General features: G+C 59.8%; 204 protein-coding genes, 1 other RNA gene and 1 pseudogene (1 of these 206 cut by a window edge). 122 read left to right on the forward strand and 84 right to left on the reverse strand.

Going from position 1 to position 230,686, the window contains the following annotated elements:
- Window positions 1-527: 527 nt before the first annotated feature.
- The 5 genes from CAL20_RS07945 to CAL20_RS07965 form a co-directional block, all read right to left on the reverse strand.
- A complete protein-coding gene (locus CAL20_RS07945; RefSeq protein WP_094837583.1) occupies window positions 528-1,040 on the reverse strand; it encodes an RDD family protein in 513 nt (170 codons plus the stop codon).
- Between the two features lie 344 nt (window positions 1,041-1,384).
- Window positions 1,385-1,576 (reverse strand): hypothetical protein, encoded by a 192-nt coding sequence (locus CAL20_RS07950; protein ID WP_254923989.1) that lies wholly within the window; start codon window positions 1,574-1,576, stop codon window positions 1,385-1,387.
- A gap of 247 nt (window positions 1,577-1,823) precedes the next feature.
- The gene (locus CAL20_RS07955; protein WP_094837584.1) at window positions 1,824-3,386 is read right to left on the reverse strand and encodes a THUMP domain-containing class I SAM-dependent RNA methyltransferase; all 1,563 of its coding nucleotides are present in this window, start codon (window positions 3,384-3,386) and stop codon (window positions 1,824-1,826) included.
- Between the two features lie 31 nt (window positions 3,387-3,417).
- Window positions 3,418-3,846, reverse strand: a complete 429-nt coding sequence (locus CAL20_RS07960; RefSeq protein ID WP_094820294.1) for a CopD family protein — start codon at window positions 3,844-3,846, stop codon at window positions 3,418-3,420.
- 399 nt (window positions 3,847-4,245) lie between these two features.
- Complete coding sequence (locus tag CAL20_RS07965) at window positions 4,246-5,697, reverse strand: bifunctional 2-methylcitrate dehydratase/aconitate hydratase (RefSeq protein WP_094837585.1); 1,452 nt, start codon at window positions 5,695-5,697, stop codon at window positions 4,246-4,248.
- A 179-nt stretch (window positions 5,698-5,876) separates the two neighbouring features.
- Here CAL20_RS07965 and CAL20_RS07970 point away from each other — a divergent pair, with 179 nt between their 5' ends.
- The 6 genes from CAL20_RS07970 to CAL20_RS07995 all read left to right on the forward strand — a co-directional run bounded on the left by CAL20_RS07970 (window position 5,877) and on the right by CAL20_RS07995 (window position 14,787).
- On the forward strand, window positions 5,877-6,593 hold the full coding sequence (locus CAL20_RS07970) for a GntR family transcriptional regulator (protein WP_094837794.1): 717 nt from the start codon (window positions 5,877-5,879) through the stop codon (window positions 6,591-6,593).
- Window positions 6,590-9,205, forward strand: a complete 2,616-nt coding sequence (acnD, locus tag CAL20_RS07975; RefSeq protein WP_094837586.1) for a Fe/S-dependent 2-methylisocitrate dehydratase AcnD — start codon at window positions 6,590-6,592, stop codon at window positions 9,203-9,205. The genes CAL20_RS07970 and acnD overlap by 4 nt, the downstream gene beginning before the upstream one ends.
- 125 nt (window positions 9,206-9,330) lie before the next feature.
- On the forward strand, window positions 9,331-10,524 hold the full coding sequence (prpF, locus tag CAL20_RS07980; RefSeq protein ID WP_094820730.1) for a 2-methylaconitate cis-trans isomerase PrpF: 1,194 nt from the start codon (window positions 9,331-9,333) through the stop codon (window positions 10,522-10,524).
- A gap of 188 nt (window positions 10,525-10,712) precedes the next feature.
- Window positions 10,713-11,258: a sigma-70 family RNA polymerase sigma factor gene (locus CAL20_RS07985; RefSeq protein WP_094820298.1), complete on the forward strand. Its 546-nt coding sequence runs from the start codon at window positions 10,713-10,715 to the stop codon at window positions 11,256-11,258.
- A complete protein-coding gene (locus CAL20_RS07990) occupies window positions 11,255-12,229 on the forward strand; it encodes a FecR domain-containing protein (RefSeq protein WP_254923939.1) in 975 nt (324 codons plus the stop codon). The genes CAL20_RS07985 and CAL20_RS07990 overlap by 4 nt, the downstream gene beginning before the upstream one ends.
- Before the next feature lie 122 nt (window positions 12,230-12,351).
- Window positions 12,352-14,787 (forward strand): TonB-dependent receptor, encoded by a 2,436-nt coding sequence (locus CAL20_RS07995; RefSeq protein ID WP_094820299.1) that lies wholly within the window; start codon window positions 12,352-12,354, stop codon window positions 14,785-14,787.
- 16 nt (window positions 14,788-14,803) lie between these two features.
- On the opposite strand, the gene CAL20_RS08000 is transcribed toward CAL20_RS07995, so the two are convergent.
- Window positions 14,804-15,661: a LysR family transcriptional regulator gene (locus CAL20_RS08000; RefSeq protein ID WP_094837587.1), complete on the reverse strand. Its 858-nt coding sequence runs from the start codon at window positions 15,659-15,661 to the stop codon at window positions 14,804-14,806.
- 82 nt (window positions 15,662-15,743) lie between these two features.
- Between CAL20_RS08000 and CAL20_RS08005 the strand changes: the two genes are divergently transcribed.
- Window positions 15,744-16,136: a tautomerase family protein gene (locus CAL20_RS08005; RefSeq protein WP_094820732.1), complete on the forward strand. Its 393-nt coding sequence runs from the start codon at window positions 15,744-15,746 to the stop codon at window positions 16,134-16,136.
- Window positions 16,137-16,415: 279 nt separating this feature from the next.
- Here CAL20_RS08005 and prpC read toward each other — a convergent pair whose 3' ends face one another.
- The 3 genes from prpC to CAL20_RS08020 all read right to left on the reverse strand — a co-directional run bounded on the left by prpC (window position 16,416) and on the right by CAL20_RS08020 (window position 19,960).
- The gene (gene prpC / locus CAL20_RS08010; protein ID WP_094820301.1) at window positions 16,416-17,621 is read right to left on the reverse strand and encodes a bifunctional 2-methylcitrate synthase/citrate synthase; all 1,206 of its coding nucleotides are present in this window, start codon (window positions 17,619-17,621) and stop codon (window positions 16,416-16,418) included.
- 94 nt (window positions 17,622-17,715) lie between these two features.
- Window positions 17,716-18,609 carry a methylisocitrate lyase gene (prpB, locus tag CAL20_RS08015; RefSeq protein WP_094820302.1) on the reverse strand — a complete coding sequence of 298 codons (894 nt, stop codon included), beginning with the start codon at window positions 18,607-18,609 and terminating at the stop codon, window positions 17,716-17,718.
- 361 nt (window positions 18,610-18,970) lie between these two features.
- Window positions 18,971-19,960 carry a malate dehydrogenase gene (locus CAL20_RS08020; RefSeq protein WP_094837588.1) on the reverse strand — a complete coding sequence of 330 codons (990 nt, stop codon included), beginning with the start codon at window positions 19,958-19,960 and terminating at the stop codon, window positions 18,971-18,973.
- Window positions 19,961-20,228: 268 nt separating this feature from the next.
- Here CAL20_RS08020 and CAL20_RS08025 point away from each other — a divergent pair, with 268 nt between their 5' ends.
- The 7 genes from CAL20_RS08025 to CAL20_RS08055 all read left to right on the forward strand — a co-directional run bounded on the left by CAL20_RS08025 (window position 20,229) and on the right by CAL20_RS08055 (window position 26,053).
- On the forward strand, window positions 20,229-21,008 hold the full coding sequence (locus CAL20_RS08025; RefSeq protein ID WP_094820304.1) for a GntR family transcriptional regulator: 780 nt from the start codon (window positions 20,229-20,231) through the stop codon (window positions 21,006-21,008).
- A gap of 121 nt (window positions 21,009-21,129) precedes the next feature.
- Entirely contained in the window at window positions 21,130-21,543 is a 414-nt protein-coding gene (sdhC, locus tag CAL20_RS08030) for a succinate dehydrogenase, cytochrome b556 subunit (RefSeq protein ID WP_094820305.1), read from the forward strand.
- A complete protein-coding gene (gene sdhD / locus CAL20_RS08035; protein WP_094820306.1) occupies window positions 21,543-21,926 on the forward strand; it encodes a succinate dehydrogenase, hydrophobic membrane anchor protein in 384 nt (127 codons plus the stop codon). Before sdhC ends, sdhD begins: the two co-directional genes overlap by 1 nt.
- A gap of 3 nt (window positions 21,927-21,929) precedes the next feature.
- On the forward strand, window positions 21,930-23,708 hold the full coding sequence (gene sdhA, locus CAL20_RS08040; protein WP_094820307.1) for a succinate dehydrogenase flavoprotein subunit: 1,779 nt from the start codon (window positions 21,930-21,932) through the stop codon (window positions 23,706-23,708).
- Window positions 23,709-23,721: 13 nt separating this feature from the next.
- On the forward strand, window positions 23,722-24,438 hold the full coding sequence (locus CAL20_RS08045) for a succinate dehydrogenase iron-sulfur subunit (protein ID WP_094820308.1): 717 nt from the start codon (window positions 23,722-23,724) through the stop codon (window positions 24,436-24,438).
- Window positions 24,439-24,460: 22 nt separating this feature from the next.
- Window positions 24,461-24,721, forward strand: coding sequence for a succinate dehydrogenase assembly factor 2 (locus tag CAL20_RS08050; protein WP_094820309.1), 261 nt, complete (start codon window positions 24,461-24,463; stop codon window positions 24,719-24,721).
- Between the two features lie 21 nt (window positions 24,722-24,742).
- A complete protein-coding gene (locus CAL20_RS08055; protein ID WP_094820310.1) occupies window positions 24,743-26,053 on the forward strand; it encodes a citrate synthase in 1,311 nt (436 codons plus the stop codon).
- Window positions 26,054-26,154: 101 nt separating this feature from the next.
- Here the strand turns inward: CAL20_RS08055 and CAL20_RS08060 are convergent, their stop codons facing one another.
- The 8 genes from CAL20_RS08060 to mdeB all read right to left on the reverse strand — a co-directional run bounded on the left by CAL20_RS08060 (window position 26,155) and on the right by mdeB (window position 40,099).
- Window positions 26,155-26,880: a response regulator gene (locus CAL20_RS08060; protein ID WP_094837589.1), complete on the reverse strand. Its 726-nt coding sequence runs from the start codon at window positions 26,878-26,880 to the stop codon at window positions 26,155-26,157.
- Window positions 26,864-29,608, reverse strand: a complete 2,745-nt coding sequence (locus CAL20_RS08065; RefSeq protein ID WP_094837590.1) for a sensor histidine kinase — start codon at window positions 29,606-29,608, stop codon at window positions 26,864-26,866. Before CAL20_RS08065 ends, CAL20_RS08060 begins: the two co-directional genes overlap by 17 nt.
- A 121-nt stretch (window positions 29,609-29,729) precedes the next feature.
- Window positions 29,730-30,359 carry a potassium-transporting ATPase subunit KdpC gene (kdpC, locus tag CAL20_RS08070; protein WP_094837591.1) on the reverse strand — a complete coding sequence of 210 codons (630 nt, stop codon included), beginning with the start codon at window positions 30,357-30,359 and terminating at the stop codon, window positions 29,730-29,732.
- A gap of 10 nt (window positions 30,360-30,369) precedes the next feature.
- Complete coding sequence (gene kdpB / locus CAL20_RS08075; RefSeq protein ID WP_094837795.1) at window positions 30,370-32,403, reverse strand: potassium-transporting ATPase subunit KdpB; 2,034 nt, start codon at window positions 32,401-32,403, stop codon at window positions 30,370-30,372.
- Between the two features lie 20 nt (window positions 32,404-32,423).
- On the reverse strand, window positions 32,424-34,148 hold the full coding sequence (kdpA, locus tag CAL20_RS08080) for a potassium-transporting ATPase subunit KdpA (RefSeq protein ID WP_094837592.1): 1,725 nt from the start codon (window positions 34,146-34,148) through the stop codon (window positions 32,424-32,426).
- Between the two features lie 150 nt (window positions 34,149-34,298).
- Entirely contained in the window at window positions 34,299-34,751 is a 453-nt protein-coding gene (locus CAL20_RS08085; protein WP_094837593.1) for a DUF2214 family protein, read from the reverse strand.
- Window positions 34,752-34,874: 123 nt separating this feature from the next.
- The gene (locus CAL20_RS08090; RefSeq protein WP_094837594.1) at window positions 34,875-37,166 is read right to left on the reverse strand and encodes an NADP-dependent malic enzyme; all 2,292 of its coding nucleotides are present in this window, start codon (window positions 37,164-37,166) and stop codon (window positions 34,875-34,877) included.
- A 161-nt stretch (window positions 37,167-37,327) separates the two neighbouring features.
- Window positions 37,328-40,099 (reverse strand): alpha-ketoglutarate dehydrogenase, encoded by a 2,772-nt coding sequence (gene mdeB / locus CAL20_RS08095; RefSeq protein WP_094837595.1) that lies wholly within the window; start codon window positions 40,097-40,099, stop codon window positions 37,328-37,330.
- A gap of 126 nt (window positions 40,100-40,225) precedes the next feature.
- Here mdeB and CAL20_RS08100 point away from each other — a divergent pair, with 126 nt between their 5' ends.
- The 12 genes from CAL20_RS08100 (at window position 40,226) to CAL20_RS08155 (ending at window position 57,391) form a co-directional block, all read left to right on the forward strand.
- Entirely contained in the window at window positions 40,226-40,696 is a 471-nt protein-coding gene (locus CAL20_RS08100) for an Lrp/AsnC family transcriptional regulator (protein WP_094820319.1), read from the forward strand.
- A 77-nt stretch (window positions 40,697-40,773) separates the two neighbouring features.
- Window positions 40,774-42,921: an OPT family oligopeptide transporter gene (locus tag CAL20_RS08105; protein WP_094837596.1), complete on the forward strand. Its 2,148-nt coding sequence runs from the start codon at window positions 40,774-40,776 to the stop codon at window positions 42,919-42,921.
- A gap of 390 nt (window positions 42,922-43,311) precedes the next feature.
- Window positions 43,312-46,185 carry a 2-oxoglutarate dehydrogenase E1 component gene (locus CAL20_RS08110; RefSeq protein ID WP_094820321.1) on the forward strand — a complete coding sequence of 958 codons (2,874 nt, stop codon included), beginning with the start codon at window positions 43,312-43,314 and terminating at the stop codon, window positions 46,183-46,185.
- A 46-nt stretch (window positions 46,186-46,231) separates the two neighbouring features.
- On the forward strand, window positions 46,232-47,455 hold the full coding sequence (odhB, locus tag CAL20_RS08115; protein ID WP_094837597.1) for a 2-oxoglutarate dehydrogenase complex dihydrolipoyllysine-residue succinyltransferase: 1,224 nt from the start codon (window positions 46,232-46,234) through the stop codon (window positions 47,453-47,455).
- Between the two features lie 403 nt (window positions 47,456-47,858).
- The gene (gene lpdA, locus CAL20_RS08120; RefSeq protein WP_094837598.1) at window positions 47,859-49,286 is read left to right on the forward strand and encodes a dihydrolipoyl dehydrogenase; all 1,428 of its coding nucleotides are present in this window, start codon (window positions 47,859-47,861) and stop codon (window positions 49,284-49,286) included.
- Window positions 49,287-49,431: 145 nt separating this feature from the next.
- Window positions 49,432-50,523 (forward strand): cell division protein ZapE, encoded by a 1,092-nt coding sequence (gene zapE / locus CAL20_RS08125; protein WP_094820324.1) that lies wholly within the window; start codon window positions 49,432-49,434, stop codon window positions 50,521-50,523.
- Between the two features lie 156 nt (window positions 50,524-50,679).
- Window positions 50,680-51,204, forward strand: a complete 525-nt coding sequence (locus tag CAL20_RS08130) for a sigma-70 family RNA polymerase sigma factor (RefSeq protein ID WP_094820325.1) — start codon at window positions 50,680-50,682, stop codon at window positions 51,202-51,204.
- Window positions 51,185-52,192, forward strand: coding sequence for a FecR family protein (locus CAL20_RS08135; RefSeq protein ID WP_094820326.1), 1,008 nt, complete (start codon window positions 51,185-51,187; stop codon window positions 52,190-52,192). Before CAL20_RS08130 ends, CAL20_RS08135 begins: the two co-directional genes overlap by 20 nt.
- A gap of 166 nt (window positions 52,193-52,358) precedes the next feature.
- Window positions 52,359-54,857 carry a TonB-dependent siderophore receptor gene (locus CAL20_RS08140; protein ID WP_094837599.1) on the forward strand — a complete coding sequence of 833 codons (2,499 nt, stop codon included), beginning with the start codon at window positions 52,359-52,361 and terminating at the stop codon, window positions 54,855-54,857.
- 109 nt (window positions 54,858-54,966) lie between these two features.
- Complete coding sequence (locus CAL20_RS08145) at window positions 54,967-55,272, forward strand: DUF3649 domain-containing protein (RefSeq protein WP_373558284.1); 306 nt, start codon at window positions 54,967-54,969, stop codon at window positions 55,270-55,272.
- 92 nt (window positions 55,273-55,364) lie between these two features.
- Window positions 55,365-57,068, forward strand: a complete 1,704-nt coding sequence (locus CAL20_RS08150) for a PepSY-associated TM helix domain-containing protein (protein WP_094837600.1) — start codon at window positions 55,365-55,367, stop codon at window positions 57,066-57,068.
- A complete protein-coding gene (locus tag CAL20_RS08155; protein ID WP_176456460.1) occupies window positions 57,065-57,391 on the forward strand; it encodes a DUF3325 domain-containing protein in 327 nt (108 codons plus the stop codon). The genes CAL20_RS08150 and CAL20_RS08155 overlap by 4 nt, the downstream gene beginning before the upstream one ends.
- 3 nt (window positions 57,392-57,394) lie before the next feature.
- Here CAL20_RS08155 and CAL20_RS08160 read toward each other — a convergent pair whose 3' ends face one another.
- The 6 genes from CAL20_RS08160 to CAL20_RS08185 form a co-directional block, all read right to left on the reverse strand.
- Window positions 57,395-58,894, reverse strand: a complete 1,500-nt coding sequence (locus CAL20_RS08160; protein ID WP_094820329.1) for a tripartite tricarboxylate transporter permease — start codon at window positions 58,892-58,894, stop codon at window positions 57,395-57,397.
- Window positions 58,895-58,922: 28 nt separating this feature from the next.
- Complete coding sequence (locus CAL20_RS08165; RefSeq protein ID WP_094837601.1) at window positions 58,923-59,390, reverse strand: tripartite tricarboxylate transporter TctB family protein; 468 nt, start codon at window positions 59,388-59,390, stop codon at window positions 58,923-58,925.
- A gap of 17 nt (window positions 59,391-59,407) precedes the next feature.
- Window positions 59,408-60,367, reverse strand: a complete 960-nt coding sequence (locus tag CAL20_RS08170; RefSeq protein ID WP_094837602.1) for a tripartite tricarboxylate transporter substrate binding protein — start codon at window positions 60,365-60,367, stop codon at window positions 59,408-59,410.
- A gap of 141 nt (window positions 60,368-60,508) precedes the next feature.
- Window positions 60,509-61,675: a mandelate racemase/muconate lactonizing enzyme family protein gene (locus CAL20_RS08175; protein ID WP_094820332.1), complete on the reverse strand. Its 1,167-nt coding sequence runs from the start codon at window positions 61,673-61,675 to the stop codon at window positions 60,509-60,511.
- A gap of 44 nt (window positions 61,676-61,719) precedes the next feature.
- On the reverse strand, window positions 61,720-62,502 hold the full coding sequence (locus tag CAL20_RS08180; RefSeq protein WP_094820333.1) for an enoyl-CoA hydratase: 783 nt from the start codon (window positions 62,500-62,502) through the stop codon (window positions 61,720-61,722).
- The gene (locus CAL20_RS08185; RefSeq protein WP_094820334.1) at window positions 62,492-63,685 is read right to left on the reverse strand and encodes a CaiB/BaiF CoA transferase family protein; all 1,194 of its coding nucleotides are present in this window, start codon (window positions 63,683-63,685) and stop codon (window positions 62,492-62,494) included. Before CAL20_RS08185 ends, CAL20_RS08180 begins: the two co-directional genes overlap by 11 nt.
- A gap of 274 nt (window positions 63,686-63,959) precedes the next feature.
- On the opposite strand from CAL20_RS08185, the gene CAL20_RS08190 reads away from it, so the two are divergent.
- Together CAL20_RS08190 and CAL20_RS08195 are read left to right on the forward strand one after the other, a co-directional pair.
- The gene (locus CAL20_RS08190; RefSeq protein WP_094837603.1) at window positions 63,960-64,619 is read left to right on the forward strand and encodes a GntR family transcriptional regulator; all 660 of its coding nucleotides are present in this window, start codon (window positions 63,960-63,962) and stop codon (window positions 64,617-64,619) included.
- A 39-nt stretch (window positions 64,620-64,658) separates the two neighbouring features.
- Window positions 64,659-65,381, forward strand: a complete 723-nt coding sequence (locus CAL20_RS08195; protein ID WP_094820336.1) for a ribonuclease activity regulator RraA — start codon at window positions 64,659-64,661, stop codon at window positions 65,379-65,381.
- A 102-nt stretch (window positions 65,382-65,483) separates the two neighbouring features.
- Here CAL20_RS08195 and CAL20_RS08200 read toward each other — a convergent pair whose 3' ends face one another.
- The gene (locus CAL20_RS08200) at window positions 65,484-65,834 is read right to left on the reverse strand and encodes a hypothetical protein (RefSeq protein WP_143277052.1); all 351 of its coding nucleotides are present in this window, start codon (window positions 65,832-65,834) and stop codon (window positions 65,484-65,486) included.
- Between the two features lie 230 nt (window positions 65,835-66,064).
- Here CAL20_RS08200 and CAL20_RS08205 point away from each other — a divergent pair, with 230 nt between their 5' ends.
- From CAL20_RS08205 to CAL20_RS08225, 5 genes are all read left to right on the forward strand, one after another.
- Window positions 66,065-66,697, forward strand: coding sequence for a GntR family transcriptional regulator (locus tag CAL20_RS08205; RefSeq protein WP_094837796.1), 633 nt, complete (start codon window positions 66,065-66,067; stop codon window positions 66,695-66,697).
- Window positions 66,698-66,800: 103 nt separating this feature from the next.
- A complete protein-coding gene (locus CAL20_RS08210; RefSeq protein ID WP_094837605.1) occupies window positions 66,801-67,775 on the forward strand; it encodes a tripartite tricarboxylate transporter substrate binding protein in 975 nt (324 codons plus the stop codon).
- A gap of 23 nt (window positions 67,776-67,798) precedes the next feature.
- Complete coding sequence (locus CAL20_RS08215) at window positions 67,799-68,815, forward strand: Bug family tripartite tricarboxylate transporter substrate binding protein (protein WP_094837606.1); 1,017 nt, start codon at window positions 67,799-67,801, stop codon at window positions 68,813-68,815.
- A gap of 25 nt (window positions 68,816-68,840) precedes the next feature.
- On the forward strand, window positions 68,841-69,902 hold the full coding sequence (locus CAL20_RS08220) for an isocitrate/isopropylmalate dehydrogenase family protein (RefSeq protein WP_094837607.1): 1,062 nt from the start codon (window positions 68,841-68,843) through the stop codon (window positions 69,900-69,902).
- Window positions 69,899-70,768 (forward strand): amidohydrolase family protein, encoded by an 870-nt coding sequence (locus CAL20_RS08225; RefSeq protein WP_256981386.1) that lies wholly within the window; start codon window positions 69,899-69,901, stop codon window positions 70,766-70,768. Before CAL20_RS08220 ends, CAL20_RS08225 begins: the two co-directional genes overlap by 4 nt.
- Before the next feature lie 101 nt (window positions 70,769-70,869).
- On the opposite strand, the gene CAL20_RS08230 is transcribed toward CAL20_RS08225, so the two are convergent.
- Together CAL20_RS08230 and tex are read right to left on the reverse strand one after the other, a co-directional pair.
- Window positions 70,870-72,216, reverse strand: coding sequence for a tryptophan--tRNA ligase (locus CAL20_RS08230; RefSeq protein ID WP_094837608.1), 1,347 nt, complete (start codon window positions 72,214-72,216; stop codon window positions 70,870-70,872).
- A gap of 186 nt (window positions 72,217-72,402) precedes the next feature.
- Window positions 72,403-74,790 (reverse strand): RNA-binding transcriptional accessory protein Tex, encoded by a 2,388-nt coding sequence (gene tex / locus CAL20_RS08235; RefSeq protein ID WP_094837609.1) that lies wholly within the window; start codon window positions 74,788-74,790, stop codon window positions 72,403-72,405.
- A gap of 139 nt (window positions 74,791-74,929) precedes the next feature.
- Here tex and CAL20_RS08240 point away from each other — a divergent pair, with 139 nt between their 5' ends.
- The gene (locus tag CAL20_RS08240) at window positions 74,930-77,140 is read left to right on the forward strand and encodes an ATP-dependent DNA helicase (RefSeq protein ID WP_094837798.1); all 2,211 of its coding nucleotides are present in this window, start codon (window positions 74,930-74,932) and stop codon (window positions 77,138-77,140) included.
- Window positions 77,141-77,256: 116 nt separating this feature from the next.
- On the opposite strand, the gene CAL20_RS08245 is transcribed toward CAL20_RS08240, so the two are convergent.
- Window positions 77,257-78,051 (reverse strand): outer membrane protein assembly factor BamD, encoded by a 795-nt coding sequence (locus tag CAL20_RS08245; RefSeq protein ID WP_254923979.1) that lies wholly within the window; start codon window positions 78,049-78,051, stop codon window positions 77,257-77,259.
- A gap of 109 nt (window positions 78,052-78,160) precedes the next feature.
- On the opposite strand from CAL20_RS08245, the gene CAL20_RS08250 reads away from it, so the two are divergent.
- The 5 genes from CAL20_RS08250 to phaR all read left to right on the forward strand — a co-directional run bounded on the left by CAL20_RS08250 (window position 78,161) and on the right by phaR (window position 83,211).
- The gene (locus tag CAL20_RS08250; RefSeq protein WP_094820344.1) at window positions 78,161-79,135 is read left to right on the forward strand and encodes an RluA family pseudouridine synthase; all 975 of its coding nucleotides are present in this window, start codon (window positions 78,161-78,163) and stop codon (window positions 79,133-79,135) included.
- Window positions 79,123-79,911 carry a peptidoglycan editing factor PgeF gene (gene pgeF, locus CAL20_RS08255; RefSeq protein WP_094837610.1) on the forward strand — a complete coding sequence of 263 codons (789 nt, stop codon included), beginning with the start codon at window positions 79,123-79,125 and terminating at the stop codon, window positions 79,909-79,911. Before CAL20_RS08250 ends, pgeF begins: the two co-directional genes overlap by 13 nt.
- Before the next feature lie 135 nt (window positions 79,912-80,046).
- Window positions 80,047-81,669 carry a class I poly(R)-hydroxyalkanoic acid synthase gene (gene phaC / locus CAL20_RS08260; protein WP_094837611.1) on the forward strand — a complete coding sequence of 541 codons (1,623 nt, stop codon included), beginning with the start codon at window positions 80,047-80,049 and terminating at the stop codon, window positions 81,667-81,669.
- 149 nt (window positions 81,670-81,818) lie between these two features.
- The gene (gene phbB / locus CAL20_RS08265; RefSeq protein WP_094820347.1) at window positions 81,819-82,556 is read left to right on the forward strand and encodes an acetoacetyl-CoA reductase; all 738 of its coding nucleotides are present in this window, start codon (window positions 81,819-81,821) and stop codon (window positions 82,554-82,556) included.
- 91 nt (window positions 82,557-82,647) lie between these two features.
- A complete protein-coding gene (gene phaR, locus CAL20_RS08270) occupies window positions 82,648-83,211 on the forward strand; it encodes a polyhydroxyalkanoate synthesis repressor PhaR (RefSeq protein ID WP_094820348.1) in 564 nt (187 codons plus the stop codon).
- A gap of 59 nt (window positions 83,212-83,270) precedes the next feature.
- Here phaR and CAL20_RS08275 read toward each other — a convergent pair whose 3' ends face one another.
- The 5 genes from CAL20_RS08275 to cphA (CAL20_RS08295) form a co-directional block, all read right to left on the reverse strand.
- The gene (locus CAL20_RS08275; protein ID WP_094837612.1) at window positions 83,271-83,621 is read right to left on the reverse strand and encodes a BON domain-containing protein; all 351 of its coding nucleotides are present in this window, start codon (window positions 83,619-83,621) and stop codon (window positions 83,271-83,273) included.
- 71 nt (window positions 83,622-83,692) lie between these two features.
- Window positions 83,693-83,857 carry a DUF1328 domain-containing protein gene (locus CAL20_RS08280; protein ID WP_094820350.1) on the reverse strand — a complete coding sequence of 55 codons (165 nt, stop codon included), beginning with the start codon at window positions 83,855-83,857 and terminating at the stop codon, window positions 83,693-83,695.
- 31 nt (window positions 83,858-83,888) lie between these two features.
- A complete protein-coding gene (locus CAL20_RS08285; RefSeq protein ID WP_094820351.1) occupies window positions 83,889-84,089 on the reverse strand; it encodes a CsbD family protein in 201 nt (66 codons plus the stop codon).
- A gap of 158 nt (window positions 84,090-84,247) precedes the next feature.
- The gene (gene cphA / locus CAL20_RS08290) at window positions 84,248-86,839 is read right to left on the reverse strand and encodes a cyanophycin synthetase (RefSeq protein ID WP_094837613.1); all 2,592 of its coding nucleotides are present in this window, start codon (window positions 86,837-86,839) and stop codon (window positions 84,248-84,250) included.
- A gap of 30 nt (window positions 86,840-86,869) precedes the next feature.
- Window positions 86,870-89,494 (reverse strand): cyanophycin synthetase, encoded by a 2,625-nt coding sequence (cphA, locus tag CAL20_RS08295; RefSeq protein WP_094837614.1) that lies wholly within the window; start codon window positions 89,492-89,494, stop codon window positions 86,870-86,872.
- Between the two features lie 217 nt (window positions 89,495-89,711).
- Here cphA (CAL20_RS08295) and CAL20_RS08300 point away from each other — a divergent pair, with 217 nt between their 5' ends.
- Both CAL20_RS08300 and CAL20_RS08305 read left to right on the forward strand, forming a co-directional pair.
- Window positions 89,712-91,970 (forward strand): cyanophycin metabolism-associated ABC transporter, encoded by a 2,259-nt coding sequence (locus CAL20_RS08300; protein WP_094837615.1) that lies wholly within the window; start codon window positions 89,712-89,714, stop codon window positions 91,968-91,970.
- Window positions 91,957-92,433, forward strand: a complete 477-nt coding sequence (locus CAL20_RS08305; RefSeq protein ID WP_094837616.1) for a cyanophycin metabolism-associated DUF1854 family protein — start codon at window positions 91,957-91,959, stop codon at window positions 92,431-92,433. Before CAL20_RS08300 ends, CAL20_RS08305 begins: the two co-directional genes overlap by 14 nt.
- On the opposite strand, the gene CAL20_RS08310 is transcribed toward CAL20_RS08305, so the two are convergent.
- The gene (locus CAL20_RS08310; protein WP_094837617.1) at window positions 92,434-93,567 is read right to left on the reverse strand and encodes a GNAT family N-acetyltransferase; all 1,134 of its coding nucleotides are present in this window, start codon (window positions 93,565-93,567) and stop codon (window positions 92,434-92,436) included.
- Window positions 93,568-93,673: 106 nt separating this feature from the next.
- Between CAL20_RS08310 and CAL20_RS08315 the strand changes: the two genes are divergently transcribed.
- Window positions 93,674-94,492 carry a ferritin-like domain-containing protein gene (locus CAL20_RS08315; protein ID WP_094837618.1) on the forward strand — a complete coding sequence of 273 codons (819 nt, stop codon included), beginning with the start codon at window positions 93,674-93,676 and terminating at the stop codon, window positions 94,490-94,492.
- On the opposite strand, the gene CAL20_RS08320 is transcribed toward CAL20_RS08315, so the two are convergent.
- Complete coding sequence (locus CAL20_RS08320) at window positions 94,489-95,433, reverse strand: LysR family transcriptional regulator (protein ID WP_094837619.1); 945 nt, start codon at window positions 95,431-95,433, stop codon at window positions 94,489-94,491. The genes CAL20_RS08315 and CAL20_RS08320 overlap by 4 nt on opposite strands.
- A gap of 168 nt (window positions 95,434-95,601) precedes the next feature.
- Between CAL20_RS08320 and CAL20_RS08325 the strand changes: the two genes are divergently transcribed.
- The 3 genes from CAL20_RS08325 (at window position 95,602) to CAL20_RS08335 (ending at window position 99,295) form a co-directional block, all read left to right on the forward strand.
- Window positions 95,602-96,804 carry a pyridoxal phosphate-dependent aminotransferase gene (locus tag CAL20_RS08325; protein ID WP_094837620.1) on the forward strand — a complete coding sequence of 401 codons (1,203 nt, stop codon included), beginning with the start codon at window positions 95,602-95,604 and terminating at the stop codon, window positions 96,802-96,804.
- A gap of 50 nt (window positions 96,805-96,854) precedes the next feature.
- Complete coding sequence (locus CAL20_RS08330) at window positions 96,855-97,835, forward strand: Bug family tripartite tricarboxylate transporter substrate binding protein (RefSeq protein ID WP_094837621.1); 981 nt, start codon at window positions 96,855-96,857, stop codon at window positions 97,833-97,835.
- Between the two features lie 197 nt (window positions 97,836-98,032).
- The gene (locus tag CAL20_RS08335; RefSeq protein ID WP_256981387.1) at window positions 98,033-99,295 is read left to right on the forward strand and encodes a lytic murein transglycosylase; all 1,263 of its coding nucleotides are present in this window, start codon (window positions 98,033-98,035) and stop codon (window positions 99,293-99,295) included.
- A 135-nt stretch (window positions 99,296-99,430) separates the two neighbouring features.
- On the opposite strand, the gene CAL20_RS08340 is transcribed toward CAL20_RS08335, so the two are convergent.
- Complete coding sequence (locus tag CAL20_RS08340) at window positions 99,431-100,219, reverse strand: DODA-type extradiol aromatic ring-opening family dioxygenase (RefSeq protein WP_094837623.1); 789 nt, start codon at window positions 100,217-100,219, stop codon at window positions 99,431-99,433.
- A 137-nt stretch (window positions 100,220-100,356) separates the two neighbouring features.
- Window positions 100,357-101,262, reverse strand: coding sequence for a D-hexose-6-phosphate mutarotase (locus tag CAL20_RS08345; protein ID WP_094837624.1), 906 nt, complete (start codon window positions 101,260-101,262; stop codon window positions 100,357-100,359).
- Window positions 101,263-101,398: 136 nt separating this feature from the next.
- On the opposite strand from CAL20_RS08345, the gene CAL20_RS08350 reads away from it, so the two are divergent.
- Window positions 101,399-101,677 (forward strand): hypothetical protein, encoded by a 279-nt coding sequence (locus CAL20_RS08350; protein WP_094820364.1) that lies wholly within the window; start codon window positions 101,399-101,401, stop codon window positions 101,675-101,677.
- 30 nt (window positions 101,678-101,707) lie between these two features.
- Window positions 101,708-102,601 carry a YihY/virulence factor BrkB family protein gene (locus CAL20_RS08355; RefSeq protein ID WP_094837625.1) on the forward strand — a complete coding sequence of 298 codons (894 nt, stop codon included), beginning with the start codon at window positions 101,708-101,710 and terminating at the stop codon, window positions 102,599-102,601.
- On the opposite strand, the gene CAL20_RS08360 is transcribed toward CAL20_RS08355, so the two are convergent.
- The 3 genes from CAL20_RS08360 to CAL20_RS08370 all read right to left on the reverse strand — a co-directional run bounded on the left by CAL20_RS08360 (window position 102,584) and on the right by CAL20_RS08370 (window position 105,970).
- Window positions 102,584-103,081 carry a GAF domain-containing protein gene (locus tag CAL20_RS08360; RefSeq protein WP_094820366.1) on the reverse strand — a complete coding sequence of 166 codons (498 nt, stop codon included), beginning with the start codon at window positions 103,079-103,081 and terminating at the stop codon, window positions 102,584-102,586. The two genes, CAL20_RS08355 and CAL20_RS08360, sit on opposite strands and share 18 nt — an antisense overlap.
- Window positions 103,078-104,049 carry a Bug family tripartite tricarboxylate transporter substrate binding protein gene (locus CAL20_RS08365; protein WP_094837626.1) on the reverse strand — a complete coding sequence of 324 codons (972 nt, stop codon included), beginning with the start codon at window positions 104,047-104,049 and terminating at the stop codon, window positions 103,078-103,080. The genes CAL20_RS08360 and CAL20_RS08365 overlap by 4 nt, the downstream gene beginning before the upstream one ends.
- Window positions 104,050-104,131: 82 nt before the next feature.
- A complete protein-coding gene (locus CAL20_RS08370) occupies window positions 104,132-105,970 on the reverse strand; it encodes a gamma-glutamyltransferase family protein (RefSeq protein WP_094837627.1) in 1,839 nt (612 codons plus the stop codon).
- Window positions 105,971-106,181: 211 nt separating this feature from the next.
- Between CAL20_RS08370 and CAL20_RS08375 the strand changes: the two genes are divergently transcribed.
- The gene (locus tag CAL20_RS08375; protein ID WP_094837799.1) at window positions 106,182-107,156 is read left to right on the forward strand and encodes a LysR substrate-binding domain-containing protein; all 975 of its coding nucleotides are present in this window, start codon (window positions 106,182-106,184) and stop codon (window positions 107,154-107,156) included.
- Window positions 107,157-107,314: 158 nt separating this feature from the next.
- Window positions 107,315-107,701, forward strand: a transfer-messenger RNA (tmRNA) gene (gene ssrA, locus CAL20_RS08380).
- 98 nt (window positions 107,702-107,799) lie between these two features.
- Here the strand turns inward: ssrA and CAL20_RS08385 are convergent.
- Window positions 107,800-109,005, reverse strand: a complete 1,206-nt coding sequence (locus CAL20_RS08385) for an ISL3 family transposase (protein WP_218830700.1) — start codon at window positions 109,003-109,005, stop codon at window positions 107,800-107,802.
- A 273-nt stretch (window positions 109,006-109,278) separates the two neighbouring features.
- Between CAL20_RS08385 and CAL20_RS25845 the strand changes: the two genes are divergently transcribed.
- Window positions 109,279-109,461 carry a PmbA/TldA family metallopeptidase gene (locus CAL20_RS25845; RefSeq protein WP_373558285.1) on the forward strand — a complete coding sequence of 61 codons (183 nt, stop codon included), beginning with the start codon at window positions 109,279-109,281 and terminating at the stop codon, window positions 109,459-109,461.
- Here the strand turns inward: CAL20_RS25845 and CAL20_RS25455 are convergent.
- Window positions 109,453-109,731 (reverse strand): hypothetical protein, encoded by a 279-nt coding sequence (locus tag CAL20_RS25455; protein ID WP_143277053.1) that lies wholly within the window; start codon window positions 109,729-109,731, stop codon window positions 109,453-109,455. The two genes, CAL20_RS25845 and CAL20_RS25455, sit on opposite strands and share 9 nt — an antisense overlap.
- A 272-nt stretch (window positions 109,732-110,003) precedes the next feature.
- On the reverse strand, window positions 110,004-110,165 hold the full coding sequence (locus CAL20_RS25555) for a hypothetical protein (protein WP_179266633.1): 162 nt from the start codon (window positions 110,163-110,165) through the stop codon (window positions 110,004-110,006).
- A gap of 137 nt (window positions 110,166-110,302) precedes the next feature.
- Here CAL20_RS25555 and CAL20_RS08390 point away from each other — a divergent pair, with 137 nt between their 5' ends.
- The 5 genes from CAL20_RS08390 (at window position 110,303) to dksA (ending at window position 113,096) form a co-directional block, all read left to right on the forward strand.
- Window positions 110,303-110,566: a hypothetical protein gene (locus CAL20_RS08390; protein ID WP_094837629.1), complete on the forward strand. Its 264-nt coding sequence runs from the start codon at window positions 110,303-110,305 to the stop codon at window positions 110,564-110,566.
- 425 nt (window positions 110,567-110,991) lie between these two features.
- On the forward strand, window positions 110,992-111,450 hold the full coding sequence (gene fabZ, locus CAL20_RS08395) for a 3-hydroxyacyl-ACP dehydratase FabZ (RefSeq protein WP_094837630.1): 459 nt from the start codon (window positions 110,992-110,994) through the stop codon (window positions 111,448-111,450).
- Between the two features lie 124 nt (window positions 111,451-111,574).
- Window positions 111,575-111,823, forward strand: a complete 249-nt coding sequence (locus CAL20_RS08400) for a hypothetical protein (protein WP_094837631.1) — start codon at window positions 111,575-111,577, stop codon at window positions 111,821-111,823.
- A 13-nt stretch (window positions 111,824-111,836) separates the two neighbouring features.
- Window positions 111,837-112,580, forward strand: coding sequence for a hypothetical protein (locus CAL20_RS08405; protein ID WP_094837632.1), 744 nt, complete (start codon window positions 111,837-111,839; stop codon window positions 112,578-112,580).
- 54 nt (window positions 112,581-112,634) lie between these two features.
- Window positions 112,635-113,096, forward strand: a complete 462-nt coding sequence (gene dksA, locus CAL20_RS08410) for an RNA polymerase-binding protein DksA (protein ID WP_179266634.1) — start codon at window positions 112,635-112,637, stop codon at window positions 113,094-113,096.
- A 44-nt stretch (window positions 113,097-113,140) separates the two neighbouring features.
- Here dksA and CAL20_RS08415 read toward each other — a convergent pair.
- Window positions 113,141-113,404, reverse strand: a pseudogene (locus CAL20_RS08415) (IS66 family transposase); the annotation flags it as partial.
- Between the two features lie 395 nt (window positions 113,405-113,799).
- Here CAL20_RS08415 and CAL20_RS08420 point away from each other — a divergent pair.
- Window positions 113,800-114,348, forward strand: a complete 549-nt coding sequence (locus CAL20_RS08420) for a lipocalin family protein (protein ID WP_094837633.1) — start codon at window positions 113,800-113,802, stop codon at window positions 114,346-114,348.
- Window positions 114,349-114,904: 556 nt separating this feature from the next.
- Here CAL20_RS08420 and CAL20_RS08425 read toward each other — a convergent pair.
- The 5 genes from CAL20_RS08425 to CAL20_RS08445 all read right to left on the reverse strand — a co-directional run bounded on the left by CAL20_RS08425 (window position 114,905) and on the right by CAL20_RS08445 (window position 121,122).
- Window positions 114,905-116,113, reverse strand: a complete 1,209-nt coding sequence (locus tag CAL20_RS08425; protein WP_256981388.1) for a PepSY-associated TM helix domain-containing protein — start codon at window positions 116,111-116,113, stop codon at window positions 114,905-114,907.
- The gene (locus CAL20_RS08430; RefSeq protein ID WP_094837634.1) at window positions 116,113-118,641 is read right to left on the reverse strand and encodes a TonB-dependent siderophore receptor; all 2,529 of its coding nucleotides are present in this window, start codon (window positions 118,639-118,641) and stop codon (window positions 116,113-116,115) included. The genes CAL20_RS08425 and CAL20_RS08430 overlap by 1 nt, the downstream gene beginning before the upstream one ends.
- A gap of 104 nt (window positions 118,642-118,745) precedes the next feature.
- Window positions 118,746-119,759, reverse strand: coding sequence for a FecR domain-containing protein (locus CAL20_RS08435; protein ID WP_094837635.1), 1,014 nt, complete (start codon window positions 119,757-119,759; stop codon window positions 118,746-118,748).
- A 4-nt stretch (window positions 119,760-119,763) separates the two neighbouring features.
- Window positions 119,764-120,276 carry a sigma-70 family RNA polymerase sigma factor gene (locus tag CAL20_RS08440; protein WP_179266635.1) on the reverse strand — a complete coding sequence of 171 codons (513 nt, stop codon included), beginning with the start codon at window positions 120,274-120,276 and terminating at the stop codon, window positions 119,764-119,766.
- Window positions 120,277-120,411: 135 nt separating this feature from the next.
- A complete protein-coding gene (locus CAL20_RS08445) occupies window positions 120,412-121,122 on the reverse strand; it encodes a class I SAM-dependent methyltransferase (protein WP_254923981.1) in 711 nt (236 codons plus the stop codon).
- Between the two features lie 344 nt (window positions 121,123-121,466).
- On the opposite strand from CAL20_RS08445, the gene CAL20_RS08450 reads away from it, so the two are divergent.
- Both CAL20_RS08450 and CAL20_RS08455 read left to right on the forward strand, forming a co-directional pair.
- Window positions 121,467-122,987: a DASS family sodium-coupled anion symporter gene (locus tag CAL20_RS08450; RefSeq protein ID WP_094820373.1), complete on the forward strand. Its 1,521-nt coding sequence runs from the start codon at window positions 121,467-121,469 to the stop codon at window positions 122,985-122,987.
- 10 nt (window positions 122,988-122,997) lie between these two features.
- On the forward strand, window positions 122,998-124,053 hold the full coding sequence (locus CAL20_RS08455) for an Ldh family oxidoreductase (RefSeq protein WP_094820374.1): 1,056 nt from the start codon (window positions 122,998-123,000) through the stop codon (window positions 124,051-124,053).
- A gap of 115 nt (window positions 124,054-124,168) precedes the next feature.
- Here CAL20_RS08455 and CAL20_RS08460 read toward each other — a convergent pair whose 3' ends face one another.
- From CAL20_RS08460 to CAL20_RS08490, 7 genes are all read right to left on the reverse strand, one after another.
- Window positions 124,169-125,284 (reverse strand): CaiB/BaiF CoA transferase family protein, encoded by a 1,116-nt coding sequence (locus CAL20_RS08460; RefSeq protein WP_094820375.1) that lies wholly within the window; start codon window positions 125,282-125,284, stop codon window positions 124,169-124,171.
- 6 nt (window positions 125,285-125,290) lie between these two features.
- Window positions 125,291-125,866, reverse strand: coding sequence for a nuclear transport factor 2 family protein (locus CAL20_RS08465; protein ID WP_094837636.1), 576 nt, complete (start codon window positions 125,864-125,866; stop codon window positions 125,291-125,293).
- Window positions 125,867-125,922: 56 nt separating this feature from the next.
- The gene (locus CAL20_RS08470; RefSeq protein WP_254923944.1) at window positions 125,923-126,897 is read right to left on the reverse strand and encodes a Bug family tripartite tricarboxylate transporter substrate binding protein; all 975 of its coding nucleotides are present in this window, start codon (window positions 126,895-126,897) and stop codon (window positions 125,923-125,925) included.
- Between the two features lie 61 nt (window positions 126,898-126,958).
- Entirely contained in the window at window positions 126,959-127,837 is an 879-nt protein-coding gene (locus CAL20_RS08475) for a patatin-like phospholipase family protein (protein WP_094820377.1), read from the reverse strand.
- A complete protein-coding gene (locus CAL20_RS08480; RefSeq protein ID WP_094820378.1) occupies window positions 127,837-129,057 on the reverse strand; it encodes a CaiB/BaiF CoA transferase family protein in 1,221 nt (406 codons plus the stop codon). Before CAL20_RS08480 ends, CAL20_RS08475 begins: the two co-directional genes overlap by 1 nt.
- A gap of 3 nt (window positions 129,058-129,060) precedes the next feature.
- Complete coding sequence (locus tag CAL20_RS08485) at window positions 129,061-131,034, reverse strand: flavin-containing monooxygenase (RefSeq protein WP_094837637.1); 1,974 nt, start codon at window positions 131,032-131,034, stop codon at window positions 129,061-129,063.
- Between the two features lie 108 nt (window positions 131,035-131,142).
- Window positions 131,143-132,102: a Bug family tripartite tricarboxylate transporter substrate binding protein gene (locus CAL20_RS08490; RefSeq protein ID WP_094820380.1), complete on the reverse strand. Its 960-nt coding sequence runs from the start codon at window positions 132,100-132,102 to the stop codon at window positions 131,143-131,145.
- A 187-nt stretch (window positions 132,103-132,289) separates the two neighbouring features.
- Between CAL20_RS08490 and CAL20_RS08495 the strand changes: the two genes are divergently transcribed.
- The gene (locus tag CAL20_RS08495) at window positions 132,290-133,063 is read left to right on the forward strand and encodes an IclR family transcriptional regulator (RefSeq protein ID WP_094820381.1); all 774 of its coding nucleotides are present in this window, start codon (window positions 132,290-132,292) and stop codon (window positions 133,061-133,063) included.
- A 110-nt stretch (window positions 133,064-133,173) separates the two neighbouring features.
- The gene (locus CAL20_RS08500) at window positions 133,174-133,638 is read left to right on the forward strand and encodes a hypothetical protein (protein WP_094820382.1); all 465 of its coding nucleotides are present in this window, start codon (window positions 133,174-133,176) and stop codon (window positions 133,636-133,638) included.
- Between the two features lie 42 nt (window positions 133,639-133,680).
- Here the strand turns inward: CAL20_RS08500 and CAL20_RS25765 are convergent, their stop codons facing one another.
- Window positions 133,681-134,058, reverse strand: coding sequence for a hypothetical protein (locus CAL20_RS25765; protein ID WP_254923945.1), 378 nt, complete (start codon window positions 134,056-134,058; stop codon window positions 133,681-133,683).
- A 341-nt stretch (window positions 134,059-134,399) separates the two neighbouring features.
- Between CAL20_RS25765 and CAL20_RS08510 the strand changes: the two genes are divergently transcribed.
- A complete protein-coding gene (locus CAL20_RS08510) occupies window positions 134,400-136,853 on the forward strand; it encodes a penicillin acylase family protein (protein ID WP_094820383.1) in 2,454 nt (817 codons plus the stop codon).
- Between the two features lie 85 nt (window positions 136,854-136,938).
- Here the strand turns inward: CAL20_RS08510 and CAL20_RS08515 are convergent, their stop codons facing one another.
- The 5 genes from CAL20_RS08515 to CAL20_RS08535 form a co-directional block, all read right to left on the reverse strand.
- Window positions 136,939-137,160 carry a DUF2945 domain-containing protein gene (locus CAL20_RS08515; protein ID WP_094820384.1) on the reverse strand — a complete coding sequence of 74 codons (222 nt, stop codon included), beginning with the start codon at window positions 137,158-137,160 and terminating at the stop codon, window positions 136,939-136,941.
- 66 nt (window positions 137,161-137,226) lie between these two features.
- Window positions 137,227-138,159 carry an ornithine cyclodeaminase family protein gene (locus tag CAL20_RS08520; protein WP_094820385.1) on the reverse strand — a complete coding sequence of 311 codons (933 nt, stop codon included), beginning with the start codon at window positions 138,157-138,159 and terminating at the stop codon, window positions 137,227-137,229.
- A gap of 25 nt (window positions 138,160-138,184) precedes the next feature.
- Complete coding sequence (locus CAL20_RS08525) at window positions 138,185-139,453, reverse strand: TIGR03862 family flavoprotein (protein WP_094820386.1); 1,269 nt, start codon at window positions 139,451-139,453, stop codon at window positions 138,185-138,187.
- Between the two features lie 114 nt (window positions 139,454-139,567).
- Entirely contained in the window at window positions 139,568-140,407 is an 840-nt protein-coding gene (locus CAL20_RS08530) for a tripartite tricarboxylate transporter substrate binding protein (protein ID WP_256981389.1), read from the reverse strand.
- 246 nt (window positions 140,408-140,653) lie between these two features.
- Window positions 140,654-141,823 carry a M20 family metallopeptidase gene (locus tag CAL20_RS08535; RefSeq protein ID WP_094837638.1) on the reverse strand — a complete coding sequence of 390 codons (1,170 nt, stop codon included), beginning with the start codon at window positions 141,821-141,823 and terminating at the stop codon, window positions 140,654-140,656.
- A gap of 133 nt (window positions 141,824-141,956) precedes the next feature.
- On the opposite strand from CAL20_RS08535, the gene CAL20_RS08540 reads away from it, so the two are divergent.
- Window positions 141,957-142,727: an IclR family transcriptional regulator gene (locus CAL20_RS08540; protein WP_094820388.1), complete on the forward strand. Its 771-nt coding sequence runs from the start codon at window positions 141,957-141,959 to the stop codon at window positions 142,725-142,727.
- A gap of 29 nt (window positions 142,728-142,756) precedes the next feature.
- On the opposite strand, the gene CAL20_RS08545 is transcribed toward CAL20_RS08540, so the two are convergent.
- The 7 genes from CAL20_RS08545 to ompA all read right to left on the reverse strand — a co-directional run bounded on the left by CAL20_RS08545 (window position 142,757) and on the right by ompA (window position 149,912).
- Entirely contained in the window at window positions 142,757-143,227 is a 471-nt protein-coding gene (locus CAL20_RS08545) for a YaiI/YqxD family protein (RefSeq protein WP_094820389.1), read from the reverse strand.
- A gap of 7 nt (window positions 143,228-143,234) precedes the next feature.
- The gene (locus tag CAL20_RS08550; RefSeq protein ID WP_094820390.1) at window positions 143,235-143,498 is read right to left on the reverse strand and encodes a hypothetical protein; all 264 of its coding nucleotides are present in this window, start codon (window positions 143,496-143,498) and stop codon (window positions 143,235-143,237) included.
- Between the two features lie 33 nt (window positions 143,499-143,531).
- Window positions 143,532-146,159 carry a hypothetical protein gene (locus tag CAL20_RS08555; protein ID WP_094837639.1) on the reverse strand — a complete coding sequence of 876 codons (2,628 nt, stop codon included), beginning with the start codon at window positions 146,157-146,159 and terminating at the stop codon, window positions 143,532-143,534.
- 146 nt (window positions 146,160-146,305) lie between these two features.
- Window positions 146,306-147,487: an MFS transporter gene (locus CAL20_RS08560; protein WP_094820392.1), complete on the reverse strand. Its 1,182-nt coding sequence runs from the start codon at window positions 147,485-147,487 to the stop codon at window positions 146,306-146,308.
- 352 nt (window positions 147,488-147,839) lie between these two features.
- Window positions 147,840-148,514 carry an HAD-IA family hydrolase gene (locus CAL20_RS08565; protein WP_094820393.1) on the reverse strand — a complete coding sequence of 225 codons (675 nt, stop codon included), beginning with the start codon at window positions 148,512-148,514 and terminating at the stop codon, window positions 147,840-147,842.
- On the reverse strand, window positions 148,511-149,236 hold the full coding sequence (gene ubiG / locus CAL20_RS08570; protein WP_094820394.1) for a bifunctional 2-polyprenyl-6-hydroxyphenol methylase/3-demethylubiquinol 3-O-methyltransferase UbiG: 726 nt from the start codon (window positions 149,234-149,236) through the stop codon (window positions 148,511-148,513). The genes CAL20_RS08565 and ubiG overlap by 4 nt, the downstream gene beginning before the upstream one ends.
- Before the next feature lie 91 nt (window positions 149,237-149,327).
- Entirely contained in the window at window positions 149,328-149,912 is a 585-nt protein-coding gene (gene ompA / locus CAL20_RS08575; protein ID WP_094820395.1) for an outer membrane protein OmpA, read from the reverse strand.
- A 379-nt stretch (window positions 149,913-150,291) separates the two neighbouring features.
- On the opposite strand from ompA, the gene gyrA reads away from it, so the two are divergent.
- The 15 genes from gyrA (at window position 150,292) to cysM (ending at window position 166,921) form a co-directional block, all read left to right on the forward strand.
- On the forward strand, window positions 150,292-152,949 hold the full coding sequence (gene gyrA, locus CAL20_RS08580; RefSeq protein WP_094820396.1) for a DNA gyrase subunit A: 2,658 nt from the start codon (window positions 150,292-150,294) through the stop codon (window positions 152,947-152,949).
- Window positions 152,946-154,079, forward strand: coding sequence for a 3-phosphoserine/phosphohydroxythreonine transaminase (gene serC / locus CAL20_RS08585; RefSeq protein ID WP_094820397.1), 1,134 nt, complete (start codon window positions 152,946-152,948; stop codon window positions 154,077-154,079). The genes gyrA and serC overlap by 4 nt, the downstream gene beginning before the upstream one ends.
- A complete protein-coding gene (pheA, locus tag CAL20_RS08590) occupies window positions 154,072-155,157 on the forward strand; it encodes a prephenate dehydratase (protein WP_094820398.1) in 1,086 nt (361 codons plus the stop codon). The genes serC and pheA overlap by 8 nt, the downstream gene beginning before the upstream one ends.
- 118 nt (window positions 155,158-155,275) lie before the next feature.
- Window positions 155,276-156,397: a histidinol-phosphate transaminase gene (gene hisC / locus CAL20_RS08595; protein WP_094820399.1), complete on the forward strand. Its 1,122-nt coding sequence runs from the start codon at window positions 155,276-155,278 to the stop codon at window positions 156,395-156,397.
- Window positions 156,394-157,299: a prephenate dehydrogenase gene (locus tag CAL20_RS08600; protein WP_094837640.1), complete on the forward strand. Its 906-nt coding sequence runs from the start codon at window positions 156,394-156,396 to the stop codon at window positions 157,297-157,299. The genes hisC and CAL20_RS08600 overlap by 4 nt, the downstream gene beginning before the upstream one ends.
- Before the next feature lie 3 nt (window positions 157,300-157,302).
- A complete protein-coding gene (aroA, locus tag CAL20_RS08605) occupies window positions 157,303-158,637 on the forward strand; it encodes a 3-phosphoshikimate 1-carboxyvinyltransferase (RefSeq protein ID WP_094837641.1) in 1,335 nt (444 codons plus the stop codon).
- 1 nt (window position 158,638) lies between these two features.
- A complete protein-coding gene (gene cmk, locus CAL20_RS08610) occupies window positions 158,639-159,331 on the forward strand; it encodes a (d)CMP kinase (protein ID WP_094837642.1) in 693 nt (230 codons plus the stop codon).
- A 154-nt stretch (window positions 159,332-159,485) separates the two neighbouring features.
- Window positions 159,486-161,195 (forward strand): 30S ribosomal protein S1, encoded by a 1,710-nt coding sequence (gene rpsA, locus CAL20_RS08615; protein WP_176456462.1) that lies wholly within the window; start codon window positions 159,486-159,488, stop codon window positions 161,193-161,195.
- A 2-nt stretch (window positions 161,196-161,197) separates the two neighbouring features.
- Window positions 161,198-161,557, forward strand: coding sequence for an integration host factor subunit beta (locus CAL20_RS08620; RefSeq protein WP_094820404.1), 360 nt, complete (start codon window positions 161,198-161,200; stop codon window positions 161,555-161,557).
- 253 nt (window positions 161,558-161,810) lie between these two features.
- Window positions 161,811-162,125 (forward strand): LapA family protein, encoded by a 315-nt coding sequence (locus tag CAL20_RS08625; RefSeq protein ID WP_094820405.1) that lies wholly within the window; start codon window positions 161,811-161,813, stop codon window positions 162,123-162,125.
- Window positions 162,126-162,164: 39 nt separating this feature from the next.
- A complete protein-coding gene (gene lapB, locus CAL20_RS08630; protein ID WP_094820406.1) occupies window positions 162,165-163,394 on the forward strand; it encodes a lipopolysaccharide assembly protein LapB in 1,230 nt (409 codons plus the stop codon).
- The gene (gene rfaE1 / locus CAL20_RS08635; RefSeq protein WP_094837643.1) at window positions 163,391-164,332 is read left to right on the forward strand and encodes a D-glycero-beta-D-manno-heptose-7-phosphate kinase; all 942 of its coding nucleotides are present in this window, start codon (window positions 163,391-163,393) and stop codon (window positions 164,330-164,332) included. Before lapB ends, rfaE1 begins: the two co-directional genes overlap by 4 nt.
- Complete coding sequence (gene rfaD, locus CAL20_RS08640) at window positions 164,329-165,321, forward strand: ADP-glyceromanno-heptose 6-epimerase (protein ID WP_094820408.1); 993 nt, start codon at window positions 164,329-164,331, stop codon at window positions 165,319-165,321. Before rfaE1 ends, rfaD begins: the two co-directional genes overlap by 4 nt.
- 126 nt (window positions 165,322-165,447) lie before the next feature.
- Window positions 165,448-165,933, forward strand: a complete 486-nt coding sequence (locus tag CAL20_RS08645; protein ID WP_256981392.1) for a ComEA family DNA-binding protein — start codon at window positions 165,448-165,450, stop codon at window positions 165,931-165,933.
- Between the two features lie 64 nt (window positions 165,934-165,997).
- Window positions 165,998-166,921, forward strand: coding sequence for a cysteine synthase CysM (cysM, locus tag CAL20_RS08650; RefSeq protein ID WP_094820743.1), 924 nt, complete (start codon window positions 165,998-166,000; stop codon window positions 166,919-166,921).
- A 135-nt stretch (window positions 166,922-167,056) separates the two neighbouring features.
- On the opposite strand, the gene mltB is transcribed toward cysM, so the two are convergent.
- On the reverse strand, window positions 167,057-168,193 hold the full coding sequence (gene mltB / locus CAL20_RS08655) for a lytic murein transglycosylase B (RefSeq protein ID WP_094820409.1): 1,137 nt from the start codon (window positions 168,191-168,193) through the stop codon (window positions 167,057-167,059).
- Between the two features lie 10 nt (window positions 168,194-168,203).
- On the opposite strand from mltB, the gene CAL20_RS08660 reads away from it, so the two are divergent.
- The 3 genes from CAL20_RS08660 to CAL20_RS08670 all read left to right on the forward strand — a co-directional run bounded on the left by CAL20_RS08660 (window position 168,204) and on the right by CAL20_RS08670 (window position 170,878).
- On the forward strand, window positions 168,204-169,127 hold the full coding sequence (locus tag CAL20_RS08660; RefSeq protein WP_094837644.1) for a histone deacetylase family protein: 924 nt from the start codon (window positions 168,204-168,206) through the stop codon (window positions 169,125-169,127).
- 70 nt (window positions 169,128-169,197) lie between these two features.
- Window positions 169,198-169,947: an electron transfer flavoprotein subunit beta/FixA family protein gene (locus CAL20_RS08665; protein WP_094820410.1), complete on the forward strand. Its 750-nt coding sequence runs from the start codon at window positions 169,198-169,200 to the stop codon at window positions 169,945-169,947.
- 1 nt (window position 169,948) lies between these two features.
- Complete coding sequence (locus CAL20_RS08670) at window positions 169,949-170,878, forward strand: electron transfer flavoprotein subunit alpha/FixB family protein (protein WP_094837645.1); 930 nt, start codon at window positions 169,949-169,951, stop codon at window positions 170,876-170,878.
- Between the two features lie 94 nt (window positions 170,879-170,972).
- Here CAL20_RS08670 and CAL20_RS08675 read toward each other — a convergent pair whose 3' ends face one another.
- Window positions 170,973-171,896 (reverse strand): LysR substrate-binding domain-containing protein, encoded by a 924-nt coding sequence (locus CAL20_RS08675; protein WP_094837646.1) that lies wholly within the window; start codon window positions 171,894-171,896, stop codon window positions 170,973-170,975.
- 96 nt (window positions 171,897-171,992) lie between these two features.
- Between CAL20_RS08675 and CAL20_RS08680 the strand changes: the two genes are divergently transcribed.
- The 14 genes from CAL20_RS08680 to CAL20_RS08745 all read left to right on the forward strand — a co-directional run bounded on the left by CAL20_RS08680 (window position 171,993) and on the right by CAL20_RS08745 (window position 186,824).
- A complete protein-coding gene (locus tag CAL20_RS08680) occupies window positions 171,993-173,213 on the forward strand; it encodes a CaiB/BaiF CoA transferase family protein (protein WP_094820413.1) in 1,221 nt (406 codons plus the stop codon).
- Window positions 173,210-173,977, forward strand: a complete 768-nt coding sequence (locus tag CAL20_RS08685; protein WP_094820414.1) for an enoyl-CoA hydratase/isomerase family protein — start codon at window positions 173,210-173,212, stop codon at window positions 173,975-173,977. Before CAL20_RS08680 ends, CAL20_RS08685 begins: the two co-directional genes overlap by 4 nt.
- A 60-nt stretch (window positions 173,978-174,037) precedes the next feature.
- Window positions 174,038-175,015 carry a Bug family tripartite tricarboxylate transporter substrate binding protein gene (locus tag CAL20_RS08690; protein ID WP_094837647.1) on the forward strand — a complete coding sequence of 326 codons (978 nt, stop codon included), beginning with the start codon at window positions 174,038-174,040 and terminating at the stop codon, window positions 175,013-175,015.
- Between the two features lie 13 nt (window positions 175,016-175,028).
- Entirely contained in the window at window positions 175,029-176,855 is a 1,827-nt protein-coding gene (locus tag CAL20_RS08695) for an acyl-CoA dehydrogenase (RefSeq protein ID WP_094820416.1), read from the forward strand.
- 125 nt (window positions 176,856-176,980) lie between these two features.
- Window positions 176,981-177,622, forward strand: a complete 642-nt coding sequence (locus CAL20_RS08700; RefSeq protein WP_094820417.1) for a peroxiredoxin — start codon at window positions 176,981-176,983, stop codon at window positions 177,620-177,622.
- Between the two features lie 219 nt (window positions 177,623-177,841).
- Window positions 177,842-178,867 (forward strand): sulfate ABC transporter substrate-binding protein, encoded by a 1,026-nt coding sequence (locus CAL20_RS08705; RefSeq protein WP_094820418.1) that lies wholly within the window; start codon window positions 177,842-177,844, stop codon window positions 178,865-178,867.
- A 21-nt stretch (window positions 178,868-178,888) separates the two neighbouring features.
- Entirely contained in the window at window positions 178,889-179,773 is an 885-nt protein-coding gene (cysT, locus tag CAL20_RS08710; protein WP_094820419.1) for a sulfate ABC transporter permease subunit CysT, read from the forward strand.
- Window positions 179,770-180,678: a sulfate ABC transporter permease subunit CysW gene (cysW, locus tag CAL20_RS08715; protein ID WP_094820420.1), complete on the forward strand. Its 909-nt coding sequence runs from the start codon at window positions 179,770-179,772 to the stop codon at window positions 180,676-180,678. Before cysT ends, cysW begins: the two co-directional genes overlap by 4 nt.
- A gap of 13 nt (window positions 180,679-180,691) precedes the next feature.
- On the forward strand, window positions 180,692-181,753 hold the full coding sequence (locus CAL20_RS08720; protein ID WP_094837648.1) for a sulfate/molybdate ABC transporter ATP-binding protein: 1,062 nt from the start codon (window positions 180,692-180,694) through the stop codon (window positions 181,751-181,753).
- A 2-nt stretch (window positions 181,754-181,755) separates the two neighbouring features.
- Complete coding sequence (locus CAL20_RS08725; RefSeq protein WP_094837649.1) at window positions 181,756-182,508, forward strand: phosphoadenylyl-sulfate reductase; 753 nt, start codon at window positions 181,756-181,758, stop codon at window positions 182,506-182,508.
- Window positions 182,509-182,518: 10 nt separating this feature from the next.
- Entirely contained in the window at window positions 182,519-183,427 is a 909-nt protein-coding gene (cysD, locus tag CAL20_RS08730) for a sulfate adenylyltransferase subunit CysD (protein WP_094837650.1), read from the forward strand.
- A gap of 20 nt (window positions 183,428-183,447) precedes the next feature.
- Window positions 183,448-184,749 (forward strand): sulfate adenylyltransferase subunit 1, encoded by a 1,302-nt coding sequence (locus CAL20_RS08735; protein WP_094837651.1) that lies wholly within the window; start codon window positions 183,448-183,450, stop codon window positions 184,747-184,749.
- A 314-nt stretch (window positions 184,750-185,063) separates the two neighbouring features.
- Complete coding sequence (locus tag CAL20_RS08740; protein ID WP_094837652.1) at window positions 185,064-186,323, forward strand: PA0069 family radical SAM protein; 1,260 nt, start codon at window positions 185,064-185,066, stop codon at window positions 186,321-186,323.
- Between the two features lie 12 nt (window positions 186,324-186,335).
- Window positions 186,336-186,824: a hypothetical protein gene (locus CAL20_RS08745; protein ID WP_094837653.1), complete on the forward strand. Its 489-nt coding sequence runs from the start codon at window positions 186,336-186,338 to the stop codon at window positions 186,822-186,824.
- A gap of 100 nt (window positions 186,825-186,924) precedes the next feature.
- Here CAL20_RS08745 and CAL20_RS08750 read toward each other — a convergent pair whose 3' ends face one another.
- Entirely contained in the window at window positions 186,925-187,797 is an 873-nt protein-coding gene (locus CAL20_RS08750) for a DMT family transporter (RefSeq protein WP_094820427.1), read from the reverse strand.
- A 263-nt stretch (window positions 187,798-188,060) separates the two neighbouring features.
- Between CAL20_RS08750 and rplS the strand changes: the two genes are divergently transcribed.
- Together rplS and CAL20_RS08760 are read left to right on the forward strand one after the other, a co-directional pair.
- Window positions 188,061-188,441, forward strand: coding sequence for a 50S ribosomal protein L19 (gene rplS / locus CAL20_RS08755; RefSeq protein WP_094820428.1), 381 nt, complete (start codon window positions 188,061-188,063; stop codon window positions 188,439-188,441).
- Window positions 188,442-188,547: 106 nt separating this feature from the next.
- Window positions 188,548-189,297, forward strand: coding sequence for a CoA pyrophosphatase (locus CAL20_RS08760; RefSeq protein WP_094837804.1), 750 nt, complete (start codon window positions 188,548-188,550; stop codon window positions 189,295-189,297).
- A gap of 26 nt (window positions 189,298-189,323) precedes the next feature.
- Here CAL20_RS08760 and rsgA read toward each other — a convergent pair whose 3' ends face one another.
- Both rsgA and CAL20_RS08770 read right to left on the reverse strand, forming a co-directional pair.
- Window positions 189,324-190,235: a ribosome small subunit-dependent GTPase A gene (gene rsgA, locus CAL20_RS08765; protein WP_094837654.1), complete on the reverse strand. Its 912-nt coding sequence runs from the start codon at window positions 190,233-190,235 to the stop codon at window positions 189,324-189,326.
- A complete protein-coding gene (locus CAL20_RS08770) occupies window positions 190,232-191,491 on the reverse strand; it encodes a M48 family metallopeptidase (RefSeq protein WP_094820430.1) in 1,260 nt (419 codons plus the stop codon). Before CAL20_RS08770 ends, rsgA begins: the two co-directional genes overlap by 4 nt.
- Window positions 191,492-191,540: 49 nt before the next feature.
- On the opposite strand from CAL20_RS08770, the gene orn reads away from it, so the two are divergent.
- Window positions 191,541-192,086: an oligoribonuclease gene (orn, locus tag CAL20_RS08775; RefSeq protein ID WP_094820431.1), complete on the forward strand. Its 546-nt coding sequence runs from the start codon at window positions 191,541-191,543 to the stop codon at window positions 192,084-192,086.
- Between the two features lie 587 nt (window positions 192,087-192,673).
- On the opposite strand, the gene paaX is transcribed toward orn, so the two are convergent.
- On the reverse strand, window positions 192,674-193,606 hold the full coding sequence (gene paaX / locus CAL20_RS08780) for a phenylacetic acid degradation operon negative regulatory protein PaaX (protein ID WP_094820432.1): 933 nt from the start codon (window positions 193,604-193,606) through the stop codon (window positions 192,674-192,676).
- Window positions 193,607-193,775: 169 nt separating this feature from the next.
- Here paaX and paaA point away from each other — a divergent pair, with 169 nt between their 5' ends.
- The 9 genes from paaA (at window position 193,776) to paaK (ending at window position 201,995) form a co-directional block, all read left to right on the forward strand.
- Complete coding sequence (gene paaA, locus CAL20_RS08785) at window positions 193,776-194,765, forward strand: 1,2-phenylacetyl-CoA epoxidase subunit PaaA (RefSeq protein WP_094837655.1); 990 nt, start codon at window positions 193,776-193,778, stop codon at window positions 194,763-194,765.
- A gap of 100 nt (window positions 194,766-194,865) precedes the next feature.
- Window positions 194,866-195,150 (forward strand): 1,2-phenylacetyl-CoA epoxidase subunit PaaB, encoded by a 285-nt coding sequence (paaB, locus tag CAL20_RS08790; protein ID WP_094820434.1) that lies wholly within the window; start codon window positions 194,866-194,868, stop codon window positions 195,148-195,150.
- A gap of 11 nt (window positions 195,151-195,161) precedes the next feature.
- Window positions 195,162-195,926 carry a 1,2-phenylacetyl-CoA epoxidase subunit PaaC gene (paaC, locus tag CAL20_RS08795; RefSeq protein WP_094820435.1) on the forward strand — a complete coding sequence of 255 codons (765 nt, stop codon included), beginning with the start codon at window positions 195,162-195,164 and terminating at the stop codon, window positions 195,924-195,926.
- Between the two features lie 32 nt (window positions 195,927-195,958).
- The gene (gene paaD, locus CAL20_RS08800) at window positions 195,959-196,429 is read left to right on the forward strand and encodes a 1,2-phenylacetyl-CoA epoxidase subunit PaaD (RefSeq protein ID WP_094820746.1); all 471 of its coding nucleotides are present in this window, start codon (window positions 195,959-195,961) and stop codon (window positions 196,427-196,429) included.
- A gap of 18 nt (window positions 196,430-196,447) precedes the next feature.
- Window positions 196,448-197,536, forward strand: a complete 1,089-nt coding sequence (gene paaE / locus CAL20_RS08805) for a 1,2-phenylacetyl-CoA epoxidase subunit PaaE (protein ID WP_094837656.1) — start codon at window positions 196,448-196,450, stop codon at window positions 197,534-197,536.
- Window positions 197,537-197,562: 26 nt separating this feature from the next.
- Window positions 197,563-199,227 carry a phenylacetic acid degradation protein PaaN gene (gene paaN / locus CAL20_RS08810; RefSeq protein ID WP_094837657.1) on the forward strand — a complete coding sequence of 555 codons (1,665 nt, stop codon included), beginning with the start codon at window positions 197,563-197,565 and terminating at the stop codon, window positions 199,225-199,227.
- A gap of 14 nt (window positions 199,228-199,241) precedes the next feature.
- Window positions 199,242-200,030: a 2-(1,2-epoxy-1,2-dihydrophenyl)acetyl-CoA isomerase PaaG gene (gene paaG, locus CAL20_RS08815; RefSeq protein ID WP_094837658.1), complete on the forward strand. Its 789-nt coding sequence runs from the start codon at window positions 199,242-199,244 to the stop codon at window positions 200,028-200,030.
- A 64-nt stretch (window positions 200,031-200,094) separates the two neighbouring features.
- Window positions 200,095-200,586, forward strand: a complete 492-nt coding sequence (gene paaI, locus CAL20_RS08820) for a hydroxyphenylacetyl-CoA thioesterase PaaI (RefSeq protein WP_094820439.1) — start codon at window positions 200,095-200,097, stop codon at window positions 200,584-200,586.
- A gap of 95 nt (window positions 200,587-200,681) precedes the next feature.
- Complete coding sequence (gene paaK / locus CAL20_RS08825; RefSeq protein ID WP_094820440.1) at window positions 200,682-201,995, forward strand: phenylacetate--CoA ligase PaaK; 1,314 nt, start codon at window positions 200,682-200,684, stop codon at window positions 201,993-201,995.
- 364 nt (window positions 201,996-202,359) lie between these two features.
- On the opposite strand, the gene CAL20_RS08830 is transcribed toward paaK, so the two are convergent.
- From CAL20_RS08830 to CAL20_RS08845, 4 genes are read right to left on the reverse strand one after another with little or no spacing between them, the layout of a single operon-like run.
- The gene (locus CAL20_RS08830) at window positions 202,360-203,109 is read right to left on the reverse strand and encodes a GntR family transcriptional regulator (RefSeq protein ID WP_094837659.1); all 750 of its coding nucleotides are present in this window, start codon (window positions 203,107-203,109) and stop codon (window positions 202,360-202,362) included.
- The gene (locus CAL20_RS08835) at window positions 203,102-204,334 is read right to left on the reverse strand and encodes an amidase (protein WP_094837660.1); all 1,233 of its coding nucleotides are present in this window, start codon (window positions 204,332-204,334) and stop codon (window positions 203,102-203,104) included. Before CAL20_RS08835 ends, CAL20_RS08830 begins: the two co-directional genes overlap by 8 nt.
- Window positions 204,331-205,284: a polysaccharide deacetylase family protein gene (locus CAL20_RS08840; protein ID WP_094837661.1), complete on the reverse strand. Its 954-nt coding sequence runs from the start codon at window positions 205,282-205,284 to the stop codon at window positions 204,331-204,333. Before CAL20_RS08840 ends, CAL20_RS08835 begins: the two co-directional genes overlap by 4 nt.
- A gap of 18 nt (window positions 205,285-205,302) precedes the next feature.
- Complete coding sequence (locus CAL20_RS08845) at window positions 205,303-205,737, reverse strand: nuclear transport factor 2 family protein (RefSeq protein WP_094820444.1); 435 nt, start codon at window positions 205,735-205,737, stop codon at window positions 205,303-205,305.
- 278 nt (window positions 205,738-206,015) lie between these two features.
- On the opposite strand from CAL20_RS08845, the gene CAL20_RS08850 reads away from it, so the two are divergent.
- The 7 genes from CAL20_RS08850 (at window position 206,016) to CAL20_RS08880 (ending at window position 214,943) form a co-directional block, all read left to right on the forward strand.
- Window positions 206,016-207,200: an ABC transporter substrate-binding protein gene (locus CAL20_RS08850; RefSeq protein WP_094820747.1), complete on the forward strand. Its 1,185-nt coding sequence runs from the start codon at window positions 206,016-206,018 to the stop codon at window positions 207,198-207,200.
- A gap of 21 nt (window positions 207,201-207,221) precedes the next feature.
- A complete protein-coding gene (locus tag CAL20_RS08855) occupies window positions 207,222-208,100 on the forward strand; it encodes a branched-chain amino acid ABC transporter permease (protein WP_094820445.1) in 879 nt (292 codons plus the stop codon).
- Window positions 208,097-210,613, forward strand: a complete 2,517-nt coding sequence (locus CAL20_RS08860; RefSeq protein WP_094820446.1) for a branched-chain amino acid ABC transporter ATP-binding protein/permease — start codon at window positions 208,097-208,099, stop codon at window positions 210,611-210,613. The genes CAL20_RS08855 and CAL20_RS08860 overlap by 4 nt, the downstream gene beginning before the upstream one ends.
- Window positions 210,614-210,866: 253 nt before the next feature.
- Window positions 210,867-212,045: a CaiB/BaiF CoA transferase family protein gene (locus CAL20_RS08865; RefSeq protein WP_094820447.1), complete on the forward strand. Its 1,179-nt coding sequence runs from the start codon at window positions 210,867-210,869 to the stop codon at window positions 212,043-212,045.
- Between the two features lie 69 nt (window positions 212,046-212,114).
- Window positions 212,115-212,858, forward strand: a complete 744-nt coding sequence (locus CAL20_RS08870) for a FadR/GntR family transcriptional regulator (protein ID WP_254923951.1) — start codon at window positions 212,115-212,117, stop codon at window positions 212,856-212,858.
- A gap of 82 nt (window positions 212,859-212,940) precedes the next feature.
- Window positions 212,941-213,756 carry an enoyl-CoA hydratase gene (locus CAL20_RS08875; RefSeq protein WP_094820449.1) on the forward strand — a complete coding sequence of 272 codons (816 nt, stop codon included), beginning with the start codon at window positions 212,941-212,943 and terminating at the stop codon, window positions 213,754-213,756.
- A 197-nt stretch (window positions 213,757-213,953) separates the two neighbouring features.
- Entirely contained in the window at window positions 213,954-214,943 is a 990-nt protein-coding gene (locus tag CAL20_RS08880) for a Bug family tripartite tricarboxylate transporter substrate binding protein (RefSeq protein ID WP_094820450.1), read from the forward strand.
- 22 nt (window positions 214,944-214,965) lie between these two features.
- On the opposite strand, the gene CAL20_RS08885 is transcribed toward CAL20_RS08880, so the two are convergent.
- Window positions 214,966-216,396, reverse strand: coding sequence for a spinster family MFS transporter (locus tag CAL20_RS08885; protein ID WP_094820451.1), 1,431 nt, complete (start codon window positions 216,394-216,396; stop codon window positions 214,966-214,968).
- A gap of 133 nt (window positions 216,397-216,529) precedes the next feature.
- Between CAL20_RS08885 and CAL20_RS08890 the strand changes: the two genes are divergently transcribed.
- The 3 genes from CAL20_RS08890 to CAL20_RS08900 all read left to right on the forward strand — a co-directional run bounded on the left by CAL20_RS08890 (window position 216,530) and on the right by CAL20_RS08900 (window position 219,721).
- A complete protein-coding gene (locus tag CAL20_RS08890) occupies window positions 216,530-217,513 on the forward strand; it encodes a helix-turn-helix domain-containing protein (protein WP_094837662.1) in 984 nt (327 codons plus the stop codon).
- Window positions 217,514-217,625: 112 nt separating this feature from the next.
- The gene (locus CAL20_RS08895; RefSeq protein WP_094820453.1) at window positions 217,626-218,729 is read left to right on the forward strand and encodes an NAD/NADP-dependent octopine/nopaline dehydrogenase family protein; all 1,104 of its coding nucleotides are present in this window, start codon (window positions 217,626-217,628) and stop codon (window positions 218,727-218,729) included.
- Window positions 218,726-219,721: a 3-hydroxybutyryl-CoA dehydrogenase gene (locus CAL20_RS08900; protein ID WP_094820454.1), complete on the forward strand. Its 996-nt coding sequence runs from the start codon at window positions 218,726-218,728 to the stop codon at window positions 219,719-219,721. The genes CAL20_RS08895 and CAL20_RS08900 overlap by 4 nt, the downstream gene beginning before the upstream one ends.
- Before the next feature lie 14 nt (window positions 219,722-219,735).
- On the opposite strand, the gene CAL20_RS08905 is transcribed toward CAL20_RS08900, so the two are convergent.
- The 5 genes from CAL20_RS08905 to CAL20_RS08925 form a co-directional block, all read right to left on the reverse strand.
- Window positions 219,736-220,176, reverse strand: a complete 441-nt coding sequence (locus tag CAL20_RS08905) for a phosphatase PAP2 family protein (RefSeq protein WP_141217662.1) — start codon at window positions 220,174-220,176, stop codon at window positions 219,736-219,738.
- Window positions 220,177-220,391: 215 nt separating this feature from the next.
- Complete coding sequence (locus CAL20_RS08910) at window positions 220,392-220,793, reverse strand: hypothetical protein (RefSeq protein ID WP_094820456.1); 402 nt, start codon at window positions 220,791-220,793, stop codon at window positions 220,392-220,394.
- A 22-nt stretch (window positions 220,794-220,815) separates the two neighbouring features.
- Window positions 220,816-222,093: a TRAP transporter large permease gene (locus CAL20_RS08915; RefSeq protein WP_094820457.1), complete on the reverse strand. Its 1,278-nt coding sequence runs from the start codon at window positions 222,091-222,093 to the stop codon at window positions 220,816-220,818.
- A 41-nt stretch (window positions 222,094-222,134) separates the two neighbouring features.
- Window positions 222,135-222,635 (reverse strand): TRAP transporter small permease, encoded by a 501-nt coding sequence (locus CAL20_RS08920; RefSeq protein WP_094820458.1) that lies wholly within the window; start codon window positions 222,633-222,635, stop codon window positions 222,135-222,137.
- A 93-nt stretch (window positions 222,636-222,728) separates the two neighbouring features.
- Window positions 222,729-223,706 carry a TRAP transporter substrate-binding protein gene (locus CAL20_RS08925; RefSeq protein ID WP_094820459.1) on the reverse strand — a complete coding sequence of 326 codons (978 nt, stop codon included), beginning with the start codon at window positions 223,704-223,706 and terminating at the stop codon, window positions 222,729-222,731.
- Window positions 223,707-224,012: 306 nt separating this feature from the next.
- Here CAL20_RS08925 and CAL20_RS08930 point away from each other — a divergent pair, with 306 nt between their 5' ends.
- The 6 genes from CAL20_RS08930 to CAL20_RS08955 all read left to right on the forward strand — a co-directional run.
- Window positions 224,013-226,472, forward strand: coding sequence for an ABC transporter permease (locus CAL20_RS08930; protein ID WP_094820748.1), 2,460 nt, complete (start codon window positions 224,013-224,015; stop codon window positions 226,470-226,472).
- Between the two features lie 24 nt (window positions 226,473-226,496).
- The gene (locus CAL20_RS08935) at window positions 226,497-226,922 is read left to right on the forward strand and encodes a group II truncated hemoglobin (protein WP_094820460.1); all 426 of its coding nucleotides are present in this window, start codon (window positions 226,497-226,499) and stop codon (window positions 226,920-226,922) included.
- A 61-nt stretch (window positions 226,923-226,983) separates the two neighbouring features.
- Window positions 226,984-227,646 carry a 3-deoxy-D-manno-octulosonic acid kinase gene (locus CAL20_RS08940; protein WP_094837805.1) on the forward strand — a complete coding sequence of 221 codons (663 nt, stop codon included), beginning with the start codon at window positions 226,984-226,986 and terminating at the stop codon, window positions 227,644-227,646.
- Between the two features lie 613 nt (window positions 227,647-228,259).
- Entirely contained in the window at window positions 228,260-229,363 is a 1,104-nt protein-coding gene (locus tag CAL20_RS08945; protein ID WP_094820750.1) for a polyamine ABC transporter substrate-binding protein, read from the forward strand.
- A 5-nt stretch (window positions 229,364-229,368) separates the two neighbouring features.
- Window positions 229,369-230,496: an ABC transporter ATP-binding protein gene (locus CAL20_RS08950; RefSeq protein WP_094820461.1), complete on the forward strand. Its 1,128-nt coding sequence runs from the start codon at window positions 229,369-229,371 to the stop codon at window positions 230,494-230,496.
- Window positions 230,493-230,686, forward strand: the start of a protein-coding gene (locus CAL20_RS08955) for an ABC transporter permease subunit (RefSeq protein WP_094820751.1). 727 nt of this gene lie beyond the right edge of the window; 194 of the gene's 921 nt are visible here — the first part of the coding sequence; its start codon is at window positions 230,493-230,495; its stop codon lies off the right edge, out of view. Before CAL20_RS08950 ends, CAL20_RS08955 begins: the two co-directional genes overlap by 4 nt.

The following is a 230,686-nucleotide window of genomic DNA, read 5'->3' on the forward strand; positions in this document are numbered from 1 at the left end:
TAGTGCGGAGTTCTTTTGGCGCAGGAGGTCGGCGTGTAAAAGCCCCGCCGGGCCTATCGCCGCGACTCGGCCCAAGACCAGGGGCCTCGGCCCGCTTCGCGGGCTAAATCGCGGCTCAACGGCCCGGCGGGGCTTTTACACGCCGACCTCCTGCTCGCAATGTCTTCCGGTGACGGATGTCATGCGCTTTGCTGCATCAACGCTGTTGAGTTGCGTTTACGATGGCCGAATGGCGCTAGCTCAACCCATCGCATTGCCAAAGTCGGTTTCGAAAAACGAGGATGGCAATCAGCCGTCGTTGCATTCCCTCATCGTGAGTCCCTGTCGCGTGCCTGGGCGTGGCGCCGGGCCGTTGAGCACGGATTTAGTCCGCGTAGCGGACCGAGGCCCCTGGTCATGGGCCGAGTCCGTGCGATAGGCCCGGCGCCACGCCCAGGCACGCGACAGGGACGCCTTCATAGAGACAATCAAGAGCAGCAAATACCCGGCAGCAACAGCCAAGAAAAGCCCAGTCTGGGGGCTTTTTTCTATCGCCGCTTGTTCCGCGGCGGCGCATTGCGCAAGCGCGTTCCCAGCAGCCGATCGTGCAGGAACTGCCCATCCGGGTCGAACCACGACCAGATGAAAATCGCGAATGGCGCTACGACGATGAACATGTCCACCGATTTCCAACCCGTAGCTGACGAGGCAACAGCCACCAGGCCCGCAGCGGCCAATACGAGCGGCCAGACAAGGATATAGCGCAAGATCAGCCTGGGGACCGAGGGCGGCAGGCCATCGCGATCCACCAGCCGGATATTCCAGGTCTTCATCGGCAGCGTTTGCCCATTGCGGCGCCAGCACAACACAAAATAAATGCCGATGACGACAAATAGCCACGCCTGACGTGCATGCCTGAGCATCAACGCATGTTTACTCTGCGTCAGTGTGTCAAACAAATAGCCCGCCAGAAATACGACGCCGAACAAGAGGACGGCTTCATACATCATGCAGGCAAACCGGCGTAGCCGGCTGGGCGTCAGCGAGAGCGCATCGGTCATCAGAGCTCCGGAAACCTACGGGTACGCAACGCCATAGGCTGCACAAAGAGGGAAGCCACTTACTTCGGAATGTGGCATGGCCAAGGGGCGCTATTATCCCGGGCATCCGGGTCCTTGGCTATAGAAATGTCCCCCAATTCGGATTCAAGCCGAACCGCCAACATGGCGTCTTTGATGCCGATGACGAGCCGCCCGGTCAGAAACAGCAGATTCTTCGGCCACATTGATGGCGGTACCGCCTGGCCTGCAATCAGGCAAAAAAAAACCCACCGGGTTAACGGTGGGTCTTAAAAGGGGCTGTAGCAGCCCCCAAGGGGAAAATCGTTACTTGCCTGTTGTTGACTTCAGGCGGCCGAGTGAGCGGTCTTCGTCTCAGCTTGGCGGGTAATCAGTGTCTTGACGCCTTTGCCCAATTTGCCCAGGCCACGGGCCAGAGCGCGAAACGGACGGGGGCGGAACTGCTCTTCAATCGCTTGCAACATCAGCTGGCGTTCGAGTTCGTCGGTCAGCCGGATATGGGGGTTAATGTGAGGCACGATAAATCCAGAACTTGCGTGTATTCGTATGCAGTCATGCATCCCGGCTACCCGGTGTCAGCATCACGGTGAGGTGAGTGTCTACCTAGCAACCTGGGGATAACCCCTATTTTAGGGTTAACCCTGAATTTACGCAAGCGTCTAGTGCATCATGCGTGCTCCTGGTGCTGATGATGCGCCAGTTTTGGGCCTTGTGATCCTATTGCCACAATAATGGCGCATTGTTGCGGTGTTTTTACAACAATTATCACTTGGGGTTCCGATACCCCGCTGCTACCAGTTCGAACCCGAACAGGCGGCAATCCAGCGAGCCGTTGTGCAAAGGAATCCGGCGCAGAGGTTTGAGCCGCATACGTTGAGGCAGCTCGAGGTCGCTAGAGATCACATGCAACTGCCAGCCCGAATAGGCGCGTTTCAGGTTTGCCGACCAGGCTCGCCAGAGTTCGCTATCGTCCATCGGCAGGCGTTCACCGTAGGGAGGGTTCGTGACAATCCAACCCTGTTCGGCGGGAGGGGGCACCTCGCGGGCATCACCCACCTCGAATCGAATCGTGTCGGCCGTCAGCCAGGCGCGTTCCGCGTTGTTGCGGGCATATTCCACCACCTGGGGATCCAGGTCGTAGCCGACTAGAGGCGCATCCAGCTTGGGCAAAATCCGGGCGCGCGCGTCGTCTTTCAGATCGCGCCAGCGTCGCGGATCGTGTCCGCGCATGCGTTCAAATCCCAGCGGCCGCGAAATACCTGCGGGCACGCCCAGCGCAATCCAGGCTGCCTCGATCAAAATCGTGCCGCTCCCGCAGAACGGATCCAGCAGTGGTGCGGCAGGGTCCCAGCCAGCCAGGGCCAACATCCCGGCAGCGAGGTTTTCGCGCAGCGGCGCATCCCCTTTATCCAGACGCCAACCTCGCTTGAACAGCGATTCGCCGGAGGTGTCCAGATACAGCGTCGCGGTATGTCCTGTCAGGAACAAATGTACGCGAGCGTCCGGCCGCACTGTGTCGATGCTGGGACGCGCGCCTTCGCGATCGCGCAGGCGGTCACAGATGCCGTCCTTTGCACGCAGATTGCAGTATTGCAGGCTTTGTACCGGGCTTTTGATCGCCGAGGTGTCTACGCGCAACGTATGCTCCGCGCCAAACCAGCGTTCCCAGGGCACGCTGTAGGCCAGATCGAGGATATCGTCCTCGTGCGAGATTTCCTCGTGTGCCACCTGCACCAGGATGCGCGTGGCCAGACGGGAATACAAATTGGCGCGCTGTATGCCCGGCCAATCGGCGCTGAAATGGCAGCCGGCACGTCCCACACGAGCGTCTTCGAAGCCCAGCGCCTGCATTTCTGCGGTCAGGGCTTCTTCCAGTCCTTGGGGGCAAGGCGCAAAAATCTCGAACGTCTCTGCGTCGCGCAGTGCACGCGGTGCGTAGTGACGCACTTCGGGTTCTGCCGCCCATTCGATATCCGAGGGAAAGGCATCATGATCGCCAGCTGCAGCCGGCGTTGAATCGGTCCAATTATCCTCATCGCGAGCGCGTGGCGTCCTCGGCCGCCGTGGTGCGTCGAATTCGCCAGACGCACGTGAGCGTGACACCGGTTTGCCGCGCTCGGCCGACACGTTGCCTCGTGGCGCGGCGGGCGTGTCTTCGGTGTTTCGCCGTAGGCGTTGTGCTTGATCTTTCGATCGTTCAATCAGGGCAGCTGTGCGTGCACGCGCGCCGCTGCGCTTGCGTTTGGTATCGCCAGCGGCGGCATGCGCGTCACGCGCCGTTTTTTTGACCGTCAGTGTTTTACGGCGGTCTTGATCATCAGAAGACATTCGAATCCTGGCCTAAGGCCGGGCAGTGTGGTCAGAAGGGTTTGAGCACCACCAGCAGTACCACCGCCACGAGCAGTAAGACGGGAACTTCGTTGAACCAGCGGTAGAACTTGTGCGAGCGGGTGTTGCGGCCTTGTTCGAACTTGCGCAACATGACGCTACAGGCGTGATGGTAGCCGATGATGAGCAGGACAAAGAACAATTTGGCGTGCATCCAGCCGTTGCCGGGGCCCATGCCGACACCAAATCCGATGTACAGCCATAGGCCTAGTGCGATGGCGATGATGGCCAGGATGGTGGTGAATCTGAATAGTCGGCGCGCCATGCCGAGCAGACAGGCTTGTACCGAGGGGTCGGAGGTCTGGGCCAGATTCACGTAGATCCTGGGCAGGTAAAAGAGACCTGCAAACCAGGAGGCGATGAATACGATGTGGAAGGCTTTGACCCAGAGGTACAGCATGGTGGGGCTTTGGGGGAATGTGGGTGGATATGGGGATTGTAGTCGGCCTGTCGTTTGAACGGGAGAGTTGCGCTTTTTTGGCGGTATGGTGGGTTTTGTCGTTTTGGCTGTTCTCTTGGTATTGTTTCGGCTGTCTCTCGTGAGGCGTCCCGGGCGGGTGTCGCGCCGTGTTGCGCCGGCCCTGTCGGCTGGCCTGGACGCCTGCGCGCCCAGACTTCCCTTCACCAGGAGTGTCAGGCGGGGCGGCTGGGCAAACTCGCTCCGCTACGCTGCGCTCAAACATGCCCAGCCGAAATCCCCCCGCCTGACACTCCTGGCTCGGCAGCCTCAACGGGCCAGCGCAACACGGCGCGACACCCGCCCGGGACTCACAGTGGTGGCATGCGATGAGGGGAATCCCTAAATTACGTATAAATCCATGTATTCATGCACGGGCATTTCCTCCAACGTCTGCTGATCTAACGAGACCTCCAGAATTCGCGTCTGCTGTTTGGCAGGGAAGATCCGCGCCAGATTCGTCCTGAATTTGGCTTCGAGCAACGGAATTCCATCGCTGCGACGCCGTTTGTGCCCGATCGGGTATTCGCAGACCACCTCGTCCAGTTGCGTACCGTCGTTGAAAATCACCGTCAATGCGTTGGCGATCGATCGTTTGTCTGGGTCGTGATAGTCGCGGGTATAGGCCGGGTCCTCCACGCAGATGATCTTGTCGCGCAGGAGGTCGATGCGCGGATCGTGCGCGATGTCGTCCTCGTAGTCCGCGGCGGTGAGGCGGCCGAACAGGATGGGGATGGCCACCATGTATTGGATGCAGTGGTCGCGGTCGGCCGGGTTATTGAGCGGGCCTTTCTTGTCGATGATGCGAATGCATGCTTCGTGGGTGCGGATGATGATCTGCTTGATGTCGCCCACTGATCTGCCGGCAGCTACGAGCTGATCATGAATCGTCATGGCGCATTCCACTGCGGTTTGCGCATGAAACTCGGCCGGAAACGAGATTTTGAACAGCACGTTTTCCATGACATAGCTGCCATACGGGCGCTGAAACTTGAAGGGCTGGCCTTTGAAGAGGACGTCGTAGAACCCCCAGGTTTTTGCGCTCAGCACCGAGGGGTAGCCCATTTCGCCTGTTTTTGCGATCAACGCCAGGCGCACCGCGCGGCTGGTGGCGTCGCCCGCGGCCCAGCTTTTGCGGCTGCCCGTGTTCGGCGCATGACGATAGGTGCGCAGGCTCTGGCCGTCGACCCAGGCCAGCGAAACCGCGTTGATGGTTTCCTCGCGGCTCAGGCCCAGCATTTGCGCGACGACGGCGGTGGAGGCGACTTTGACGAGGACGACATGATCGAGGCCGACTTTGTTGAATGAGTTCTCCAGGGCGATGCACCCCTGGATTTCATGCGCCTTGATCATGGCTGTCAGCACATCGCGCATGGTGAGTGGGGCTTTACCCAATGCAACGGCATTGCGCGACAGCCAGTCTGCGGTGGCCAGGATGCCGCCCAGATTGTCCGAAGGATGCCCCCATTCGGCCGCGAGCCAGGTGTCGTTGAAGTCCAGCCAGCGGATCATGGCGCCGATGTTGAAGGCGGCCTGGACGGGGTCGAGCTGGAATTGGGTGCCCGGGACCTTGGCTCCGTGAGGGACGATCGTGCCCGGCACGATCGGGCCGAGCAGCTTGCGGCACGCCGGGTATTCCAGTGCCTCCAGGCCGCAGCCTAGCGTGTCGATCAGACAATTGCGCGCCGTTTCATAAGCCAGGCTGCTCTGGATTTGATAGTCGAGAACGTAATCGACAATGTCTATGAGGACCTGATCGGGCTCGGGGCGGACATTGGAGATATGAGCGGACATGCGGGCTCCTTCTGTGCAATCCGCGCCTATGTGCGCGGGTGGGGCAAGGGCGTACGCCAAAGCCCCGTTATCGGGGACAGGAGACGATGGGTCGAATCAAGGGCATGATTGTTGACAATCTAGCCAATAAATCGCCTCATGGCTATAATTTAATCCGAAATAATCTACGAATTGTCGACATGGTGGAAAAAGTCCTCACGCTGCCTGTACCGGCCGCGAGCGAATCGGAGACGCTCTCCGAGCACGTGTTCCGCAAGATTCAGTCCGCCATCGTCAAAGGCGACATCTCGCCCGGGAGCAAGATTTCCGAGCCGGAATTGGCGCGCACCTATGGCATCAGCCGCGGGCCGCTGCGCGAGGCCATCCACCGTCTCGAGGGACAGCGCCTGCTGGTGCGCGTGCCGCATGTGGGCGCTCGCGTCGTGTCGCTGAGCCAGCAAGAGCTCTGCGAGCTCTACCAGATTCGAGAATCGCTTGAGGGCATGGCCTGTCGCCTGGCCGCAGAACGGATGACGCCGGCAGCCGCAGATGAGCTGCGTCGCGTGCTCGAGGCCCACGAGCGCGATGAGGCATTCCAGGCGGGACGTGGTTACTATCAGCAGGAAGGCGATTACGATTTTCACTACCGTATCGTTCAGGCCAGCGGCAACCAGATGCTGATTCGCATGCTGTGCGACGAGCTCTATCAACTGGCCCGTATGTATCGCATTCAATATTCGACGACGCCCAATCGGCCTCGTCAGGCGTTTACCGAGCATCACCGCATTCTCGACGCTATCGCCGACGGCGATGGCGAGTTGGCTGAACTGCTGATGCGCAGACACATACGCGCATCCCGTCTCAATATCGAACATCAGATCGCGCAGAGCAACTTGCCGCAAACGGAGGCATCTTGAACACTCAATTCCGCAAGCCCTTGCCGGGCACTAATCTCGACTATTTCGACGTGCGCGCTGCGGTCGAGGCTATCGCACCGGGCGCCTATGACCAATTGCCGTATACCTCGCGTGTGCTCGGCGAAAACCTGGTGCGGCGTTGTGATCCCGCTCTGTTGAACGATGCCTTGCGCCAATTGATCGAGCGCCGCCGGGATCTGGATTTCCCGTGGTTTCCGGCTCGTGTGGTCTGTCACGACATTCTGGGGCAGACCGCGTTGGTCGATCTGGCAGGCCTGCGTGACGCGATCGCCGATATGGGCGGCGACCCCGCCAATGTCAATCCCGTGGTGCCGGTGCAGTTGATCGTGGATCACTCGTTGGCGGTCGAACACGGTGGTTTCGAACCCGATGCGTTTGCAAAGAATCGCGCTGTCGAAGACCGCCGCAACGAAGACCGTTTCCATTTCATCGACTGGACGCGCGAGGCCTTTCACAACGTAGACGTAGTGCCGCCGGGCAACGGGATCATGCATCAGATCAATCTGGAACGCATGTCGCCGGTGATTCATGCCCAGGATGGCGTTGCGTATCCGGATACTCTGGTGGGCACGGATAGTCATACGCCGCATGTGGATGCCTTGGGCGTGATCGCGGTCGGCGTCGGCGGCCTGGAGGCCGAGAACGTCATGCTGGGACGCGCGTCCTGGATGCGTCTGCCTGATATCGTCGGGGTCGAGTTGACGGGACGCCGTCAGCCTGGCATTACGGCTACCGACATCGTGCTGACCTTGACCGAATTCCTGCGCAAAGAAAAAGTCGTGGGCGCGTACCTGGAGTTCTATGGCGAGGGCGCTGCGAGCCTGACCCTGGGCGACCGCGCGACGATTTCCAATATGGCGCCGGAATACGGTGCGACGGCGGCCATGTTCGCTATTGATCAGCAGACGATCGACTATCTGAAACTCACGGGCCGAGAAGACGCGCAGGTACGCTTGGTCGAAACGTACGCCAAGGTAGCAGGCCTGTGGTCAGACAGCTTGAAACAGGTTCAATACGAGCGTGTGCTGAGCTTCGATCTGTCCAGTGTGGTGCGCACTTTGGCGGGGCCTTCGAATCCGCATCGCCGCCTGCCCGTATCCGATCTGGCCGAACGCGGTATCGCCGGTGTTGTGGAAAACGAGCCCGGCCTGATGCCAGATGGCGCAGTCATTATTGCGGCTATCACCAGCTGTACCAACACCAGTAATCCGCGCAACGTCATAGCGGCAGGTTTGCTGGCGCGCAACGCCAACCGTGCCGGCCTGACGCGCAAGCCCTGGGTCAAAACCTCGCTGGCTCCCGGATCGAAGGCGGTCGAGTTGTATTTGGACGAAGCCGGCTTGACGCCTGAATTGGAAAAACTGGGTTTTGGTGTTGTCGCTTTTGCCTGTACCACGTGCAATGGTATGTCGGGCGCATTGGACCCCAAGATTCAGCAAGAGATCATCGACCGCGATCTATACGCCACCGCCGTGCTGTCGGGCAATCGCAATTTTGACGGGCGTATCCATCCCTATGCCAAGCAGGCGTTCCTGGCCTCGCCGCCGTTGGTCGTCGCCTATGCCATCGCGGGGACCATCCGCTTTGATATCGAACAAGACGTGTTGGGTCAGGATGCCAATGGAAAAGACATTCGCTTGAAGGACCTCTGGCCCACCGATGAGGAGATCGACGCGGTGGTCCAGGCGGCAGTCAAACCCGAGCAGTTCCGCAAGGTCTATGCGCCGATGTTCGGCATTCGCGATCAGCGCCGCGAGGCCGTGAGCCCGCTGTACGCGTGGCGTCCGCAGAGCACCTACATCCGCCGTCCGCCGTACTGGGAGGGCGCACTGGCCGGCGAGCGCACCTTGCGCGGTATGCGCCCGTTGGCCGTGCTGGGCGACAACATCACGACGGATCACCTATCGCCCTCGAATGCTATTTTGCCCGACAGTGCAGCGGGCGAGTATCTGGCGAAAATGGGATTGCCCGAAGAGGATTTCAATTCCTATGCGACTCACCGTGGCGATCACCTGACGGCGCAACGCGCGACGTTTGCCAATCCCAAGTTGTTCAACGAGATGGTGCGCAACGAGGATGGCAGCGTAAAACAAGGCTCCTTGGCGCGTGTTGAGCCCGAAGGCCAGACGATGCGCATGTGGGAGGCCATCGAAACCTATATGCAGCGCAAACAGCCGCTCATCATTGTTGCGGGTGCTGACTATGGCCAAGGTTCGTCGCGCGATTGGGCCGCGAAAGGCGTGCGTCTGGCGGGCGTGGAGGCTATCGTGGCCGAGGGCTTTGAGCGTATCCACCGTACGAACCTGATCGGCATGGGCGTGTTGCCGCTGGAGTTCAAGCCGGGCACGGATCGCAAGACACTCGCCTTGGATGGCACGGAAACCTATGACGTCGTGGGCGAACGCAAGCCGCGCGCTGATTTGACCTTGATCGTGCATCGTCGCGATGGCGAGACCATTGAGGTTCCAGTGACGTGCCGGCTGGATACGGCAGAGGAAGTCTCGATTTACGAGGCAGGGGGCGTGCTGCAGCGTTTTGCACAAGATTTTCTTGAGGCATCGTCTACGGACGCTGCCAGCAAGGCGGGTTAACGTGCCTGCCGCAGGTATCGAGCAGAGCATTTGAGACACAACACCGGCTTGGTTTGCCCATTCATGTGGCGGCCAAGCCTGAATCCTATTGCGCAGATGGCGCTATCTATTTTCAGGACTGGTCGATGACTCACGCACCACAAATCAAGATACCCGCGACATACATGCGCGGCGGCACCAGCAAAGGCGTGTTTTTCAAACTGACGGATTTGCCCGAGGCGGCTCAGGTTCCCGGGCCCGACCGTGACGCACTGTTGTTGCGCGTGATCGGCAGCCCCGATCCGTATGGCAAGCAGATCGACGGCATGGGGGGAGCGACCTCCAGCACGAGCAAGGCCGTCATCTTGTCCAAGAGCAGCAGGCCGGATCACGATGTGGATTACCTGTTCGGCCAAGTTTCCATTGACCAGCCTTTCGTGGATTGGAGCGGCAATTGCGGCAATCTGTCTGCCGCGGTCGGCCCCTTCGCCATTGCCAACGGCTTGGTGGACGCACAGCGTGTGCCCGAGAACGGCGTGGTAGTGGTGCGGATCTGGCAAGCCAATATCGGAAAGACCATCGTCGCCCATGTGCCGATCGCGCACGGCCAGGTGCAGGAAGTTGGCGACTTCGAACTGGATGGCGTCACGTTCCCTGCAGCTGAAGTCCGAATCGAGTTTCTGGATCCTGCCGACGAAGGCGAGGGTGATGGCGGCTCGATGTTTCCGACGGGTAACGTGGTCGACGAGCTGGATGTGCCGGGCGTAGGAACGTTTCAAGCGACGTTCATCAATTCCGGTATCCCTACGATCTTTCTGAATGCGGATGCGCTGGGCTATACCGGCACCGAATTACAGGACGACATCAATAGCGACCCTGCGGCTTTGGCGCGTTTTGAAGCGATCCGTGCGCATGGCGCAGTACGCATGGGCCTGATCGACTCGCCGGATCAGGCTGCAGGCCGTCAGCACACGCCTAAAGTGGCGTTTGTGGCCCCGCCGAAGGCCTATACCGCATCGAGCGGTAAAGCCATCGCCGCGGAGGATATCGATGTGCTGGTACGCGCCTTGTCGATGGGTAAATTGCACCATGCCATGATGGGAACGGCATCGGTGGCTATCGCCACGGCGGCAGCCGTGCCTGGCACGTTGGTCAACTTGGCGGCAGGCGGCGGCGAACGCGATGGTGTACGTTTCGGACATCCCTCTGGCACGTTGCGAGTCGGGGCCGAGGCTCGCCTGGTCAATGACGAATGGACGGTCACCAAAGCCATCATGTCGCGTAGCGCACGCGTGTTGATGGAAGGCTGGGTGCGTGTGCCTTGGGCTCCGGGAGTGTGATCAGCATAAGCCGGTTGGCACGCTGTACGCCAACCGGATGCACGTAATTGGGGCTATATCCCTGCTTGTTGCCAAATCGGTGTACTTCGCTTCATAATTTGCGGCTTATTTGTTATTAATAAGCATTTTCATTTGTGTTCCTCTGGTTTACCGGCACGTGAGTGCCTGGTACTACGCTGGGCTGCATCATGATTGTCTCGAATCCCGCAAATTGTGTCGCCCGGCTGTATGGGGATCATCACGGCTGGCTGGTCGGCTGGTTGCGTCGGCGCCTGGGTAACACCGCCGACGCCGCAGAATTGGCGCACGACGTCTTCGTGCGCCTGCTGGTCAAACCTCGCCAATTCGACGGTGCCCCTCAGGCGCGCGGGTATTTGCGCGCAATGGCCGACGGCATGTGCGTGGACTTGTGGCGCCGGCGCAGCCTCGAGCAGGCGTGGCTGGAAGTCTTGGCCCAGGAGCCTGAGCCAACGGCACCGTCGGCTGAACGCCAGGCCATCGTGCTCGAGGCCCTGCAGGAGATCGATGCCATGCTGCAAGATCTGTCTCCCAAGGCGGCGAATGCCTTTGTCATGGCCATGGCTTGCGGGATGACCGATCGGGAAATTGCCACTGCGCTCGGGGTTTCGTCCCGCATGGTTCGCAAGTACGTCGCCAAGGCCATGCTGAATTGCATGCTTTTGGAGGCCCGCGACGTCGCGGTCGATAGCCCCGCGCCTGCCTCGCAATCGTGAGTTCTCACGTCGCTACCCCCTCTCATGCGGTCCTGGAGCAGGCAGCCCAATGGTACGCATTGCTGCGCTCTGGAGAAGCCTCGTCGATAGACCGCTTGAGCTGGCAACGATGGCTGGACGCGGCCGCTGAGCACCGCCAGGCGTGGGCAGTCGTCGAGAGAGTGGGGCAGCGTTTCGAACCTCTCCAAGCCCGTCAGGACCGGCATATTGCCGCAGCCACCTTTCGGCGCGCACGCGGCGCCAGGCCTCGCCGCCGGCAGGTACTGCTGGCGCTGGTCGGGGTCGCCGGCGCGGGATGGTTGGGATGGCGCCATGGGTCCTGGCTCCATCCCGTCATGGCGTGGACGGCCGACCAGCGGGCCGATACGGGTGAAATTCGCCATCTTGCGCTGGATGATGGCAGTGAAGTCTGGCTGAATGCAGAAAGCGCGTTTAACGTAATGTATAGCCAGCAGGCGCGGCGTTTGCACTTGCTCTACGGGGAAATGCTGGTGCAAACGGGGAAGGACGCGCGTCCTTTCTTTGTCGATACTGAACAAGGCAGTCTGCGTGCCCTTGGTACGCGTTTCACCGTGCGGCAGGAAACGGGTGACACGCTGGTCGCGGTGTACGACGGCGCTGTCGAGGTGGCCCTCGCGCGCAATAGGCTGACCAGCATCGTCGCGGCCGGAGCGCAACTGCGTTTCACGGGCGAGGAGCTTGGCTTGCCTGTCGCGGCGGATCCGGCCAGGGCCGCGTGGATCCGCGGGCTTATTGTTGCTGATGGCATGCGTTTGGCTGACGTGGTCGCGGAACTGCGTCGCCATCAACATGGCTATATCAACCTGGCCGATGAGGTGGCGGACTTGCGAGTGTTCGGCAGCTATCCCGCTGATGATCCGGTCCGCGCGTTGACGATGTTGGCATCTGTCATGCCCATCCAGGTGCATCGAACCCTGCCGTGGTGGATTCGGATCGACGCACGCTCGTAAATTTTCCGCGGGCGGTTCCGCTTTTTGCTGGCTTATTCGATTAGGTATATCGAGAGCCCGATGCCCGGTCATCGGATTTGTGCTCCTTTTTCGATAATTTCGCCAGGAAAGCCGCCATCGCCATGACGCATTGTTCCCCGGATAGTCTATTGCCCGCTCGCAGCATGGGTGTACGTTCGAGTTTGCTTGCACGCCGGTTCGCATTTGCACTGGCCGTCGCCGGTCTCGCGGGATGGGTGTCGCCAGCCTATGCTCAGACACTACCTGTCACTACGGCGGCGCGCAGTTACGATATTCCGGCGGGACCTCTGAACCAAGTGCTGGCGCGCCTGACGGCCGAGTCAGGCCTATTGCTCGCCGCCACGCCGCAACTCGTTGCCGGCCGTCACAGCCCGGGCGTGAAAGGCAGCTATGGTGATGATGAAGCGCTGAATCGGGCATTGGCGGGCACGGGGCTCGTAGCGTTGCGTGAGGCGCCGCGTCAATTCCGATTGGCACCTGTTTCTGAGGCAGACACCGCCGTGCTCGAGCCTGTGACAGTCACTGCCGGGGCCGGAGGCGGTACTCTGCCTGAACCCTACGCAGGAGGGCAGGTCGCGCGAGGCGCACGGCTTGGTCTGCTGGGCAGTGTCGACATGATGAGTGCACCATTCAATGTCACAGCCTATACGGCTGAGCTCATGCGTGACCAGCAAATGCGCAGTCTTTCCGATGTGATGGCCAACGACCCTTCGGTGGAAGCGGGCGGCCCCTGGTATTTCGACAACTTTTATATCCGCGGCCTCAGTGTGAATCGCGCCGAGATCGGCTTTGACGGCATGTATGGTATTGCCAGCTCGGAAGGGGTGCAGTTAGAGGGGATCGAGCGCGTCGAAGTGCTCAAGGGACCGAGCACACTCATCAATGGAACCTCGCCACGGGGTACGGCTGGCGGGGCCATTAATCTCGTACCCAAGCGTGCCGCCGACGAGCCATTGACCCGATTCGAGGCCTTGTACTTGAGCGACAGCAACGTGGGTGCCAATGTCGATATTGGGCGCCGCTTTGGCGAGAGCAATGCCTTTGGGGTGAGGTTGAACGCGGCTTATCGCGATGGGGATGCCTCGGTAGATCACGAGCAGCAGCGTGCGTCAAATGTCACTGTGGGCCTGGATTATCAGGGCGAACGTTTGCGCGCCAGCGCCGACATGGGCGTAAGCAGCCAAAAGATCACTGGCGCCAAGAGCAATTTCTACGTATCCGCCTCCGAACTGCCTGAAGCGCCGAGAGGTGACACGAATGTGTGGCCATCTTGGTCGTACCAGGACAAGGAATATGTCTTCGGCATGGCTCGTATCGAATATGACGTGACGGATTTCATGAGCGTTGGCGGGGCGTATGGTGCCTCTGACACTCGCCGAAAAATGAATACCCCTTTTGGGGTGCTGACCAACACCGAAGGCGACATTGACTTTTTCCCCAGTGCGTTGGAGGAAAAGAATAAGGCGCACAGCGGGGAACTCAATACGCGGCTGCGCTTTGACACGGGGCCGGTACGTCACGAAGCGGTCTTGGCGATGACGGATTATCGTTCCAAGGTTTCCAACTACCAGCCCCAATCGACGTATAGCGCGGCCAGCAACCTCTACGATCCAGTCGATATTCCGGAGCCGTCAGGGTTGGACTTCGATCGCTCGTTGACACCACTGTCTTCGACTCGGTTGCGCAGCTATGCGATCACAGACACGCTCTCCATGTTGGATGACAGGGTACTTTTGATTCTCGGGCTACGGCATCAGAAAATCGATGTGAACGCCTATAACTGGCAGACAGGCGCCTTCGAGTCCAATTACAAGCAGAGTGCCAATACGCCCGCCACGGGGCTGGTAGTCAAGCCATGGCAAGATGTCTCGTTGTACGCCAACTATGTAGAAGCGCTGTCTCAGGGGGATACCGCCCCGTCGACGGCGGTCAATGCCAACGAAGTCTTTGAGCCCTTTGTTTCAAGACAGATGGAGATTGGCGCGAAGGTCGACTGGGGAAGTTTCAGCACCACACTGAGTGCGTTCCAGATCAAGCGGCCTAGCGGCATTCTGGGCTCGGACAATGTCTACCGTATCGCGGGAAAACAGCGAAACCGCGGCATAGAACTGCAGGTGTTGGGAGAGCCCGTGCGAGGCTTTCGTCTGCTGGGAGGCCTCGCTTGGACGCGTGCCATCCTGACGGAAACTCCGGACGGAGCCTTCGATGGCAACAAGGCCGCGGGTATTCCCACCTGGTCCGTAAAGCTGGGATCCGAGCTCGATATTCCTCAGATACCGGGACTGACTGCCACGGCGCGCCTGATCTACTCGTCATCGATTCCCTTCAACGCCGATAATACGGAGACCATTCCTGCCTGGACACGGGTTGATGTGGGCGCGCGTTATGCGACGCGTATCGTGGATAGAAATGTCGTGTTTCGGGCGACCGTGGAAAACGTATTCAATCGCCGCTATTGGGATACTTCGCCAGCGTATCAGACCGTGACGTATGCAGCACCGCGTACGTATATGCTATCGGCGAGCATCGAGTTTTGATGCTCGCATGAGCAGCCTATCCCCGCGCGGCGGCCTTGAATGCTGCGGACAGCGCAATCAGCGTATCAGTCGCGCGCTGCGATTTGACTCGGGTATGCAACACGATCGGCAGGCTCGGCAGTGCAGGCAGGCCCAGCTTCGAACCTATGTCAACGGCGCCAAAAGGCAACATCCGCGGGGCCAATGCCGCCACGCCCAACCCTGCCATGACCGCTGCGGCGACGGCTGCCACGCCACCGCCAACAAAGACTTCGGTCCATGGCACAGCGGCCTCATCCAGCAGCTTGCCGGCTAGCGCTCTCACTCCACATGGCTCGGCGAGGGTGGCTAGCGGCAATGGCTCATTGGCTCGCGGCTGCCAACTCGGTGCCGCGAACCAGCCTAGCGTTTCTTCAGCAAGTATCTGCCCGTCGGTGCCTCCCAGATGCTGCCGGACGATCACGGTATCGAACTCTCTCCGTTCATACCGCTGAATCAAATCACCGGATGAGCCGATACGGATTTCGATCACCAGATCGGGATCTTGCGCATTCATGCGCGAGATCAAGGCAGGCAGCTCCGGCCCGGCGACATGGTCACTGATGCCGATAGTCAGACGTTGCCGGGTTCCGGAAAAAACCGATAGTGCGCGATCGTGGGCGTCCAGCAATGCGCGTGCATGCTCCAGGAACGCATTGCCTTGCGCAGAGAGCTCCACATACCGGGGCGTGCGCTCGACCAGCCGGAATCCCACTCTGTCCTCGAGCCGCTTGAGTTTCAGACTGACTGCCGCCTGCGTCATCTGCAGCGCTTCGGCGGCACGCGTGAAACTGCCCAGTTCGACGATCTGCACGAACGCCCGTACCGCATCCAGGTCCAGAGAGGTCGCTATCATTTCAAATTTTTATTAATGAAATAAGTATAAATAGCTTATCAGAATAGATACGATGAGTGCGTCCATCACCGGGAGCATTGCTATGCCATTTGTTCATGTTTCACTGCGCGCGGGAACGCCGGAAGCCTATCGGCAGGCGATTTTCGACAATGTGTACCGTGCATTACGAGAGACGTTCAACGTCCCTGAAGACGATCAATTCATGATCTTGACCGAGCACGAGGCGGCGAACTTTCGCTACAGTCCTTCGTATATGAATGTCGCCCGCAGCGACGACCTGGTCTACATCCAGATGACTGTCAGCAATACACGAGACCTGGACCAGAAAAAAGCGCTGTTCAAGCGGCTCGTGCAATTACTCGGCGAGGACCCTGGCATCCGTCCCGAGGACGTATTCATCAACCTGGTCGAAGTCGTCAAAGAAAACTGGTCCTTCGGCCACGGCCAAGCGCAGTACGCCTCAAGCCAAAATTAACGCGCATCGCTCTCATCAATAAGAGCAACTGTAAGCCGAAAGCGTTGCGCAACAGCCCTCGTCAATCAGTGCAATCGCAAGCCGGGGGCAGTCGCCTATAAGCCCCACCGGCCCGTTGAACCGCGGGCAGTCCCCGAAGGGGACCTCGGCCCCTGCTAATGGGCCGAGCCGCGGTGATAGGGCCGGTGGGGCTTATAGGCGACTGCCCCCGGCGTCTAAAGAACTCATCGATCCGCGAGCAACTACTACCCCAACGCTCGCATGATCAACACCTACCCGTTATTTACGCTTTTCCAAGGGCACATACTTCAGATCATCCGGCCCGATATAGTTAGCCGTAGGACGAATAATCTTGTTATCGACCCGCTGTTCAATGATGTGAGCCGACCATCCCGCCGTACGTGCAATCACGAACAACGGCGTGAACATAGCCGTAGGCACACCCATCATGTGATAGCTGACAGCCGAGAACCAATCCAGGTTCGGGAACATCTTCTTGACTTCCCACATCACCGTTTCCAGACGCTCGGCGATGTCGAACATCTTGGTGCTGCCGGCCTTCTTCGAAAGCTTGTGCGCGACTTCCTTGATGACCTTGTTGCGCGGATCCGAAACCGTGTAGACGGGGTGACCAAAACCGATGACGACTTCCTTGGCTTCGACGCGGCGGCGGATATCGGCCTCGGCTTCGTCCGGGGTGTCATAGCGTTTCTGGATTTCGAAAGCCACTTCGTTGGCGCCGCCGTGTTTCGGGCCGCGCAGCGCGCCGATCCCGCCGGTGATCGCCGAATAAATGTCCGAGCCCGTGCCGGCAATGACGCGGCTGGTGAACGTCGAGGCATTGAACTCATGCTCGGCGTACAAAATCAGCGACGTATGCATGGCGCGAACCCATTCGTCGGACGGTTTCTTGCCATGCAGCAGATGCAGGAAATGGCCGCCGATGCTGTCATCATCCGTTTGCACATCGATGACGCGGCCGTTGTGGCTGTAGTGATACCAGTACAGCAACGAGGAACCCAGGTTGGCCATCAAACGATCGGCGATGTCGCGCGCATCGGGGATGTTGTGATCGTCCTTTTCGGGCAACACGCAGCCCAGCACCGATACGGCCGTACGCATCACGTCCATGGGGTGGCTGGCGGCGGGCAGGCTTTCCAGCACGTTTTGCAGTTGCACCGGCAGACCACGCAGCGCGCGGAGTTTTTCCTTGTAGGCTTTCAGCTCAGCCTTGTTCGGCAGCTTGCCATGCACCAGCAAATGCGCGATTTCTTCGAATTCGGCCTCGCCGGCAAAATCCAGGATGTCGTAACCACGATAGTGCAAATCGTTGCCCGTGCGGCCGACGGTACACAGCGCCGTGTTACCGGCCACGACGCCCGACAATGCGACGGATTTTTTAGGTTTGAAGCCCGCTTTTTCTTCTGTCGGGGCAGCCGTTTTGGTGGCCTCGGCCGTAGCGGCTTGTTTCTTCGAAGTGCTCATGTCTCTGACTCCTTTCCTTTGTTGGCGTCAAATGGGGCGAAAGTAGGACTTGCAGCACTGGCCGGTGGAAAATCCAGGCCGGCCAGCACGGGGATTACTTGTTCTTGCCTTGCTGGAACAGCGCGTCCAGTTGCGATTCGAATGCGTGGTAGCCGATGCGATCGTACAGCTCGTCGCGCGTCTGCATCGTATCCAGCACGTTCTTCTGGTGACCGTCACGGCGAATGGCCTGGTACACGTTTTCAGCGGCCTTGTTCATGGCGCGGAAGGCGGACAAGGGATACAGCACCATGGCCACATTGACACTGGCGAGCTCCTCGACGGTGAACAACGGCGTCTTGCCGAATTCGGTGATGTTGGCCAACACCGGTACGTTGACGGCTTTGACGAATCGGTCATACGTCGGTAGATCGTAGGCGGCTTCGGCAAAGATGGCGTCAGCGCCTGCTTCGACACATGCCAATGCACGTTCGATCGCCGCGTCTACGCCGTGCGAGGCAATCGCATCGGTGCGAGCAATCAGATAAAAATCCGAATCCGTGCGAGCGTCGGCCGCGGCCTTGACGCGATCAGCCATTTCTTCAGTGCTGACGATTTCCTTGCCGGGACGATGGCCGCAGCGTTTGGCGCCGACCTGATCTTCGATGTGGCAGGCCGCGGCGCCGAATTTGATCAGGCTCTTGACGGTACGGGCAATGTTGAATGCGGACGGACCGAAACCTGTGTCGATGTCGACCAGCAATGGCACGTCACACACATCGGTGATACGTCGTACGTCCGTCAGCACGTCATCCAGCGTGTTGATGCCCAGGTCGGGCAGGCCGAGCGACCCTGCTGCGACGCCGCCGCCGGACAGATAAATGGCGCGGTATCCGGCACGCTTGGCCAGTAATGCATGATTGGCGTTGATGGCGCCGATGATTTGCAGCGGATTTTCTTCTGCCAGTGCCTGGCGAAAGAGGGCGCCAGGAGAGGTAGGACGGGTCATGAGCGAGTCTCCGTGAATGGCTGGGCGCTCAGTCTGGCGCCAAGGCCTGATTGATGGTGCAGAAACGCCGTCCGTGGTCTGATGCCCATGACAGGCCGGCGGCGCGTACCGCGTACGGATGAAATGAGCAGCAAGGGGCTGCGCAATAAATCTGTTTCCTCATGACGACGGCCGCATTGCGGCGCGGCTCGGCGTCGTGGCAGGTCTGTTTGTCCGGCAGCCAGGATGTCTTCCGATAAAGGCAGGCGCTTTTTTCGGACGAGTGACCACTGCGTGGACGGCGAAGCAACAGATTTATTACGGCGCGGCAGTGTCGCCGCCGCGCCGCCCGCCAGGCCTGAGGCCTGGCAGCTTGCGGGAATTACTTCAGCAAGTCTTTCACGCCGTCGCGCTCTTCGAGCAGCTCTTTCAGCGTGAAGTCCATGCGTTCGCGCGAGAAGGCGTCGATTTCCAGGCCTTCGACACGCTTGTATTCGCCGTTTTCGGTCGTGACCGGCACGCCGTAGATGATGCCTTCGGGGATGCCGTAGGAACCATCGGACGGAACGCCCATGGTGACCCATTTACCGTTGCTGCCCAGCACCCAGTCACGCACGTGATCGATGGCGGCGTTGGCAGCCGATGCTGCCGACGACAGGCCGCGAGCATCGATGATGGCAGCGCCGCGCTTGCCCACGGTGGGGATGAAGGTGTCACGGTTCCAAGCGTCGTCGTTGATCAGCTTGGCCAGGCTCTCGCCGCCGACGGTGGCAAAGCGGTAGTCCGGGTACATGGTGGGCGAGTGGTTGCCCCACACGACCAGTTTTTCGATGTCGGCGACGGCTTTGCCCGACTTGGCGGCCAGTTGCGACAGGGCGCGGTTGTGGTCCAGGCGCAGCATGGCGGTGAAGTTCTTTGCGGGCAGGTCCGGCGCGGACTTCATGGCGATGTAGGCGTTGGTGTTGGCCGGGTTGCCCACGACCAGGACCTTGACGTTGCGGCTGGCGACGTCGTTCAGGGCCTTGCCCTGAGCCGTGAAGATCTGCGCGTTGACGCTCAGCAGGTCTTTGCGCTCCATGCCGGGGCCGCGGGGGCGGGCGCCGACCAGCAGGGCCACATCGGCGTCTTTGAACGCGGTGCGGGGATCGCTGTGAGCGGTGACTTCCTGCAGCAACGGGAAGGCGCAGTCATCCAATTCCATGATGACGCCCTTCAGGGCCTTTTGCGCTTTTTCGTCAGGGATTTCCAGCAGTTGCAGAATGACCGGTTGGTCTTTTCCCAGCATTTCGCCCGAGGCGATGCGAAATAGCAGGGCGTAGCCGATTTGGCCGGCGGCGCCGGTAACGGCGACACGCAAGGCGGGCTTGGACATGAACGTTCTCCGTGATGAGTTCGACGAGAAAAAATCTCGCAATCAGTGTAATCGCTGGGCGCCGCGGCGTGCGTCGCCATCTATGTCTCAGGTAACTGCAAATCCTAGATCGAATTTACGTTTGCGTCAATTGCTCTTATATCTTATATAAGACATAAGACGTTGGACAGTGCTGCGCCTGTTATGCCACAATACTGCGTTTGCCCGGCACGTTGATTCTGCCTTTGCAGAGGTCAGCAGACCGTCAAACAAAGCTGATAACACCACTATGGCAGACCCTAGGCCCGAACCTCCGCTACGACATCGCACCGCTCGTCCGGCGAGCGAGGGGGCCGCTTTCAGTCCGCTATACCGCCAGATCAAAGAACTATTGGTGCAGAGCCTCGAGCGCGGCGAATGGAAGCCCGGCGAGTTGATCCCCAGCGAAATCGATCTGGCTTCGCGCTTTCAGGTCAGTCAGGGCACGGTACGCAAGGCCGTTGACGAACTGGCGGCCGAACATCTCCTATTACGTCGCCAAGGCAAAGGCACCTTTGTCGCGACCCATCACGAGGCGCGCGTGCGCTATCGCTTCCTGCGGCTCGCTGCCGACGAGGAGGGCGAGGGCGGCCGCGCCGAGAGCTGTATCCTCGAATGCCGCCGCCTGCGCGCGCCTGCTGAGGTTGCCCGCGCGCTCGAGTTGCGCGCTGGCGAGACCGTCGTGATGATTCGCCGCCAATTGTCCATGAACCACCGCCCGACTGTCATCGACGACATCTGGCTGCCAGGCTCGGTATTCCGCGGCCTGACACTGGAATTGCTGACGGCAAACAAGGCACCGCTATACGGTCTGTTTGAAACCGAGTTCGGCGTCAGCATGGTGCGTGCGGACGAAAAAATTCGCGCCGTTGCTGCGCCTGCCGAAATTGCAGGCTTGCTGGACGTTGAACCCGGCACGCCGTTGTTACAAGTCGACCGCCTGTCATATACCTACGGAGACCGGCCGGTGGAAATCCGCCGCGGTCTTTACCTGACTGATCACTACCATTACCGCAATAGTTTGAATTGATGAGCTTTTTTCCCACCATTTGATACCAACCGTTCTCTAGGCGAAAATAGAGTGTTTGCCCGCAAGGGCAACTCCAAATTTCGTTGTCACGAATCCCTAGCACCGTAACACCGAGGCCGTCATGTCCGACACCGCTGCCAAGCCACGTCCGCAGTTTCGCAATATTGGCATTGCACAAATCGCCAAATACCGCCTGCCCCTGGCAGGAAAACTGTCCATCTTGCACCGCGTCAGCGGCGCGCTGCTGTTTGTCTGTCTTCCCTTGGTCATTCTGCCGCTGTTCGCGGCCAGCGTGGCCTCGCCTGAAAGCTACGCTCAGATCGCCGAATACGCGGGTAATCCGCTGGTGAAACTGGTGTTCCTGGTGTTGGTGTGGGGCTATCTGCACCATTTCTGTGCCGGTATCCGCTACCTGATCCTGGACTTGCACATCGGTCTGGATAAAGTGTCGGCCCAGAAAAGCGCTGGTGTCGTTTTTGGTGTCAGCCTGGCGCTGACGCTGGTCTTCGCCCTCAAATTGTTCGGAGTTCTGTAATGGCTGATACCAAAAACTATGGCCCCAAGCGCCTGGTTGTGGGGGCCCACTACGGCGTCATCGATTTCATCGCGCAACGCATCACGGCCGTCATCATGGCCGTGTATACCCTGGTATTGATCGTCGGCTTCCTGGTGATGCCGTCGTTCTCCTACGAAAACTGGAAGGCCCTGTTTACCTTCCACGCAGGCCCGATTCCCGCTGGCCAGATGCTGGCCAGCTTGTTTTTCTTTGCGTTGGCCTGGCACGCCTGGATCGGCGTGCGCGACATCTGGATGGACTACGTCAAGCCCACGGGCGTGCGCCTGTTGCTGCAAGTGCTGACGATCCTCTGGCTGGTTGCCTCGGTCGTCTATTTCGCGAAAATCCTCTGGAGTATCTAAGCCGTGGTCTCTGTCATGAATTCCCTGCCACGCCGCCAATTTGATGTGGTGGTCGTCGGCGCCGGCGGAGCCGGCATGCGTTGTTCGCTGCAACTGGCCCAGGCCGGCCTGTCCGTAGCCGTTCTGTCCAAAGTATTCCCGACCCGTTCGCACACCGTGGCGGCCCAAGGCGGCGTGAGCGCGTCGCTGGGCAACATGAGCGAAGACAACTGGTACTGGCACATGTACGACACCGTCAAGGGTTCGGACTGGCTGGGCGACCAGGACGCCATCGAATTCATGTGCCGCGAAGCCCCCAATGCGGTCTACGAACTCGAGCATTTCGGCATGCCGTTTGACCGTAATGCCGATGGCACGATCTACCAACGTCCATTCGGTGGACACACCGCGAATTTTGGTGAAAAACCTGTGCAGCGCGCCTGTGCCGCTGCCGACCGTACCGGCCACGCCCTGTTGCACACGCTGTACCAGCGCAACGTGGCGGCCCGCACGCAGTTCTTCGTCGAATGGATGGCGCTGGACCTGCTGCGTAACGAGGCGGGTGATGTGGTCGGCGTGACCGCGCTCGAAATGGAAACGGGTGACGTCTACATCCTCGAAGCCAAGACCACCGTGCTGGCCACCGGCGGTGCAGGCCGTATCTGGGCGGCTTCCACCAACGCCTTCATCAACACCGGCGACGGCCTGGGCATGGCGGCGCGTGCCGGCATCCCGCTGCAGGACATGGAATTCTGGCAATTCCACCCGACCGGCGTCGCTGGCGCAGGCGTGCTGATTACCGAAGGCGTGCGCGGCGAAGGCGGCATCCTGTTGAACAAGGATGGCGAGCGCTTCATGGAACGCTACGCGCCCACGCTGAAAGACTTGGCTCCGCGTGACTTCGTGTCGCGTTCGATGGACCAGGAAATCAAAGAAGGCCGTGGTTGCGGTCCCGATGGCAGCTACGTGGTGCTCAAGCTCGATCACCTCGGTGCTGACGTCATCAACAAGCGCTTGCCCTCGATCCGCGAGATCGCGATCAAATTCGGCAACGTCGATCCCATCAAAGAACCGATCCCCGTCGTGCCGACCATCCACTATCAGATGGGCGGTATTCCGGCGAACTACCACGGCCAGGTGCTGACCCGCGTCAATGGCGAAAACAAGATCGTCAACGGCCTGTACGCCATCGGCGAATGCGCTGCCGTATCGGTGCACGGCGCCAACCGCCTGGGTACGAACTCGCTGCTCGACCTGATCGTGTTCGGCCGCGCCACGGGTAATCACATCGTGAATTCGCACCCCGAGCGCCAGCATGCGCACCAGCCGGTGCCCAAGGAAGCCGTCGATTTCTCGATGGACCGCCTGGCCAAGCTCGAGGCCCGTACGTCCGGCGAAAAAACGCAAGACGTCGCCAACGCCATCCGTATGTCGATGCAGCGTCACTGCGGCGTGTTCCGTACGCTGGAATTGCTCAACGAAGGCGTGGGTCAGATCGAAGACCTGGCCAAGCAAGCCGAGCACATCTACTACAAGGACAAGTCCAAGGTCTTCAACATGGCTCGCGTCGAGGCACTCGAAGTCGCCAACATGACCGAAGTGGCACGCGCCACCATCAAGTCGGCTGCCAACCGTACCGAGAGCCGTGGCGCTCATGCGCTGGACGACCACCCGAACCGCGACGACGAAAACTGGCTGAAGCACACCCTTTGGTATTCCGAAGGCAGCCGTCTGGAATACAAACCCGTCCAGATGAAGCCCATGACCGTCGAGTCCTTCCCGCCCAAAGCGCGTACTTTCTAAGCAGGATGCTGTGATGAGCACCAAGAGAATCGTCAAATTCGAGATTTACCGCTACGATCCGGACAAGGACGAGCGCCCGTACATGCAAAAGCTGGAAGTCGAACTCCAGCCCACCGACAAGATGCTGCTCGACGCGCTCGTGCGCATCAAGAACGACGTGGACGACAGCCTGTCGCTGCGCCGCTCGTGCCGCGAAGGCGTGTGCGGTTCCGACGCCATGAACATCAATGGCAAGAACGGCCTGTCCTGCACGACCAACCTGCGCGAGCTCAAGGAACCCATCGTTCTGAAGCCGCTGCCAGGCCTGCCCGTGATCCGCGATCTGATCGTGGACATGACGCACTTCTTCAATCAGTACCACTCGGTGCGTCCGTATCTGATCAACGATACGCCGCCGCCCGAGCGCGAGCGCCTGCAGTCGCCCGAGGCGCGCGAAGAGCTCGACGGCCTGTACGAGTGCATTCTGTGCGCCTGCTGCTCGACGTCCTGCCCGTCGTTCTGGTGGAACCCCGACAAGTTCGTCGGTCCCGCCGGCCTGCTGCAAGCCTACCGCTTCATCGCCGATAGCCGCGACGAAGCCACGGGTTCCCGTCTGGACAACCTCGAGGACCCGTACCGCCTGTTCCGTTGCCACACCATCATGAACTGTGTCGATGTCTGTCCCAAGGGTCTGAACCCGACCAAGGCGATCGGCAAGATCAAGGAACTGATGGTTCGCCGCACGGTCTAGTTAACACGGTATAGAGATCAATATGAGCACCCTGACTGAACTTGAACGGGCACGCCTGCGGTGGCGGGCACGCCGTGGGCTGCTCGAAAATGACTTGATCATTACCCGTTATCTGGATGCGTACGAAACGCAGCTTACGGACGAGGACGTCGGTGCGTTGACGCAGCTGTTCGAGATGGGAGACAACGACCTGCTCGATCTGCTGCTGGCACGCAAAGAGCTCGAAGGAGCCCTGGACACGCCTAGATTACGCACCATCGTCGCAAAGATGCGTGAGCTTTGATTAATTGTGAGGAAATTAGCGATGAATCTGTCTGACAAAAAAGCCACTCTATCGTTCTCGGACGGCGCCGCGCCGATCGAGTTCCCTGTCTACAAGGGCACGGTTGGCCCGGACGTCATCGACATCCGCAAGCTGTACGGCCAAACGGGCATGTTCACGTTCGACCCCGGCTTTATGTCGACGGCGGCGTGCGAGTCCGGTATCACCTACATCGACGGTGACAAGGGCGAATTGCTGTATCGCGGCTATCCCATCGAACAGTTGGCGGTGAATTGCGATTTCCTCGACATCTGCTATCTGATCCTGAACGGCGAGCTGCCCAACAAAGATCAAAAAACCGACTTCGATTCGCAGGTCACGAACCACACCCTGGTAAACGAACAGCTGCATTTCTTCCTGCGCGGCTTCCGTCGCGATGCTCACCCGATGGCTGTGTTGACCGGCCTGGTGGGCGCGCTGTCGGCGTTCTACCATGACTCGACCGACATCACGAATCCTCAGCACCGTCACATCTCGGCCATCCGTTTGATCGCCAAGATGCCGACGCTGGTCGCGATGGCGTACAAATACTCGGTCGGCCAACCGTTCATCTACCCGCAGAACAATCTGTCGTACACCGGCAATTTCCTGCGCATGATGTTTGCCACGCCGTGCGAAGAGTACAAGGTCAACGAAGTCGTCGAACGCGCTCTGGATCGTATCTTTATCCTGCACGCTGACCACGAACAGAACGCATCGACCTCGACCGTGCGTCTGTGCGGTTCGTCGGGCACCAACCCGTTCGCTGCGATCTCCGCTGGCGTAGCTTGCTTGTGGGGCCCGGCTCACGGCGGCGCCAACGAAGCTTGCCTGCAAATGCTCGAGGAACTGCAAGCCAACGGCGGCGTGGCCAAGGTCGGCGAGTTCATGGAAAAGGTCAAGGACAAGAACTCGGGCGTGCGCCTGATGGGCTTTGGCCACCGTGTCTACAAGAACTACGATCCGCGCGCCAAGCTGATGCAAGAAACTTGCAAAGAGGTGCTGCAATCGCTGGGTCTGGAAAACGATCCGCTGTTCAAGCTGGCCATGGAACTCGAGCGTATCGCTCTGGAAGACGACTACTTCGTGCAGCGCAAGCTCTACCCGAACGTGGACTTCTACTCGGGTATCGTGCAACGCGCCATTGGCATCCCGACCTCGCTGTTCACGGCCATCTTCGCATTGGCTCGTACGGTGGGCTGGATCGCTCAGTGGAACGAAATGTTGTCGGATCCCGATTACAAGATCGGCCGTCCGCGTCAGCTGTTCACCGGTTCGGTCACGCGCGACGTGCCGTCGATGGACAAGCGTTAATTCGTCATATGGCGCCGCCTCTTTGCGGGGCGGTTTGCTGGTGATGAGAGAAAGCCACGTGTCTTTGGATGCGTGGCTTTTTTGTTATGCGGCTTTGGCCGCTATGATTTTTGCTGATCGATGAATCTCAGGCCTACGCCCGGCTCGGTGACGATGTAGCGCGGAGCCAGGGCGTTGTCGCCGAGTTTGTGCCGGAGTTTGCCGACGAGGATGCGCAGGTAGTGGGTGTCTTCGGTGTGCGTCGGGCCCCATATTTCCCGCAGGATTTGCGTCTGGGTGATCAGCCGGCCGGGCTGCCGGGCGAGCATGGTCAGGAGTGCAAATTCCTTGCGCGTGAGGGTGATGTTCTGCTCGTCGAGACGGACTTCGCGTCGAACCCAATCGATGCGCAGATGGCCATCGTCGTATGCTGTGCTGTCATCCGTGTTTGCTCCCGCCATGCGCAGAAAAGCGCGGATGCGGGCCATCAGTTCTTCGATGCCAAAGGGTTTGGTGACGTAGTCGTTGGCGCCTGCGTCCAGCAGGGATACTTTCTGGTCCTCGCTGGATCGCACTGTCAGCACGATGACCGGGACGTTGGACCACTGCCGCAGTTCTCTGAGTACCTCGCTGCCGTCCATATCGGGCAGGCCCAGGTCTAGAACAATGAGGTCTGCGCCTTTGCTGGCCAGTAATGTCAATCCTTCATGGCCGGCCTCTGCCAATAATGTCTGGTAACCCTGCGCCCGCAGGCTGATATCGACAAACTTGCGAATCTGCGGCTCATCGTCGATGACGAGAATGCGGGCGGGTGATGTTCCTGCGTTCTCTTCATGAGGTTGTTTCATCTTCTTTGGCTTCCTGGCCCGGGGACTCGCCCCAAGGCAAGATCAATCGGATCGTTGTGCCGCGATGTTGCGGGCCTGGCAGAGCCTGAACGCTGCCCATGTGAGCGCCTACGATACCCTGAACGATCGTCAATCCCAAGCCCGTGCCCTGTTTGCCTCGATCACCGCGTTCGACGCTATAAAACATATCGAAAATGGATTTTCGCTCTGTTTCCGGAATGCCAGGACCTCGATCGGAGATGTCGATCTGCGCGTGATCCGTATCCAGGCGTTGGACTTGAATTCGTATAGGTTCGCCGGGAGGGGAAAATTTGGCCGCGTTCTCCATGACATTGAACAGGGCTTGCTCAATGAGTGCCGGGTGTACGTGGATAGGTGGCAAATCGGACGGGATGTCGTGGTCGATGCGTACCGTAGGGCTATATCGTTGTAACCGCTGACAGGCCGAGCCGACCAGTTCGTCAATACCGATCCAGTCCCTTTTCAGGCTCAGGCCCTGATGTCCCAACCGGGTCATATCGAGCAGGTTCTGGATATAGCGATCCAGGCGTTCGCCTTCCACCTGTATGGTTTCGAGCAAGGCCTTTTGATCGTCCTGATCCATATTGCTGCCATAGCGCATCAGGCTGTCCGCGGCGCCTATCATGGATGACAAGGGTGATCTCAGATCGTGTGACACCGACGATAACAGAGCTGATCGCAACCGTTCGGTTTCTCCCGTAACGCGTGCCGATTCCAGTGCGGATACCAGATTCGTACGCAGCGCTGCCTGGCCGATGTCTTCCACCATGCTTTCGGCCAGTCGCCTTTGCTCGAAAGAAAGGCGTTTTTCATTCGAGGGAAATTTCAGGCCCACAACGCCGAAAGTTTCCTGGTCGGAGCGTATCGGCAGGAACCACCATGGGCAGTGGCTCAGCGTATCGGTATAGCGGCCGCTAGGCTGGCCGTGCTCCCGTGTCCAATCGGCGGCGGTCATGTCCTTTTCCGTCAGTTGACCGGCAGGGGACACTGGACCCGTTTCCCCGTTGATTTGCATCCATGTCTCGGCTCGTAATGTCGATTGCAGCGCCGTCGTGCCTGCGGTGATCACTTCTCCAAGATCGGCTGCTTTGGTGAGCCGGCGTCCCAGCATTTGCATGGCTGTGGCGTGGATGTTGGCGGCTCGCAATGCGATCACCTGAGCCCGTAATCGCGATGCCAGACGGCCTGCAATCAGCGCGGCGGCGAGGAACAGCATGACGGTCGCCACACCGCGATGTGCGCCGATCAGCAACGTGAATCGAGGTTCGATAAAGAAAAAATCGTAAGCCAGAAAGCAGAGCAAGGCGGTGATGACGGCGGGCACCATGCGCGTGCGCGATGCGACCCAGATCACGGCCACGAGAAACACCAATGACAAATCCTGCAAGCCCAGGAAACGCTCTGCCAGTGTCGCGACGCCTACTGCTCCTACGCTGGTCAGTACGGCAAGCAGAGATTCCCGCCACAGCAGGCCTTTGCTGTTGATGCGGGACCTCCAGAACGATTTTTGTTTGGCGTGTGGCGTACTGATGATGGTCAGTTCGTAACGGACGCCGCGCTGCAGGAGCTGTTGCGTCAGTGTTCGATTGAAAATCCGTGCAATAGGACGTTCGCGGGTACGTCCGATCACGATCGATCGGGCGCCACGTGCGGCAGCCGCGTCCAGCAGTGCCTGGATGATGTCGCTGTTGTGGAGGATCTCGGCTTCTCCTCCCAGCGTCCGTGCCAGCGCAAAGGCTTTGTCTATCTCCAGCAGACGTTGTTGCTCTGCACGGGCGGCCGTTCTCGCTGTCGTTTCCAGTGATTCATCGCGGCGTTTGGCGGGCACTGTCGCTTCAGCTGCCGTGCCGGTCTCTACCGTGACGACCGACCATGGCGCCCCGCGCCGTTCGGCAATGCGTGCACCTGCGCGCACCAGATATTCCGATTGCCCTTTGCCATCGATGGCAATCAGCACATGATGCTGGATGGCCAGTGCCCCCAGGCCGCGCGCCGCACGCGTCTCGCGCAGGTCAGCATCAACGTGCGCAGCCACGGTCTGCATTGCCAGCTCGCGCAGCGCCGTGAGGTTGGACGGAGAGAAGAAGGCTTGCAAGGCGCGGGCGGCTTGCTCGGGTAAATACACCTTGCCTTGATTCAGCCGTTCGATCAGCTCGCGCGCAGGCAGATCGACCAGACGAATGTCGCGCAGATGTTCGAAAACCGCATCGGGAACGGTCTCGCTGACGCGAATGCCGGTAATCTGGTGCACCACATCGTTCAAGCTTTCCAGGTGCTGGATGTTGACGGTGGTGTACACGTCGATGCCGGCGTTCAACAGCTCCACGACGTCTTGCCAGCGCCGTTCGTGGCGGCTGCCGGGGACGTTGCGATGGGCCAGTTCATCCACGAGGGCAATGGCGGGCTGGCGGGCCAGGAGCCCGTCCAGATCCATCTCCTCCAGTTGTCGGCCTTGATAGTCCAGCAGTTTTCGCGGCTGTATCGGCAGTCCTGCGACGAGGGCCTGGGTTTCGCTGCGGCCATGCGTTTCGACAATCCCGATCACGATGTCCGCGCCCTGGCGGTGCAGTTCGTGTGCACGCGTCAGCATGGCGTAGGTTTTGCCGACACCGGGTGCTGCACCCAAAAAAACGGTCAACCGGCCAGCTGCCTGGCGGTTGAGTTCGCCCAGCAGGGCGTTGGCTTGTTCAGTCTGTTTGGCGCTCATGGATCACGGGGCACTCACAGTCTCGTCTTGGGCCTATTCTCGCACTTAGTGGGGGGTTATAACCACACGGCAGCATCGTCGACGCGACGTCAGCGTGGCCCATGGCTGCCGCGCTATATCGTTAACGCAACGTTTTTGTCCCGACTGCATCCAATGCCAGATTCAATTGCAGGACATTAACTCGCGGCTGCCCGAACACGCCCCATTGTTTTGCCTCGGTGTGTTGCGCCAGCAGATTGGCGATCTCGTCGCGCGGCACCCCTCGGGCGCGGGCGATGCGATCCACCTGAATAGCGGCGCTCGCCGCAGTGATATGCGGATCAATGCCTGCGCCAGATTGCGTGAATAGATCACCCGGCACCGAGAGCCGGTCCACGCCTTCGCGTTGCGCGATAGCGGCGCGAGTGTCTTCCAGACGTTTGCGCAAGTCCGGGTTGGTGCGGGCCTGATTGCTGCCCGCCAGAGCTGTCGGATCGTAATTGCTGGCCGACGGGCGAGGATGGAAATACATGTCGCTGATGAACGGTTGTGCCACCAGTGCGGATCCAATGACTTTGCCGTCACGTTCGATCAGGCTGCCATTGGCAGTGTGCGGGAACAGGGCTTGGCCAATGCCTACGCCAGCCAGCGAGTAGAGGAATCCGAATCCCGACAACGTGATGAACGTCAGGGCAATGGCGCCGCGCACAATACTCGTGCGGCATTGAGCGGTGAATGTGCCGTGCGTAGTAGCAGTTGTAATAGCTGTCATGGCTGTTGTCTCAGATACTGAATAGCGTCGATAACATCAAGTCGATGAGTTTTATCCCGGCGAACGGGAGCAGCACGCCACCCACGCCGTATACCAGCATGTTGTTGCGCAAGAGCGCCGTTGCGCTCGCAGGCTTGAAACGCACGCCGCGCAAGGCCAGCGGGATCAGCAGCGGGATGATGATGGCGTTGAAAATCAACGCCGACAGCACCGCGCTCGTCGGGCTGGACAGTTGCATGATGTTCAATGCCGCCATTTGTGGAATCGATGCAGCGAATAGCGCGGGCAGGATGGCAAAGTATTTGGAGACGTCATTCGCCAAGGAAAACGTCGTCAATGCGCCGCGCGTAATGAGCTGCTGCTTGCCGATTTCGACCACGGCAAGCAGCTTGGCTGGATCGGAATCCAGATCCACCATGTTGCCTGCCTCTTTTGCCGCCTGCGTTCCGGAATTCATCGCCAATCCGACGTCGGCCTGGGCCAAGGCGGGCGCATCGTTGGTGCCGTCACCGACCATCGCCACTAACCTGCCATCCATTTGTTCAGCGCGAATGCGGGCTAGTTTGTCCTCCGGTTTGGCCTGTGCAATATAGTCATCGACACCGGCTTCGGCCGCGATGCTCGCCGCAGTCAGCGGGTTGTCTCCCGTGATCATGACGGTCTTGATACCCATTGCACGCAGGCGGGCAAAGCGTTCCTTGATGCCGTGCTTGATCACATCGGATAGCTCGATGACACCCAGTATGGTGTTGTCGTCGCATACGACCAGCGGCGTTGCGCCTTTGCGTGCGACATCGGCGACTCGTGTCTGCAAGGCCGCCGGGACGTTGCCGCCGTGCATTTGCACATACCCGGCGATCGCATCAATAGCGCCTTTACGGATGATGCGTCCGTTTGGCAGATCGACACCCGACATTCTGGTCTGGGCGGAAAACGGCACGAACTGCGCGCCTTTGGGAGCATCGCCGAGGCCGCCTTGGCTGAGGGCCAGTTTGACGATGGATTTGCCTTCTGGCGTAGGATCGGCGAGCGAGGCCAGCCACGCTGTCTGGCGCAGTTGCAGTTCGTCGATGCCCGCCAATGCATGAAAGGCGGTCGCTTGCCGGTCGCCGAGCGTGATGGTGCCGGTCTTGTCCAAGAGCAGGACATCGACGTCACCTGCGATCTCCACGGCCTTGCCGGATTTGGCCAGTACATTGGCTTTGAGTGCGCGATTCATGCCTGCGATGCCAATGGCGGGAAGGAGGCCGCCGATCGTAGTGGGAATCAGGCACACCAGCAATGCAACCAGCAGAACGACGTCTGTCTGGATGCCTACGAAGTTGCCAATAAAGGGCAGCGTGATGACCACGATCAGAAACGTCAGAGTCATGACTGCCAGCAGCAGACCCAGCGCGATCTCATTGGGCGTTTTTTGCCGGCTGGAACCTTCGACCAAGGCGATCATGCGATCGAGAAAACTATTGCCTGGCTCGGCGGTAATGCGCACGATGATGCGGTCCGACAACACCTTGGTGCCGCCGATCACACCGGAGCGGTCCGTACCGGCTTCGCGCAGGACCGGTGCGGACTCACCCGTGATGGCGGATTCGTTGATGGATGCCAGTCCTTCGATGATCTCGCCATCTGCAGGGATCAATTGACCTTCCTGTACGACGACTTGGTCATCGGGACGCAGATCTGCTGCGGGAACAATGCTCGTGTTGCCCGTCTGATCCAGGCGATGCGCCACCAGGTCTTTGCGGGCGCGGCGCAATGCAGCGGCTTGGCCACGGCCACGTGCCTCAGCCACGGCTTCGGCGAAATTCGCGAATAGCACAGTGATGAATAGCACCGCCGTGACGGCCCATCCAAATCCGGCGTGGGTCCAGCCTGATAGCGCCGCAATCGCTGTCAGGAGTGTTCCGGCCCAGACAACCGCCATGACGGGATTTTTCAAGACATGGTGCGGCGCCAGTTTGATAAACGAATCGATGAGTGCGGCTTTCAGCGGAGACTCCACGTTGACGCTATCGGTGTGGTGCTCTATTTGCGCAGTATGCATGGCGTTCATTTCGGTTTCCTTTATCGGGCGAGCAGCGACATCAACGACAGGTGATCCGCAACAGGCCCCAGCACCAGCACGGGCATGAACTGCAGCAGCGTGAGAATGATGACAATGCCGATCAAAGTGAGCGCGAAGGTCGGCGTTTCTATTTGCAGGGTGCCGGGGCCTTCGGCTGCCCGCCGCTTGCGCGCGAGCATGGCGGCGATGGCCAGGGGAATAATCAGAGCAGGGTATCGTCCGGCGGCCAGCACGATGGCGCAGGTGACGTTCCACCAGGGTGTGGCGTCTGCCAGCCCTTCGAATCCTGAGCCGTTGTTGGCGAACGCGGATACGTACTCATAGAACACCTGACTGATGCCATGGAATCCTGGGTTGGAGTTTCCGGTCAACGCAGGTATTGCGAGCGTCACTGCGGTAAAGGCCAGGATGACTAACGGCTGCCATACCACCAGGATGCCCAGAAGCTTGACTTCGGGACCTTCGATCTTGCGCCCGAACAGCTCTGGCGTGCGGCCCGTCATCAGGCCTGCGAGAAAGACGCTCAGCAGCAGATACACGATGAATTGCTGCAGGCCGCAGCCTATGCCGCCCCAAATGGCATTGATCAGCATGTTCACCATGGCGACCATGCCTGTCAGCGGCGCGGCAGAGTCCAGCATCATGTTGACAGAACCGTTGTTGACCTGTGTCGTCGCAGCCGCCCATAGCGCCGAGGCATCGGTGCCCAAGCGGACTTCCTTGCCCTCCATCACTGCGATATCGGCCGTGGTGTGGGATCCGTTCTCGGACCATAATGCCAGACCGCTGGAGATTACGGACAAGGTCAGCATCGTGCCAAAAACCATTGCGCCAAATTTGCGGCGGCCGGTGAAAGGCGAAATCATGAAAATGACGGCAACCGGAATCAAAGTGATGCCCAGCATTTCCAGGAAATTCGATAACGGTGTGGGATTTTCCAGCGGCGTTGCGCTGTTGGGGCCGTACCAGCCCCCGCCGTTGCTGCCCAACTGTTTGATTGCGACCATGGGCGCGACCGGACCCACTGGGATTTTTTGTTCTGTCATCGTCGCTGGTGCGTCTATCGGCGCGGCGGTGGCCGCACCGTCCAGCGTTGCGGGCACGCCTTGCCAAGTCAGCAGCATTGACCAGATCAGGCATAACGGCAGCACGAATCGCAGGGCGGCTCGAATCACGTCGGCCCAATAGTTGCCGACATCTATCGTCGCTGCCGTGGTCTCTGTTGTATCGTCCGGCGTAGTTTTGGCCTGGCGGCCGCCGAACAGCCCACGCAGTGTGGCGGCGGCCAATGCCAGACCCATGATGGGTGTGGCCACTTGCAGGCCGACAATGCCCGTCATCTGTGAGAAATAGGAAAGCTGCGCCTGCCCGGAATAATGCTGCTGGTTCGTGTTGGTGAGAAACGAGACCATCGTGTGCAGCGCCAGATCCCAGTTCATGTTTGGGACATGATCAGGGTTGAACGGCAGCCACGCCTGGGTCATGAAAATAACCCATACGACCAAGGCCAGAAACAGGTTGCTCACGAGAAAGGCAGCGGCGTAGCTGCGCCAGCTCATGCCCTGATCTGCGCGCGTACCGATCAAGGCATAAAGTGGCCGTTCGATCCAGTTGAACAGGATGTCGCTGCGCATGGGCGCACCACGCATGACGGCAGCGAGATAGCGGCCTAAAGGCCAGCCGAGCGCGATAAGCAGCGCCAGGAATAAGAGATACTCGGACATGTTTTGATTTCGCAAATAAATGGCGAAACAGCCATGCCTAAGTATTCAGCTCAGGTGCGTAAACTCTCTATTACGGAAATGCACAGGCGTATAAATTCTGCGTAAATTTTTTGCACGCATGCCTGCGACAGGCGTGCGCATGTCGGGCGATTACATGCCGATACCACGCGCCATCAACACAGCAAATAGCGGCAGCAACACTAGCAGATGGGCCTCCAGCATTACCCAGCGCCGCGCGCGTTTGACTTGCTGGGCATCGGGGACATAGCCGGGTTCGGTGCGTGCTTGTTTGTTCCACCGCAGAAAAGCCAGAGTCGGTGGGATAGAACACAGCCCGATCAAGACAAACAAGCCGATCTTGGCATGAAACCATGGATTCGGCATATAAAAGGCCGCCCCTTTGGCACCAAAGCTCAAGCGTAATAGCCCGGTAATCAGCACCGCGATTGCACAGGCCAGGTACAAGCGGTCATACAAGGCCAATCGGCGTACAACAGAGGGAGAGATATCCGGCCGCAGCAGTACGGTCTGCGCGCTCATGGCGACGATCAAGAGAAAGATCGCGAGGTAGTGAATCCAGGCGAGCAGGGCGTCTTGCAACATGAATGGGCTCCGGTAATCGATGCACGTCGTGTTGGCAAGGCCTGCTAGCCAACTGGCGGATCAGTGTATCTGATCCGCCAGCGGTCATACAGAGCACGCGCGAGGCGTGCTTGCGGCAAGCAATCAGGCCGAGCGCTTTTCAGCGGCCTCTTGCTGTGCATCGACCACGGCCAGTGCGGTCATGTTGACGATGCGGCGCACGGTAGCGCTGGTCGTCAGGATATGCACCGGACGTGCCGCACCCAGCAGGATGGGGCCCATGGCGATACCGTTGCTGCCGGTCATTTTCAGCATGTTGTAGGTGATGTTGCCCGTATCCAGATTAGGCATCACCAACAGATTGGCCGGGCCTTTGAGCTTGCTGTCGGGATAGGCCTTTTGACGGATTTTTTCCGACAGGGCCGAGTCCGCATGCATTTCACCTTCGACTTCCAGCTCGGGCGCGCGTTCTTCGACCAGACGGCGTGCTTCGGACATTTTGCGCGACGAGTCGGTGATGCGGCTGCCGAAGTTCGAGTGCGACAGCAGTGCGATTTTGGGCATGACGCCAAAGCGGCGCATTTCGTCGGCCGCCTGGATCGTGATGCTCGCGACTTCTTCGGCGGTCGGGTTTTCGTTGACGTGCGTGTCGGTGACAAACAGCGTTTGATCCGGCAGCATCAACACGTTGAGCGCGGCAAAGGTCTGGCCCGGCTTGCGGCCGATGATTTCCTCGACGTACTTCAACTGGTTGTCGTATTTGCTGGCCACACCGCACAGCAAGGCATCCGCATCACCGCGACGCAGCAGCATGGCGCCGATCAGTGTGTTGTGTTTGCGGATCATGGCCTTGGCGATATCGGGCGTGACGCCTTCACGGCCCTTGAGCTGGTAATACGCGTTCCAGGTTTCGTTGAAACGGCTGTCGTCTTCTGGATCCACGATCTCGATGTTCTGGCCGTTCACCAGACGCAGTCCCGCCTTTTTGACGCGCATTTCGATCACAGAAGGACGGCCCACCAGAATCGGTTGTGCCAGTTTTTCGTCCACGACGGTCTGTACGGCGCGCAGTACGCGTTCGTCTTCGCCGTCGGCATAGATCACGCGCTTGGGCGCTTTCTTGGCCTGCGCGAACAGCGGGCGCATCAGTTGGCCCGAGTGGTAGACAAAGCCCATCAGTTTTTGGCGATAGGCTTCGATGTCTTCGATGGGGCGCGCGGCGACGCCGGAGTCGGCGGCGGCCTGGGCCACGGCAGGCGCGATCTGCACGATCAGACGGGGATCGAAGGGCTTGGGAATGATGTATTCCGGGCCGAACGACAGCTCCTGGCCAGCATAGGCCAGTGCGACTTCGTCATTCTGTTCGGCTTCGGCCAGCTCGGCGATGGCCTTGACGCAGGCGAGCTTCATTTCCTCGGTAATGCGCGAGGCGCCGGCGTCCATGGCGCCACGGAAAATGAAGGGGAAGCACAGAACGTTGTTGACTTGGTTCGGGTAGTCCGAACGGCCGGTTGCAATGATGCAGTCCGGGCGCGCAGCGCGGGCGACTTCGGGGCGGATCTCGGGCTCAGGATTGGCCAACGCCAGGATCAGCGGCTTGTCGGCCATGGTCTTGACGATGTCGGCCGTCAGCACGCCAGCGGTCGAGCAACCGAGGAATACGTCAGCGTCGCGCACCACGTCGGCCAAGGTGCGTGCCTCGGTGTTTTGCGCGTAGCGCTTTTTGTTGGGCTCCATGTTTTCTTCACGGCCTTCCCAGATCACGCCGCGCGAATCGACGACGTAGATATTCTCGCGTTTGATGCCCAGGTTCACCAGCAGATCCAGGCAGGCAATGGCGGCAGCACCAGCGCCGGAGACGGCCAGTTTGACTTGCCCGATGTCTTTTCCGACTACTTTCAGGCCATTCAGGATGGCGGCCGACGAGATGATGGCCGTGCCATGCTGGTCGTCGTGAAAGACGGGGATCTTCATGCGCTCGCGCAGCTTCTTTTCGATATAGAAGCACTCGGGCGCCTTGATGTCTTCGAGGTTGACGCCGCCCAGGGTCGGTTCGAGGGCTGCAATGATGTCGACCAGTTTGTCCGGATCGGTTTCGGCGAGTTCGATGTCGAACACGTCGATGCCGGCGAATTTCTTGAACAGGCAGCCTTTGCCTTCCATCACGGGCTTCGCAGCCAGAGGGCCGATGTTGCCCAGACCTAGAACGGCGGTGCCGTTGGTGATCACACCAACCAGGTTGGCGCGCGAAGTGTACATGGAGGCGGCGTCATCGCCTTGATCGAAAATCGCCATGCACGCTGCGGCAACGCCGGGCGAATAGGCCAGGGACAGATCGTCCTGGTTGGCCAGGGTCTTGGTAGGCGTGACCGAGATTTTGCCGGGGGTGGGGTAGGCGTGATAATCAAGCGCCAGTTTGGTTAGGGTTTCGTCCATGGTGAGGAAGACCTATGCTGCACTGCTGACAAAGTAGAAAACGGGCCCGCAAGGGGCCCGTTTGGGAATCGCGAAGGCGTATATTTCAACAGAAACCGCGCATCAATGTTTGCTGCAGTGCAGCGAATTCGTCATGAGCGCCCGTTGACGATACCGCCGATTCAGCTCAGCCATGGCACGACAGTACGTCGTGTCGTGTTCAACTGGTCCCGCAATTGCTGCCGGGCGGCATCATGGCGCGAGTCCTGCTCGGCGAGCAAATCGAGCGCGTGCAGCGCGATCCAGTCGGCACTGACCTCAAAGAAATCACGCAACCGGGCCCGCGTATCGCTGCGGCCAAAGCCGTCAGTACCCAATGTGCGATACGGGGCCTTGATCCATGCACGGATCTGGTCCGGCACTGCGCGCACATAATCGCTGGCGGCGACCACGGGAACAGTGCCCGGCAGGCATTGTTCCAGCCAGCTTTGCGCGGATGGGCGGTTCAGGCCCAGTACGCGGTCTCGTTCGCAGGCTCGGCCATCGCGGGCCAACTCGGAAAAGCTGGTCACGCTCCAGACTTCGGCGGCGATGCCAAAATCCTGATGCAGCCGCTCGGCAGCGCGCAGAGCTTCGTTGAGCATGGGGCCGGCCGCGAGCAGGCGCACGTGAGGCGGCTCGTCGTTGTCTACGTTGCTTTGCGCCGTCGCAGAGTCCGCCGCAGCAGAGCGGTCCGGCTCGGACCCCGTTGCCAGCTCGTCCCGAGGCATGGCAGTTCGGACTCGATGCATCCCGCGCAGGATGCCCTCGCGGGCGCTATCACCGGGCAGATTAGGCTGAGCGAGGTTCTCGTTGGTGACTGTGACGTAGTAAAACTCGTCGCATTGCTCATCCAGCATGCGCTTCATGCCGTGTTCCAGAATGACGGCGACCTCATAGGCATAGGCCGGATCATAGGCACGGCAGTTCGGGACAGTGGATGCAATCAGATGGCTGGAGCCGTCCTGATGCTGCAGGCCTTCGCCGCCCAATGTGGTGCGGCCCGAGGTAGCGCCGATCAGGAATCCGCGCGCACGTTGATCGGCTGCGGCCCAGATCAGGTCACCGATGCGTTGGAAGCCGAACATCGAGTAGTAAATATAGAAGGGCAGCATCGGCAGGCCATTGACCGAATAGCTGGTGCCGGCCGCCGTCCACGAGGAAATCGCGCCGGCTTCGGTAATGCCTTCTTCGAGGATCTGTCCATCCAGCGCCTCACGGTAATACAGCACCGAGCCGATGTCCTCGGGTTCGTACAACTGGCCCTGCGCGGAGTAAATCCCGATTTGCCGGAACAGATTGGCCATGCCAAAGGTGCGCGCCTCGTCGGCCACGATGGGCACGATGCGCGAACCCAATTGGTCGTCTTTCAATAATCCGCCCAGCATGCGCACGATGGCCATCGTGGACGACATTTCCTTGCCATCGGCCTGCAGCGCAAAACGCGCCCATTGCTCGGTGGCGGGCACGGGCAGGCGCGGCGATTCGGTACGCCGGCGAGGCAGGTGACCGCCCAGGACTGCGCGGCGCGACTGTAAATAGCGCAGCTCGGCGCTGTCTTGAGCGGGTTTATAGAATTTCAACGCCAGACAGTCGGCGTCCGAGATCGGCAGCGCAAACCGGTCGCGAAATGCCAGCAGTGCTTCGTCATCCAGTTTTTTCTGCTGGTGGGTAGTCATTTTGCCCTGGCCGGCCGTGCCCATGCCAAAGCCTTTTTTGGTCTGGGCCAGGATGACCGTGGGCTGGCCGCGATGACGTACCGCGCGATGATAGGCGGCATGGATCTTGACGATATCGTGGCCGCCGCGGCGCAGCCGGTCGATGGCTTCGTCCGACCAATCCGCGACCAGCGCGGCTAACTCGGGGTTTTGATTGAAGAAGTGCGCACGGTTATAGGCGCCGTCATTGGCGGCGAAGGTCTGGAACTGTCCGTCTACGGTGTGGGCAAAGGCGCGTGCCAGCGCGCCATCGGTGTCGCGCGCCAGCAGGGCATCCCAGTCGCCGCCCCACACCAGTTTGATGACGTTCCATCCGGCGCCGGCGTAGAGCGTTTCGAGCTCGTCGATGATGCGGCCGTTGCCGCGCACCGGACCGTCCAGGCGTTGCAGATTGCAGTTCACGACGAACACGAGGTTGTCGAGTTTTTCACGGGCGGCCAGTGTCAATGCGGCGATCGATTCGGGTTCGTCCATTTCGCCGTCGCCGAACAGACCCCAGACCTTGCGGCCGGAGGGCTGCGCGAGTGATCGGTGTTCCAGGTAGCGCATGAAACGGGCCTGGTAGATCGCATTGATCGGCCCGATCCCCATCGACCCGGTGGGGAATTGCCAGAAATCGGGCATGAGCCACGGATGGGGATATGACGACAGCCCACGCAGGCCACGTTCGCGAGCGGTGATCTCCTGGCGGAAATGGGCCAGATCGTCTTCGCTGAGAAAGCCTTCCAGAAACGCCCGGGCATAGACGCCGGGCGCCGAATGCGGTTGCAGGTAGACGAGATCCCCGGCAAACCCCTCGCAGGGCGCGCGAAAGAAATGGTTGAATCCCACCTCGAACAGATCTGCCGCCGAGGCGTAGCTGGCAATGTGTCCGCCCAATTCACCGTGCGCCTGGTTGGCGCGCACCACCATGGCCAGGGCATTCCAGCGGTTGATCGAGGCAATGCGCTCCTCGACCGCCAGATCGCCGGGAAACGGCGGCTCATTGCGCGCCGCGATCGTATTCAAATACGCGCTGCGCGTCTGGCCGCCTGCGCGCACGCCCAGCGCGGCCGCTTGGGCAAGCAGCGCTTCCAGAACATAGGCCGCTCGCTCGATGCCGGCGGTCTGCACCAGCGATAGCAGCGCGTCGCGCCATTCGCTGGTTTCAATGGGGTCGATGTCGCTGGTCTGACGCGTGGCCACTATGTCGAGCATGATGATGAAGTCTCCGTGTAGACGTTCATCCTAGCGCTTTCATCGTGGCATAAGTGATCGAATGTGCGCCTCTAAGCGCACGTTGGCGGCATAATAATCCGCAATTACCAAGTCTTTAGGATAAACATGCCGAACGCATCGCTCGATAGCATCGATCGCCGCATTCTGGGGATCTTGCAAACGGATTCCAGCCTGACCAATGTCGAGTTGGCGCGCCGCGTCCACCTGTCGCCATCGCCCTGCCTGGCGCGGGTCAAGGCCCTCGAGGCGGCTGGCGTGATACGCGGGTATGTGGCGCTGGCCGACCCGCTGCAACTGGGCTTGAGCCTGAATGTGTTCATCCAGGTGAGCCTGGAAAAACAGATCGAGACCGAGCTGGATCGTTTCCAGAACGCCATGGCCGAATGTCCCGAAGTCATGGAATGCTATTTGATGAGTGGCGACGCAGACTATCTATTGCGCGTGGTCGTACCCGATATTCAAGGGCTGGAACGTTTTGTGGTGAGCCGATTGTCGCGGATTCCCGGGGTGCGCAATATCCGATCGGGGTTCGCGTTAAAGCAAGTCAAGTATCAGACCGCGTTACCCTTGGAATAGATTTATTTTCCAAGCAGGGCGGTAGAATCCGCGACACTCTGAAAATCGTTATCTTTTTCGCAAGGACATGTTGACCCATGGCAGAACCTGCGCGCGTTCCTGATTCGATCACGCTGCCCGAACTCACAGTCCGGGGCGTCCTGATCGGCGCATTGATTACCGTAGTGTTCACCGCATCCAACGTGTTTCTGGGCCTGAAGGTCGGATTGACGTTTTCGTCGGCGATTCCGGCGGCTGTCATTTCCATGTCGGTGCTCAGGCTGTTTCGGACTTCTAATATTCTCGAAAACAATATGGTGCAGACGCAGGCGTCGGCCGCGGGCACCTTGTCATCGATCATTTTCATCCTGCCCGCGTTGGTCATGATGGGGCACTGGCACGGGTTTCCTTTCTGGGAAACGCTGGGCATATGCGCCGCGGGCGGCATGCTCGGCGTGATGTTCACCATTCCGTTGCGGCACATCATGGTAGTGCAGAGTTCTCTGCCGTACCCCGAGGGCGTCGCGGCGGCAGAGATCCTGCGCGTGGGTAGCGGGACGGGCGAGGGCGCAGCCCTGGGCGACGATGGTGGCCAGACATCGCCAGGTTCGTCGCCGTCAGGACGTGTCGTGGACGCTCATTCGGCCGCGACGGACGGCGCTGCGCCGGGGGCGAGCCAGACCAAGCCGGCGGCCACGGGCATGGCCGATATTCTCAGCGGGGCTGGCATCGCCGCCGTAGTGAGTTTCGCTTCCAGCGGCCTGCGCGTCCTGGGCGATGCTGTCAGCGTGTGGCCGACGATCGGCGCTGCGGTGTTTCGCCTGCCGATGGGTTTCTCCATGGCACTGTTAGGGGCAGGGTATCTGATCGGTATCGTGGCAGGTCTGGCCATGCTGACTGGCTTGGTGATCGCCTGGGGAATTTCCGTTCCCGTGCTGACTGCCCTGGGCGACCGCCCGGCAGACCTGTCCGTGATGGACTATGCCACCGGACTGTGGAGTTCACAGGTACGTTTTATCGGGGCAGGGGTGATCGGCGTTGGTGCAATCTGGACGCTGGCCACACTTTTTATGCCGATGATGCGCGGTATCAAAACCTCTTTCTCGGCATTCAGCGCGACGCGCAGATCCGAACAAAGTGCTGCATTGCGTACTGAGCAAGATCTGTCCGGGCGTTGGATTGCGATCGTCACCTTGGTGCTGGTGGTGATTCTGGTGGTGACGTTTGCGTCGTTTTTGCGGGCAGAGCCTGTGACCGCCGGCAGTGTAGGGCTGTTGGTGACGCACGCCGTGGCATTTGCCTTTATTTTTGGCTTTCTGGTGGCTGCCGCCTGCGGCTATATGGCCGGCTTGGTGGGATCGTCGACCAGCCCGATTTCCGGGGTGGGCATTGTCGCCATCGTGTTGGTGTCCTTGTTGATGCTGGGTCTGGAGCGCTCGACCGGCTTGCTCGGCAGCCAAGAGGGTGTGCAGATGGCCATCGCGCTGGCGATTTTCACGACCTCTGCCGTGGTCGCTGTGGCGTCGATTGCCAACGACAACCTGCAGGACCTGAAAACCGGCTGGCTGGTCGGGGCTACCCCCTGGCGTCAGCAGGTGGCGCTGTTGATCGGCTGCGTGGTGGGCGCAGCAGTGATTTCCCCGATCCTGGAGTTGCTCTATAACGCCTACGGTTTTGCCGATGCCTTGCCGCATGCCGGCATGGACCCCGACCAGGCATTGTCGGCGCCGCAGGCGACCTTGATGTTGGCCATCGCGCGCGGGATTTTTACCCATCAGCTGAACTGGGCCATGATCCTGATCGGTATGGCAGTGGGCGTGGGGTTGATCGTAGTGGACGGCATTCTGAAGCGTACCTGCCGGGTCGCCCGGATGCCGGTGCTGGCGGTAGGGATCGGGATTTACCTGCCTCCGACGGTCAGTGCCCCGCTGGTCGTGGGGGCGTTGCTCGCCTGGTTGATCGAGCGGGCGCTGCGCCGCCGGGCAGAGCAGGCCGGGCAGCCTTATGACCGCTATGCTGCACTGCCGAATCGGCGCGGTACCTTGCTGGCGTCGGGCCTGATCGTCGGCGAAAGCCTGGTTGGGGTGTTGATGGCGGCCATCATCGGGGCCTCGGGCAGCGAGGCGCCCCTGGCCCTGGCAGGAACGGATTTCGCGCCGATCGCAAACTGGCTGGGACTGGCGGTGTTCGCCGGTGTGGCGGTACTCTTCTACCGACGTATCGTGTCGGCAGGACGAGTGTCATAAAAGGGCGGAAAAATAGCGTAACAGGATGCCATCAGTGCGGCCAGATCGTGCAAATGGCGTTTCCCGTGATGGCTCCGTGGTTTTCACGTCACAGCTTGGCCAGGACTTTTCCCAAAACCGGATGAAGGAGACTTCGAGCGTATAGCCGGCATCATGACGGATGTTGGCGGGAACTTCTCAACTATCCCAGTCTGTGGCCTCGCCCGGGCGCAGATGGGTCGTGCCGCAATGCGGCAAGACAGGTGCAATCCCGGGGAGTATACTTTTGCGCCATAGGCTTTCAGGGCTTGTACGTGCCTTCTGCCCCTGCTATCCGCTAACGGGAAGCCCGTGTCGCGGAAGGTTTTCCTGCATCGTATCGAGTGAAGCACTCGCAAGGTGAAGCAATATATGTCTTCCGAATCAGAATCTCTGTCCACCTCATATCTATTTGGTGGCAATGCCCCTTACGTCGAAGAGCTGTACGAGGCGTATCTGGACAACCCGGGCTCTGTGCCCGATAACTGGCGCGAGTATTTCGATCAGTTGCAGCATTCCCCTGCAACCGATGGCCAGGAAACGACGCGCGACCGCGCACATGCCCCCATCGTCGAGTCCTTTGCTCAGCGCGCCCGCAACAATGGGTTCGTGCAGCAAGTCTCCGCCCAACCCGATCTGTCGATCGCCAGCAAACAGGTTTCGGTGCAGTCGCTGATCGGCGCCTATCGTTCGCTGGGCTCGCGCTGGGCCGATCTGGACCCGCTCAAGCGCCAAGAGCGTCCGCCGATCCCCGAGCTGGATCCCTCGTTCTACGGCCTGACCGAGGCCGATCTGGACCAGACCTATTCGGCCACCAATACCTACTTCACGACCGCCAGCACCATGACGCTGCGCGACATCCTGAAGGCGCTGCGCGACACTTACTGCCGCAGCATCGGTGCCGAATACACCCATATATCTGATCCCGCCGCCAAGCGCTGGATCCAGGAACGCCTGGAAAAGACCTTCGGCGCGGCCTCGTATAGCAACGAAGAAAAGCGTCACATCCTGCAGCAGCTGACCGAATCCGAAGGTCTCGAGCGTTTCCTGCACACCAAGTACGTGGGCCAGAAGCGCTTTTCCCTCGAAGGCGGCGAAAGCTTCATCGCCTCGATGGACGAGGTGGTCAACCACGCTGGCGAATCCGGTGTTCAGGAAATCGTGGTCGGCATGGCTCACCGTGGCCGTCTGAACCTGCTGGTCAACATCATGGGCAAAATGCCCGGCGACCTGTTTGCCGAGTTCGAAGGCAAGCATGCCGAAGGCCTGACCGATGGCGACGTGAAATACCACAACGGTTTCTCCAGCGATCTGTCCACGCGCGGCGGCCCAGTTCACCTGTCGCTCGCGTTCAACCCGTCTCACCTGGAAATCGTCAACCCCGTGGTCGAGGGTAGCGCCCGTGCCCGCCAAGAGCGCCGCGGTGACCCTGAAGGCAAGCAAGTCTTGCCGGTGCTGGTGCACGGCGACGCGGCCTTTGCCGGCCAGGGCGTTGTGATGGAAACCCTGAACCTGGCGCAAACGCGCGGCTACGGTACGGGCGGCACGCTGCACATTGTCATCAACAACCAGATCGGTTTCACCACCTCCGACCCCCGCGATACGCGTTCGACGCTGTATTGCACCGACGTGGTCAAAATGATCGAAGCCCCGGTATTCCACGTCAACGGCGATGATCCCGAGGCAGTCGTGTTCGCAACCAAGCTGGCGCTGGACTACCGTATGCAGTTCCACCACGATGTGGTGCTGGATATTGTTTGCTTCCGCAAGCTCGGCCACAACGAGCAAGACACGCCGGCATTGACCCAGCCCCTGATGTACAAGCGCATCGGCCATCACCCCGGCACGCGCAAGCTGTACGCCGACAAGCTCACCTCGCAAGGTGTGCTGGCCGAGGGCGAAGCCGACCAGATGGTCAAGGACTACCGTCAGCTCATGGAAGACGGCCAGCGCACGATCGAGCCTGTGCTGACCGACTACAAGAGCAAGTACGCGATCGACTGGTCGCCGTTCCTGGGTGCAAAATGGACCGATCAGGCCGACACCGCAGTGCCGCTGGCTGAGTTGAAGCGCATCGGTGAGCGCATCACCACGGTTCCGGACAGCTTCACGCCCCACCCGCTGGTCAAGAAACTGCTGACCGAGCGCCGCAAGATGGCCGAGGGCGAGCAGAACCTCGACTGGGGCATGGGCGAGCATCTGGCCTTCGCCACCTTGGTCGCCTCGGGCTATGCCGTCCGTATCACCGGCCAGGATTCGGGCCGCGGTACGTTCACGCACCGTCATGCCGTGCTGCACGATCAAAACCGCGAGCGTTGGAATGATGGCACCTATGTGCCGCTGCAAAATGTCTCCGATGGCCAGGCGCCGTTCACGGTGATCGACTCGGTGCTGTCCGAAGAAGCCGTGCTCGGTTTCGAATACGGTTATTCGTGCGCAGAGCCGAACACGCTGACCATCTGGGAAGCCCAGTTCGGTGACTTCGTCAACGGCGCTCAGGTCGTGATCGACCAGTTCATCAGCTCGGGCGAAGCCAAATGGGGCCGCCAATCGGGTCTGACGCTGATGCTGCCGCACGGCTACGAGGGCCAGGGCCCCGAGCACTCGTCGGGCCGTATCGAACGTTTCCTGCAGTTGTGCGCGGACAACAACATCCAGGTGGTTCAGCCCACGACCGCCTCGCAGATTTTCCATCTGCTGCGCCGTCAGATGATCCGCCCGTTCCGCAAGCCTCTGGTGATCTTTACGCCGAAGTCGCTGCTGCGTAACAAGGATGCAGGCTCGCCTCTGACCGAGTTGGCCGGCGGCAGCTTCCGTCCGGTGATCGGCGAGCTGGACGACACGATCGACGCGAGCAAGGTCAAACGCGTGCTGGTGTGCTCGGGCAAGGTCTATTACGACTTGGTCAACGCTCGCACGGAGCGCGATGCCAAGCACGTCGCAATTGTTCGCATTGAGCAGCTGTATCCCTTTGCCCACAAGGCTTTCGAAGCCGAACTGCGCAAGTACGCTAATGCAACTGAAGTGGTCTGGGTGCAAGACGAGCCTCAGAACCAAGGTCCGTGGTTCTATGTTCAGCATCATCTCTACGAGAATATGGCCGACGGTCAGAAACTCGGCTATGCCGGTCGCCCGGCTTCGGCGTCGCCTGCGGTAGGCTACCTGGCCAAGCACCAGGAGCAACAGAAAGCATTGGTCGAACAGGCTTTTGCCGCGAAATACAAAGGCTTCATGCTGACTAAGTAACTCAGCCGCCGATAACGAATCTCTCTATATTTAGGAACCTATTACCATGGCTATTACTGACGTTGTTGTCCCCCAGTTGTCCGAATCCGTGTCGGAAGCAACGCTGCTCACCTGGAAAAAACAGGCTGGCGCTGCTGTCGAGGCAGACGAGATCCTGATCGAGATCGAAACCGACAAGGTGGTGCTGGAAGTGCCGGCTCCGGCATCGGGCGTGCTGGCTGAAATCGTGGAAGCCGATGGCGCCACGGTGGCGTCGGGCCAACTGATTGCCAAGATCGACACGGCTGCTCAGGCTGCCGCTGCCCCGGCTGCTGCTCCCAAGGCTGAAGCCGCTGCGCCCGCCGCCGCTCCGGCAGCTCCCGCTGCTGCTGCGCCGGCTTCGTCGGGTTCGGCAGGCATTGCTTCGCCGGCCGCTTCCAAGATTCTGGCCGAGAAAGGCGTGGACGCTGCCAGCGTGGCTGGCACGGGCCGTGACGGTCGTGTGACCAAGGCTGATGCTCAAGCCGCCAGCGCTGCGCCGGCCAAGGCCGCTGCCGCTGCACCGGCACCGACGACGTTGTCGCTGGACGGCCGTCCGGAACAGCGCGTGCCGATGAGCCGCCTGCGCGCTCGCATTGCAGAGCGTCTGCTGCAGTCGCAACAAGAAAACGCCATTTTGACCACGTTCAACGAGGTCAACATGCAGGCTGTGATCGATCTGCGCAACAAGTACAAGGAAAAGTTCGAGAAAGAGCACGGCGTCAAGCTGGGCTTCATGTCGTTCTTCGTCAAGGCTGCTGTTGCCGCCCTGAAAAAGTACCCGCTGATCAACGCGTCGATCGACGGCAAGGACATCATCTATCACGGCTACTTTGACATCGGTATCGCGGTGGGCAGCCCCCGTGGTCTGGTGGTGCCGATCCTGCGCAACGCGGATCAGCTCTCGCTCGCCGAGATCGAAAAGACGATCGCCGATTTCGGTAAGCGCGCTGCCGAAGGTAAGCTGGGCATCGAAGAAATGACCGGTGGCACGTTCTCGATTTCGAACGGTGGTGTGTTTGGTTCGATGTTGTCGACGCCGATCATCAACCCGCCGCAATCGGCCATTCTGGGCGTGCACGCTACCAAGGAGCGTCCGGTCGTTGAAAAGGGCCAGATCGTGATTCGTCCGATCAATTACCTGGCGCTGTCGTATGACCATCGGATTATTGATGGCCGCGAAGCGGTGTTGGGCTTGGTTGCGATGAAGGACGCGTTGGAAGATCCGCAGCGTTTGTTGTTGGATCTGTAATTTCTAGCGTTGAATAGTTTGACGGGCGTGAGGATGGGTTCTTCTGTCGCGATGTGCCGGGGCCAAGAGGCTTCGGTGCGGCGGACCCGTTCGGCCGGTCTGGCCGCCTGCGCGGCCAGACTCCCCGTCGCCTACCTCGTCAGGCGGGGCGGCTGGGCAAACTCGCTCCGCTTCGCTACGCTCAAACATGCCCAGCCGACTTCCCCCCGCCTTCCTTCGGTAGCGCTCGGCGGCCTCAACGGGCCCGCCGCACCGAAGCCTCCTGGCCCCAGCACATCGCTGGCGTTCATGACTCATCTGCATCTGCTCGCCTTTGAAGAGGCAGGCTGTACTTCTGATGCAATGTGCTCTGTGGTGTTTACATCGGCTGGCGCTTCTTTAATTCCCCAATTTCGAGATCATTATGTCCAAACAATTTGACGTTGTTGTCATCGGTGCTGGCCCCGGCGGTTATATCGCGGCGATTCGTGCTGCGCAGTTGGGCAAGTCCGTTGCTTGCATTGACGCATGGCAAAACGGCCAAGGCGGCCCGGCGCCCGGCGGTACTTGCACGAACGTGGGCTGCATTCCGTCGAAGGCGTTGTTGCAGTCGTCGGAGCATTTTGAACAGGCCAACCATCACTTTGCCGAGCACGGTATCGAAGTCAAAGGCGTCAGCCTGAAGCTCGATACGCTGATTGGCCGCAAGAACACGGTGGTCAAGCAGAACAACGACGGCATCCTGTATTTGTTCAAGAAGAACAAGGTCACGTTCTTCCATGGCAAGGGTGCGTTTGCTGGTCAAGTCGATGGCGGTTACGCGATCAAGGTCACCGGCACGGCCGAAGAAGACCTGGTTGCCAAGCACGTGATCGTGGCAACAGGTTCGTCGCCTCGCGAGTTGCCGGGCCTGCCGTTCGATGAAAAGGTCGTGTTGTCCAATGACGGCGCGCTGAATATCGATGCTGTGCCGAAGAAACTCGGCGTGATTGGCGCCGGCGTGATCGGCCTGGAGCTGGGCAGCGTGTGGCGCCGCCTGGGTGCGGAAGTCACCGTCCTCGAAGCGATGCCTGATTTCCTGGCGGTTGCCGATCAGCAAGTCGCCAAGGAAGCCCTGAAGGTGCTGACCAAGCAAGGTCTGAACATTCAGACCGGCGTGAAAATCGGCGAGGTTAAGGCGACGGCGAAATCGGTGAACGTATCGTATGTGGATGCCAAGGGCGCCGAGCAAAAGCTGGCGGTGGACAAACTGATCGTGTCGATCGGGCGTGTGCCGTACACCGGTGGTTTGAACGCCGAGTCCGTGGGCCTGAAACTGGACGAGCGCGGCTTCATCGCTGTTGATGACGACTGCAAGACCAACTTGCCCAACGTGTGGGCAGTGGGTGATGTGGTGCGTGGTCCGATGTTGGCGCACAAGGCCGAAGAAGAAGGCGTGGCGGTGGCCGAGCGTATCGCCGGTCAGCATGGCCATGTGAATTTCGCGACGGTGCCGTCGGTGATCTACACCTCGCCGGAAATCGCCTGGGTGGGCAAGAACGAACAGCAACTCAAGGCCGAAGGCCGCGAGTACAAGGCGGGCAGCTTCCCCTTTATGGCGAACGGCCGTGCGCGCGCGTTGGGTGATACGACGGGTTTTGCCAAAGTGATTGCGGACGCCAAGACCGATGAGGTGTTGGGTGTGCATATCATTGGCCCGATGGCATCGGAACTGATTTCCGAAGCCGTGACCATCATGGAATTCCGTGGTGCGGCCGAGGATATCGCGCGTATCTGCCACGCTCACCCGACGCTGTCGGAAGCCGTGAAAGAAGCGGCTCTGGCGGTGGACAAGCGCACACTGAATTTCTGATTCTGAGCGATGCATCGATGAGCGCCGGGCTATGACGGCTCGGCGCGATGGTGTCCCATTACCGGTAGTGCATGCGATAGATTGCCGGATGAACAGTACGAGGCGGTTGAACCGCCTTTTTTCTTTTTAGGTTTGCAGCTGCGATATGAACGTCCGCGAATACTATGAACAATCCCTGGCGGAGCGGGGGTATCAACCTGATGTGGCGCAAAAGCAAGCCATTGACCGATTACAGGCTTATTACGACGACTGGGTGCGTTTCAAGGCCCTGCGCTCGAATGCGTTAAAGAAGTTATTGAACCGGCCCGATGTCCCGCGCGGCGTGTACCTGTGGGGCGGAGTGGGGCGCGGTAAAAGTTTTTTGATGGACGCGTTTTACGCCACGGTACCAGTGGTTCGTAAAACACGGCTGCACTTTCACGAGTTCATCCGTGGCGTGCATCGCGAACTGGAAAACGTCAAAGGGATGCAAGATCCCCTGGACGAGGTAGCGCGCCGTGTGGCCAAGCGCTATCGCTTGATCTGTTTTGACGAGTTTCATGTGTCGGATGTGGCCGATGCCATGATCCTCTATCGCCTGTTGCTCAAACTATTCGAGTACGGCACCTCGTTTGTGATGACGTCCAACTATGAGCCGTCGACCTTGTATCCGGACGGGCTGCATCGAGATCGGATTTTGCCGGCAATCGAGTTGATCCAGAAACGCATGGACGTCTTGAACGTGGATGCGGGGATTGATTACCGGCGCCGTTCGCTGGAGCAGGTGCAGTGCTATCACTCGCCGCTGAATGAACAGTCCAAAGCCGCTTTGCAGGATGCTTTTGATCGACTGGCCGATACGCCGCCGCAAGAGCCCGTGTTGCATATCGAGCACCGCGAGCTGCGCGCGCAGGCGCTGGCCGGGTCTGTGGTGTGGTTCGATTTTGCAACGCTATGCGGCGGTCCGCGCTCGCAGAACGATTACCTGGAATTGGCCAGCCGTTTTCACGCGGTGATTTTGTCGGATGTGCCGCGCATGGGGCCGCGCCAGGCGTCCGAGGCTCGCCGGTTTACCTGGCTGATCGACGTGTTCTATGACCACAAGATCAAGCTGATCATGTCGGCGGAATGCGAGCCCGAGGATCTCTACACCGAAGGCGCATTGGCCAACGAGTTTCACCGCACCGTGTCGCGCATCCTGGAAATGCAGTCGCGCGAGTATCTGGAATCCGAGCGCCGTTTGACGGTAGGGCTGTAAAAAGCACGACCGATCGCATCAGAGGGGATGGCTGGGTGACGTGTTGTTGTGCTAACACGTCACGGCCCGGGCGCACCGGCACTCGCTTGTAATCCTGATTGATAATAATAGTAGTTATCAATTACCATCGCGGTTTGCGCTTTTTTTCCGCCCGCCGTGAAAACCTCCATACCGAGCGTGGCCGTCGCGCCCGCGGCGGCGCCCATTGACGATCTGTACCGCGATCACCAGCCTTGGTTGTTCCGATGGCTGCGGGGCAAACTGGGCAATCCTTTCCGGGCAGAGGACCTGACTCAGGACGTATTTGTGCGGGTCATCGCCGCCCGCAAGCAAGTCCGCGCCGAGCAGGCACGCCCATTTTTGCGCACGATTGCGCAGGGCTTGTTGATCGATCATTACCGTCGCGCCGGCTTGGAGCAGGCGTATCTCGATTATCTGGCCGCCCAGCCGGAATCCCACCAACCCTCCGCAGAAACGCGCGCGGCCGTTTTGCAGCAGATCGAAATGCTGGATAGGATGCTGGCGGATCTGCCCGACAATGTGCGCCGGGCATTTGTGATGGCTCAGATTGACGGCTTGAGCTACACCGAGATTGCCGAGCGGCTCGAGGTGTCCGTGAGTTCGGTACAGCAATATATGACCCGTGCGTTGATGGCCTGCTATGTCTGCATCCAGGATTGACACGGAGAAAGACCCCATTGCCCAGGCCGCCATAGCGTGGTGGATCGAGCTGCAGTCGGGCGAGGGCGGCGCGGCCGCATTGGATGCCTGTCGGCAGTGGCGGGCAGCAGATCCGCGTCACGAGCATGCCTGGGCGCGCTTAGAGAGCTTCGCGCATGCGGTGCGGGATGTTCCATCGGACTTCGCGCATACGCATTTGGTCGGCGCAGCGACGGCGCGACGACGCAGTCGTTCACACGGACAGCAGCGGCGCGCCTTGCTCAAGGGGATGGCCGCTGTGGCTGTTTTAGGCGGCACGGGCGCCGCCGCGTACGAGTGGACACCTTGGCAGCGCTTGGTCGCGGATTACAGTACACGGGTTGGCGAACGCCGCCGTGTTCTGTTGCCGGACGATATTCGGATGGATTTGGCCAGCGATACGGCGGTGTCATCGGCGTTTCACGACGGGCGGCGTGAGCTCACGTTGTGGCGAGGTGAAATGGGTGTTGCCGTCCGTTGTGATCGCGGCGTCTCTCCTTTGGTGGTCAACGTCGACGGTAGTCGAGTGGAAGTGGACAACGCGCATTTTTCGTTGTGGCGCCAGGCGTCGGAGATGCGCGTCGATGTTTACGAGGGCTCGTTGCGCGTCAGTGCGCAGGATAGCGAGCCTCGCGTGCTGGCTGCGGGTGCAGCCTTGTATCGCAAGGCCGGCTCGTGGCATGAGGCGGCGGCGCAGAACAACCGTGCAGCCTGGATGGACGGACTACTCGTCGCGAATGGCGACCGATTGGCCGAGGTGGTCGCCCAGTTGGCGCGCTATCGTCACGGGATGCTATCGGTCAGTCCGGAGGTGGCTGATTTATCGGTATCTGGCGTATTTCCGTTGGACGATACTGATGGCGCCTTGAACATGTTGCAGCACGTACTGCCAATCACGATCAAGCGCTGGGGGCGGTGGTGGGTGAGGATCGATGGGGCTGAGGGACCCGCTCGGCAACGCAGTGCGTAGATCGCTGCCCGTGCTTCCAAAATTACTTTTTGTTGCTATTCAGTCGTCTTATCGCCTGCAGGTGTCGCGTGCTCGTGCGGAATGGCTTTTGTGACCCATTCATTTCCGCAGGAGTGTTGCCTTGTCTTTTCTAGCATCCTTGTTCTCATCCCGGGCGGTTCGTTGCATGAGCGCTTGCCATGGCATACGAGACGGCCGGCAGCCCGCCGCATTGCCCGCGCTGGTATTGGCGTTGGCGAGCGCTGGGTTGGTGTCGGTGCCTGCGGCCGTATGGGCACAGGCGGCTGCACAGCCACGCCAGTCGGCGGCTGGCGTACGCAGCGTCTCCGTACCTGCGGGTCCGCTGGGCCAGGTGTTGACCGCCTTTGCGCGGCAGGCCGGCGTGTTGATTTCATTCGATACCGGCCTGGTATCGGGATTGAGTGCATCGGGGTTGCAGGGCAGCTATTCTGCCGGCGACGGCTTTCGCGCCATCTTGCGGGGGACGGGCCTGGAGGCCTATCCCGGAACGGGCGGCTGGCATTTGCGGCGCGCGCCGTCGACCGCTGGCGATACGGTGAGCCTGGCTCCCGTGGTGGTGCAAGGACAGAGTGAGACCGGCACGGGCCAGACGTATGGCGTGGTTTCGACCGTCGCGTCTACTGGCACCAAGACGGACACGCCGTTGTTGGAAACGCCACAGTCTATTTCGGTGATTACGCAGGCACAGATCGCTCAACAAGGCGCAAACACGTTGAACCAGGTGCTTCGTTATACGCCTGGCGTAGCGGTGGAAACGCGGGGAGCCACCGCAACTCGATTGGATCAGTTCACGATCCGGGGCTTTTCTGCCACGACCTATCTGGATGGTCTGCGCGTGTTCGGCGGCCGGGACGCCTTGCCGCAGGTAGACGCCTATCGCCTGGAACGCGTCGATGTCCTGAAAGGTCCTTCTTCCGTCATGTACGGCCAAGGCGGCCCCGGCGGTGTAGTGAACCAGGTCAGCAAACGGCCGGTGGCGGGGCAAGTCAACGAGGTCGGCTCCGAGTTTGGTACCAACGCGCTATTGCGCGGCATGGCTGACGTGGGCGGCAGCCTGAACGACGACGGCACCTTGCTATATCGCGTGGTCGGTGCTGGCTACAAGGCCAATGGACAATTGCACGATACCAAAGAGCGCCGCTATTACGTGTCGCCTATGTTCTTGTGGCAGCCTACAGCAGACACGCGCCTGACCGTGTTGACGCATTTCCAGCGTGATCCGGATATGGGGGCGTACGGTGCGTTGCCCGCGATGGGGACCGTCCATGCGTTACCGGATGGCAGCCGTTTCTCACGCAGTTTTTATGACGGGGATAAGGGCTTCGAGCGCAGCGACCGCAAGCATTATTCCGTGGGCTACGAATTCGAACATCGCTTTAACGACACCTTTAAAGCGACGCAGAAATTGCGCTACGTGCATGCCGATGCCGAATATCGCAGTATCTACAACAGCGGCTGGGCAGATCCCGGCACCTATCGTTACCTCAAGCGCGGCCTGACCGGGACCGACGTGAAGTTCGATGCGCTGACGCTGGACAACAACGTGCTGGCGAACTTCTCGACAGGGCCTTTCGACCACACGGCCTTGCTGGGCTTTGATTATCAACGTGTCAAGACGGATACCTTGTCAGCATCCGCCACCGGCGACTTCCTGAATCTGGATACCTGGAACCCTAATTACGACATGGGCTTCACCATGCCGGCTTTCACCAACGATCAGACCCAGACTCAATATCAAGCCGGTCTGTATTTCCAGGACCAAATCAAGCTGGACCGCTTGTCGTTATTGCTCGGCGGCCGTTATGACTGGGCGCGCACCAACACCAATGCGACCAATCTGAACACGGGCGTGCGCACGCATACGCCTCAGCGCGCCCAGGCTTTTACCGGCCGTGCGGGGCTGCTGTATTTGTTCGACAATGGCGTGGCACCGTACTTCAGCTATTCGCAGTCGTTCGAGCCGCAAAACGGGACGGGCTGGGATGGCGCGCCCTTTGATCCCGTCGAGGGCGAGCAATATGAACTCGGCGTGAAATATGAACCGCCCGGCTCACGGACTTTGTTGACGGCCGCGATTTACGATTTACGCCGCAAGAATCTGACCACCACGGACCCTGACCCTACTCATATCTGCAGCGGCGGGCGCTGCAGTATTCAGGCGGGGGAGGTCCGCACACGAGGTCTGGAACTTGAAGCCAAGACCGAGCCCGTCGAGGGCTTGAGCGTGATTGCCTCGTACAGCTGGATGCATAACGCCTATACCAAAGATAATCCCAATGCCGCAGGTGTCAGCCTGAAGGGCACACAACCAGCCGGCGTGCCCAAGCACCAAGCCTCGGCATGGGTGCACTATGAAATGCAAAGCGGGCCGCTGGCCGGTTTGGGGGTAGGCGCTGGCGTACGCTATCTGGGCGAAACCTGGGGCGATGCCAACAATACGTTCAAGGTATCCAGCGCCACACTGTTCGACTTGGGACTGGACTACGACCTGGGCCGCTATCAACCGGCGCTGAAAGGCTGGCAAGTCAGCCTGAACGTCGCGAACGTCTTTGATAAACGTTATGTGGCCTCGTGCCTGAGCGAGGCTTGGTGCTGGTACGGCTACGACCGCACAGTGAAGGCCGCGGTGCGCTATCGCTGGTAATCCCGAGGCGGGGCCTGCGCTCCACGATGGTTTTCATCCTGGAGCGCAGGCCCCCGTTTTTTCTCGTAATGATTATAATTCTCAAATTATCGAGTTCGCAGGATTCGCAGTGAAACCTATTCCCGGCGCCGGCCTGGCGCGTTATCGATGGGCAGTCGCCTCACGCATTATCGCTGCGGTGTTTGGCGGCTATGCGTTGGCCTCGGCTACGGCCGCCAGTCTGGCCGTGTGGTTGCCCATGGCGCGCATCGATGCCGTTGTGACGGCGGGCATGCTTGCATTCGTCGCCTATACGGTTGCCGTCATGTGGGTGTTTGCTGCTCGTAATACGTGGCGCGCATGGGCCGGGATTATCGTGCCGACGGTGTTGCTGGCAGGGCTGTTCTGGCTCAACGGGTTGACGGGGGCCGCATGACAAACGCCTCAAAATCCAGCGTCGCTCATGCCGCGTCCCAGGCGACGCCAGACAGCTCGGTCTCGTCCAAGGCTTTCGCGAAGTCGAAATCAATGCATTCTCCTTCGGAACAGGGTGAAGGCTTTCGGCAGGCGATGGCGTGGCTGCACACCTGGGCCGGCTTGGTGTTCGGGTGGATCTTGTTTGCGATGTTCCTGACCGGCACGTTGGCATTTTTCCGGCCCGAAATCACCACGTGGATGCAGCCGGAGGTGCCAGCACAGCATCGGGTATTACCCGCAGATCAGGCCGCCGATATGGCGCAGCGCTATCTGACCCAACACGCGCCGGACGCCTCGCGCTGGTTTATCGATCTGCCCTCGACACGCGAACCTTACCTGAGTTTGTTGTACCAAATCCCCAAGCCAGCGCCGGGCGAACGGGGGTTCAAACGCGTGACGCTCGATCCCGCGACCGGCCAGGAAATCAAAGCCCGTGAAACGCGCGGCGGCGATTTTTTATATCGCTTTCATTTCGAATTGGAAATGGCTCGTCCGTGGGGGCGTTGGCTGGCCAGTATCGCGGGGATGTTCATGCTGGTGGCCATCATCAGCGGCATCGTGACGCACAAGAAAATCTTCAAAGACTTCTTTACGTTCCGGCCTGCCAAGGGCGGGCAGCGCGCGTGGATGGACGGACACAACGCCTTGTCGGTGTTGGGGCTGCCATTTCATCTGATGATTACGTTCAGTGGGCTGCTGCTCTTTGTGGTCATGCTGTTACCTGCGGGGATTTCGGCCGCCTATGACACGCCACGCGCGTATTTTGACGAGCGGTTCCCTGGCTCGCCTCAGCAGCGTCCGGTCGACGGCCAGGCCGATCTGTTGCCGCTGGGTTCGCTGGTGGCACAGGCAACCTCGCTCTGGCAGGGCGGCAGGGCGGGACGCGTGGTGGTGACGAATCCCGGCAAACAGAACGCGATGGTGTCGGTGTCTCGAGACTCGGGCGAACGCGTGTCGTATGGCCGCAATGCTCCCAGCATGCAATTCAATGGAGTCGATGGTGCGCTGCTATCGCGGCACGATAACGACAGTGCTGCGATGACGACCGCCGACACGATCCTCGGCTTGCATCTGGGCTTCTTTGCTGCGCCGTTGCTGCGGTGGCTGTATTTTCTGGTCAGCCTGGCCGGGACGGCGATGGTCGGCAGCGGTCTGGTGTTATGGGTTGCGAAACGTCGTCAGAAAGCCGGCGCCGCGGCACAGCAGAAGTTTTCGCTGCGTCTGGTCGATGCCTTGAACGCCGCCAGCATCGCCGGTTTTTGTCTGGCGGTGGTGGTGTATTTCTGGGCGAACCGCTTGGTGCCTGCTGATGTGGCCGGACGTGGCAGCTGGGAAACTCGCGCATTCTTCATCGCCTGGGGCTTGAGTTTTGCCTATGCCTTCGCATTTCGTGCACGTAAGTGGATGGATTTGTTGTCATTGACGGCAGTGTTGGCTCTCACACTGCCTGTGTTGAATGCTTTGACGACGGACCGGCATTTAGGCGTGTCCTTGCCTGCAGGCGACTGGGTCATGGCTGGCTTTGACCTGACCTCGCTGGCTGCGGCGGCTTTGCTCGGCTGGATGGCGCACAAGTCGCGCAAGGCGTATCAGAAAAGCAAGACGGCATTGGCGCGTCCGCTTCCGCCGACTAGAGAGGCCGTTCGGTCCAGCACGGCACATCCGACCACCTCATCTTCAAACGTTGGCATCGCGCACATGACTGCTGCCACCTCAGTCACCGCCGGCTGTACCGTTAATGAGGTGACGTCATGATGAGCATTGCCGCTTTCTGCCTGGCTTATGCCGGATTCTCCGCGTTGTGTCTGGCTATGGATCGCCACTACGAGGACGTGTTCGACCGCGAATTGCCGCGCCGTCATCGAACGCCGTTGCGTATTGTCGGTTGGACCGCACTCGCGTTGTCGCTATGGGCGTCGGCCGCGGTATGGGGTTGGTCCTATGGCACCGTGGAATGGATCGGTATCTTGAGCTTCGCAGGCTTGCTTCTGATCTGGTTCGTCAGCTATCGGCCTGTCGCTGCACTCTCGGCCGGGGGACTATGCGCGGCGGCGGCACCCGTGTTGGCTTTTTTCTGATCCTTAAGTCCCGTTCGATTTCCGTTTCCGGCATTTCGATATCAGGGGAAAGAGCACCACTGACGCGGCCAACAGGAAGAATGCCAGCGAGATGGGGCGCTCGAAGAACACGCCCAGTCCGCCTTCGGACAGGATCAATGTTCGCCGGACATTGTTCTCCAGCATGGGACCGAGCACTACTCCCAATACCAGCGGGACTGCAGAATACTCCAGCTTTAGCATCAGATAGCCCAGCACGCCTGCGCCCAAGGCCAGCAGGACATCGGACATCGAATAATTGATCGAAAAAACACCGAACAAAATCATGCCGATCACAACGGGGTAGAGCAGGGCCGTAGATACGAACACCACACTAGCCAGCAGAGGAATCATCAGCAGCGTCAGGAACAACAGCATGACGTTGCCCACCCAGAAACTGCCGAACACCGTCCACACAAAATCCGGATTGTTCGTGAACAGCAATGGCCCCGGCTGCAGGCCCAACATCAGGAGTCCTCCCAGCATGATGGCTGTCGTCGCCGAGCCAGGAATGCCCAGTGTGAACATAGGCACCATGGACACATAGGCCGCGCTGTTGTTTGCAGCCTCAGGGGCCGCAACGCCTTGCATGGCGCCTTTGCCAAACTCTTCTGGTGTGCGCGATACCTTTTTCGCAGCGGCGTAGGCCAGCATCGTGGCCGCCGTCGCACCCACACCAGGCAGCACGCCCACGAGAAAACCCATGATGGATCCTAGTACCACCGCACCTTTGCAGCGGATCATGTGGCTCACACGGGGCAGTAACGAGCGCAATGAATAACTGGCTGCAGCCCGGGTGCTTTCTGTCTTTTCCGAAAGGTTGAAAAATATCTCCGCGAGCCCGAATATGCCGACAGCAATGATGGTGAAGTCCACTCCATCAAGCAGGTCCATAGATCCCAGGGTATAGCGTGGCGGTCCCGAGATGGGGTCCATGCCTATCATACCGATCCAGATACCTAGAAACAGCGCAGTGAACCCTTTGATGATGTTCCGTCCGCCCAGCACGCTCACCAGCGAAAAGGCTAGCACCATGACGGCCGTCATTTCGGTTGGTCCAAATTCAATGGCTACGCGCGCGATTGCCAATGCCAGCAGCGCCATGACCAGCAGACCGAATATGCCGCCGACGAACGAGGAAAACACACTGATGCCTAACGCCTCGCCCGCCTTGCCTTGTTTGGCCATCGCGTAGCCATCCAAGACGGTCATGACCGATGCGGATTCACCGGGGATCCCTAGCAGGATGGAGGTAACAGCGCCACCAAACATGGCGCCGTAATAAATCCCGCCCAAACCGGCAATGGCTTCGACACCGCCAAAGCCGACTGCCACGGGCAGCATGATCGCTACACCGGCCGCGGGGCCTAAACCCGGCAACACACCGACGAGCAATCCGATCAAGACACCGATCAGCGTGGCAGTCAGCACCGACCATGACAGCGCGTTGACTATCCCTTCGAGTAGCAGGACGATGGAGTCCATGTTGTTCCCTCATCTAATGTGCGTACAGTCAGATTCCCAACAATCCTTTGGGCAAGGGCACGCCAAGATACACGCCGAATGCCAGTTCGCCGGCGACCGGAAACAGCACTGCCGTTGCGACGATTTTTGCCGTGAAAACCCGGTCCCAACGCGGGCGGATTATCCAGCCTATGGCAAACACCAATGCCGCGCATGCCAGCATCATGCCCAACGGTTCAGCCAGAAATACAAAGGCCACTAGGGCACCCGTGAGGGCCACCGGTTTGATCAGGCTGGGCAATGCGATTTCCTGAGTCAGTTTTTCCTTGCACACAACACTGCGCACGAAATTCACCATGCTCAGCCCTGATATGGCTAATCCCACCCATAACGGAAAAAAACCTGCGCCAGGATTGCCATCGCTCATATAGCCATAGGAGGGCGCGAAATATGCAATGCTCAACCCCAACAGAAACAAGAACATTGCAAAAACACGATCGAGTGTTTCGATTTTCATGATCGGCGTTCCGGTAGTTATTTGATGATGTCCAGTTCCTTCATGATGGCGACATAGCGCTGATTGGTTTGCTGGATCAGCGCCGCAGTCTGTTTCGCGTCTTCGTAGCGCGGTTCGTCCTTGTAGCGGTCCAGATAGCGCTCTTTCCACTCTTTGCTCTCTGCGACTTTACGCAGCACGTTTTCCCAGTACGCGACGACCTCCGGTTTGACGCCCTTGGGCATCACGACGCTGCGCAGCATGGTGTGTTCGATGTCGTAGCCTTGTTCCTTGAACGTCGGGACATCAGGCATCGAGGACAGCCGTTGCCCTGCGCTCACTGCCAGGGCGCGCATAGTGCCAGCCTCGATCTGAGGCATGATTTCGCTGGGATTGCCAAACATGAAATCGATATGCTTGCCCAATACTCCCGTTGTGATTTCCCCTTCGCCATCGAAGGGCACTACGTCTACTTTGACCTTCATCTGCTTGCTTACCATGTCCGCCAGCAGCCGAGCGTCCGAGACCACGCCTACCGTGCCCGTAGTCAGCCGTTTGGATTGGGCCATGTCTTTCAGCGATTGATAAGGCGAGTCGCTCTTTACCGCCAGCACATACGGCGACATGGAAATCGCCGCAATAGGCGTGAAATCATCTTGTTTGAACGGCGCCCTGCCCAGCAGCGGCGTCGTGAAAAAACTCACGCTGACCGTTGCCATCGTGTATGGGTCGCCCTTGCGGCGCGACGCTTCCTTGTAACCGCGCGCACCGCTGCTGCCCGGCAGATTTTCATACATGAAATCCACCGGTACGAGTTTAAGGTCCTTGATGACCGAGCCGATCGTGCGAGCCAGCACATCGCTGCCCCCTCCCGCACCAAACGGAATGATCATGCGGATGTTCTTTTCTGGATACTCCGCATTGGCCGAGGCCGGTGCAGACAGTAGTGCAAGCGCTGCGCAGGCCGTCGCCAGGCGGGCGGCGATAGAGATATTCATTTGTCTTCCTCCAGGATGTATCCGGTGCCATGGACCGGATTTTGTTTTGCTGCCGGAACTGCCTTGCGGTAAAGGTGCTCGTGGGCGAGCAGTCAACTGCAGGCCCGATGTGAGTCTTTGTAGAACTGCGGAAACTGGGGGCTATATCGCCGGGATGGCCTCGCGCAGCAGATATCCGTGGCTATCGCGCCCTTCGAATCGGCTTTGAGACGGGTCCGTGATACGGGCCGCGTCCAACGCATCGTAGTTAGGTGTAAATCCCAATCCAGGCTTGCCCGATAAGGTCATGCGGCCGTTCACGGGGTCTGGGGTGCCGTAAAAGAAATGCTTGCCCGTTTGCCACATCCCGTAATGGAATTCGACCGGTCCGCCATTCATCAGACCGCACAGTAGATGCATATTGAAAATTGGCCAGCCACCACCGTTGGCCATGGGCAGGTTGTAGGCCTGCGCCAGATGCGCCACCTTCAGCGATTCGGTATAGCCGCCGTTATAGAGCACGTTAGGTTGCAAGACATCTACCGCATGATGCGAGACCAGTTCGCGATAGCGCCAACGATGGCCTTCCATTTGTCCGGCGGCAATGGGTATTGAAGTATTGGCCCGCAGGTCTGCCAGTGCACGAGCATCATTTTGCTGGATAGGCTCTTCGAACCACATCAGTTCGCAGTCCTCGATCGCGCGGCACAGCAAGCGCGCCTCATAGGGATTGAACCAGCAATTGGCGTCTATCATCAGTGCCGCGTCCGACCCTATGGCCTCGCGTGCGGCGTGCACGCGCCGAACGTCGTCGCGCCACGTGCGCGAGGGTTCTCCACCGACCACCATCTTCAGCATCGTGTGGCCATCGTCGATGAATTTGCGCGCGTAGTCAGCGAGCTGCCTTTCATCAAAAAACGGATAGCCAAAGGTCGCATAAGTCGGCGCCCAATTCCGAAATCCGCCCAGCAGCTCATGCACAGAGCGCGACTCTTGCTTGCCGCGCAAATCCCATAGCGCAACGTCAATGGCCGACAGCGCATTGGAAATCACGCCGGTATAGGCGCGGCTGTTCAGCTGTTTCCACACGTGCGCGTGAATCGCTTCGGTGTGCAATGCGTCACGTCCCTTCAGCGCTGGTGCGAGATGATTTTCTATGCAGGCGATGACGGCCCACGGCAGGATCGAACCTGTGATACCAAACCCGCTCTGGCATTCGTCGGTCGTGACTTCGACAAAGACGAACATGCGGCTCTCGATCGATTTGCCGATATCGGGCAGGTCGATCTCATGCCGATGCAGCGTGGCGGTGATTTTTTCTATCTTCACCTTCTGTCTCCTCTTTCCGGTTGCCGGCCGTCGCCGGACGAAGATCAGCGGCCAGCGAATACGGGCGGCCGTTTGTCCCGGAATGCCGCCTGGCCTTCTTTGTAGTCCTGGCTGGCAAAGCACATGCGCAGTGCTTGTTGGCAGGCTTCGTCGCCGTACTTGCCTGGCTCGACGGCTTCGTCGATGGCCATCTTGCTGGCGCGCAGACTCAGCGGCGCCAGGCTCGCCATCCTGGTGACGAGTTCCAGTGTTTCGGCCTCGTCACGCACATCGTTGACCAGGCCTATCTTCAACGCTTGGGCTGCATCGTATCGGCGGGCCGTGAACATGATCTCCTTTGCCACGGCAGGTCCCACGAGCGATGACAACCGTTTAAGCCAAGCAGGGTAATAGCCCACCCCCAGCTTTGCTGCGGGAATGCTGAAGCTCGCATCAGGCGTCGCGAAACGCAGATCGCAATGCAATGACAGTCCGACACCCCCCCCAAAACATAATCCGCGGATCAGCGCCACGGTGGGCTTGCCCAATCGGACCAGGCGGTCTGCCGCGGCTACCACTGTGTCGTTCCACAGTTTCACGCCGGCTTCGGTGCTGCGACGTTCGCCGAATTGCGAGATATCCGATCCCGACGAAAAGGCTTTTTCGCCTGCGCCGCGCAGTACTACTACACGTACATCGGTATCAGCGTCTGCCTGTTCAATTAGCCCGGGCAATGCCGCCCACATGTCGAACGTCATCGCGTTATGCCGCGTGGGATGATCAATGGACAGTGTGGCCACACCACCTTCCTTTTGATAACGCAGCGCGGGAGTGTGCTCAGATGACATGCTGGTTCCTTAGCGTCTGGAGTTCGGACGGCTCTATGCCCAGTCCTTGCAGAATCTCGGTATTGTGTTCGCCCGGCATGGGCGCAACCGTGCGCAACGTCGGTTGGTAACGGCTGCTCTTGATGGGCTGGCCAACCAGCTGGATATCGCCGAGTTGGGGGTGCCGTACCGGCCACGCGATACCCAGATGCTGCACTTGCGGATCGGCAAAAGCCTGATCCACCGTGTTGACCGCGCCACAAGCCAGGCCGGCTGCGTTGAGTTTTTCGATCCAGTATTCACGAGGCTGCTGGACAAAGATCGCGTTGATTTCCTGATTGAGTGCTTCGCGATTGATGGATCGGTCCCGGTTGGTACGGTATTTCGGGTTGTCCAGCCACTGCGGCTTGTCCAGCGCCTTGCACAGGCGTTCCCACATCAGCTGACCGGGCACCTGCAATGTCATCGGACCGTTCTGAGCGGTGAACAAGCCTGTCGGAATGATGGTGGGATGATTGTTGCCCGCCTGCGCCGGGACTTCGCCTGCCACGAGCCAACGGGCGGCCTGCAGGTCCAGGATTGCCAACTGGGCCTCCAACAATGAGGTCTGCACCCATTGGCCGACACCCGTGCGTTCGCGATCCAGCAGTGCGATCAAAATACCGATCGAGCAATACAGGCCGGCCGTCGTGTCGGCGATGGCAATGCCTGCGCGCACAGGTCCGGATTCGGGCAGTCCGGTGACTGACATCAATCCGCCCATGCCTTGCACAATTTGGTCATAGCCAGGACGTTTGGCATAGGGACCATCCTGGCCAAAACCCGAAATGCTCGCGTAGACCAGACGAGGGTTGATCTGCCGCAGTGTGTCGTAATCGATGCCGAGTCTATGTTTGACGTCGGGCCGGTAGTTTTCCACGATGACGTCGGCGTTTTGCACCAGTTTTTCGAGCACAGCCCGTCCTTCGGCACTCTTCAGATTGAGCGTGAGGCTCTTCTTATTGCGCTGCAGATTCTGGTAGTCGGGGCCCAGTCTCATCCCTCCCATCTCTGTTTCGGTGGCAGGGTTGACGGGCTCTTCGATTTTGATGACTTCCGCTCCCCAGTCTGCCAATTGGCGTACGGCCGTCGGGCCGGCGCGTACCCGGGTCAGATCGATGACCCGGTAGGGCGACAAGGGCAGCGAGTGTTGCGTGTCAGACATGGGCGAGTGCTCCTCTCATGACGTGGCGGGCCCATCCTTACCGCGAGGCGATGGGCCAGGCGAGAGCCGGGCCCTACGGGCACGGCCAGTTTTTGCTCTTGTTTTGTGAATCCATCGTATGAAGCCATCGAAAAAGTGTCAACACTTTTATTTAAATCGAATACGATAATTTGAAATTTGTCTTCGATTTGGGTCGATCAGACCGCGCACAGGTACAATTTGCCGTCATAATCGCCTTGTCGCAGCGACACGTCCTGCTCACTTTTTCGTGCCTATGACTGAACCATCCGAACAAAAGCTACCGTTGCTCGCGGCGACCGCGGCCGAGGAAATCAAGCGTCTGATCTATTCGGGCGACATCGCGCCGGGTTCACGGCTGAACGAGGCCGCGTTGGCGCAGCAGATGGGGTTCAGCAGGGGACCGATCCGCGAGGCCATACGCATCCTCGCTGGCAGCGGCCTGGTCACTGCCGTACCGCACCGGGGCATGTTCGTGCGCCAGATGTCGATGCGGGACATGCTCGAGAGCTATGATCTGCGTGCGTTGATCTTTGGCTATGCGGCACGGCGCACGACCGAATACTTGTCGCCCGAGCGCACCGCTGCACTGGAGGATCTATTGGCCCAGATGGAGGCCGCAGCCGAAATCTCCGACGGCGGCAGCTATTACGAGCTGAACCTGAAGTTCCACGACTTGATCCTGGAATACAGCAACAACCGCCATGCGGCGCGTGCATACACCGAGTATGTCAACGAGCTGCATCTGTTTCGCCGTAAATTTTTCAATTACACCGCCAAAATGAATCGTTCCAATGCAGAGCACCGAGGCATTGTCGAGGCCATCAAGGCAGGTGACGTGGTTCGCGCTGGCGAGCTGGCCGAACAACACGTACTGGCAGGCAAGCAACGTCTATTGGCCGATCTGGCCGATTGATTTTCCCGTTTGTTCTCTTATTCGCTTCAGGAGCCTCATATGTCCGTAGATGCATTGCCCATTGAACCGAAGATCAAACAAGCCCTGGAGGGTGTCACGACCGCGACGCTGACCACCGTTCTGCTCAAGAAGGGCTTGCGCAATGTCTGGCTGCGCGGTGCGTTTCCGCTGGCTCCTTTTACCAAGCGCATCGTTGGCCGCGCCTTTACTTTACGCTTTGTTCCCGCTCGCGAGGATTTGGCGACACCGGCTTCCTGGTCCTCTCCCATTTCCACGCGTGCGGCGATCGAGGCCATGCCCGAAGGCGCTATCGCTGTCGTAGACGCGATGGGTGTCAGTGATGCGGGGATTTTCGGCGACATTCTGTGCGCGCGTATGAAAAAGCGTGGCGTCAGTGCGCTGGTATCAGACGGCGTGGTGCGTGACCTCGAGGGCGTATTGGGCACGGGACTGCCCGTATGGGCAAACGGCGGCGCAGCGCCTCCATCCGTTGCCGGCTTGACCTTTGTCGGGTGGCAGGAGCCAGTAGGTTGCGGCGGCGTTGCAGTTTTCCCGAACGATTACATCGTGCTCGATCGAGATGGCGCAGTATTGATTCCCGCAGACCTGATCAATGATGTGGTCGAAGCCTCTGTCGAGCAAGAGCGCATGGAGGGATGGATCATGTCCGAGGTCGAGGCAGGCACGCCGTTGCCAGGTTTGTATCCGCCTAACGAGCAGAATCTGGCGCGTTATAAGGCGTGGCGAGCGGAGCAGGGCTAAAGTCGCCGTCATCCCGCATGTACCCGGCGGCGCGATGCCGCCGTCCAGCGCAGTATGCTTGGCGCGAATGAATCAGGCCCTGCGCTGCTTCCCAACACGGCTTTACCAGCGCAGCTCCAAAGTATGCGAGTGGGCATTGTCCCAACCGTCCGCCAATCCATACAGCCCAGCCACGGCGATGACGGCGGCTTGGCGCAGTCTTGCCATGTCCGTCCCCGCATCAACGCAACGCAAGGCGGAACTGCCGACGAACGGTACGATCAAGCCGTCTTTCGTTGACTTTGCTGCATCTCCAAAATCCAACTGGCCGCCCAGTACTTGACCGACGGCGTAGCCGGTGGCGTGAGCTGCCATACTCAAGAACAGCGTCTTCTGAAGCTCTATATCCGGGCTAGGGATCGCGCTGACGCCGCCATACACACTAGAAAGATCACATAAAGATAGTTTACGCATCACTGCCTCCAAACTTCACAACGTGAGAAAAATGGAAATCAAAGTATCCGGTGGATGCCAAGAGGCCACACCCGCTATCTGAAAGGTGTTTCCCCAGCATAGCTCCTGACAGGCAGGCGGGAGAGTGCAGGCGTTCAGAGCTCTGTCAAAAATAAGACCGGCGTCGCTGCTCTATTTGCGTCTCGATTTTTTGTATGCAAAAATATATTTACGAATATATAGAGACAACCATGCCCATCCCGCAAACCAGTTCACAGGCGTTTGCCGCCTATAACGAGATCAAGCAACGCATTTTCATGGGCGAATTCACGCCGGGAATGCGGTTGCGCGAGATCGAGGTCGCGGCGTTGCTGGACATGGGGCGTACGCCCGTGCGCGAGGCGCTCAAACGGATCCAGGATGAGGGCCTGCTGCGTCACGAGCCCGGACGAGGCATGGTCGTGGCTACGATGGATCAGCAAGAGGTGGGCGAGCTCTATGCCATGCGCGAGGTGCTGGAATCCGCCGCTGCCGCGATGGCAGCTCAGCATGCGACAGACGCCGAAATCGCCAACATGCAGGCCATCCTGGACGAAGGCGATACGGATCCCGTAGCGTTGAATCTGCGTTTTCATGACGCTATTTACAGCGCGGCCCATAACCGGCATTTGATCCGTTCGTTGCGCTCTTTGACCGATACCACTTATCTGCTGGGACGCAGCACGTTGAGCTCCAAGGCGCGCGCGAAGGTCGCGATGAAAGAGCACAGCGATATTGTGGACGCCATCCGCAGCCGCGATCCCGATCGTGCTGCAGCTGCCGCCCGGCACCACATTCATCAGGCATTGCTCGAGCGCCTCAAGATGCTGCGGCAGCGCGGTTGACGTATTCGCGTATCGAACGTTCTTGGCGCGTTCAGAGCAACAGAGTCTGTCCCAATTCATCAAAAGAACTCAGTCAGTCCAGACAATCAGGAGACATCGCCTTATGCATTACTTCAAGCACATCCGTCGATATGCCGCTTTAACCGTTGCATGCGTTATGCCGGTCTTGGCGTGCGCACAGGGTTTTCCGACAAAGCCGATCAAGTTGGTGGTGCCGTTTGCAGCAGGCGGCGGCACGGATAGTATTGCACGCGATATGGCGCGCACTTTGAGCGAACGTCTGGGGCAGCCTGTGGTGGTGGAAAATCATGGCGGCGGCGGGGGCTCTATTGGCGCGAATAACGTGGCGCATGCGAGCCCCGACGGATATACCTTGTTGTTCGCGACATCGACGTTTGTCACCAACGCGGCGGCGGAGGTCTCCAGCAATTATGACGTGGAGAAATCGTTCGCACCTGTCGCGCTGATCGGCCGCGGCCCGTTGTTGGTCGTGGCCAATAAAGACCTGGGTGCGAAATCGATCGCGGATTTGCGCAAGCTGGCCACTGAGCGACCCGATGAAATCAATTTCTGCTCTGCAGGCTCAGGCAGCATCAACCATTTGTCGGGTGAGCTGTTCAAGCAAAAGGCCAAGGTGCAGATGATGCATGTGCCATATAAAGGCAGCGGTCCGGCGACAGTGGATCTGCTGGCAGGCCGCGTGCAAGTGTTCTTCGCGACGGTACCGACCATTTTGGGGCAAGTGAAAGAAGGGCGGGTGCAGTTGCTGGCGGTGACCGGAGCGCAGCGTTCGCCCTTGTTTCCCGATGCGCCGACCATGGCAGAGGCTGGCGTGCCTGACTTCAATATTTCCACGTGGTGGGGCATTCTGGCGCCTGCCGGTACGCCTGCGCCGATCGTGCAGCAGTTGAATGCCGCCGTGAACGAAGCCGCATCCGCGGATCTGGTTCGTCAACGATTGACAAACGAGGGCGCAGACTTGTTTGCAGGTACGCCTGAGGATTTTGGCAAGGCTTTGTCTGCGGAGCTGGCGCTATGGCGCGGCGTGGTGAAGCAATCCGGCATGCGCCTGGATTGATGTGTCAGTGCAGGAGACTCTCTATGTTTAAAGATTCGTTGCCTCAGCAGCCGGCTCGCCGGCGTCTGCTCGCCGGCGCAGGCGCTGCTGTTGCTGCTTGGATGACTGTTGGCGGCCGCGCGGCCTATGCCCAGTCAGGTTATCCGTCGCAGCCCGTGACGGTGATCGTTCCGTATGCGCCTGGCGGCCAAGGTGATGTGTTTGCGCGTCTGATCGGCGAAAAGCTCAGCCAATCATTAAAGCAAACCGTTGTGGTGGAAAACCGGCCCGGCGCATCGGGCGCGATCGGTGCCCGGATGGTGGCGCGCGACGACCCGGATGGGTATCGCCTGTTGCTGGGGCAGACCGGCGAAATGGCGGTAAACCCTTTTGCGATGCGCGATCTGGGTTATGACCCGCAAAAAGATTTTGTACCCGTTGCGTTGGTTGGCGACTCGCCGCTGGTACTCGTCGTGCCGGCAGGCTCGCCGTACAGGACGCTGCCGGCGTTAATCGAGGCTGCATTGGCTAAACCGGATAATGTGACGTATGCCTCATCCGGCACAGCCACGCCAGGTCATCTGGCAGCAGCGGCATTGGCGTTGGGCACCAAGAGTTCGATGGTGCATGTGCCCTATAAAGGCGCGGGCCAGGCAATGACAGATTTGCTGGGTCAGCACGTTGATTTTTTCTTTTCCAGCGCGGCCGCCGCAATGCCACATGTTTCCGCGGGCAAGCTGAAGGCTCTGGCGGTTTCTACGCCCGAGCGCATCGCTGCGCTGCCGGATGTGCCCGCAGTGGCCGAAGGTACGGTGGCAGGATTCGAGTTCAGCTTATGGGGCGGTTATTTTGCGCCAGCCGCAACGCCGTCACCTATCGTGCAACGCTTGAACCAAGACATCAATGCTGCGCTGTCTGATGACTCTATACGCAAGCGTTTCGAGGCAGACGGCGTCGTCATCCGGCCGAATACTGCCGAAGAATTCGCCGCGTTTGTCCGTCGCGAAATGGAAAAGTATCAGCGCCTGGTTGCGCAAACCGGCGTGTCTGTCGAGTCTTAACGTCATTTATTTTCGAGGTGTTCTCATGAAGATCGTTGTATTGCCGGGCGACGGCATCGGGCCTGAAACGATGGCGGTAGCGGTGGATGCGCTGCAGGCTGTGTCGCAGCGTTTCGATCTGGGTTTGCAGTTGGACCACGACGTGGCCGGGCACGACAGCCTCAAGCGTCATGGCGCTACGGTGACGCCGGCATTGCTGGAGAAAGTTCTGGCTGCCGACGGCCTGATGCTGGGGCCGATGGCGACCTACGACTTCAAGGACGAGTCCAAGGGCGAAATCAATCCTTCGAAGTTTTTCCGCAAGAATCTGGACCTCTATGCCAACATCCGTCCAGCCCGTACATACCCGGGCATGCCTGCACGGTTAGGCGAATTCGATCTGGTGGTTGTGCGGGAGAACACCGAAGGCTTTTACGCCGACCGCAATATCGAATCCGGCGGCAGTGAAATGCTGATTACCCCAGACGTCGTCGTATCATTGCGCCGTATCACTCGCCAGTGCTGCGAGCGCATTGCACGCTCTGCTTTTGAACTGGCAATGACGCGCAAGAAGCACGTCACGATCGTACATAAGGCGAACGTGCTGAAAATCGGTGATGGCATGTTCATCGATATGTGTCACGAGGTGGGCAAGGAATTTCCCGAGGTGCGGGTCGACGACGTCATCGTCGATGCGATGATGGCTCATGTGGTGCGCGCGCCTGATCGTTATGACGTGATTGTGACGACGAATATGTTTGGCGACATTTTGTCTGACCTGACTGCTGAGTTGTCGGGAAGTTTGGGCTTGGGCGGCTCATTGAACGCGGGGCGCGATCACGCGATGGGACAGGCTGCGCACGGCTCGGCTCCCGATATCGCCGGCAAGGATCTGGCCAATCCTGCATCGCAATTGCTATCGGCTGCGATGCTGTTGACCTGGTATGGCCAACGTAAGGGCGGTGCGAAATTCCTGCATGCTGGCGCTGCAATCGAAGCTGCCGTGGCTGCCACGATCGCGTCGGGCCAGTGTACGGCCGATGTTGGCGGCAAGCTGGGTACGCGTGCCGCTGGCCAGGCTGTGCTGGCCCACCTGCGGGCGGCATGATGATGGCCACGCCCCCTCTGCCTGCCGGCGCTTGCGACTGCCACGTTCATGTCGTGGGTGACCCGGTCCGTTATCCTATGGCGGCCGATCGTCATTACACGCCTGGGCGCGCTTCGGTGTCCGATCTGAAGCAGCACATGAGTTCACTGGGCATCAGCCGTGCGGTGATCGTGCAGCCCAGTGTGTATGGCACCGACAATGCCTGCATGCTCGATGGCTTACGCGACCTGGACGGGGCAGGGCGTGGCGTCGCCGTATTGGATGACAGTGCTGACGATGCGCAGCTCCGGGATTTTCATTCATTGGGTGTGCGCGGGTTGCGGCTGAATCTGGAAAGCGTAGGCAGCCGCGATACGCAACGTATGCGTGATGACTTGCAAGCGTGGGCGCGGCGTGTGGCGCCGCTGGATTGGCACTTGCAGGTGTACGCCTCGCTGGACGTTATTGCAGAGGTCGTTCCCATATTGCAAACCTTACCTGTGCCGGTAGTGTTGGATCATTTTGCCGGCGTGCCGGCGGGCGCCGCATTGACAGACTCGCGGGTGCAGGCCGTGTTGCGTTTGGTCGCGTCGGGGGCGGCCTACGTGAAACTGTCCGCACCATATCGTATCGATCCATCCGGCACGGCCGGCGAGGCAGTAGCGGGATTGGCCGCAGCATTCATCGGCGCCAATCCTGATCGCATGCTATGGGCCAGTGACTGGCCGCATACCAATCGCGAACCGGGCAAATCGCCGCTCGAGGTCAGTGCCTATCGGCACATAGGCAGTCCACGATTGGCGCAGGAGATCAATGCCTGGCTATCTGACGAGGCGGTGCGCGCGCGCGTGCTGGTTGAAAATCCCGCGCGCTTGTACGGTTTCTAGAAAGTCTTTGTGCCGGAACATCATCGGCTGTCCTGATTCCCGCACATCTACGTGGGAATCAGCACAGCTCTGGCTTGGCGCAGACTTCGTGCGCGGCCCCGTCAGCCCTGCGCAGCCAGGGCTTGGCGCACTTGCGCCAACAGCGCATCGCGTTGGGTTTCGTCGGCGGCGGCAGGACCTTGAGCGATAGCCGCACCATCCAGCACTGCCGTATAGGCTAGCCCGTCCACATGCAGAATGTCTTGGTCGCCAATCGCCTGCAGCCGTTGCATCACGGCGCCTGCCTCTTTTGGATTCTCAAAGCTGCGTGACAGCAAGAGCTCTTGGCCGTCCGCACCCAGCAACCGAAAACGGAACGTTCCGTCGTCGTCGCGGAAACTGACAAAGCGCGCCGCTTTGCTGGATTTCTTGGCAGTGGCTTTGTTGGCCACCGCAATCGCCGTGTGACGGCGCAGGCCGATGGCCTCGCGCAATTGCGCCATGAACGGCGTCGCCAGCTTGCGGGCCTTTTCTGCGCCGGCTTGCAGAATGTCTTCGATACGCTCGGGATGGGCCATCAGAGCCTGATAGCGTTCGCGCATAGGTGCGATATCGCGGTCCAGGCGCTCGTAGAGGGCTTGTTTGGCGTCGCCCCAGCCCATGCCGCCTTCGAGCTCTTTGCGAAAAGCAGACGATTCGGCTTCGGTGGCAAAGGCCCGATATAGCGTATACAGGTGCGAGCCTTCGGCGTCCTTGGGTTCGCCCGGCTGACGCGAGTCAGTCACGATGCGCATGACGGCTGCGCGCAACGATTTCGCATCGCCCTCGAACAACGGAATTGTGTTGTTGTAGCTCTTGGACATCTTGCGTCCGTCCAGGCCCGGCAGGGTGGCGACGGACTCTTCGATGACGACTTCCGGCAGGACGAAATATTCGCCGCCGTAGAGATGGTTAAAGCGCTGGGCGATATCGCGCGCCATTTCCAGGTGCTGGGTTTGATCGCGCCCGACCGGGACCTTGTTCGCGTTGAACATCAGGATGTCCGCTGCCATCAGCACGGGGTAGGAAAACAGCCCCATGGTGATGCCGTCATCCGGGTCGACCCCCTTGGCAGTGTTTTGGTCCACCGAGGCTTTGTAGGCATGGGCGCGATTCATCAGCCCCTTGGCCGTGACGCAGGTCAGGATCCAGCACAGTTCGGGAATCTCGGGAATGTCCGATTGACGGTAAAACGTCACGCGTTCGGGGTCGAGGCCTCCGGCTAGCCAGGTGGCGGCGATTTCCAGGCGGGAGCGCGCCACGCGGGCCGGATCATCGCATTTGATCAATGCGTGGTAGTCCGCCATGAAGTAAAACGCGTCGGTACCAGGCAGGGTGCTCGCGTTGATGGCTGGACGGATGGCGCCAGCCCAGTTACCGAGGTGAGGGGTGCCAGTAGTGGTGATGCCGGTTAGAACGCGGGTACTCATGAGTATGGCGGATAAAGCGTGATTGGACAGAGCGTCCAGTTTAACGCGTTGGCGGGGCCTATGATTCCTGGGGGTAATCTGGCCCCGATGTCGGATCCGCCATCAACAACGAACAGAGAATAAACCCGTCTGCCAAATCGTTTCCTGTTTGACAGGCGGGTCCTGGTGACGGTTTAGCAGCCGCTTTTAACGCTTGAGTTTGGCGAAGGCATCCGCCATGGCGCTGTTGCGCGGCTCGTTGCGGCCAGCGTCTGCCTGAGGACGTCGGCCACCGCCACCGCCGCCATTGCGCGGCGCGCCGTTGCTGCGAGGCGCATCATTGCCGCTACGGCGTGCAGGCTGGGCCGTATCATTCAAGCGCATGGTCAAGGCGACGCGCTTGCGGGCGACATCGACTTCCAGCACTTTGACGCTGACGGTTTGCCCCACGCGCACGACATCGCGCGGATCCTTGACGAATTTCTCAGCCAGGGCCGAGATGTGCACCAGACCGTCCTGATGCACGCCGATGTCCACGAACGCGCCAAAGTTGGCCACGTTGGTGACGACGCCTTCGAGAATCATGCCGGGGTACAAGTCGTTCAGCGTTTCCACGCCTTCCTTGAACTGCGCGGTCTTGAACTCAGGGCGCGGATCGCGGCCCGGTTTTTCCAGCTCGGCGAAAATGTCGCGCACAGTCGGCAGGCCGAAACGCTCGTCCGTAAAATCGGACGGAGATACGCCTTTCAGGGCTTCGCGTTGACCGATGATCTGCTGAACATCGGTCTTGATCTTGGCCACGATGCGTTCGACCACGGGGTAGGCCTCGGGGTGTACCGCCGAGGCGTCCAGCGGGTTTTCGCCGTTCGGGATGCGCAGGAAGCCGGCGGCCTGTTCAAAAGCCTTTTCTCCGAAGCGGGGGACTTTGCGCAGTTGTTCCCGCGTTGGGAATGCGCCATTTTCATCGCGCCAGGTGACGATGTTCTTGGCCAGCAGGGAATTCAGCCCCGACACGCGTGCCAACAGGGCCGCCGAGGCGGTATTCACATCGACGCCGACAGCGTTCACGCAGTCTTCGACCACCGCGTCTAGCGAGCGCGCCAGTTCGCGTTGATTGACATCGTGCTGGTACTGGCCGACGCCAATGGCTTTGGGATCGATCTTGACCAGTTCGGCCAGGGGGTCTTGCAGGCGGCGAGCAATGGACACGGCGCCGCGCAGCGTGACATCGAGATCGGGGAATTCCTGCGCGGCAGTTTCCGAGGCGGAGTACACCGATGCGCCGGCCTCCGAGACGACCACCCGAGTCAGTTTCAGATCGGGATACTGGCTCATCATGTCGGCCACCAGTTTTTCGCTTTCGCGAGATGCGGTGCCGTTGCCGATGGCGATCAGCTCGACTTTATGACGAGCTGCCAGGGCGGCCAGCGTGGCGATTGTGCCTTCGCGATCACGGCGCGGCTCGAACGGGTACACGGTGGCGGTATCGACGACCTTGCCGGTGCGGTCGATGACGGCGACCTTGCAGCCGGTGCGGATCCCGGGGTCCAGGCCCAGCACAGCTTTGGGGCCGGCCGGTGCGGCCAACAGCAAATCTTTCAGGTTGGCAGCGAATACGCGGATAGCCTCGGCTTCGCCTTCTTCGCGCAGACGGCCAAATAGCTCACTTTCAAAGGCGGTCAACAGCTTGACGCGCCAAGTCCAGCGGCAGACTTCTCCCAGCCAGCGTGAACGCGGCGAGGCGTCCAGGGCGAACAGGTCATTGCCGAGCTTCAGGAAGCTTGCCACGCGCGCGACGCAGGGATGCGGCGTCTGGGCCTCTAATTCGGCCTCCAGGCCCAGGCGCAGCTCGAGTACGCCTTGTTGGCGGCCTCGCATGAGCGCAAGGATACGGTGCGAGGGCAGGGTGCGCACCGGCTCGTTGAAGTCGAACCAGTCGCGGAAATTCGCGCCTTCGGTTTCTTTGCCTTCGGCGACTTTGGCATACAACAGGCCGGTGGACCACAAGTGGTCGCGCATGTCGGCCAGCAGATCGGCGTTTTCGGCGTAGCGCTCGGCCAGGATGTCGCGGGCCCCGTCCAGGGCTGCCTTGGCGTCGTTGATCGAGGCTTCGGGATTCAGGTATTGGGCCGCCAACTCGGCGGGGTCACATGCCGGGTCAGCCAGGATGCCGTCGGCCAGAGGCTCCAGTCCGGCTTCGCGAGCGATCTGGGCACGGGTGCGGCGCTTGGGTTTGTACGGGGCGTACAGGTCTTCCAGGCGTTGCTTTGTATCTGCGGTGGCAATTTCCTGTTGCAATTCGGGCGTAAGTTTGCCCTGTTGCGTGATGGACTCCAGGATGGCGCCGCGCCGCTCTTCGAGCTCGCGCAGGTAGCCCAATCGGACTTCTAGGTTACGCAGCACCGTGTCGTCCAGACCGCCGGTCGCTTCTTTGCGGTAGCGTGCGATGAAAGGCACGGTGGCGCCGTCGTCCAGCAACTCGACGGCAGCGGCGATTTGGGAGGGGCGGCTGCCCAGCTCGGTGGCAAGCTGGGCAAGGATACGGGCTTGGTCGACGCTGGGCGCAGTGCTCGTGGTGGCGGAAGTGTCAGGCATCTCGATACGGCTGCAAAGGGAAATCAAGGGCCGGATTTTGCCACAAGGCGGCGACAGGGCGCATGTTGAGGGCTATTTTGAGCACGGTGCCCTGGGGGCTCGGAGTATCATTGAGCGCCCCTAATCGTTGATGTGTTTGATGCTAGATCTGGATATTTCCGAGTTTTTTGCCGCTGACGGCCCGTTGAGCAAGGCGCTGCCTGGCTATAGCCCCCGTCCGGCCCAGGTCGAGCTGGCGCAGGCGATCGGCCAGGCCATCACCGATCGCGCGACCCTGGTGGCCGAGGCCGGGACCGGTATTGGCAAGACCTGGGCTTATCTTGTGCCCGCCATGGTGGCTGGGGGCAAAGTCGTCATCTCAACAGGCACCCGCACGCTGCAGGACCAGCTGTTTGCCCGCGATTTGCCGCGTGTGCGCGCTGCCTTGGCCGCGCCCGTGACAGCGGCGCTGCTCAAGGGGCGGGGCAATTATGTCTGTCACTATCATCTGGATCGTCTGCAAGGCGACGAGCGCGCTCTGAAGTCCCGGACCGAGATTTCGCAACTGCGGCAGATCCAGGTCTTTGCTGGCATCTCCAAAACCGGCGATCGCGCCGATCTGGGAAAAATCCCCGAAGACGCCGATATCTGGAATCGGGTGACGTCTACGCGCGAAAACTGCCTTGGCCAGGAGTGTCCGCGCATCCGCGATTGTTTTGTGGTGAAGGCCCGGCGCCAGGCCCAAGACGCCGACATCGTGGTGGTCAATCACGCCTTGTTCATGGCCGATCTGGTATTACGCGAAGAAGGCGTGACGGATCTGCTGCCCGAGGCGGACACGGTGATTTTTGACGAGGCGCATCAGTTGCCGGACACCGCGACGCGATTTTTGGGCAGCAGTGTCTCGACCCATCAATTGCTGGATTTCGGCCGCGCCCTGGAGGTCGCAGGGCTGGCATACGCCCGCGAAGCGGCGAAATGGGCTGATGTCAGCCGGCACGTGGAAACCGCTGCCCGTGAGTTGCGCCTGGTCTGCGCACCCCTGGATCAACTGCCGGGGCGCAAAGCGACCTTTGAGGCGATGCCGGACCCAGAGCAATTTGATGCGGCACTGGCTGCCCTACGCCAGGCGGTCGAGGCGGCTACGCGGGCATTGGCCGGCGTCGCGGAAAAGCATCCCGATCTGGCTGCAGCCGCCCGCAGTGGCGCAGACATTGCGTTGCGCCTGGCAAAGTGGGCGACGCCTGCCAGAGACGGCTCAGACGGACGGATCGGCGTTCAGGATGACGATGCCGTCTCCGACAGTGGATCGAGTCTCACACGTGACTCAACGCTGGCCGACGAGGGTTGGGGTCTGGACCTGCAAGCTCTTGTGTCGGCTCAGCCACCAGCTGGCGAAGAGCCCGCTCATGCTGCCGAAAATGCGTCGGGTCAATCCTCGGATGACGGGGTTTCCACCGCTCGCGCTTTACTGCAAGGTGCTGCGGCTGCAAGGTTGTTTACCGGTCCGGCGGTGCGCTGGGTCGAGCACGGGCAGCATCATGTCCGGCTGCATTCTGCCCCCTTGTCGGTGGCTCAGGCGTTCTCCAAGTTTCGTAAACCTGGCCAGGCTTGGATCCTCACTTCGGCGACGCTGTCGGTGCAGGCGGATTTTGGCCACTACACTCGTCAATTAGGACTGAATGACGCCCGGACAGGGCGCTGGGAGTCCCCTTTTGACTATACCAACCAAGGTTTGCTGTTCGTGCCGCGCGATATGCCCGAACCGCAATCGCCGCGTTTTGCCGAGCGTTTTGTACAGACGCTGATGCCGCTGCTCGAGGCCAGCCCGGGCGGCACCTTGGTGCTGTGTACGACTTTGCGCGCTGTGGATCGTGTGGCCGCGTTGTTGGCCGAGACGTTCGAGGATCAGGGATACGATTGGCCCTTGCTGAAACAGGGCGATGCGACGCGGCGCGATCTGTTGGAGCGCTTTTGCAAGCTCGAACATCCGGTGCTGGTCGGCAGCGCGACATTCTGGGAAGGTATCGACTTACCGGGCGATGTGCTTACGCTGGTCGCCATCGACAAGCTGCCCTTTGCTCCGCCGGATGATCCCGTGATCGAAGCCCGGCTGCGCGCCTGTCGGGAGCGAGGCGGCAACCCCTTTGCCGAATATCAATTGCCCGAGGCGGCAATTTCCCTGAAGCAAGGGGCTGGCCGATTAATTCGGACGGAAAGCGATTGGGGGGTGCTGATGGTCGGGGATGCCCGCCTCGTCGAAAAACCCTATGGCAAGCGTTTGTGGCGTGGGTTGCCGCCATTTTCTCGGACGCGGGACATGAGCGAGGTCCTGGCGTTTTACGCCCGCCGCGAGCAGGGCGATTACTGAGCGCTCCCCGGGCTCGGCTGCAGAGCCAGATGGCGAGTCCCTCCCCCGGGTCGGTCGGGGATAAATGCAATGTGCCGCCCATCGGGCGGCACATTGTCATATCGACTACGCGGAGATCATTTCCACGAGAACGGGTTCCACCAGCTCTTGTCGGTCAGCAGCGTTTTTTCGTCCATGGTGCTGTCCGGATAGTTGGTCTTGAGCACGCGCTGGGCGTCGTTCTGAAGGTCAGTCATTCCCAGCTTGCCATACGAGGCCGACATGATGACCAGGGCTTCTTCGGAGGCGGGGGCGCCTTCGAAATCGGTGATCACGGTCTGGGCACGGTTGGCCGCTGCGATATAGGCGCCGCGCTCGTAGTAGTAGCGCGCGACATAGACCTCGTTCATGGCAATGGCGTTTACCAGCCATGTGAGGCGCTGTTGGGCATCGGGCGTGTACTTGCTCTGGGGAAAGCGTTTGATCAATTCGTTGAAGGCGTCGTACGAGGCCCGCAACCCTTTGGGATCGCGCTCTGCAGGGTCCTGGCCCGTCAGGTTGCTCATGAACGCACTGGCAGGGGTGAAATTGATCAGCCCTTTCAGGTAGAGCATGTAATCGGTGCCAGGATGATTGGGGTACATCTGCTGGAACCGGTCAATGGCGGCCAGCGCTTGTTCGTTTTCGCCGTCTTTCCAGTTGACGTAGGCCAGGTCGATCAGGGCTTGCTGGGCGTAGACGCCAAACGGATATCGGCTTTCAATGGCGGTGAGCCGGTCGCGCGCTTCGTTCCAGCCGCCGGAGTCCATTTCAGCTTTGGCGTCGGTGTACAACTGTTCCGCGCTCCAGCCGGCGGTCTTGTCATACTTGGTGTCGGTGCCGCTGCAGCCTGCGACAGTCAGAGCGACGGACAGCGCGATGGCCGCGCGCAGGAGCGAGCCGCGTAGAGCAGGGCGGTTCGAGAGGGCAGCAGAGCGGAAAATCACGAGATACGTTTCCTTGGTGTTAGGATGGCACGGCTGAATTATATGATCTTGCTTCATGTCCCATACAGACGCCCTTGCCGTTGACAGTGCCAGCTTCGCGGCAGATGACGAACCTCAGTGTATTACTGTGCCGCCCGGCACGCGAGCCGACCGCCTGGACAAGGTCTTGGCCGCCTTGCTGGACGGGCATTCCCGCAGCCGTCTGCAGGGATGGATCGAGGCCGGCTGGGTCCAGGTCAATGGGGCGGCCGCCAAGGTGCGCCAAGTGGTCGGCCCCGGCGATGTCATCGCCGTCTGGGAACAGCCCGCCCCGGAAAGCCTGGCGTTTACGCCCGAGCCCGTCGAATTCGGGGTTGTGGACGAAAGCCCCGACTGGATCGTCGTGAACAAGCCCGCGGGGCTGGTGACGCACCCAGGCGCCGGCAATTGGCACGGCACGCTGCTCAACGGCCTGCTGCACCGATACCCAGAGCTGGGCCGGGTGGCGCGCGCAGGGATCGTGCATCGCCTGGATAAGGATACCTCCGGTTTGATGGTGGTCGCGCGTAACGACTTGGCACAAACTCATCTGGTTCGACAACTTCAGGCGCGCAGCATGGGCCGCGAATACATTGCCCTCGCACACGGCTGGTTAAAGACGGCGGGTGTAGTGGATCGTGCGATCGGCCGCGATCCGCGCGTGCCCATCCGCATGAGCGTCGAGCGCCCGATTGCTCCGAAACCCGCTGTTACGCACTATTCCCCTTTGAGACATGGGCGCGCGCCTGCGGGCGAGCCGGTGACCGAGGTGGTCTGCCGCCTGGAAACGGGCCGTACGCATCAGATTCGCGTGCACTTGGCCAGCCTGGGGCATCCATTGTTGGCCGATACGATTTATGGCGGACGCGAGGCCGCCGGCGCGACGCGGCAGATGTTACATGCCCGCGCCTTGCATTTTGATGACCCCGGCGGCCGTGGCGAAGCCGTTTTTCGCGCCGATCCGCCTGAAGACATGAGACAAGCCCAGGAAGCCACACAATGGAACGCGTGATTCACGGATTGCCCGTTGTTACCGGCCCGCAATGGCCAGGCGTGCACTATTTCTGCACCACGCGAGCCGGGGGCGTAGGGGTGTCGCCGCACGATACCCTGAACCTGGGACTGCGTGCCGACGATTTGCCGGAGACCGTACAGGAGAATCGCCGCCGTGTGCGCGCAGCCGTTCCTGCCGATCCCTTGTGGCTGCGCCAAGTCCATGGCACTGAGGTGGTCGATGCCGACAATCCTCCGTCGGCAGTGGATGCGGGGTTGACGGAGTTTGCTGCCGACGCCAGCGTGACCTCAGTCCCCGGACGGGTGTTGGCCGTCATGGTGGCGGACTGCCTGCCCGTGTTCATGGCGGATCTGGATGGCACGGTTGTCGGGGCGGCTCATGCCGGCTGGCGAGGGCTGGCTGGCGGAGTCCTGGAAAACACCCTGCGGCAACTCCGCGCCAAAGCGCCGGCCGCCCGTGGCTGGCGTGCCTGGGTCGGGCCCGGCATCGGCCCCGACCATTTCGAGGTCGGAGAGGACGTGCGCGAGGCCTTTGCCGTTGGCGGTCCGCAGGCCTTGGCGTGCTTTACGCCGCGTGCCGGGCGCCCTGGTAAATGGCTGGCAGATCTTCCTGCGCTTGCGCTATTGCGGCTGCGGAGGGCGGGGGTTGAGGACGTGCATGCTTCTGGACTGTGTACGGTGTCGGATCCGGCGCGCTTTTTCTCGTACCGGCGCGACGGCACGACAGGCCGCATGGCGCTGCTCGCGTGGCGGGACAGTTCGTTTTCGGTATAAACCCGAGTTCTTGTATACCCGCATTGACAGCCTCTGGGGCGCCATGCACCATCGGGCTGTCACGCAGGTGATTTAATCTCGCGGGGAGGCAGGTCGCTGCTGCATTCCTGCTCCAGACCATAACAAGGTGTCGAAGTGAACGCCCCTATTTCCGCTGCTTGGCCCGTCCCGGTTAGCGTGGCGCCGGACGCGCTGGCAGATATCCAAGCCGACTTCTCGCGAGAGTGGCTGCGTATTTGCGACGAGGCGCAGCGTGGCGTCCTGGCGCCGCCTGCCGACCGGCGTTTTCGTGGCGCAGCGTGGGCCGCCAGCCGCCAGCATCTGTTGATGGCGCATGCGTATTTGCTATCGGCGCGGGTGCTCTCGCGTATGGTCGATGCCGCACAGGTGGGCGAGCCGCTGCGCAACCGGCTGCGGTTTTCCATCATGCAATGGGTCGATGCGCTGTCGCCGTCGAATTTCCTGGCTTTCAACCCTGACGCACAACAGTCGATCATTGACACGGCGGGTCAGGCATTGCGTGACGGCCTGGCCAATCTGGCCAATGACCTGCGTAAAGGCCGCATCAGCCAGACTGACGACAGCCAATTCGAAATCGGCCGCAATGTGGCGACGACGCCGGGCCAGGTCGTATTCCAGAATCCGTTGTTCCAGTTGATCCAATACACACCGCAAACGGATACGGTCTACGAGCGTCCGTTGGTGATCGTGCCGCCCAATATCAACAAGTTCTATATCCTGGACTTGCAGCCGGCCAACTCCTTTGTGCGCTATGCAGTTGCGCAGGGGCACACGGTGTTCATGGTGTCGTGGCGCAATCCGCTGTCGAGCGATACGGATGGCGTCGATCAGGCCACGTGGGCCGAGTATCTGGATAATGCGGTGCTCAAAGCCTTGCAGGTTGCCAGCGACATTTCTGGACAAGACCAAGTCAACGCATTGGGGTTTTGCGTCGGGGGCACGATGCTGGCATCGGCGTTGGCCCTGGCTCAGGCCCGCGGTGAGCATCCGGCCGCCTCGCTGACGCTATTGACCACGCTGCTCGACTTTCATGACACCGGCGTGCTGCAAGTGTTCGTCGACGAAGCGCATGCCATGCTAAGGGATCAGCAGATCGGCCAGGGCGGTCTGATGGCGGGCCGCGATCTGGCGACGACATTTTCGTTCCTGCGGCCCAACGAGCTCGTGTGGAATTATGTGGTGGGCAATTACCTGAAAGGGCAGACGCCGCCAGCATTCGATTTGTTGTTCTGGAACGGCGACAGCACCAACCTGCCCGGGCCTTTTTTCACGTGGTATTTCCGTAATACCTATCTGGAAAATAATCTCAAGGTGCCTGGGCGCGCCCGTGCCGGTGACGTCGCATTGGATCTGACGCGCTTGAAAATGCCGGCCTACTTGTACGGTTCGCGCGAAGATCACATTGTGCCGTGGACCTCTGCCTATGCATCAACGCAGTTGCTGCGCGGGCCGCTGCGTTTTGTGCTGGGGGCATCCGGCCATATCGCCGGTGTCATCAATCCGCCCGAGGCCGGCAAGCGCAATTACTGGGTCAGTGAGGATGCGGCCTTGCCAGGCGACCCCGGCGTATGGTTTTCGCAAGCTACCGAGCGTGCCGGCAGTTGGTGGCCTGACTGGTCGCAGTGGTTGGCAGAGCATTCCGGCGCCAAGCGCCGCGCGCGTACCAAAGCCGGGAATGCCCGTTATGCGCCGATCGAACCGGCGCCAGGCAGTTACGTTAAAGTTCGAGCAACCTGAGGCCGCTTGACAGGTCCTTTTTGTTGGATGGGAGTGTTTTAGATCAACAGTGAGTATGCGCAGCAAGCAGTCGTTATTGAATAAGCAATCCGGCAGTATCAGTAGCAGGTAGTACGTTATTGAGGCGCTCAGTGCGCAGGAGGAAGGATATGAGCGGGAAACTGGCATACGTTACGGGCGGTATGGGCGGCATAGGCACGGCGATCTGCCGCCGATTGGCCAAGGACGGGTTTCGCGTAGTCGCCGGCTGCGGTCCAAGCCGCAACTATCAACAGTGGCTCGATGAGCAGGCTGCCCAGGGATTTACCTTCCATGCATCGGTCGGCAATGTATCCGACTGGGATTCCACCGTGGCCGCGTTCGAGCGCGTGGCCAATGAATTGGGGCCTGTCGATGTGTTGGTCAACAACGCGGGGATTACCCGCGATGGCTTGTTCCGCAAAATGTCCGCCGATGATTGGCGTGCGGTGATCGACACCAATCTGAACAGCTTGTTCAATGTGACCAAGCAGGTCATCGAAGGCATGGTCGAGCGTCAGTGGGGCCGTATCATCAACATCAGTTCGGTCAATGGGCAGAAAGGGCAGTTTGGGCAAACCAATTACTCCACGGCCAAAGCCGGTATTCACGGCTTTACGATGGCTCTGGCCCAAGAAGTCGCCAGCAAAGGCGTGACGGTCAATACGATCTCGCCCGGATATATCGGTACGGATATGGTGCGTGCCATCCGCCCGGATGTGCTGGAGAAAATCGTCGCGACGATCCCGGTACGCCGTCTCGGAACCCCCGAAGAAATCGCTTCGATGACGTCATGGCTGGCTTCAGATGAATCTGGTTTTTCGACGGGCGCTGATTTTTCGCTCAATGGCGGCCTGCACATGGGCTGATGAGAGACGAGCCGGAAAGCATGTGCAGGCGTTCCGGCTTACACTAGGAATACTTCAAAGCTAAAGAGATCGCCCGATCTCGGGGACAACCATGACGCAAGCTCAAACTGGCGCCGGTCAGCGCCTGATTAAAAAGTACCCCAATCGTCGTTTGTACGACACCCAGACGAGTACCTACATTACGCTGGCGGACGTCAAACAACTGGTGTTGGCGAACGAGGAATTTCAGGTGGTCGACGCCAAGAGCGGCGACGACTTGACGCGCAGCATCCTGCTGCAGATCATCCTCGAAGAAGAAAGCGGCGGCATGCCGATGTTTTCCTCGAACATGCTGTCGCAGATCATTCGTTTCTACGGCCACGCCATGCAAGGCATCATGGGCTCGTACCTGGAAAAGAACATCCAGGCGTTCATGGAGATTCAGCAGCGCATGGCAGAGCAGTCCAAAGGTCTGTATGGCAGCCAATTCGGCCCGGAAGCCTGGGCGCAATTCATGAACGTGCAGACGCCGATGCTGCAGAACATGATGAACAACTATATTGATCAAAGCAAAAATCTGTTCGTGCAGATGCAGGATCAAATGCAAGACCAGACGCGTGCGATGTTCTCTTCGTTTCCGTTTACGCCGGGCGGCGGCCAGAGCGGCCGCAAGTAAGGCGCGCGGCGTCAGACCCGATGCGCGGATTCATCGCCGTAGTCTGACGCCTCTATCTGCTATTTCTTTTCAGCTTTACTGGGATCGACCTTGATGTCGTTCTGCACTTGCTTGACGCCTTCGACATCACGCGCGACCCGGGCGGCCTGCTCGACCTCTGCCTCGGTGCCTACGGTACCGCTGAGCACCACCGTGCCATCAGTAGTCTCGACGGCAATGTCCAGCGCGCTGAGCGTCGAGTCGGCGACCAGTGCGCCTTTGACCTTGGTCGTGATGACCGTATCCGACGCGTATTCGCTAACAGACTGTTTGTTGGTATCGGCCTCGGCGGCATGAACGGTCGTACCCACGGCGCCGAACATGGCACCGGCACCGACGGCCGTGGCAATGATCAGTTTACGCATGTTCATAGAAATACTCCTTCTACATAGCGATGAGTGGCATCGGGGGGAGAGCGCGGCCTACTGTGGCCGCGCAGGGTCTATTTCTTTCTGAGCACGCCGCTCAGTATGGATAGCACCGCCAGAATCAAAAACACGAAGAACAGAATCTTGGCAATGCCGGCAGCGCCAGCGGCAATACCGCCAAAGCCCAAGACAGCGGCGATGATAGCAATCACGAAGAACACGGCAGCGTAATACAGCATTTTGGATTCTCCTCGAAGTGCAATTAGCCCATTAGCGGTTGGCGTCGAAAAACGTGCGGACTTCCTTTTCGGCTTCTTCCTTGGTCTTGCCGTAACGTTCCTGGATCAAACCGCTCAGCCGTTCAGCATTGCCTTCGACGCGCGTCAATTCGTCGTCGGTCAGTTCGCCCCAGGCCGCTTTGGCTTTACCGGTCAGTTGTTTCCACTTGCCTGCAACGATATCGTTGTTCATAGTGATCCTCCGGGTTGATGAGCGTGTTACCACCCTACGAGCGACCTGGGGGGCCTGTCAAACGATGCTGTTGGTAAATGTAAATGCGGCCGCAGCGATTCCCATGGTGAAACACGGGAGCGCTGCGGCCGCGGGTGCAGTTACTGGTCAGTAAAGTTTTATGCGGTTTTGACGGATGAATGTAACGAAATTCTGCGCTGAAGATGCGCCAGTGCCTCATCGACCTGATCCACCAGCACCAGGCACAAATCCCCCTGTGACAAGCGATCCAGCGCAGTGTCGATCGCCAGAAATTCGCCATGGATTTCTTGCACATGGCGGGTGCGGCGTGCAGCGCTCAAACCCTCGCGCAATAGCGCCAGGACTTCGCCATCGGCCCGGCCGCGCTGACATTGATCCTCATACAGCACGACATCGTCGAAGGCATCGCCCAGGATGGTGGTCTGCAACCGCAGATCTTCATCCCGCCGGTCCCCGGCGCCGCTGATCACCACGCTGCGCCGTCGAGCCGGCATGGCCTCGATCGCTCGTACCAGCGCCTGGATCGCATCAGGATTATGGCCATAGTCGGCGATGACAGTTGCGCCTTTGTAGTCGAACACATTAAAGCGGCCGGGGACGGTCATCGCATCACTGACAAAGGTCGCGAGTCCCGAACGTATGACGGCCCAATCGATGCCGAGAGACCACGCGGCGGCTATTGCAGCCATGGCGTTATCCACCTGAAATCCGATGCTGCCTTTACGCGTCAGAGGAATATCGCTGAGCGAAATCTTGATTTCGCTATCGTTCTGCGCCGCGACGATGACCGGACCGTCACGGTACACCACGCGGTGCCCTTGAGCGCGATGCGTGCCGATCAAGGGATGCGTCGGGTCATCGGAAAAATACACGACCGTCCCGGGACATGCGATCGCCATGTTGGCGACAGCAGGATCAGTGGCATTCAGTACGGCAGCACCACCCGCATGCACGTATTGCACAATCACGCGTTTGACGACCGCCAGATCTTCTACAGTACTGATGTAGCCCAGCCCCAAATGGTCGCCCATGCCCAGATTGGTCACGATGGCGACGTCACAGCGGTCAAAAGCCAGACCCTCGCGCAAAATGCCGCCACGCGCGGTTTCGAATACGGCCGCATCGACATCGGGATGAGCCAGGATACGGCGCGCGCTGCGAGGGCCGCTGCAGTCTCCCGTATCGATGCAGCGCGAGCCCACATAGACTCCATCCGAATTGGTCATGCCGACGCGATGGCCCGCTTTGGCGAGCAGGTGTGCCGTCAATCGCACCGTCGTCGTCTTGCCGTTGGTGCCAGCCACTGCCACGACGGGAATGCGGCCGTTATCGCCATCGGCAAACATGCTGGAAATAATCGCTTCACCGACTGCGCGGCCTTTGCCGAACGAGGGATTCAAGTGCATGCGCAGACCCGGCGCCGCATTGACCTCGACGACACCCCCGTGCTGTTCCTCAAGCGGCAGGTGCACGGTCTCTGCAACCACGTCTACGCCGCAAATATCCAGCCCTATCATGCGCGCTGCCGTCACGGCGCGGGCCGCCAATTCCGGATGGACTTCGTCGGTCACATCCGTTGCCGATCCCCCTGTGCTGAGATTGGCGTTATGGCGCAAGGTGATCAAGGTGCCGGCGGGAGGAATCGAATCGGCGTCATAACCCTGGTTTTGCAGCGTGGCCAACGCGATGTCGTCAAAACGGATTTTCGTCAATGAGGTGGCATGACCATCGCCGCGTAACGGATCGGCGTTCACTTGCTCGACCAGTTGACGGATGGTGTGGCGTCCGTCGCCTGTCACTTGAGGCGGATCGCGGCGGGCCGCAGCGACCAGACTATCTCCCACCACGAGTAATCGAAAATCGTGGCCGGGTATGTAGCGTTCGACAATGACTTCGTCGCTGATAGCGGCGGCGACTTCATACGCTGCAATGACCTGTTCGCGGCTCTCGATATTGACAGCAACGCCGCGCCCTTGGCTGCCGTCCCGAGGCTTGACCACGACCGGGCCGCCGAGCTCCTGTGCTGCTTGCCACGCGGATTCCGCGTCGGAGACAGAATGCCCTCGGGGTACGGGGACGCCCGCCGCATGCAGCAGCATTTTGGTCAGGTCTTTGTCTTGCGCGATAGATTCTGCGATGGCGCTGGTCGCGTCGGTCTCGGCAGCCTGAATGCGGCGTTGCCGGCTGCCCCAGCCGAATTGCACCATACTGCCTTGAGTCAGCCGGCGAAAGGGAATACTGCGCGCCAGCGCGGCATTGACAATAGAGCCCGTGCTGGGCCCCAGCCGTACGTCTTCGTCCAGTTCATGCAGCTCGGCCAGCACCGCCTGCACATCAAACGGCGAGCCGGACAGTACCGCCTGCAGCAGTTGCGTGGCTGCCTCCATGGCGCGCCGCCCCACGTCTTCTTCACTGTACTCGACGACAACCTGGAATACGCCTGGTTCGATCGTGGCAGCTGTGCGCCCGAACGTCACCGGGCACCCGGCATGGGCTTGCAGAGCCAATGCGGTATCTTGCAAAACGTGAGCGATAGAGAGTGCACCCTGATGGCCATCGGGACGCAGCCGGCCTATCTGCGGAAATCGGGCACGCAGATCAGCTTCGAAATTTGGCAAATGCTCATCGATGGCGCACTCAGCATCGTCGCAGGTAACGATGGCTTCGATAGCAGTATTGCGGCTCCACAAATTAGGGCCGCGCAGGGCGCGAATACGGGAAACTTCCATGACCTAGAGTCCTGTGCGAGGCGTTGTTATCTATTGTTGGATCCAGTGGCGCACGCGATCGACGGTGGGACCGGAGTAGCTTTCGTCGGATTGCAGCAGAACAAAGTCGCCAGACTGAATTGCATTCAGCACCTGATCAATGGCGCGAGCGTGATCTGGTTCTTCTTCGATCCTGATGGTTTTAGAGAGCTCCAGCGCGGCTTGCGCCAGCCCCTGGCGCAACAGCGCACGCCCCTCTCCGGCTGGCCGGCGGCTATTCACCGTAGCGTCGTCATACAGCACCACGTGATCAAACGCCTGGGCGAGCAGACGCCCCTGTTCGATGAGATCGGCATCGCGGCGGTCTGCGCCGGCGGCATAGACCGCGCAACGCCGCTCAGCAGGAAAATTCGCCACGGCGTCGAGCAATGCTTGCAATCCCGACACGTTGTGGACATCATCCACCACCACTGTGGCGCCTGCGCGTTTGAACATCGTGAATTGCCACAGCGCATCCGCTTGGCCGACGTCAAATGCCTCGATACCCGCGCGGATGATGGATTCAGGAATACCCAACGCCCACGCTGTTCCCACCGCTGCCAGCACGTTTTCGATCTGAAAGCCAACGCGGCCGCCATGCGTGAGCGGAATGTCTGCCACGCGTGCCAGCAGAGTTTCATTCTGCCCCGCAGCGAGCACAATATTGCCGTCCTTCACGAAGACAGCGCGATTTCCTTGCTCTAAGTGTGCCCGCAACACCGTCAGAGCGGCATCAGGGCTGAAAAACAGCACCTCGCCGTCGCACAGCGGTGCCATCTCTGCGACCAGCGGATCTTGTGCGTTCAGGACGGCGACGCCCGTGGGAAGCACCACGTCGACTTGCGTGCGAAACACATTGGCCAGACGCTCAGTGTCCTGAATATCGAAATCGCCCAAATGATCGCCCTGGGCGATGTTGGTCACGACGCCCACCTGGCAGCGGTCATAAGCAAGCCCCTGCCCAAGTATTACCGCGCTGTCGTTCTCTATCACTGCGGCTTCGGTGCGGCGGTTCATCAGCAGCCGCCGGGCGCTTTCCCAATTCGCGCAGTCGCCGGTCTGCACTTGCTGAGGGCCCATATAAAGCCCCTCGCTGCACGCTAAACCTGTTTGCCGGCCGGATAGGGACAGCAGGCGAGCCACTAATCGCGCCACCACGGTTTTTCCGTTGGTGCCCGTGATGCCGACAACAGGAATACGGCCATCGTCGTTCTCCGGGAACAGGTGATCGACAATGGCTCGGCCGACAGGACGCGGCGTCCCGTCGGCAGGCCTCAGGTGCATGAGCAGGCCGGGGCCGGCGTTGACTTCGACGATGGCGCCGCGCTGTTCCTCCAAGGGTTTTGATATGTCCTCGGCGACTAGATCCACGCCTGCAATATCCAGCCCGACAATTTTGCTGGCCAGCACCACGGTGTGCGCCGTGTCGGGATGCACCCGGTCGGTGACATCAAAGGCCACATTGCCGCTGCGCTGGATCAGGACGCGCCTGCCGTGTTCGGCAATGCTGTCGGCCGACAGCGATTGTCGCTTCAATTCCAGGCGGGCGGCAGAGTCCAGACGCACCTTGTTCAGCGGATGGTTTTCGGTGCGGCCGCGTCTAGGGTCTGTATTGAGCTGCAGCTCAACCAGTTCGGCGATGGTGTGCTGTCCGTCGCCGGTAACCCAGGCCGGTTCTCCCGCTGCGGCCGCAACCAGGCGGTCTCCCACGACCAGCAGGCGGTGCTCGTTGCCCTGTACAAAACGTTCCACGATGACGCCGCTGCCTTCGTCTACGGCGACAGAGTAGGCGGACAAGACCTCGGCTTCGGTGGTCAAGTTGGTGAAAACCCCACGGCCATGGTTGCCGTCGCAGGGTTTGACCACTACGGGCAGGCCGATGTCCTGGGCGGCTTCCCAGGCGGCTTCCGGAGAGTCGACTTCACGGCCTTCAGGCACGGGCACGCCGCATTCGGACAGCAGGGATTTGGTCAGGTTCTTGTCTCGCGAGATGCCTTCGGCGATCGCGCTGGTGCGGTCCGTCTCGGCTGTCCAGATGCGCCGCTGGCGGTTGCCATAGCCGAACTGGACCAGATTGCCTTCGAATAACCTGATGCAAGGAATATCGCGATCGTCGGCGGCGTCTACGATACAGGCGGTGCTGGGACCCAGGCAGTGCGTATCGACCAGGTCATGCAACCTCGTTACCGCGCGCTCAACGTCAAAATCATGGTCTTTGATGGCGGCCAATACCAGGGCTCGCGCCTCGTCCAGGGCCGCCCGCGTGACTTGTTCTTGCCAGGCTCGCACCACGACTTTATAGACTCCGCGCCGCGAGGTCTCCCGCGCTTTGCCGAAGCCCCCCGGCAGACCAGCCAGCGTTTGCAGTTCGAGCGTCACGTGTTCCAGGATATGGCCGGTCCAGGTGCCTTCGCGCAGACGTTGCAAAAAACCGCCCCGTACGCCGGGGCTGCAGCGATGCTCGATCAAACCCGGCAGCCAGGCAGAGAGCCGCTCGTAAAACCCGGGAATCAGATTCGACGGATAGTCCTCGAGGGCGCCAATATCCACCCAGGCTTCAAGAACCGGGCGGTAAGTCCAAATGTTCGGGCCGCGCAAAGCCACGACATCGAGAAATTCAATGTCTTTATCGTTCATGGTCGAGGAGGGGGGATGAGCGTCGGCGGACAGGAAACCCCACAATGTGGCGGGGATGTCGTGCAGAATGCGAAGCCGAAGCCTGGGCTGGGATGATTCCTAGTAGTGGAAATTGATAAATCCGGCTGCTACTATACGCCGCCTTTTTCCGCCGATAAACTCGTGCTGTTGTAAGGAAGGGACAGGCCGCCCTCCCGGCCTCGCCGGACCGCCATTCATGAAAAACAAGCCGCCCTTTTTGGGCATCTCCGGGCAGCCTCACGCTGCCCTGTACGACGCAATGCAGTCCCGCCTTGCGCCCGGCGAAGCCATTCTGGCCTGCTTGGAAACCGACCTGGATACCCGGCTGCGTTTCCGCCCTGGCCTGGTTGTATTGACCAATCAACGATTGCTGGCGAAATCCCCCGACCATGAGCAGTGGCGCGAATGGGGACTGACGTCGGCGTTGCGGTTGAGCTTGCATGATCATGCGGGTGCTGCGGTCTTGTCGCTGAATGAGGGCGATGTGGGGCTAGCGGTTTGGTGCTTTACGCTGGCAAATAATTCCGCAGCGTTGCGTTTACTTGCAAAGTTCGAGGCACGGCAACACAGCGCCGCGCTTGACGACAAGCCACGCTGTTCAGGGTGTGGTCAGCCTTTGCCTGCAGAGGATGCCGAGTGCCAGACTTGCGCACCGGCCGTCGAGCCGCCCACGTCGACCTGGGCGCTATTGCGTCTATGGCGTTTTGCAAAGCCCTATCGCGCGGCGCTGATCGCCGGATTCATATTGACCTTGCTCGCGACGGCAGCCACGCTTGTTCCGCCATATCTGACGATGCCCTTAATGGATGACGTGCTGATTCCGTTTCAGAACGGCACGCCGATCGATCATGGCCTGGTGCGTTGGTATCTCGGAGGCTTGCTGCTGTCGGCAGTATTGGCGTGGGGCTTGGGGTGGGCGCGCACATATATTCTGGCGTGGGTGAGCGAGCGTATCGGCGCCGATCTGCGCACCACGACCTACGAGCATTTGCAGCAACTCTCGTTGCAGTATTTCGGCGGCAAACGTACCGGAGATCTGATGTCCCGCATCGGCAGCGAGACGGATCGCATCTGTGTTTTCCTGTCCTTGCATCTGTTGGATTTCGCGACCGATGTGTTGATGATCGCCATGACGGCGGCCATCCTGGTGTCGATCAATCCCTGGTTGGCGCTCGTTACGCTAGCGCCGTTGCCCTTCATTATCTGGATGATCCATGCGGTGCGCGACCGGCTGCGTCATGGCTTCGAGAAAGTCGATCGCATCTGGGCGGAGATCACCAACGTGCTCGCCGATACGATTCCCGGTATACGCGTGGTCAAGGCCTTTGCCCAGGAAAAGCGCGAGGTACAGCGTTTCCGGCAGGCGAATAATCGCAACCTCGAGGTCAACGATCGCGTCAATAGTTTGTGGTCCTTGTTCTCGCCTACCGTCACGCTGTTGACGGAAATCGGCTTGCTCATCGTGTGGGTGTTCGGCATTTGGCAAGTCGCCAACAAACAGATCACGGTGGGGGTGCTGGCGGCATTCCTGGCCTATATCGGTCGTTTCTATACGCGGCTCGATTCGATGAGCCGCATCGTATCCGTCACACAGAAAGCCGCCGCTGGCGCCAAACGGATTTTCGATATTCTCGATCACGTGTCCAGCGTTCCTGAGCCTGCCGTTCCTGCGCGGCTGGAGCGGCTGGACGGCCGTATCGAGCTGCGCAATGTGGCGTTCCGCTATGGCAATCGCTCGGTGATCCGAGGCCTCAATCTCAGTATCGAGCCTGGGGAAATGATCGGGTTGGTAGGCCACAGCGGGTCGGGAAAAAGCACCCTGATCAACTTGATCTGCCGTTTTTACGATGTGTCCGAGGGCGCCATTCTGGTAGGTGACACCGATATCCGTTTGCTGCGCATTGCGGATTATCGGCGCAACATCGGTCTCGTATTGCAAGAGCCGTTTCTGTTCTTTGGCTCCATTGCTGAAAACATTGCCTACGGTAAACCGGAAGCGACACGCGACGAGATTGTTGCCGCGGCGCGCGCGGCGCATGCGCATGATTTCATCTTGCGCCTGCCGCATGGTTATGACTCTCTGGTGGGCGAGCGTGGCCAGGCGCTTTCAGGTGGCGAGCGTCAACGGATTTCCATCGCGCGGGCATTGTTGATTGATCCTCGTGTGTTGATTCTGGACGAGGCAACATCTTCGGTCGATACGACGACAGAAAAGGAAATCCAGAAGGCTCTGGATAACCTGGTTCGCGGACGGACGACGATTGCGATCGCACACCGTCTCAGTACCCTGCGCCGTGCGGATCGTCTGGTGGTGTTGGATCACGGCAGCATCATCGAACAGGGCGGGCATGAGGAGCTGATGGCCCGCAAGGGGGCGTACTATCGGCTGTATCAGGCCCAGGCGCGCACCAACGAAAACGACCTGCTTTCAGAGGACGACGATGAACAATACTAAGCCGGCGTTTTCCTTGCGTCTCAATGTCTCAGGCCGCTGGGTATACGTATCGTCGGAGGGTCAAACACACGAGGATGTTCAGGTGGTGAGGGCGTTTCCGATCAGCGATCCTCTGCATGGCATCTCCATTGTGAGTGCGGACGGATATGAACTGCTGTGGCTGGACACGTTGGATGACCTGCCTCGCGAGACGCAGCAGCAGGTAAATGATGCCTTGGCGAGTCGCGAGTTCATGCCGGAGATTCTGCGTATTAACGCGGTGTCCACCTACGCCACGCCCTCCGTCTGGGACGTTCAGACAGATAGAGGCGATACCTCGTTCACACTGAAGGGCGAAGAGGACATCCGCCGCCTGGTTGGTCAGACCCTCTTGATTGACGATAGCCACGGCATTCATTATCTGATTCGCGATGTGGCGGCGTTGGATAAACACAGCCGGCGCTTGCTGGATCACTTTCTGTAATCAGGGCACGCGCCGAAATGGTGTGTGGGCTTCCAGTTCGCCCAGGTATCCATCCACCGCCTGTGTCTCGCGTTCCAGAAAATCCTCGATCGCTGCGGCGAATCTGGCATCGGCAATCCAATGCGCCGACCAGGTAGACGTGGGCAGCAGACCGCGCGCCATCTTGTGCTCGCCTTGCGCGCCCCCTTCGAAACTGGCCAGCCCATGTTGAATACAGTAGTCGATGGACTGTAAATAGCAGGTCTCGAAATGCAGGCCCGAGACGAATTCCAGCGATCCCCAATAACGCCCATAGAGCGTATCGCCGCCACGCATGTTCAAGGCTGCGGCGATAGGTTGCCCGTCTCGTAACGCCACAATCAACACCATGGCATTCGGCATCTCGCGATGCAGGCGTTCAAAAAACTCTGCGCTCAGATAGGGCGCATTGCCGTGCGCGAAATAGGTCTGCTCATAGCAACGATAGAAAAAGGCCAAGGACTGCGGATCGATTTGCGTGCCATGCAGCCAGCGATATTCGATGCCTGCCTCAAGGACCTTTTTGCGATCCTGGCGGATTTTTTTTCGTTTGTCGTGATTCAAGGCCGCCAGAAAATCATCGAGATGCGCGTATCCCGCATTGCGCCAATGAAACTGCACGCCTTCGCGCACCATATAGCCGCCCTCACGCAACGCGAGTAAATCGTCTTTTTCGGGGAACAGCAGGTGCAGCGAAGAGACCTTCAATCCTTGCGCCAATTCGATCAAGCCCTGCGCCAGGATAAGGCGGTCTTCTGCGTTGCCGGCCAGTAGCCGCGGTCCGCTGACCGGTGTAAACGGGATCGAACTCAACAGCTTCGGGTAATAGCGCAAACCATGCCGCTCAAACGCATCGGCCCAGGCGTAATCAAAAACGTACTCGCCACGTGAATGGGATTTCAAATAGAGCGGTACGCCACCGACCACGCGCTCGTCGCGGCGCAACACCAGGTAGTATGGTGCCCAACCTGTATCGGGGGAGGCGCAGCCCGTCTCGTGCAGGGCCGACAGAAACTCGTGGCGCACAAAGGGTTGGTCGCCCGCCAACGCGTTCCATTCGGACGGGTCTATGTCGGATAACGAGGCGGCGATGCCGAGGCGGGCGGGAGAGGTCATGACGTAATGATAAAGTCTGGCCGGCGACTTGCCGCAGTCCGGGATGCCGGCATTGTGGTTACTATGGAGCACACCGATTGCAAAGTGACGATTTTCTCGTTTTTGTATGACCGATACTGTGATTTCCGCCTCGATCAACACCGATTTGCGTAGCCAGGCGCTGTCAGCCTTGGCCGCGCGGACCTGGCCAGATAAATTGGCTGCCGTCCGGGCTATCTGCGACGATGCTGAGCTGATCCCCGATGTGGTGTTGGAAGAGCCTGCCAATTTGCCCGGACGCCCCGACGCACCTGAGCTCGTACCGCCTCAACAGGTCAAGCAGCGTTCTGTGCAGTCTCCAGAGGGGCGCGCCGTGTTGTTGCATGCGCTCGCGCATATTGAATTCAATGCGGTGAATCTGGCGCTGGATGCGGTGTGGCGTTACCCGGGCATGCCCGAGGATTTCTATCGCGACTGGCTGCGAGTCGCGCGTGAGGAGGCCTATCATTTCGACCTGCTCAATACGCATCTAGGCACGCTGGGCCACGTCTACGGCGATTTTCCCGCGCACAACGGGCTATGGGAAATGGCAGAGAAAACCCGTGACGATCTGCTGGCCCGTCTGGCGCTGGTGCCGCGTACTCTCGAGGCCCGCGGCCTGGATGCCTCACCGCTCATTCGCGACAAGCTGATCAGTGCAGGGGACAAGGACGGCGGCGCGATTCTGGACATCATCCTGCGCGACGAGATCGGGCACGTGGCAATTGGGAATCACTGGTTTCGCTATCTGTGCGATCAGCAGGGGCTGGACCCTGTGGCCTGCTATGCGGAGCTGGCGCAACGTTATAGCGCCCCAAAGCTGCGCGGGCCATTCAATCTCGAGGCGCGCCGGTTAGCGGGGTTTGACGAAGCCGAGCTGGCGGCGTTGCAAGGGACTGTTCGCTAACGCAGCGGAATTGTGGGATTCAGATCATTATCCGCGCTGGGGTATTCCGGCCTGCACGAAAAATCGCATAGCTCGATAGCCTTGCTGATGACCAGATCGATGGCGGGGCTGCGGTTGTCTTCGTGGCACACGGCGCTGTAAATGGTCTCCGGCGGCATGGGATTGCTGCGTACGATTTTCAGCACTCCGCTATCGATATCCTGACGCACGTAATCAAGCGGCATCTGGCTGATGCCCAGGCCGCAGGCCACCATTTCACGCCGCACCACCAGACTGTTGGTCGTAAATACGGGACCGAATACAAAACCGTTTTCTGCTCTCCACGCTGCGTAGAAACGATTCTTTGCAGAGTCTTCGACTTGTTCCAGCACGGGATAGTTGGCGAATTCTGCAGGCTGTAGTGGACGATTGGGGATGCAGACATGCGCCCCTGCCATCCAATAGTCCTGAGTCTGGCCCACGCGCACGGTGGTATAGCCGTTTTTCCAATAGGTCCCGGCCATGATGGCCAGATCCAGCCGCCCCGACTCCACCTTGCGAAACAGCGTGACCCCGGACTCCACCAGAGGTTCCAGCCGCAGTTCAGGGTGGCTGATATGCAATTGTTGAATCAATCGGCTGAACCATGTCAGCGCGATCAGCTCTGTGACACCTATCCGTAGTACGCCCTTGATGGTCTGCTCGGTGCCCGCCAAATCCTCGATTTGCGTACGCAGCTGTATGGATTGGGTGGCGAGCGGCAATAAACGGTGGCCCAGACTGGTCAGCGCCAATCCTGCCGGTCTGCGATGCAGGACCAGACCGTCCAGCATGGTTTCAAGCTCGCTCACGCGCTTGGAGATCGCGGACTGAGTCGTATGCAATCGTGCCGCCGCAGCATTGAAGCTGCCCAGCTTGATGCTGAAATAAAACGCTTCGAGCTGCTTGAATGTGGGATTCATGGTTTGAGAGGGTGGCCCGGCTGCAAAACAATCAAAGCGAATTTCACGCAAGTGATTGTCAGTCAAGGCAGGAAAAAAAGGAATAGGGCCGACTGCCGATTATTCGTTATGCCGTTCGCACAGACCTGCCACATACTTTTGTCATTTCCATGACAACGGTCTGTAAGCATGATTGCCATCTCCACCCGTCTGCAACGCATCAAGCCTTCCCCGAGTTCGATGGCTGGCGCACGTGCCCGCGAATTGCGAGCCCAGGGGCGCGACATTGTCGGCCTGACGGCGGGAGAGCCGGATTTCGATACGCCCGAGCACATCAAGGAAGCCGCCTGGCAAGCCATGCAACAAGGCAAAACGCGCTATACCGATGTAGGCGGCACGCCGGAATTGCGCGAGGCCATTCGGCAAAAGTTGTTGCGTGAGAACGGCCTGGATTACGCCGTCAATGAAATCGTGGCGGGCACGGGCGCCAAGCAAATCGTGTTCAACGCGCTGATGAGCACGCTGGAGCCGGGCGACGAGGTGATCATCCCGGCGCCGTACTGGGTATCGTATCCCGACATCACGCTGCTGGCCGATGGCAAACCTGTTTTCGTTACGGGCAGGCCCGAGCAGGGATTCAAGCTGCAACCCGAGGATCTCGAGCGGGCGATCACGGCACGCACCCGTTGGCTGCTTTTGAATTCGCCCAATAACCCCAGCGGTGCGACGTATACCCGCGACGAGTTGTCGGCATTGGGCGAGGTGTTGAAGCGTCATCCCCAGGTATGGGTGATGACTGATGATATCTATGAACATCTGCTTTACGACGGCCGCGAATTTTGCACGATGGCTCAAGTCGTGCCGGAACTGAAGGACCGCACACTGACCATCAATGGCGTCTCCAAATCCTATGCGATGACGGGCTGGCGTATCGGCTATGGGGCCGCGCCTGTCGAGTTGTGCAAAGCCATGGTCAAGCTGCAATCGCAAAGCACGTCCAATCCCAACGCCATTGCGCAGGCCGCCACCGTCGCGGCGTTGAATGGGCCGCAGGACTTCATAGCGACGAGCCGTCGCAGTTTTGAGGCGCGGCGCGACCTGGTGGTCGAGGCACTGAACGAGATTGATGGCATTCAGGCTTACAGGCCCGAGGGCGCTTTTTATATTTTCGCCGCTTGCGATCCCCTGTTTGGGTTGAAAACACCGGATGGGCGCGTGATCAACAACAGTGACGATTGGGTGATGCATTTGCTCGATGCCCAGAATCTGGCCGTCCTGCAGGGCAGTGCTTACGGAATTCCCAGTCACTTCCGTCTATCTTTCGCAGCCAGCGACGCGCAGCTGCTGGAAGGGTGTCGACGTATTGCGCGTGCTCGCGCAGTGCTTTCTTGACGGTGGACGTCTGACGTCCACATCAACATGTTTGGCTACAAGGGGAATCAATGAAAACCAAACGCAGCATGTCGCTGATCAAGACAATCGGTGCAGCGCTATCGATGATGGCCGCTAGCGCTTTCGCGGCCGAGTTTCCAACTCAGCCTGTTCATATCCTGGTGGGGTTTTCACCCGGGGGATCGAACGATCTGATTGCGCGCTTGATTGCGCCGGAGTTGAGTAAAGAGCTGGGTCAGCAGGTCGTGATTGAAAACAAACCAGGAGCCAACGGCAATATCGCGGCCGATGCATTGCTCAAGGCCGAGCCGGATGGGCACACCCTGCTGGTGTGCACCACCGGTTTCATGTCCGTGCAGCCGACGCTATATCCCAGCCTGCGTATCAAACCCGCAACCGATATCCTGCCCGTGACCCTGGTCGGGATGACGCCCTATTTGGCGTTGGTGAACGCCAAGGTGCCGGTTAAAACCATGCAAGAGTTCATCGACTATGCGAAGCAGAATCCGGGCAAACTGAGTTTTGCGTCCTCGGGCGTTGGCGCCGCTGGCCATTTAGTGGGTGAAGCCATGCAGCATTTGGCAGGCGTGAAGATGCTGCACATCCCGTACAAGGGCACCGGTCAGGCGTTGAGCGATCTGGTGTCGGGCGAAGTCCAGGTCATTTTCGATCAGCCCATCAGTTCATACCAGTATGTGCAAAGCGGCCAGTTGCGTGCATTGGCGGCCGTTAACCCGAAACGGTTGACGGCGTTTCCGGACATCCCTTCTGTGTCAGAGGTCGGCCTGCCCAAATTGGATCTGGTGCCTTGGACAGGACTTTGCGCTGGAAAAGGTACGCCTGCCGAGGTGCTGGACAAGGTGCAGCGGGCGGTCAGCAAGGTGCTGGCAAAGCCAGAAATCGCGAAGCGTCTGAGCGGTGATGGGGTTGAGGTAGTGGGCAATACACCGGCAGAGTTTGCTGCCTTTTTGCAACAGGATCGCGAGCGTTGGCATCGGGCAGTGGAGAGCGCGGGTATTCCTCCGACTTGATGGATATGGATCGGCGGTCGGCCCGATATGGTCTGTCGAATGTTGGGCCACCGTCGCGGTGAAAAAGGAAGAGGAGGGCCGATCTAGCGTGTCAGGCCGGTTACAGCGCGATACTATGGCGTCACCTCGCCAGTCGGCTATTTTTTGCGCCAGCTTATAAAATCCCGCCCATGACACTACGAAACTCCTTGCCCGTTATGACTCTCGCGCTGTGGGCGGGCGCTGCACCGCTGGCGTTAGCCGCTACGGCTGGCAATGCCGCCGTCGAAGCTGCTTCGGCCACCGCCTATAGTTCCGCCGATTTCGCGCAATGCCTGTCGCAATTGCGTGGCCAGGCGATCAAGCAAGGCGTATCGGCCAGCACCTACGATACCTACACCAAAGATCTCGAGCCGGACCTGAGTGTCCTGCCGCTGCTGGACGCGCAGCCCGAGTTCAAAACGCCGATCTGGGACTATATGGCCTCGCTGGTTGACGACGAGCGCGTTGCCGACGGCAAGCTCGCCCTGCAGCAGTGGCAGGCCGAGTTGTCTCGTGCGCAGTCTCAGTTTGGCGTAGATCCTGCGTCTGTGGTCGCCGTGTGGGGCGTTGAGAGCAATTTCGGCAGAATCCTGGGCGGGCGTCCGTTGCTGACATCGTTATCGACCTTGTCATGTGTCGGCCGCCGGCAAAGCTATTTCCGTGGCGAGTTCTTTTCCACGCTCAAGATCATCCAGCAAGAACACCTGGGCGTCGAACGACTGAATGGTTCGTGGGCAGGCGCATTTGGCCAGACGCAGTTCATGCCCTCGACGTATCTGCGATTGGCCGTAGACTTTGATGGCGACGGCCGTCGCGATCTGGTCGATAGCGTGCCGGATGCACTGGGCTCGACTGCCAACTTCCTCAAACGCGCCGGATGGAAACCCGATATGCCTTGGGGCTTTGAGGTGAGTCTGCCCGACGGCATGGATACTTCGGGCGCCGGACGTCGCAACAAACAGCCCATATCCGCCTGGGCGGCAAAGGGCGTCAAAAGGGCTGATGGCAGCGCGTTGCCTGCCGGCGATATGCAGGTCGCGTTGTTATTGCCTGCTGGCCCTTCTGGTCCTGCGTTTTTAGTGACACGAAATTTTGACGCGATATATTCATACAACGCGGCAGAAAGCTACGCACTGGCGATCTCGCATCTGTCGGATCGCTTGCGCGGCGCTGGGCCGTTTGTACATGCGTGGCCGACCGATGATCCAGGCCTCTCGCGCGCCCAACGGCGTGAGCTGCAGACCTTGTTGATCGCGCGCGGTTTCGATATCGGCCAGCCCGACGGCATGATAGGTGCGCGTACCCGCGAGGCCCTGAAATCCATCCAGCGCGACGCAGGCCTGACGCCCGATGGCCGGGCGGGGATGAAGTCGTTGCAATGGCTGCAGCAGAATGCGCCGGCGGAGCAGCCCACGACGAGCGGAGCTGCATCGCAGTAGTCCAGTGCTTGGCAGTGGGCTTTGCGCTCGTGCTTGCCAGGATGCGGGAGTGACGTTGCGCGCGTCAACGTCACTGCCGTTCTCGGCGAGGTCGCCGATGCACGGCAAGACCTCGGCATGAGATGTATCGACTACTCAGTGCACAGCGGGTGCATTGAACACATAGCTGTCCATGGACAACACACCATGCGTGATGCCCCCATCCAGCACATCGACCCGGGCATCGGGGGCCGCCGCGCCTGCGGCGATCAACAGCGGCAGATAGTGTTCGGCAGTAGGATGTGCGCGCCGTGCTTGCGGTGCGTGTTCCAAATAGCCCACCAGCGCATCCTGATCATGCGTTTGCACGGCTTGCCGAGCCCAGTCCGCGAACGCTTTCACATACGGTTCATCCGCGCCATACTGGCGAAATTCGTACAGGTTGTGCGTCAAACTGCCCGAGCCGACAATCAACACGCCTTGTTGCGATAGTGGCGCCAAAGCCTGTCCCAGCGCCCAGGTCTGTTCCGGGCTGATATGCATCGGCAATGAGAGCTGCAGCACGGGAATTTGATGTTCCGGGAACATGTGCATCATCGGCACCCAGGCGCCATGATCCAGCCCGCGTTCGGTATCCAGGTCCGCGTGATACCCCGCGTTTCTCAGCAATGCGGCAATGCGTTCGGCCAACACTGGATCGCCGGCGACGGGGTATTGCAACGCGTACAATTCAGCGGGAAAACCGCCAAAATCGTGAATGGTCTGAGGACGCGCAGAGGCGGTAATAGTCAGACCCCGCGTCATCCAGTGCGGCGAGACGATCAGCACGGCACGCGGGGAGGGTAGGCGCTCGCCCAACGCTTTCAGTTGCGGGCCGGCCAAGCCTGGCTCGACCGCAAAGGTCGGGGCACCATGAGAGACGAAAAGCGTAGGTTGGGCTTGCATAGCAGATATCTCCGATAAAACAGGGGCGCCTCAAACGCATTGAGGACGCCGTTTTCACTACTGTAATTCTGTTGTTATTTGAGATAAATCTGCTTTTGGTGGACAGATTGTTTCGAATTCCGGATTAATGGGTGTCTTTAGTTCGTCGTCGCCCAATTGATCGACAATGACACGCTTTCGGTTGCCCCCGGAGCCACTGTCAATGCGTCGTCTAGCACCCGGGCAGTTTCGATGCATGCCATGTGCGACCACGAGTCGTTCGCCATATCTGCCAATCGCGCGGCCTTGGCCGCACCGGGGTTCCACACCACGGAGGATCGTGAGCCGTTCGCTTGCAGACGGATGTCGCGTTTCCAACCAGGGTCATGCAGCGTGATGGGCGTAGTGGTATCCAGGTAGATACGGTCGGTTTCGCCATTGAATCTGACAGGGCCTTGCTGTTGGCGAGGTTCCCAATTTTCCAAGGTGTCCAAATAGCGATGACCCTCGAGTCCCTGGATGGTGACATGCTGGCTGTCCGAGACGGCCAAGTAAGTATGCAGCGCCAGCGTGGTGGTCAGATCTTGCACTCCTCTGTTGCGCACGGATAGTGTGATTTCGATGTTCTTGCCGAACCGCATCCGCAGCGTGAGCTGCGCATGATGTATCCATCCCGGCGCATGGCCTCGCGGGGCCTCGAAGGTGAACTCCAGGCTCGCGGTATCAGCCTCTGTATGTTGCGCCGCCAACTGCCAGTCTACCTGTCGCACCCAGCCGTGCGACGAGACGCCGGGCGCGGCGGCCACACTGTCTCGCACGGATTGCGGGTTGCGGTCGTAGACGCCGAACCATGGCCAGCAAATCGGGATTCCACCACGCACAGCAGTGCCGGGTTTGAAAACGGCCTGCTCGGACAACCAGATTAAGGGCCGGCCTCCCGCCGGGGTATAGCTCAACAATTGAGCGCCTTGCTGAGACACCAGCGCGCTTCCATACGGGGTGTTGATGCGCCAACCTGCTAAAGCGCCGATCGATGTCGGCTCGATACGTGGATGTGAGGTCATAGGGCGTGGCCAGGGGGAAAAATGGAAATGGTACCCGGGATACGCAGTATTGCATGTGTTGCCTCATGATGACATCTATGACCTCTGGCACGTGACTTGCTGGGCCATCGGTTTACTGTATCGATCAAGGAATATCATGCCTGCACATTCCCTACCCGAGACTTCCATTCCCGCTCGAGATGCCGGCTCGATGTTGAGAGAGTTGAAATCCTTTGACGACGAAAGGCCCGGTTTTCCCGGCGAACATCTGATCGTGTTCAGCCTGGGCGCCTTGCTGATGGTTGCGGGTATGCGTAGTCGTACCGTGCTGCGGCGAGGTATTCTGACTGCGGTCGGTACCGCGTTGATCGGGCGCGCCGCCAGTGGTAAAGACGGCATTGCGCGCGTGGCGCGAGTGGTGAAGCGGTTGAGCTGATGAGCAGTCCCGGCCCATGCGGAGCGCCGAATGCATATCAAACGTTTCTACGGCTTAGCCAAACAGGCCGTCAATAGCTGGCTGGATGATTATGCGCCGAGTATGGGCGCGGCTATCGCGTTCTATACCGTGTTCTCTTTGGCGCCTTTAGTCATCATTGTCATCGCGATCGCCGGCTTTTTCTGGGGCGAAGAAGCCGTTCGCGGCCAACTGTTTCAGCAGGTCCACGCCATGATCGGCGCAGAAGGCGCCAAGACGATTGAAGGCGTCGTCCGAGGTGCCCAGGAGCCGTCGCAAGGTATCGTGGCCACCGTTATCAGTGTTGCGGTATTGGTGGTTGGCGCGACGACAGTGTTCTCTGAGCTGCAAAGCGCGCTGGATCGCATTTGGAAAGTCAGTGCAAAGAAACAGTCCGGGATATGGAGCATGATCCGGGCCCGTTTGCTGTCCTTTGGGTTGGTGCTGACACTGGCCTTTTTGTTGATGGTCTCACTGATCATCAGCTCGATACTCGCAGCATTGGGCAGTTGGGCGGGCGTCATTATGCCCGGCTGGGAAGTTCTGCTGCAGGGGCTGAATATCGCCGTGACATTGGGGACGTTGACGCTGCTGTTTGCGTTGATCTATCGATTCATGCCGCAGGCGCCTGTCGCCTGGCGGGACGTCTGGACCGGCGCTTTCGTGACGGCGGTGCTATTTGAGACCGGCAAATCCTTGATCGGACTGTACCTGGGGAAAGCGTCGGTCGCGTCCTCCTACGCGGCGGCAGGCTCGCTCGTGATCGTACTGATCTGGGTGTATTACGCCGCGCAGGTTTTCTTGCTGGGGGCGGAGTTCACCCGGATATACGCCGAGGCGCATGGTTCGCGCCGCGAGCGTGTTCGCGAACCAACGCCCGACACGGGATCAGCGGGGAAATCCTGACACTGTCAAATACGCCGCCAGTCGCGCAAAGCTGACATGCGCATCGTGAACACGTGCTTCGCGCATCAGAAAATTGACCGTGCCGAGGCATACGTCGCCCACGACCACCGGTACATTGATCACCGACTGCAGGCCTAGCCCCAAGATCGCCGAATGGTCGTCAAACGAGGCCCGTATCGCGTCCGGGCCTTCGCCGACATAGATACGCCGCTGCAACAACACGTGTTCCCCCCAGGGCATGCCGCGTTTCTGCTTCGACCCGCCAGGCGGATAGGACACGGGATCTGAACTGTACAGCCGCACCACAGCCATGTTGACCGAGTCGAAACGATTGACCGTGCATAACGCCTGTTGCAACACGGGTTGAGACCATTTATCCATGGCCGCAAATACCGCCGCAGGATCGGTGCTGGTCAGTGCATCAGTCACGACGGCACCATCGCGCACTGCCTGGGCGATTCGAACGTCCAATTCCGTCATTGCGCCTTGATCCCCATTTCGCGCACGATGGCGGAGTATTTTTGTGCATCGGCCGCCAGCGTCTTGGCAAAGCCATCCGGCGTCGATTGCATGACCAGCACTCCCATATCGCCCATTTTCTTTTTCACTTCCGGCAGGTCCAGGATGCGGTTGATTTCTTTATTCAAGCTGGCAACCAACTCGGGGTCCATTCCAGCCGGCCCGAACGCGCCGTACCAAACAGCCATCGAATAACCCGGCACGGTTTCCGCAACGGTAGGGACATCGGACAACAGTGGCGAACGCGATTCCTCGGTCACTGCCAACAGCTTCAGTTTCTTTGCCTGCACGTGCGGCAAAGTCTGCGTGCCCGCGCTGAACAGCACCTGCGTACGATCCGCGACCGTGTCCAAGACCGCTGGCGCGCCGCCGCGATAGGGGATGTGAACCATCTTGATGCCGGTCGCTTTCTCGAACATGGCCGCGCTCAAGTGGTTGGTCGAACCGGGGCCTGCCGAGGCATACGCGATTTTTTCGGGGTTCGCCTTGGCATAGTCGATGAACTCTTTGACGTTATTGACTGGCAGCGAAGGGTTCACCACCATCGTGTTCGTCACCAGCGCGAGTTCCGCGATCGGCGTAAAGCTTTTCACGCCATCAAATGGCATGTTGTCGTAGAGTGCCTCGTTCATCGTATGCGTGCTCATGGACCCGACCAGCAGGGTGTAGCCATCCGGTTCCGAGCGCGCCACAAATGCCGATCCAATATTGCCTGAGGCTCCCGAGCGGTTTTCCACGATCACCGGCTGGCCATATGTCTTGGTCATCTGTTCGGACAGCATGCGCGCCAGAATATCTGTCGAGCCACCTGCTGCCCACGGCACGATCAGCGTAATCGGTTTCTCTGGCCATGCCGCCATTGCTGCAGCAGGCACGATGCCTGCCGCTAAAACGAAGGCGCGTAATGCGCTGCGAAATGAAAAAGTCATGGATCAATCCCCTTGTTATGTGCGGCCTGCGCCGCGATACAAAATGCGAGTCCCCAGTGCGGGCCCGCTTGTTAAATAGCCATCAACGTCCGGCGGCATAGCTCTGCATGCCGCGCGGATTTGCACCTGCGCGCAGCAGTCTCGCACCATTGCCGGCCGGCTCCCGTGTACACACGCTGATGCGACCCTCGGACCAGGGCGCTCCGACCTTGACCTCATGACCGGCCGCGCGTAACGCGTCCAACGTGCTCTCGGGCATGCGCGATTCCACCGTGATACGGTTGAGCGTTGTCGTGCGTGGCCAGAATGAGCCCGGAAAGTGATCGATATGCCAGGCCGGTGCGTCGATGGCCTCTTGCAGATTCATGCCGCACAGCGCATGGCGCAGGAAAAACGCCACGGTCCATTGATCCTGTTGATCTCCGCCGGGTGTACCGAACGCCATATAAGGCTGTCCATCACGCAACGCCATGCCGGGCGATAGCGTGGTGCAAGGGCGTGCACCTGCGCGCAATTGTCCTGGCAGACCTTCGTCGAGCCACGTCATCTGCAATCGCGTTGTGATCGAGAACCCCAACCCGGGTACGACTGGACTGGACGACAGCCACCCCCCTGATGGCGTCGCGGCGACCATGTTGCCGTCCTTGTCGATCACATCGATGTGGCAGGTGTCGCCGACGAACAGCTCGCGCTCCAGCCACTGGTCCACGGGTGGCAATTGAGCAAAGGTCGGTTCTCCCACACCAAAACGCGTATCGGCTTGTGCCAGTGCACGGCGTGCGGCGTCCAAGTCAGGTAAACGTGGCGTACGTCCGCCAGGCGATCCCGGGACGAGCTCACGCGACGCCTGATCACGAATCAGCGCCGCTCGCGTGCGCGCATAGTCGTCCGACAGCAGATCTGCCAACGGCACATCATTGCAACGTGGATCGCCGTACCAAGCCAGGCGATCCGCAAACGCCAGCTTTGCCGCCTCTGCGATATGGTGCACGAACGTGGGCGAGTCGGCAGCGACTCCCTCTAACGGCAGATGCCGCGCCATCGCCAACTGTTGCAAAAACACCGGTCCTTGCGACCACACGCCGCATTTGGCGACGGTATAGCGGCCAAAATCCACCATGGCAGGTTCTTCGTAGGTCGCCTTCCAATCCGCCATATCCTCGCGGCGCAGCAGGCCGGCATTCCTTTCACCGGTGCAGTCGCGCATCGGGGTACGGTATGCAGCGTCGATCGCCTTGGCGACAAAACCGCGATACCAGATCTCCAGTGCGGCATCGATACGGGCACGCCGATCGCTGCCTTTGTTATTGGCCTCGCTAACGATCCGCGTGTAGGTATCGGCGATGGCAGGCGTGCGCATCAAGTGCTCGGGATGCGGTACTTTGCCGCCGGGCAACCAGACCTCGGCAGAGCTGTGCCATTCCTGGTGAAACAGATCCTGTACCGAATAAATCGCTTGCACAATGCGCGGCACCAGCGGAAAACCATTGCGTGCGTAATCAATCGCCGGACGCAATACGTCTGCCAGTTCCCAGGTGCCGTGATCGCGCAGCATCGTCAGCCACGCGCCAAATGCGCCGGGGACCGTGGCAGGCAACAGCCCCACGCCGGGGACCAGATCTACTCCCATATTCCGGAAATAGGCGGGCGTTGCCAATTGAGGCGCATTACCCTGACCGCATATCGACTGGATACGCGGATCATTTTCGTTCCAGAACAGGATCGGCACCTCGCCGCCGGGGCCGTTCAAATGCGGCTCGACAATCTGCAGCGTAAAGCCGCCGGCGACCGCGGCGTCAAACGCATTGCCGCCGCGCTCCAGCACGCTCATGGCGACCTGCGTGGCCAGCCAATGCGTAGACGATGCCACGCCAAACGTGCCACGGATTTCCGGGCGGGTCGTGAAACTGGGGGAGGACATAGGCGAATACCGGAGGAAAGCGCGGGGAAGAGGAGGTCAGTATAAAGAGTGTAAATAACGGTAATATGCGTATTTCCAATCAATGCATAACCATTTGGTTATGCATTTGTGGGCGTTCAGCGGCGCTATAGGCCGTTTTTCCCCGGCTCCGCCACGGTTTTTTCGTTCGGTTCTTTTTCACCCAGACCTGTTTTTCTTCTTCGTCATTGCCATGACAACTGCGCGTTCGTCCCATTCCGATACTGCCAGCCGTCGACCTGGCGCACGATTGTTTTCACGATTGAAATTGCGGCACCTGACGTTGCTGACTCGATTGGGGCGTCTGCGTTCATTGACGCGAGCAGCGGACGCGATGGGCATCAGCCAGCCCGCCGCGACCAAGGCTCTGGCCGAAATCGAAGATATCTTCGAGGCCCCCTTATTCGTGCGTTCGCGCCAGGGGCTGGAGCCTACGCCGCTGGGCAAGCTGGCCCTGGTGCGAGCGGAACGGATGATGCTGGACCTGGATCATTGGGGCCAGGAAATGGAGGCCGTACGATCAGGACGAGCCGCCCAATTGCGGGTAGGGGCGATTCCCTTTGTTTCCGGCCGCATTCTGACGCCCACGTTGGAGCGCCTGTGCGCCGAAGGCATCAACGTCGTGCTGCACCGAGCGACCACCGATCAGCTCTTAAAGGAACTACGCGCCCACGAAATCGATTGCGTCATCGGCCGCGCCGCAGCGGCCGTCGGCATGAACGACATGTGGCATCAGGTGCTGTACACGCAGCGGCCTGCACTGATCGCCCATCCCGCACTTGCCCGGCGCATCGCGCGCACCAAGCCCGACTGGCGCATGTTGGCCGAAGTAGACTGGATCCTGCCGTCGTCGGCGACGCCCATCGGCAACATGGTGACCGAGCTATTCACCCGCGAGCAAGTTCGCCCACCTGTCGCACGCGTCGAGACCTACTCCATCGACGTGATCTCTGGGATGTTGCGCAACAATCAAAACCTGCTTTCCATTGTTCCAGAGGATATCGCGCATGACATGGAGCAGGGCGGCGGCGTGGCGCGCGTGGCCTGGGAATGGAACTGGGAGTTGCCGCCGGTCAGTTTGATACGCCAGGTGCGCGACCTGCCGCTGGATGCGGAAGAGCGGTTTGCGCAGATTGTGCGAGAGGTGTGTACGACCATGCCCGTTTAAAAGCGGCAGGCAATTTGCCTGGGAACGTACTATAAATGCACGGGCCAGCGCCCCGTTGACCTGCTGGTGAGGCGGGGCGACGGGTGTCACTCCGCCTGTTCCACAGGAGGGGGCGCGGGTGCTTTATTTGGCCCAATTGGAGTACAATACAGAATCTTGGGGCCGATCCGGATTCGACGTGGGTCGCGAAACAACTCAGGGCATGCCGAGCACCAGTAAGCTCGTAAAACCACTGGAACACTTTAAACGCAAACGAAGAGCGTTTCGCTCTCGCCGCTTAAGCGGTGAGCCGCTGCACTGATCTGTCCTTGGGTCAGGCGAGGGAAGGCAACTTCCTAGGGGGCAACCTCGAATCGCAGCAGCGTCCTTTACAAGGAATCGGGCTGCACTGGGGTCACACGGTTCAGTCTTAAATTACGTGAATCGCCATGGTCCGGCCTGTCGATCGGCTAAGTCCATGGTTAAAACTAAATAGGTCGACTACGCATGTAGAACTGGTTGCGGAGGGCTTGCGGACGGGGGTTCAATTCCCCCCGGCTCCACCAAATTAGCAAGCATTAGACAGTGACAGACAGGGGCGGACGGGTTAACCGATCCGCCCTTTTTTGTCGGCTCTACCCCGTAAACGGGGGATGGGCATTCATCAGACTCGGTTAATCACACCGTTCCAACCGCACTGAGCCAAGACTCTCATGCGGTAATTCTCAAAATTTCTGAACCCAAACGCCCGGCGTGAGAGCATCTCCATCTTCGTATGGAATCCCTCGGTGATCCCGTTGGACTTGGTGAAACGCCACATTCGTACGATCGGCTCCAGCCACGATAGTAACGTCGCGGCCAGCGCCTTGGCCGGACTTTGCTCGAACTGCCGGATCAACGCCAGGAATTTGGGTAGCATTTTCTGGGAGCGTTCGGCCTTCAGGCTCTTCAGGACTAAAAAGCCGTTGAGCTGCTGCTTGGCAAAATACAGCGCCTGCAGCACCGGCATCTGTGCCAGGTACTGGTGCAGGTTTTCCTTCTGCAGGGCGGTCAGTTTCCAGTGATGGCGGCGCATCAGGCTTAATAGTCCACGGTTTCTGCGACCGTCGGGATCGTGCTGTTGCCACAGCTTGAGGAAATGGTGATTCACCAGCCGAATGACGTGGAAACGGTCAGCCACAATCATGGCATTGGGGAAGTACCGTTGGGCAATTCGGCGATAGGTCTCGGACAAATCCATGACGATGACCCGCACGTGTTCCTTGCCCGGCAAACGCTGCAAATAGCGATGCAGACTGTCTTCTGAGCGCCCCAGCACGACATCAAAGACCTTATGGTTCTTTAAATCCACCAGCGTCGTGGCGTAGCCCTTTTTACGACTGAAAAAGTGTTCATCGATCCCCAGCACCTGTGGGCAAGCCCGGCTCGAGAGCTCTGAGACGCGCTGCCTCACAAACGATTGATACCAGCGCTCGACCGTCGCACTGCCGATCCGGTGCGTGACCGTCAGCTTGCGTTGACTAACGCCACCCTCGTGGGCCTCAAATACCTCCAGCCGATAAGCCTCGGTGGCCCGAAGCCGAGGGCGAATCCCAGAAAATCGATGCCGGAAATAGCGATGGCAGTCAGTACAGTGGTACTTGGGCACGCTCAGGTGCAACACCATCAACTGATTACCCTGACGAGTGTGTTTAACGGTGCGCCGATGCGTGGCCTTAATGCGCAATCCGTCGTGCGAACAATACTCGCACACCGGCCGCTTCGCCGGCCTGGCCCAGACGTGAATGTCTCGGCGCCTCTCGACCCGCTGAACTACTAAATCCCGCAACCCTAAGATAGAATCGACTGGGGACATCGGCATTGCCTCCATTAAACCTGTTTCTTCGCAAAAACAAGTCTAATGAATGTCGGTGTCCCCCGTTAATGATGTAGAGCCGATTTTCTGACCTGTTGGTCTCCCTCCCATCGACGCCCGGTTGTGTAATGAGCGAAGACCGGGCCGCCAGCTAGGAACGCAGTTGGCTTCTGTTGTGACAGCGCCTGCAGTGCCGGTCCGAGTAGCTTGATCTCGCCCCATTTCAGGGCGACCATCTCGCTCGTTCTCAGTCGGGTCCAAAACATGAACTGCCATTGATTGAGAAGAGTGGGCGGGCAACATGAGAGAATTCGTGCCCGCTCGTCCGGTCTAAACGGGTCTATCCTGTCTCGTGATTTTGGTGCCTCTTTGCGCCTATACGTCCAGCTGCGCATTGGATTCGCGTCGATCAAATCGTCATCAATGGCGGATGTCAGAACCGCTCGCAAATTGAAGGGTGCCTTATCGTAGCCCCAGCAGGACGCCAAGCGCCACCACTGCGGCGGCGCATATAGCTATCATTTTCCATGGATTATCGCGCACGAATTCGGCTGAGGCGTCCGCTGCGCTTTCCAGATTATGCTTCGTCGCGGCGTGCACAGAATCAAACCAACGATTACTGTCGTCACTTGGCGATTCGCCACCTCCTTGAGGAAGGTTCTTGACTTCATTATCCGAAGTTACCGGAGATGTATTGCCCCGAGTCTGTGATTGGGAACCGGTGTTATTTGGGCTGTTCATTGAGTGCTCCTAGAAAGAGCAGAAGTACTTTTCGTACGACCTCGATGTCGTCTATTGCAGTCGTCTCACATTACGTGCTTTTGACACTTTGAGTCACCATAATGTGCTGCTGCTGCCGACCCTCGTGTTCAGACGATGAGTCAGCACACAACGGTGCCCCGCCCCTTGCCACTCGGCGCTCCCCCAAAGAAACATTAGATCTAGTACCTACGGTCTATCTTCGATTGGGGGCAATATGGACATAGGATCGGGTTACCTAACCTAGATCTAGGCTATTGGGGGGTGCTTTGTTTGTTCGGATCGCTTTGAGCCTGCTTGCGCGCAGCATCCTCTTTTTGCTGCTGCGTTTGCTGGTCTTGCGATTGGTTGGGTGCTTGCTTCTTGTCCGGCTCGTCTGGGGTGACGGAAGCAGCGAAGCGGGTGGGAAATGTCATGATGGTACCTCTTAGGTTGCTGTGGCTGGATGCCACCTCTTCACGGTGCGCTCTTGCTGCCTTTTTCCCTAATGTTTAATTGAAACAATTAATCATTTGGTGAGCTGTACACTAATCTTGGTTTTCGGGAGATCAACATGACCAAGTCAACGCAGCAGTCTGACAATGAGCGATGGGATAGTGAGGGCGGGTCGCAAATTGCTGAGCTAGCTAAATCATTAGCAATAGATGAGTTGGAGGAGACGGATCGGCGCATTCTTGCGTTTCTGGGCGCGTCGGTTCTTTGCCTGTGGGACGAGCTCCCAGACGACGCGCGCCAGAAGGTTCTTAACGGAGAGTTGGTTCAAAGAACGTTTGATGAGTCTGTCGTGAAAGCTCGACTTGCTCTCTTATTCAAGTAGCAGAGGGCGCCGCTGGTCAATGTCCAGGAGGGGAGATGTGGATTTGCAGACATTGTGGAGTAGAGGCGAAGGCCGGAGAAACTGACGCTGAGCATGACGAAGACGGATTCTATTTTCGGTGTCGTAGATGCCAGTGTCGCAATAGCTTGATTGACGCCGCGCGTAGAGACGTCGGCAGCGCTGTTGGGTTGATTCAACCTGACCCGTAAGTTGGCTTTCTTTGACCGATCTCTCCCTTAGGCGCAATTGCCATACTCTTTACAAGAGTCATGGGCGCCGTATGGCTGCCCGCTTGCGCCCCTTGCTGCCAAGGCAATCGCGATAAGAGTCGCTCGATAGGATGTGTGTGTGGGATACTAGGCGTTTGATCCATGTCTGGATCAATGCCTTAGTCACGGGTTCCAGTGATACTACTAGAGGTTGCTATGGACCTGGACATCAAATCTATCATGGGGCGCCTGCCGCATCGTTACCCCATGCTCCTAATAGATTATGTCGTCGAAATTGTTCCCCGGAGCAAGATTGCGGCCATTAAAAATGTGTCAGCTAATGATCCATTTATCGCCCATGGTCAATGCATGCCGGCCGTACTCATTGTCGAGGCAATGGCACAGTCGGCAGCTTTGTTTTCCTTTGCGGATGAGGGAGATGAGCGACGTCCGGAGCAGGGGAAGGCCGTCTACTATTTTCTTGGGATCGATGATGCAAGGTTTTTGAAGCCGGTCGTCCCTGGAGATCAGTTGTGCATCGAGGTAAAGGCATTGAGGTTAAGCCGCGCGATTTGCAAGTATCATGGGCAAGCATTTGTTGATGGACAGCTCGTGGCTGAAGCCTCGATACTGTGCGCCATACGCAACTCTCCCGAGTTGCTTGCGTCTCGATAAGAGGGGGTCTGCTAGATCCAAATGCCAATGCAGACGTAAGGTCACAGCGGTTGCTTAGCCGTTCTGCTGGTCGGACCCACGCGATACTGTAAAGGCTCAACATACTAGTCTGAGGCGTCGTATCATGAGCAAATCAAAGGGCGACGCGCAAAGCGTCGTCAGTATTCGGGTAGGTGCACTTGCGGGCCCCAGCGATGTCCTGATGTTGCGTATAGACTATGTCACAAATGGTGTCCACGGAGAGAATAGTGCCACCACCACTTCGCGGGTGAAGGTCTTCACGCTGACCAATGGTCAAGCAGAAGATTTGGCAATGCAACTTAACAACGCGCTTCGTTGGATCGAAGGTAAGCCGCGTGATCGTTTCCATTGACAGACGCTGATTCATGGCGGCTTTTCAGTCGAAGGCCGCCTTTATGGAGTTAGCCAGCACGTTGCGCAGCGCCAGCCATCTGAAGGTCGACCGAAAAGCGCGCGAGCTGCTGGTGCAAAAATGGACATGGATCGCACCGCGCAGCAAGGCGTTGACGGCGGCGGTGGAGGACACGCTCGGCAGATTCGAGCGTTTTCAACTGGCATCACCGAGGAACCACGCAAAGATCGTTATTTACACGCTAGAGGTGTATGCTGGATGCAAGCGTGCATGTGGCGGTGCACTTCATCATTGCTGGACTACATTCAAGGAGCGAATGGTCATGAAGATCCTGGAACGCTTCTTGGCACGCGTGCTGCACGTTTTTGTGAAATTGCTGCCACGCGCCGATGACCCCACCCGGAGTGAAACTCCGATGTCGTCGCCCACGCGACGTCATGGAGACGCTATGCGGTCGCCGTGGCGGATTTATCGCTTATATGCGATCAATTCAAGGCTGCTGTTGCGGGGAGAAACTGGTCGGATCATCAGCATAGGGACTTATGCCGGTGATGCGCCAATAATGAAGTACAACCTGGGGGCTGGCGCCACGCGTGGGCCATGCTCATCGTTGCCCTTGCTGTTGGCCGATGTCTCCGAACATTTGACTGCGTCCAAACTTGAACTGTCCCTGGCGCAAGCTTCAGAACATGTGATTGCGTCTGTCGAGTTGGATCGCAGTCCTCACCTTGATGTATCGCTGCCCCTGCAACCGTGAGAATCGGCGCCGCATTGGCCGGCGGGCAAGAGACCACTCATTTAGGAGGTGGCTATGAAAATTCCGTCCACTCAACAGGCCCGAGCCCTGGCAATGGCCGATCATCCATTGACGCTGGCTGCCCTATTGAAAGCGCCCAAACGCGATTACATGTCGGAACGGCAATTGCAGTTTTTTCGCCTGCTTTTGATCAAGTCTCGCGCGCAGCTGTTGGCGTCCGCGTATGACATGCAGATTCGGCTCAAAGAGGACGAGGTCCACGCTGACCCCTCTGACAAAGCGTCCATCGAAGAAGAGCATACGCTTGAACTGCGGCTGCGCGATCGAGAATTCAAGCAATTGCGCAAGGTCGATCAGGCCTTGGAGCGTATCGAGGACGGGACTTACGGATGGTGCCGAGACAGTGGAGAGCCCATCGGACTAGGCCGGCTATTAGCGCGGCCCACTGCGGAGCTGTGCATCGAAGCACAGGAACGCCACGAGCGGATCGAAGCAGGCAGAGCAAATCCGCGCTGATTCAGACTTGCGGAGCCTGGCTGAGTCGTTATAGGAACCCGGGCGCGTTGCTCCTCGCCGGCACGGCCCTGCGCAAAGTCGTAGATCACCGCCTTCAGCGAGTCAAAGACACCAGGTGCATATGCCCAGAGATACGCGCGATGAGTCTTCTTGTTGCCAGGCTGGAGCATCTGCACCGGCGTTTCGTCGGCATGCATCACGCGATGTGCGAAGATCGCCTCTTGCCGGTATAGCGGTAGATGGTCGGCGTACTTGGCCACCAATACGTGAGCCACCAAGCCAGTGGTGGCCATCCACTTGTCGATGATATGCTCTTAAATATGTCCTACCGTTTCAAGATGGGTTGCCCGGACGTTAACACCAAATTGGCAAGTCTTACATGGTGACAGACAGGGGCGGACGGGTTAACCAGTCCGTCCTTTTTGTCTGCAACTCCAGGTAATATAGCCCTCATCTACATTAGAGCTTTGGGACCCATCACAATGACGGATACATCACCGCAGCGTTGCCGCTGCTCATGTGCGCGGTGACCTTTGGCATCATTGGGCTCTCCATGAGCAATCTCACATTCATGCTGTTGGGTGCCGGTATGCTCATTGGGGGAGTGCCTCTGCTAGTGATGGGGATGAGTCGGCCTCGAATGGCGAGCAAATAGCTATTCTGTTCACTCCGTTACGCTCACAAGATTCATTAGGAGCCCGCCATGAAGCTTTTGATTGCTGTGCCGCTGCTTGCAGTATTTGTCGGCTGTGCGACGCAAACGCACAACTTGCCTACGCAGGCCGACGTCAATCTGGAGAAGTACGCGGGCACGTGGTACGAGCAAGCGCGGTTGCCGAATCGCTTCCAGGAGGATTGTGCAGGCGATGTCCGGGCCGATTACACCCTTCTCGCCAACGGATCGATCGAAGTCGTGAATCAGTGTCGTACCAGCGACGGAAAGACGAAAGTCGCTCAGGGCGAAGGGCGATTGGCGACAGCGTTTGACCCGCCAGATCCAGCCCGCCTGGAAGTACGCTTCGCACCGAAATGGACATCATGGCTGCCCATGGTCTGGGGCGATTACTGGATCATGCGATTGGAAGGAAACTACCAGTATTCGCTGGTCGGCACGCCGAATCGAAAGTACCTATGGGTGCTATCCCGGGAACGCAGCGCGGACGATGCGACTGTTCGTCGATTGCTTGACCACGCCAGGACGCTCGGGTTTGATGTGGACCAAGTAGTTCGCACCAAGAACAAATCGAATTAGCAGGATTATCGTGGCAACGCAGCGATTGCCAGATCGAATCGCAATGCATGCCAAAGAGCGACTACGCCCGTGTAAACCAGAAGCTTGAAGGGTGGCCGGCCAAAAGAAAGCCACCCGCAGGCGGCCAAAAGAAAACCGCCCGCAGGCGGTTAGTGAGCAAGCGCGCAGCGCTGTTCTTTTAGTTCTTATTTCAACCTCTCCTGTGGTCTCTGCTCGCGAGCCGCAATCCCAATTCCTGCATGTATTCCCGTAGCTCGTGTTCGGCGGACGTCGCCTGACTCGGCGCCGGAGTAGGAGTGGGATTGATCAATTGCCGTCCGGCAGCAACAGCGCGCCGAGCGCGTAATTCAGATTCTGATAAAGGTTTAAGTGTTTGATGGTAGAAAGACTCCATCGCCATCTCCTGATTTGTGCAGCATGAGCGTGAAGTGATCGCTCAGGGTTCAACCTTACATGCGGCTCTGGAATGTGACCAATTCAAGAATTGCAAAGTGTGCAGTTATACGCAATGGCTGCCTCGGATTTGATCTTGCATGCGCCGCTCATTTACATCAGCCTAGAATGATCGCAACTTGGTCGCCGTCCGTGCCCGACGCTTGCGCACCCAGATCACCAGGCCGGTCACGCTCAGTGTTGCAACAAAAATTCCCATGAACGAGATCAACACGCGCCCCGGCGTGCCCACAATCCGGCCTGAGTGCAGTGGCAACTGCGCCTGCATGAACACGTCGCCCCATGAGCCTTGACCCGGTACGTGTTCGCCGAGGACCGCACCTGTGTTTCCGTCCAGATAGAGAACCTCGTTACCCATGCCGTCGTCATCTCGGTCGTTCTCCGGTGTGAAGAACGTCACACCATAGATACCGAAGCGCTGGGCATAGAAGACAGACCCCGCAGGAGCCTCCCAGCCGCGGCGGCGGCCCTCGGCCTCGGCCGCCGCGATGGCTTGTTCACGGTCCACCAGCGGATCGGCCAATTCCCGCTCTCGACTACCCTGGCGAATCTGGAAGGGGGTAGGCGTCAGGGGCGAGAACACCGACACCAGCGGCCGCATCACTTGCGTTCCCAGGTTTAGCGACACCGAAGTGACGGCCAGCATCAGCAGCAGACCCCACACCCACACGCCGCCGGAGCGATGGACGTCGAAATTGAGCTTGGCGCCGCCCTGCCGCAGCCGGAAGCTCAGTGATTTACGCCAGCTGCGTGCACTGGGAAACGAGATACAGAGCGCCAGAAAACAGTCGATAATCCATACCGCCGACACCACGCCCATCAGCCACACGCCGAAGTCAATACCCCAACCCTTGGGGATATGCATGGTGTAGTGCAGCTTGTAGAGAAAGGGCAGCAGGTTCTCGCGCGACAGCGATATCTGGCCCCACTGTCGCTTCCCTTGGATCTGGCCGGTAGCCGGGTCCACGGCCAGTTGATTAAAGCCGAGGCGGTACGGCGCGCCTGTGACGGGATCGATGCGTGCAGCGACGCCCAGCATCGCCGTATGGCCAGACTCGAGCGTCAGTGGCACAAAGCTGACCCGCAAGCGCGGATCAGCCGCCTCGACCCGGCGTGCCAACTCCAAAGGAGAAAGCGGATTATCCGTCTCACCGGAGGCGGCCACATACAGGTCGGGATTGGCCCACTCGTCGAGTTCGTGATTCCAGGCGATCACCGCGCCGGTCAAGCCAGCGACGAACAGGAAAACGGCGATGAACAGGCCGCACCATCGGTGCAGCACCACCAACGCGCCACGCATGCCGGCGCGCATCAGAACTGGTACCGCGCCGACAGCGTCACACTGCGCGGCTCGCCATAGCCGTTACTCGGAAAACTCACATTGCCGGACAGCGCGTTGTAGTACTTCTTGTCGAAGACGTTGTTGATGTTGAGCTGCAGGTCCAGCTTCGGTGTGGCCTGCCAGCCTACTACCAAGTCGGCCAAGGTGTAGGCGCTTTGGCTGATGCGAAAGGGCACACCGCTCGTGGTGCCCTTGTTGTAAATGGCGCCCTGGCGGTAGACCGAGCCGCCGATGCGCCAGCCTTGCAGAGCGCCAGACAGTCTATACATCGTCGACAGCTTGAACAGGTGTCGCGGCGTGTCGGTATCGAACAGCTCGCCCACATTGTCGGGATTCGCATCCCTGCGATAGCGTGCGATGGCCACCGTGTAGCCGAGACTCACCTGCCAATTTGGGGTGATGGCGCCTTGCACCTCAAATTCCACACCCTGGCTGCGCACCTTGCCAGCGGCCGAATAGCAGGTGACGGTCGGGTAGCCAGCGCACTGGGTCTGATCGGTGCTGCGGAAGGCACGGTTTTTCTGGTCCATGCGGAACAATGCTGCCGAAGCATTCAGCGCGCCATCGAAGTATTCGCCCTTGATGCCGATTTCGTAGTTTTCACCGATCACTGGATCCAGCAGATTGTTGCTGGCATCCATGTAGTTTTGAGGTTTGAAGATGTCGGTATAGCTGGCGTAGACCGAGTGCTGGTCGTTCAGGTCGTAGACAATGCCGGCATACTTTGTCAGTTGGTTATTGATGCTGTAGCGGTTATGCGCACTGACGGACGGCGTATTGGCGGTAAAGCTGGGATACGTGTTGACGGTGTCGTTGTAGTCGAACCAGTCCAACCGCCCGCCCAATATCAGCTTTAGCCGATCCGTCACATTGAGACGCGTCGTGGCGTATAAGCTTTGCTGGGTGATATTGGCGTCCATCCAGTCCCGCAGCGGGATGTTGGGATTGGCAACGGCGCTCGAGTCGAAGTCGTAGAGATCGAGATCGTCGTACAGCACCACGCCTTGGCGGCTGTTGCCGTCGAAATCGACATCACGGTAGCTGGCGCCCAGGACCAGCTCATGAGTACGGCCCAGCAGTTCAAATGGGCCGTTGGCATAGAGGTCCACGCTGCTCTGCTTTTCCTTATGGGCGTTACGCGCACCTAATTGGCGGTATTTATCGGTGGTGACGTTGTAATTGAGGTAATGGCCCAGCATGTCGACCTCGGCCTGCGCGTAATAGGCCGAGAGATGCGTACGCCAGCCGTTGTCGAATCGGTGGTCGAGCCCCACGAATGCCGAGGTGGTGTTCTTGTTCCAATGTTCCCAGTCATTGGCATACGACGTGGATCGAGGCAGATCCAGATCACTGCCGTCGCGGGCCACGGGCAAACCGGTGAAGCCATTCCCATGCAGCCGGCTCTCCTGATGCAGCGCGCTGAGCGTGAGCGTGGTGGAGGCGCTCAGATCCTTTTCCAGAATCCCGTAGAACGTCTGGCCGCTGCTGTCTTCGCCGCGCTTGTAGCTTCCGTAGTCCTGAGTGGCAATCACCGCGCGGCCGCGCAGACTGCTGTCCTTCGATAGAGGACCAGAGGCGTCCAACTCGGCTCGATAGTGGTCCCAGCTGCCAGCGCTCACGTCGGCGGATACCTGTGGCACATCGGTCGGCCGCTTGCGCACCAGGTTGATGGCGGCCGATGGATTCCCTGCGCCCTGCACCAGTCCAGTGGCACCACGCACGATCTCCACGCGGTCATAGACCGCCATATCGGTGGACAACAGGTCCTGTGACAGATTGGAGCTGTCCAGGCTCACGGGCAGGCCGTCGAACATGAGGTTGTCGACGTACATGCCCCGCGCATAAAAGGAAGCGCGCTCCGGCCCGAAACGACGGTACGTCAGGCCGGGTGCAGCTTGCACCACGTCGTTGATCGTCTGCAGGTTCTGATCCTTGATGAGTTCGCTCGTAATGACGGTGACCGACTGCGGCGTTTCGCGCATGGACAGGTTGAGCCGGGTGGCTGTGCTCATACTGCCGGTGGTGTACGAGTCCGTGCCCTCGGTCGTGCCGTCGGCGGCAGTCGCGCCGGTCACCATGACCACGGGTAGCGTGGCAGCGTGGGACGCCTCCGGTGTCTGCGTAGGGTCGACACGCAGCACGAACGCGCCATTATCCAGTTGCTCGGCCCGAAGGCCGCTGCCGGCGAGCAATAGGGCCAGCGCGCCGGCGGCTGGATGCCGCCCATTCACGCCGGCCGTCCGTTTGCCCTCGGTTTGCTCGGCGGTGAAGGTCAACATGATGTTGGCCGTGCTGGCTAACTGACGCAATGCGGGAGCTAGCGGCCCGGGCGCAATCCTGAAGTCTGCCACGGCGGTCCCGGCAGCAGCGGTGGCGGTTTGAGCATGCACCAGGGCTGGTGCGCCGGCCGCGAGGGCGACGGACAGCGCTAGCGAGGCAAGCGCAACAGCAGATAAATGTGGACGCTCCGAATCGTGGGCGCGGTGCGGGTTCGGCATGTTCTTCCTCTTGACTGGACCTCCGAAAATTCCGGTCCCTCATAAGGTAGGTGCCGCGAAAACGCCAAACGGGCAGTCGATGCGAAAAATTTTTTTTCGTGGCCTTAATCAGCCGGTACGACAGTCGCCCAGAAACGAGTACGCCACTGTACGCGTACCGGCAGCACGCTGGGCAGCGTGGCCAGGATGCGGTCGGTGTCGGCCAAGGGGAAGACCCCCGAAAGACGCAGACCCGCGATTTGGGGATCGACGCGCAACATGCCCGGCCGGTAGCGATCCAGTTCAGCCAGAAAGTCGTCCAGCCGCTGCTCGTCAGCCACCAATTGACCCCGGGTCCACGCATCCGCGCGCTCGTCGATCGAGCGCGGCGCGTCGACTGCGTTGCGGCTGAATTGGGTCTGTTGGCCAGCGTGCAGCAGACGCGCACTGCCGGACTCGGCCCAGGGGGAGATTTCCACTGCGCTTTCCAGAACCGCAACACTGGTCCGCCCGGTGCGCTGTCGTACGGTGAAACGGGTGCCCAGCGAACGGATGCTGCCTTCGGCAGTCGTCACCAGCAGCGGCCGCGGATCGGCCAGGCCCGGCCCATGGCGGGTGGTGATCATGATCTCGCCCGCCACCAATAGGATGCGGCGCTGGTTCGCATCGAAGCGCAGATTCACCGCGCTATCCGTGTTGAGCGTCAGCCGGGTGCCGTCATCCAGTGTGAAATCGCGTTGCTCACCGGTGCTGCTGCGGTAATCGGCCACGCTCGCCTGCCAGGTGCCAGAGCGAGAAGCGAGGAGCCCGACGCCGGTGGCTAATCCACCCCACAGCAGCATTCGGGTGGCCCTTCGGCGGGCGGTGCAGGACGGCCGGTCGCTCGCGCCGTAGGATGACAGGGCAGCGTAAGCCGAGGCGCGCTCCAACGATTTCATCCGGCCCGTGACGGACTCGACGTGCTGCCAGGCGGCTTCATGGTCGACATGCGCCTGGCGCCATTGACGCCATTGGCGTTGCTGCTCATCGCCAGCCTCTCCGGACATCAGCAGGGTGAGCCAGTCCGCAGCAGCATCCGCAGTAGCCCGACTGATGATCCTGCCGCTGGGCAGAGTCAACGTGTCGTGATGGGAGGCCATGAGGTCAGACCGCCAACGCGAACATGCATTCGCGGTTGGCCCTGGTCAGATATTGCTTTACCGAACTGGTCGAGGTCCCCAACCGCTCGGCGATCTCGGCGTAGCTCAGTTCGACCAGGTGTGCCAACAGAAAGGCTTCCCGCACCTTGGGAGGTAGACCATCGAGCACGCGGTCGATCTGCTGCAGGCTCTCGACGGCCATCAGCCGCGCTTCCGGCGAGGGGGCGACTTCTTCCGGCAGGCAGGCGAGGGCCTCGAGGTAAGCGGTTTCGAGCAGCTGCCGGCGGTGGCGGTGCGCGAGGAGCCGACGGGCGATGGTCGCCAGGAATGGGCGAGGCTCCCGGATCTCGACAGCCGCAGTCTTGCGGTCCAACAGGCTCAGAAAAGTGTCCTGCGCCAGGTCGGCTGCTGCGAACGTGTCGCCTACGCGCCTGCGCAGCCAGCCCTGAAGCCACGTGCTGTGCTCGACATACAGCCCGGCCAAATCACCGGTAATAGGTTGGTCCTGGGCGGGCATGGGGAAAAAATGGGGAAACCCCAAATCAAATGAGAATGGATCGCATTATACATAATCGAACTCATCGATTCGGCTGGCCGCCGTTTGGCGAGTATGGAGGCTCGTTCCAAACCTGCTGCGGTCGTCACACGGCAGTCAGCGCTCTGCACTCACCACGAGCCACCGCCCATACATCGACTGCAGACTTCCCACCTGTTTCCAATAACTCGCCTCGTCCTCATCCACTGCGTTCGCAACCTTGCGCCGGCAATACGTTTCCCCAGGCCAGCCCAACAGCCGTTCGATCTGGCGCTTTGGCTTCGGCTCATCCACCTCGTGCAATTCAATTCGCTGAAATCCCAAAGTGCTGAGCATCAGGTGTAGTTGAGGAAATGAAAATGGAAAATGCGTGATGTAGTCACCTCGATTTTTCCCATACATTGGGCTGAACCCAGAGTGAAATCCTCTCAGTAAGAACTGGCCCCGCGATCTGACATGCCATGTGTTGGGCGTGGTGACGATCAGCTTACCGCCAGGGCGCAGCACATCGCGAAAGCCTTTCAGGGCAGAGCCTGGGCTGGTGAGCAAATGAATCGCTTCGCAGCAAACTACCGCATCGTATTCGCGGGGCATCTTGGGCAAGGGCTCGTCCAGATCGTGTTCACGGACCATCCCATAGGCAGGTACCTCCACTGGGTATTCCCACAACGCCAAACCGTCGATCTGCAAATCCGGCTGAAGTCGGGAGAATTCATGTCCCAGCCACCCATGGCCGCATGGAGCATCCAGGACCGCGCGAGCCGGCTGCCTTTGCAAGATATCGAGGACCACCGGGTGATAGGGCTTTTTGATCAGGTGTGGCTGCACTGTGGTTTCCGTCCGTACGGCGTGTCGTACAAGCGTAAGCCAAGAATGCCTGAAACTCTCGTGCATAGATGGGCTTGTCTCGGCCAGAAATGAGCGAATAGGACAGGGGGAGGGGAGCCGCGCCGTTCGTGATCGGCGTCGATTATCACGAAGGGAATTGACTACGTGGATTGGTATTGATATTTCGCAATAATCTTGTGCAAAAGTGGGGAGTGTTTCTCGTTTCACTGTTACATTGTTATAGAATGTTCCCGTGTTGCCTGCGACCTGTTGTTATTCGCGGCGCCTATCCGCGAACAGCTCTGGTTGCATTCGACACCCTATTTTGGTTACCGGAGAAAGGCATGTCTGAGCCTGTAGCTGTTCCCGTTAAACCCGCCTCACCTGCGGCGCCGCCCGCGAGTCCCCCCAGCAAAGCAAAGATCCCCATTGGCTTGATCGCCGGGGTCATTGCCATGCTCGTTGTTCTGTTCATGCCGATGTCTGATGCGCTTCCGGTTGCGGGGCATCGCATGTTAGCCATACTGGTATTTGCGGTGGTGGTATGGATCACCGAAGCCGTGTCGTACGAAGCCAGCGCCATCATGATCACAACCTTGATGGCATTTTTATTGGGTACCGCCCCGACGGTGCAGGACCCGAATGTCGTGTACGGTACGTCTCGGGCCATCACGATGGCGTTGACGGGGTTTTCAAATTCTGCACTCGCCCTGGTGGCTGGCGCGCTGTTCATTGCCGCCGCCATGACGTTTACCGGCTTGGATAAACGGATCGCACTGGTCACCCTATCTAAAGTCGGCACCAGCACGCGCCGCATCATGATGGGCGCGATCGCTGTCACGATTGTGCTCAGCCTGGTGGTGCCGTCTGCGACGGCGCGCAGTGCTTGCGTGGTGCCGATCATGATGGGTGTCATCGCTGCGTTCGGCGTGGAAAAGCGCTCGCATATCGCTGCCGGCATCATGATCATCGTGGCGCAGGCCACCAGTATCTGGAACGTCGGTATTCAAACAGCCGCCGCGCAGAACCTGCTGACGGTGGGCTTTATGGACAAGATGTTGGGCCAGCGTGTGGCCTGGTCTGACTGGCTGGTGGCCGGTGCGCCGTGGGCCATCATCATGTCGGCATTCCTCGTGGTCCTCGTGTTGAAGCTGTTGCCGCCCGAGACGGATGCAGTCCAAGGCGGCAAAGAAGCCGTCGAGCAATCGCTGCGTGACCTGGGCCCCATGACCGGCCCGCAAAAACGGCTAATGATCGTATCGGTTCTGTTGCTGCTCTGCTGGTCAACGGAAGGGAAGCTGCATCATTTCGATACGACCTCGACGACGTATTTTGGTTTGGTGTTGCTGATGCTGCCTCGCATCGGCGTCATGACATGGAAAGACGTGCAGTCGCGTATTCCGTGGGGTACGGTGATTGTGTTCGGGGTGGGCATTAGCCTGGGTACAGCACTATTGACCACGCAGGCTGGCCAATGGCTGGGAGCTCAAGTGGTGGCCAATACGGGACTAGATAAACTCGGATCTGTAGGCATCTTTGCGATCCTGGGCGCTTTCCTGATTTTGATCCATCTCGGTTTTGCCAGCGCGACTGCGTTGACGTCCGCCATGCTGCCGATTCTGATCTCGGTGCTGCAAACCTTGCCGGGCGATTTCAACCGACTGGGCATGACGATGCTGCTGGGTTTCGTGGTGAGCTACGGCTTCATGCTGCCCATCAACGCACCGCAGAATATGGTCTGCCTGGGTACGGAAACCTTTACCGCCAAGCAATTTGCCAAGGTCGGTATCGGCATCACGATCGTGGGTTTCGGGCTGATGTTGGTGATGGCTGCAACGTACTGGCGCTGGCTGGGCTGGATGTAGGGGTGCTGCGATGAAGATACGTATCGAAGACGCGATCGCTTATGGCACCGCGCTGTTGGTCGCGCAAGGCGTACCGGATGATATTGCCGCCAACGTTGCGGAGCACTTAGTGGAGTCGGATCGGGTTGGCTATACCAGCCACGGCCTTTCCATTCTGCCAAGCTACCGCAAGGTGTTGGAAAAAGGCCTGGCCAACGGCTCGGCGCGTCCCACGGTCATGTACGACCATGGGCCCATGCTGGCCTTCGAAGGCAATCAAGGCCTGGGCCAGCATGTGGGCAAGGTGATCATGCAGCAGGCCTTGGAACGCACACGCGAACACGGTCAGTGCATTGTGACGCTGCGCAATAGCCATCACCTGGGTCGCATGGGCTTTTACGGTGAAATGGCCGCCCACGACGGCTTTATCCTGCTGGCTTTCACCAACGTGATCAACCGCGAGCCCACCGTCGCGCCGTTCGGCGGTGCGCAGGCCTGCATGACGACGAACCCCTTGTGCTTTGCGGGCCCGCTGCCAGATGGCCGCCCGCCTTTTCTGGTGGACATGGCGACGAGTTCGATTGCGGTGAACAAGGCGCGTGTGTTGGCCGCAAATGGACAACAGGCACCGGAGGGATCGCTGATCGATGCGCAAGGGAATCCGACGACGGATCCTAATGCGTTGTTTACCGATCCTCCGGGGGCGTTGTTGCCCTTTGGCGGGCACAAGGGCTATGCGATGGGTCTGGTGGCTGAGTTGTTGGCTGGTGTACTGTCAGGCGGCGGTACCATACAACCAGCTCGTCCGCGCGAAGGCGCAGCGATGAACAATATGTTCGCGCTGCTGCTCGATGCGCGTGTGGGTTTCCAAGCGGATTGGCGCATTCAGGAGGTCGGTGCTTTTATCGACTATCTACATGCGTGCAAGCCGCAACCGGGCGTGGATGCGGTCCAGTATCCGGGTGAATACGAGGCCGCGAACCGCGCGCTGAATAAGCATCAGATCGAGTTTGCCCCCGCGATTTGGGACAGTCTGGCGAAGCTGGGCGGAGAGCTCAATGTGTCACTGCCGGCATCGGCGGACTGAGTTGCCTCAGTTCTGATCCCAGGCGTTTTTGCTGCGATCGACGTGACGCTATCTGGTGCACGACGATCGCGGCAACGTAGCTGCATAGCGGCCGGCTGGCGGGCAGCTGTGTCGACTATTCACGCAGCCAATCATCCAGGACTTCCTCGGTATGTTGTCCAGGAGCAGGCGGCGCACTGCGTACGCTGGCAGGCGTGCGGCTGAACCGCGGTGCCGGCGCGGGTTGCACGACACTATCCACCTGAACAAAGCTGCCACGCGCCACCATCTGCGGATGGTGCGGGGCCTCGGCCATGGATAGCACTGGCGCGTAACAGGCATCACTGTCCGCCAAGCGCTGTTCGATCTCGGTCAACGTCATGGCCGATACCGTGTCGGCGATTATCTGACGCAACCGAGGCCACGCGGCGTGATCGTTGCGGGGCGGCAATGTTTCTGGATCCAAACCCAGGCCCCAAATCAGTTCTTCATAGAAACGAGGCTCGACGGCAGCGAAAGACACATAGTGTTGATCGCAGGTGCGATAAACGCCATACCATGGCGCTGCGCCGTCTAACAGATTGGACCCGCGCGCGTCACGCCAGACGCCCGAGGCGCGTAAACCATACGTACTGGCCATCAGCAGATTGGCGCCGTCGACCATGGCGGCGTCGACCACTTGGCCCTCGCCGGAATGCCGGGACTCGATATGAGCTGCCAACATGCCTGCTAATAGCAACATGCCGCCGCCACCAAAATCACCGATCAAGTTCAGTGGCACGACAGGGTCGCCATCTGCATGACCAATGGCGTGCAACGCTCCAGTCAAGGCAATGTAGTTCAGGTCATGTCCCGCGACCTTTGCCATCGGTCCGGTTTGGCCGAAGCCCGTGACGCGGCCATAGACCAGTGCCGGATTGCGGGCTAGGCAGTCCTGTGGCCCGATGGACAGCCGTTCCATCACGCCGGGGCGGAAACCTTCAATCAGCATATCCGCTTTGTCCACCAGGCGCAGCAGTGTTGCGACGCCCGTCTCTGTCTTGAGATCCAATGCCACCGACCGTCGGCTGCGATTCAGGACTTCGAATGTGGGCGGGATGGGAATTCCCCGCGCTGGAGCATTGGCGCGTTCGATGCGCACCACGTCGGCGCCCATGTCGGCAAGCATCATGGCGCAAAATGGCGCGGGACCGAAGCCCGCCATCTCGATGACACGAATGCCATTAAGCGGGCCATTGTTGCTATTCGGCATGTTGTCTCAACCTAATCGCAGTTCACGTCTGGCCACCTGCATAGCGTCCTCGCCATCGCGCCGTCCCAGTATCCAGCCTTCATGTGGCTGCAGGGCCTGTGTTTTGACGTCGACCAGCTGTTTCCAATCCTGGATCAGGGTGCGATGCGCGATTTTCCACTGCCCGTCTCGCCGTTCCATCCGATCCAGATAGCGTGACGACGTGAACATATCCACCGCGGCATCGGGATCGCCGCTGGCGCCGCCGGTCAACTGAGACAACTGAGATTTGGCGCCCTGCGGATACTGCTGAATTGTCCGAACATAGGATTCGACCAGTGCAACGTCCTCGGTCGCAAACTCGATGAGCAGGTTGCCGATGAAATGGCTGGAAAAGGGGATGGGCTTGTGCCGCACTATGATCCAGTCGACCAGGCCTTCGATGGGACCGATATAGGGGCCGTGGCTGTCTATCGCCCCTGGATAGAAGAGGTCCAGGATACCCTGGCGGTCCAGGCGGTCTACCGCTCGGCACCAGCGATAGACGACATCCTGGATCATGAAGCGGTCAGCAATGCGTTCGGGGCTGTATTGTTCGATCACTGTCGGATTCCTTATGGTGGAAAGAGCAACGCTGTGTGTTGCCACGGGGAGGGGATTTACGACGATGTGAAATTGACCTGCGCGGACAACGCTCGGATTGTTTCGCTTTCTGTCGTTATCAGGGTTCGAATTTGCGACGGTGAGCCGCCGACGGGCGTGGCGCCATAGGACTGCAGTAGTTGGCGAACTGTGTCGTCCTTCAGCATGTCGTTCAACACTGCGTTCAGTTTCTGTATGACCTCGGTAGAGGTGCCCGATGGCGCTGCGACACAGAACCAAGGCGCCATGACGTAGTCCGGCAAACCTGCTTCGATCATGGTCGGCAGTTGCGGCAGCAGAGGAGAGCGGTCTCTTGATGTGACCGCCAATGCTTTCAGCTTGCCAGCCTTGATCAGCTCCAGCGAGGACGAAATATTGTCGATCGTGAAATCGATCGAGCCGCCCATGAGGTCTGCGAGCATGGGGGCGCTGCCCTTATACGGCACATGTTGTGCTTGAACACCTGCCCGCAGCTTGAATAATTCGGCGGATACGTGAGAGCTCGACGCCAGGCCAGGACTGCCATGATTCAATTGTCCCGGATTAGCCTTCATGTAGGCGATCAGTTCCTGGACCGAACCCACCGGCAGGCCGGGCCGTATCATCATCACATTCGGGGTCTCGGCAATATTGATGACGGGGTCGAAGGAATCGATCTTGAATGCCAGATTGTCGTAGACAAAATGATTGGTCACGATCGTCCCGACCGATCCCATCAACAGGGTGTAGCCGTCCGGTGCAGCACGTGCCACCGCGGCTGTACCGATTGTCCCGGTGGCGCCTGGCAAGTTTTCGACGATCACGGGCACGCCGAATGCTTTTTGCAGGTAATCGGCCGTGCGCCGGCCCAGGATATCGGTTGACCCGCCCGGGGGAAAGGGCACCACGATACGGATATTCCTGGTTGGCCACATATCTGCATACGACCATCCCGGAATCATCAATGTGCTTGCCATCGCACATGCAATGAAGCGTCTGCGCTCCATACTCATTGTCTGCTCCTTTAGTGTGATCTGCTTGTTGTCGTTGTGAGGCGCTGGGCACTGATACTGCTTATTCCCTCCAGACAGAGGCCAATGCATCGGCCAGGCGCATGCCTTGCGCCAGCCCAGCCTCGGCACTGGGTTGGCGGCCGGCAGGGTCGAGGACATTGTCTCCAATCGCCTTGCGTGAATAGTCGTCTGGCAGCACTGCTTCCACGTGTGTGCCGGCGCGTTGCAGCACCAGGACTTCTGCGCGCAAATGGCCACTGACGGGGTTGGTGTCGCTATAGCCTAGCGGGGCAAGTACCAGCACGTGCTCACAACCCAGTGCAAGGTCAGCATTGGTCATGGATCGGATGCCGCCGTCCATGAGTTGCCTGTCATCAAATGGCACGGTGGGCCATACACCAGGAACGGCGCAACTCGCCATCACCGCATCGGTCAGCGCCAAACCGGATTGCGCGTCCAGTACGACCAGTTCCGCCGTCGTTGCATCGACGGCTGTCAGACGCAGTGCGGAGGCGGGCCAGGTTGTGAGGCTCAGTCGCGCGCTGATAACAGCGCGGCGAGTGTCCAGCGATGGCGTCTCACTGCGTATGGCAAAGGCGCCGATCCGTTGACGAGCCTTTGTGAGGTCGCCCTGGACTTTATCCACCAGGACGCGATTTTTCTGGTCGGCAGCTTCTTGGGAATAGTGTCTGAACAACTCTCCGGACGCTTCGGCTGGCTGGTGCTGGCGCGCGAGTAATTCCTCGGCGAGCACGCCTTGGGCAAGCTCGGTGCCAACGACCGATCCGGCAGATGTTCCGATCAACAAGCAATCGGACGACACCATGATGCCTGCACGCGCCAAGCCCGCCATGACGCCGATTTCCCAGGCAATGCCGGTGACGCCGCCTCCGCCGAAAACGACGCACTTCTCGAAGCCCTTCTCCGTAGGGCGTTCCATCAGATCACCTTATCAGCGCGTAACTGATCCAGCTCGTCGCGCGACAGCCCCAACAGGCCCGCATACACTTCTTCATTGCTGTCGCCGAGTTCCGGCGCCGGCGTAATGGTTTTTTCGGGAGCGTTCGAGAATTTGGGCACGACACCTGTCATGCGGATAGGCCCGATCTTGGGGTCATGAACGGTAGTGATCGTGCCTCTGGCCTGATAGTGCGGATCGTTCACCATGTCCGCCACGCTATAAATGAACGAGTACGCGAGTTTGCCTTCGTCCAGAATGCGGCAGATCTCGTCGGTGGGCTTGCTCAGTATCCATTCAGCCACCCCGCGATTGAGCTCGTCCACATTTTCCCAGCGTGATTCGTGCGATACGAAGCGCGGATCCGTTGCCCAGTCCTGCCGTCCCATGACGGCGCACAGACGCTCAAACCCAGCATTAGCGGAGATCGTCAGGATGATGTAGCGGCCGTCACTCGTCAGGAAATGCTCGCCCGGCGCCGAGGCAAAATGGGTATTGCCGCGCCTCTGCCGCGCCGTGCCTAGGCGGTCGTAGGCGGGAATCAGCACATCGGTGAATCTGGCGATGGACTCGTACATGGCCAGGTCGATTTCCTGTCCGCCGCCGTTATGCATGTCGCGATGGTAAATCGCCATCAGCAACGCAAAAGCGCCTAGTATCGCGGTCTGGTAGTCCGCAATCGATGTACCGATCTTGACGGGCGGGCGATCGGGAAAGCCGGTGATGCCCATGACGCCGCCGAACGCCAGTGCGATACGGTCGTAACCCGCGCGTGCATGGTAGGGCCCGGTCTGGCCAAAGCCCGAGATGCGCAAGAGGATGAGGTTCGCGTTGTGCGCTTTCATGACCTCGTACGACAAACCCCATTTTTCCAGAGTGCCGGGGCGAAAGTTTTCGACAACGGCATCGGCGTGCGCGACCAGCTTCAATAGCAGCTCGCGCCCTTGCTGCGTACGCAGATCGAGCGTGACCGATTTCTTATTGCGGTTCTCGACGCTCCAGTAAAGGCACACATCATCCACATAGGGACCGATGTCTCGAACCGTGTCGCCGCGTTCGGGGACCTCCACCTTGATCACCTCGGCCCCGAAGTCGCCAAATAGCGTGCATGCAACCGGGCCCGCGACCATCGTTCCTAAATCCAGAATCCGCAGCCCGCTCAACAGGTGGCCGGTCTTGCTCTCTGTGTTGATCGTGTTCATGATTTACTCCACTGCCTGCGGCTCGTCCTGATTGTCGCAGGGGTGCTGCGCCTTCACGACGAAATCATCGAGCCGGGTATCGCGCAACATGTGCCAGTAGTCGTCATTGCGAAACGGTGTCGGGGCGACTACCTTGCCCTTGGCGTTGCAATACCAGTTGGACATGCCTTTATGCGTCCAGATCATCTTGCGGTGCGCATCCTGGACACGGCGGTTGAACGCATCGTGCACGTCCTGCCGGACTTCGATTTCGAAACGCGCGTCGCCAGCCTGGTCCATGGCTTGACGCAGCAAACCCAGCACGTAGCGCGCTTGAATTTCCAGCGACGCGACGACGCTGCCCCCGTGGCCCAGCGCGGTATTCGGTCCAGCCAGCACAAACAGGTTGGGGAATCCTGGTGTCGTCACGCCCAGGTAGGCCTCGGCCCCTTCGTTATCCCAACGTTCGCGTATGGATTCGCCTGCTCGTCCGTAAACCTCCACCGACGAGAGAAAGTTCACGGCATCAAAGCCTGTCGCGACAATCAGGACATCCAATTCGTGTTGCTTTCCATCCTCGGTCCACACAGTGTTGCCGTCGACCCGGGCGATGTGGCTGTTTTCGAGCGTGACGTTGTCGCGCGTCATCGTTCGGTACCAGCCGTTATCCATCAGCATGCGTTTGCCGAATGGCGGGTAGTCCGGCAATACGTCGTCAAGCAACTCCTGTCTGTCGCCCAACTCGGCCTTGATGTAGTTGGTGAAATACTCGCGATGTTTGTCATTGCGGCGATTGATCGCACGCTCGGGATGCGGCCAGGACGCATCGACCTGCAGCGATGCATGTATGCGGTCATTGAATACCCAGGCCAGTCGCTGCCGATACCATTCTTGATAAAAGGGGACTTCGCGCAACAGGAACCGCACACTATGCGGTACGTCCTTCTTGAATCGCTCAAAGGGCGCTGCCCATTGTTTGGAGCGTTGGAATACCGTCATGTGCTTTACCTGGCCAGCGGTGGCCGGCACGATCTGCATCGAGCTGGCGCCGTTGCCGATGATGCCCACACGCTTGCCGGTGACGTCCATGTCCGCCGGCCATCGGGCGGTATGAAAACAAGGCCCGGCGAACGTGTCCAGCCCTTTGATGGACGGGTACTTCGGCACGTTCAGAATGCCGACGGCGCTGATCACCACATCGGCGACCAATGTCTCTGTCTGGCCGTTCGGGCCTGTCACTGTCACCGACCAGGTGCACGTCGACTCGTCATAGGCCAGGCGCTCGCATTGCGTGTTCACGCGAATGTGTTGACGCAGTTTGAAGTCGTCCACTACCTTCAGAAAATACCCTTGGATTTCGTCGCGCAGCGCGAAATATTTCGTCCAGTCCCGCTTGGCAAAGGAGAATGAATAAATATGATTCGGCGTATCGACGCCAGCGCCGGGATAATGGTTTTCATACCACGTGCCGCCGATATCCGGGTTCTTTTCGATGACCGTATAGTCGATCCCCGCGCCTTGCAGCCGGATGGCGGCGCAGATGCCGGCGACGCCCGCACCGATGACCACGACCTTGAAGCCCTCTCTAGGGCGGAATCGCTCGCGCTGATCCAGCCGAAACTCCGGATCCAATCCCAACCAGGAAGCAATCATCGGCCCGTATGAATCGGGGACCTCCTCGCCGATGCTGGTCGAGAGCATCCGGACCAGATCTTGTGGCGTCGGATCGGGCAGGGCAGGGGCCTGCCCCGCTTTCCAGTCCAGGATGGCCTGGTACGCCGTGTTTCTGATCTCGTCTTGAATGGTGTCGGGCAACCCACCGGAGTCGTTGTCATCGAGCCCGGCGATACGGCTGCACTGATAGGGTTCGGCAAGCCATTTCCGGTCTCCGGTCAAATGCACCAGGACCATCAACAAAGTAGGTAAATTGGCCGATTGGAGCGCCTGGCGAAGATCTGATGACCAGTCTTGATTCTGGTTGGATTGCGTGATAGACATGCGATTTTCCTGCAAAGAGAAACAGCTCTCCCCGCCGTGCCGCAGTAGCGGCACGGTAATAGGGTCAAGCGAAAGGAATGCCGCTCCGACGGACCGGCTTGAAAAAAGTTAGTTGGCTGCCATGCCTGAATTACGAACGACCTCGCCCCATTTGTCGTAATCCACGTTGATCGTTCTCTGCAGGCCCTCGGGCGTGCTGCCCTCGGGCTGAAAACCCAGCGACATCAGTTTGTCTTTGAACTCGGGCCGCTCGACGATTTGATTGATTTGTTTATTCAGTTTGGCGACCACGTCTGATGGCGTGCCTTTGGGCGCCAGCAATGCAATCCATCCCACGGCATCGTAATCGGTCACGCCGGCCTCCTGCATCGTGGGCACCTCTGGCAGCACCGGCGAACGTTCGCTATCCAGGACCGCCAACGGCCGCAATTTGCCGTCCTTGATGTTGCTCAGTTGCGCGCCGATACTGTCGATCATGATCGGCACCCGCCCGGCAATCACATCGATGGACGCAGCCGCACCGCCTTTGTACGACGCCGAGGTAATCTGCACATCGGCGCTGTGATTCAACAATTGCAGGGCCAGTTCGAACGCTTGGGCTCCCGAGGCGAACGTCATGTCCCCAGGCTTGGCCTTGGCCTGGGCGATCAGGTCCTTGACGGAGTTTTGCGTCAAGCCTGGCCCGGCCAGCAGCACCATGGGGACCTTGGCGATCATGCTGACCGGCGCAAAATCTGTCTTGGGCGCGTATAACTGATTTTTCTGCAGATGCGGTCCGGTCACCAGCGTGCCGCTCACGCCGAGACCCAATACATAGCCGTCAGCGGGGCTTCGGGTCACGGTGCTCAGGCTCAGCATCCCGCCGACGCCAGGCTTGTTCTCTACGACGAACGCCTGCTTGTTCATTTCCTCCAGGTCCTTCGCCACAAGCCGGGCCACGATGTCCGAGGCTCCGCCAGGGGGATATCCCACGATGATGCGAACTTGTTTGTCGGGATAGGCCTCCGCCATGGCTGGCGTTGCGGCCACGCTCAAACTGGCCAGTGCCATCAGCAGCATGTGCTTCATTCGTTACTCCTCCTTTGTGGATGTAGTGATTGTTATGACGGGCAGAGTATTTGCGTGGCGCTGACCAGGGTCAAAGCTGATATGCCAAATAGATCACAATATGAACATTTGAGCGAAAATCGTCGCCGATATGGGTCGGCTTATTCATAATATGCACATCTACGAGACGTTCCAGCATTGGTGTTCCATGTCCGTACCGACTAAAGTCTCCGGCGGCCAGTCCGTCTTTCGTGCGCTGAGTTTGCTAAAGCTCGTGAGCCTGCATCACGAGAGCGGTATAGCGCTGCGCACTTTGGTGGAGACGACCGGCCTGGACCGCACCACGACCTATAGACTGGTCAGTATTCTGGCTGAGGCAGGCTTGGTAGAGCGTGATGATAAAAAACGCTACCGTCTAGGTCTGGAGGCGATGCAGCTCGGTTTGAAATCAATGAGCCGCGTGCCGATCCTGGAGCGGTGCCGGCCTTTGATGATCCGGCTTGCGCGTCGAACCGAAGACACCGTTTATGTCGTGGTTCGTAATGGCGACTATGCCCACTGCATCCACTACGAAGAAGGAACGTTTCCGATTAAGGCGCTGGTTCTGCAGATAGATGGTTTGCGCTTGCTTGGCGTCGGTTCAGCGGGCACGGCCTTGCTCTCGACATTGAGCGACGCCGAAATCAGGGAATTTCACCGGCGTCAGCAAAAAGAGCTGCCGCCATCGCGTTCCAAATTGGCCACGGTGCTCAATGAAATGCGAACCATCCGCAAGCTCGGCTACGCGTCGACCGAGAATCTGGTCGCCGACGGCGTGGGGGGCGTAGGCGTGGCGTTCGAGGTTACGCCGGGTTCTTATGCTGCCATCAGTGTCGGGGCGATACGTAGCAGGATGACGCCGGAACGCACGCGCCGAATCGCTAAAATCATGATTGAAGAGCTGAGTGCGACGGGCTGGAAATCCAAGTCCTCGCCAGGATGATTGGATACGGCAGCGTCTGATTCTCGGGCGGTGACGAGCGCCGGCTCGGTCTCGGATTTGCGGCGAGCCGGACAATCTACGGATGCCGTATTTTTCTCACAGGAGCGGACGTGCCCATTGTTCTAGCATTCATCGTGCTCGCGGCCATTATCTATGGCGCGGTTGCCTTGTACATGAGCGTTGCTGCGAAGTTCGGTTGGCTGGCGGGTGTGGGCGCCGATGTGTTGGCTGTCGCGTTGGTCGTTGCCGTGATTGCTGGTTTTGTGCATCGGTACCGCACGATTCACGGCAAAACCGTCAATGGCAAACGTGTGCTGTCATTAACAGAATCCTGGGGTGGAATTCGCATCGACGCCAACGAAAAACGGGGCTCGTTGGTAGTGGATGGCAACACCGCTCAATTCATTTTCACGGATATCTGCAACGTCCGGGCGCTGACACGCGAAGGGCGCTGGATGCTTGCACTACATCTAGCGCACAACGCTCAAGGCGACTGGGAACTCCCCATGCCAGATCGCAAACAAGCGCACCGTTGGGCCAAGATTCTGACTCTGGCAGGTGAGCAGAATCTCTGACGAAAAAGCGGCACCCTCAGGTGCCGCTTTTTGCATGCGAGCTTATCGGGTGCCGCACATATCAGAAGTTCTCACTTCGTTGATGGCGGTCTCTTGGCGATTGGGGACATAGTTGTGGTCTAGCTGCAGGCCGGTTTTGCTGCCCGGGACGCACGAGTCGCCGCCTGCGCCGGTGGGCATGGCATAGCGGTCGCCGGCATATCCCTGGCCACGTTGCGCCGGATTGGTTTGGCCGGCCGGCGGGATTTGGCCGGGAGGCACGGGGGTATTAGGCGGCACCGCCGTTCCATCATTCGGCGTCGTGGACGGCGAACTGCTGTACGGCACACCCGTATTGGGCGTGCTTTGGGCATATGCGCCGCCAGCCATGGCGCCTATGACGGTTATCGCTGCAACCCGGGCAAGTAATTCACGCTTCATGTGAGTTCTCCAAACGGTGTGTGGGCTCGGTGCACCGCAACTATCGTGCCCGCGGTGGCCACCGTAATTGGAATTCTGACGCCGTCTGCATACGTGGCGAGTCTCGAAGGGCAACGAACCGTCGGCAAATCTTTCCGTGCAGATACGTAAACAGACGCTTCGAAAGTGTGATGGCAGAACTCGCGTCTCTCTCCAAAAGTCCTTTTTTTATGCAGAATTGTTACGTTGATTGAAAGTATTCACGAAATACAACAATATTTCTCTGCCATCTGTTTACATTATTGACAATGCGCCGGGACAGGTGCGACGGCGCGAGCAAGCCAACAGGGAGGAGGAAAGATATGCGTACGTTCAATCGCAAGGTCGCTGCATGGCTGACATGTGGCGCCGTGGCATTGCTGGCCGGCTGCGCGGGGCCGGGCGGGGACAAGCATGCCACCATCGATATGCCGGGTTTGACGCAGCCTGTAGAAATCCTGCGCGACCAGCACGGCGTGTCGCATATTTACGCCCAGAATCAACACGATCTGTTCTTTGCCCAGGGCTTTAATGCGGCGCGCGACCGGTTGTGGCAACTGGATCTGTGGCGCCGTCAGGGCGAGGGCAAAATGGCCGAGCAGTTTGGCCCGCGTTTCGTCGAGCAAGACCGGGCAGCGCGCTTGTTTTTATACCGCGGTGACCTGCAGGCCGAGTTCGCCAGCTATCACCCCGAAGGTCAAGCGATCCTGACGGCCTTTGCCGATGGCATCAACGCCTATGTCGATTGGGTGAAAGCCAATCCCGAACAGATGCCACCCGAATTCAAACTGACTGGTACCGAGCCCGGCTACTGGAGCCCGCAAACATCGTTGATCCGTATTTATGGCTTGACTCGCAACGCTACGAGCGAAGTCAAGCTGGCGCAGCAGATCGCCGCACTGGGCGTGAATACCGTGCAGGACCTGGGCGTGTATGAACCGCCCATTGCCTTGCAGGTACCGGCGGGATTGAATGTGAATCAGATCAATGAAAACATTCTCGCTGACTACAACCTGGCTCGTAAGGGACAGAAATTCGAGGCGGGCGATTTCCCTCGCAGCCCCCTCGCTGCAGCCGAGCGCGAAGAGCTCGCGCGCAGCCTGTCGGCGAATATGCTGGCCTCGCTGGACCCGGCGTTCGATCCGATGGCTCCGCGCTATGAGAGCAACAACTGGACCATATCCGGCCAGCGCACCGCCACAGGCCGGCCGATTCTGGCGGGCGATCCGCATCGCGCGATCGCGATGCCCTCGCTGCGTTACATGGTGCACCTGAACGCGCCAGGATGGAATGTCATTGGTGCGGGCGAGCCTGCCTTGCCGGGCGTATCGATGGGGCATAACGACCGTATTGCATTCGGCCTGACTATCTTTGCGTTTGCCGACGAAGAAGACCTCTACGTCTATGATACGAATCCGGCGAATCCCGATCAGTATCGTTATCGCGGCGGCTGGGAAAACATGCGGTCCGTGGACGAATCGATTCCAGTACGAGGCCAGGCCGCTGCGACGCGGCAGCTGAAATTCACCCGCCATGGGCCCGTCATTCACGAAGACCGCGTGGCTCATAAAGCCTATGCGCTGCGCGCGGCGTATCTGGAGTTTCCGGGCACCGCGGCATACCTCGCCAGTCTGCGCCTGAATCAAGCCCAGAACTGGCAGGAGTTCGTCGCCGGTATGGAGCGGCACTACACGCCTAGCGAAAACATGGTGTACGCCGACGTGGATGGCAACATCGGCTGGTTCGGCGGCAGCATTGCGCCGATCCGTCCACGCAAGGACTGGTCCGGCATGCTGCCGGTACCGGGCAATGGCGATTACGAATGGAACGGTTTCCTGCCGACGCGTTCGCTGCCTAAAGCATTCAATCCGCCAGAAGGCTACATCGCCACGGCCAACGAATACAACCTGCCTTATGACTATCCGTACAAGGACATGTCCGGGCGCGCGTGGGCAGAGCCATTCCGCGTCAAGCGGATCCGAGAGGTCCTGGCCGACGCAAGGGGTTTGGATCTAGAGGCTTCGCAGCATCTGCAGTTCGACAACCTGTCGTTGCCGGCACGGACTTTGACGGGTTACGCAAAATCGCTGAACTCTACCGATCCTGTGATGGGCGAGGCGCTGCGCTTGTTGAAGGACTGGGACTATCGCACCGAAGTCGATTCCAAGGCCGCCACCGTGTATGAGTTCTGGCTGCCAGAGGTCGTCAAGCGGGTATCCGAGCTCTACGTGCCGCCTCAGGGCAGCAAAGTGTTCGGTAACCTGGCGACGATCAAAGTGCTGGATAAACTCGCCACACCCGATGGGGCCTTCGGTCCGCGGCCCGAACAAGGCCGTGCAGCGTTGCTGCTGGCCGCACTGGGCGATGGCATGCGCAAGCTGACCGCGGCGCTGGGTACTGACTCCAGGCAATGGGAATGGGGCCGTCTGCACCATATCCAGTTCGAGCACAGCCTGGCCGGCCTGTTGCCAGCCGCGAATGCCTACGGCACGCCGCGCTATCCGGTCAGCGGCGACAACGATACGGTACATCGCGCGACATTCCGCAAGTCGGATTTCCGGCAAATCAGCGGCGCGTCGTATCGGCAGGTGATCGATGTAGGCAACTGGGATAACTCGCGCATTCAGAATACGCCGGGACAGTCTGCCGATCCGCGCAGTCCTTATTACCGCAATCTGCTGGAGGGCTGGGCGACAGGGAAATATATTCCCATGGCGTTTAGCCGTCAGAAAGTCGAGAGTGAGTTGGGCGATACCTTGGTATTGCGGCCTCGATAGCGTGTAGTCAAAGGGCAGGCGGAATGCCTGCCTGACACTGGTGCGGTATTGACGATGGCGCGGTTCGATGGAGCCGCGCCATGTCTTATGTGTTGCTCTTCACGTGCCTGAGCACATCGCCTCGATGTGCAGCGATATGGTCTGTCTTGTCGCTTTTTATCTCGTACTGCGGATGGTCCGGCGAGGCGCGGTGAGTATGTCCCTTGTAGTCGAAGTCCTCAGTATGGATCGCAATGATCGTGCCTGAGACTCGGCCTGCCTCTGAATTCCAGGATACGTGGTCGCCGATCTTGAATGTCTTGGACATGGTTCGGGCTCCTTGTGTGCCGATGAGTATTTCAGTCTACCGCTCATCAGCATGCCTGTCCGGCGATCAAGCAGCCTGATAAACCAGAATGGCCGCAGCCAGATCTTCGGACGCTGTTCCCACCGCTTTATAGACCGTAATTTCATCCGCAGATCTGCGCCCTTGATGAACGCCATTGCACAAGTCTTCGAGCGTGGCCTGCACGCTGGCGGCGTCGAACCGGCCGTTCATGATAGGGGAAAGCAGATCCCCGGATTTTTCCAGCGCCTCGGTCGTATCGATGAACACGGATGTGTCCGCGAACGTCTCGTCGTCCGATTCCCGCATGGCGGGTTGAAAGCTGCCGATCAGGTCGAGGTGCGTTCCGGGCTGCAGCCATGCCCGCTGAATCAACGGTGCGCGCGATAGCGTTGCACACGACACGATGTCGGCCTGCTCGACCGCGCTGCGCAGATCAGTGACGCTATGCGCATCGAAGCCTTCGGCACAAAGCTGTTGTGCGAGGCTGTCGGCTTTTTCGGGATTGATGTTCCACACCGAGACTTTCTGGATAGGGCGTATTGCTGCATAGGCTGGTGCGAGTGCGCGCGCGACGTTACCGGCGCCTACGATGAGCATGTCTGTCGCGTCCTGGCGCGCGAGATAGGATGCCGCCAATGCCGAGGCTGCCGCGGTGCGTCGCACGGTGATCTGGTCGCCGTCGATGATGGCCAGCGGCTGGCCGTTGGTGGCGTCAAACAGCGTATAGGTGGAAAACAAGCCAGATTTGCCTTGTTTGGCGTTCTCCGGAAAGATCGTCACGTGCTTGATGCCCAGGTATTTTCCGTCCTGCCACGCAGGCATGATCAACAGCGTGTCGGTCGTCTGCTCGCGCTCGTTGATGGTGTGGATATGCCGGCGAGGGACCACGCAAGTCTCGATGAACATCTGACGGATGGCTGGGATCAGCGCATTGAATGCCAAGCGTTCTGCAGTAGTGTTGCTGTCGAAAATTCTCATCGATCGCATCTCCGGTCGTCGAATCTCAGGGCACAAGACGTGCGCGTACGCCCTCGGCTGCAACTACACCGCTGGCCATGCTCGCCGTCAATAGGTAACCGCCCGTTGGGGCCTCCCAGTCGAGCATCTCTCCCGCACAGAAGACGCCCGGCGCGTTGTGGAGCATCAATGCGCTGTCGGTAGCCTCCAGCCGCACACCGCCGGCGTTGCTGATGGCCTCATCGATCGGACGAGTACGCAGTAGGCGCAGGGGCAACGCCTTGATCCGGCGGGCGAGCAATGCCATATCTTGCCAATCCTGCGCATCGGTGCATTCGCGCAGCAATGCTGTCTTGACGCCCTTCAGTCCCAGCCGGCTCTGCAGATGACTGGCCATGGAGCGCGCGCCGCGAGGGTGCGACACTTGCGCGAGGACTTTGTCGGCAGAGAGGTCGGGCAGTAAGTCAACCCAGGCGAATGTCGAACCCTGTGCATCAATCGCATCTCGCAATCCGGCTGACAGCGCATAGACCAGGCTGCCTTCGATACCCGATTCGGTCAGCATGAATTCGCCGCGCCGCCATGTGCCGGGCTCGCCATTGCGGTCCAGCGCCATGGCGACCGATTTGAGAGGCGTTCCTGCGTAGCGTTCGCGCAGATGTGCGCTCCAATCCGCCTCAAACCCGCAATTGGCCGGACGCAGCGGCGCAACGTCTATGTGATGCTCCAGCAGACCTGCAACCCAACTGCCGTCCGAGCCCAAACGAGCCCAACTGGCGCCGCCCAAGGCCAGGATCGCAGCGTCCGCCTGCACACTCAGTGTCCCATGCGGCGTTTCAAAGCGCAGTGTCTGCGGGGACGCTGTTTCACCTGCTGCCCAACCCATCCAACGGTGCCGCATGTGAAAGCGTACGCCTGCGGCTCGCAGCCGCGACAGCCAGGCCCGTAATAGGGGAGCAGCTTTCATTTCCAGAGGAAATACGCGGCCGGATGTGCCGACGAATGTCTCGATACCTAGCCCGTGCGCCCATTCGCGCAACGCTTGTGCGTCCAGGTGTTGCAGCCAGCTGGCCACAGTTGAGCTGCGGTTGCCAAAGCGCTGATTGAAGCGCTCCGATGGCTCGCTATGCGTCAGGTTCAATCCACCGCGGCCAGCCAGCAGGAACTTCCGTCCGACCGAGGGCATGCTGTCGTAAACGTCGGCCAGTATGCCGTGGCGCGCGAGCGTCTCAGCCGCCATCAAGCCAGCGGGACCGCCGCCGATGATGGCGACGCGGACGGAGGTAGCGCTGGCGGGTAAAGTCGTATCAGGCATGGGCAGGGCTGTCGGAGGGAACGACGTGATTGTCGCATGGTGCGCGTGGTGTATAGGGAGGTGCCCTCCCTATAGCACGTCCAACTGCGTCCTGCTTTGCCGGGAATAAACCGACTAGTCCGCCTGCACGTAACCCGTAACCCGGATCATTTCTTTGTACTTCGCGATCTCATCGGTATACGCGGCCTGAGCCTGACCCAGTGTCATCGGCTTGGATACGTTGCGGCCGTCGGCTTCCAATTTGGCGATGACGGCCGGGTCCTGCAATGCGTGACCAATGGCCCGATTCAGCGTTTCCTTGATCGCTGCGGGGGTGCCCTTTTTGACGAAATAGCCTGCATAGCTGGCATATTCGAACTGCGAGAGCTTGGGGATCTCGGTGATGCTGGGCACTTTTTCCAACACCGCAGGTTTGTTTTTCGACAGCACTGCCAGCGCCTTGAAGCGGCCAGTGTTCACCATTTCCAGCATGGACGCTTGAAACGGCATGATGGTGAAATCGATCTGTTTGCCCACCAGGTCCTGCACCACGGGTGCAGTGCCTTTGTAGGGGATATGCGTAAACGGCACGTTGGTCAGTTTGCCCAGATACTCAGTGACCAAGTGGTAGAGCGATCCTACTCCGACTGTCCCGTAGGTCAGAGAGTTCGCTGCCTCTCGGGATCCTGCGAGTTTCAGGAATTCTTCCGTCGTGTTGACAGGCAGATCGGCGCGCACCAGCAACACCAGGTGAGTGATAGTGATCGGTTGCAGGTTTTCGAACGCATCCGGCTGGTATCGCACCAGCCGGTTGGTGAGCGGCGGAATGATCAGTTCATTCTGCGTACCCTGGAAAAAATAGTTGCCGTCGGCATTGGCGTTCAGCACTTTGGACGCGGCGATAGTGCCAGTGGCGCCGCCCAGGTTCTCGACCACAATCTGAGTCTTCAGGGCCTCGCCAATGGGCCCCGACAATATGCGGGCGCTGACGTCGCTAGGGCCGCCAGCGGGTAGGGAACCATCATGGTGACCGGGCCCGCGGGATAGGCGGCTGCGTGGGCGGATTGCGTGGCAGGCACAGCCAGTACCGGCGTCAAGGCGAGGGCCAGGCCGGCTTTCAGAAAGGACCGCCGTGGGGTTGCTGCATGTGCTTTCATGGTTGGACTTTGCTGTCAAAAGGGAGGACAAGAAGCGAGGTATGACGATCAGCCGCGCTGCCCGTCACCATTGCTGTTCAGAAAGCCGTGTCAGCGTATTCAACACTGCAAGCCCGCGAGGAACGATCGTGTCGATCTCGCAATACTCGTCCAGCGTGTGGAACTTTCCGCCCACAGGGCCGGTGCCGCATAAGGTGATGACCCCCATGCTGGAGGTCACGCCGGAGTCGGCACAACCGCCGCTGAATTCTCCCTCGGCTTGATGCCCCATGGCATTCAATTCCGATTGGTACAACTCAAATAATTGCCTGGATTGCGCGGTGGGTACGAACGGACGGAATTCGCCTTTGATATCCAGCTTGGATAGCGTGCCGGTGATAAAGGATTTGTTGCAGATGCAGCGTATGCTGCTGACGAGCGATTCACGCTGCTCCAGATTGAAAATGCGCAGATCAATGGATGCCTTGGCCGACGGAGCCGAAGTATTGACCGACAGGCCGCCAGATACCAGCCCCACATTGACTGTGACGCCTTGGTCTATGTCGGTGAGTTCGTCCAGCGCCACGATTTTGTGGGCCAGCTCTGAGATAGCGCTGATGCCTTCGGAAAAATTGGCGCCGGAATGCGCGGCGCGGCCCTCGATATCCATTTCAAAGAACACGCCGCCTTTGCGGCCGGTGACTACGTTACCTGAGGGGCGGCCAGGCTCGGCATTGAATGCGAAACGAGCTTTTTCGGCAAAGGGGATGATGACGTCTTTACTCAACGGCGAGCCGATTTCTTCGTCGCAGGTGAAGAGGGCGGTTATTTCGGGCAGCGATTCCGGGCTCTGCGCGGCGGCGGCTACGATGAACGCGTTCATCACGACACCGGGTTTCATGTCGGCGACGCCGGGGCCGTAGGCTCGGCCGTCCTGAATGCGAAATGGGCGTCGAGCGGCCTCGCCAGCGGGAAACACAGTGTCGCAATGCCCCATCAGCAAAACCGGCTGTCCTTCCTCGCTGCCGGCGTTCACCGTGACAGAAATTGCGGCCTCCACATCGCCGACGAAATGTGACGTCACCGCGATGCCGTGCTCGGAGAAAAATGACTGCAGACGGCGGAATACTCGTGCCACGCCAGGCTTGTCGTAGCTGTTGGAGTCGATATTGACGAGGTCTGCCAGCAAAGCCAGCATGTTGTCGTGTTGGCCTGCTAGCCATTGCGCTGCGGGGATTCCGGCGGGGGTGTTCATGTGTTCGCTCTGGTTGGATGCACGGATAAAAGGAAAAGGGCGGTTCCGGGGAGTTGCGTCAATCTTGGTATTGCTATTTAATACTTAATATTATTATGCGCTACCCGACCGCACCGGTCTATTCTGGAAAACGATGACAAGCAACGCCCTATACGTAGGCTCAGTCGGCAAGGCATTTGCCGTACTGAACTGTTTTAAAAGCGCCAGCGGTGATCTGAGCCTGACGGAAATCATCGAGCGGACCGGTCTGGACAAGAGCGCCGCGCAGCGTTACGCCTATACGCTGAACGCCGAAGGGTATCTGGAACAGAATCCGCAGACGCGCCGATATCGCCTGGGAAAGCGCGTGCTCGATTTGAGTTTTCATTTTCTGCGCACGCATGAGTTGGTCGAGGCATGGAATCCCATCATGCTGAGCCTGTCGCAGGCCACCGGTGAAAAGATCAGTCTGTCTTTGTACGACGGCCGCGAGCTGGTGCACGTGATGCGGCACCAGACCAAAACAGAGCATTACCATGCGTCGTTGATCGGCCGTCGTGTGCCACTGTTCTGCACTGCCGGTGGACGCGCGGTGTTGTCGCGGCTCGGTGAGGCGCAGCTCACATCGGTGCTTGCCGACGCGGAGTTGACGGCGTATACCCAACATACCTTGACGACGCAGAAGGCCATCAAGGCTGCGTTAAAGCCTGTACGGGAAAAGGGCTATGCCATGGTCGTCGATGAGTTCATCATCGGCGAGATCGCGCTGGCGGCGGCGGTGATTGACGCCAGCGGCGCACCGATTGGGGCACTGCATCTGGCGGGCGAGTCACGCGAATGGGCTGCAGCGCAGTACGAGGCCAAATTTGCGCCGCACCTGCTGAACGCGATTGCGCAGTTTCAACGGCGCAATCAGTTTGGATGAAGGAGTAGGGCTGGCGTGTGTGCCGGCCCTTAATTCGACGGTTTTGCCCTCAACCTGGCATGCCGAGCCAATAGCGTATCCAGCTGGTTCGCAAAGGATTTGCGATCAGCCTGACTGAATGATGCCGGGCCACCTGTCTCGATGCCGCTGGCCCGCAACTCCTCCATCATGTCACGCATCGCCAGGCGCTCTCGAATCGTCTCCGGCGAATAGCGTTCGCCACGCGGATTCAGCGCCATGGCGCCTTTTTCGAGCACCTCGGCGGCCAGCGGGATGTCTCCTGTGATGACGAGGTCGCCCGCCTCGGCATGCATGACGATATGCGCGTCGGCCACGTCGAAACCACGTGGCACCTGCACCGCCCGTATCAGAGGAGATGGGGGCGTGTACAGCATTTGATTGGCCACCAGCGTGAGCGGAATCTGCCAGCGCTGGGCAGCGCGAAACAAGATGTCCTTGATGACGGCGGGGCAAGCGTCGGCGTCGACCCAGATATGCATAAATAATTCAGGCGTCGAGCGCTTTTTGCAGGAGTTCGGCCACGATGTCGTTCGTGGATACGCCTCGTTCCTGTGCCAGCGCGCGCACGTGATCGGCTTGCACCTGGGTGAGTTTCAGCGGAAAAGGCACCAGACCTGCGGCCTGGTCCAGTTTGCGCTGTTCGCGCCGATCGAGCAATTGATCGGAACCATAGCGGCCGGGGGTACCCGATTGCTTCAGTTGCCCAGCGAGTTTCAGGGCTTTGTTCTTTTCGAGATCGTATTTGTTCATGTTTGTTCCTGATTGGGTTGGTTTTTTGAGAGCTTACCGCGCCAAGTCATACTGCCACTGCAAAGGCTCGTCATTTTCATACCAATCCCCTTTGCTCCAATATAGCTTGCTGCCGGCCGGCGATAGACCCATTACGCCCAGATAGCCCGGAATGGCCAACTGATGCCAGGTGCGGCCGCCATCTCGGGTATAGAAATGCGCATCGGTGTCGATCTCGGCTCGGTCTTTCGATACTGGGATGATCAAGCGAGGCACGACCGTGTCGCCCCATTCGCTCACGACCTGATAGTCCCCGTTGTTCCAGAAATACCGCGCTGAGGTGCGATCCTCGGCGAGCCATTGCGGCAGCAGCGACGGCGTTTTCTGGCGTTCGATCCATTCGCCGGTTTGCGTGTCGAGCTTGGCCAGCCATTCTCCATCCTTGTCCTGCAGAATGGCATAGGTGCGGCCATCGAGCGAAGTCGACAAATGTTGCACGCGCAATTCCGGGTGGCGCGTGACCTTGGTGATCTGCCATTCGCCGGAGGAAGTCGTGCGCGAAAGCTCTGCGCGCGTCATCAACATCGTGCGGTGTTGGGCTTCGCCGACGGAATACCACATGAACTCTGATGCCCACGCATAGGCACGGGTGTCGCTGACCTGAACGACAAAGCGCTCTTGATCCATGTCCCGGCGCGAGGAAAAATCGGCGGTGGGTTGCCCGATCATTTCCCGCAGATAGGAGACCGGTGCAATCAAGGGCTCGGGACTATAGACGACAGCCGAGGTTTGTCCTTGGTCGGATGAGTAGAACAAGGCCGTCGGTCTGGTCTCATTGCCGTTGGCGTCGCGACGCGTGGACGCAGGTTCGGGACGTCCCCATATCCCGGTCGGCTCGTCGTCGCTCGGAGGCTCTTTGCCCCAGGCCCAGACCTCCTGGTCCGAAGAAAACGTGGGCTTGATATTCCAGGCGAGCCCATCGACCTCGGTCATGAAACCCGATTCCAGCAAAGTCCAGGTGGCGCCATGATCGGTGGAGCGGAAGACGGCAGTCTGTTCGTTTGCAGGCAACGAGGGGGATGAGGGCCTGGGCCGGTCTATGCCGGTGAACAGGAACAGTGTGTCGGATTTGGGCGATACCACCAAGCAGGTGACGTCAGGCACCGTCGCGACCATTTTGAATGTGCCGTCATCCTGCAGTAACGACAGCGTGGTCAAGACGGAGCGAGAGTTAAACAGACTGAAACGGCGTTGCGAGGCCGCTTCGTCTTCGCTCATGACGAGTTTGCTCAGATCCTGGACACCGTCAGGGATGTAAGACGGGGCGGCGCCGGAGGAATCTTCGTTTCGTCCAACCAGCCATGTCCCATGCCGGGTTTCGACGACGCCCGTGCACCATTGCTCCATGGAGCGCCAGCGCGCGTCGCCGAGTTTGCCGGTGACGGCCATGCCTGGCGTACCCCCGGCAGCGCCCATATTAGCGCTTGCGAGGGTCCAGCCTACGTAAAGGGGAATGCTGGCGCATAGCATCAGGACGGCCAACACACCTGTCCAGCGCCGTGGCGATTGACGTAGTCTGCCGCTTGCTATGCACAGCAATGCCATCGCTACGAGGTTGAGGGCAATGGCCAGCGCCAGGCCGCTTTCCGGATTGCGGCTGAGCTGGCGCGGTAATGATTCGACGAATCCCGGGTTAAGCCACATCCAGGCCCACACCAGCGCCAATATCAGAAAACTGGTCAACAGGTACGCGATGACACCGGACAGCAGCGGCTTGATGACGAGTCCGAAAGTGTTCGGCCGGGCGATTGTCAGACGGCGCACATAAATCGTCGCTGCCAACAGGCATATCAGGCTGGCAAAAACAATCTGGCTCAGCGATAGCGGCAGGCTCAGTGCGTCGAGCACATCCAGGGGAGGCTGTATATCCGACAGTTGAGCGGCCCATGGCCACAGTCCGAGGTACGTGAGCAAGACCAGGACAAAATGCAGCCCCAGGCACCCGAGCAAAAAGGAGGTAAAGGCGATGCTTTTTTGCAGTGGTGCCACCACGCTGGCGGAATGATTACTGTCCGCGAAAGCTGTGTCGTGTGTTGTGTCGACGGGCTTTTTGGCAAACAGGAAGTGTAGCCAGACGGGCACCCAGGCCCACAGGGGCATCGTGGTGTAGAGGAGGCTGGTGATGGTCCTATTCGCTTGCAATAGGATGGGGGGCATCAGCTCGAACCAGTCACCGCCTTTGGCTTCCAGAGTTTGCAGTTCTTCGACCCAGAGGTGTTGAAAGTGTCCGAGTATTTGCAAGCGAACAAAATAGGACCAGGCCAGTGTGGCCAGGACCAGAATGATCCATCGACCTTTGTTGCTCGGACGCTCGGCCGCCCATGGGCGTCGGCGGATGAACCAGGCGCTGAACAGAAACACCAGCAGGCATTCGATGATCAAGACCGGCACTAACGCGAGTGCGTACTGAAAGCCAAGAGGCAGGGTCAGCACCTGTAGCGGCAACACCGGATAGAGATGACGCAGCCAAACGCTCTGTGTCTGCACCAACGACTGGACAGTCGCCTCGGGCAGCAGATAAAAGACAAAGAACAGCAGTTCCGGCAGACCGCGTATCAGCAGATAAATCAGCGTGATTTTCAGCGCATAGCGTTTGAACCGGGGGGAGTTGTCTCCAGACATATTCGGCTTGTTAGGTGTTGTCGACGACGCATTATTACCTACAAGCGCTTGGTGAGTCGGATGGGCCTTTTATCGAACCGCTGAAAGAATGCCGGCGGGAGTCTTCCGTGTGAGGGCTTATCAGGGCGCCTCGCGCGGAGCAATGTTCAAGCATTTGCGCAGGACGTCTGAACGGCTTGCCGTGCGCGTTGCCTGCTCGAGATGGCCAGGGCTGCTCCCAGCCCCATGGCGGCCAGCACAATGACCGCGGCCGTCACACCCAGCCAGACTAGTCCATAGTGGTCGATAACGTATCCGCCCACGATGGCGCCGATGCCAATGCCGGTATTGGCGCCAGAGATATTCAGCGAGGCGGCAAAGGCGGGCGCATCGGGTGCGGATTTCATGACGCGCACATGGCATACCGTAAAGAGCGCTGCCTGGGCGATGCCCCAGATGCCTAAAGCGGGCGCAAGCAATCCTGGTGAGCGCATGACCGGACCGAGGGCGACCAGACCGGCCGTCATCAACCCGGAAAATAACAGCGTGGCGCCGAGCGCACTGCGATCGGCCAGTCTGCCGCCGACCAGGTTGCCAATCAGTCCGATGCCGCCAAAAGCCATCATGGTCCAACCCACCCATTGGCCGTTGAAGCCGGCCAGCCGCTCCAGCATGTCGGCCAGATAGGTGTAGGCGGTAAACATGCCGGTGAAAATCAGCAGCGACAGCAAGACATGCCCGATGACGTACGGGTCGCGCAAAATGCCTAATTGCGTGCGTAGCTTGACTTGTTGACTCTGCTGCGGCGGGCGAGGAAAGAAGGCCCACAGCATCAAGGCCTTGGCGAACGCCACGACGGCTAGCACGCCAAACGCGGTGCGCCAGCCAAAGCCGTCGGAAATCAGTACACCAATGGGAATGCCAAACACGGTGGCAGCGACGATGCCGAATCCCACCATGGAAATGGCCCGGCCCGCACGAGCAGGGCCGGCCAGCTCGATCGCTGTCGCGCTGGCCAGCGACCAGAACACCGGCAAAGCCAAGGCAGGCACGAAACGCGCCAAGGCCATGATGCCGATGTTGGGGGCTAACGCGGCGACGGTATTGGATAGGCCGAACAGCACCAATGTCCCGATAAAGAGCCGCTTGCGATTCATGTTGCTCAACAGCGCGGTCAGAAACGGACCGGCGGCGGCAATCGTAAAGGCGAACAGCGTGACGAGCAGTCCGGCCTGGGACACCGTGACATTCAGGTCGCGCGCGAGCGGAGGGAGCAATCCGACGATCAGAAACTCTGTCGTCAGAATGGTGAACCCCGCGGTCGAAAGCAACAAAATAGGTAGCAGCATGATGTGATGTGTCGCGATGGTGAGGCGCGACAGATTAAGTTCTCGGCAGGCTTGGGATCGTGATGGCGTTTTCGTCGACCCAGGCATTACGTCGCGCCGTTTGCCCCGCCGAGAAAAGCCAGCGGGGCGCGGTCGGATGTCTGTCTAAGGCGAAGTCAGGAAACAGAACGACCGCCGTCTACGGTAAACGTAGGCGACGGAGCCATCGGTAGTGCAGGGATAACCCGTACTTTAATAGGACTTGATGAAAGGATAAAGACGAAAGATTCGGCATGACTGTTTATTTGAAACGAACAATCACGCCGACACCGACATTGCTGCTACGTTGACTCTGTCAGGGTAGCAGCCGATGTCAGCGCGCGTCGCGGGGCAGCAGGGGCTCGATGACTTTCCAGAGATCGGCAGGGGTGTTGGCGGTGGCCTCGGCCGACCAACTGATGACATTTTCGTCCTGCCCCAAATAGCCGTAGGCTGCGGCGACGGCGGGCATGCCCGCCGCATGAGCCGCTTGGACGTCACGCAGATCATCGCCCACATAGACGCAGCGGTCAATCGCGTACCCGGCCTCTCGCGCGGCATGTTGCAATGGCAAGGGGTGAGGCTTGGAATGCGCGGTGGTGTCGCCGCATACCAGGACAGCACTGTCCCGGGTCAGACCGAGAAACTCTACGATGGGCAGCGTCAGGTGGGTGACTTTGTTGGTGACAATGCCCCAGGCGTGCCCGCGCTCCCGAATGCCATGGAGTAATTCGGCGATACCTGGGAACAGCCGGCTGTGTACCGTAGAGTTGGATGCGTAATCTTCCAGAAACTGCAGCCGCGTGGATTCGTATTCAGGATGGTCGGGCAGCATGCTCAACGCGACGCGCAGCAATCCGCGTGCTCCTTGCGAGGCGACGGGACGCAAGGTGTCGTAGGGCAGGGCCTCCAGGCCGCGGCGGGTGCGCTGACGATTGGCGGCTGCGGCCAGGTCGGGGGCCGTATCGGCCAGCGTGCCGTCGAAATCAAACAGAATCAGTGCGCTCATTTGCGGGTGGCCATCAGGTAATTCACAGAGGTATCGCCCGATAGGCGGTATACCTTGGTAATGGGGTTGTATTCCATGCCGCGCATGCTGGTGGGCTCCAGGCCGGCTTGGCGAGCCGAAGCAGCCAGTTCGCTGGGTTTGATGAATTGGTCGTGGCTATGGGTGCCGCGCGGCAGCAGGTTCAGTACGTATTCCGCCCCGAGGATGGCAAACAGGAAGGATTTTGCGTTGCGATTCAGCGTGGAGAAAAACACCCACCCGCCGGGCTTGACCAGGGCAGCGCAGGCACGAACGACGGAGCCGGGGTCCGGCACGTGTTCCAGCATTTCCATGCAGGTGACGACGTCATAGTGACCAGGTTGCTCGGCGGCCAAGTCCTCGACCGGGACGGCGCGATATTCGACTTTGATGCCAGATTCCAGGCCATGCAGGCGAGCGATCTTGAGCGAGCGCTCGGCGAGATCGATGCCCGTGACGGTGGCGCCCGTGGCAGCCATACTCTCGGACAGAATACCGCCGCCACATCCCACGTCCAGCACCGTTTTTCCGGCCAGGCTGCCTGCGCACTCCTGGATCCAATCCAATCGCAGCGGATTGATGGCATGCAGGGGCTTGAATTCGCTTTCCGGATCCCACCAGCGGGCAGCCAAGGCGGCGAATTTGTCCAATTCGGTTTGGTCAGCGTTGACGCCGGGGCGAGTGGAGGTAGCGGATTCAGTCATGGGCGGCAGGCAGTGCGGCGTGCAATGACACGCCAGAATGAAAAAAGGGCCTCGCAAGCGAGGCCCCTCATTGTAACGGCTAGCGCGTCAATTACTGATTGCGGCTACCGACAATTTCAACTTCTACGCGACGGTTCTGGGCACGGCCTTCGCGCGTCTTGTTCGAAGCGACGGGTTGCAGTTCGCCCTTGCCTTCGGTGTAGATGCGGTTCGGGTCGATGCCACGGCTAACCAAGTAAGCCTTGACCGAAGCAGCACGGCGCTCGGACAGACCTTGGTTGTACTTCTCGGTACCGATCGAGTCGGTGTGGCCGACGGCGATGATGGTCTCGAGGTTGATGCCTTGTGCTTGCTGGGCAACTTGATCCAGCAGCTGACGGCCTTCCGGCTTCAGGGTGGACTTGTCGAAGTCGAAGAACGTGTCAGCGTTGAACACGACCTTGGTGGCCGCAGGCACGGGTTTGGCGGGCGCTTGAGCGACCGGTACACCATCGCAGCCCGGGATGCCGGTGGCCGGCGTCCAGAATGCATCGCGCCAGCACAGTTCATTCGTGCCGTTCATCCACACGTCGCCGAACGGATTGCGCCAGTTGTCCACGGTTTGCGCGGAAGCAGCACCGGCAGCCGTAACGGCGGCGAAGGCGAGCGCCAGAGCGAATTTGGAGGGTTTGTTCATGTTTCTCCTCGTTGAGCTTGAAGCTGGATAAGTGACTCGCAGCGAATCCCCGCCGCATATCAGGAAACGGGGTCAGTATAGCAATGCTCGGAAAAGGTTCAAAGAATCGCTACTGAGTCTCCTGCGTGCTGGAAACAATCTTAAGGCATTTGATGATCTTTGGCTCCCCTGGAAGACGGCATTGGCACTCGATATGAGCTTTTATTTCTTATGGGGAGGCAGGGATGTTGGTTTTTGGCAACAAGGCGGCCCATAAGGCCATCGAAGGCCGCGTACCGAAGGCTCTGAATTGGGCTCAAGAGGGGCCAGGGGAATCGGATGATAGAATTTCCTGTTTACCCAGCCCGGGTTTCTCTTACACGATTCAGTCGCTATATATATGGATTCCTTCGCCAAGGAGACGCTTCCGGTTTCGCTGGAAGAAGAGATGCGCCGCAGTTACCTTGATTACGCCATGAGCGTGATCGTGGGACGTGCGCTCCCAGATGTGCGCGACGGCCTCAAGCCCGTGCACCGACGCGTGCTCTACGCGATGCATGAACTCAACAACGATTGGAACCGCGCCTATAAAAAGTCCGCGCGTATCGTTGGTGACGTTATTGGTAAATATCACCCGCACGGTGACCAGTCGGTGTACGACACCATTGTGCGTATGGCGCAGGACTTTTCCATGCGCTATATGTTGGTCGACGGACAAGGTAACTTCGGCTCGATCGACGGCGACAGCGCCGCGGCCATGCGTTACACCGAGGTCCGTCTAGCCAAGATCGCCCATGAGTTGCTGGCCGATATCGACCAGGAAACCGTGGATTTCGGCCCCAACTACGACGGCAGCGAGCAGGAACCGCTGTTGTTGCCTTCGCGTCTGCCCAACCTGTTGGTCAACGGCAGCTCGGGGATCGCGGTGGGGATGGCCACCAATATTCCGCCGCACAACCTGCAAGAAGTCGTCGACGGCTGCTTGTATTGCCTGCGCAATCCGGAATGCTCGATCGACGAGCTGATCGAGATCATTCCTGCACCCGATTTTCCGACCGGCGGCATCATCTACGGCATGGCGGGGGTCCGCGAGGGCTATCGTACGGGCCGTGGCCGCGTGGTCATGCGCGCGAAGACCCACTTCGAGGACATGGAAAAGGGCAATCGCCAGGCCATCGTTGTCGACGCCATTCCCTACCAGGTCAACAAAAAGACGTTGCAAGAGCGTATCGCCGAGCTCGTCAACGAGAAAAAGATCGAGGGTATTTCCGATATCCGTGATGAGTCCGATAAAGACGGCATGCGTCTGGTCATCGAGCTCAAGCGCGGTGAGGTGCCCGAGGTCATTCTCAATAACCTATATAAAAACACGCAGTTGCAGGACACCTTCGGGATGAACCTGGTGGCGTTGGTGGATGGCCAGCCCCGCCTGCTCAACCTGAAACAGCTGATCAGCTATTTCCTGCAGCATCGCCGCGAAGTGGTAACACGCCGCACCGTGTTCCAGCTGCGCAAGGCCCGCGAACGCGGCCACGTGCTCGAGGGTCTGGCAGTTGCGCTGGCCAATATCGATGATTTCATTGCCATCATCAAGGCTGCGCCGACGCCGCCGGTCGCCCGTCAGGAGTTGATGGCGCGTTCCTGGGATTCGTCGTTGGTGCGCGAGATGCTGTCGCGTGCAGATCACGATGCGGCAGGTGGCCGTGCGGCATTCCGTCCGGACGATCTGCACGAGAGTTTCGGATTGCAAGGCGATGGACTGTATCGCTTGAGCGACACGCAGGCTCAGGAAATCCTGAATATGCGTCTGCAACGCTTGACCGGCCTGGAGCAGGACAAGATCGTTGGCGAATACAAGGACGTCATGGCGACGATCGCCGATTTGCTGGATATCCTGGCCAAGCCCGAGCGTATTACCACCATCATCGGTGAGGAACTCCAAGCCATCAAGGCAGAGTTTTCGACTGGCGCCAAGGACACGCGCCGCTCGGATATCGAGATGAATGCGACCGAGCTCGACACGGAAGATCTCATTACGCCCACTGATATGGTCGTGACCTTGTCGCATGCCGGCTATATCAAGAGCCAGCCTTTGTCCGAGTACCGTTCGCAAAAACGCGGGGGACGCGGCAAGCAAGCGACGGCGATGAAGGAAAATGACTGGATCGACCAGCTCTTCATTGCCAATACGCACGATTATCTGTTGTGCTTCTCTGATCGCGGCCGGGTGTACTGGCTCAAGGTCTGGGAAGTCCCGCAAGGCACGCGCAACTCGCGCGGCAAGCCCATCGTCAATATGTTCCCCTTGGTCGACGGCGAAAAAATCACCGTTGTGCTGCCCGTGAAGGAATTCAGCGAAGACCGGTTCGTCTTCATGGCGACCTCGCGCGGTACTGTCAAGAAAACGCCGTTGTCGGATTTCTCCAATCCGCGCAAGGCGGGCATCATTGCCGTGGGCTTGGACGAAGGCGATTACCTGATCGGCGCTGACCTGACGGACGGCAAGCATGATGTCATGTTGTTCTCGGATGCCGGCAAGGCTGTGCGTTTCGACGAAAACGATGTGCGACCGATGGGCCGCAATGCGCGTGGTGTGCGGGGCATGACGCTCGAAGACAGCCAGACGGTGATCGCGTTGCTGGTCGCCGGTGACGAATCGCAGAGCGTGCTGACCGCCACCGAAAACGGCTACGGCAAACGCACCTCGATCACCGAGTACACCCGCCATGGCCGCGGCACCAAGGGCATGATCGCCATCCAGACCTCGTCGCGTAATGGCAAGGTCGTCGGCGCCGTGCTGGTCATGCCGTCTGACGAAATCATGCTGATTACGACGGGCGGTGTGCTGGTGCGTACTCGCGTCGGCGAGATCCGCGAGATGGGCCGTGCGACGCAGGGTGTCACATTGATCAGTGTTGATGACGGCAGCAGCCTGTCCGGTGTGCGTCGCGTGGTCGAAAGCGATGCGGACGACGTCGATGGCGAAGACGCCGAGGCACCGGACGCTGATGGCGACACCGATGCTTCACCCGAACCGACTGAACCTACGGAGCAATGATGGCTCGTCCCTGGAACTTTTCGGCGGGCCCGTCGGCCCTGCCTGAAGTGGTATTGCAGCAGGTCGCTGCCGAGATGCTGGATTGGAACGGCAGCGGCATGTCCGTGATGGAAATGAGCCATCGCGGCAAGCATTTCGTGCAGATCTGTGACACCGCGGAATCCGATTTGCGCGAGCTGCTGGGCGTGCCGGCGGATTACGCCGTGATGTTCATGCAGGGCGGCGGCTTGGGCGAGAACGCAATCGTGCCCATGAACTTGATCGGACGCCGTGGCTACGCAGCCGCGGACTTTGTGCTGACGGGCCATTGGTCTACTCGTTCGCACAAAGAGGCTGGGCGTTACGGCGATGTGCAGATCGCTGCGACCAGCGGCGTCGCGACGCAGATCGACGGACGCGAACAGGCGCCCTGGACCTGGGTGCCCCCAGTGCAGACATGGAACGTTCGCCCCGAGGCTGCCTATCTGCATCTGTGCAGCAACGAAACCATCCATGGCGTCGAGTTCCTGGATTGGCCGGACATGGCTGCGCTGGGCGCGCCGGATGTGCCCTTGGTCGTAGACGCCTCGTCGCACTTCCTGTCGCGTCCGCTGGACGTGACGCGTACGGGCCTGATGTTTGCAGGCGCCCAGAAAAACGCTGGCCCCGCCGGCGTCACTATGGTAGTGGCGCGCCGCGATTTGATCGGCAAGTCCTTGCCGATTTGTCCGTCGGCGTTTGATTACGCCAATGTGGCGGCAGAGCATTCCCGGTACAACACACCGCCAGCTTTTGCGATTTATGTCGCTGGCTTGGTATTCAAGTGGATCAAGGCGCAGGGTGGCGTCGCCGCCATCGAGGCCGCCAACTGCGCCAAGGCCGAACTGCTGTACGGCTATCTGGATAGCACGTCGTTTTACCGCAATCCGGTGCATACGCCGGTGCGTTCGCGCATGAATGTGCCGTTCGTGTTGCGTGACGAATCGTTGAATGATGCCTTCTTGCAAGGTGCAGAAGCCGCCGGGCTGATGCAGCTCAAGGGTCATAAGAGCGTGGGCGGCATGCGCGCCTCTATTTATAACGCGATGCCGCTCGAGGGTGTGCAAGCGTTGGTGGATTACTTGAAAGAATTCGAGCGCCGTTATGGATGATTCATTGCAGGCCAAGCTCAAGCCACTGCGTGAGCGTATTGATTCGATCGATGCTCAGATCCTGGAGTTGCTATGCCAGCGGGCCCGTGCGGCGCAGGACGTGGGCGAGGTCAAGCACGCTGCATCGGCGGATGGCCCCGTGCTGCGTCCAGAGCGCGAGGCCGAGGTCATTCGTCGTTTGCAACAGCTCAATCGCGGTCCATTTCCCCGCGATGCCGTGGCATCGGTGTGGACGGAAATCATTTCGGCCTGCCGTGGGCTGGAACGAGGCATGACGGTGGCTTATCTGGGGCCGCGCGGTTCGTTTTCCGAACAGGCGGCATTCGAACATTTTGGCCGTTCCGTACAGCCCTTGCCGTGTCCGTCGTTCGACGAAGTGTTCCGTGCCGTCGAGGCCGGCCAGGCGGACGTGGGCATGGTGCCGGTGGAAAATTCCACAGAAGGCGCGGTCAATCGCAGCCTTGATCTGCTGTTGAGCACCTCGTTGAAAATCCTGGGTGAGCGCTCCCTGGATATCCGTCATTGCTTGATGACGCAGTCGGGCACTATGGAAGGCATCACCGCCGTTGCCGCGCACCCGCAAGCCTTGGCTCAGTGTCAGGGATGGCTGAGCCGCAATTATCCGGGCCTGGAGCGCGTGGCTGAGTCGAGTAATTCCGAGGCGGCGCGTGTGGCCGCCAGCAATCCCACGATTGCGGCGATTGCTGGCGAGACAGCAGCTCCTGCCTGGAATCTGCAGATCGTGGAGGCCGGTATTCAGGATGATCCGAATAACCGTACTCGCTTTCTGGCCGTGGGCGATATGCAGCCGCTACCCAGCGGAAAGGATAAAACCAGCCTGATCCTGGCTGTGCCGAATCGCGCCGGCGCGGTTTATGACATGCTGGCCCCCATGGCGGCCAATGGCGTGTCGATGACGCGTTTCGAGTCGCGTCCGGCCCGTACGGGGCAGTGGGAATATTATTTTTACGTTGATGTGCAGGGCCATCGCGATGATCCGCAGGTGGCGCGCGCGTTGGCAGACTTGCAGTCGCAGGTGGCGTTCCTCAAGGTCCTGGGGTCGTATCCGGCGCAGTGATCGCAAGGGTCAGGTGCATCTGCACCTGGCCCATTGCGATTTCCGTAGTGCCCATCATTGATTTTGCCGCAGTGCTGTTGCGGCTCCGCAGTCACTTTCTTAGCTCTCGCGCATACTCATGACTACCGCAATCAAGTCGTTGACCGCTCCTGCTCACGTCAGCGCTATCGCACCCTACCAGGCGGGCAAGCCCATCGAAGAACTCGCCCGCGAGTTCGGTCTGGACCCGGCGACCATCATCAAGTTGGCGTCGAATGAAAACCCGCTGGGCATGCCGGCATCGGCGCGTGAGGCACTGGTTGCCGCGGCCAACTCCTTGGCACGCTATCCGGATCCCAATGGCTTTGACCTGAAGGCGGCTTTGGCCAAGCGCTATGGCGTTCCCCCCAACTGGATTACGCTCGGCAACGGCTCGAACGACATTCTGGAGATTGCTGCGCTGGCACTGCTGGAATCCGGAACGTCGTCGGTCTACGCCCAGCATGCCTTTACGGTGTACCGCTTGGCCACGCAGGCCCGTGGCGCGAGGCATATTCAGGTCCCGGCGCGTGATTACGGTCACGATCTGGACGCCATGTTTGCGGCGATCGCTGATGACACCCGCCTGGTATTCATCGCCAACCCTAACAATCCCACGGGAACCTTTGTACCCGGTGCGGAAATTGCCGCTTTCCTGGAGCGTGTGCATGCGGCTCACGGCGACCGTGTGACGGTGGTGCTGGACGAGGCCTACAACGAATATCTGGATCCCGAGCTCCGCTTCGATAGCGTGGCGTTAGTTCGTCAATATCCCAATTTGATTGTGTCGCGCACATTTTCCAAAGCCTACGGTTTGGCGGGGCTGCGTGTGGGCTTTGCCGTTGCGCAACCGGTCTTGACCGATTTGCTGAACCGCGTCCGCCAGCCTTTTAACGTAAATACGCTGGCCCAAGCGGCTGCGATAGCAGCGCTCGCTGATAAAGACTATCTAGAGCGTTCTTATGCCCTGAACAAGGCTGGCAAACAGCAGTTGTCTGAGGCCTTTGATAGGCTGTCGCTGCGTTATGTGCCCAGCTATGGCAATTTTGTGCTGGTCCACGTCGGCGATGCCGCGCGTATCAATCTGGAGTTGCTCAAGCGTGGCGTGATTGTGCGTCCGGTCGCGGGCGACGGTTTGCCCGAATGGCTGCGTGTTACCGTCGGCCTGCCTGAGGAAAACCAGCGTTTCATCGCTGCCTTGACGGAAATTCTGGCGGCATGACACGCGAAACTTCTGCGTCCGTTGCACAGGGGGCCGATGGCCCCCTGATTCCTGTGCTGGCCGTCGTCGGTGTGGGGTTGATCGGCGGTTCGGCCGCGCTGGCACTGCGTCGTGCCGGACAGGTGGGCCAGGTGCTGGGGGTAGGGCGCAATGCGCAGTCGCTGGCGCAGGCCCAGGCGTTGGGACTGATCGATGCGGTGGCGACACCGGAACAGGCGGCCGCGCAGGCCGATGTGATTTTGCTGTCGACGCCGGTAGGCGGGCTGGCCGCGATACTGGCGCAGTTGCGTCCGCATTTGCGCTCCGATACCGTATTGACGGATGCCGGCAGTACCAAAGTTGAAGTCGTGCAGGCGGCGCGCGCGGCGTTGGGGGATCGTATCGGTCAATTTGTTCCTGGCCATCCGATTGCGGGCGCAGAGCGCAGTGGCCCTTCGGCGGCGGATGCGGGGTTATACCGGGATCGCACAGTGATTTTGACGCCTGTGCCAGAAAACGCCCCGGCGGCGACCGCACATGTGCGTGACTTATGGCGCGCGTGCGGAGCACGCGTGATCGAGATGGACGCCGAATCGCACGATCGTGTGCTGGGATCGGTCAGCCATATGCCGCATTTGCTGGCGGCTGCGTATATGGCGCAGGTTGCCAACGCTGATGATGCCGCGCTGCGGTTATCGCTGGCTGGGTCGGGTTTTCGTGATTTCACCCGTATTGCCGCGGGTTCGCCCGAGATGTGGCGCGACATTTTTCTCTCTAATCGTGACGCGTTACGTACCGAGTTGACGGCCGTCCGAGGGGTGTTGGATCAGATGGAGCGCGCCATGGCCGATGGCGACGGCGCGGCTCTCGAGGAAATGCTGTTGCAGGCCGCTCAGGCGCGCCGCAATTGGCGCAAGGAGTAGTTCATGGCCGGACAGCCATTTCTTGATTTGCCCCGCGCACGGCAGGCGCGCGGCCAGCTGGCCTTGCCAGGCTCTAAGAGTATTTCCAATCGTGTACTGCTGTTGGCCGCATTGGCCGCCGGGCGCACGGATATCTCGGGCTTGCTGGATTCGGACGATACGCGCGTGATGTTGGACGCGCTGCGACAGCTCGGAGTTGAGGTTACAGACAGAGGATCGGGCAATGTAACCGTTTCCGGCGCAGGCCGTTTTCCGGTAAAGCAAGCTGATCTGTTCCTGGGTAATGCGGGCACGGCGTTTCGCCCGCTGACGGCCGCGTTAGCCTTGATGGGCGGGCAGTATCGCTTGTCGGGTGTGCCACGTATGCACGAGCGGCCCATTGGCGATCTGGTCGATGCGTTGCGGCAATGGGGAGCCGAGATCAATTATGCAGGCCAGGAGGGATATCCCCCCTTGGAAATCGGCGCTGGGACGATTCGTGCGGGAGCTCCTGCCAGCGTACAGGGCGCTGTGTCCAGCCAGTTTCTGACGGCGTTGCTCTTGGCTGCTCCAGTGCTGGCTCAGGAAAGCGATCAACCGGTCGTCATCGAGGTGATCGGCGAACTGATTTCCAAGCCCTATATTGAAATCACGTTGAATTTGATGGCGCGCTATGGCGTGCAGGTGCGTCGCGACGGTTGGCAGCGATTCACGATCGAGGCCGGTGCGGCCTATCTCAGTCCGGGATCGATCGCTGTCGAGGGAGACGCCTCGTCGGCGTCGTATTTCCTGGCGCTGGGCGCGATCGGCGGCGGCCCGCTGCGGGTGACTGGCGTGGGGGCGAACAGCATCCAGGGGGATGTCGCCTTTGCGCAGACTCTGGCAGAGATGGGCGCGCACATTGAGTATGGGCCCGATTGGATCGAGTCGCGTGGCATTCGCGTGGATCGGGGCGAGCGGCTGAAAGCCTTTGATACGGATTTCAATTTGATTCCGGATGCCGCCATGACGGCCGCCGCCCTGGCATTGTTCGCCGATGGTCCGTGCCGGTTGCGTAATATCGGCAGTTGGCGAGTCAAGGAAACTGACCGTATTCATGCCATGCACACCGAATTGACCAAATTGGGTGCGGTGGTGACCTCTGGGCCGGACTGGCTCCAGGTGACGCCTCCTGCCGAGGATGGCTGGCGTGATGCGCATATCGGCACCTGGGACGATCACCGCATGGCGATGTGTTTTTCGTTGGCGGCGTTTGGGCCGGCCGCGGTGCGTATTCTGGATCCTGGCTGCGTGAGCAAGACCTTCCCCGATTATTTTGATGTATATGCCGGGCTGGTGTCCGGTGATGGTGCGAACTGATATGACGACAGACTCTGACCCCTCTGTGGGGAACCCTGCGGCGCGGATCCCTGTGATTGCCATCGACGGGCCCACGGCCTCGGGCAAGGGGACCATCGCGCATCGCGTGGCGCGGGCGTTGGGGTGGGCCATCCTGGATAGCGGAGCCTTGTATCGCCTGACAGCGTTGGCGGCCCTGAATCGCGGGCTGCCTGCCGAGGACGAGACGGGTGTGGCAGAGGTGGCCCGAGGGCTGGATGTCTGCTTTGAGGGCGACCGGATCCTGCTCGAGGGCAGCGACGCGAGCGAGGCCATTCGCCAGGAACAAGTCGGTAATTTCGCCTCGCGTATCGCGGCCTATCCCGCTGTGCGGCAGGCTTTGCTCGAGCGCCAGCGGGCATTTCGCGTGGCCCCCGGCCTGGTGGCCGATGGCCGGGACATGGGCACCGTGGTGTTTCCGGATGCGGCCCTGAAGGTATTTCTGGTGGCCGACGTCGAGGCGCGCGCGCAAAGGCGTTGTAAGCAGTTGATCGAAAAGGGAATTTCTGCTAATCTTAACGACCTTCTGCGCGATATGCGCGAACGTGATGCGCGCGATATGCAGCGCAGCGTAGCGCCTCTCGTGCCGGCCGTTGATGCACATGTGCTTGATTCGTCGGCTCTGACGATCGAGCAGACCGTGCAGGCAGTGCTCGGTTTTTGGCAGCAGGTTTAACCGTTTTTGGTTTTCCGTCCCTGGTGGCGGCTCGTAGCTGACAGGCGTTTGCCTGGGGCATATGGGCACTGCCGGGTTCATTCACTCCACTGTTGCGGGCGATCCGCTTCGGTGTGTTTTTAATGGCCATTTTGGCCCAATGGATTTCAACTCAATGTCTTCCGTTTCCACTCCCGCCACCGGCGAAAGCTTTGCCGCCCTCTTCGAAGAGAGCCTCAAGAGCCAGGACATGAAGTCCGGCGAAGTCATCAGCGCTGAAGTCGTGCGCGTTGATCACAACTTCGTCGTCGTCAATGCCGGCCTGAAGTCCGAAGCGCTGATCCCCCTGGAAGAGTTCCTGAACGACCAGGGCGAGCTCGAAGTGCAACCTGGCGATTTCGTCTCGGTGGCTATCGATTCCCTGGAAAACGGCTACGGCGACACCATTCTGTCGCGTGACCGCGCCAAGCGCCTGTCGGCCTGGCTGCAACTGGAACAAGCCCTCGAAAACGGCGAATTGGTCACCGGCACCATCACCGGCAAGGTCAAGGGCGGCCTGACCGTCATGACCAACGGCATCCGTGCATTCCTGCCCGGCTCGCTGGTTGATCTGCGTCCCGTCAAGGACACCACCCCGTACGAAGGCAAGACCCTCGAATTCAAAGTCATCAAGCTCGATCGCAAGCGTAACAACGTCGTGTTGTCGCGCCGCCAAGTGCTGGAAGCCAGCATGGGCGAAGAGCGCCAGAAACTGCTCGAAACCCTGCACGAAGGCGCAGTGGTCAAGGGCGTGGTCAAGAACATCACCGACTACGGTGCGTTCGTTGACCTGGGCGGCATCGACGGCCTGCTGCACATCACCGACATGGCATGGCGCCGCGTGCGTCACCCCTCCGAGGTCCTGCAAGTGGGCCAGGAAGTCGAAGCCAAGGTCCTCAAGTTCGACCAGGAAAAGAGCCGCGTCTCGCTGGGCGTCAAGCAACTGGGCGAAGACCCGTGGGTGGGCCTGGCCCGTCGTTACCCGCAGGGCACCCGTCTGTTCGGCAAGGTTACCAACCTGACCGACTACGGTGCGTTCGTCGAAGTCGAAGCCGGCATCGAAGGTCTGGTGCACGTTTCCGAAATGGACTGGACCAACAAGAACGTCGATCCGCGCAAGGTCGTGACCCTGGGCGAAGAAGTCGAAGTCATGGTCCTGGAAATCGACGAAGACCGTCGTCGTATCTCCCTGGGCATGAAGCAATGCCGTCAAAACCCGTGGGAAGAGTTCGCTACGAACTTCAAGCGTGGTGACAAGGTCCGCGGCGCCATCAAGTCGATCACCGACTTCGGCGTGTTCGTGGGTCTGCCCGGCGGTATCGATGGCCTGGTTCATCTGTCCGACCTGTCGTGGGCCGAGACCGGCGAAGAAGCCGTTCGCAACTTCAAGAAGGGCGACGAACTCGAAGCCGTGGTTCTGGGCATCGACACCGACAAAGAACGCATCTCGCTGGGTATCAAGCAGTTGGAAGGCGACCCCTTCAACAACTTCGTTGCTACCTACGACAAGGGCGCTGTAGTGCCGGGCGTGATCAAGTCGGTCGAGCCCAAGGGCGCCGTGGTGACGTTGTCGGTTGACGTCGAAGGCTACCTGCGTGCTTCCGAAATCTCGGCTGGCCGTGTCGAAGACGCGACCACCGTGCTCAAGGAAGGCCAGAACGTCGAAGCCATGATCGTCAACGTCGATCGCAAGACGCGTTCGATCCAGCTGTCGATCAAGGCTCGCGACAACGCCGAGACCGCCGACACGTTGCAGCGTATGTCCGAAGCCAGCGCTTCCTCGGGTACGACCAACCTGGGCGCGCTGCTCAAGGCCAAGCTGGATCAACAGCGTAACGACGGCTAATAGTGACCAAGTCGGAGCTGATCGCCGCATTGGCGGCCCGCTATCCCCAGCTGGCCGCCCGCGACACCGATTACGCGGTCAAGACCATGCTCGACGCAATGGCCCAGGCGCTCGCCTCGGGTCAGCGCATCGAGATCCGTGGATTTGGCAGCTTTTCGTTGTCGCAGCGCTCACCCCGCATCGGACGCAATCCCAAGTCCGGCGAGCAGGTGCTGGTGCCTGGTAAACAGGTGCCGCATTTCAAAGCCGGCAAGGAACTGCGCGAGCGGGTTGATCAAGTGACTGACAATGCTGACGCATCATCGTCTGAGGGTATTTCGGACGATCCTATGCCTACATTGCTTGGCATGCACGTCATGTAGTGTGGTCAGGTGCGCAGCCGTGTCATGTGCCAGGCTGTCCCGATAGATATACCGAGCCCCTTGAATGTCTTGCGGCATTCAAGGGGCTTTGGCATTCTTAGGGGTATTTACTGAACGCTTCAGGATTGGGCTGTGCCCAGTCTGCTGTCGTGGGGCGCGGAAATTGCGCTGGCGTGGCGTTTCCCTTGGTACGCACGGACTGAGCCCGCTTCCGCTTACAATTGAAAGTCTTGAATATTCTGGAGCATGCGCCATGCGCTACCTTATCTGGGCACTGCGATTGCTCGTCTTTATTGCGGTGCTGATGTTCGCGCTGAAGAACACCGGGCCGGTCGCAGTAAATTTCTATGCCGACTATGTGGTGCAAGATGTACCGCTTATTGTCGTGATGTTGGTGACCTTTGTCGTGGGCACCGTGTTCGGCCTGTTGCTGACCGTGCCGGCGGCGATGCGCCGCCGCCGCGAGGCCTTGCGCTTGCGTCGCGAGCTTGAGCGTTTGCAGGCAGCGGCCAACGGGACGACGCCCGAAATCGCGCCCGAGGCGATTGCTCCCATGTCGCCGCTGTAAGCAGCGTCCTTTTCTTCCTCCTGCTACAGAGCTCGACGCGTGGACTTCGAACCTTGGTGGTTAATTTTTGTGCCAGTGCTGTTTGCGCTGGGGTGGTTGGCAGCGCGTTTCGATTTTCGGCAAATGCTGCGCGAAACGCGAACGCTGCCAGATTCCTATTTCAAGGGGCTGAACTTCCTGCTCAACGAGCAGCCTGATCGCGCCATCGACGCCTTTGTCGAGGTGGCCAAGCTCGATCCCGAAACGACCGAATTGCACTTTGCCCTGGGCAGCCTGTTTCGCCGCCGGGGCGAGATGGAACGCGCCATTCGTGTGCACCAGAGCCTGCTGAGCCGCTCCGATTTGCCCGAGGCCGAGCGCGAACACGCTCAGCACGAGCTGGCGCATGATTTCCTCAAGGCCGGCATGCTGGACCGCGCGGAAAGCGCCTTTGAACAACTGAAAGACACACGTTATGCGTTGCCGGCACTGCGGTCTCTGATTCGTATCTACGAGTCCGAGCATGACTGGCCGAGGGCGATCGAGGCGGTCAAGACCTTGCAGGGTCTGGTTGACGAGCCCGTCCCGCAAATCGTGCATTATTACTGCGAGCAGGCCCAGATGGCATTGGCGGCCAAGCCCTTTGACGCCGATGCCGCGCACACTGCCCTGGATGCGGCTGATCACGCTGCCAAACAGGCCGGGCAGGGCGAGTCCGCCAGCAAGGCAGCCAAGGTCCGCACAGCCATGCTGCGCGCCCGGCTGGCTCAGCTCGAGGGAGACCTCAAGCGCGAGCGCATGTATCTGGAATCCATTCTGGCCGATGCGCCCGAATTTGCCGGCCAAGTCGCCGAGCAGCTGCTAGCCAATTACCGCAATGCCGGGCAGGCGGCCGAGGGGCTGGACGTACTGCAAAAACAGTATGCCCGTTATGCCTCGTTGGATCTGTTCAACGTGGTCTTTCGCGAGTTGCGTGTCCAGCAGGGGGCGGCGCCTGCCTGGGCCTTTGCCCGGGGCGCGCTGCGGCACCATCCTTCGCTATTGGGGCTGGATCGCTTGCTGGAGGCGGAGCTCAGCAGCACCGACGGCAGCCAGCAGGATCAAGAACAAGGGCCTGTGCGGGGTGCGGATCTGAGTCTGTTGCGCAGCCTGATCCACAAACACACCCAGCGGTTGGATCGCTACGCCTGCCGCACCTGCGGCTTTCAGGCTCGGCGCTATTATTGGCAATGTCCGGGGTGCAATGGGTGGGAGACCTATGCACCACGGCGTTTGGAAGAACTTGAATGAACGCATTTCCCACCGAAGCGATGACGCGCAGCCGTGTGCTGGTTGTGGGCGACGTCATGCTGGACCGCTATTGGTTCGGCGAAGTCGATCGCATTTCTCCTGAGGCTCCGGTTCCCGTGGTGCGGGTGGCTCGGCGCGAAGACCGTCTAGGCGGCGCGGCTAACGTGGCGCGCAACGTGGTCGCGCTCGGCGGCCAGGCAACCTTGGTGGGCATCGTTGGAAAAGACGAGGCTGGCGACAGCATTATCAACCTGTCGACACAGGCGGGCATCAATGCCGACCTGTCTGCCGACGCGGAAAATCCCACAACCCTCAAAATGCGGGTTCTGGGACGGCAACAGCAATTGTTGCGCGTCGATTTCGAACAGCATCCTGCTAATGCGACGCTGGACGATCTGGATGCGCGCGTGGCGCGTCATCTCGCGCATCATGATGTGCTGGTCCTGTCCGATTACGCCAAAGGCGCACTCGATCGGGTCGAGGCGCTGATTGCATTGGCGCGCGCGGCCGGTGTCCCGGTGTTGGTTGATCCCAAGGGCGACGATTACACGCGTTATCGTGGTGCGACGCTGGTCACGCCCAACCGGGCCGAAATGCAACAGGCGGTAGGGCGCTGGACCACCGAATCTCAACTGACCGAACGCGCGCAGCGATTGCGCGAAGATCTCGATCTCGAGGCTCTGCTGGTGACGCGTTCCGAGCAGGGTATGACACTTTTTACCGCGGCAGGCCGCGAACATGTCGACGCCCAGGCACACGAGGTGTTCGACGTGTCTGGCGCAGGCGATACCGTGCTGGCGACCTTGGCGGCGATGCGCGCGATTGGCCAGCCCTGGGAACAAGCCATGGCGTGGGCCAACCGTGCCGGCGGCATCGTCGTGGGCAAACTGGGGACGTCCGTCGTCACCGCCGCAGAACTCGCAGGAGCATCCTCATGATTGTCGTTACAGGCGCCGCCGGTTTCATCGGCAACAATCTCGTACGTGGCCTGAATCGGCGCGGTATTACGGACATTATCGCGGTCGATGATCTGACCGAAGGCGACAAATTCCTGAATCTGGTCGACCTGCAGATTGCAGACTATCTGGATAAGGACGAGTTTCGCCGTCGCGTACTCGCAGGCTCTTTGCCGCCCTTGCAGGCCGTCTTGCACCAAGGGGCATGCTCGGACACTACCGAGCGCAACGGGCGGTACATGATGGATAACAACTACCGGGTCACGCTGGAGCTCTTTGAGTATTGTCAGGCTCAACGCGTGCCGTTCCTGTATGCGTCCTCCGCGGCGGTCTATGGCGGCTCATCGGTATATGTGGAGGATCCGGCCAACGAACGTCCGTTGAATGTTTACGGTTACTCCAAGCTGTTGTTCGACCAGGTGCTGCGCAAGCGCATGCCTTCGTTGACTGCGCAGGTCGTGGGCCTGCGCTATTTCAACGTCTACGGTCCGCATGAACAACACAAAGGCCGTATGGCGTCGGTGGCCTTTCACAACATGAATCAATTCCTGGCCGAGGGGCACGTCCGTTTGTTCGCGGGCTGGGATGGTTATGAAGACGGCGGCCAGAGCCGTGATTTCATCTCGGTGGACGATGTCGTCGCGGTCAATCTGCATTTTCTGGATCATCCGGAAACGTCGGGTATCTTTAACTGCGGAACAGGGCGCGCGCAGCCGTTCAATGACGTGGCGGCTGCGGTCGTCAATGCCTTGCGCGCCGAGCGCGGAGAGGCGCCTTTGCCACTGGAAAAACTGGTCGAGCAGGGACTGTTGCGCTATATCCCGTTCCCCGACGATCTCAAAGGCCGTTATCAAAGCTATACGCGCGCGGATGCGACGCAGCTGCGCGCCGCGGGCTTTACGGCACCGATGCGGGATGTGCAAACGGGCGTGGCCGAGTACGTGAAATATTGGCGCGCACGTCAGGCGTAGCCATTCCTCGTACGTAGTTTCCGAGGGTGATTTTTCCATTCACTCTCCGACTTGGCGGGGCTTGCAATGGGCATCATGAGTGGGCTGGCGGACGGTTCGTCCTGCCGTTTGATACGGAGCCTGACCTTGAATCCTTTTTTGCATGTCCCCGTTGCTATACCGACGCAACCCCTGTCTTATTCTGTTCTGCGTCGCCCCGTGCGGCGGCTATTTGCGGGGCGTTCTCGCCCTGGCGCCGACAGCCCGCCGGTGGTACGTCGGCGTTGGGCGCGTGCGCTCGGCCGTGTTGCACTCGCGGGCGGCTTGGCGCTGATTGCGATGCCTGCCCACGCCTTGGACGCGAACATGGCTACTGTCGAGCAACTCGAGGCGATCAATGGCGTCGGCCCGCGTACCGCCAGGATCATCGTACAAGAGCGTGAGCGCGCCGGCCTTTTCGAGTCGCTAGAGGACCTGTCTGATCGCGTGCGCGGTATCGGGCGCAAACGTCTGGGGCGATTGCGCGCCGCCGGGTTGACCGTTGGCGCAGGTGTGACTGTGCTCGGCCCCAACTCGATTGCGATGCCGCAGTTTGCGCCCTCGCTGCCCCAGGCGACGCCTATCGCGCCATAGGGTGTCCCTGGCGCCGTCTCGGCTTTATCCCCGCAGTCAGGGATCCGGCGGTATGATCGATTGCATGGCTACTTTCTCATATCCCACAATCGCACAAACCGTCGGCAATACGCCGCTGGTTCGTTTGCAGCGTATCCCCAGCGCGGCCGCTCAGGCACGAGGCAACGTCGTCCTGGCCAAACTGGAAGGCAATAATCCCGCAGGCTCGGTCAAAGACCGCCCGGCGCTTTCCATGATTTTGCGCGCCGAAGAGCGCGGTGAAATCAAGCCGGGCGATACGCTGATCGAGGCGACCAGCGGCAATACCGGTATTGCGCTGGCAATGACCGCGGCCATGCGCGGCTATCGCATGGTCTTGATCATGCCGGACAATCTGTCGGTGGAGCGTCGCGCGGCCATGGCCGCCTACGGTGCCGAACTGATTTTGACCCCCGCCAACAAGGGCGGCATGGAATATGCGCGAGACCTGGCCATGTCCATGCAAGACGAAGGCAAAGGCAAGGTCCTCGATCAGTTTGCCAACCCCGATAACCCCCGAGCTCACATCGAAGGCACAGGTCCCGAAATCTGGAACCAGACCGAAGGGCGTGTGACGCACTTTGTCAGCGCGATGGGCACCACTGGCACCATCATGGGTGTCTCGACCTACCTGAAATCCCAGAATCCCGAGGTGCAAGTCGTAGGCGCGCAGCCCGCCGAGGGTTCCCAGATTCCGGGTATTCGCAAATGGCCCGAGGCCTATATGCCCGCGATTTTCGACCGCAAACTGGTCGATGCGTATGAGTCCATCGAGCAATCCGAGGCGGAAACCATGGCGCGCCGACTGGCTGCCGAGGAAGGCATTTTCGGTGGTATCTCGTCGGCAGGCGCGCTGGTGGCGGCATTACGCGTGTCTGAGCGTGTCGAGAACGCCACTATCGTGTTCATCGTCTGTGACCGCGGCGACCGGTATCTGTCTACGGGTGTGTTTAACGAGAAATCTGCCTGATCCTGCCTTTTCGCTGGTTGCCCGAGGCGAAAAACCGCGGGGACAGCAAGCTAAAGGCACAAAACAGGAGGGCGGGAACCGCCCTCCTGTTTTCATCGGGCAATCGAGGTCGCTGCGAGCCCCTGTCGCGGTGTCTTAGCGCCCCATGCGCGTTTCCAGCTCGGCCGCCAAGTCGGCGACGGCCGTCGCATAGAAATAGCTGCGGTTGTACTGCGTCAATGCAAAAAAGTTCGGCGTTGCTGTGCGGTACTGCACCGTACCCCGTGCTTCTTCGACCAGGTCTACGACGCCGAGAGGGCGGTCCTGCCAGCTTTCGGTGCTGGCTCCCGCAGACACACGGGCGCCGGCAGCCTGCAGGGTGCGCCAGGTTTGCGTGGGAGTGAGCCCGCCCGTGGCCAGAGCGGACGGGTCGGCCGGTAATAGCACCGGGGCAAAAACGGGCAGTCCGCGCAGCCATCCGTGCTCGACCAGGAAATTGCCGACCGACATGACAGCGTCGTTCACGCTGCTGTTCAACCTGATATGTCCATCGCCATCGCCATCGACGGCGTAACGCATGATGCTGCCAGGCATGAACTGCGGCATACCTATCGCGCCGGCGTACGAGCCTTTGGCATTCATATCGAGCTTGTCCTGTAGCGACAAGGTAATGAAATCGGCCAGCTGCCCACGGAACATCTCGGCCCGCTCCGGCTTGTTCGGGTCGGGGTAATCAAAGGCCAGCGTGGTGAGCGCATCCAGGACACTGAAGCTGCCCATGTTGCGGCTGTACAGCGTTTCCACGCCGATGATGGATACGATGATCGAGGCGGGTACGCCATAGCGTTGTGCCGCTTGGTTCAGCAGTGCCTGGTTTTCCTGCCAGAACTCCACGCCCCATTTGATGCGTTTGGGCTCGACAAACCGCGCACGATAGGTATTCCAGCTGCGCCATATTTTCCGCCCGGGCGGAGACGGGGCGATCAAGCGTGCCACCGTCGCGTTGTAGCGGGCCTCGGTCAAGGCCTGTTCGATAGGCGCCAAGGGCAAATTACGTTCGGCTGCCAAGCGTTCTGCAAAGGCCTTGACTTCGGGCCGCAACGTTCCTTTGGCGGTGAGAGCCGCTGGGGGCTCGCCTGTCGGCTGGGCGGGGCCTATGCGTATAGGCGTGACGCCTGCTGGAGCCTTAGGGGGAGTCTGGGCTTGGGACGAGCCCGAGGGCGCGGTGTTTGCACAACCCGCCAATACCAGGAATACCGTGCCGATTTGCACGAAACGCCGACAGATGAACATAATCTTCCTTATGGAGACCATGTATCTTACCCATCCGCTGTGCAAACTGCATGAAATGGGCAGTTGGCACCCCGAATGCCCAGAGAGGCTGGATGCTATCGCCGACCAACTATTGGTCAGCGGGTTGGCGCCATTTCTGGCGGAGCAGCAAGCCCCTGCGGCGACGCGCGAGGCGATTTTGCGTGCGCATTCCGAAGGGCACCTGGATGGCCTGCGGTCGCGCTCACCTGCCGAAAGCTATAACGCGATCGATCCCGACACGTTGATGAACCCGTACACCTACGAGGCGGCACTGCATGCCGCAGGGGCAGGCGTTGCGGCGGTGGACGCGGTAATGCAAGGGCAGGCGGCTAATGCTTTTTGTTCGGTGCGTCCGCCGGGTCACCATGCCCGTCCAGATGTGGCGATGGGGTTCTGCTTTCTGAACAATATCGCGATCGCTGCGCAGCACGCCATGCACGTATACGGCGTACAGCGGCTGGCCATCATTGATTTCGACGTCCATCACGGCAACGGCACTGAGGAGATGTTTGCGGGTGACGAACGGGTATTGATGTGCAGCTTTTTCCAGCACCCGTTTTTCCCTCATAGCGGGACCGAGCGCCCGGCCGCCAATATGGTCAACGTTCCGGTTCCTGCCTATACTGGGGGCGCGGCTGTACGTGAGTTGGTGCAGGACGCCTGGTTGCCTCGCCTGGAGGCACATGCGCCAGAGTTGATTTTGATTTCCGCGGGGTTTGATGCCCACCGCGAGGACGATATGGGCCAGATGGCGCTGGTCGAAGCCGATTACAGTTGGATGACCGAGCAGATCATGCAGGTGGCTGACCGTCATGCGCAAGGCCGCATCGTCAGCATGCTGGAAGGCGGTTACAACTTGTCAGCGCTGGCGCGCAGCGTAGTCGCTCATCTACGGGCTCTCACAAAGTTGTAGAATCAACGAATTGTGCAATGCGGGACCGGCGATAGCCGGTCTATTATTCTTAAGCTTAGGAGGCTGCTGGATGAAGGTGCTGGTACCTGTAAAGCGCGTTGTTGACTATAACGTCAAGGTACGCGTGAAATCGGATCAAACGGGCGTGGATATCGCGAACGTGAAGATGTCCATGAACCCCTTTGACGAAATCGCCGTCGAAGAAGCCACGCGCTTGAAGGAAAAGGGCGGCGCCACCGAGGTGATCGCCGTTTCTTGCGGCGTTGCGCAATGCCAGGAAACCCTGCGCACGGCAATGGCCATCGGCGCCGACCGAGGCATCCTGGTGCAGACCGACGCCGAACTCCAGCCGCTGGCCGTGGCCAAGCTGCTCAAGGGCCTGGTCGAAAAAGAACAACCGCAGCTGGTCATCCTGGGCAAGCAAGCCATTGACGACGACGCCAACCAGACCGGCCAGATGCTGGCTGCGTTGCTGGACTGGCCGCAAGCCACTTTCGCCAGCAAGGTCGAAGTCGCAGGCGACAGCGTCACGGTGACCCGCGAAGTCGACGGTGGCCTGGAGACGGTCAAGCTCTCGCTGCCGGCCATCATCACGACCGACCTGCGCCTGAACGAGCCGCGTTACGTCACGCTGCCCAACATCATGAAGGCCAAGAAAAAACCGCTGGACACCGTCACCCCTGAGGATCTGGGTGTCGATGCGGCGCCTCGCCTGAAGACCTTGAAAGTCACCGAGCCGCCTGCCCGCAAGGCTGGTATCAAGGTGGCCGACGTGGCTGCGTTGGTCGACAAACTCAAGAACGAAGCGAAGGTGCTCTAAGATGACGACGCTGGTTATTGCCGAACACGACAACGCCCAACTGAAGGGCGCTACCCTGAATACCATTGCTGCTGCTGCCAAGCTGGGCGGCGACGTCCACGTGCTGGTCGCCGGCAGCAACGCGAAAGCCGTTGCTGATCAAGCCGCGCAAGCTGCTGGCGTGGCGAAAGTCCTGCTGGCCGATGCGCCGCAACTGGCCGACGGCCTGGCGGAAAACCTGGCTGCCCAAGTCCTGGCCGTGGCGTCGAACTACAGCCACATCTTGTTCCCGGCTACCGCCTCGGGCAAGAACGTCGCTCCGCGCGTGGCTGCAAAGCTCGACGTGGCACAGGTCTCCGACATCATCGGTGTCGAGTCTGCCGATACCTTCCAACGCCCGATCTACGCCGGTAACGCCATCGCTACGGTGCAATCGAGCGACGCCGTGAAGGTCATCACTGTCCGTACGACGGGTTTCGACGCGGTCGCCGCCACCGGCGGTTCGGGTGCCGTGGAAACGATCGAAGCCGTTGCCGATTCGGGCAAGTCCTCGTTCGTGGGCCGCGAAGTCGCCAAGAGCGACCGTCCTGAGCTGGCCGGCGCTCGCGTGGTCGTCTCCGGTGGCCGCGGTCTGGGCAGCGCTGAAAACTTCAAGATCCTCGATCCGCTGGCCGACAAGCTCGGCGCTGCGCTGGGTGCCTCGCGTGCCGCCGTTGACGCGGGTTACGCGCCCAACGACTGGCAGGTTGGCCAGACCGGCAAGATCGTGGCTCCGCAGCTGTACGTGGCCGTCGGTATCTCGGGCGCCATCCAGCATTTGGCTGGCATGAAGGACTCCAAGGTCATCGTCGCCATCAACAAAGACCCCGAAGCGCCAATCTTCGGCGTGGCCGATTACGGCCTGGTCGGTGACTTGTTCACGGTTGTTCCCGAGTTGGCTAACGCGCTGTAAATAACCGCAGTGCGCCAGACGGGCGTGCAGAACTGGGCTTCCAGTTTTGCACGCCTTTTTTGTCTGGAGCTTTCCCATGACAAAAAGCGCCTACTCAATACAAGGCCTCGCAGCCGCGCCATACCCGAGCGGAAATCAACCTCTTGATTTCGTCTTTGCATAGCTCAATGACGCGCTCTACGGCTGGCGTAGCGGGCATGCTGTCACTGGCGCATAGCACGAGCTCTCTGGGGTGTCCCATATCCAGCGCATGCGCGCTGATGATGCCGAGCGCAATATCGGAGTGCGCGGCAGAGTAGGGAAGGATGGTGGCAGCGATGCCCTCGCGGACCGCCGGAATCAGGATGGCGGAGGTGCTGGCTTCTGCAAACAGATTGCATGTGAGCCGCGCAGTCAGAAAGGCATGATCGACGCGCGCCCTGAGCGTATTCGGCAGGCTGGGCAGGATCAAAGGCATGTGATGGAAGTCTGCAATGGCCAGCCGGCGCCGCGGCAATTTCTGTGCGGCATGAGTGAGCAGGAACAAGTCTTCCAGTAACAACGGCGTTTGCTGCAAGCCTTGCATAGGCTGCTGATCTGGCGATAGTGAAAAATCGACACGGCCTTGCAGTACGAGTTTGGTCAAGTCCGCACTCGGGAGATCCACGATCTCTAGTACCACCGACGGTAATTCGGCTTTGACCCTCTGCATCAGGGGCAGCGATAACATCCGGGCCGTGCTGGAGGCCAGGCCGATAGAGACTGTTCCCGTAATCTGATCGGCAGCACGAGCCAGCAGGCTGCGCGTGGCATCGACCTGCCGCAATATGGTCTGGGCGTGCCGATATAGCAGCAGGCCTTCTGCCGTTGGCTGTACGCCGCGTACTCCTCTGGTCAGCAGAGCTACGCCAACCGCCTCCTCCAGCAAGGCCATCTGCTGGCTTAGTGCAGGCTGCGCGACGTGCAGGCTTTCCGCCGCACGCGTCATGTTGCGCATCTCGACTACCCGCACGAAATATTTCAGTTGCCGCAGATTCATTGAAATAAGTTTATCTTATGGATTGATCGTTAAATCGTATTTTTTGGTCTGACTGCTACTGCCTAGAATGAGCTCCATACAACAAGGAGACATGTCATGAGCCTGCCGTTGGCCGGATTGAAAGTGCTGGATTTGACGCGAGCCCTGTCGGGGCCCTTCAGCACAATGATACTCGGGGACTTGGGTGCCGAGGTCATCAAGGTCGAGCCAGCACCCGATGGGGATATGGTACGGCAATGGGGGCCATTCGACGGAGATATAAGCGTTTATTATCTCAGTGCAAACCGCAGTAAAAAAGGGATAGGAATCGATTTCCGGCATCCTGAAGGCTTGGCGCTGGTACGCAAGCTGGCTCTGCAGTGCGACATCGTGGTCGAGAATTTCAAAGTCGGAACGATGCAGCGCATGGGGCTGGGCTATGACGAGTTGGCTGCGGAGAATCCCGCTTTGATCATGGCGTCGATTTCCGGCTTCGGCAGCCGCGGCCCAGCCAAAGATTGGGCAGGATTCGATCAGATTGCTCAGGGCTATTCGGGCTTCATGAGCTTGACCGGCACCGCGGAATCGGGCCCCACGCGGGTGGGGACCGCTATTGGAGATTTGACCGCTGGGCTATGGCTGGTAATCGGCATTCTGTCGGCAGTCGTGCAGCGCAGCCGCACTGGCCGCGGCCAACATGTGGAAACGTCTTTGCTGGCCGGGCTGATGGCGCTGCTGAGTGTGCAAGGTCAGCGCTATCTGAGCGTGGGAGAGGTGCCGCAGCCTTGCGGGAACGTTCATCCCGTTATCGCGCCCTATGGCACCTTTGACACGGCAGACGGACCGCTCAATTTGGCCCCGGCGACGCAAGCGATGTGGGTCAAGCTGTGCAACATCCTGGGGATGGAGCATCTGGTCTCCGATCCCCGTTTCCTTTCCAACGCGGATCGCATGCAGCACAGGCATGAGCTGAAGCAGGAACTGGAATCCGCCTTGATGCGTAGAACCCGCATGGAGTGGACCCCGCTCATGATCGAAAACGGTATTCCGGCTGGCCCGATCAATACCTTGGAGGATGTTTTTGCCGATCCGCAGGTGCAGGCATGCGGCTTGGTCAAGGCTTTGCAGCATCCATTGTTGGGTGAGTTGCGACAGGTAGGTTTGCCATTGGATCTCGGCGCCGCGTCTTCTGACGAGGCTGCATTGCAGGCTCCGCCTGTATTTGGCCAGCACACGCGTGATGTTTTCGAGGCGTTCGGTTTGGCTGCCGAGGAAATCGATCGCTTGCTCCAGCAAAAAGTGGCGTACCAGGCAGACCCGATGGCGGTGACGCTATGAGCACGCCCATAGATGCGCCTCAATTAACGGTGCAGGGAGCTGTGGCGACGATACGGTTTTCCAAACCCGCGTTTGCCAACCGGCTGAGTCCGCAAGATCTGGGCGTATTGCGTCAGCACCTCGATACCGTGAACAGCGATGAGCATGTCTTGGTGCTGCGTTTTGTGGCTGAGGGCAAGTACTTTTGCAGCGGCTACGACATTTCCTCGCTGGCAGCTGACAGTGCGCCCAGCTCCCTGTATTTCGGAGAAACGATTGATCTGATCGAGGCCGCGCGGCCGATAACGATTGCAGCGGTACAAGGCGGTGTCTATGGCGGGGGGACCGATCTTTGCCTGGCCTGCGATTTCCGGCTAGGCACGCGCGAGGCCAATATGTTCATGCCTGCGGCAAAGCTGGGTCTGCATTTTTATGCGGGAGGCATGGTGCGTTACGTCACCCGCCTCGGGCTGAATCATGCCAAGCGCTTATTTCTGACGGCCGAGAAAATTACGGCCGAAGAAATGCTGCACATGGGCATGCTGACGGAAATGCTGCCTGCCGATCAGTTGGATAGTCGGCTGAACGCCCTGACAGAGCAATTGACCGGGATGGCGCCGTTGGCCCTGTTGGGAATAAAGCGGCATTTGAACTTGATTGCTCGCGGACATGTGGAGGTGTCCGAAATTGAAGCAGCCGTGTTGCGCTCAGAGCGGTCTCGTGACATCGCCGAAGGCGCCCTGGCATGGAAAGAAAAACGCAAGGCCCGATTTACCGGCCAATGAGGCCGATCAAGACCAAAACAGCCACCTTTATACAGGCTGGAATAAAAAGGAGACAACGACATGAACATGCATCGTATTGTGCGTGCCGCAGGATGTGCGCTGGCGTTATTGAGCGGATCGCTGGTGACTCCAGCCCTGGCTGCCTCGAACTATCCCACGAAGCCGATTACGCTGGTCGTCGGCTTTCCTCCAGGAGGAGGCGCCGATCACGTGGGACGGGTCTATGCCAATAATTTAGCCAAGGTGTTGGGACAACCTGTCGTCGTAGAAAACCGGCCTGGCGCGGGCTCGACGATCGGAGCGAGCTTCGTAGCGCGCGCCGCGGCAGACGGCTATACCCTTTATCTGGGTAACGCCAGCGTCATGGGCAGCGACAGCGCGCTATACAAGGTGGATTACACCGCCGACAACTTCGTCCCCGTAGCCCAGCTCACGACCGGCCCCATGGTCTTGATTGTGAATGCGGCGCTGGGCATCAATAGCGTGAAAGATCTGTTGGATCGTGCGCGTGAGCAACCCGGCAAGTTGAACGTCGCCTCGTCAGGCAATGGCGTCATCACCCATCTGGCCGCAGTGGAGTTCATGGGGTTGAGCGGGGCAAAATTCATGCATATTCCGTTCAAGGGCGGCGCAGCGGCTACGCAATCGGTGGCGGCAGGGGATACGGATCTTTCTTTTGCTACGGCCCCATCGGCCAAGGCAGCGATCGAAACAGGCAAGGCCCGGGCGCTGGCGGTCACCTCGGCACAACCCTCCAAGCTGCTGCCTTATCCGACCATTGCGGCGACGGTACCCGGTTTCGACGTCACCAATTGGTGGGGCATTTTTGCCCCGCGAGGCACGCCGCCAGCCGTCGTGCAGACATTGTTTGAGGCCACGAACCAGGTGCTGGAGCAGTCCGAGGTGCGCCAGACGATGGAGGCAGGTTACGAAGAGGTGACTCCTTCCGAGTCTGCCCCCGCTTTTGCCGCCTTCGCTCACAAGGAGGGTGCGAAAGGTTTAAGATTAGCCAAGGAGAGCACCACCACCGCCAATTGATTCTGGAGACACAATGCCTTACGTCACTCCACTGCGGGATTTCCGCTTCGCGCTCAAGGACCTGGCTGGTCTGGACGAGATTCTGCGGCTGCCGGGTTTTGAGGAGGTCACACCGGATCTGGTGGACGCGATTCTGGACGAAAACGCCCGTTTTGCCGAGCAGGCCATTGCGCCGCTGAACGTCGCGGGCGACACTCAGGCACCGCAGTGGAACGACGGGCAGGTGACCACGACGCCGGGTTTCAAGCAGGGATTCGCCGATTATGCAGCCAGCGGCTGGCAAGGCCTGCAGCATCCTGCACAGTGGGGCGGCCAGGGACTGCCTAAATTGGTAGCGGCGGCGCCTTGCGAGAATTTACAGGCGGCCAATCTGGCGTTTTCATTGTGCCCCATGTTGACGGATGGCGTGATCGAGGCCCTGTTGACAGTGGGGTCCGAAGCGCAACGCCAGACCTATGTGCCGAATCTGATCGCGGGCAAATGGACGGGCACGATGAACCTGACGGAGCCGCAGGCCGGGTCAGACCTGGCGCAAGTGGCTACCCGTGCAGTGCCTCAGACTGACGGCAGCTATCGCCTGACGGGCCAGAAAATTTTCATTACCTATGGCGATCACGATCTGGCAGAGAACATCATTCATTTGGTGCTGGCTCGCATGCCGGATGCTCCTGCCGGGGTCAAGGGCATTTCGCTGTTTATCGTGCCGAAGTTTCTGATCAACCAGGACGGCAGCCTCGGGCCTCGCAATGATGTATGGTGCGCCTCGCTGGAACACAAGCTCGGCATCCATGGCAGCCCCACGGCCGTTCTGCTTTACGGTTCGGGCAAGGGTGATGCGGGCGAAGGGGCGGTGGGCTACTTGGTGGGTGAACCGAACCGTGGCCTCGAATACATGTTCATCATGATGAACGCTGCGCGCTTCGGTGTGGGGCAACAGGGCATCGGCGTGTCCGAACGAGCCTATCAGCATGCGCTGGCCTATGCGCGTGAGCGGGTGCAGGGCCGGGCGATCGAAGGCTCTGCTGGGCCGGTGGCCATCGTCCATCACCCGGACGTGCAACGCATGTTGCTGACCATGCGCGGCCTGACAGAGGCGGCCAGAGCGGTGTCCTTTGTGGCAGCCGCTGCGCATGACAAGGGGACACATCATCCCGACGCTGGCGTGCGCGCCCGCAATCGCGCTTTTTACGAGTATCTGGTCCCGATTGTGAAGGGGTTCTCGACCGAGTCTGCCGTCGAGGTGGCGTCGCTAGGGGTTCAGGTGCATGGCGGGATGGGTTTCATCGAGGAAACCGGCGCAGCCCAGTACTATCGCGACGCCCGCATTCTGCCGATTTACGAGGGGACCACGGCGATCCAGGCCAATGACCTGGTCAGCCGCAAGACTCTGCGTGACGGCGGCGCGACGGCCTATGCGTGCATTGCCGCCATGAAAGACACATTGCAGACCCTGCACACCGCCGCGGCGCGTGCCGAGCCTGACGACAGGGCCGGGCTGAATTTGCTGCGCGACAATCTGGATCTGGCGATCCAGGGGTATGACGCTGCGGTCACTTTCATCCTGGAGCAGGCGCAATCCAATGTGCGGGCGGTCTATGCGGGAAGCGTGCCCTATTTGATGCTGGCCGGCATTGTGCATGGCGGCTGGCAGATGGCGCGTGCGGCGTTGGTGTGTCAGCGGCAACTGACCGAAGGGACGACAGATCCGTTTTATCGCAGCAAGCTTTCTACGGCGCTATTCTATGGTGCCCAGATCCTGCCGCGAGCGTTGGCGCTGTCGGCGGCAGTCCGGGCGGGAGGCGTGGCCAATCGCTGCGGTGCACAGTCCGATATTGCATAAAGTTATTAAACATATGCAACAAACGTATTTCCAGTGATACGTGTTTGATGTAAGAATCTTCGGGTATGACTCTCGCAGTCGCTGACCATACTGGTCAGCGACGCCAACTGCCACGGAGACCTTCCATGACCCAACTTCGTCTGGGCGACACCGCCCCGGATTTCGAGCAAAAAACGTCCACCGGCCCGATCCGTTTTCATGAGTATTTGGGGGATAGCTGGGGCGTATTGTTTTCGCACCCGGCTGACTTTACGCCGGTCTGCACGACCGAGCTCGGCTACACGGCCAAGCTGGCAGATGAGTTTGCCAAGCGCAACGTGAAGGTGCTGGCCTTGTCGGTCGACGGCGTAGATTCGCATAACCAGTGGATCAACGATATCAACGAGACGCAGTCCACGACGGTGAATTTCCCCATCATCGCGGACGACGATCGCAAAGTCGCCGAGCTGTACGACATGATTCACCCGAACGCCAGCGCCACGGCGACGGTGCGTTCGGTGTTCATCATCGACCCGGCCAAGAAAATCCGCTTGATCATTACTTATCCGGCCAGCACCGGGCGTAACTTCAACGAGATTCTGCGCGTGATCGATTCGCTGCAATTGACCGACAGCCATAGCGTCGCGACGCCGGTCAACTGGCAAGACGGCGATGACGTCATCATCGTCCCTTCCCTGAAGGACGAAGCCGTGATCAAAGAAAAATTCCCGAAAGGCTACAAAGCGGTGCGCCCGTACCTGCGTATTACGCCTCAACCGAATAAGTAAATAACCGGGATGCAGATCGGCGCGATGTGTGCCGGTCTGCATCAGGTGCCGCTTGCGCGCGCTCGCCGTGAGGCAGTGCGCGCTTTTTTTCGCGTTGCAATTGCGATAGCGGCACAACCTTTATTTCGAATAGCGATGAGCAACCAAAAAATGATTCTTTCCGTTTAGTTCGGCGACGCTGCACACTTGCATCCACTGTCTACGGATTCGGGTGCAAACATGCTGTACAAGAAAAAATTCTGGGCTGCATTGGCGACGGTGGCTGCGGCTTTCGTCTTGGGGTTGCCGGCTCATGCGCAAGAGAAGCAAACCTTATTGAACGTGTCCTACGATCCCACGCGTGAGCTGTACCGTGCCGTGGACGAGGCATTCGCCAAGCAATATCAAGAAAAAGCCGGTGTGGCGCTGACCATTCGCCAATCGCACGGCGGCTCGGGTAAACAAGCGCGCTCGGTCATCGACGGCCTGGACGCGGATGTGGTGACATTGGCGCTGGCCTATGACATCGACGCTATTGCCGCCAAGGGCCTGTTGCCCAAAGACTGGCAAGCCCGCTTGCCCTTGAACAGTTCGCCTTATACCTCGACCATCGTTTTCCTGGTCCGCAAGGGCAATCCGAAGCAAATCCATGATTGGAATGATCTGGTCAAGGACGGCATCGAAGTCATCACCCCGAATCCGAAAACCTCGGGTGGCGCGCGCTGGAACTATCTCGCGGCCTGGGCCTATGCGCTAGAGAAAAACGGTGGCGATGAAAGCAAGGCCAAGGCTTTCATCAGCGACTTGTTCAAGCACGTGCCGGTGCTGGATACCGGTGCCCGCGGAGCGACCACCACCTTTGTCGAACGTGGCGTGGGCGACGTGTTGCTGGCCTGGGAAAACGAAGCGTTCCTGGCGCAAGAGGAATTGGGTCCGGACAAGTTCGATATCGTCGTGCCTTCGCTGTCCATCCTGGCAGAACCCCCGGTCGCCATCGTGGACAAGAACGTCGATCGCAAGGGCACGCGTGCCGCTGCGCAGGCCTATCTGGAGTTCCTGTACACACCCGAGGCGCAGGAAATCATCGCTCGCAATTTCTATCGACCGACCGACAAGAACGTGGCCGAGAAGTACAGCAAGCAGTTCCCCAAAGTGAAGCTGGTGACGATTGACGACGCCATTTTCGGCGGCTGGAAAAAGGCGCAGGCCACGCATTTCAGTGATGGCGGGGTCTTTGACCAGATTTATCTGCCTAACGGCAAATAGGCCAGAGGGCGGGATGCAATCATGACTTCAGCCATGACCGCGGCTGCGGGGGCGAAAGCCCCCGTTGGCCGGCAACGTAAACGACCCGGCGTCCTGCCGGGTTTTGGGCTTTCCATGGGTTTCACGGTGGTGTACTTGAGCCTATTGGTACTGCTGCCTCTGGTGGTCTTGCCACTGAAGAGCGCGAGTCTGGGATGGGAAGGATTTTGGCGCGTGGTTACCACACCGCAGGCGCTGTATTCGTATCAGCTGACATTTGGTGCAGCGTTCATCGCGGCGTTGGTGAACCTCGTGTTCGGCATGGTGGTGGCGTGGGTGTTGGTGCGCTATCAGTTTCCGGGCAAAAAAATCCTGGATGCCATGGTGGATCTGCCATTTGCGTTGCCCACTGCCGTAGCGGGGATTGCGCTGACGGCGCTTTATACCAAGACAGGTTGGCTGGGCGCACCGCTGGACAACTGGTTTGGTCTGAAAGTGGCGTTCTCGCCGCTCGGCATTGTGGTGGCATTGGTGTTCATCGGTATTCCGTTTGTCGTGCGTACCGTGCAGCCTGTCCTGGAGGATATCGAACGCGAGATCGAAGAGGCCGCCGCCAGCCTGGGCGCCAATCGGTGGGAAACCGTGCGGCGTGTGTTGCTGCCGACCATTGTGCCGGCGCTGTTGACCGGGTTTGCCTTGGCGTTTGCACGGGCAATCGGCGAGTACGGTTCCGTCGTATTCATTGCGGGCAATCGGCCGATGGTGACCGAGATTACTCCCTTGCTGATCATGTCGAAGCTTGAACAATTCGACTATGTGGGCGCCGCAGCGATTGCCACCGTGATGCTCGCTATCTCGTTTGTATTGCTGCTCTTTATTAATTTGCTGCAAGGTTGGCAAGCCCGTCGTGGCAGGAGGTTCGCATGAGTTCTGCCGTGACGAGTCGTCCCAGTCATTTGACCGAGCCGCGTTGGGTGCGCGGCGTATTGCTCGGCGTCGCGCTGGCATTTTTGACGCTGTTCCTGCTGTTGCCTCTGATCACCGTATTCGTAGAAGCCTTCAAGAAAGGCTGGGCGCTTTATCTCGCCGCGATTACCGAGCCCGATGCCTGGAGTGCAATCCAGTTGACACTGTGGGTGGCGGCCATATCGCTGGTGGTGAATCTGGTTTTCGGTGTGGCTGCGGCCTGGGCGATCGCAAAGTTCGAATTCCGCGGCAAACAATTGCTGATCACCTTGATCGACCTGCCTTTCTCAGTGTCGCCGGTCGTGGCCGGGCTGGTCTTTGTCGTGTTGTTTGGTTCGCAGAGCTGGATGTGGCCCTTTCTTGAAGATCACAACTTGAAGATCGTCTACGCCGTGCCTGGCGTGGTGTTGGCGACCTTGTTCGTGACCTTTCCCTTCATTGCTCGCGAGCTGATCCCGTTGATGCAGGCGCAGGGCAGCGAAGAGGAACAGGCTGCATTGACGCTGGGCGCCAGCGGCTGGCAGATATTCTGGCGCGTGACGCTGCCCAATATCAAATGGGGCCTGCTCTACGGTGCCATCCTGTGTAACGCCCGTGCCATGGGAGAGTTCGGCGCAGTGTCTGTGGTGTCGGGCCATATACGCGGGCTGACCAATACGCTGACCCTGCACGTCGAGATTCTGTACGGTGAATATCAGTTTGCGGCGTCGTTTGCCGTGGCGTCGTTACTGGCCTTGCTGGCCCTGGTGACGCTGGTGATCAAAAACGTGGTCGAGTGGCGCAGCGCACGTCCCGATACCGCCGATCAGCCGATGGAGGCCCGCGTGGCAGCCCCGGTTGCGGCGCCTCAGCCGACAACGGCATGATGGAGTTTCTGGCATGAGTATTGAAGTCAAAAATCTTTCGCGTCGCTTTGGTGATTTCCGTGCCTTGGACGATGTGTCTCTGCATATCGAAACCGGTGAATTGGTTGCGTTGCTCGGTCCGTCCGGTTGCGGGAAAACGACCCTGCTGCGCATTATCGCGGGCTTGGAAACCGCCGACACGGGCAGTGTCCTGTTTGCTGGCGAGGATGCGACGGACGTGGACGTACGTCATCGTCAGGTGGGCTTTGTGTTCCAGCACTATGCGCTCTTTAAGCACATGACTGTGTTCGAGAACGTGGCTTTCGGTCTGCGGGTCAAGCGTCGCGCACAGCGTCCCAGTGAAACGCAGATTCGTCAGAAAGTGCACGAGTTATTAAACCTCGTGCAGTTGGATTGGCTGGCCGATCGTTATCCGGCGCAGCTATCTGGCGGCCAGCGTCAGCGTATCGCGCTGGCTCGCGCATTGGCTGTGGAGCCGCGGGTATTGTTGCTGGATGAGCCATTTGGCGCGTTGGACGCCAAGGTGCGCAAGGAACTGCGCCGTTGGTTGCGCCGTCTGCATGACGAATTGCATGTGGCCAGTGTGTTCGTGACTCACGATCAGGAAGAAGCCCTGGAGGTCGCCGACCGGGTGGTGTTGATGAATGCCGGCCGCATCGAGCAGGTAGGCACGCCGCGCGAGGTCTGGGAGCATCCGGCGACGCCATTCGTCTATGGGTTCTTGGGCGACGTCAATCAGTTGGCAGGCTACGCGACCAATGGCGTCTGGCATGCGCATGGCGTCGAGCTGCCTGCGCCCGAGCTGGCCAAGGCCCACCAGCAGCAGGCAATTGCCTATGTGCGGCCGCACGAGATCGATCTGGCGCGTGACAACGGTCTGGGGCAGGGGATCCCCGTGCGCCTGAACCATGTTTACTTGGCCGGGCCGAGCGCCTATCTGGAACTGGAACGTCAGGACGTCCAGGCCACCATCGAAGCGCAGGTGCCGGAGCAACTCTATCGTGAACTTGAACTGAAGGAAGGCGAAAGCTTGTTGGCGCGACCGCGCCGCGCTCGAGTTTTTGCCGCGGCATAACTATGACAGTCATTGATTCCGCATTAGACCCGGCCGTGGCCGTGCGCTGGCAGGCGCTGCAAGAGCGTCTGGCCGAAATTGCCCGGCAGTATCCCGACGCCGCGCTGGCATCGTCGCTCGCGGCCGAGGACATGTTGTTGACACACGCTATCTACGATGGCGGCTTTCCGTTGGAGGTTTTTACCTTGGATACGGGGCGTCTGCATGCTGAAACACTAGGCATGATCGACGCCGTGCGCGAGCGCTACGGCCGTGAGTTGACGATCTATCGTCCCGATGCCGAGGCGGTGGATCAGTATGTGAAAACGCACGGAGCTTACGCCTTTTATGAAAGCGTGGACCTGCGCAAGTCCTGTTGCCAGATCCGCAAGGTCGAGCCCTTGAAGCGCGCTCTGGCGGGCCGGGGCGCCTGGATTACCGGACAACGCCGTGCCCAGGCCGCCACGCGCGGCGAGCTGCCTGAGGCCGAGCAAGACCCCGTGTTCGGTCTATACAAATACAACCCCCTGGCCGCCTGGAGCGAAGAAGACGTGTGGCATGTCATTCGCGCTCTGGACATTCCCTACAACCCGTTGCATGACCAAGGCTACCCTTCGATCGGCTGTGAGCCTTGCACGCGCGCCATCCGTCCGGGCGAGGATGTGCGGGCGGGACGGTGGTGGTGGGAATCCTCCGACTCGAAAGAGTGCGGCCTGCATGCGGGCAACCGAGTGATCTCGGTCGTCGCAGCACCAGAAAAATCGACTTCTGTATAAAAGGAAAATCATGTCTGTCGTTCTCAATCGCAGCCATCTCGATTGGCTGGAATCCGAAGCGATCTACATCCTGCGTGAAGTGGCGGCCGAATGCGCCAAACCCGTGTTGCTGTTCTCCGGGGGCAAGGATTCGGTCGTGTTGTTGCGGCTCGCGGAAAAAGCCTTCCGCCCGGGCCGTTTCCCGTTTCCGCTGATGCACATCGACACGGGCCATAATTTTGATGAAGTGATTGCGTTTCGAGATCAACGCGCCGCCGAACTGGGCGAGACCCTGATCGTGCGCAGCGTCGAGGATTCCATCCGCCGCGGCAGTGTGGTGCTGCGGCGCGAGAACGATTCACGCAATGCGGCGCAAGCAGTCACGCTATTGGAGTCGATCGAAGAGTTCGGCTTTGACGCGTGTATCGGCGGCGCACGTCGTGACGAAGAAAAAGCGCGCGCGAAAGAGCGCATTTTTTCGTTCCGCGATGAGTTTGGTCAGTGGGACCCCAAGGCTCAACGCCCCGAGTTGTGGAATCTCTTCAACACCCGCGTGCACAAGGGCGAAAACATGCGGGTGTTTCCGATTTCGAACTGGACCGAATTGGATGTGTGGCAATACATCCAGCGTGAGCAGCTCGCGTTGCCGTCGATCTACTACAGCCATCAACGCGATGTGGTGCGCCGCAAGGGCCTGCTGGTGCCCGTGACGCCATTGACGCCGCCGCAAGATGGGGAGCAAGTAGAGAACCTCGCGGTGCGATTCCGTACCGTTGGAGATATCTCTTGCACGTGCCCCGTCGCGTCTGACGCGGCCGATCCCTTGGCCATTATTGCCGAGACGGCTGTGACCGATATTACCGAGCGCGGCGCGACGCGCATGGATGACCAGACTTCCGAGGCTTCTATGGAGCGCCGCAAGAAAGAAGGCTATTTCTGAACTGATTACCGGATTTCGACATGAACGCTGTGAATGATTCTTTCCTCCCGGACACCGACAATGGTGTTCTGCGTCTGATTACGGCCGGCTCGGTTGATGACGGTAAGTCCACCTTGATCGGGCGTTTGCTGTATGACAGCAAGGGCGTGTTTGCCGATCAACTGGATGCGATCTCCCGCGCCAAATACAAACGCGTGGTGGGTGACGGGATCGATTTCTCGTTGTTGACCGACGGCCTGGAGGCCGAGCGTGAGCAGGGGATTACGATCGATGTGGCCTACCGCTATTTCTCGACCCCGCTGCGCAAGTTCATCGTGGCCGACGCCCCGGGGCACGAGCAGTACACGCGCAATATGGTGACCGGCGCATCGACCGCCGATGCCGCGATCATCCTGATTGATGCCACGCGGGCCGCCGATGGCCAGTTGCTGACGCAGACCAAGCGCCATAGCACCATTGCTCACTTGCTCGGCATCCGCCATATCGTGGTGGCGGTCAACAAGATGGATCTGGTTGACTGGGATCAAGCCGTATTCGAACGCATCCGTGATGCGTATGCGGAACTCGCTCGCCGCCTGAATATCGCGCACCATCACGTGTTGCCGTTGTCTGCGCTCGAAGGCGACAACGTCGTCAATCGTTCGGATAAAACGCCGTGGTATGACGGCCCGCCGCTGTTGAGCCTGCTGGAACAACTGGGCGGCACCAATAGCGAAGCCGCCGTGCGTCCGTTGCGGTTTCCTGTGCAATGGGTGTCGCGTCACGGTGGCGATAGTGCGGAGGATTTCCGTGGTTATGCAGGCCGTATCGCCAGCGGCGAATTGCGTCCCGGCGATGACGTGGTGATTCAGCCCTCCGGTGTTGCCGCACGGGTGAAAGAGGTTCTGGCATTCGATCGCGCTGTAGATGTCGCGGTCGCGGGTGATTCGGTCACTATCGTGCTGGATCGTGATGTGGATGTGTCGCGTGGCGATGTGCTTTCGCATGCTGCAGCTCCCGCGCGCGTGGGGCGTGAATTCGAGGCAGAGCTGTGCTGGTTGGATACGCAAGCCTTGAATCCCGCTCGCAAGTATTTGCTCAAGCATGGCACGCGTCTGACGTCGGCGAAGATCCGCGGCGTGTTGACGCATCGTGACATTCACGAGCTGCAAGAGGTCGAGAACCACAGCGGCACCTTGAACATGAACGAGATCGGCCGTGTGTCGTTCGCGACGCGTGAAGCCTTGGCGGTCGATAACTATATCGATGCGCCGGCAACCGGAGCGTTTATTTTGATCGACGAAGCCACGCATCAAACCGCGGCTGCAGGCATGCTGCGTTAGGTCATCGCGCGTCTTCGGATGCGTCAGAGTTCAGCACCCACTGCTCATCAGTTCGACCCAAACTGGCAGTGCTGTCTGAATGCCCAGACAGTGATTCCTGTCGAGCCCAAAACCGGTCCCAGTGGCCGCCGTCCGTAGGGGCGGCGGCCTGTTGTTTTTAGGCTAAATCCAATATCCATGCGGGTTTCCAGCCGATTTCCAAAGTATGAAATCGATTCTCCAGACGCGGGGCCCGTCTTGGGGTAAAGTGAGATTTCGCTCGATTAGGGCATTTGGGGCTTGCTGAAAGTACTGGTTTTTTGTACAGTACTTTCATGGAACGCACCAAGCACGCTTTTTCCGCCGGTTCTGGGTCCCCGGCTACCGCCCCCGCCGCCTTGCGCGGCCGGGGAGCGGTTACTAATGTTCGGCATCGATTCGAGCAGACCGAGCGTGAGCCCGCCGACGACGGTTGGTCCAGCGGGCAGGTGGCGGCTTCCCAGGATGATGTGTCCGATGCCGACATTGCCGGCGGTTACATTCCCATCGTCCCCGAATCGACCCTGAAGACCACCGTCACGTCCGAGCAGGCGCGCAAGCTCCTTTCACGTAACGATTCCCCCGATATTCCCTTTGATGTCGCAGTGAACCCCTATCGTGGGTGCGAGCACGGCTGCGTCTATTGTTACGCCCGGCCGACTCACGCCTACCTGGGGTATTCCCCTGGGCTGGATTTCGAGACTCGCCTGATCGCCAAGGCCAATGCCGTCGATGTGTTGCGAGCCGAGCTGGCGCGGCCGGGGTATCGCGTTTCGCCGATCAATATCGGTTCGGCGACGGATGTATATCAGCCCATCGAGCGCGAATGGCAACTGACCCGCGGCGTGCTTGAGCTCTTGCTGCAGACACGGCATCCCGCCACGATCGTCACCAAAAACGCGCTGATCGAACGCGATCTTGACCTGTTGCAGCCGCTGGCAGAGCAGCGCCTGATCACGGTATACATCAGTGTGACGACGCTGGATACCGAGATGGCGCGCACGCTCGAGCCGCGCGCGTCTGCCCCGTGGCGGCGCATTCAGGCTATTCGCACGCTGACGAATGCCGGGGTGCCTGTGGGCGTGCTGGTCGCACCCATCATTCCGTTCATCAACGACGAGTCTCTCGAACACATCCTGCAGGACGCACGCCAGGCGGGCGCCTGCTACGCCAGCTATACCGTCGTGCGCTTGCCCTGGGAGGTCAAAGCCGTTTTCCAGGAATGGCTGGAGGCCCATTTCCCCGATCGCGCGCAGCGCGTGCTGCACCGTATCGAGGACATGCGCAATGGCCGCCGCAACGACCCTCAATTTGGCACGCGGATGCGGGGCACGGGCCTATGGGCCAATTTGCTGCGTCAGCGTTTCAACCTGGCCGTACGCAAACTGGGCCTGAATACCACTCGCCCCCAATTGGTCACGCATTTGTTCCAAGCGCCCAGGGCAGTCAGCCCGGCGTCCTCTGCCTCGGCTGCCTCAGTGGCAGGGCAGAGTTCATCCCGGCAATCGAGATCCTCGTCGCCGCTTTCGTCTTCACCGCAGTTAGCGCTGTTCTAACCGGAGCCTTTCATGTCCACTGCCACGCTTGCTTCCGATACCGTTGTTTCTCTGCCTTCCCGGCTGCCGACCTGGGTACCACGCATTCTGGCGCGAGCTGCGGCCGGCGTGCTGCGTCAGCCTGCCAAATGGCCTTTTTCTTCTGGTTTGTCCCAGGGGCGCCATCGCGCCTTGGCGCCGGCTGCACAGTCGGATGTCATCGGCGCTTCCGCCGTGGTCCAGCCAGTAGAGGCGCCGGCCGTCGAGGTCCAGCCGGTTGTTCAGCCGACGCCCGCGGCTCGGATTCCACAGCCTATCGTCGGTGCTGCCCACGCGCATGTATCCGCCGCCGCTCTGTCAATGGATACGATGGCCGCGCACAGCCAGTCCATGGGCACGGCCAGCCGAGCCTTGAGCCAGGGCGTGACCATGCGCCAAATGGTGGGCGATGTCTTGTTGGTCGCAATATGGGGGGCGCTGATTCCCGGGGTGATGTGGCTCGGGGCGGCAGCGGGGTTTTAAGCCTGTTTTCCCGTGGACAGAAGCCTCCTCGCATAGCAGCACCGTCCGCCTGTATACGGCCAAATCACGCCTGTGCGGCAGCGGCCGTCCGAAAGCCTATTTAGCTGGACCCGAGCAGGACTACCCCGGCCAGAATAGCCAGGCATCCCAGTAGCCGTCCGACGCCGACCTTTTCCCGCAGGAGAAACATGCCGGCGAGGGTGCCCAGCATCATCGACATTTCCCGGGCGGGGGCGACCAGGCTCAACGGTGCGCCGTTGCGCAGGGCATAGAGCACCAGGATATAGCCCAGAGGCGACAGCAGGCCGACGGCCCAGGCCAGACGCCAATATCCCCGCATGGCTTGCCAGTTTTCCGCGCGGCGCTTCATGACGTGCGGCGCCATCATGACGGTACGCGTAGCACACGTGAACCAGTCAAAGAGCACCGGCATGATCAGCAACACCTTGACGCCGTAGGCGTCCACGACGGTGTATGTCGCGATGAACAGGCCGATCACGATGCCCCAGCGCACGCCCAGCCACGCCTGAGGTTGGCGGAATAGCGACAGTCTGCCTTGCGTAGCAATCAGCAGCACGCCGCCGACGACGCATAGCATGCCGATGATCCCTGTCGTCGTTGCGGGCTCGCCCAATAGTAAAAATGCGCCCGCGGTAGACAGCAGCGGGCCAGTACCGCGGGCAATGGGATATACCACCGACAGATCTGCGACCTGATAACCGCGTTGCAGACACAGGCTATAACCCAGGTGCAGGGCGCTGGATGCGAGGATGCACGCAATGACGGGCCAGCTCCAGACCATCCCTTCGTGCAGCAGGATCCAGATTACCCAGGGCGCATATAGCAGCGTGGCGCACAGCCCATAGGCAAAGACAAAGACCGGGCCCACCATGGCGGCCCGTTTGGCCAATAGATTCCACGAGGCGTGAGCCATGGCCGCCAAAACAACCAATATCAGGGACGCGTAAGACATGGGTGCAGCAGTTGCCGTCTATGACAGAAATATGACATTTCGATGTGCAAGGGTACTGCTAAAACCGGCCAAAAAGGGGACGGTGTCGCACAAAGCATGGGATTTCTGTCCGCGTGCAGGTGGTATGTACGTAAAGTCTTGATTTGATGTAGAATGCTGGGTTTACCACAAACCTCATCCTCTGCTTGCGTACAGCAAAGGTCCCGGCCCTGGCCGGCGCCCCACGCAAAAACAGCGCAAGGCACGATGATCTCGGAGTTCTCATGAACCTCATCGCTATCCTGGAACAGGAAGAAATCAAGCGCCTGACCGGCGACAAGACCATGCCCGAATTCGCCCCTGGCGATACCGTGGTGGTCAGCGTCAACGTCGTTGAAGGCACCCGCAAGCGTGTGCAGGCCTACGAAGGCGTCGTGATTGCCAAGCGCAACCGCGGCCTGAATTCGTCCTTCATCGTGCGCAAGATCTCGTCGGGCGAAGCCGTCGAGCGTACGTTCCAACTGTATTCCCCGCAAATCGCCGGCATCGAAGTCAAGCGCCGCGGTGATGTGCGTCGTGCCAAGCTGTACTACCTGCGCAACCGTTCGGGCAAGTCGGCTCGTATCAAAGAAAAGCTGGTCATCAAGCAAGCCAAATCGGCTTGATTGGTCTCGGTGTGATGCCCGCCCAGGCAGGATCACACCGCGCTTCCCGGCGATCCGGGTTAAAAAGGCACCTATCAAGGTGCCTTTTTTAACGTTTGCTGCAGGTATGCCCGACCCTTCGTCCCGTCCTCGCCGGCCTCCCGCCGTCGTGCAATTTGATCCCGCCGCTCAACCTTGGCAGCCCGCCGATGCGGGGCTGACTGCGATCGCGCCAGATTTGCTGGTTCCCCAGCGACTACGTGGGGTGCTGAGCCACGCAGGGCCGTGGCCCCAAGACCCGCTAGGTTCGACCGAATACCGCCATCCCGGACGCGAGGGGGCTCCTGTATTGGCAGCGGTCTTGATCCCCATGGTCGTTCGTCCCGAGGGGGTGAGCATCATGCTGACGCAGCGCACGGCACACTTGTACGATCACGCCGGCCAGATCAGCTTTCCGGGAGGGCGCGTGGAAACCTCGGATGCCTCGCCCATCGCGACGGCACTGCGCGAGGCCGAAGAGGAAACCGGTCTGTCTGCCGAGTATGTCGACGTGCTGGGTTCGATGCCCGCTTATTTGACGTCGACGGGGTTTTCCATCACCCCGGTGTTGTCGCTGGTGCGCCCCGGTTTCACGCTGAAGCCCGATGTCTTCGAAGTCGCCGAGATATTCGAGGTGCCGCTGACATTTTTGACGGACCCTGCGAACCACCGCCTCTACCGGGGGCCATTGCCCGACGGGCGGGAAAGGCTGTATTACGCCATGCCTTGGCATCAGTACTTTATTTGGGGCGCCACTGCGGGCATGTTGCGCAATCTGTATCACATGCTGCGTCATGGATTGACGACTGATATAGGTGGGGCCTCAATCGGGCGGTGACCGTACAGGCCGCCTTTCCAAGCAGGTCAGTAACGCTGCTGCGCGGCCTCGCTTTCTTCGAGAATGCGCCGATACAGGGCATAACGTCCCGCATCGATCTCCCCAGCCTGTAGCGCCGCCACGACGCCGCAGCCCGGCTCGTGCCGGTGCGTGCAGTTATAAAAGCGGCAGCGTTCAATATGCGCGGTGAATTCCGGAAAACCTCGCAAGATATCGTCGCCCGACAGATGCTGTAAGCCGAACGCTTGAAATCCCGGGGAATCGATCAGATCGCCGCCCGGCGCAGGCAAGTGATACAGGCGCGTACTGGTGGTTGTGTGTCGGCCCATGTCCAATGCCGACGAGTGTTCTCGTGTCGCCGCGTCGGCATCGGGCACCAGTGCATTAAGCAGCGTCGATTTGCCCATGCCGCTTTGGCCCAGCAGCAGTGTGGTTTTGCCGGCCAGCTTATCCGCCAGCGCGGCATGTACTGAGGGTCGATCGTGAGCGCTGAGTTCGATGATGGGAACCCCTAAGGCCCGCACGGATGCCAGCCGTGCGCGGGCCTCGGCGACACCGGCTTCCAGATCGACCTTGTTCAGAATGATCAGCGGCTCGATCCCGGCGCTCCAGGCGCCCGCCAAGGCGCGCCCCGCCAGATCGTCCGAAAAGGTCGGTTCGACCGCGACCACGATCAGCAATTGGTCGACATTCGCCGCAAACTGCTTGGAACGCATTTCGTCCGAGCGGAATAGCAGATTGCTGCGCGGCAAAATCGCATCGATCGCACCTTCGTCGCGCCCTTGAGGGGCGACGCGTACCCGATCACCCACGGCAGCGCCCGCTTTTTTTCCGCGAGGAAAGCAATGACGTTGAGATCCGTCGGGGAATTCCACCACATAGTGGCGGCCGTGCGCCGCAATAATACGGCCCTCTAATGGCTGGCTGCTGGCGCTCATGCGTGCTGCGTCAGGTGGCGGATACGCACGGCGGCGGGCGGGTGACTATCGTAAAAGGCTGAGTGCACAGGGTCGGGAGTCAGAGTGGCGGCGTTGTCATCGTACAGTTTGACGAGCGCCGAGACGAGTTGTTCGGACGAGCTTTGGCTCACGGCATAACGGTCGGCCTCGAACTCGTCACGGCGAGAGTACCAGCTGGCGATCGGGGTCAACATAAAGGTAAACACGGGTATTACCAGGAAAAACAACAATAGCGCCATGGCATCATTGCGGCCATTCAGGCGTGGCAGCACGCCCAGGCCCTCGTAGAACCAGGGTTGTTGCGCCAACCAGCCCAGCACCGCAAAGAACAGCAGGGCAGCGCCCAGGCTGAGTACGATGCGTTTGACGATGTGGCGTTTGGCAAAATGCCCCAGCTCATGCGCCAACACAGCCTCTATCTCGTCCGCATTCAGACGTGCCAGCAGCGTGTCGAAAAATACAATGCGGCGCGATTTGCCGAAGCCCGTGAAATACGCGTTGCCATGCGCCGAGCGGCGCGAGCCGTCCATGACGAACAGGCCATTGAGCGCAAAACCGCAGCGCTGAGCGAGCTGTTTGATCCGGTTCGCCAGATCGGGATCGGATAGCGGCGTGAACTTGTTGAACAGCGGCGCAATGAAGGTGGGGAAAATGAACAGAAGCAGGAGGTTGAATACTGTCCACAAGCCCCACGCCCACAGCCACCATAAGCTGCCGGCACTGGCCATCAGCCACAGAATGGCGGCGGCCAGCGGGGCGCCCAATGCCAGCGACAACAGGATCCCTTTGACCAAATCCGAGGCAAACAGCCCAGGGGTCATGCGATTAAAGCCAAAACGCGCTTCGAGTTTGAATTGGCGCCACAAGGTAAAAGGCAGCCCCAGCACGCCCAGCAGCAGCACGACGCTGCCCAACAACAGCAGTTGGCGCAGCAGGTCATTCGAGGTGAACTGCGCCACTGCCAGATCGATAGCCTGCAGGCCGCCCAGCAAGGTCAGGGCCACCAGAATGCCTGCGTCGTACACTCGTTCCAGCATCCCCAGCCGCACGCGCGCCGCCGTGTAGTCCGCGGCACGCTGGTGGCTGGCCAGGCCGATACGCGGCGAGAACTCGGGCGGGACCTGGTCTCGGTGGCTGGCGACATGGCGGATCTGGCGCATGGCCAGCCATTGGCGCACACAGAGATCGGCAACCAGAAAGGCGACAAACAGCAGGGTCAGAGTGGTCAGTGGCACGGAATTGGCGTTACGTATGAGAAAATGTGGTGTTTTATAGGCAAATTATATGGCTGCGAACGAAAATCGCCTGGTCTGGCTCGATATGGAGATGACCGGGCTCGACCCTAGCAAAGAGCGCATCATCGAAGTGGCCGTGGTGGTCACCGAACCGGATCTCACCATTGTGGCCGAAGGCCCCGTGCTGGTCGTGCATCAACCCGACAGTCTGCTGGATGCCATGGACAGCTGGAACAAATCCACGCACGGTAAAAGCGGCCTGATCGACAAGGTCAAGGCGTCCACCCTGAGCGAGGCTCAAGCCGAGCAAATGCTGCTGGATTTCCTGTCTCAGCACGTGCCTGCCGGGAAATCACCCCTGTGTGGCAATACCATCAGCCAGGATCGCCGCTTCATGTACGCCTATATGCCCAACCTGGAGCGTTTTTTCCACTACCGCAATCTGGATGTCAGCACCTTGAAGGAACTCGCCCGCCGGTGGGTGCCTGCGGTGTACAAGGGCTTTGAAAAGAAAAGCAAGCACGAGGCGCTGGCGGATATATACGAGTCCATCGACGAGCTGAAGTATTACCGCGAGCATTTCCTCAAAGTGTAAGAGGGCGATGATCTTCCGCGGTCATGGTTCTTTAGGCGCCGGCGTCCGCCGTGTAAAAGGGGCACCGGCCCTATCGCACGGACTCGCCCCATGAGCAGGGGGCTCGGTCCGCTGCGCGGACTAAATCCGTGCTCTACGGGCCGGCGCCCCTTTTACACGGCGAACGCCGGCTCGCGCTGTCTTCACATTACGGGTGATCCCATCGGGACGGGTATTGGCGGTGGTGACATGGCATCTGATTGAACGGTCGTCGCGTGCCATGTACGCCGCGCAATCATGGCGAAATGCGCCACCATGACGATCGTGGTGTGCCGCACGTCACGACAGCACCCTGGCCATCAACAGCCAGCAACGACGGCCTGCCACTAGTGTGAGTCCCTGCCGGGGGCCGGGAAGCCTCACCGGGCCGTAGAGCGCGGATTTAGCCTCGCGCAGCGAGGCCGAGCCCCCTGCTCGTGGGGCGAGTCCGCGCGATAGGCCCGGTGAGGCTTGCCGGCACCCGGCAGGGACGTCTAAATAGAGACACCGATTGCAAGCCAGAGACACCGATCGTCAGCACAACCCACACCCCACCCACCATCACCCGCCTAGACCGCCCGTCCCCCAAACCTCGCATACACCTCATCCGACAACGGCGTATACCGCTCGTTATCCTTGCCCGCCACAGCATCCAGATACTGTTCCGAAGCATCGAACAATTTCCAGTAGATCCTGCCGCATAACTCCCGCGCAGCGTGCCCAGGCCATTGCTCGGGCAACATAGGCACTGGCAATTGCGGATCGTGCAAGACAATGCGCCGCCACGTATGCAGCAGCAGCATCCGTGCGGCAAAGGCGTCGGCAGGCTCGGCGGGTTCGTCCAGCAGTTTGTCCAGCGGGCCCAATTGATCAGAGAAATGACGGTATTGGTCAGCCAACGCGTCCAGATTCCAGCATTGGGGCGCCAGGCTCGCGATGGGCAGCCCGCCCGCGCCCGCGAGGTCACGTCCCGCCAGCACCAGCGCCTTGTCAGGAATGCCGAGTTTTTCCAGGATTTCGTGCGCCGTATGCGCGTCCGCCTGCGGGTGGGCGAACAGCCCTGGCGCAATCATGGCAAAGCCCTCCCACGTCAATTCGCGGCGCAGTTCGAGGCGCTCGGACAGAGCGTTGTTGCCCAAGCGGGGCAGGGCGACGAGCGTCCAGTCGCCATTCCACTGGGCGGAGGGGCCATCGTAGATGCGTTGCGAAGCGTGCGCGGTGCGGCGGCGGCCGAGCTCGGATAGCTGATACAGGCTGCGCCGTCCATGGCGCTCAGCCTGCAGCCAGCCTTGGGCAACGAGGCGGAATACGCTGGTGCGCAGCAAACGCTCGTTGATGCCCAGGGGTTCGAGCAGCTCGATGATGCCTCCCAGCCAGATGGCGCCGCCGTGGCACGCCAGTGCATCGCCCAGCAGGCTGACGCACAGCGATTTCGCGCGAGGCGGGTCGTCTTTGAGCAGTCGGGCGACGTAGCGGCCGAGGGAAGAAGGGGTGTTTGCCATCGAAATCCAGGCCGGATATCAGGATGCTGGACATGATACACATTTTTGATGTGATACAAGAATTTCTTTGACAATTGATTTTGTGTATTAAATAATCGTCCTTAAGCTGAGTCAGATAAACGATCGGTGTGAGCGCCTGCAGGCGCATGCGGCCGTACAGGAGACGAACATGTATGCACAGCTAGTCGAAACCGGCGTCAAGCAGGTCCGCAATGTGGATGAACTTTCCGGTCCCGAGCAGGCCTTTCAACGCCGCGTCGATGAAGGCGTGCGCATCGAGCCACAGGATTGGATGCCCGAGGCTTATCGCAAGACGCTGATTCGGCAGATTTCGCAGCACGCGCATTCCGAGATCGTCGGCATGCTGCCAGAGGGCAACTGGATCACGCGAGCGCCGTCGCTCAAGCGCAAGGCCATCTTGCTGGCCAAGGTGCAGGACGAGGCGGGGCATGGGCTGTATCTGTACAGCGCTGCCGAGACGCTGGGCGTGTCGCGCGATGATCTGGTCGATGACCTGCTGACCGGGCGCGCCAAGTATTCCAGCATTTTCAATTACCCCACTTTGTCGTGGGCCGATATCGGCATGATCGGCTGGCTGGTGGATGGCTCTGCCATCATCAACCAGATTCCGTTGTGCCGCTGTTCGTATGGCCCTTACGCACGTGCCATGGTGCGTGTCTGTAAAGAGGAGTCTTTTCATCAACGGCAGGGCTATGACCTGCTGATTCAGATGTGCCTGCACGGCACGCCCGACCAAAAGGCGATGTGTCAGGACGCGTTGAATCGCTGGTGGTGGCCGGCGTTGATGATGTTTGGTCCGTCCGATGCGGATTCGCCAAATAGCGCGCAGTCGATGGCCTGGAAGATCAAGCTGTTTTCCAACGATGAACTGCGCCAGAAAATGGTCGATCAGACTGTGCCTCAGGCCGAGTATCTGGGGCTGACGGTGCCCGATCCCGATTTGAAATGGAATGCCGATCGCGGTCATTACGATTTTGGCGAGATTGATTGGACCGAGTTTTATGCGGTCATCAAAGGCCATGGCCCTTGCAATCGCGAACGCCTGGCTGCACGCAAAAAGGCCCACGAAGAGGGCGCCTGGGTGCGTGATGGCTTGGTGGCCTATGCGGAAAAGCAGGCACAGCGCAAGGCGGCATGACCGCAGCGGCGACAGGCCGCCACGAACATCAAGCCGTTTGTCGGCAACTGAATGATTTCAGGGCGGATCACGTGCCGCCCGACACTAAAGGATAGGCATCATGAGCAAGGAATGGCCGCTGTGGGAGGTCTTTATCCGCAGCCAGCATGGTCTGGCGCACAAGCATGTGGGCAGTTTGCACGCCTCGGATGCGGAGATGGCCATCAATCATGCGCGCGACGTTTACACCCGTCGCAACGAAGGCCTCAGCATTTGGGTCGTACGCGCGGCCGATATCGTGGCGAGCAGTCCGGCGGACAAAGAACCGTTGTTCGATCCGGCCAGCAACAAAGTCTATCGGCATCCCACGTTTTTCCCGATGCCCGACGAAATCAAGCACATGTAAGGGGCGTGAGCATGGACAAGCCCTTTTTTGAGTACCTGTTGCGCTTGGGCGATACCACGCTGATCCTGTCGCAACGCCTGTCTGAGTGGTGCGGACACGGGCCTGCGCTGGAGGAAGATCTGGCGTTGACCAACACCGCACTGGATTTGTTGGGGCAGGCGCGCATGTGGTTGACGCTGGCCGGCGAAATCGAAGGCGCAGGGCGCGACGAGGATGCGTTGGCCTATCTGCGTCATGCGCATGAGTTCCGGAATCTGATTCTGGTCGAACGGCCCAACGGGCATTATGGCGATACGCTGGCGCGGCAGTTTTTCTTTGACGTGTGGCATTACTTTCTGCTGCAGCGCCTGACGCAATCCACCGACGAGCGCGTCGCCGCGATCGCGGAAAAATCGCTGAAAGAAGTCACCTATCATGTGCGCCGCTCCTCTGATCTGGTGGTGCGTTTAGGGGATGGCTCTGAGACCAGCCACGCCAAGATGCAAGAGGCCATCGACGACGCATGGCGTTATACGGGTGAGCTGTTCGTTGACGATGACGTAGATCACGACATGGTTGAACGCGGGATTTCCTGTGAGCTGGGCACTCTGCGCGGACCATGGCTGGCGCATGTGCGCGAGGTGTTGGCCGAGGCTACGTTGACGATGCCGGCTGAGGACGACGCGGGCCACCCTGCCTACCAAGGAGGCCGCCAAGGCCGCCACACCGAGGCGTTGAGCTATGTGCTGGCAGAAATGCAGTCGTTGCCCCGCGCTCATCCAGGAGCCGTCTGGTGAACGGCGTCGCAACCGTGTCGCCGAGCCAGGTCATGACCTGGCTCGAAAGCGTGCCCGATCCGGAAATCCCGGTGTTGTCGGTGGTGGATTTGGGCGTGATACGCGAGGTGGCCTGGGAAGATGGCACGTGCGTGGTCACCATTACTCCCACGTATTCCGGTTGTCCCGCGATGCGGGAAATCTCGGAGGACATCGAACGGACCTTGGCGGATCACGGTGTCGCCGCGGTCCGCATACAGACGAGACTGTCCCCGGCCTGGACGACTGACTGGATGAGCGAGCGTGGCCGAGCAGCGCTCAAGGGGTATGGCATCGCGGCGCCGGCCGAGCGTGCCATCGACATATCCGGCATCAGCCGGCATGCCGCAGGGCCGTTGGTCGTGTGTCCGCACTGCGGCTCCTCGCAAACGCGCTTGATCAGCCATTTCGGCTCGACCTCGTGCAAGGCGCTGTATCGCTGCAATGCGTGCCGCGAGCCGTTCGATTATTTCAAAACACACTGAACAGGGCCGGAGCACGCCATGAGTCAGAATTCTTTCCATTCTCTGCGGGTCTCTTCCGTGGCGCGCAATACGCGCGATGCCGTGGTGGTGACCTTCGATTTGCCGGAGGCGCTGCAATCGCAGTTTGAGTTTCGTCCGGGACAGTATCTGACGCTGCGCACTCAGCTTGACGGCGAAGAGCTGCGCCGCTCTTATTCGATTTGCTCGGCGCCCGGCGACGGCGTGCTGCGCGTCGCGATCAAAAAGGTTGATGACGGCGCATTCTCCAGCTGGGCCAATCAGGCGCTGCAGGCCGGCCAGATGCTCGAGGTCATGCCGCCAGCCGGCAATTTCACGGTGGATTTTTCGCCGGAGCATCAGCGCCACTATGTTGCGTTCGCCGTGGGCAGCGGCATCACGCCGGTGTTTTCATTGGTCAAGACCGCGTTGTCGACCGAGCCGCGCAGCCGATTTACTTTGTTCTTTGGTAACCGCGCCTCGTCATCGGTGTTGTTTCGCGAGGAAATCGAGGACCTGAAAAACCTGTACATGGACCGGTTTTCCCTGGTCTATATCATGAGCCGTGAGAGCCAGGACATCGAGCTATTCAATGGCCGGCTCGATGGCGACAAGGTCGATCAGCTTTTGTCCGCATGGATGCCTGCCACCGATATTGATTATGCTTTTGTCTGTGGTCCACAGACCATGATCGAGAGCGTGGTGCAGCATCTGCAGGATCGCGGCGTGCCGAAATCGCAGATCAAGTTCGAGTTGTTCGGCGCGCCGCGCGGACCACGAGCCTTGCGCACGGGCCGTGATACGCCCGCTGCCCCCGGAAAAGGGCAGTGCGAGGTCACGGTGGTGCAAGACGGCCACAGCCGCAGTTTTGTCATCCAGAAAAATAAGGACAGCGTGCTGGACTCGGCGCTGGAACAAGGCATCGAATTGCCGTACTCCTGCAAAGGCGGCGTGTGTTCGACGTGCCGCTGCAAGGTTATCGAAGGCGAGGTCGATATGGACGCGAATTTCGCGCTAGAGGACTACGAAGTCGCGCGCGGCTTTGTGCTGAGCTGCCAGAGTTTTCCTGTCAGCGATCGCCTCGTATTGGATTTTGATCAAGAAACTTGAATAACGCATTTATCCGGAGACCGCACGTGTCATCAGAATTTTTCGAGCGCCATCAGCCTGTGCTAGAGCGTGCCCTGGCGGCCGCTGCCGATCGTGGTTATTGGAGTCCGTTCGCCGAATCGCCCAGCCCGCGCAATTATGGCGAGACTGCCAACGAGGATGGGCGCGCCGCTTTCGAAGCCTTGCGTGGCAAGCCTTTTCCGCTGGAGCTGAGCGGTGCTGACGGCACTGTGGGTGGCGAACAGTCGCCTTATGGTTTCGGTTTGGATATTACGTATCCGCGTGTGCCGCCTGCCGTGCTGGTACAGTCGGCCGCTCGGGCCTTCGAGTCCTGGCGTCGCGCCGGACCGCGCACCTGGGTCGGTGTGTCACTGGAAATCCTGGCGCGTTTGAACCGGCGCAGCTTCGAGATCGCGCACGCGGTCCAGCACACCACGGGCCAGGGCTTCATGATGGCTTTTCAAGCAGGCGGTCCGCATGCGCAGGACCGTGGTCTGGAGGCCGTGACCTATGCCTGGCAGGAAATGTCGCGCATTCCCGATGTAGCCTTGTGGGAAAAACCGCAGGGCAAGAACGATCCCATCAAGATGGAAAAGCGTTTCACGGTAGTGCCTCGTGGTACGGCACTAGTGATCGGCTGCTCGACCTTTCCGACCTGGAATGGCTATCCGGGGTTGTTCGCCAGTCTGGCTACCGGCAACGTCGTGATCGTCAAACCGCATCCCGGCGCCATTCTGCCACTGGCGATCACGGTGCAGGTGGCGCGCGAAGTCCTGGCCGAGACGGGCTTTGATCCCAACGTTGTGCAGTTGGCAGCGCATGCCGCGGGCGACGACACCGCACAGCAATTGGCCCAGGATCCCTCCGTCAAGATCATCGACTTTACCGGCAGCAGCGCCAATGGTAATTGGCTGGAGCAGAACGCTCGCCAGGCCCAGGTGTATACCGAGAAAGCAGGTGTCAACCAGATCATCATCGATTCCGCTGAGGATTTGAAGGGTGTGGTGCGCAACCTGGCTTTTTCGCTGGCCTTGTATTCCGGACAGATGTGCACGGCGCCGCAAAATATCTACGTGCCTCGCGATGGTATTAAGACGGCAGAGGGGCATGTCAGTTTTGACGATGTCGCCGCCGCCTTGGGAACGGCTGTCAGCAAACTGTGCGCCGATCCTGCCAAGGCCGTGGAGCTGACTGGTGCGATTCAAAACGAAGGCATTGTTCAACGCATCGAACAGGCGCGCGCATTGGGCCTGCCCGTCGTGGTCGACAGCCAGTCGCTGACGCATCCTCAATTTGAAAACGCGCGGGTGCATACGCCGTTGGTGCTGCGTACCGATGCCAGCAATCCTGACATCAGCAAGGAATGGTTCGGGCCGATTGCGTTCGTTGTAGCGACGGACTCGACCGCACACAGTATTGAGTTGGCTCGCAACAGCGTGATCCAGCATGGCGCACTGTCCTTTGGCGCCTACACGACGAATGACGAGGTCGCGGCGCAGATCCAGGATGCAGCAGAGATGTCGGGCGTGGCGCTGTCATTGAATCTGACGGGTGGCGTGTTCGTGAACCAGACTGCCGCGTTCAGCGATTTTCATGGTACGGGCGCCAACCCGGCGGCCAATGCGGCGTTGTCGGACTCGGCATTTGTGTCCAACCGCTTTCGCGTTGTGCAGACGCGCCGTCACGTCTAACAGGAGCGGACTCCATGACCTATCAGAGCATTCTGTTCGATCTGTCTGGCGGCATCGCGCGTCTGACGCTCAACCGCCCCGAGAAACTCAACAGCTTCACGGCTGCCATGCACGGCGAGGTAGCCGATGCACTGACCCGAGTCGAGAACGAGGGCGCGCGCGTGCTGGTCCTGACGGGCGCCGGGCGCGGGTTTTGTGCAGGCCAGGACCTGAGCGAGCGTCAGATGGCTGCCGACGGTATTCCTCCTGATCTCGGCGAGACGGTAGAGAAATTCTACGCACCATTGGTACGCCGTTTGAATGCGTTGCCTTTGCCCGTGGTCGTGGGCGTCAACGGCGTCGCGGCGGGGGCAGGGGCCAATCTGGCCTTTGCCGGCGATATCGTGATCGCCAAGGAGTCTGCCAGTTTCATCCAGTCGTTCTGCCGTCTCGGTTTGATCCCCGATACGGGCGGGACGTATGTGCTGCCTCGTCTGGTGGGGCGTGCGCGCGCCATGGGATTGGCGATGTTGGGCGACAAGCTCACCGCTCGCCAGGCGCAGGACTGGGGTCTAATCTGGCAATGTGTACCGGACGCCGAATTCGAGATGACCTTGGACAAATTAGCCACGCATTTTGCGTCGGCGCCGACGCGTGGACTGGCCAGCACGAAAAAGGCCATGCAGGTGAGCCTGCAAAATGATCTCGCGACGCAGTTGAACTTGGAGCGTGATTTGATGCGCGAACTGGGACGCAGTGCCGACTATGCGGAAGGCGTAGCTGCGTTCATGGCCAAGCGCGAGCCGCAGTTCAAAGGACAGTGATTGCCGACAGCCCCGAGCCTTCGGGGCTCCTGTTTCACAGCAACCTAGAGATATGCATACTGACATGCACACAGGACTGACAACCTCCGCGGCATCGAATCAGGATCTTGATGTCCCTACCGATCCCCATGCTCTGGCGCAAGCAGTCGGGGCCACGATGTACGCGGCTGACGCAGCCAGCCAGGGCCTGGGAATGCAGGTCGTCGAGATTGCGCCAGGCTATGCGCGTCTGACGATGCCGGTGCGTTCAGACATGCTCAATGGCCATCAGACGTGCCACGGAGGCTTTTTGTTTTCTTTAGCGGACAGCGCCTTTGCCTTTTCGTGCAATTCGCGCAATGTCAGCACGGTGGCCTCTGGATGTACGATTGATTTTCTGGCGCCTGGATTTGCCGGAGACGTGTTGACAGCCGTGGCGCAAGAACGCTCACTGGCGGGGCGCACCGGCGTCTATGACGTCACCATTACCAATCAGGACGGAAAACAACTGGCCCTGTTCCGCGGGCGCTCCTATCGCATCAAAGGCCAGATCGTCGGCACGGCACCAGAGCGTTGACGGTCATTCATACCCGGGTATTGCGGCCTCGCCATACTTGTTGATTACGTTGATAAAGCGGCGAGAAGCCGTACAGTATTTCAGGAGACAACACCATGTCCAATACCGTGAGCAAGCCCGGACTGGATCCCATCGAACATGCCAGCCGCGACGAAATCGAGGCTTTACAGCTGCAGCGTCTGCAGTGGACAGTGACTCACGCCTATCAAAATGTGCCGCACTATAAGCAGGCGTTTGATGCGGCCGGTGTGCATCCTGATGATCTGAAACAGCTATCGGATATCGCCAAGTTTCCCTTTACGACCAAGAAAGATCTGCGCGACAACTACCCGTTCGGCATGTTTGCTGTGCCGCGTGAAAGGGTGTCGCGCGTGCATGCGTCCAGCGGCACGACGGGCAAGCCGACTGTGGTGGGTTATACCGCGCAAGACCTGGATAATTGGGCGAATCTGGTGGCGCGCTCGATTCGCGCGGCTGGGGGCAAGGCGGGCGATATTGTGCATGTGGCCTATGGCTATGGGCTGTTCACAGGCGGGCTCGGCGCGCATTACGGAGCAGAGCGGCTAGGTTGCACGGTGATCCCCATGTCCGGCGGCCAGACTGAAAAACAAGTCCAGCTGATCAATGATTTCCGTCCTGACATCATCATGGTCACCCCCTCGTATTTCTGCAATATCCTCGAGGAACAACGCCGTCAGGGGATTGATCCCCGTCAGAGTTCATTGCGTATCGGCATCTTTGGCGCCGAGCCCTGGACGGGCCAGATGCGGCAGGACATCGAAACCGAGGCGGCCATCGATGCGGTCGATATCTACGGCTTGTCCGAAGTGATGGGACCGGGCGTGGCGAGCGAATGCGTGGAAACCAAGGACGGCCCCGTGGTGTGGGAGGATCACTTCTATGCCGAGATCATCAATCCGGAAACGGGAGAGCCCGTGGCCGACGGTGAGTCGGGCGAGCTGGTGTTCACCTCGTTGACGAAAGAGGCAATGCCCATCATTCGCTACCGCACGCGCGATTTGACGCGCCTGCTACCGCCCACGTCGCGCAGTATGCGTCGTATCGGCAAGATCACCGGACGTAGCGACGATATGTTGATCGTGCGTGGGGTGAACCTGTTCCCCACTCAGGTAGAGGAACAGGTCCTGAAGATCGCACAGCTCGCGCCGCATTATCAGTTGGTGCTGACGCGCAGCGGACACCTGGACGAGTTGGAGATTCTGACCGAGGTGCGCGATGAGTTTGCGAATCTGGCAGAGGCCGAACGCGAGGCGCTGGGCAAGCAATTGCAGCATGCCGTCAAGTCGTATATCGGTGTGACTGCGCGCGTCCGGGTTGCAGAGTGCGGTTTTGTCGAGCGTACGTTGACAGGGAAGGCACGACGGGTAATCGATAAGCGTCCGCGGTGATGCGGGCGGAGAGGCTTGCTATTGGACGTCGATGCGGGGCAGTGGCCGCGTTGGGGCTTCACGGAGTCGGTCGGCCGCCTGCGCGGCCGACACCACGTCGCTCGTCTCGTCCGGCCCCTTCGGGCCTACCTACGACGTCCGCTCGTTCGACTCCGAGGCGCCCCAACGCGGCCACTGCCCCACATCGACTCGCAATGTCTCAGATTCTCTGCAGTGCTGGCACGAGTTGTGTGCTTGGCGTTTTTTTGTATCGGTATTGACAAGGAAGAAGATCTTGCAGGGTTGCGCTGACCGGGCGCCGACGGGCGCGCCCAGTCAACGCGATTGGGGTCGGCATGCAACGGGGCTTTTTTGGGTCACTGAGTCAACCTAACCCCAACATATCTGCCAGACTCAGTTCCGTCTGCTCCTCGTCCAGGTGAATATGCGACTCCAGCTCTCGCAGATGGTGATCCATTTCTGCGATCGCCTGCGCAATCTTGCCCTGTTCCAGATATTCGACCACGCGCGCATGTTCATCATGCTCGCAGGTGGCATTGCCGGGCGGTTGAAAGATCGCGACAACGAGGGCGCAGCGTGAGATGACCTCCATCAGATAGCGTGCCAATAGCGGATTACGTGAGAGTTCGCCGAGTTTCAGATGAAAGGCGCTGGCCAGGCGCGCCCATTCTGTCTGCGGCGCGTGATGCATGGCGCGGTGTTCGTCGCGCAGTTGACGGCGCAGTGCGGCGTAATCGGCACGGGTGGCGGATTGAGCGACCAAGGGCAGGATGGCTGCCTCGAGCGCCCGGCGCGCTTCGAAGAGCTTGCCGATTTCTTCGCGCGTGGGCATGGCGACGATGGCCCCGCGATTGGGGCGCAGCTCGACGACGTGGTCGTGGGCCAGGCGTTGCAACGCCTTTTGTACGATGCTGCGGCCCACGCCGAATAATTCGCATAAGGCGGCCTCGGGGAGCTTGGTGCCGGGCCGCAGGCGCTGGCTCATGACGCCACTGACCACGGATTGGTAGATGCGTGTCTCGGTGTCGTCGAGGGTGTCCGGGCTCGGTGCGGGCAGTGCCGCGGGCCGTAACCTGGGACGGCCTCGTGTCGGGGAACTGCGGTCTTCAGGCATCGCGCGTACCCAATGCGGAAAGTTGCTGCCCGACAGCGACGGCCAGGCGGATCAGTGCCAGATCGCTACCTGCAGGGCCTAGTAATGAGACGCCCGCCGGCAAACCGTCTTCGCCGATAAAAGGAATGTTGACTTGCGGCAGTCCGGCCAGACCCGCGATCGACGTGATGCGAAAGGTGTTGGCACGGATGGTGTCCACGGTCGCCGGATCGGCGGTGAGCGAAATCGCAGCGCTGGAGGCCGAGGGCAGAATGGCGATGCGATCCGCACCCAGCAGGGTGCGAATCTGTTCGCGCAGGCCGGCTTGCCGCGATTGTGCCGTCGTTGCAGCCTCTGTGCTGATGTTTGCCGCTGCCTGCCAGCGCCCCTCGATAGCGGCGCCGAAGGTGGGGCGGGCGGTGGTGATCCAGTCCTTGTGGGTTTGCCAGGCGTCGTAGGCCGACACCGTCACATAGGTCTGCCGCCAGATTTCTAATTCGGTGTCCGAGGTGGGCGCGTGAGTGATCGGCAGGGAAAAATGGCCGCGCAACGTATCGGCGACTTTGTCGATCAAGGGGGCGAATGCGGCGTCGGCTTGTGCGCAGGCGTCGGTGAGCACAACGGCGCCACGCCAAGCGATATCGTTTGAGCCGGGCATCAGGACCTCGCCAACACGTTGGAAAACATCGGTACGGTTGGCGAGCCACGTCATCGTGTCAAACATCGGTGACAGTGGGACGACGCCCTCCGCGCTCAGCAAACCGTGCGTTGTACGCAGCCCCCAGAGGCCGCAATAGCTGCCAGGCACACGAGTAGAGCCACCTGTATCGGTGCCCAATGCAAAATCTACCAGCCCCGCCGCGACAGCGGAGGCCGAGCCGCTGGACGATCCGCCGGGAACGCGGTCGGGGGCGCGCGTATTGAGCGGCGTGCCATAGTGGACGTTTTCGCCTTGAATGCTGTAGGCCAGTTCGTCGGTCAGCGTTTTGCCGTGTAAGGTCGCGCCTGCGCTCAGCAACTGTGCGACCAGCGGACTATGCGCAGTGGCGGGTTCATGGGTGTCCAACCATGAAGGATTACCCGCGCCAGTGCGGTGACCTGCCACGTCGAACAGGTCTTTGGCAGCGAAACTCAAGCCGTTCAAGAGGCCGCTGCCGGTGGGAGCAACGCTGAATCGGCCGTGCGGTACCCACGCGCCTACGGTGTCGTCGAAAGGTAGCGTGGCAGCGTCAGATAATGAGTTCATGCGGCGGATTCCTGAGTAAGTGTGTCGACGTGGGCGCAGATAGCACCGGGAGTGGTGAACCACACCTGGCCGCGATCGCGATGATGGGCAATGTGTGCCAGCGCACGGCGCAGGTGCCGCAAGCGGTACGGTTGCCCGACGAGATAAGGGTGCAAGGCGATGCCCATCACCAGGGGCTGCTGTTGCGATTGTTCGAGCATTTCATCGAAGTTGTCGATGATCAGTTGCGCGAAGTCTTTGCCGTCCATGTGGCGCGCGACGATCATGGGGATGTCGTTGACTTCCTGGGGATAGGGCACGGACCACAGCGATGACCCGCCGCGGGTTCGCAACTGCGTCGGTTGATCATCGTGGCACCAGTTCAGGGTATAGCGATAGCCGGTCTCGGCCAGCAGGTCGGGCGTCAGATGGGACTCGGCGATCCATGGCGATAGCCAGCCGCTGGGACGTATACCCGCAACGCGTTCAAAACGTTCAGCACAGTGACTCAGCAGCGCACGCTCGGCAGTCTCTGTGTAGGTGCCCTGTTGTTCGGCATTGGTGTGTCCATGCGCGATCAACTCGTCGCCGCGAGCAAGGCACGCCTGGATGAGTTCCGGGCAATGGTCCAGAATCGCGGTATTGGCGACGATGCCCGCGGGCAGGTTGAGACTGTCGAACAGATCCAGGCAGCGCCAGGCGCCGACGCGATTACCGTATTCGCGCCAGGTGTAGTTCAGGACATCGGGCTCGTTGAAACTGGCGCCCAGCTTTGCGCCCATGCCGCCGCCAAAGGCAAAGTGTTCCAGGTTGAACCCCAGATAGACGGCGAGCCTCGCACCGCGTGGCCACGAATAATCCGGGCGGCGGTGAATCGGCGAATAATCGAATCGATGGTGGCTGGGCAACAAGCCGAATGCGCTGTCCGCATGCGATGTGTGGTCGGGAGGGGCAAAATCAATGGCCGGCATGGTTGTGTATCCTGCGATTCAAAGTGTGGCCAATCCCGCCCGGACCAGCATCCATTCCGCACTATCGTTCCAGACGTCCATTTCCGTGATCAGGCCGTTGCGCACGACGTAGCGGTCTACGTAGCGGTTGCCTTCAAACGGTGTGCCGTCCAGCCATTCGCCGTACAGCGTGCCACGGTTGTAGACCACCGCGTATTCATCTGTAGCGCCTGCGACCACGTCAGTGGATTCAAAACGTTTTTTCACCCAGGCATAACGTGCCTTGTTAAAGGCGGTGCATTCCGACGGGTCGCGCATCTCGCGGCCGCCTGTGAAGCGGATACGCAGTTCGGGGCTGACGTATTGGCGCGCACCTTCGGGGTCGGGTTTCATCAGTGTGATCAGGTAGGTGTCGACCAAGGCGCCGGGATCATTCGCGTCATGAGTGGTGTGCTGTTGTGGTGCGTCGTGCATCGTTTTCTCCCATTTGATGCGCCAATTCGGTGCATCAGAACTGCAATCGTGATGGGCTCAGAGAGGTCTGTGTCACGTGCATCAACCTATTCTGGCCGCATGATTTCCAAAAATTGTCGGCAATAAATCCATATGGATTGCCGACAAAAACTCATACGGAATTAAGCAAACAGCGTGCCAGGATGGCGGCAGAAAAAAGCAATTGGCATGGCTTTTGCTTGAGTGCAGAGCAGGGCCACTTCAGCGCCTTTGATTACGACCACTTTCGGGAGCACTCCATGTCTCGCTTTTCTCGCCGCACTTTTGTCTGCACGACTATCGCCCTGTTTTGCGCGGGGCTCGGGGCCGTCGCGCAGGCTGCCGAGCCGATCAAGATCGGTTTGATTACTGCGTTGTCCGGGCAGTCTGCATTGGCGGGTGAGGCCATCACGCGTGGGATGCAGGTCGCCATCGACGAGATCAACGCAAAAGGAGGTTTGCTGGACGGACGCAAGCTAGAGTTGGTGCGCCGTGATGATGAAGCGAATCCCGCCAAGGGCGTGGTTGCTGCGCGCGAGTTGATCTACAAGGAGAAAGTCGCTGCGATCTTTGGCGGTCTGGATACGCCGGTATCCATGGCGATCGTGCCGCTGGTCAATCAAGCCAAAATGCCCTTTATCGGCCCGTGGGCTGCGGGCACGCCGATCACCAAGAACGGCGCGAAACCCAACTACGTATTCCGTGTGTCCGCGGTTGACGAGGTTGTCGATGTCGCAATGGTGGACTACGCACAAAAGACTTTCAACGCCTCGAAGTTCGGCCTGATCATGGTGAATAATCCGTGGGGCGAGTCGAATGAAAGAGGGTTGATTGCAGCGTTGGCGGCCAAAGGCATCAAGCCTGTGGGCAGCGAGAAATTCGAAGGCAACGACGTCGATGTCGTGCCGCAATTGACGCGGTTGAAAGCCGCGGGTGCCGATGCGTTGTTCCTGGTGGGCAACGTCGGGCCCTCCGCACAGGTCGTGAAGTCATTGGATCGCATGGGGTGGAAAGTGCCCGTGGTGTCGCACTGGGGACCTGCCGGCGGCCGGTTTACCGAACTCGCTGGCCCCAATGCCAAGGAAGTGCATTTCGTGCAGACGTATAGCTTCTTTGGTAAGCAATCGCCGGTCGGCGAAAAGGTCATCACAGCGCTGAAAGCCAAGTATTCCAATATCAAGGGGCCTGAAGACATCACGCCGGCTGTCGGCGTTGCGAATGCTTATGATGCGATGCAGTTGACGGCGTTGGCGATACAGAAAGCAGGCTCCACCGACGGTAATGCGATCCGCGAAGGCTTTTACAAGATCGACAACTACGACGGTTTGATCAAGCAATACAAGCAGCCGTTCTCGCCCGAAGTACATGACGCGTTGACTGCACAGGACTACGTCTGGGCGCAATTCATTGATAACCGTATCTTGCCCGTCGGGCTGGCGAAATAACGCAATCGGTCGGAGTCTGTAATGCAGTTACTAGCGGCGCTAATCAGTGGCCTGGGCCTGGGCAGCATGTATGGCTTGATGGCCCTGGGCTTTCATGTGACCCATTCTGTTTCTGGCACGGTCAATTTTGCGCAGGGCAGCTCGATGATGTTGGGCGCTGTGCTGTGCTTTACCTTTGCCCAGACGCTGGGATGGGGGATGGGGCCCGCCATTGTGTTGGCGCTGCTGTGCTGCGCGTTGTATGGCTTGCTGGTGGAGTTCCTGGCAGTGAGACCGTTTGCCTCTCGCGGATCTAACGCCTGGCTGATGTCTACGGTGGCATTGGGTATCGTGCTGGACAACGTAGTGATGCATACCTTTGGCAAGGAGCCTCGCAGTTTGCCTTCGCCTCTGGCGGTGTCGCCCATCGAGGTGTCGGGGCTGGGATTGGGCGTCTATCCACTGCAGTTGTTGATCCCGTTGATGGGCTTTGCGCTGGCTGCTGCGCTGCATGTGGTGGCGCGGCGTACCCGCTGGGGTACGGCGTTGCTCGCCGTGGTGCAGAACCGTGACGCGGCGCGTTTGATGGGCATTCCCATTAAACGCGCGGTGGCCGCAGCCTTTGCGGTGTCGACCTTGTTCGCCGGTATCGCGGGTATCTTGATCGCGCCTTTGTTCAACGTGAATGCCGACATGGGTACGTTGTTTGGCCTGAAGGCATTCGCTGTAGCGATTCTAGGAGGTATCTCCAGCGCCTGGGGCGTGATGTTTGCCGGCTTGATTTTCGGTATTGCCGAAGCCATGGTCACAGTCACGCTCGGCTCTGGCTACACGCAGATTATTACGTTTGCATTGGTGATTGTGGTGTTGGCCGTCAGGCCCAATGGTTTGTTTGGACGGGCCGAGGTCAAGAAAGTATGAAGCTCAAATCTCTCGCAGCGGGAGCGGCGCTTGTCGTCGTGGCACTGGCGCTCGCGTTCACGCTCAATAGCTATTACGTTTTCGTGCTGGCCAATATCGCCTTGATTGCGATCGTCGGGATTGGCCTGAATGTGTTGTTGGGGCTGACAGGGCAGGTATCCTTTGGACATGTTGGGTTTTACGCCATAGGCGCCTACACCGTAGCGATTTTGACGACCAAGGCGGGCTGGAGCTTCTGGCCTGCGTGGGGCGCAGGTACCTTGATCGCTGCAGTGTTGGGGGCAGTGCTGGCATTGCCCGCATTGCGGGTAAAGGGACCGTATCTGGCGATGATCACCATCGCGTTCAGCTTCATTGTGCAGCATGCGATTGTGGAGATGCCCGATCTGACCGGCGGGCAGAACGGCATCATGGGCATCATGCCGCCGCAACTGGTCGCGAGTTGGGGACCTGAGCAAACCGTAACGGTACTGGCGGTGTTGGCGGCCGCGGTGTTGATGATTGGCTATGCCTTGTTGTCGCGGGGGACGTGGGGCGCTGCGATGCGCGCAGTGAACGATAGCGAGACCGCTGCGCAATCCATTGGATTGAATCCCTTGGTGGTGAAAACGGTGGCGTTCACCTTGTCTGCGGCCACGGCTGGACTGGCGGGAGGGTTGTTTGCGCCATTGTCGAGCTTCGTGACGGCGGAAACGTTCAGCTTCATGCAATCGATTCTGTTCGTGCTGGTGGTGATCGTGGGCGGCGCGGGGACGATAGTCGGTCCTATTGTAGGGGCTTTGATTGTCGGCATGCTGCCGGAATTGCTCGCGTCGTTGGAAAGCTATCGGTTGCTGTTCTTTGGCGCGCTGTTGTTGTTGGTGTTGTGGGTCGCGCCCGAGGGATTGGTGGGGTTGTGGCGTCAGGTGATGGGTAAGTTTCAGGGCATGGCGCGTGTGGGGGGTGTCAGCGAGTTGGGTGACGGCGAGCCTACGGTCATTACTGATGGGACTAGCGCGCTGGCATTGCCACAACGCGAACGCGCAGCTTTGGCCGCAGATGGGCTTGGTATCACTTTTGGTGGCGTGCGCGCCGTCAGCGACTTGTCGATGCGCGTCTCTGTCGGCGCCGTGACGAGCCTGATCGGTCCCAACGGTGCCGGTAAAACCACCGCATTGAACATGCTCAGCGGCTTCTATCGTCCCTCGACCGGCAAAGTGACGCTGGGGAGCAAATCGTTGGCGGGCTTATCCGCATTTCGCATCGCGCGTGCCGGCGTGGCGCGTACATACCAAACATCGCAATTGTTTGGCACGTTGAGCGTCGAGGATAACGTCGCCTTGGCGATGAGTCGCGGCCATCTGGGTGGATTGTTCGCGTCGGGACGGTATCGCAGCGAGATGGTGCGTCAGCAGGCGAGGGCGTTGTTGGCATTTTGCGGTTATGAGGGTTCGCCTGCGATCAATGCGGCGGGCTTGGCGCACGTGGATCGCCGTTTGGTGGAAATCGCCCGTGCATTGGCCACGGACCCCGATGCATTGCTGTTGGACGAGCCCGCGGCTGGCCTGTCGCGCGAGGACAAAGATCGTCTGGCAACGCTGTTGCGACGTATCGCGGATGCGGGCATAGGCGTCGCCTTGGTCGAACACGACATGACGTTGGTGATGTCGATCTCGGATCAGTTGGTGGTGTTGGATGCAGGTCGCCGTCTAGCGGTGGGTACGCCATCTGAGGTGCAGAACGACCCGGCGGTCAAGCAGGCCTATCTGGGCGAGTCGTTGGAAGTGGCCTCCAAGGAATCAAGCGCGACACGCGCACCTGGCGCGGAGTTGCTAGGCGTCGATGCGCTGGTGGCGGGCTATGGCGCCGAGCCGGTATTGCATGGCATCAGCCTGCAAGTACGTGCGGGAGAAATGGTTGCGCTGTTGGGCGCCAACGGCGCAGGCAAATCGACGTTGATGCGTACGTTGGCTGGCCTGCATAACAGCCAGTCAGGGGCAATGCACATCGATGGCCATCAACTGGAGGGCCGCGCTGCGGAGGATATCGTTGGCCTGGGCTTGGTGCTCGTCCCCGAGGGCCGTCAGGTTTTCCCCGAGCTGTCCGTACTGGACAACATCCGATTGGGCGCGTTCCTGGATCAGACAGATCGCGAGGCGCGTGTGGAAAGCATGCTGCAGCGGTTCCCACGATTGCGCGAGCGCTTGCATCAGCGCGCGGGCCTGTTGTCTGGTGGTGAACAGCAGATGCTGGCGGTGGCGCGCGGCTTGATGAGCCGCCCGCGTGTGCTATTGCTGGATGAGCCTTCACTGGGATTGGCGCCTAAAGTCATTGCCGAACTGTTTGCCGCATTGGATCGTTTGCGTGACGAGAACATGACGATCTTGCTGGTTGATCAGATGGCAGGGTTGGCATTGGCCCTGGCGGATCGCGCCTATGTCATGGAAGGCGGGCATGTCGTGGCGCAAGGCACGGCGGCCGAGATCGCGGCCAATGATGAATTGGCCGAGGCGTATCTCGGCGGACATGGGTAATCTGCGCGGGTCGTGATCGATCCGCCTGTGAGTTCGATATCGGTATCGGTTACTTGCAGGCGGATCGGGATACGTACACGCGAGGAGGCGGGGAGTCTGGCGCAATTGGTTAATGCTCAGCACATGACAGCGCCGTGGTGACTTTGGCTTGTACCGGTAAATGAGGATCGAGGGGCAGGGTTTTCCATGATGTAAATCACCTGATAAGGTAAGTAGGATGTCCAACATCCTACAAATACATCGAGACAAGCCCATGTTTTTTGCTCCCCTAGATCGCTTCACCGTGCTGGATCTGTCGCGCGTCCGGTCCGGGCCAACCGCCGTCCGGCAGTTTGCGGATTGGGGGGCGAACGTCATCAAGATCGAAGAGCCCAGCGAGGTCAAGGACGACAAGCCGGGCGGGGCTGCCAAGTTCAGCGATTATCAGAACACACATCGCAATAAACGCAGTTTGACCTTGAACCTGAAGCATCCGGAGGGTAAGGCCATTTTCATGGACCTGGTCAAGCGCGCCGATGTGCTGGTGGAAAACTACCGTCCTTCTGTCAAGCACAAGCTGGGCATCGACTATGCGTCGCTACGCGAGATCAATCCGGGACTGGTCTACGCCAGTATCTCGGGTTTTGGCCAGGATGGCCCCTATGCGGATCGTCCTGGACTGGATCAGATTGCTCAGGGGCTCAGCGGCCTGATGTCGGTGACAGGCGAGCCGGGGCGCGGCCCCATGCGGGCAGGGATTCCTGTGGCGGATTTGAGCGCAGGTCTGTTTGCGGCGATAGGCATTTTGATGGCCTTGCTGGATCGTGAACGGTCGGGGCAGGGACGTTGGGTGCAGACCTCGCTATTGCAGGCTCAGGTCTGGATGATGGATTTTCAGGCGACGCGCTGGCTGATCGACGGCGAGGTGCCCGGCCAATCGGGCAATGATCATCCCACCAGCGCGCCCACCGGCGTCTATCCTACGGCGGATGGCTATATCAACATCGCGGCCATGGGGTCCAGCATGTTTGCACGCTTGTGCGATGTGCTGGGCATGCCGGAAATGAATGCGGACCCGCGTTTTGCGTCGGCTGGGCTGCGGGTGGAAAACCGGGCCGACCTGAATCGCGAGATCATCGCGCGCACGATGACTGCCAGCAGTGCGCAATGGATCGAGCGCTTGAATGCGGCGGGCGTGCCGTGCGGGCCGATCCTGTCGATGGATACGGCATTCGAGAATGAGCAGGTACGGCATCTGGCGATGACGCGGCGCGTGCGCCATCCACAGCGCGGGGACATCGACATCATGGCGCCGCCCGTCGTGTTCGGCGATGTTGAGATGCCGCCAGTGCATGCCGCACCGGAAACGGGCGCGCATTCGGACGAGATTTTGCAGGAGCTGGGCCTGGACGCGGCGGCCTGCGAGCGTTTGCGTGCGGCAGGCGTCGTGTGACACCATCCGGTTCTCACACGCTTATTTGCCGGGACTTTCATGGCCAATCCGAAACCGACGACCGAATCAATGTTCGACAATTTGAGTCGGCCAGACAATCTGCCTGATGAGATTGCGCAGCAGATCCGTCAGAAAATCATCAGCCAGGCTTTCGAGCCGGGTCAGCGGTTGCCTACCGAGTTCGAGTTGTCACAGTTGTTCGGCGTGAGTCGCAACGTGGTGCGCGAGGCGATCGCGCGGTTGAAACTGTCGGGTTATATCGAAACGAAGCGCGGCGTGGGCAGTTTTGTGGCCGCTGAGCCGGGGCCGCACAATTTCGAAATTCTGCCGGCGGATCTATTGCAGGCAGATGCCCTCGAGCATGTGTACCAATTGCGTGTGGAAATCGAGGCGGGCGCGGCGGCGTTGGCGGCGCAGCAGCGCACTGAGGCTCAATTGGAAGCATTGCGCCAGGCGTTGTTGCGCGTGGACGCGGCAGGCGAAGACTGGCGTCATGGCGCCGATCGTGCGCTGGATTTTCATATGGCGGTATGCCAGGCCACCAATAATCCGTATTTCGTCCGGTTGTTGTCGCTGTTTGGCCGCGCGATCGGCGACGCCGTTCGTACGTTGCGCTATAGCAGCGCCGGTACGGACCGCGTGGCACAGATCGAGGCCGAGCATCATCGCATTTTTGACGCTATCGCCGCGCGCGATAGCGATGCCGCACGCGCTGCGATGCGCGAGCATCTGACTAATGGCATGCAGCGGCGGCATGCTTTGTTGCGAGGCACCGTCTGTGCAGCGGAGTCAGAGGCAGCGGGACGAGGATAGTCTTTTATCGATTTGCCGCATGGGTTCATTGGTATGGCTTTGTCACGGCACACGGATTTCACACGATCAGGATACAAGCATCATGAGCGCTGAACGCATTCTGCAAGATCGCATCACTGAAAATCTCATTGTTGAAAAACGTGGGGCTGCCGGATGGATTACGTTTAATGATCCAGGACGCCACAATGCGGTCTCGTTTGCCATGTGGGATGCCATTCCGCAGGCATTGCAGGCATTCGCAGAGGACCCGGCCATACGCGTTGTCGTGTTGACCGGGGCCGGTGACCGGGCCTTTGTCAGCGGCGCCAATATTTCGCAGTTCGATACCTTGCGCTCGGGGGAGGACGCGGTGCTGGCGTATGAAAAAGTCGCAGAGACGGCGCAACTAGCGCTCTACGACTACGACAAGCCGACCATTGCGCGCATCAAGGGGTACTGCATTGGGGGCGGACTGAATATCGCGCTGTGTTGTGACCTGCGCATTGCCTCGGATGACAGTTCATTTGCCATTCCTGCAGGCAAGCTGGGACTGGGCTATCGGATGACGGCGATACGCAATCTCGTGACGGCGGTGGGGCCGGCCCGTGCGTTGGAAATTTTTCTGACGGCGGCGCGCTATACGGCCAGCGAGGCCCATGCCCGAGGACTGCTGCATCAAATCGCGCCTGCCGCGGAGCTGGATCAGGTCGTGCAGGACTACGTGTCGCAGATCTCCGCCAATGCGCCCCTGACTCTGTTTGCCGGCAAGAAAATGATACGCCAGATGCAGCAACTGGGGCCTGAGGTCGATACGCAGGCGATGCGCGAGCTGGTCATGGCCTGCTTTGAAAGCAACGATTATCGCGAAGGGCGCAAGGCATTTGCCGAGAAGCGGCCGCCGGTGTTTACCGGGACCTGATCACGGCCGCTGAATCAGCGGCGTCGACGTTTCGGTTGAAGTAGAGATTCATGCCGGGCAACCGCCTGGCAGGGACGCGTGCGCTCGCCACGCGCAGAGTCCCCTGCAGGGACATGGAGTGCGAGCTAGCCTGGCATAGAGAACCGGTGCACGGTCGCATGCCGGGTGGATTCAATACCAATAATTCGGAGACACGCATGAGACGTAATTTCTTCAGAGGGTGTGCGGCGGTGGCATTGACGCTGACGGCCGTCGCAGGCAATGCGCCTGCGGCCTTGGCAGCCTATCCGCAGCAGCCCATACGCATTGTGGTCGGTTATGCCGCAGGCGGCACGACCGATATTCTGGCTCGTGTGCTGGGCGAGCAACTGGGTAAAGAGCTAAAACAATCGATCATCATCGAGAACAAACCCGGCGCCGCGGGAAACATCGCGGCATCGTATGTGCAGGATTCCAAACCCGACGGCTATACCTTGTTCATGGCTACGGTGTCCAGCCACGGAATCAACCCGGCTTTATACAAGCGGACCTTGGGTTATGACCCCATCAACGGGTTCGAGCCGGTCGGTATGGTGGCATCGATTCCGCTATTGCTGATTGCCAATCCGAAACTGCAGGTCAAGAGCGTGGACGAGTTGGTGGCCCTGGCGAAATCCAAGCCTGGTCAACTGAATTATTCGTCCAGCGGCAATGGGTCTCCCGTGCATTTGGCGGGCGCGATGTTTGCCCAGCAGGCCCATCTGGATCTGGTGCATGTGCCGTATCGCGGCGGAGCGCTGGCGAATACGGCCGTCATGACAGGCGAGGCGCAGTTCAGTTTTGCGACTTTGCCTGGTGCGATATCGCAGGTCCGTGCGAATAATCTTGTCGCGCTTGCGGTCACGACGCAGAAACGTTCTCCGCAATTGCCCGAGGTGCCGGCCTTGGGAGAGCTGGCAGGATTCAAGGGCTATGACATCAATACCTGGAATGCGCTGCTGGCGCCAAAGGGGACGCCGCAGGCCGTGATCGATACGTTGAATGCGGCAGTCAATCGGGCAATGTCCTCTCCGTCGTTGCGGCAGCACTTTGAAAAGGAAGGAGCGGTGCCGACCCAAAGTACGCCGCAGGAGCTGCGCGCATTCATTCGCAGCGAGTTGGATAAGTGGGCCGGCGTCGTGCAATCGGTGAATATCCGCGTCGATTGAGCCGGATGGCCGGCACTGACGTTCATTCAGGTGCGGGCGCCGTGGCTGTCGCGCGCCGGACGGGCGTTTGTCGACGAGACGATTCCGCCGCAACCGTGGCGGCATCGGAAGACGCGGCTGAGCGTTCCCGCGCCAGACTGCGCCGATACGCACCACAGCCTGCGCCCAGCAATACGATGCATGCCAGCGTCGCTACACTGATCAACACCGCCATCGAGTCGCCTACGGCTCTGGGTGTGCCAAAGACGCGATCGGTGAGCAGCGCCACCAGGGTAGTGCCCAATCCCAGGCCGATCAGATTCGATACCAGCAGAAATAGCGCCGATATCTGGGCACGGAACTGATTCGGCGGCAGCACCTGCATCGCGGCAGTCGAGGTCGGCATGGGAAACGACGCAAAGAACATCGCGGGAATCAGCAAGGCCACCGAGACATACAAATTGTCGACCTGGGTAAACACGATGGCCGGCACGGCCATCGCACAGGCGCCGATGACGCCAGCGCGCATCGGTGCATCCTCGCGGCCACGTCGCACCAGCCAGTCCATCAGCCAGCCACCGCAGAACACGCCCGCCGTATTGGTGATGAGCACGACGATACCCAACATATAGCCGACTTCAGTCGGCGTCATGCCATAGGTGCGCATGTAATACGCTGGCGCCCAACCCAAGAGGCAGAACAGAATCATCGCGTAGAAGGAAAAGCCGAGATAATGGCAGGTAAAGGTGGCCCGGTGCCGGCCTAGAAATCGCATTGTCACCGTGATGCCCGGCCGCTCCGCCTGACCGTCAGCGCTGCGCGTCAGCCCTTTGCGCTGCGGGTCCCGCACAGTCAGCAGGATCAGCAAAGCCACCAGCAAGCCAGGCAGGCCCACAACGAAGAACGTCAGTTGCCACGGCTTCATCGTGCCCCAGGGCACGGCTACGCTATCGACCGTCTTGAGCAGGTCGATCACATAACCGCCGATCAGGAAAGCCATCCCGCCGCCGACGAAGGCCCCGATCGAGTAGACGCCAACCGCGCGGCCGAGCTTTTCGCGCGGAAACATGTCGCTCATCATCGAGTAGGCGGCAGGAGACAGTGCTGCTTCGCCGATGCCTACACCAATGCGGCACAGGAACATATGCAGAAAATTTCGGGACAGGCCACAGGCGGCGGTTGCCAGGCTCCAAAAGGCCACGCCGATAGCGATGATGCGTGGCCGCGAGTAGCGGTCGGCCAGCACGGCAATCGGTATCCCCATCACCGCATAGAACAAGGAAAACGCCAGTCCGTGCAGCAGGCTGAATTGCGTGTCGGAGAGCTGCAGGTCGTGTTTGATCGGCTCGATCATCAAGGCCAGAATCTGTCTGTCGACGAACGAGAATATGTAGGCTAGCATGCAGATGCACACGACGTACCATTCGTAGGTCTGCCTACTCGGCGATACCGTCTCGCGGGCTTCAGCAATCATGGTTTCCCCTTATACGAAGCTGGCATGGCTGTATCGTTGGCCAGGCATTCTGTTCAGTCCTAACGTTTTACGGCCCTTGCGGAGGTAGCAGCTATACCGCGCACGCAATGACTGTTCCTCTGGCGCAGAAAGCATGTTCGACGAAAGCTATCCGTTGCAGCACTACTGTTTACTCCAGTCGGCCAACGCGGCTGAGGTAAAGGACCAGGTCAGCCATCATTTATGGTCGCATCGCATGCGAGTGGGGCCGGGCGAGGATCTGTCGTCGCGGTTGTATGGCGTGCAGTTCGGCAACGCCGCGCTCTACGACCTGCATTACGGTGCTGCGGTCGAGATAGATGCAGGCGATATCGCCAGTTGTTATCTGGTGCGGGCGACGTTACGCGGCTGTGGCGAAGTCCGGTTGGGTGGACAGCGCGCCGGGCTGAAGGCCGGCAGCTTGACGGTGTCTTCGCCGTCCGAGCGCAGCACGATCAGCATAGACAAGGACTGTCGCAGCCTGATTTTGCGTGTCGACCGGCTGGCGATGGAGCGTCATCTGCAGAGTTTGCTGCAACGTCCGCTGCGCCAGCCTTTGGTGTTCGAGGTGGATGTGCCATCGCAACATCCGGGTGTGGCGGCCGTGCGGGCGACGTTTGAGTATCTTTGCCAGCTTTACGCCCATCCAGCACTGCATGGGGTGTCGCAGACGCTGTCAGGCAGCTTTACTGATTACCTTGCGGCGCTGTTGCTGATGCAACTGCCGCACAACTACAGTGAGGCGCTGACACAGGATCGCCGTCAGCCATTACCAGCTCATGTGCGCAAGGCGCGCGACTATATCGAGCAACATGCCGATGAGGTGATTCCCTTGAGTGCGCTGGCGTCGCATTGTGGTGTGTCGGTGCGGACCTTGCAGAATGGCTTCATGCGTTTTCTCGGGCAAAACCCGAGCGACTACATGCGCAATCAGCGCCTGGTAAGGGTGCATGCCGCATTGCAAGCGGCAGGCCCGGGCACCAGTGTGACCGACATTCTCGTGAGTCACGGGGTGATGAGCTTCGGCCATTTTGCCAACCACTATCGAAAAAGATACGGTTGCCTGCCCTCCGAGACATTACGCACCGCCAACAATTAAACACACCTGCCGATGCTGCAGAATCGGAACAGGGCCTGCGCTTTTCGGGCAGAGGATCCCATGCGTGCGCGCATAGCATGATTGCTATTCCAACTCTTGATGGGTTTGCATCATGCGTATCGCAGTCATCGGTGGGGGCCACGGCTGTTACGCCGCCGCGGCGGAAATGGCCGGCAACGGGCACGAACTGAAATGGTGGCGCCGTGACGCCGCGGCATTTGACGCGTTGCGCCAGATCGGAGCATTGACTGTGACGGACTATCGGGGAACGCGTGACGTGCCCTTGGGCTCGGAAGCTGGACAGATTCAATTGTGCGACACCTTGGCCGACGCGGTGCATGAGGCCCAGCTGTTGGTGATTCCCTTGCCCGCGACCACACACGAGTCGCTCGCCGCTGGACTGGCGCCATTGTTGCGTGACGGCCAAGTCGTGTTCTTGCCGCCGGGAACCTTCGGCAGCTACCTGTTTGCCCGCGCGATGCGTGAGTGCGGCAATCACGCTGATGTGGCCTTTGCGGAAACGGGCACTTTGCCCTATCTGGCGCGCAAGCATGGCGAGCGCGTAGTCGTGAGTGCGTATGCCACACGGCTGCCCACAGGCGTGTTTCCTGCGCGTTTGGCCGGCAAGGCATTGGCACTATTGAAGGAGGCTTATCCCAGCATTGAGCCGGTTCAGGATGCGTTGGACGGCGCGCTGATGAACGCCGGGCCGGTAATTCATCCGCCCTTGATTCTGATGAATGCAGGGCCGTTGCAGCATTTTGAGTCGTGGGACATCCATAACGAAGGCACGCAACCTGCAATTCGCAGCGTGACGAACGCGCTCGACGCAGAACGTGTCGCGGTGCGCGAAGCGCTCGGTTACGGCTCGCCGCATTTTCCGTTGGCCGATCACTATGCCACGACGGGAGATGAGTGGATGTATGGGCGCGGAGCGCATGGCAAGCTGACCGACAGCGGAGACTGGCGCGAGCATATCGATCTGCACACGCATCGCTATATGCTGGAAGACACCCGGCTGGGGTTGTCGTTTCTGGTGTCGGTAGGGAGGTGGGCCGATGTGCCGACTCCGGTTGCGCAAGGGCTGTTGAGCGTGGCATCGGCCGTTATTGGACGAGACCTCTACGCAGAGGGGCGGACATTGGCGTCCTTGGGATTGATGGAGCTGACGCCTGTTCAAATGCGTACGCTGTTACGTGAAGGAGTCCCAGTATGAATGCGTGTGTCGGCATAGTAGGGGTCGGGCGTATGGGCACTGGGATCGCCGTCTCGTACGCGTTTGCGGGCGTGCCGGTGGCGCTGATCGATGCCAAGCTGCGCAACGCAGAGGAACAGCATGTCTGTTTCGAGCGCGCACGCAGCGCGTTACGTGCGGAATTCGATATGCTGGTGCGTCTGGGATTGCTCGCTGCCGAGCGCATTGACGAGATGCTGGGGCGAGTCATTTTGTACGCTCGGGATGAGGCGGCCTCCGCACTACGTGCAGCAACGGCCGTTTTCGAGGCTGTGCCGGAACGTTTGGATGCCAAACAGGAGGTGTTTTCCTGGCTGGGTGAACGAATGGCTGCTGACGGCTTGCTGGCCTCGACCACGTCGACGTTCTTGGTGACTGAGTTGGCCGAACATGCTCCTGCCCCCGAGCGCTTTCTCAATGCCCACTGGCTGAATCCCGCCCATCTTATCCCGCTGGTCGAAGTGAGCCCGGGGCCTGCCACCAACCCCGTGGCCGTGGCCGCCCTGGAGGGCTTATTGCGTCTGGCGCATAAGGTGCCAGTACGCTGCGCGCCCTCGGCCGGCTATATCGTGCCGCGTATCCAGGCATTGGCGATGAATGAGGCAGCCCGCATGGTCGAGGAGGGCGTGGCGAGCGCCGAGGATATCGACACTGCCGTGCGTCTGGGGTTCGGCCTGAGGTTTTCCGTGTTGGGACTGCTGGAGTTCATCGATTGGGGCGGCAACGATATTCTTTATTATGCGTCGCGCTATCTGGACCGCGAGCTGGGGCCGCGTTTTCAGGCGCCGCCTATTATCGAACGGAACATGAAAGCGCAACGCAATGGTCTGCGCGATGGGCAGGGCTTCTATGACTACGGCGGGCAGGACATCGACGCCTATCGAATGAAACGATTGGGCGAGCTGGTGCAACGCCTGGAGGTCATGAATCTGCTGCCGCGTGCCGATAGCGCGGCCCGGGCCAAAGCGCCGTAGGCCGCGGCATCGCACTATATGGCGCGACGACGGCGAATCGACCGTTGTGCCAGCATTCCAAGTAAGGCACCCAACGCAGAGACCACCATGGACCCTGCCATGTCCATCGGCCAATGCAGTCCTGTGTAGATGCGAGCCCAGGCGACAATTGCCCCGAAAGCGGCCAGCGCACCGGCAGTTTTCCAGCGGCGGTATAGCGCCATTGATGCTGCAATTGTCCAGATGAATGTAGCGTGCGAGCTCGGCATGGAGTTGTTGGCAGCGTGCTCGACCAGTGCCGGCCCGAATCCCGCCGCAAAAGGACGAGGGTGATAGGCATACAGCTTGACGATGGATTCGACTAGACGCGTACAGGCCAGGGCGATGGCGATCGCGATGGCCGGCTGCCAGTCGCGCTGGCGCACGATCACCACTGCCAGCAAGGCAATGGCGAGATAGATGGGCAACTCTGTCATGAGTTTGCCCAGATATACGCAAAGGTGAGAGGCATCGGGCGCGGCGCGCAGGGACTCGAAGATTCTGATATTCCAGTGTTCGAGCGCTGGGAGCGGATATAGGCCGGTCGTGGTCAAGTTCAGTGTTCAGCGAAAATGTCAGGGCGCCGCCAGTATGGTGGGCCGAGCGTCGAATTTTCGTTGAAGCAGTCTGGTCGTTGACCGTCGGCCTATGGTCAGGCGCCGCCCAGCAAATCGTAGGAGTTCAGCAACTCATATACGATGGCGGGATTTCGATCCAGCGCGCGGCGTATCGCAGCGGGCAGCGTCTGACGCGTCTTGTTGCACAGTCCTGGTTGATCGGCGATGTCGATTTGCAGACCCCGTACGGTGCGGACTTCGTTCGGGCCTGGGGTCACCGTCAGCGAGAGGCCCAGCAATGCGTGCATGCGTTGTTGCATGTGCCGCAGGTCGTCCAGGCTGCTCAGGTTTTCCAGGCGGGCGACCAGTTTTTTTTCTTCTTCGCGGGTGAGCCGCAGAATGCGGATGTCCCCATCCGGCGTGGCGAGCAATCGCTCGCGGTCGCAGACACAGGCCCCGGGCGGGCATTCCTGGCGGATGGGGAAAGGGACGTTCATAGCGCCTGAAACGGTACTACATTTATTTGGCGTAGACCAAATCACGCAGCCCCAGCGACAAGCCTGGCCAATACGTAATCACCATCAGGCACGCGATCACGACCAGTACGAACGGAATCAGGGGCTTGACGATGCGTTCGAGCGGCAGCTTGGCCACGGCGCAAGCTGCAAACAGATTCACGCCAAAGGGCGGGGTAATCATGCCGAGCGCCAGGTTGACCACCATGATGACGCCGAAATGCACGGGTTCGATGCCGAACTGCATGGCCACAGGCAGGAGCAACGGGGCCAGCACGACGACCGAGGCTGACGTTTCGATGAACATCCCGATCACGAACAGGGCGGCATTCACGCCGAGCAGGAACGTCGTCTTGTCGTGAAAGAGCTGCGCCAGCCAGGCGCCCAACGCATCGGGCACGCCGGCACGGTTGAGCAGGAAACTGAAGACGCCCGCGTTGGCAATGATGAACATGATCACCGAGGTCGAGACGACCGAGCGGTGCAGGGTCTCGGATAGCGTGCGGAAGCTGAGCTTGCCGTAGACGAACTTGCCAACGATGACGGCGTACATCACCGCGACGACGGAGGCCTCGGTGGGGGTAAAGATACCGCCGTAGATGCCACCCAGGATAATGACTGGCATCAAGAGAGCCAGCCAGGCGCGTTTGAATGCCGGCCACAGCGGCAGCCGGCCTTCGCCGTCACGTTTGCCCAGGTTGTTGCGTTTGGCGTAGAGCCAGACATACAGCATCAGGGCGCCGCCGATGAGCAGGCCGGGTACCACGCCCGCGATGAACAGTTCACCGGTCGAGGTATCGGTAGATACCGCAAACAGAATCATCGGGATCGACGGCGGAATAATCACGCCGAGTTCGGCCGCGCTGGCCTGCAGCGAGGCGGCAAAGGGCGCGGGATAACCGTGACGAATCATCGCCGGAATGAGGATCGCGCCTACTGCAAAGGTCGTCGCGACGCTGGAGCCCGCTACGGCGGCAAAGATCATGCAGGTCAGCACGCAGGTGCAGGCCAGGCCGCCTTGAATGCCGCCGACCACGCTCTTGGCGAACTCGACCATGCGCTCCGAGATGCCGCCGGCCTCCATGAGGTTGCCGGCCAGGATAAAGAAAGGCACGGCGACGAGAGGGTATTTATCCAGCGCAGCGTAGAGTTGTTGCGCGATCACGAGCCAGGGCAGGCCGGCGATGGATACGCCAGTCACACTGGCCAATCCGATGGCGATCGCCACGGGCACTGAGAGCCCGAAGAAGATCAGCATCGTGAGAATCATTAGTTGGGACATGACAGAAAGCCTGGATGCTATGCGTCTAAAGGAATGGGATGTCAGCCTTGGGCGTCGTTACGCACCGGGGCAGGCTCGTCGGCGCCGAGTATCCAACGCGCCAATACCGCGATCGCGGCCAGCGAGGCGCCGACGGGAATCGCCAGGTAAATCCAGGAAATCGGGATGTCCAGACTGGGGACATTCTGAAAGCGCACACGATACGTCATCTGGCCTCCGATCCAGGCGATGAATACCAGGAATCCGATGCAGACGATCGCGATGAGGTGTTCCAGCCAACGCTGCTTGCGGCCTTTGAGCAGGTTGTGCAGCAGTTCGACGCTGATCATCGCGCCTTGGCGAAAGGCCAGGGCGATGCCCAGGAGCACAGTCCAGATGAGGAGAGCCCGGGTCAGCACCTCGCTCCAGTCGGCAGGTGACTGCAGGATGAAGCGCGCAATGACTTGATAAAAGGCGGCCGCCGCCGAGGCGACGAGCAGAATCTGTGCGATGACCGATACGGCCTTGAACAGGCCGCGTTCGGCGAGACTGAGCATACGCATAGTGAAATCCAAATGCGGACGTGAGAGGAATACGAAAAAAACAAGTCGGCCGGGTTGCCGCCAGGGCAGCCCGGCCGGGCCGAACCGATCGGCTTACTTCGTGTCGCGGATCGCGTCGATCAGCTTTTTGTCGAACTTCTTGTAGTACTCGGGATAGGCCGGCTCCACCGCGGCAGCGAACGCAGTGCGATCGACCTCAGTCGTGACCTGCATGCCTTCCTTGCGCAGTTGTTCGACGCCGGTTTTCTCGATGTTGTCGACGAAGTCGCGCATGGCCTGGGCGGAAAGCTTGCCTGCCTCTTTGAATTTGGCTTTGTCTTCGTCCGACAGGCTGTCATAGACGTTAGGCGACATCAGCACCAGTGCGGGGCCGTAGACATGGCCGGTCAATGACAGGTATTTCTGGACTTGCGAGAGCTTGGCCGAGGTGATGACCGACAGCGGGTTTTCCTGTCCGTCGATGGTGCCTTGTTGCAAGGCGGTGGCAACCTCGGGCCAGGCCATCGGCGTGGGCAGAATGCCAATCGCGCGGAAAGCCGTGATGTGAATGGGGTTTTCGGTGGTGCGGATTTTCAGGCCCTTGGCGTCGGCCGGCGTTTTCACGGGGCGGACGTTGTTGGTCAGGTGGCGGAAACCTTGTTCGCCCCATGCCAGTGCAATGATGCCGCGGTCGGGGAATTTTGCGAGCATGTCCTGACCGATCTGGCTGTCCAGGACCTTGCGGGCGTGCTGCAGGTCACGCAAGAGGAACGGAATGTCGAACACCCCGGTTTCCGGCACGAAGTTCAGGGTTGCACCGGTCGAGACAATGGCCAGATCGATGGTGCCGATTTGCAGGCCCTCGATAACTTCGCGTTCGCCGCCCAGGGCGCTATTGGCGAATTGCTGGACCTTGTATTTACCGCCGGTCGAGGCCTCGATGGACTTGGCAAAGGCATCTGCGCCGGCCCCGTAGTGGGACGAGGTCGACAGGGCGTAGGCCATTTTCAGCGTATTCTGAGCAGCGGCGGGTAGCGCGGCGGTTACCGCGCAGGCGGCAAAAATCGTGGCAGCAAGCCAAGTCTTGCGCATAGTGTCTTCTCCTAGTTGGGAACGAATTCTAATGTTGTCGGTCGCATGTTACGCCCAGCGGGCATGATAGCGGCATTCACCTGACAATCGGCCATTGAAACGGCGATTGGTTACCATTGCGGAATGATGGATTTCCCTGATTCTCCTACTTCTGCGCAGCCGTCGGGCTCTGCGCGCGATACGCAACCGTCTGCAGCGTCGCCGTCGGATCGTCGCCAGGCCAACTCGGCGCCAGGCAATGCTGCGCCGCCGTCTCGCGGGTCGCGCAGAAGCCGTTTTCTGGCCACGTTGGCGCAAGGGGCTCGCATGATGATGCGAGATGCGCGCGCGGGCGAATTGCGTTTGCTGGTGCTGGCTCTGGTTGTGGCCGTTGCGGCTGTGACCAGTGTGGGGTTCCTGGCGGACCGGGTCGGCCGGGCATTGGAGCGCGATGCCAGCCAGATGCTGGGGGCAGATCTGCTGCTCGATGCAGACGAGCCCATTCCGGCCGATTTCATCGCGGCCGCGCGCGACCGTGGATTGGAGGTATCCCGCACGTTGCAGTTTCCGTCGATGGCCAGTGCAGGCGACGGAGCGCAATTGGTCTCGCTCAAGGCGGTCGAGGCGGGCTACCCCCTGCGCGGTAGTTTGCGGGTCGCTGATGACCCATACACCGAGGGGGCGGCGACGCGCGATATTCCTGCGCCGGGTACGGTGTGGGCCGACGCGCAGTTGCTGGCGCTGCTGGGCATCAATGTCGGGGATACCATCGGCCTGGGCGACAGCCGGTTTCGCGTGGCGCGCGTCATTACTTATGAACCCGACCGGGGAATGCAGTTTGTGAACGTGGCGCCGCGCGTGATGATGCGGTCCGACGATCTGGCTGCGACCGGGTTGGTGACGTTGGGCAGCCGGATTGATTATGCCTTGCTGGCGGCCGGCGAACCTGACGCAGTGGCGGCGTACTCCAGTTGGCTGGGCGGGCATTTGCAGCGAGGGCAGAAGTTGGCTACGTTGGAATCGGGCCGTCCCGAGGTTCAGCGTACCTTGGATCGCGCCCAGCGCTTTTTGTCGCTGGTGGCGCTGTTGGCCGTCTTGATTTCGGCTGTGGCGGTCGCTCTGGCTGCCGGGCGGTTCATGATGCGGCATCGTGACGGGATCGCGGTAATGCGCTGCCTGGGGGCGGTGCAGCGGCAGATCAGCCAGATGCTGGTGCTGGAATTCACCCTGGTTGGGCTGGCCGCCTCGGCGGTGGGGTGCCTGATCGGGTTCGCGGTCCACCAAGGGCTGGTGTTGGCCCTGGGCAGCCTCATTGATACCCAATTGCCGGCGCCCTCGGGCGTGCCTGCTTTGCAGGGCCTGGTGACCGGCGTCTTGTTATTGCTGGGATTCGCTTTGCCATCGCTGGCACAGTTGCGTCACGTGCCGCCTGCTCGGGTATTGCGCCGCGATGCCGACACGATACGGGCTCGCAGCATTGTGGGATATGTCTTTGGCGCAGTGGGCTTTGCCCTGTTGATCTGGTGGTTTGCTGGCAATGCTCGCCTGGGTGGCGTGGTGGCCGGGGGCTTTCTGGGCGCGTTTGGCGCGTTTGCGTTGGTGGCCTGGCTGTGTGTGTTGGGGCTGGCACGGCTGCGCGGCTTGGCCGCTGGGATGCCCGCATTGCGTTTCGCGCTCGCTGGGGTGGTGCGCCGCCGTGCTGCGACGATCACCCAGGTCTGCGCCTTGGCCATTGGGCTGATGGCGCTTTTGTTGCTGGCCATGACGCGCACGGACCTGGTTGCGGGCTGGCAGCGCACGTTGCCGCCCGATGCGCCTAACCGCTTTCTGATCAATATTCAGCCGGATCAACGCCAGCCGGTGCAGGATTTTCTGACGGCGCATGGGATACAGAAGGCCACGCTATGGCCGATGATTCGCGGCCGTCTGGTCGCAGTCGATGGCCGCCCGGTGGGCCCGGCCGATTACGAAGAACCCCGCGCCAAAAGGCTTGTAGATCGAGAATTCAATCTGTCATATGGCGATCAGCTGCCCGCCGCGAATCGCATCGAACAGGGCCGCTGGCTCGATCCTGCGGCGCGCGAGGTCTCGTTGGAGTCGGGGCTGGCGCAGACGCTGCGCTTGTCTGTGGGCGATGTCCTGACCTTTGATATTGCCGGTCAGCAGGTCGATGTCACCGTGTCGGGGACGCGCGCGGTCGATTGGGACTCTATGCAGGTCAACTTTTTTGCGGTGCTGTCCCCGGCTGCGTTGGAAGGCTTGCCGCAGAGCTGGATTACGTCGTTTCATCTGCCGGCCGACCAGGCCGCGTTGCCGCGTGAGCTGCTCCGGCAGTTTCCCAATTTGACGGTTTTCGACGTGGGCTCGATCCTGAATCAGCTGCAGTCCGTGCTGGATCAGGTCATCACTGCTGTGCAGTTGTTGTTCATCTTTACGCTGATTGCGGGCGTATTGGTCCTGGCTGCGGCGTTGACGGCGACGCGGGACGAACGCATTCGCGAGGCTGCGGTGTTGCGCGCTCTGGGAGCGACGCGAAATCAGTTGGCCCGGGCTCAGCGACTGGAGGTGTTGGCGGTCGGCGGGCTGGCGGGGCTGCTGGCCGCCGCTGGAGCCAGCACGATTGCCTGGGCGTTATCGACCTATGTTTTCGATTTTCGGATTACGCTGAGTGTCTGGCCGTGGCTGGTCGGCGTAGGCGTCGGTATGCTGGCTGCCTGGGCTGGGGCTGCGATGGCGCTGCGCGGAGTGTTGCGCACGCCGCCTTTGCTGACGCTGCGAGAGGCTTGATTCGCCTGTTTTACGAGAAATGCAATGACTGCTACCCGTGTGCAACCCAAGACCGAGTCTCTGGAGACGTCGGTCACCCTGTTCGAGACTCTGGGGGGCGAGCCCGCCATCCGCTCGCTGGTGGATCGTTTTTACGATCTGATGGAGATGGAGGCCGATTTCGCCGTGTTGCGAGGCGTGCATGGCCCGAGCCTGGACTCGGCCCGTGACAAGCTTTTTCTGTTCCTTTGTGGTTATTTTGGCGGGCCCAACTATTACATAGAGCGTTACGGTCATCCCCGTTTGCGAGCCCGTCACTTGCCGTTTTCTATCGGCCGTGTTGAGCGTGACCAGTGGCTGGCCTGCATGGGACGGGCCATGCAGGACGAGGGGTTCTCGCCGGAATTGGTGGATCGCCTGTTGGAGGCTTTTTACGGCGTTGCCGATTGGATGCGCAACCGTGACGGCTGAGTGTGATCAGGACGGAACCGGGATTCAAAGACTGGCCTGGCAGGACGCGCCTGTGGGGGCCATGCTGTGCGATGTTCGTTTAGGAGCACCCGATCCGCGTTTGCTTGATCCTGCGTTTTACGGGGATCGGGCCCGTCCCGTCGATGCCGGCGGGCGTCAGGCGGCCTGGTTTGTCGAGGGCGACGGCTGGCAAGGAGTCTTGCGTGGATACCGCAGGGGCGGGCTGGTTGCCAAGGTGAGCCGGGATGCGTATTTCTGGCAAGGTGAGGCTCGCACGCGCAGTTTTCGAGAATATCGGTTACTGGCCATGATGCGGGAGCGGGGGCTCAGTGTGCCGGCGCCGCTGGCTGCGGGTTACTGGCGCCATGGGTTGACGTATCGTGCCGCGATCATCGTTGAACGGATTCCGGATGTTCGTCCGTTGGCGCATTTGTTGGATGAGCCGGTTTGGGATGCCGCGGCTGCGGCTATCGCTGCTATGCATCGGTTGGGAGTGTGGCATGCGGATCTGAATGCTTTCAATATTCTGCTGGATGCTCGGGGGCAGGCTTGGTTGATCGACTTCGATCGAGGTACGGCAGGTGGGGTGTCTGAGCAACGGCGGCGGGCTAATCTGCTGCGATTGCGTCGGTCGCTCGAAAAGGTGGGCGGTGAGCGTGGGGTGGCTTTGTGGGAGCGGGTGGATCGGGCTTATCGTGGGTGCATGGGGGATGGTGCCGGGTAGTTTTGGGGCGTTGGGGTCCTTAAACCGCCGGGGTCTGCCGTGTAAAGGGCATGCCGACCCATTCGGCCGGTCTGGACGCCTGCGCGTCCAGACTTTCCTTCGCCTGACACACCAGGCTCGGCGGCCTCAACGGGTCGGCATGCCCTTTACACGGCAGACCCCGGCTCCAGTGTTTTGGATTCCACAATGCTCCCTGCAGGGGCGGTCGTCGCATGTGGGTGACATTTGAGTGGTCATCGGCGATGGTCAGCTAGCAGCCGAGGGCAGTTGCTGCTGTGAGTCCCTGTCGGGGGCCAGAAAGCCTTGCCGGGCCGTAGAGCACGGATTTAGTCCGCGTAGCGGACCGAGCCCCCTGGTCATGGGGCGAGTCCGTGCGATAGGCCCGGCAAGGCTTTCTGGCCCCCGATAGGGACGTCTAAATAGAGAAACCTTGTGCCTGTCTGGAACTAGCTTGTCATGCCCGATAGAGACACTCTCCATCTGTCTGGACCAATCTTCCCCCTAATTCACCGACATTCCCCCCCGATCCTATAGTCAACCGCCGGTAAAAAGGCTTTATCATTTTGCCCTTTAGCAATTTAGCATTCACAGAATGCAGCAAAAGGGGCTCGCGATGAAGATAAAGGCGGGAATGCAGTGGACGCTAGGGGTAGCGTTGGCTGCGGCTGCTGCGTCCGGTGCATGGGCGCAGGACAAAGTCGTCAACGTTTACAACTGGGCGGAATACACGGCCCCGGACACGATTCCCGGTTTCGAGCGCGAGACCGGCATCAAGGTCCGTTACGATGTCTACGACAACAACGACACGCTGCAAGCCAAGCTGCTGACCGGCAAATCGGGCTACGACGTGGTCGTGCCGTCGACGCATTACGCCTCGCGCCAGATCCAGGGCGGCTTGTATCAAAAGCTGGACAAGTCCAAGATCCCCAACTGGTCGAATCTGGATCCCGACATCATGGCGCTCGTCGCTACGATCGATCCGGGTAACGAGCATGTGATTCCCTGGGGATACGGCACCAACGGCCTCGGTTACAACGTCACCAAGGTCAAGCAGATCATGGGCGAGAACGCCGATCTGGCGAACTGGGACATGTTGTTCAAGCCCGAAAACGCCGCCAAGCTGAAGGAATGCGGTATTTCCATGCTGGATGAGGCGGCGCAGGTGTTTCCTGCCGTGCTCAAGTATCTGGGCAAAGATCCCAACAGCGAAAACGCCGACGATTACAAGGCCGCACTGGATCTGTTGAAGCAAATCCGGCCCTATATTCGCCAATTCAGTTCCTCGGGCTATATTGACGAGCTCGCGGTGGGCGATCTGTGCATGGTGTATGGCTTTTCGGGAGACGTGATGATCTCTCGCAAGCGTGCACAAGACGCCAAGAAACCCTACGAAATCAACTATTTCATCCCCAAGGGCGGTGCGCCCGCGTGGTTTGATGTGATGGCGATTCCGAAAGACGCTCCCCACGTGGATGAGGCTCATGCCTTCATCAACTATATCGAGACGCCCAAGGTGCATGCGGCCATCACCAATACCATGTTCTATCCCAACGCCAACAAGGCCGCGCGGGAATTCGTGGTCAAGGATGTGGCTGATAATCCGATGATTTACCCGCCGCCAGACGTTGCCAAGACACTGTACGTGATCAAGGCCCAGCCGATGAATATCCAGCGCCTGCAGACTCGCATGTGGGCGGAACTCAAGTCCGGACGATAGCGATCATGAGTGAAAGCCGTTACACGGCACAACATTCGGCAGACCCTGACGAGTTCGTCAAGGTCTCCGAATTGGTCAAGATTTTTGGCGACGTGGTCGCCGTGCGTTCGGTCAATCTGGCGGTCAAGCGCAATGAGATTTTCGCCTTGCTGGGCAGCTCCGGCTGCGGCAAGTCGACCTTGTTGCGCATGCTGGCGGGCTTTGAGGAAGCGACCTCCGGCCAGATCATGCTGGATGGCGAGGACATCACCAGTGTGCCGCCGTATCGGCGGCCGGTGAACATGATGTTCCAGTCGTATGCGTTGTTTCCTCATATGACGGTCGAGGCCAATGTGGCTTTTGGCCTGAAACAAGAGGGCGTGGACCGCGCGGAAATTCATGATCGCGTGTTCGAGGCGCTGAATCTGGTGCAGATGGCCGGCTATTCGCGCCGCAAGCCGCATCAGTTGTCAGGCGGGCAACAGCAACGTGTCGCGCTGGCGCGCAGTCTGGTCAAGCGGCCGAAACTCTTGCTGCTGGACGAGCCCATGTCCGCGCTGGATAAGCAGATCCGGCAAAAGACGCAGATCGAGCTGGTAAAGATCCTGGAGCAGGTCGGTGTGACCTGCATCATGGTGACGCACGACCAGGAAGAAGCCATGACCATGGCGCATCGCCTGGCGGTCATGACCGAGGGTCAGATCGTGCAATGCGGCACGCCGCAGGATGTTTACGCGTTTCCGAATTCGCGCTTTGTGGCGGGCTTTATCGGCTCAACCAATTTGCTGACCGGCACGATCGTGGTGGATGAGCCCGATCACGTCGCGATCGAGTGTGCGGAGCTGACGCGCCCGCTCTATGTCAGCCATGGGGTGAGCGAACCGCTGGGCATGGAGGTTCACGTGTCGATCCGGCCGGAGCGGCTGGTGGTCTCGCGGACTCAGCCCGAGGGCGACTATAACTGGGCTCACGGCATGGTCAGCCATATGGCCTGGATGGGCAGCTATGCGCTGTACCAGATACGTCTGGACTCGGGCAAAGTTGTCGAGGCGAGCGTGCCCAGTCTGCAATTGGCCCAGATCGATGCGCCCGGTATTGACGAGGAGATCTACGTCAGTTGGAGCGCCGACAGCGCGACGGTGCTGGCATCATGAAACTGCCCGCACTACGCGATTTGATGCCCTCAGGACGCACGCTGGCGATTGTGCCGCCGTATCTCTGGCTGGCGCTGTTTCTGCTGGTGCCGTTTTTTCTGGTGCTCAAGATCAGCTTTGCCGAGCTGCAGTTCGGCATTCCGCCATACACGGCGCTGACTGAGTTCAAAGACGAGGCGGTGCAGTTCAG

The organism is Bordetella genomosp. 4 (genome assembly GCF_002261185.1).
GTDB lineage: Bacteria > Pseudomonadota > Gammaproteobacteria > Burkholderiales > Burkholderiaceae_B > Bordetella_A.

Coding starts and splice junctions, on each gene's coding strand:
- CAL20_RS07945 (WP_094837583.1), bottom strand. CDS start 1,040: ATGACCGATGCGCTCTCGCTGACGCCCAGCCGGCTACGCCGGTTTGCC.
- CAL20_RS07955 (WP_094837584.1), bottom strand. CDS start 3,386: ATGTCTTCTGATGATCAAGACCGCCGTAAAACACTGACGGTCAAAAAA.
- CAL20_RS07960 (WP_094820294.1), bottom strand. CDS start 3,846: ATGCTGTACCTCTGGGTCAAAGCCTTCCACATCGTATTCATCGCCTCC.
- CAL20_RS07965 (WP_094837585.1), bottom strand. CDS start 5,697: ATGTCCGCTCATATCTCCAATGTCCGCCCCGAGCCCGATCAGGTCCTC.
- CAL20_RS07970 (WP_094837794.1), top strand. CDS start 5,877: ATGGTGGAAAAAGTCCTCACGCTGCCTGTACCGGCCGCGAGCGAATCG.
- prpF (WP_094820730.1), top strand. CDS start 9,331: ATGACTCACGCACCACAAATCAAGATACCCGCGACATACATGCGCGGC.
- CAL20_RS07985 (WP_094820298.1), top strand. CDS start 10,713: ATGATTGTCTCGAATCCCGCAAATTGTGTCGCCCGGCTGTATGGGGAT.
- CAL20_RS07995 (WP_094820299.1), top strand. CDS start 12,352: ATGACGCATTGTTCCCCGGATAGTCTATTGCCCGCTCGCAGCATGGGT.
- CAL20_RS08000 (WP_094837587.1), bottom strand. CDS start 15,661: ATGATAGCGACCTCTCTGGACCTGGATGCGGTACGGGCGTTCGTGCAG.
- CAL20_RS08005 (WP_094820732.1), top strand. CDS start 15,744: ATGCCATTTGTTCATGTTTCACTGCGCGCGGGAACGCCGGAAGCCTAT.
- prpC (WP_094820301.1), bottom strand. CDS start 17,621: ATGAGCACTTCGAAGAAACAAGCCGCTACGGCCGAGGCCACCAAAACG.
- prpB (WP_094820302.1), bottom strand. CDS start 18,609: ATGACCCGTCCTACCTCTCCTGGCGCCCTCTTTCGCCAGGCACTGGCA.
- CAL20_RS08020 (WP_094837588.1), bottom strand. CDS start 19,960: ATGTCCAAGCCCGCCTTGCGTGTCGCCGTTACCGGCGCCGCCGGCCAA.
- CAL20_RS08025 (WP_094820304.1), top strand. CDS start 20,229: ATGGCAGACCCTAGGCCCGAACCTCCGCTACGACATCGCACCGCTCGT.
- sdhC (WP_094820305.1), top strand. CDS start 21,130: ATGTCCGACACCGCTGCCAAGCCACGTCCGCAGTTTCGCAATATTGGC.
- sdhD (WP_094820306.1), top strand. CDS start 21,543: ATGGCTGATACCAAAAACTATGGCCCCAAGCGCCTGGTTGTGGGGGCC.
- CAL20_RS08045 (WP_094820308.1), top strand. CDS start 23,722: ATGAGCACCAAGAGAATCGTCAAATTCGAGATTTACCGCTACGATCCG.
- CAL20_RS08050 (WP_094820309.1), top strand. CDS start 24,461: ATGAGCACCCTGACTGAACTTGAACGGGCACGCCTGCGGTGGCGGGCA.
- CAL20_RS08055 (WP_094820310.1), top strand. CDS start 24,743: ATGAATCTGTCTGACAAAAAAGCCACTCTATCGTTCTCGGACGGCGCC.
- CAL20_RS08060 (WP_094837589.1), bottom strand. CDS start 26,880: ATGAAACAACCTCATGAAGAGAACGCAGGAACATCACCCGCCCGCATT.
- CAL20_RS08065 (WP_094837590.1), bottom strand. CDS start 29,608: ATGAGCGCCAAACAGACTGAACAAGCCAACGCCCTGCTGGGCGAACTC.
- kdpC (WP_094837591.1), bottom strand. CDS start 30,359: ATGACAGCTATTACAACTGCTACTACGCACGGCACATTCACCGCTCAA.
- kdpB (WP_094837795.1), bottom strand. CDS start 32,403: ATGCATACTGCGCAAATAGAGCACCACACCGATAGCGTCAACGTGGAG.
- kdpA (WP_094837592.1), bottom strand. CDS start 34,148: ATGTCCGAGTATCTCTTATTCCTGGCGCTGCTTATCGCGCTCGGCTGG.
- CAL20_RS08085 (WP_094837593.1), bottom strand. CDS start 34,751: ATGTTGCAAGACGCCCTGCTCGCCTGGATTCACTACCTCGCGATCTTT.
- CAL20_RS08090 (WP_094837594.1), bottom strand. CDS start 37,166: ATGGACGAAACCCTAACCAAACTGGCGCTTGATTATCACGCCTACCCC.
- mdeB (WP_094837595.1), bottom strand. CDS start 40,099: ATGCTCGACATAGTGGCCACGCGTCAGACCAGCGACATCGACCCCATT.
- CAL20_RS08100 (WP_094820319.1), top strand. CDS start 40,226: ATGCCGAACGCATCGCTCGATAGCATCGATCGCCGCATTCTGGGGATC.
- CAL20_RS08105 (WP_094837596.1), top strand. CDS start 40,774: ATGGCAGAACCTGCGCGCGTTCCTGATTCGATCACGCTGCCCGAACTC.
- CAL20_RS08110 (WP_094820321.1), top strand. CDS start 43,312: ATGTCTTCCGAATCAGAATCTCTGTCCACCTCATATCTATTTGGTGGC.
- odhB (WP_094837597.1), top strand. CDS start 46,232: ATGGCTATTACTGACGTTGTTGTCCCCCAGTTGTCCGAATCCGTGTCG.
- lpdA (WP_094837598.1), top strand. CDS start 47,859: ATGTCCAAACAATTTGACGTTGTTGTCATCGGTGCTGGCCCCGGCGGT.
- zapE (WP_094820324.1), top strand. CDS start 49,432: ATGAACGTCCGCGAATACTATGAACAATCCCTGGCGGAGCGGGGGTAT.
- CAL20_RS08135 (WP_094820326.1), top strand. CDS start 51,185: ATGTCTGCATCCAGGATTGACACGGAGAAAGACCCCATTGCCCAGGCC.
- CAL20_RS08140 (WP_094837599.1), top strand. CDS start 52,359: ATGAGCGCTTGCCATGGCATACGAGACGGCCGGCAGCCCGCCGCATTG.
- CAL20_RS08150 (WP_094837600.1), top strand. CDS start 55,365: ATGCATTCTCCTTCGGAACAGGGTGAAGGCTTTCGGCAGGCGATGGCG.
- CAL20_RS08155 (WP_176456460.1), top strand. CDS start 57,065: ATGATGAGCATTGCCGCTTTCTGCCTGGCTTATGCCGGATTCTCCGCG.
- CAL20_RS08160 (WP_094820329.1), bottom strand. CDS start 58,894: ATGGACTCCATCGTCCTGCTACTCGAAGGGATAGTCAACGCGCTGTCA.
- CAL20_RS08165 (WP_094837601.1), bottom strand. CDS start 59,390: ATGAAAATCGAAACACTCGATCGTGTTTTTGCAATGTTCTTGTTTCTG.
- CAL20_RS08170 (WP_094837602.1), bottom strand. CDS start 60,367: ATGAATATCTCTATCGCCGCCCGCCTGGCGACGGCCTGCGCAGCGCTT.
- CAL20_RS08180 (WP_094820333.1), bottom strand. CDS start 62,502: ATGTCATCTGAGCACACTCCCGCGCTGCGTTATCAAAAGGAAGGTGGT.
- CAL20_RS08185 (WP_094820334.1), bottom strand. CDS start 63,685: ATGTCTGACACGCAACACTCGCTGCCCTTGTCGCCCTACCGGGTCATC.
- CAL20_RS08190 (WP_094837603.1), top strand. CDS start 63,960: ATGACTGAACCATCCGAACAAAAGCTACCGTTGCTCGCGGCGACCGCG.
- CAL20_RS08195 (WP_094820336.1), top strand. CDS start 64,659: ATGTCCGTAGATGCATTGCCCATTGAACCGAAGATCAAACAAGCCCTG.
- CAL20_RS08200 (WP_143277052.1), bottom strand. CDS start 65,834: ATGCGTAAACTATCTTTATGTGATCTTTCTAGTGTGTATGGCGGCGTC.
- CAL20_RS08205 (WP_094837796.1), top strand. CDS start 66,065: ATGCCCATCCCGCAAACCAGTTCACAGGCGTTTGCCGCCTATAACGAG.
- CAL20_RS08210 (WP_094837605.1), top strand. CDS start 66,801: ATGCATTACTTCAAGCACATCCGTCGATATGCCGCTTTAACCGTTGCA.
- CAL20_RS08215 (WP_094837606.1), top strand. CDS start 67,799: ATGTTTAAAGATTCGTTGCCTCAGCAGCCGGCTCGCCGGCGTCTGCTC.
- CAL20_RS08220 (WP_094837607.1), top strand. CDS start 68,841: ATGAAGATCGTTGTATTGCCGGGCGACGGCATCGGGCCTGAAACGATG.
- CAL20_RS08225 (WP_256981386.1), top strand. CDS start 69,899: ATGATGATGGCCACGCCCCCTCTGCCTGCCGGCGCTTGCGACTGCCAC.
- CAL20_RS08230 (WP_094837608.1), bottom strand. CDS start 72,216: ATGAGTACCCGCGTTCTAACCGGCATCACCACTACTGGCACCCCTCAC.
- tex (WP_094837609.1), bottom strand. CDS start 74,790: ATGCCTGACACTTCCGCCACCACGAGCACTGCGCCCAGCGTCGACCAA.
- CAL20_RS08240 (WP_094837798.1), top strand. CDS start 74,930: ATGCTAGATCTGGATATTTCCGAGTTTTTTGCCGCTGACGGCCCGTTG.
- CAL20_RS08250 (WP_094820344.1), top strand. CDS start 78,161: ATGTCCCATACAGACGCCCTTGCCGTTGACAGTGCCAGCTTCGCGGCA.
- pgeF (WP_094837610.1), top strand. CDS start 79,123: ATGGAACGCGTGATTCACGGATTGCCCGTTGTTACCGGCCCGCAATGG.
- phbB (WP_094820347.1), top strand. CDS start 81,819: ATGAGCGGGAAACTGGCATACGTTACGGGCGGTATGGGCGGCATAGGC.
- phaR (WP_094820348.1), top strand. CDS start 82,648: ATGACGCAAGCTCAAACTGGCGCCGGTCAGCGCCTGATTAAAAAGTAC.
- CAL20_RS08275 (WP_094837612.1), bottom strand. CDS start 83,621: ATGAACATGCGTAAACTGATCATTGCCACGGCCGTCGGTGCCGGTGCC.
- CAL20_RS08280 (WP_094820350.1), bottom strand. CDS start 83,857: ATGCTGTATTACGCTGCCGTGTTCTTCGTGATTGCTATCATCGCCGCT.
- CAL20_RS08285 (WP_094820351.1), bottom strand. CDS start 84,089: ATGAACAACGATATCGTTGCAGGCAAGTGGAAACAACTGACCGGTAAA.
- cphA (WP_094837613.1), bottom strand. CDS start 86,839: ATGGAAGTTTCCCGTATTCGCGCCCTGCGCGGCCCTAATTTGTGGAGC.
- cphA (WP_094837614.1), bottom strand. CDS start 89,494: ATGAACGATAAAGACATTGAATTTCTCGATGTCGTGGCTTTGCGCGGC.
- CAL20_RS08300 (WP_094837615.1), top strand. CDS start 89,712: ATGAAAAACAAGCCGCCCTTTTTGGGCATCTCCGGGCAGCCTCACGCT.
- CAL20_RS08305 (WP_094837616.1), top strand. CDS start 91,957: ATGAACAATACTAAGCCGGCGTTTTCCTTGCGTCTCAATGTCTCAGGC.
- CAL20_RS08310 (WP_094837617.1), bottom strand. CDS start 93,567: ATGACCTCTCCCGCCCGCCTCGGCATCGCCGCCTCGTTATCCGACATA.
- CAL20_RS08315 (WP_094837618.1), top strand. CDS start 93,674: ATGACCGATACTGTGATTTCCGCCTCGATCAACACCGATTTGCGTAGC.
- CAL20_RS08320 (WP_094837619.1), bottom strand. CDS start 95,433: ATGAATCCCACATTCAAGCAGCTCGAAGCGTTTTATTTCAGCATCAAG.
- CAL20_RS08325 (WP_094837620.1), top strand. CDS start 95,602: ATGATTGCCATCTCCACCCGTCTGCAACGCATCAAGCCTTCCCCGAGT.
- CAL20_RS08330 (WP_094837621.1), top strand. CDS start 96,855: ATGAAAACCAAACGCAGCATGTCGCTGATCAAGACAATCGGTGCAGCG.
- CAL20_RS08335 (WP_256981387.1), top strand. CDS start 98,033: ATGACTCTCGCGCTGTGGGCGGGCGCTGCACCGCTGGCGTTAGCCGCT.
- CAL20_RS08340 (WP_094837623.1), bottom strand. CDS start 100,219: ATGCAAGCCCAACCTACGCTTTTCGTCTCTCATGGTGCCCCGACCTTT.
- CAL20_RS08345 (WP_094837624.1), bottom strand. CDS start 101,262: ATGACCTCACATCCACGTATCGAGCCGACATCGATCGGCGCTTTAGCA.
- CAL20_RS08350 (WP_094820364.1), top strand. CDS start 101,399: ATGCCTGCACATTCCCTACCCGAGACTTCCATTCCCGCTCGAGATGCC.
- CAL20_RS08355 (WP_094837625.1), top strand. CDS start 101,708: ATGCATATCAAACGTTTCTACGGCTTAGCCAAACAGGCCGTCAATAGC.
- CAL20_RS08360 (WP_094820366.1), bottom strand. CDS start 103,081: ATGACGGAATTGGACGTTCGAATCGCCCAGGCAGTGCGCGATGGTGCC.
- CAL20_RS08365 (WP_094837626.1), bottom strand. CDS start 104,049: ATGACTTTTTCATTTCGCAGCGCATTACGCGCCTTCGTTTTAGCGGCA.
- CAL20_RS08370 (WP_094837627.1), bottom strand. CDS start 105,970: ATGTCCTCCCCCAGTTTCACGACCCGCCCGGAAATCCGTGGCACGTTT.
- CAL20_RS08375 (WP_094837799.1), top strand. CDS start 106,182: ATGACAACTGCGCGTTCGTCCCATTCCGATACTGCCAGCCGTCGACCT.
- CAL20_RS08385 (WP_218830700.1), bottom strand. CDS start 109,005: ATGGAGGCAATGCCGATGTCCCCAGTCGATTCTATCTTAGGGTTGCGG.
- CAL20_RS25455 (WP_143277053.1), bottom strand. CDS start 109,731: ATGAACAGCCCAAATAACACCGGTTCCCAATCACAGACTCGGGGCAAT.
- CAL20_RS25555 (WP_179266633.1), bottom strand. CDS start 110,165: ATGACATTTCCCACCCGCTTCGCTGCTTCCGTCACCCCAGACGAGCCG.
- CAL20_RS08390 (WP_094837629.1), top strand. CDS start 110,303: ATGACCAAGTCAACGCAGCAGTCTGACAATGAGCGATGGGATAGTGAG.
- fabZ (WP_094837630.1), top strand. CDS start 110,992: ATGGACCTGGACATCAAATCTATCATGGGGCGCCTGCCGCATCGTTAC.
- CAL20_RS08400 (WP_094837631.1), top strand. CDS start 111,575: ATGAGCAAATCAAAGGGCGACGCGCAAAGCGTCGTCAGTATTCGGGTA.
- CAL20_RS08405 (WP_094837632.1), top strand. CDS start 111,837: ATGGCGGCTTTTCAGTCGAAGGCCGCCTTTATGGAGTTAGCCAGCACG.
- dksA (WP_179266634.1), top strand. CDS start 112,635: ATGAAAATTCCGTCCACTCAACAGGCCCGAGCCCTGGCAATGGCCGAT.
- CAL20_RS08420 (WP_094837633.1), top strand. CDS start 113,800: ATGAAGCTTTTGATTGCTGTGCCGCTGCTTGCAGTATTTGTCGGCTGT.
- CAL20_RS08425 (WP_256981388.1), bottom strand. CDS start 116,113: ATGCGCGCCGGCATGCGTGGCGCGTTGGTGGTGCTGCACCGATGGTGC.
- CAL20_RS08430 (WP_094837634.1), bottom strand. CDS start 118,641: ATGCCGAACCCGCACCGCGCCCACGATTCGGAGCGTCCACATTTATCT.
- CAL20_RS08435 (WP_094837635.1), bottom strand. CDS start 119,759: ATGGCCTCCCATCACGACACGTTGACTCTGCCCAGCGGCAGGATCATC.
- CAL20_RS08440 (WP_179266635.1), bottom strand. CDS start 120,276: ATGCCCGCCCAGGACCAACCTATTACCGGTGATTTGGCCGGGCTGTAT.
- CAL20_RS08450 (WP_094820373.1), top strand. CDS start 121,467: ATGTCTGAGCCTGTAGCTGTTCCCGTTAAACCCGCCTCACCTGCGGCG.
- CAL20_RS08455 (WP_094820374.1), top strand. CDS start 122,998: ATGAAGATACGTATCGAAGACGCGATCGCTTATGGCACCGCGCTGTTG.
- CAL20_RS08460 (WP_094820375.1), bottom strand. CDS start 125,284: ATGCCGAATAGCAACAATGGCCCGCTTAATGGCATTCGTGTCATCGAG.
- CAL20_RS08470 (WP_254923944.1), bottom strand. CDS start 126,897: ATGAGTATGGAGCGCAGACGCTTCATTGCATGTGCGATGGCAAGCACA.
- CAL20_RS08475 (WP_094820377.1), bottom strand. CDS start 127,837: ATGGAACGCCCTACGGAGAAGGGCTTCGAGAAGTGCGTCGTTTTCGGC.
- CAL20_RS08480 (WP_094820378.1), bottom strand. CDS start 129,057: ATGAACACGATCAACACAGAGAGCAAGACCGGCCACCTGTTGAGCGGG.
- CAL20_RS08485 (WP_094837637.1), bottom strand. CDS start 131,034: ATGTCTATCACGCAATCCAACCAGAATCAAGACTGGTCATCAGATCTT.
- CAL20_RS08490 (WP_094820380.1), bottom strand. CDS start 132,102: ATGAAGCACATGCTGCTGATGGCACTGGCCAGTTTGAGCGTGGCCGCA.
- CAL20_RS08495 (WP_094820381.1), top strand. CDS start 132,290: ATGTCCGTACCGACTAAAGTCTCCGGCGGCCAGTCCGTCTTTCGTGCG.
- CAL20_RS25765 (WP_254923945.1), bottom strand. CDS start 134,058: ATGAAGCGTGAATTACTTGCCCGGGTTGCAGCGATAACCGTCATAGGC.
- CAL20_RS08510 (WP_094820383.1), top strand. CDS start 134,400: ATGCGTACGTTCAATCGCAAGGTCGCTGCATGGCTGACATGTGGCGCC.
- CAL20_RS08515 (WP_094820384.1), bottom strand. CDS start 137,160: ATGTCCAAGACATTCAAGATCGGCGACCACGTATCCTGGAATTCAGAG.
- CAL20_RS08520 (WP_094820385.1), bottom strand. CDS start 138,159: ATGAGAATTTTCGACAGCAACACTACTGCAGAACGCTTGGCATTCAAT.
- CAL20_RS08525 (WP_094820386.1), bottom strand. CDS start 139,453: ATGCCTGATACGACTTTACCCGCCAGCGCTACCTCCGTCCGCGTCGCC.
- CAL20_RS08535 (WP_094837638.1), bottom strand. CDS start 141,823: ATGAACACCCCCGCCGGAATCCCCGCAGCGCAATGGCTAGCAGGCCAA.
- CAL20_RS08540 (WP_094820388.1), top strand. CDS start 141,957: ATGACAAGCAACGCCCTATACGTAGGCTCAGTCGGCAAGGCATTTGCC.
- CAL20_RS08545 (WP_094820389.1), bottom strand. CDS start 143,227: ATGCATATCTGGGTCGACGCCGACGCTTGCCCCGCCGTCATCAAGGAC.
- CAL20_RS08550 (WP_094820390.1), bottom strand. CDS start 143,498: ATGAACAAATACGATCTCGAAAAGAACAAAGCCCTGAAACTCGCTGGG.
- CAL20_RS08555 (WP_094837639.1), bottom strand. CDS start 146,159: ATGTCTGGAGACAACTCCCCCCGGTTCAAACGCTATGCGCTGAAAATC.
- CAL20_RS08560 (WP_094820392.1), bottom strand. CDS start 147,487: ATGCTGCTACCTATTTTGTTGCTTTCGACCGCGGGGTTCACCATTCTG.
- CAL20_RS08565 (WP_094820393.1), bottom strand. CDS start 148,514: ATGAGCGCACTGATTCTGTTTGATTTCGACGGCACGCTGGCCGATACG.
- ubiG (WP_094820394.1), bottom strand. CDS start 149,236: ATGACTGAATCCGCTACCTCCACTCGCCCCGGCGTCAACGCTGACCAA.
- ompA (WP_094820395.1), bottom strand. CDS start 149,912: ATGAACAAACCCTCCAAATTCGCTCTGGCGCTCGCCTTCGCCGCCGTT.
- gyrA (WP_094820396.1), top strand. CDS start 150,292: ATGGATTCCTTCGCCAAGGAGACGCTTCCGGTTTCGCTGGAAGAAGAG.
- serC (WP_094820397.1), top strand. CDS start 152,946: ATGATGGCTCGTCCCTGGAACTTTTCGGCGGGCCCGTCGGCCCTGCCT.
- pheA (WP_094820398.1), top strand. CDS start 154,072: ATGGATGATTCATTGCAGGCCAAGCTCAAGCCACTGCGTGAGCGTATT.
- hisC (WP_094820399.1), top strand. CDS start 155,276: ATGACTACCGCAATCAAGTCGTTGACCGCTCCTGCTCACGTCAGCGCT.
- CAL20_RS08600 (WP_094837640.1), top strand. CDS start 156,394: ATGACACGCGAAACTTCTGCGTCCGTTGCACAGGGGGCCGATGGCCCC.
- aroA (WP_094837641.1), top strand. CDS start 157,303: ATGGCCGGACAGCCATTTCTTGATTTGCCCCGCGCACGGCAGGCGCGC.
- cmk (WP_094837642.1), top strand. CDS start 158,639: ATGACGACAGACTCTGACCCCTCTGTGGGGAACCCTGCGGCGCGGATC.
- rpsA (WP_176456462.1), top strand. CDS start 159,486: ATGTCTTCCGTTTCCACTCCCGCCACCGGCGAAAGCTTTGCCGCCCTC.
- CAL20_RS08625 (WP_094820405.1), top strand. CDS start 161,811: ATGCGCTACCTTATCTGGGCACTGCGATTGCTCGTCTTTATTGCGGTG.
- rfaE1 (WP_094837643.1), top strand. CDS start 163,391: ATGAACGCATTTCCCACCGAAGCGATGACGCGCAGCCGTGTGCTGGTT.
- rfaD (WP_094820408.1), top strand. CDS start 164,329: ATGATTGTCGTTACAGGCGCCGCCGGTTTCATCGGCAACAATCTCGTA.
- cysM (WP_094820743.1), top strand. CDS start 165,998: ATGGCTACTTTCTCATATCCCACAATCGCACAAACCGTCGGCAATACG.
- mltB (WP_094820409.1), bottom strand. CDS start 168,193: ATGTTCATCTGTCGGCGTTTCGTGCAAATCGGCACGGTATTCCTGGTA.
- CAL20_RS08660 (WP_094837644.1), top strand. CDS start 168,204: ATGGAGACCATGTATCTTACCCATCCGCTGTGCAAACTGCATGAAATG.
- CAL20_RS08665 (WP_094820410.1), top strand. CDS start 169,198: ATGAAGGTGCTGGTACCTGTAAAGCGCGTTGTTGACTATAACGTCAAG.
- CAL20_RS08670 (WP_094837645.1), top strand. CDS start 169,949: ATGACGACGCTGGTTATTGCCGAACACGACAACGCCCAACTGAAGGGC.
- CAL20_RS08675 (WP_094837646.1), bottom strand. CDS start 171,896: ATGAATCTGCGGCAACTGAAATATTTCGTGCGGGTAGTCGAGATGCGC.
- CAL20_RS08680 (WP_094820413.1), top strand. CDS start 171,993: ATGAGCCTGCCGTTGGCCGGATTGAAAGTGCTGGATTTGACGCGAGCC.
- CAL20_RS08685 (WP_094820414.1), top strand. CDS start 173,210: ATGAGCACGCCCATAGATGCGCCTCAATTAACGGTGCAGGGAGCTGTG.
- CAL20_RS08690 (WP_094837647.1), top strand. CDS start 174,038: ATGAACATGCATCGTATTGTGCGTGCCGCAGGATGTGCGCTGGCGTTA.
- CAL20_RS08695 (WP_094820416.1), top strand. CDS start 175,029: ATGCCTTACGTCACTCCACTGCGGGATTTCCGCTTCGCGCTCAAGGAC.
- CAL20_RS08700 (WP_094820417.1), top strand. CDS start 176,981: ATGACCCAACTTCGTCTGGGCGACACCGCCCCGGATTTCGAGCAAAAA.
- CAL20_RS08705 (WP_094820418.1), top strand. CDS start 177,842: ATGCTGTACAAGAAAAAATTCTGGGCTGCATTGGCGACGGTGGCTGCG.
- cysT (WP_094820419.1), top strand. CDS start 178,889: ATGACTTCAGCCATGACCGCGGCTGCGGGGGCGAAAGCCCCCGTTGGC.
- cysW (WP_094820420.1), top strand. CDS start 179,770: ATGAGTTCTGCCGTGACGAGTCGTCCCAGTCATTTGACCGAGCCGCGT.
- CAL20_RS08720 (WP_094837648.1), top strand. CDS start 180,692: ATGAGTATTGAAGTCAAAAATCTTTCGCGTCGCTTTGGTGATTTCCGT.
- CAL20_RS08725 (WP_094837649.1), top strand. CDS start 181,756: ATGACAGTCATTGATTCCGCATTAGACCCGGCCGTGGCCGTGCGCTGG.
- cysD (WP_094837650.1), top strand. CDS start 182,519: ATGTCTGTCGTTCTCAATCGCAGCCATCTCGATTGGCTGGAATCCGAA.
- CAL20_RS08735 (WP_094837651.1), top strand. CDS start 183,448: ATGAACGCTGTGAATGATTCTTTCCTCCCGGACACCGACAATGGTGTT.
- CAL20_RS08740 (WP_094837652.1), top strand. CDS start 185,064: ATGGAACGCACCAAGCACGCTTTTTCCGCCGGTTCTGGGTCCCCGGCT.
- CAL20_RS08745 (WP_094837653.1), top strand. CDS start 186,336: ATGTCCACTGCCACGCTTGCTTCCGATACCGTTGTTTCTCTGCCTTCC.
- CAL20_RS08750 (WP_094820427.1), bottom strand. CDS start 187,797: ATGTCTTACGCGTCCCTGATATTGGTTGTTTTGGCGGCCATGGCTCAC.
- rplS (WP_094820428.1), top strand. CDS start 188,061: ATGAACCTCATCGCTATCCTGGAACAGGAAGAAATCAAGCGCCTGACC.
- CAL20_RS08760 (WP_094837804.1), top strand. CDS start 188,548: ATGCCCGACCCTTCGTCCCGTCCTCGCCGGCCTCCCGCCGTCGTGCAA.
- rsgA (WP_094837654.1), bottom strand. CDS start 190,235: ATGAGCGCCAGCAGCCAGCCATTAGAGGGCCGTATTATTGCGGCGCAC.
- orn (WP_094820431.1), top strand. CDS start 191,541: ATGGCTGCGAACGAAAATCGCCTGGTCTGGCTCGATATGGAGATGACC.
- paaX (WP_094820432.1), bottom strand. CDS start 193,606: ATGGCAAACACCCCTTCTTCCCTCGGCCGCTACGTCGCCCGACTGCTC.
- paaA (WP_094837655.1), top strand. CDS start 193,776: ATGTATGCACAGCTAGTCGAAACCGGCGTCAAGCAGGTCCGCAATGTG.
- paaB (WP_094820434.1), top strand. CDS start 194,866: ATGAGCAAGGAATGGCCGCTGTGGGAGGTCTTTATCCGCAGCCAGCAT.
- paaC (WP_094820435.1), top strand. CDS start 195,162: ATGGACAAGCCCTTTTTTGAGTACCTGTTGCGCTTGGGCGATACCACG.
- paaD (WP_094820746.1), top strand. CDS start 195,959: ATGACCTGGCTCGAAAGCGTGCCCGATCCGGAAATCCCGGTGTTGTCG.
- paaE (WP_094837656.1), top strand. CDS start 196,448: ATGAGTCAGAATTCTTTCCATTCTCTGCGGGTCTCTTCCGTGGCGCGC.
- paaG (WP_094837658.1), top strand. CDS start 199,242: ATGACCTATCAGAGCATTCTGTTCGATCTGTCTGGCGGCATCGCGCGT.
- paaI (WP_094820439.1), top strand. CDS start 200,095: ATGCACACAGGACTGACAACCTCCGCGGCATCGAATCAGGATCTTGAT.
- paaK (WP_094820440.1), top strand. CDS start 200,682: ATGTCCAATACCGTGAGCAAGCCCGGACTGGATCCCATCGAACATGCC.
- CAL20_RS08830 (WP_094837659.1), bottom strand. CDS start 203,109: ATGCCTGAAGACCGCAGTTCCCCGACACGAGGCCGTCCCAGGTTACGG.
- CAL20_RS08835 (WP_094837660.1), bottom strand. CDS start 204,334: ATGAACTCATTATCTGACGCTGCCACGCTACCTTTCGACGACACCGTA.
- CAL20_RS08840 (WP_094837661.1), bottom strand. CDS start 205,284: ATGCCGGCCATTGATTTTGCCCCTCCCGACCACACATCGCATGCGGAC.
- CAL20_RS08845 (WP_094820444.1), bottom strand. CDS start 205,737: ATGCACGACGCACCACAACAGCACACCACTCATGACGCGAATGATCCC.
- CAL20_RS08850 (WP_094820747.1), top strand. CDS start 206,016: ATGTCTCGCTTTTCTCGCCGCACTTTTGTCTGCACGACTATCGCCCTG.
- CAL20_RS08855 (WP_094820445.1), top strand. CDS start 207,222: ATGCAGTTACTAGCGGCGCTAATCAGTGGCCTGGGCCTGGGCAGCATG.
- CAL20_RS08860 (WP_094820446.1), top strand. CDS start 208,097: ATGAAGCTCAAATCTCTCGCAGCGGGAGCGGCGCTTGTCGTCGTGGCA.
- CAL20_RS08865 (WP_094820447.1), top strand. CDS start 210,867: ATGTTTTTTGCTCCCCTAGATCGCTTCACCGTGCTGGATCTGTCGCGC.
- CAL20_RS08870 (WP_254923951.1), top strand. CDS start 212,115: ATGTTCGACAATTTGAGTCGGCCAGACAATCTGCCTGATGAGATTGCG.
- CAL20_RS08875 (WP_094820449.1), top strand. CDS start 212,941: ATGAGCGCTGAACGCATTCTGCAAGATCGCATCACTGAAAATCTCATT.
- CAL20_RS08880 (WP_094820450.1), top strand. CDS start 213,954: ATGAGACGTAATTTCTTCAGAGGGTGTGCGGCGGTGGCATTGACGCTG.
- CAL20_RS08885 (WP_094820451.1), bottom strand. CDS start 216,396: ATGATTGCTGAAGCCCGCGAGACGGTATCGCCGAGTAGGCAGACCTAC.
- CAL20_RS08890 (WP_094837662.1), top strand. CDS start 216,530: ATGTTCGACGAAAGCTATCCGTTGCAGCACTACTGTTTACTCCAGTCG.
- CAL20_RS08895 (WP_094820453.1), top strand. CDS start 217,626: ATGCGTATCGCAGTCATCGGTGGGGGCCACGGCTGTTACGCCGCCGCG.
- CAL20_RS08900 (WP_094820454.1), top strand. CDS start 218,726: ATGAATGCGTGTGTCGGCATAGTAGGGGTCGGGCGTATGGGCACTGGG.
- CAL20_RS08905 (WP_141217662.1), bottom strand. CDS start 220,176: ATGACAGAGTTGCCCATCTATCTCGCCATTGCCTTGCTGGCAGTGGTG.
- CAL20_RS08910 (WP_094820456.1), bottom strand. CDS start 220,793: ATGAACGTCCCTTTCCCCATCCGCCAGGAATGCCCGCCCGGGGCCTGT.
- CAL20_RS08915 (WP_094820457.1), bottom strand. CDS start 222,093: ATGTCCCAACTAATGATTCTCACGATGCTGATCTTCTTCGGGCTCTCA.
- CAL20_RS08920 (WP_094820458.1), bottom strand. CDS start 222,635: ATGCGTATGCTCAGTCTCGCCGAACGCGGCCTGTTCAAGGCCGTATCG.
- CAL20_RS08925 (WP_094820459.1), bottom strand. CDS start 223,706: ATGCGCAAGACTTGGCTTGCTGCCACGATTTTTGCCGCCTGCGCGGTA.
- CAL20_RS08930 (WP_094820748.1), top strand. CDS start 224,013: ATGATGATGCGAGATGCGCGCGCGGGCGAATTGCGTTTGCTGGTGCTG.
- CAL20_RS08935 (WP_094820460.1), top strand. CDS start 226,497: ATGACTGCTACCCGTGTGCAACCCAAGACCGAGTCTCTGGAGACGTCG.
- CAL20_RS08940 (WP_094837805.1), top strand. CDS start 226,984: ATGCTGTGCGATGTTCGTTTAGGAGCACCCGATCCGCGTTTGCTTGAT.
- CAL20_RS08945 (WP_094820750.1), top strand. CDS start 228,260: ATGAAGATAAAGGCGGGAATGCAGTGGACGCTAGGGGTAGCGTTGGCT.
- CAL20_RS08950 (WP_094820461.1), top strand. CDS start 229,369: ATGAGTGAAAGCCGTTACACGGCACAACATTCGGCAGACCCTGACGAG.